Origin of the sequence: Mycobacterium senriense, from assembly GCF_019668465.1 — a bacterium.
In the GTDB taxonomy this organism is placed as follows: Bacteria; Actinomycetota; Actinomycetes; order Mycobacteriales; family Mycobacteriaceae; genus Mycobacterium; species Mycobacterium senriense.
The window spans coordinates 3,190,982-3,421,667 of record NZ_AP024828.1 but is presented as its reverse complement, the minus strand read 5'-3'; the positions used below and the strand labels follow the sequence as shown (position 1 = coordinate 3,421,667).

The following is a 230,686-nucleotide window of genomic DNA, read 5'->3' as shown; positions in this document are numbered from 1 at the left end:
CGCGCGGTGCTGGCGGCAACCATGGGGCCGGCGTGGGGCGTGTATTCGGGCTACGAACTGTTCGAGCACCGCGCGGTGCGGGAGGGCAGCGAGGAGTACCTGGACTCGGAGAAGTACGAGCTGCGGCCCCGCGATTTCGCGGGTGCGCTCGCCGAAGGCCGTTCGCTCGAGCCATTCATCACGCAGCTCAACGCAATTCGCCGGCTGCATCCCGCGCTGGAGCAGCTGCGAACCATACATTTCCACGCCATCGACAACGATGCACTGATGGCCTACAGCAAGTTCGACCCGGCGACCGGCGATTGCGTGCTGGTGGTGGTGACGCTCAACGCGTTCGGCGCTGAGGAGGCGACGCTGTTTTTAGATATGGCCGCTTTGGGTATGGAGCCATACGAGCGCTTTTGGGTGCGTGACGAGATCACCGGCCAGGAATTCCAATGGGGCCAGGCCAATTACGTCCGGCTCGACCCCGGGCGGGCGGTCGCGCACATCATCAATATGCCACTCATACCGCATGAATCACGAATGACACTGCTCCGCAGGCAATGAAACGGACCGGAGGTGAAAGGGACATGAGCCAAGCCGGCCAACTCGCTCGGACACACTTGGCGCCCGATCCGGCCGACCTGTCGCGCCTGATCGCTGGCACCCACCACAACCCGCACAGCATTCTGGGCGCCCACGAATACGGCGATCACACCGTCATTCGGGCGTACCGACCACACGCGGCCGAAGTCGTCGCGCTGGTCGGTGACGACAGCTTCCCGATGCAGCACATCGATTCCGGCCTCTTCGCCGTCGTGTTGCCGTTCGCCAATCTGATCGATTACCGGCTGCAGATCACCTACGAGGGCGCCGAGCCGTACGTCGTCGCCGACGCATACCGCTTCCTGCCGACGCTGGGTGAGGTCGACCTGCACCTGTTCGGGGAGGGCCGCCACGAGCGGCTCTGGGAAGTCCTTGGCGCACACCCCCGCTCGTTCACCACGGCCGACGGTGTGGTCGCCGGCGTGTCGTTCGCGGTGTGGGCGCCAAACGCCAAGGGCATCAACCTGATCGGTGAGTTCAACGGCTGGACCGGTAGCGAAGCCCCGATGCGGGCCCTGGGCTCATCGGGTGTCTGGGAGCTGTTCTGGCCCGGCTTCCCCCTCGACGGGCTGTACAAGTTCCGCGTGCATGGCGCCGACGACGTCGTGACCGAGCGGGCCGACCCGATGGCGTTCGCCACCGAGGTGCCGCCGCACACCGCGTCGCGGGTCACGCTCAGCACGTACACCTGGGAAGACGCCGACTGGATGACCGAACGCGCGCAGCGCAACCCGGTGTTCGAGCCGATGAGCACCTATGAGGTTCACCTGGGTTCCTGGCGTCCCGGGCTCAACTATCGGCAGTTGGCCCGTGAACTGACTGATTATGTGGTGGAACACGGCTTCACCCACGTCGAGCTGCTGCCGGTCGCCGAGCACCCCTTCGCCGGCTCGTGGGGCTACCAGGTGACGTCGTACTACGCGCCGACGTCCCGGTTCGGCACGCCGGACGAGTTCCGCGCCCTGGTCGACGCCTTGCACCAGGCCGGCATCGGCGTGCTGGTGGACTGGGTTCCGGCGCACTTCCCCAAGGACGCCTGGGCGCTGGCCCGCTTCGACGGCACCCCGCTCTACGAGCATTCCGACCCGCAGCGCGGCGAGCAACTCGACTGGGGTACCTATGTTTTCGACTTCGGTCGCCGTGAGGTGCGTAACTTTTTAGTGGCCAACGCCCTGTTCTGGCTCGAAGAATTCCACATCGACGGCCTACGGGTCGACGCGGTTGCCTCGATGCTCTACCTGGATTACTCGCGCCCCGAAGGTGGCTGGACCCCCAACATCTACGGCGGCCGGGAGAACCTGGAGGCTGTGCAGTTCCTGCAGGAGATGAACGCGACGGTGCACAAGACCGCCCCGGGAATCGTCACAATCGCCGAAGAGTCGACCTCGTGGCCCGGGGTGACGCGGCCGACCAACCTTGGCGGCCTGGGCTTTTCGATGAAGTGGAACATGGGCTGGATGCACGACACGCTTGACTACATCAGCCGCGATCCGATCTACCGCAGCTTTCACCACCACGAGATGACGTTCTCGATGCTCTACGCGTTCAGCGAGAACTACGTGCTGCCGATCAGCCATGACGAGGTGGTGCACGGCAAGGGCACGCTGTGGGGCCGGATGCCGGGCAACAATCATGTCAAGGCGGCCGGGCTGCGCAGCCTGCTCGCCTACCAGTGGGCGCACCCGGGCAAGCAATTGCTGTTCATGGGACAGGAATTCGGGCAGCGCGCGGAGTGGTCCGAGGAACGCGGGCTGGATTGGTGGCAGCTCGACGAGCAGGGGTTCTCCAACGGGGTCCTGCGCTTGGTCCGCGACATCAACGACATCTATCGCAGCCATCCGGCGCTATGGAGCCAGGACACCGTCCCCGACGGCTACTCCTGGATCGACGCCAACGACTCGGGCAATAACGTGTTGAGCTTCCTGCGCTACGGCAAGGACGGCTCGGTGATGGCGTGCGTGTTCAACTTCGCCGGCGCCGAGCACGGCGGATACCGACTCGGTCTGCCATCGGCCGGCCGCTGGCGCGAGGTGCTCAACACCGACGCGACCTCCTACAACGGTTCGGGGATCGGCAACATGGGCGGGGTGGATGCCACCGAGGACCCGTGGCACGGCCGGCCGGCATCGGCGATGCTGGTGCTGCCGCCCACGTCGGCGCTGTGGCTCGAGCCCGAGTAACGCCGGGTCAGTACAGCGCGTTGGCGAGGTTGCGCCGTCCGGCGACGACCTCGGGATCGGCCGGATCGAAAAGTTCGAAGAGCTCGACCAGCCGGGTGCGCACCAAAGTGCGGTCGTCCCCGGATGTGCTGCGCACCAAGGCAATCAGGCGATCGAAGGCGGCGCCGACATCCTGATTGAGAATCTGCACGTCGGCCGCCGCCAAGCCGGCTTGGATGTCACCGGGCGCGGCGTCGGCGACGGCGACGGCATCCGGGCGTTGCGCGGTTGCGCGCGTGAGGAATTCGATCTGGCGAATCGCGCCCTTGGCTTCCGCGTTGGCAGGGTTGGCGTCCAGGATCGACTGGTACGACGCCTTGGCCGCCTCGAAGTCGCCGTCTTCCAGCTGTCGGCGGGCCGCGGCCAGCACGGGATCGACCTCCTCGGGCTCGCCGGAACCCGTTGCACCCTTGAGCTTTCCGGCCGTCGCCGAGAGGATCTGATCCAACCAGCCGCGCAACTGCTCGGCCGGCTGCATCCCCTGGAAACTCGATATCGGCTGACCGGCGGCCAGCGCCACCACGGTCGGGACCGCGTCGACACGGAAGATCTGCGCGACCCTGGGTGCGACATCGACGTTGACCGTCGTCAACGACCACTTGCCGTTGTCCTGGGCGGCCAGGCCGGCGAACGTGTCGAGCAACTGGACACACGCGTCGCTACGCGGTGACCACAACAGCACGACGACGGGCACTTCCTCGGACCGCAACAGCACCTCGGCCTCGAAGTTGGCCTCGGTGACCGCGATGATTCCGGCGTCACCCTCGGCCGCCGACGGCGCGGGCCCTCCGGAAGGGCCCGCGGGCTGGGGCCGCTGCTTGAGAGCGGAGAGATCGACCGCACCAGCCAGGGCGGGGCCGATAGAAGGTCGCGGACGTGTCACGCCGTCAAGTTTGTCATGCGGATGGGCTACCCATCCACCCGGTCGCGGCGGCACTCAGACGGCGACTCCACCCGGCGAAAAAGCGCACCGAAAAAGGGCCGTGATCGGCAAATATGACGAAGATCACAATTCGCTATCGGCGCGTCGCGCCAGCAACGTCGGCGACGGCCCCGAAGGGTGGCTAACCCGCGCGCAGGATCAGGGCGTCGCCCTGTCCGCCGGCCCCGCACAGCGCCGCCACGGCGTACCCGGAGCCGCGTCGTGACAACTCCAGCGCGGCATGCAGCGTGATCCGCGCCCCGGACATCCCGATGGGGTGCCCGACGGCGATCGCGCCGCCGTTGACGTTGACCAGGTCGGGGTTCACGCCCAATTCGCGGGTCGACGCCAGGGCCACCGCGGAAAACGCCTCGTTGATCTCGATGACGTCGAGCTGGTCGACGGAGATGCCCTCACGGCCGAGCGCCTTCTTGATCGCGTTCGCCGGCTGCGACTGCAGGGTGGAGTCCGGTCCGGCCACCACGCCGTGCGCGCCGATCTCGGCCAGCCAGCTCAGCCCCATCTCCTGGGCCTTGGCCTTGCTCATCACCACGACGGCGGCCGCGCCATCGGAGATCTGGGAGGCCGAACCGGCGGTGATGGTGCCGTCGCGGCGGAATGCCGGCTTGAGGCCGGCCAGCGACTCGGCGGTGGTGTTGGCCCGGATGCCCTCGTCCTCGGTGAACTGCAGCGGATCACCTTTGCGCTGCGGGATGTTGACCGGCACCACTTCGTCGGTGAAAACGCCGTCCTTCCAGGCCGCGGCCGCCTTCTGGTGGGACCGGGCAGCGAACTCGTCCTGCTCTTGCCTGGTGAATTTGTCGACATCGTTGCGCTGCTCGGTGAGCGCGCCCATCGGCTGGTCGGTGAACACGTCGTGCAGGCCGTCGTAGGCCATGTGGTCCAGCACGGTCACGTCGCCGTACTTGTAGCCCGAGCGGCTGTCCATCAGCAGGTGCGGCGCCTTGGTCATGGACTCCTGGCCGCCGGCCACCACCACGTCGAACTCCCCGGCGCGAATGAGCTGGTCAGCCAGCGCGATGGAGTCAATGCCGGACAGACACATCTTGTTGATGGTCAGCGCCGGAACATCCCAGCCGATGCCGGCCGCGACGGCCGCCTGACGCGCCGGCATCTGGCCGGCCCCGGCGGTCAGCACCTGGCCCATGATCACGTAGTCGACCGCGGCGGCGGGCACATTGGCCTTTTCCAGCGCCGCCGCGATCGCGATGGCCCCCAGGTCGCTGGCCGAAAAGTCCTTCAGCGAACCCATCAACTTGCCGATGGGGGTCCGTGCTCCAGCAACGATCACCGACGTCGTCATGACAATCTCCTAACCCTGCGCCGACGGCCGGTTCGGCCTCCCGGGGAAGCGCAATCTTTGCCGCCAGGTTACCGTTATGTGATGACGACCGATCAAGTTGACGCCCGTCAGATCCTGGCCACCTCACTGGTGACGGCGATCGATCACGTCGGCATCGCAGTCGCCGACCTGGACGCCGCCATCGCCTGGTACCACGACACCCTCGGCATGATCCTGGTGCACGAGGAAGTCAACGAGGAGCAGGGAATCCGCGAAGCCATGCTGGCCGTGCGCGGCGCTCCGGCGGGCACCGCACAGATCCAGTTGATGGCCCCGATCGACGAGTCCTCGACGATCGCGAAGTTCCTCGACAAGCGCGGTCCGGGCATCCAGCAGATGGCCGTTCGGGTGAGTGACCTCGACACCTTGGTCGGGCAGCTTCGCGAGCAGGGCGTGCGCCTGATCTACGACGCGCCCCGTCGCGGCACGGCAAACTCCCGGATCAACTTCATCCACCCCAAGGACGGCGGCGGAGTTCTGATCGAACTCGTCGAACCGGCCGCCTGAGACCGGTAATTCACGACCACTTCCTGGTTGGACCGCGAGTAGCGCGGTGCGCCCAGCACGGCGTGTGCCAGTGCCTGCGGTCCTCGATCTGACCGCGGCCTGACGCGAGCGTCGAATCGATCGGCCACACCACCAGATGTGCCGAGCCGGAACGAATTTCGTGGTCGCAGCCGGGGCACCGATAGGTCTTGGCCGCGCGGGCCGCCGGGACGGGACGGACTTCATACTCGTGACCATCGGGCCCGAGCTCCACCCGGCGCAGTGCCGGCGGCGGCGCCAACGGCCGCCGCCGGCGTGGCGGGATACGGCGCCGAGCCATGCGATCAGTTTAGTGGCGCAGCGTCAGAACAGCCGGTATTCGTCGCTGTCCATCCCGCGCATCTTGTCGTAATCCAATGTCAGACAACGGATCCCGCGATCGATAGCCAGCGTGCGGGCCTGCGGTTTGATCTGTTGCGCGGCGAACACACCTTTCACCGGCGCGAGCACGGTGTCGCGGTTGAGCAGCTCCAGGTACCGGGTGAGCTGTTCGACGCCGTCGATCTCGCCGCGGCGCTTGATCTCCACCGCCACCGAACCACCTCGTTCGTCACGGCAGAGCAGGTCGACGGGCCCGATGGCGGTCATGTACTCGCGGCGAACCAGTGTGTATCCCTCACCCAGCAGCTGCACGTGCTCGGCGAGCAGTGCCTGCAGGTGCGCCTCGACGCCGTCCTTGACCAGCCCGGGATCGACGCCGAGCTCGTGGCTGGAGTCGTGTTCGATCTCCTCGACGGTGATGCGCAGCTGTTCGCCGGCCTTGTTCTCGACCACCCACACCGGGGACTCATCACCGGGCTCCTCGGTCAGCCAGCACGGCGGGCTCATCCAGTTCAGCGGCTTGTAAGCGCGGTCGTCGGCATGCACACTGACCGATCCATCGGCCTTGATCAGCAGCAACCTGCGGGCGGAGGGCAGGTGCGCGGTGAGCCTGCCGACATAGTCAACGGTGCATTGAGCGATCACTAGACGCACCCGATTCACCTTAGAGCGTGGCCGACAAATTAGGCTGACGCCACCATGTCGGCCCACCAGTCCGTGGCACAGCGAATAGGCCGGGTGCTCGAGCGGATCACCCGTCAGAGCGGCCGTCTGCCGGCGACGCCGGCGTACGGCTCCCTGCTGCTCGGCCGGGTATCGGAAAGCCAGGGCCGGCGCCGGATACGCATCCAGATCATCATGACCGTTCTGGTCCTGGGGGCGAACCTGATCGGGATCGCCGCCGGGCTGATCCTGGTAATCGTCGCCATCCCGGTACCAAGCATCTTCGACGACGCGCCGGCGTGGCTCACCTTCGGGGTTTCACCGGCCTACATCGTCCTGGCGCTGACGGTGGGCACCTTTTGGATCACCCGCAGGACCGTCCTGGCGTTGCGCTGGGCGATCGAGGAGCGCACCCCGACTGCCGAGGATGAACGCAACACGTTCATCGCCCCGTGGCGAATCGCGGTGGTCGACCTCGTCTTGTGGGGAACCGGAGCGGTGCTTTATTCCGTCCTCTACGGCCTGGTCAACACGATGTTCATCCCCCGTTTCCTGGTCGGGGTGAGCTTCTGCGGCGTTCTAGTGGCCACCGGCAGTTATCTGCTCGCCGAGTTCGCGCTGCGTCCGGTGGCGGCTCAGGCGCTCGAGGCGGGTCCGCCGCCGCGGCGGCTGGCGTCGGGGATCATGGGCCGAACGATGACGGTGTGGTTTCTCGGTTCGGGCGTTCCCGTCATCGGCATCGCGCTCCTGGCGCTGTTCGAGATATGGCTGAACAATCTCACCGAGACCCAGTTCGCGGTCGGTGTGCTGATCGTGTCGTCGGCGGCGCTGATTTTCGGCTGCACCCTGATGTGGATCCTGGCCTGGCTGACCGCGACGCCGGTGCGAGTCGTGCGGGCGGCGCTGCAGCGAGTCGAGAGGGGCGACCTGCGCGGCGATTTGGTGGTATTCGACGGCACCGAACTCGGCGAGCTGCAGCGCGGTTTCAACGCCATGGTCGACGGCCTGCGGGAGCGCGAACGGGTGCGCGATCTTTTCGGCCGCCATGTCGGCCGCGAGGTGGCTCTGGCGGCCGAACGCGAGATGCCGAAGCTGGGCGGCGAGGAACGCCATGTGGCCGTCGTCTTCATCGACATCGTCGGGTCCACGCAGTTGGTGACCAACAAGCCCCCGGCCGAAGTCGTCAAAGTGCTCAACCAGTTCTTCGCCATCGTCGTCGAGGAAGTGGACCGCCACCGCGGACTGGTCAACAAGTTCGAAGGCGATGCGTCCCTGGCCATCTTCGGTGCGCCGAACCATCTCGATTCTCCGGAGGACGAGGCGCTGGCCGCCGCCCGCTGCATTACCGACCGACTGGCCAATGAAATGTCCGAGCTCTCGGCCGGCATCGGTGTGGCGGCGGGTCAAGCCGTCGCCGGAAACGTCGGCGCCAGGGAACGTTTCGAGTACACGGTGATCGGTGAACCGGTCAACGAGGCGGCACGACTGTGCGAGCTGGCCAAGTCGTACCCGAGCCGAATGCTCGCAACGGCCGACGCGATCGAGCGTGCAAGTGAAAACGAGCGGGCGCGTTGGTCTTTGGGCGACACCGTGACCCTGCGCGGGCACGAGCGTCCCACCCGGCTGGCGTCACCGGTCGACGCGCTGGCCGATGATTGATCTCGAGCCGAAATGGGTACAGCGACAAAGAACTTGACCCCTCAGAGATTGGCTTTGACATGACCGGTAGTGGAACTGCCCGCCGTGTTTCGCTCGCCGCAGGAGTCGCCGCGGCGATTGCCCTGAGTTCGTTGTCCGCGGGATGCTCGAGCAACAACAACAAGAGCCCCAGTACCTCAACCGTCACCACCACCGTCACGACGCCGGCGAGCGTCACGACCACAGCGCCGGCGGCACCGGCACCCGGCGGTCCGGGCGGCGGACCCGCCGTAGGACCGGGCGGCGCCACCACCGCCGGTCCGGGCGGATCCGGCGCCGGCGCCGGACCCGGTGGGGCCAGCGCGGGCGTGCCGGGTGCCGGTGCCTCCGCCGGGCCGGGCGGCGCGGGTGCGTGCGCCGGCGGTGTGTGCGTCGGGACGCCTCCCGGCTGATTCCGGGGCTAGCGCAGCGGGTGGGTCACTGAGCCGCGGCCATCGACCCGGCGACGCTATCGTCGCGGGATCCGTTCTCCCGCACCAATAGTGCGACGAGCAGCAAGCCGGCCACCAGCAGCCCGCCCGCAAACCACACCGTCGCCGGCCAGCCGCCAACGCCATAGACGAGGCCGCCCATAGCACCGCCCACCGACCCGCCTAGGTAGTAACTGAACAGGTACAGCGCGGACGCCTCGGCGCGGTCCCGGTGCGCGACCGCGCCCACCCAGCCGCTGGCAACGGTGTGCGCGGCGAAGAATCCACCGGTGAACACGCCGACACCGATCACGATCAGGACCAGTGCATCCGGGACGGTGAGCAGCAGGCCGGTCACGGTGATCGGCAACGCAGTGCCAAGCACGAGCCAGCGTCCCCGGCGGTCTGCGAGCCGCCCCGCCACGACCGACGTCCAGGTGCCCACGAGGTACAGCACAAACAGCAGGCCGACGACCGAGGATGCCAGTCCGAAGGGGTGGTCGGTCAGTCGGTATTCCAGGTAGTTGTAAACCGTGACGAATCCCCCCATCAGCACCGAACCCAACGCAAACAGCTTCAGCAACAAGGGGTTTCGCACATGCGCGGCAAGGTTGCGCGCCGTGTCACGCAGGCTCGCCGCCTTCGGGGTGAAGAATTGCGACCCGGGCACCAGAAGGGCGAATACGGCCGTGCCGACCAATGTCGTGGCTGAGCACGCCAGCAGCGCGACCCGCCAATTGCTGACGTCGACGACCAGCGACGGCACGATCCGCCCGGCCAGCCCTCCCACCGTGGTCCCGGCGACGTAGCGGCCCATCGCCGAACCGAGCGAGGAGGCGTGCACCTCTTCGGCGAGGAAAGCCATGGCGACCGCGGGTATGCCCGCGAGGGCGACGCCGTGCAGCGCGCGTCCCGCGAGCAGCACGCCGAGGGTGGGGCTCAACGGCAGCAGCATCCCGATGACGCTGGACGCTATCCCCGAGGCGAGCATCACGGTGATGCGCCCGTACCGCTCGGACAGCACACTCGCCGGAATGATCGACAGCGCCAACATCCCCGTCGTCAGCGAGACGGTCAACGACGCGGTGGCGGGGGTGATTCGGTAACTCCCCGACAAAGCCGGCAGCAGGGCCTGCGTGCAGTACATCGCGGCGAAACTGGCCAGACCGGCGCCGTACAGCGCTGCTGTCACTCGCCGGTATCCCTTGGTTCCCGCTTGATGCGCGACGACGGCCTGAGGCATAGCAATGATGCTTCGGGCCCCGCCGTCTGAAAGGAAATGAATTATTTCCCGGTCTATGATGCATCAAACACATAAGCAGAGGTGGCGGGATTGGCCCACGGCGATTACGAGTGGTTCATCACACTCGCGGAGCTGCAGCACGTCACGTCGGCAGCCGAGCAACTTCATGTCGCACAGCCGACGCTGACCCGGATGCTGGCGCGCCTCGAACAGCAAGTGGGGGTGCCGCTGTTCGATCGCCGCGGCAGAAGGCTGGCCCTTAACACCTACGGCCGGATCTTCTACGAGCACGCGCGGCGGGCCCAGTTGGAGCTCGATTCAGCCAGGCGCGCGATCGATGATTTGACGAATCCGGCCGTCAGCGAGATCCGGTTGGCCTTCCTGAGTTCGTTTGGGGCAACCGTGGTGCCGCGTTTAATCGCCAGATTCGGGGAATCGTCGCCGCGAGTGACTTTCACCCTCGAGGAGGGGGCCGCTGAATTGATCGGCGATCGCGTGGAGTCCGGCGTCGTCGACATCGGAGTGGTGTCACCACGGCCGCGTAAACGAAGTCTGGCCTGGCGCAGCCTGTTTCGCCAACGACTTGGTGTCGCCGTCCCGGATGCTCACCGGTTTTCAGGCGTTGCGGCGGTGTCCGTGATCGATCTGGCTGACGAGCCCTTCGTGACCATGCACCTCGAATTCGGCATGCGTCGATTGCTCGACGAGCTTTGTGCTGCAGCGCAATTTCGGCCCCGGACCGGCTTGGAAGCGCCGAATCTCACGACGGTCGCGGGCCTGGTCGCCGCCGGGCTGGGCATCAGCCTGGTGCCGATCGACGGCAGCGAGTATGCGCCGGGAGTTCGTGTGCTGCGGCTGGCCGACGCCGACGCCTACCGCGATGTAGGCATGATTTGGAATTCCAGTCGACCGTTGTCTCGCTCGGCACGTGACTTCATCGCGGCCGCCGCGGCCGTAGAGCACCACGAGATGCGGCCGCGGACAATCCCGTCCGCAGACGGCTAGAACGCGACGTATCGGCCTCAGACCGCGATCTGGTGATGGCGGGTCTGGTTACCCCCACAACGCTTGGCTTCGTACATCGCGGTGTCGGCGTGCGCGACCAACTGGTGAAACGCGTGCTCGGCATATTCCGAGATGACGCTGCCCAGCGCCAGGGTGGCGATTCCGACGCTGGCGGTCACGGCCGCGTTCACCGCGGCCACGGCGTCACAGAGCTGTCGGCCCCAGCACGGCAGCTGTTCGGACGTCACGATATCGGCGACCAGGAATTCCTCTCCGCCGACGCGACCGACGACGGAGGTCTCGCCGCATGCGGTGGACAGCGTGCCCGCCACCGCGATGAGCGCCTCGTCGCCGGCGGCGTGCCCGCGGGTGTCGTTGAGCTCTTTGAAGCGGTCCAGATCAACCATGGCCACCGCCAGGTGCATGTGATGGGCGCCGGCCAGCATCCGGCCGACGATCGCCCGGTCGCAGGCCCTCCGATTCAGCAGCCCGGTCAGCGGGTCGCGGTTGGCGCGCATGAGGTCGAGCCACAGTGCCCGCACCACAACCTGGATGGCAAGCGGGACGACCACGTTGAGCTCCAGCACCAGGAAGTAACCGCTGAAGGCCAGCACCGCCTGTCCGGTAGCGGCCAGGCGCACCGCTTGCCAGGCCGCGATCGCGCAGGCGGTACAGAAGTTCAGCGCCATGAGCCTGGACGTGTGGAAGAACGCGATGTAGCCACCAGTCACCGCCATCGCCGAACATGCCATCAACCCGATGAGCGGCTGGGGCTGCCACAGGCAACCGCCGCCGATGGATACGGCGCCGGTCATGATGTAGAAAACGGACTGGCGCCGGGTGGGCCACCCGCTCGACCACAGCGCCGCCATGCCCAGTCCCAGGATGGCGGCCACGACCGAAACCGTCAGCGCCACCCGCGGATACATCGGGACGGGTCCGTACAACACGTTGACTGGCACCAGCACCAGCGAGGCCGCCACCACGGCCAGAATCCTGCGGGTGGGGGTGCTGAGCCCGTGGGCCTGCAAATAGCCTGTCAGCCAGTCGAAATGGTCGTCTTGGCCCCACCAAGTCGCCAGCCACGTCATTCGTTCGCCTTTCCCGAACTCGCTCACCCCGTCGAGTCACCCACACCAGCAGAGTCAGTGAGCCGGATCACAGTTAATACCATTGAGCCCGGCAAAGATCTCGAATCGACGAGAATTTTGCGCCGGAGAGCGAGCCACCCACCTCCGATTCCTCGCCCTCAGGCCCATCCCACCACGATGTCGCTTTTCCGCCAGTTTTGTCGGTGGGCGGGTGTAAGTCTGGGAACCGTGCACGACGACTTCGAACGCTGCTACCGCGCCGTCCAGTCTAAGGACGCGCGGTTCGACGGCTGGTTCGTCACCGCGGTGATGACCACCCGCATCTACTGCCGGCCCAGTTGCCCGGTGCGGCCACCGTTCGCCCGTAACGTCCGGTTTTACCCGACGGCGGCCGCCGCTCAGCGGGCCGGCTTTCGGGCCTGTAAGCGGTGCCGCCCCGACGCGTCCCCTGGATCCCCGGAATGGAATGTGCGCGGTGACGTCGTGGCGCGAACGATGCGCCTGATCGCCGACGGGACCGTGGAACGTGAAGGCGTCGGTGGCCTGGCCGCCCGCCTCGGTTACACGACGCGGCAGCTGGAGCGGCTGTTGCAGGCCGAAGTCGGGGCCGGCCCACTCGCACTGGCCCGCGCGCAACGCGCACAGACCGCCCGGGTGTTGATCGAGACGACGGATCTGCCATTCGGCGACGTCGCATTCGCGGCCGGCTTTTCCAGCATCCGCCAGTTCAACGACACCGTTCGCTCGGTGTTCGAAAACACACCGAGCGCGCTGCGCCAACGCGCGGCGCTACGTTCCGCATCGGCCCCGAATTCGCCTGGCACCGTGTGTCTTCGACTCCCGGTGCGCACGCCGTTCGCCTATGCCGGCGTCTTCGGTCACCTGGCGGCGGGCACCGTGCCCGGTTGCGAGGAGGTCCGCAACGGCGCGTACCGGCGCAGTCTGCGACTCCCGTTCGGCAACGCGATCGTCAGCCTGACGCCCGCTGTCGATCACGTCCGGTGCGTCCTCGTGCTCGACGACTTCCGTGATCTGACTACGGCTACCGCGCGCTGCCGTCGGCTGCTGGACCTCGATGCCGATCCGGAAGCGGTGGACGAGACGCTGGGCGGGGACGCGGAGTTCAGCGCCGTCGTAGCCAAGGCGCCGGGACAGCGGATTCCCCGCACCGTCGACGAAGCCGAACTCGCGGTGCGCGCGGTCCTCGGCCAGCAGGTGTCCACCAAGGCAGCGAGCACCCACGCCGGCCGCCTGGTCGCCGCCTACGGGCGGCCGATCAACGATCCCGAGGGAACCCTGACGCACACCTTCCCGTCCGTTGAGCAGCTCGCGGACATCGACCCCATGCATTTGGCGGTGCCCAAGTCCCGGCAACGAACGCTGAACGCTCTGGTCGCCGGCCTGGCCGACGGCAGTGTCGTGCTCAGCGCCGGCTGCGACTGGGAAAGCGCCCGAACGCAATTACTCGCCCTGCCCGGCGTGGGCCCCTGGACCGCGGAGGTGATCGCAATGCGCGGCCTCGGCGATCCCGACGCGTTCCCCGCCAGCGATCTGGGCCTGAGGCTGGCCGCCGAACAGCTGGGCTTCCCGTCCGACGAGCGCTCGCTCGTCGCGCGCAGTGCGCGGTGGCGACCCTGGCGTTCCTACGCCACCCAATACCTTTGGACCACGCTCGAGCATCCGGTAAACCATTGGCCGCCACAGGAGGTCGCATGACCGAGTACCGCACCATCGACAGCCCGATCGGGCTGCTGACCCTGGCCGGTCACGGCTCGGTGCTGACGAATCTTCGAATGGTCGACCAGACCTACGAACCGAGCCGCACCGGATGGTCGCCGAACCCGCGGGCGTTCGGCGAGGCCGTCGAACAACTCGGCGCGTATTTCGCCGGCGAGCTCACGGATTTCGATGTCGAACTCGACCTGCGAGGCAGCGAATTTCAGCGCCGAGTATGGCGGGCGCTGCTGACCATTCCGTACGGCGAAACCCGCTCCTACGGCGAAATCGCCGAGCAGATCGCAGCGCCGGGCGCCGCCCGCGCCGTCGGGTTGGCCAACGGCCACAACCCGATCGCGATCGTCGTTCCCTGCCATCGGGTCATCGGGGCCAACGGAAGTCTCACCGGCTTCGGCGGTGGGCTCGGCCGAAAGCGCACATTGCTCGAATTGGAAAAGCAACGGGAGAATTTGACACTATTCGATTAATTGCGCATGCAAAAACACCCCCGTTGCCGGGGGTGTTTTTGTGTATGTTCGGCGGTGTCCTACTTTTCCACCCGAAAGGGCAGTATCATCGGCGCTGACAGGCTTAGCTTCCGGGTTCGGAATGGGACCGGGCGTTTCCCTGTCGCTGTGGCCGCCGTAACTCTATTTAAATTTGTTTGGTGGGGGGTGTGGCGTCGAGCTTTTCTGCGCCAAATTGCCGCCGAAATGGACTGTGGTTGCGATTGTGTGTTGGTAAGTTTTCGGCCGGTTAGTGCCAGTTCCCTGCACCCATTACTGGGCTTCCAGGTCTGGCCTATCGAACCCGTAGTCTGCGGGGGGCCTTATCCCTCTAAAAGGGTGAGAAACCTGATCTTGGAGAAGGTTTCCCGCTTAGATGCTTTCAGCGGTTATCCTGTCCGAACGTGGCTATCCAGCCGTGCCCCTGGTGGGACAACTGGTATACCAGAGGTTCGTCCGTCCCGGTCCTCTCGTACTAGGGACAGGTTTCCTCAAGTTTCTGACGCGCGCGGCGGATAGAGACCGAACTGTCTCACGACGTTCTAAACCCAGCTCGCGTGCCGCTTTAATGGGCGAACAGCCCAACCCTTGGGACCTGCTCCAGCCCCAGGATGCGACGAGCCGACATCGAGGTGCCAAACCATCCCGTCGATATGGACTCTTGGGGAAGATCAGCCTGTTATCCCCGGGGTACCTTTTATCCGTTGAGCGACACCCCTTCCACTCAGAGGTGCCGGATCACTAGTCCCGACTTTCGTCCCTGCTTGACTTGTAAGTCTCGCAGTCAAGCTCCCTTGTGCACTTACACTCAACACCTGATTGCCGTCCAGGTTGAGGGAACCTTTGGGCGCCTCCGTTACATTTTAGGAGGCAACCGCCCCAGTTAAACTACCCGCCAGGCACTGTCCGTGAACCCGATAAGGGTTCGACGTTAGGTGTCCAATACGATCAGAGTGGTATTTCAACAACGACTCCATACAGACTGGCGTCTGTACTTCACAGTCTCCCACCTATCCTACACAAACCGTACCGAACACCAATACCAAGTTGTAGTGAAGGTCCCGGGGTCTTTTCGTCCTGCCGCGCGTAACGAGCATCTTTACTCGTAGTGCAATTTCGCCGAGTCTATGGTTGAGACAGTTGGGAAGTCGTTACGCCATTCGTGCAGGTCGGAACTTACCCGACAAGGAATTTCGCTACCTTAGGATGGTTATAGTTACCACCGCCGTTTACTGGGGCTTAAATTCTCCGCTTCACCTTACGGTTAACGGGTCCTCTTAACCTTCCAGCACCGGGCAGGCGTCAGTCCGTATACATCGTCTTGCGACTTCGCACGGACCTGTGTTTTTAGTAAACAGTCGCTACCCACTGGTTTCTGCGGCCGAATCCCGCTCCCACCGCAAGGGTGTTCACGGTATTCCGGCCCCCCTTCTCCCGAAGTTACGGGGGCATTTTGCCGAGTTCCTTAACCATAGTTATCTCGTACGCCTTGGTATTCTCTACCTGACCACCTGTGTTGGTTTGGGGTACGGGCCGTGTATGTGCTCGCTAGAGGCTTTTCTTGGCAGCAGAGGATCACCGAATTCGCCTCAATCGGCTATGCATCACCTCTCGGGATTAATGAGCGACGGATTTGCCTATCGCTCTCCCTACAGGCTTGCCCCAGTATTACCACTGACTGGTACGGCTACCTTCCTGCGTCACCCCATCGCTTGACTACTACCAGCGAAGGTTCCACGCAGCCCCGAAACTCCATGCCCCCGAAGGGGAATGGTCGATCCGGTTTTGGGTGGTTAGTACCGCTGATTCATCAGGGACGCCTATACACGGGTACGGGAATATCAACCCGTTGTCCATCGACTACGCCTGTCGGCCTCGCCTTAGGTCCCGACTCACCCTGGGCGGACTGGCCTGGCCCAGGAACCCTTGGTCTTACGGCGGGCAAGGTTCTCACTTGCCTTATCGCTACTCATGCCTGCATTCTCACTCCCCCATCCTCCACCACCGGTCACCCGGAGGCTTCGCTGAATGAGGGACGCTCCCCTACCCACATCCACCGTACGGTGAATGTGCCGCGGCTTCGGCGGTGTGCTTGAGCCCCGCTACATTATCGGCGCATAATCACTTGACCAGTGAGCTATTACGCACTCTTTCAAGGGTGGCTGCTTCTAAGCCAACCTCCTGGTTGTCTTTGCGACTACACATCCTTTTCCACTTAGCACACGCTTAGGGGCCTTAGCCGGCGATCTGGGCTGTTTCCCTTTCGACGTACGGAGCTTATCCCCCGCCGTCTCACTGCCACGCTTTACACCACGGCATTCGGAGTTTGGCTGACGTCAGTAACCTAGTAGGGCCCATCGGCCATCCAGTAGCTCTACCTCCGTGGTGAACCACGCAACGCTGCACCTAAATGCATTTCGGGGAGAACCAGCTATCACGGAGTTTGATTGGCCTTTCACCCCTACCCACAGCTCATCCCCTCAGTCTTCAACCTAAGTGGGTTCGGGCCTCCACGCGGTCTTACCCGCGCTTCACCCTGGCCATGGGTAGATCACTCCGCTTCGGGTCCAGAACACGCCACTACACCCCAAAGGGGATGCGCCCTATTCAGACTCGCTTTCGCTGCGGCTACCCCGCACGGGTTAACCTCGCGACGTGTCCCTGACTCGCAGGCTCATTCTTCAAAAGGCACGCCATCACCCCACGAAGAGGCTTTGACGGATTGTAGGCACACGGTTTCAGGTACTATTTCACTCCCCTCCCGGGGTACTTTTCACCATTCCCTCACGGTACTAATCCGCTATCGGTCATCGAGAAGTATTTAGGCTTACCGGGTGGTCCCGGCAGATTCACAGCAGATTCCACGGGCCCGCTGCTACTCGGGAGTTGATACAAGGTAGGTGACGGGTTTTCGCGTACCGGGCTCTCACCGTCTACGGCAGGCCATCCCAGGCCACTTCTGCTAACCACGACACTTTCTGACTACCCCTCAGCCAGGTAGAGCTGAGACATATCAATCCCACAACACCGCGCGCACAACCCCTACCCGGTTATACATGCGTGCGGTTTAGCCTGTTCCGCGTTCGCTCGCCACTACTGACGGAATCACAATTGTTTTCTTCTCCTACGGGTACTGAGATGTTTCACTTCCCCGCGTTACCTCCCGTACCCTATATATTCAGATACGGGTAACACGACATCACTCGTGCTGGGTTTCCCCATTCGGAAATCCTCGGATCAATGCTCGGTTGACAGCTCCCCGAGGCATATCGCAGCCTCCCACGTCCTTCATCGGCTCTCGATGCCAAGGCATCCACCATGCGCCCTTAAACACTTACTTACACACAAGAACTAAAAAAGAAATTACACATTTCGATGAACACGCCGGCCACGAAGGACCACGCGTTCATCTAGATGCTCGCAACCACTATCCAATACTCAAACACCACACCCCACCACCAAGATGGAGGGACTCCACACGGTTCGACCGAGTGTTGTCTCAGGGCCCAATAGTGTGTCTGGCAATCATTTGCTGTTGTGCACCCGGTTTTCGTCCACTACAGACGAGAACCCCTCACGGCTCGCACTTCACCAATTGAAGTGCTTTTCGTGGTGCTCCTTAGAAAGGAGGTGATCCAGCCGCACCTTCCGGTACGGCTACCTTGTTACGACTTCGTCCCAATCGCCGATCCCACCTTCGACAGCTCCCTCCAAAAGGTTAGGCCACTGGCTTCGGGTGTTACCGACTTTCATGACGTGACGGGCGGTGTGTACAAGGCCCGGGAACGTATTCACCGCAGCGTTGCTGATCTGCGATTACTAGCGACTCCGACTTCATGGGGTCGAGTTGCAGACCCCAATCCGAACTGAGACCGGCTTTAAAAGGATTCGCTTAACCTTACGGCATCGCAGCCCTTTGTACCGGCCATTGTAGCATGTGTGAAGCCCTGGACATAAGGGGCATGATGACTTGACGTCATCCCCACCTTCCTCCGAGTTGACCCCGGCAGTCTCTCACGAGTCCCCGGCATTACCCGCTGGCAACATGAGACAAGGGTTGCGCTCGTTGCGGGACTTAACCCAACATCTCACGACACGAGCTGACGACAGCCATGCACCACCTGCACACAGGCCACAAGGGAACGCCTATCTCTAGACGCGTCCTGTGCATGTCAAACCCAGGTAAGGTTCTTCGCGTTGCATCGAATTAATCCACATGCTCCGCCGCTTGTGCGGGCCCCCGTCAATTCCTTTGAGTTTTAGCCTTGCGGCCGTACTCCCCAGGCGGGGTACTTAATGCGTTAGCTACGGCACGGATCCCAAGGAAGGAAACCCACACCTAGTACCCACCGTTTACGGCGTGGACTACCAGGGTATCTAATCCTGTTCGCTCCCCACGCTTTCGCTCCTCAGCGTCAGTTACTGCCCAGAGACCCGCCTTCGCCACCGGTGTTCCTCCTGATATCTGCGCATTCCACCGCTACACCAGGAATTCCAGTCTCCCCTGCAGTACTCTAGTCTGCCCGTATCGCCCGCACGCTCACAGTTAAGCCGTGAGATTTCACGAACAACGCGACAAACCACCTACGAGCTCTTTACGCCCAGTAATTCCGGACAACGCTCGCACCCTACGTATTACCGCGGCTGCTGGCACGTAGTTGGCCGGTGCTTCTTCTCCACCTACCGTCAGTCCGAGAAAACCCGAACCTTCGTCGATGGTGAAAGAGGTTTACAACCCGAAGGCCGTCATCCCCCACGCGGCGTCGCTGCATCAGGCTTGCGCCCATTGTGCAATATTCCCCACTGCTGCCTCCCGTAGGAGTCTGGGCCGTATCTCAGTCCCAGTGTGGCCGGACACCCTCTCAGGCCGGCTACCCGTCGTCGCCTTGGTAGGCCATCACCCCACCAACAAGCTGATAGGCCGCGGGCCCATCCCACACCGCAAAAGCTTTCCACCAAAAGACATGCGTCTTAAGGTCCTATCCGGTATTAGACCCAGTTTCCCAGGCTTATCCCGAAGTGCAGGGCAGATTGCCCACGTGTTACTCACCCGTTCGCCACTCGAGTACCTCCGAAGAGGCCTTTCCGTTCGACTTGCATGTGTTAAGCACGCCGCCAGCGTTCGTCCTGAGCCAGGATCAAACTCTCCAAACAAAAACTCCTCGCAGAACGAGGTGAATTCACAATCAGAGAAAATCTGACCTAACAAAAAGACACCAAAAAACTGGCATCAAAAAACGACCATACCCACACACGGGGGGTGCAAAATATGGTCAAAAAACAACAACAAATTAATAAACCAAACACACTATTGAGTTCTCAAACAACACTTGTTTCGCCCGTTTTGGGGCAACCCTGCCAGCTTAATACAGATCCGGCAGGTAAGTCAACTCCCAGTTTTGATCTTCTAGAGACCGTGTCGGGAGCAGCCGTGCCAGGCTAGTACCAATCCAGCGAGGGAGTCAAGGCCCCGCTCTCGTCCACCTTCGCGTTGGTGACCGCGCTTGTGGGGCACTGACTTTGGTTACTGTACCCGCTCGATCTCCGCTCCCAAAATCGCCAGGTTTTCCACGAACAACGGGTAGCCGCGATCGATGTGGAAGACGTCGTGGACCTCGGTGTCTCCGTCGGCGACAAGCCCGGCCAAGACCAGGCCGGCGCCGGCCCGAATGTCCGAGCACCACACCGGTGCGCTCGACAATTGCGGCAGCCCCCGGACGACGGCGTGATGCCCGTCGGTTCGGGCGTCGGCGCCGAGGCGGATCATTTCTTCAACGAATCGAAAGCGCGCCTCGAATACGTTCTCGGTGATCATCGACGTGCCGTCGGCGATCGAAGCCAGGGCGATCGCCATCGGCTGCAGGTCCGTCGGGAATCCGGGGAACGGCAAGGTCGCCACGTTGACGGCCTTCGGTCGTTCGTACTGCGCCACCCGGAAGCTGTTGTCGGTTTGGGTGACGGTGGCGCCGGCGTCGTGCAGCTTGTGCAGCACCACCTGCAGGTGCGCCGGGTCGATGCCCGTCACCGTGATATCGCCGCGGGTTATCGCAGCGGCGATCCCCCAGGTGGCGGCGACGATGCGATCCCCGATGACGCGGTGCTCGGTCGGGTGCAGTTTGGGGACGCCGGTGATGGTCATCGTCGGCGACCCCGCGCCCTCGATCTGCGCGCCCATCTGGTTCAACATCGTGCACAGATCCACGACGTCGGGCTCGCGTGCCGCGTTGTGGATGGTGGTCACGCCCTCGGCCACGACCGCGGCCATCAGGATGTTCTCGGTGGCACCCACCGAGGGGAACTCCAGCTCAATCTCCGCCCCGCGCAACGTATCGGCTTGTGCCACCACGCATCCGTGCTCGATGTTGCATTGCGCACCGAGTTGGCGCAGCCCGGCCTGATGCATGTCCAGCGGGCGCGATCCGATCGCGTCGCCGCCCGGCAGCGCGACGCGGGCGCGCTTGCATCGGCCGACCAGCGGTCCCAGCACGCACACCGACGCGCGGAACTGTCGCACCGCCGCGAAGTCGGCGTCGTACTTCGGCTCATCCGGAGAGGTGATCCGCGCGACGTCGCCGTCCAGTTCAACGGTCGCGCCCAGGCCGCGCAGCACCTCCGCCATCAGCGGCACATCCAGGATGTCGGGGCAGTTGGTGATCGTGCTGGTGCCTTCGGCCAACAGCGTCGCGGCCATCAGCTTGAGCACGCTGTTCTTTGCGCCCCCTACTGCGACTCCGCCTGACAACCGGTTTCCGCCGGTCACCACGAATCGCTCAGCCACCCGCGTCAGTCTAGTGAAGCGGTATCGGCTTGTCAGTCGGCCAACCCACACCCGAGTACGGTTTGCTCATGGCTGTACACCTGACTCGCATCTACACACGAACCGGCGATGACGGCACCACGGGATTGAGTGATTTCTCGCGTGTCTCCAAGAACGACCCTCGCCTGGTGGCGTACGCCGATTGTGACGAAGCCAACTCGGCGATCGGCGTCGCCGTCGCCGTCGGTCAGCCGGACGAGAAGCTCACGGGTGTGCTGCGGCAGATCCAGAACGATTTGTTCGATGCCGGCGCGGATCTGTCGACTCCTGTGGTCGAAAACCCCGAATATCCGCCGCTGCGGGTCACCCAGCCCTACATCGATCGGCTCGAAAAATGGTGTGACACATATAACGAGCCGCTTCCGAAGCTGAATTCGTTTGTGCTGCCCGGTGGTTCGCCGTTGTCGGCGTTGCTGCACGTGGCCCGTACCGTGGTACGTCGAGCCGAGCGGTCGGCGTGGGCTGCCATCGACGCCGCGCCCGGACAGGTCAACGTCCTGCCGGCGAAATACTTGAACCGCCTGTCGGATCTGCTGTTCATCCTGTCGCGCGTGGCCAACCCCGACGGCGACGTGCTATGGAAACCCGGCGGCGAGAACGCAGGCGCGTAGTCAGCCGTGGGCCCCCACCTACAGGCTGCGGCGGCGGGAACGGGGTGAGGGACGCGACTCCAGCCAGGACAGGAACGCGGTCAACGCGCCCTTGTCGAAGGCGATCTCGTAGCCAGACCTGCGGTCCTGGGTCGTGTCACGCAGCTCGATGACGACGATCTCGTCGGTCATGATGTCGAACTCATCGCCGCGCGGCGCGCGCCGGGACACGATCTCCACGCCCCGCCGGCTCAGCCGCCGGTCCGGCCACAGTCGCAGGCTGGAGAGCCGGTAGAACGCGGCTTCACCACCGCGGTAACGGATTACGCCGTGCCGCCAGCCGTGGCCTCCGACCGCGGGAACGTCTCGCATGATCCCGGCCGTGCCGCCCTGACGCAGCTTCCACAGCCGATAGCTCAGCCCGACGACAGCGCCCGCCAGCACGACGACGAGCACGACCATGCCGACCATGGGCGCGCTCATCGGCGGTCAGTCGATCGCGCCGACGGCGCGCAATCTCGCGCGCCCTCTGGCGGCGATGCGCGGATCATCGGACTCAGCAGCCTCCCTGGCGGCGCTCTCGTCGATCTCCGACTCGAACTCGGCGGATTCGGCAAGTATGGTCACCGATTCCTCGGTGACGGACAAGAATCCACCGTCGACCGCGATCCGCAGATCGTCTTCGCCGTCGCGTTCGACGCGCACCATTGCGTCGTCGACCAACTGCGCTACCAGCGGGATGTGCCGCGGCATGATGCCGATCTCACCGACGGTGGTGCGGGTGAACAGAAACGTTGTCTCACCCGACCAGATCTTTCGGTCGACGGCGACTATCTCAACGTTCAATTCCGCCATGCCACAAGCCTTTCAGAGCCTTTTTCGCTCACGCCTCAGGATTCCAGTTTGGCGCCAAAGCTTTCGGCTTTCTTAGCCAAGTCGTCGAGGCCACCGATCAAGAAGAACGCCTGTTCCGGGATGTGGTCGAAATCTCCCTTGGTCAGGCGGTCGAACGACTCGATGGTCTCCTTCAGCGGCACCGTCGAGCCCGGCTGGCCGGTGAACTGCTCGGCCGCCATCATGTTCTGCGACAGGAAGCGCTCGATGCGCCGGGCACGCTGGACGAGCGGCTTGTCCTCTTCGGACAGTTCGTCGATACCGAGGATCGCGATGATGTCCTGAAGATCCTTGTACCGCTGCAGGATTCGGATGACTTCCTGCGCAACGCGGTAGTGATCGTCGCCGACGATACTCGGGTCCAGGATGGTCGAGCTCGACGCCAGCGGGTCCACGGCGGGGAAGATGCCCTTGGAGAACACCGAACGCGACAGCTCGGTGGTGGCGTCGAGGTGGGCGAACGTCGTCGCCGGCGCCGGGTCGGTGTAGTCGTCGGCGGGCACGTAGACGGCCTGCATGGACGTAATCGACTTGCCTCGCGTCGAGGTGATGCGCTCCTGCAGCTCGCCCATCTCGTCGGCCAGCGTCGGCTGATAACCCACCGCGGACGGCATACGACCGAGCAGGGTCGACACCTCGGACCCGGCCTGGGTGAACCGGAAGATGTTGTCGATGAACAGCAGCACGTCCTGGCCGGCCTCGTCACGGAACCATTCGGCCATGGTCAGCGCGGACAGCGCCACCCGCATACGGGTGCCGGGCGGCTCGTCCATCTGACCGAACACCAGCGCGGTGTCCTTGAGCACGTCGGCTTCCTTGAGCTCGACCCACAGGTCGTTGCCCTCACGGGTGCGCTCACCAACACCGGCGAAAACCGAAGTACCACCGAAGTTCCGGGCAATGCGGTTGATCATCTCCTGGATCAGTACCGTCTTGCCCACACCGGCACCGCCGAACAGCGCGATCTTGCCGCCACGCACGTACGGGGTGAGCAGGTCGACGACCTTCAGGCCCGTCTCCAGCATCTCGGTCCGGGGCTCGAGCTCCTCGAACGGCGGCGGCTTGCGGTGAATCGACCAGTGCTCGAACTCTTCTCCGTAGCCCGGCTTGTCCAGGCAGTCTCCCAGCGCGTTGAAAACGTGGCCCTTGACCTCTTGGCCGACCGGCACCGAGATGGGCTTGCCGCTGTCCGTCACCTCGACCCCGCGCACCAGGCCATCGGTGGGCTGCAACGAAATGGTGCGAACCAGGTTGTCGCCGAGGTGCTGCGCGACCTCGAGCGTCAGGGTCTTCGCGAGTTCCTCGAACGTGATCTCGGCGTTGAGCGCGTTGAACAGCTCCGGCACGGAGCCGCGCGGGAACTCGACGTCAACAACGGGGCCGGTGATTCGCACCACGCGGCCGCTGGTCTCGGACTTTGTGGATTTGTCCGACTTTTCTGTCGTTCCAGTAGTAGCAGCCATATTTTTCTCTTCCTCGTGTGCTACTTAGCGTCGGCCAGCGCGTTTGCGCCGCCGACGATTTCGCTGATCTCTTGGGTGATCTGAGCCTGCCGCTCGCGGTTCGCCATCAGCGTGAGCTCTTTGATCAGGTCATCGGCGTTGTCCGTTGCCGACTTCATCGCTCGTTGACGCGACGCGAGCTCCGATGCCGCGGATTCGAGCAACGCGGCGTAAACCCGGGTCGTCACATACCGCGGCAACAACGCCTCGAAAAGCGTTGTCGCGTCGGGCTCGAACGAGTACAACGTGTGGAGTTCGTCGGTGTCCTCGACGTACTCCATGACCAGTGGAGCGATGCGGTGGGCCGCCGCGGCCTGCGACATCATCGACTTGAACTCCGAGTAGACGATGTGCAGTTCGTCCACGCCCTCGTCGTCCTGTGACTCGTCGTCGCCCGCCCCGGCCATGAAAGTCTCGACCAAGGTCCTCGCGATCTCCGCGGCATTCTCATACGTCGGTTGCTCGGAGAAGCCCGTCCACGATTCCGTGATGTCCCAGTTGCGGAACTTGAAGTAGTTCAGCGCTTTACGACCCACCGTGTAGACAACCGGCGTCTTGCCCTCCTCCCGCAGCAGGGAGAACAGCTCCTCGGAGCGACGGAAGATGCTCGAGTTGTACGCGCCGCACAAGCCACGGTCCGAGGACAGCACCAGGACACCGGCCCGCTTCGGCTCTTCTCGCTCGACCAGCAAAGGATGGTCCAGCGCGGCTTCGGAGGACAACGTGGTGAGCATCGAGGTGATCTGGAATGCGTAGGGTCGGGCGGATTCCAGGCGGGCCTGTGCCTTCCCGATGCGCGATGTCGCGATCATCTCCTGGGCCTTAGTGATCTTTTTAATCGACCCGGCCGAACGAATCCGGCCACGTAATTCGCGAAGTGTTGCTGCCATCGGTAGCTACTTCTTGTCCTTGTCCGAGGACTTCTTGGAATCCTTGGATTCCTTCTTCTTGTCCTTGGGCTTGTCCTTCTTGACCTGTACGGACTCCTTTTCCAGGTCGGCTTCGTCCAGTGCATCGACGTGCTCGTCGGGCACCACCGATCCACCGCCGGTGGCCGCGAAGCCCTTCTTGAAGTTGTTGATGATCTCAGTGAGCTGGTTCTCGCCCTCTTCCGAGAGCTTTCCGCTGTCGCGGACACCGCTCAGGAACTTCTCCTCCGAAGCCCGCATGTGGTCCAGCAGCTCGGTCTCGAAACGCCGGACGTCCTCCACGGGCACCGAGTCCAGGTGTCCGCCGGTGCCCAGGAAGATCGAAACCACTTGCTCCTCGACCGGCATGGGCTGGTACTGCGGCTGCTTGAGCAGCTCGACAAGGCGTTCACCTCGCTCCAGCTGCGCCTTGGACGTCGCGTCCAGGTCCGAGGCGAAGGCGGCGAACGATTCCAGTTCGCGGTACTGCGACAAGTCCAGTCGCAGCGAGCCGGCGACTTCCTTCATCGCCTTGATCTGCGCCGCACCACCCACGCGGGACACGGACACACCGACATTGATTGCGGGGCGCACACCCTGGTTGAACAGGTCGGACTCCAGGAAGCACTGCCCGTCGGTGATGGAGATGACGTTGGTGGGGATGTAGGCGGAGATGTCGTTGGCCTTGGTCTCGATGATCGGCAGCCCGGTCAGGGAGCCGCCACCGAGTTCGTCGGACAGCTTGGCGCAGCGCTCCAACAGGCGCGAGTGCAGGTAGAAGACGTCGCCGGGGTAGGCCTCGCGACCCGGCGGGCGGCGCAGCAGCAGCGAGATCGCCCGGTACGCCTCGGCCTGCTTGCTCAGGTCGTCGAAGACGATCAGCACGTGCTTGCCCTCGTACATCCAGTGCTGGGCGATCGCCGAACCCGTGTACGGCGCAAGCCATTTGAAGCCGGCGGAGTCGGATGCCGGCGCCGCGACGATGGTGGTGTAGTCCATCGCGCCGCCCTCTTCCAGCGCGCGCCGGACCGACGCGATCGTGGTGCCCTTCTGGCCGATGGCCACGTACACGCAGCGCACCTGCTTGCGCTCGTCGCCGGATTCCCAGTTCTCCCGCTGGTTGAGGATGGTGTCCACGCAAACAGCGGTCTTGCCGGTCTTGCGGTCGCCGATGATCAGCTGCCGCTGGCCGCGACCGATCGGGGTCATGGCGTCGATGGCCTTGATACCGGTCTGCAGCGGCTCGCTCACGCTCTGCCGATTCACCACCGACGGCGCTTGGATCTCCAGCGCGCGGCGGATGTCGGTGTCGATGTCTCCGCGGCCGTCGATCGGCTGGCCGAGCGGATTGACGACGCGGCCCAGGAAGCCGTCGCCGACGGGGACCGACAAGACCTCGCCGGTGCGCTTGACTTGCTGTCCCTCTGCGATCTTCTCGAAGTCACCCAGGATCACCGCGCCGACGTTGTGCTCGTCGAGGTTGAGCGCGACGCCCAGGACGCCGCCGGGGAACTCGAGCAGCTCCTGGGTCATGACCGAGGGCAGGCCTTCGACGTGCGCGATGCCGTCCCCGGCGTCGACGACGGTACCGACCTCTTCCCGGGAGGTGTCGGACGTGAAAGAGTCTACGTACTCCTCGATGGCGCTCTGGATGTCATCAGCGGAGATTGTCAACTCGGCCATGGCTTTTCGTCTTCCTACTTGATCTTGATTCGCGTCTGATTGTGATGATGGTTGGTGTCAGTCGGGCAATTGAGCCTCGGCCATGGCAAGGCGAGAAGCGAGCGTCCCGTCGATCACTTCATCGGCCACGGAGATGAGCAGGCCGCCCAGTAGTTCGGCATCGATCTGCAGCTGCACCGCCACCGTGTGACCGTAGATGCGGCCGAGCACGTCGGTGAGACGAGATCGCTGGTCATCGCTGAGTTCGGCCGCCGCACTGACCTGGGCCACGATCTCGCCGCGGCGCGCCACGGCGACTTCCGTCAAGAACTGAACAGCCTCCTCGGCCGGCTGGCCCCTGAGCAGTTGGACCGTCTGGGTCAGCAACGCAGCCACGATGGGGTTGACCCTGCCGCTTGCGCTGTCAAGCACCTTGCGCAACAACGCAACTCGCCCTTCCACCGGAACGGCGAAGTCACCCAACAGGATGGAAAGTCGCGGCTGCGCGTCGAGGATGCGGGAGAACCGGAAGAGCTGTTCTTCGACGTCGTCGACCTTGTCCTGACGTTCTGCGACTTCGAGCAACGCTTGTCGAGACACGTGTTCGATGGCGTCGATAAGGTCGGAGTTGGCCGACCAACGCTCAGATACGGCCGAACGCAGCACGTCGAGTGTGGCGTCACCGACCTTGCCGGAGACCAGTCGCTCGATCAAGCGAACCCTGGGGGCCCCGTCCTCGGCGGGGACGGTGAGATACCGGGTGACAACGATCTCGCGGTCCAGCATCTGGGCCACCTCGACCAGTTCACTGGACAGACTCGAAAGCCCCTTGTCATCAAGGTCTTTGGCTATGGTGCCGAACTTGTCCGACAAATGGCCCAGCGCGACGCGGCTCGACGAGCGCATCTTGGTCATCAAGGGATACTGGACGTCGGCCGACGCGGGCGCCATTTCGTCGAGTTCCTCGAGGAAGCGGTCGACGGTGGCTGACTGCTGTGCCGGGTCGGCGACGAAGTTGCGTACCAACTCGCCCGCCTGGCGAACCGCTTCGTGACCCAGTTCCAAACGGAGCTGGCGGCTCAGCTGGGTACGCAGGAGATCGACCTGCCGGCTGCCCTGTGTGTTGATGCGTTCCGACTCGACATCGGCCTGCGCCCGCAACTGCTCGGCGATACGCCCCGAGTCGGACTTGGCCTCCTCGACGATCCGTTCACCCTCGGACTTGGCCGATTCGATGGCCTCACTATGTGCCGTTGTCGACTCGGTCAACCGATCACTTGCGGTCGCAGCATCTTTCAACTGTTGGCGCACGGTGTCTTGGCGAGCGGTCATCAGTCGACGCACCGGCGGCACGACATACCGCACGACCAGAAACACGATGGCCGCGAATCCGACCAGCTGTCCGATGAAAGTCGACATACGTGATTACCGTCCGGACTTTCCTGTTGCGGATGCGCTCGCAGTGGCGGGTGCGACCTCGACGCCGAGGATCCGGCTGGCGAGCGTCGCCGATATCGAAGCCACGTTGGCACGCAGATCCAGTTCCACGGCGTCCCTCTCCCGCTTCAATTGCTCGGATGCCATTTGCAACGTCGACATCACCTGTTGTTCGGCACGGGCGCGCGCGTCTTCGATCACCTTACGACCTTCAGCGCGGGCGTTGTCGCGCAACGACGACGCCTGAACCCGCGCTTCGCTGAGGGCTTCTTCGTAGTCGGCCTTGGCCGCTTCGAACTGCTCCGCCGCCTTCTTGTTGTCGGCAACCGTCTTGGCGACCATGGCGTCGCGCTCGCGCAACACCTTCATCACCGGCGGCACAACGAATGTACCGATGACGGCCAGCACGATCAGGAAGATGGCCAGCACGAAGAAGAAGGTGCCGTTGGGAACGAGGAAGTTGTTGCCTCCCTCGGCCACCATCTGGCTGGATGCCAGAACGCTCAGACTCGCGTCACCCATTGCAGCGAGTTACTTGACCGGGGTAGCGAAGACGAACAAGGCCATGAACGCGAGGTTGATGAAGTAGGCCGCCTCGACCAGACCGACCGTGATGAAGAACGGCGTGAACAGCCGGCCCTGCGCCTCGGGTTGCCGGGCGATACCCGAAACCAGCGCGTTACCGGCGATACCGTCACCGATGCCGGCGCCGATCGCGCCGCCACCCATGATCAGGCCACCGCCGATGAGAGCGGCGGCAGCGATTTGAGGGTCCAGGGCTGCCATTCTTTTCCTCCTTGATATCCGGTAGGGGTCTACCAGGCCTTTGTAATGGTGCGTGGGACAGAACACTTCGTGGCGGTCTCAGTCATGGTGATCCTCGATCTCCATGGCTTGACTGAAGTACAAAATGGTCAGGATCGAGAAGATGAACGCCTGGATCGCCCCGACGAACAGGTCGAAGGCCTTCCAGATCGCGTTGGGCGCCCACATGATGTACGGCGGGAACATCGCGATCAGCGCGACCAGGATGCCGCCGGCGAAGATATTGCCGAAGAGTCGCAGCGACAACGAGATCGGCTTCGCGAGCTCTTCGACGAGGTTGATCGGCGCCAAGAACGCCACATGGCCCTTCACCACGGCGAGCGGATGCCCGATTATGCCGCGGCGCCAGATGCCCGCCACGTGGTAGCAGACGAAGACGAAAAGGGCCAGCGCCAGAACGTAATTGATGTCCGCCGCCGCCGACTTCAGCAGTTCGGTGGCGTGTCCCGACTTGTCGGTGTACTGCAGCGGCAGCACCGACAACCAGTTGGAGATCAGGATGAACACGAAAATGGTGACGGCCAGTGGCAGCACGAACGGGGCGATCCGCATGCCGATGGCGCTCTCAATCTGTCCGCGCATCTGTTCGGTGATTGCCTCCCAGAACAACTGAACGCCACTGGGCACGCCCTTGGAGGTGATCTTCGCGCGCAGGAAGAAGGCCAGCGCCAACACGATCACCGCAGCGATCCCGGTCGACAAAATCGTGTCGGTGTTGACGGTCATGCCGAGCCACTTGGCTTGGGTGTGATCGCCAACCTCGATCGCCGCGGCCAGGAACGTCGTCTCAGGCATCGGTGGGGTTCCTTCCTTCCGTTCCTTCCGATCCTTCGATCACGCCGCCCTCGGCACCGTCCGAAGGCTCCGCCCAGTCGCCGGCGCGCAACTTCTTCCACACCGGGAGCGCTGTCGCGGCGACCAATAGGACCTGGAAAAGCGCCAGTCCGAACACAACGCCCAGGCCGGCGGGCCGGAAGACGTAGGCGATGATCAGCCCGACGACGGTGATGATGGCCAGTCTTGACGCCGAGTTGACCGCCATCGACCTTTTCAGCGGGTGATCCTTGGCGGTAATCGCTTCAACCGAGCGACGCACCAACACCGCATTGAGCAAACCCAGGAGAAGCCCGATACCGAAGAAGACTCCGACCATCAGGTGACCGGACAGTCCGGCGGCGAGCACCGCCACTGCGGTGATGGCAATGCTGATCGCTAAGAGCCGAACCGGACGGAAAGCAACAGAGGGAAACACCAACGGCGCGTCCTGCGCTGGTGTCGTCACTGCAGCACCTCAATCCCAGGTTGGTGGAACGGGAACCCCCCCGACCGACTGATCGGTGGTCCGCCGAGCGTATCGCACGTCACAGTCGAATCACCCAAGGGGTATCACCCGAGGCCGCTGTTCAACCAGCCCGGTCGAATTAGCCTCCGATGGGCCGGTAGCCTGCGCGGCTTTTTGGGGTTCTACCAGCACCGTACCACACCGCGAACCCCACTACTACTCCTCGTCGTAGTAGTCGTCCCCACGGCGTAATAGAGGGATCGCCGTAGCGATGCCGGCCACCACGATCGCACCCAGCATCACCGCGGCGGTGTCGCGGGGACGGAAAAAGATCGTGCTCGCGGCGCCGAACGCGACGATCCCGACCCACAGATAGATCAGCAACACCACCCGCCGGTGCGAGTGACCGATCTGCAGCAACCGGTGATGCAGATGCATCTTGTCGGGGCTGAAGGCGCTGCGGCCCGCTCGGGTGCGGCGCACGATTGCCAGCAGCAAATCGAGCATCGGCACGAAGATGACCGCGGCCACCAGCAGGAACGGCGACAGGAGGACAAACACGTCGCGGGCGCCGTAGGCGTTCTGCGAGACCGGGCCGGCGGCCGTCGTCGACGCCGCCGACAGCATGAGACCGATCAGCATCGAGCCGGAGTCGCCCATGAAGATCTTGGCGCGGTGGAAGTTGTGCGGCAGAAAGCCCAGGCAGGCCCCGGCGAGCACGACCGAGATCACCGCCGGCGGATAGAACAGAACGTCACCGCCGTGGTCGCGCAGCAGCCCGACCGAGAACATGCAGATGGCCAGCGCGGTGATCAGTCCGAGCCCGGCGGCCAGGCCGTCGAGCCCGTCGACGAAGTTCATCGCGTTGACCACGGACACGGTCAGCGCGAGGGTCAGCAGTATCGACGAGGCCTGGTCGAGCACGATGGTGCCGACGCCGCCGATCGGGATGTAGAGGACGCTCCACGCCACGCCCATGGTGACCAGCACGCTGGCCGCGGTGATCTGTCCGGCGAACTTGGTCAAGGCGTCGAGGCCCCACCGGTCGTCGATGAGGCCGATGCCCATGATGACCGCGCCGGCCACCAGGACCGCGGGCATACCAGTGGAGTAGACGAACCCACGCGTGAGCGCCGGAAGTTGGGACGCCAGAAAGACGGCCGTGATGACGCCGAGAAACATCGCCAGCCCACCCATCCGGGGGGTCGGCGTGACGTGGACGTCGCGCTCGCGCGGATAGGCGACCGCGCCCAGCCGGGTGGCCAGCACCCGGACCGGTCCCGTCGCGAAGTACGTGATGATCGCCGCGGTCAACCCGACCAACGCCAGCTCACGAAGCGGAACGCCTGCGCCGCGGTCGCCCAGCGCGAGCAACCCACCGGCAAGGTTGGTCACGTCGCTGGACATCACCGAGACCGTACTGGACAAACCTGGCACCCCGACAACCGCTCCAGTCAGGCCTTGGCGGTCAGGCTTTCGGGATCGACGGCGAGCACTTCCGCGATCTGCTCGGCGCTCACCGGGCCCGGCCGCAGAATCCGCGGCGTCGCACCGGTCAGGTCGACGATCGTCGAGGCGGCCGCCTGATCGGCCGGGCCCGCCGCCAAATAGACGTCCACCAGATCGCCGAGCTGACTGCGCGCCTCGTCGGCGTCCACGGCCGCCGGGCGGCCGGAGATGTTGGCGCTGGACACCGCCAGGGGCCCGACCTCACGCAACAGTTCGATGGCGACGGGATGCAGCGGCATGCGCAACATCACCGTGCCGCGGGCGTCGCCGAGATCCCACTGCAACGACGGCGCCTGGCTGACCACGAGGCTCAACGCACCCGGCCAGAAGGCGCGGATCAGGTCGCGGGCCCCGTCCGGCATGGTGTAGACGAGTCCCTCGATGGTGTGCCACGAGCCGACCAGCACCCCGACCGGCATGTCGCGCCCCCGGCCCTTTGCCGACAGCAATGCGGAGACCGCGGCGCTGTTGAACGCGTCGGCGCCGATGCCGTACACGGTGTCGGTGGGCATGACGACCAGCCGGCCGCCCTTGAGCGCTCCTGCCGCCGCGGCGATTCCCAGTGAACGCTGACCGGGATCCGCACAGTCGAAGACCTCAGTCATTGGCGACGTTCCCTCCCCCGGCCGTCGCCCTCCTGCGGGCCGTCACGAATCGCGGTCGGCCGGTCAGGTCCGTTCGGGCCTGGACGGTGTCGAATGCTGCTGTGCGATCGAATAATTCCGCAGTCTGGGCCGAGGTGGTGTCGTCGTGCTCGACGCCGATCAGCCCGCCCGGGCGCAGCCAGCGGGCGGCGAGGCGGACGAGGTGCGCGATCACCGCCAATCCGTCCGGACCGCCGAAGACCGCCTGCTGCGGATCATGTTGCGCGACCTCGGGATCCAGCAAGGCATCATCGGGAACATAGGGCGGGTTGGCCACCACCATGTCGACCCGACCGTCCAGTTGGGCGAGCAGTGCGGGCCGGGAAGCCAGCTCGGTGACGTCGGCGCGCAGCAGCTCGATCGCGGTGCCCTGCGCGTTGCGGCGCGCGTAGTCGAGCGCGGCGTCGGAGTTATCGATCGCGATGATCCGCGCGGCAGGCAGGTGGTGGGCCAGCGCCACCGCCAAAGCGCCCGAACCGGTGCACAAGTCGACGATGACGGGCCGCGGCGCAAGTTGTTGTGCAACAGCCCATTCCAGTAGTGCCTCGGTCTCGGGGCGGGGTACGAAAACCCCGGGTCCGACGTGTAGCGTCACGGGACCGAATGCCGCGGTCCCCAGCAGATGTTGCAGCGGCACGCGTTGGGAGCGCGCCGCCACGACGTCGCGGTAGCGGCCGAAAAACTCCTCGCCGGGCGGGTCCAGCAGGGCCAGGCGCCCGCGGTCGGTTCCAGCCAGGTGGGCGGCCAGCTGTTCGGCATCCCAACGCGCGGAATCGATTCCCGCTTCGGCAAGGGTGGCCGCAGCATCGTCGATCGCGCGCCGCAGGACGTTCATGCCTGTTGCAGCCGGGACTGCTTGTCGGCGGCGGCCAGGGCCTCGAACAGGGCGTCGAGGTCGCCGTCGAGAACCTGGTCGAGGTTGTGCGACTTGAAGTTGATGCGGTGGTCCGCGATCCGGTTCTCCGGGAAGTTATAGGTGCGGATGCGTTCGCTGCGGTCCACGGTGCGGATCTGGCTGGCCCGGTCCGCCGAGGCATCCGCCAGGGCCTGCTCCTCGGCCAGGGCCTGCAGGCGGGCGGCCAGGACCTGCAGCGCGCGGGCCTTGTTCTGCAGCTGTGAGCGTTCGTTCTGGCAGGTGACGACGATGCCGGTAGGCAGGTGCGTGATGCGCACCGCGGAGTCGGTGGTGTTGACGCCCTGGCCGCCCTTCCCCGACGAGCGATAGACATCGATGCGCAGGTCCGACTCGTCGATCTGCACCTCGCCGACTTCTTCGGGTTCGGGATACACCAGCACGCCGGCCGCCGAAGTATGGACGCGGCCTTGGGATTCCGTTACCGGGACGCGTTGCACCCGGTGCACTCCGCCCTCGAATTTCATCCGCGACCAGACCCCGTCGGCGGTATCGCCCTTGCTGGCGATGGCCAGCGTCGCGTCCTTGTAGCCGCCCAGGTCCGAGGTGGTTTCGTCCAGGACGGTGACGGTCCAGCCGTGTCGCTCGGCGTAGCGGATGTACATCCGCGCCAGGTCGGCGGCGAACAGCGCCGATTCTTCGCCGCCCTCACCGGATTTCACTTCGAGCACGATGTCGTCGGCGTCATGCGGGTCACGCGGCGCCAGCATGTCGGTGAGTTGGGTGTCCAACTCGGCCACCTGGGTTTCCAGATCCGTCACCTCGGCGGCGAAGGACGCGTCATCGGCGGCCAGCTCTCGCGCCGTTTCCAGATCGTCGCGCGCGGCCACCAGCTTGCGGTAGGTACCCACGATCGGGGCCAGCCGGGCGAACCGCCGACCGGCCTTGCGGGCCTCGTCGGGATTGCTGTGCAATTCCGGATCCGCCAGCCGGCGCTCGAGGTCGGCGTGCTCGGCCAGCAGCACATCAATGGTCTGTACCGGCTTGGTCACCGCCACACCTCCTGCCCCGCTTCGCCTGTCACTACGCCGAACGCAAACCGACGCCCGGCCTGTGCGACGGTGCGCACAGTTCGGGCGTCGGGAACCGAGCTATTTGTCGGCAGCAGCGCCGGCGTTGCGCTTGCCGTACCGCTTCTCGAAGCGGGCCACGCGGCCACCGCTGTCGAGGATCTTCTGCTTGCCTGTGTAGAAGGGGTGGCACTGCGAGCAGACCTCGACGACGATGTGTCCGCCGTCCTTGGTGCTGCGCGTCTGGAAGGTGTTGCCACACCCGCAGAGCACCGTGGTCTCCCCGTAGGCGGGGTGAATGTCAGCTTTCATGATGTCCTCTTCGATCGTTTGCCGCCCGCCCCCGGCCAAACTCGGACGGTCGGGCGTGAACTCCGAACCTCAAGCGGTTGTCGGATAATCGAGCCCCGATTATGCCAGGTCAACCACCATCATCCCAAACAGCGAGCTGCGCCCGGGCATTCCCGGTGACCCGATCCGGTCTCGGGCCACCGCCAGTGGGCTAGTCGTTGTCCATCGCCCCGGGTGTCGTCTTGGACACCTGGACCAGGAACTCGTAGTTGGTCTTGGTCTTGCGCAGCTGCGACATCAGCAGGTCGATGGCCTGGTGCGAGTCCAGACCCGACAGCACCCGGCGCAGCTTGTGCACGATGCCGAACTCGTCGGGCGACAGCAAAAGCTCGTCCTTGCGGGTGCCCGAGGGGTTCACGTCGACGGCGGGGAACACCCGGCGCTCGGAGATCTTGCGGTCCAGCTTGAGCTCCGCGTTACCGGTGCCCTTGAACTCCTCGAAGATGACCGTGTCACCGGTGGAGCCGGTCTCAACCATCGCGGTGGCGATGATGGTCAGCGACCCGCCCTCCTCGATGTTGCGCGCCGCGCCGAGGAACCGCTTGGGCGGGTACAGCGCGGTGGAGTCGACACCACCGGACAGGATTCGGCCCGACGCGGGCGACGCGTTGTTGTACGCGCGGCCCAGCCGGGTGATCGAGTCGAGCAGCACGACAACGTCCTTGCCCTGCTCGACGAGACGCTTGGCCCGCTCAATCGCCAGCTCGGCGACCGCTGTGTGGTCGGTGGGCGGCCGGTCGAAGGTCGAGGCGATGACCTCGCCCTTGACCGAGCGGGTCATGTCGGTGACCTCCTCGGGCCGCTCGTCGACGAGCACGACCATGAGGTGGCACTCCGGGTTATTCCGGGTGATCGCGTTGGCGATGTCCTGCAGGATCGTCGTCTTACCGGCCTTGGGCGGCGACACGATCAGCGCGCGCTGGCCCTTGCCGATCGGCATGATCAGGTCGATGACCCGGGTGGTCAGCCGGTCGCTGGTGGTTTCCAGACGTAGGCGCTGGTTGGGGTACAACGGCGTCAGCTTGGAAAAATCGGGGCGCTTCTTGGCGTCCTCGACTGAGCCGCCGTTGATACTGTCCAGGCGCACCAACGGGTTGAACTTCTGCCGCTGGTTGGGCTGTTCGCCTTCCTTGGGCACGCGGACCGCGCCGGTGACTGCGTCACCACGACGAAGACCGTTCTTGCGCACCATGTTCATCGACACATAGACGTCGTGCGGGCCGGCCAGGTAGCCCGAGGTGCGCACGAACGCGTAATTGTCGAGAACGTCAAGAATTCCGGCAACCGGCTGGACGACGTCGTCCTCGCGCAGCTCGGTGTCGCCGCCCTCACCGGAGCGCTCACCCCGGCGGCGACGGTCACGATCGCGGAAGCGGCGTCCCCGCCGGCCCTGACGGCCCTCGCCGTCGTCGTCCTGCTGGTTCGAGCCGCCGCGGCCCTGCTGGCCGCCGGAGTTCTGATCCTGGTCGCCGCCGCCGTCTTGGCCACGGCCGTCATTCTGGTTGTCTTGCTTGCCCTTCTCGCGGCGGTCGCCCTCACCGGGAGCGGCGCCCTCACGGCTGCCTGAGCTCTCGCGGTCGGCCTCGTCGTTGCCGCGGGCGGAGGATCCCGCATCGCGGGAAGCGCCGCGTCGTTCGCGGCGGGGCGCCTCGGTCGTATTCTTCTGGTCGCCCTTGGCCGCCGGTGCGTCGGCGCTGGTGTTGTCGTTCTTGTCGTCGTCTTTGTGGTCCGGCTTGCCGCTGTCCTCAGCGGGCTTGGCGCCATTGGCGGGAGCGCCGTTGGCCTGCCCCCGGACTTCCTTGATCGCGGCGATCAGTTCGTTCTTACGCATGCCCGACGTCCCTTTGACGCCAACTTGATTGGCCAGCGCGCGCAACTCGGGCAGCACCATCGTGGACAGTGATCCACCCGAGACGTTGGGTTTCGCGTCCGGAGTGTCTGTGGTCACGGCATTCGAGACTTGATTGGCGTCAGTGTTTTCGCCAGCCGTGAACAGGTCCGTATCAGTCACGGATTTCCTTTCTTTCCCCCGCTGATCAGGTCATACGGAGGGTTCGTTGCATTCAGGCAAATTGCCGAGTGCGCCCAATCATCGACATTGCAACGGTGATCGCCTGGATCGGCGGAGTAAACGGCGAACCTCGTCCACAAGAAGAATTGGTGTGTCCTAGCGGCAAGGCAGTATGGATGCAGATGCAGATGCTGCGATTGCTGGACGCGTCCGAGGATAGCCCCCATCCTTGCCGGAAGCAAGCAAACCCTCCGGCCACGCCGTGGATCAACCGACGACAGTGACTCCGGGACTCCAGCGAACTGGTTCGCCAGCGGCCATCTCGGTGATGGCAAACCCGTTGGCCTCGCCGTACTCCGCCACTTCGCGGGGCAACTCCGCCGATCTGGTTAACGCGATCAATGAGGGTCCAGCCCCGGAAAGCGTCGCTGCCACGTTATGACGTCGCAGCAGGCGCAAATATTCCGCCGAGGCCGGCATGGCCGGAGCGCGCTGCGGCTGGTGCAACACATCTTCGGTGGCCGCCATCAGCAGGTCCGGGCGTTCGGTGAGCGCCACTACCAGCAACGCGGTGCGGCTGACGTTGAAGCGCGCGTCCTCGTGACTGACCTGCGCGGGCAGCAGCACGCGGGTCTCGGCGGTGAGCGATCGTTCCTCGGGAATCGCGGAGTACAGGTGGATATCGGGGTGCAGCCGCAGCGGCACGGCCGCATACTGGGGACGGTCGCCGCTGCGGTCGACCCACGAAACGACCGCGCCGCCCAATACGGCGGCCGCGGCGTTGTCGGGGTGACCCTCGAACTCCGAGGACAGCTGGATCAGTTGGGTTGCGCTGAGCGACGTCCAATCCGTTTGTGCGACAAGGCCGTTTGCGGCCGCCAGGCCGCCGACCACCGCGGCTGCCGACGAGCCCAGGCCGCGGGAGTGCGGGATGGCGTTGCGGCAGCGCACTACCAGGCCCGGCGCGCGGACCCCGACTGCCCGCAGACCGCACTCCAGGGCGCGCACCACCAGGTGTTCGGGACCCACCGGCAGCTGGCCCGCGCCTTCGCCCTCGACCAGCACGACCAGCCCGGAATCGGTTGTCTCGACGATGATTTCGTCGTACAGGCTCAGTGCCAGACCGATGCTGTCAAAGCCGGGACCAAGATTGGCGCTGGACGCCGATACCACGGCGCTGGCCACCAGCCCGGCGGGCAGCATCGGGGTCATCAACAGCCTTTCGCGCTTGCGATCGCCACACAGACCACCGCGTGGCGACCCGCTGCGCCCGGCTTCGCCGCGCTTGCGATCGCCACTAGGCCAGCCCCAGCTTTTCGACCACGAGGACCGGGTCCACCGGCAGCGGGGTCACGGTCGGCATATCCCGCAGCGCGGTGTCGGGGTCCTTGAGGCCGTTGCCGGTCACCGTGCACACGACCGTCGACCCGCGGGCCACCCAGCCGTCGTCGATGGCCTTGAACAGCCCCGCGATGCTGGCCGCCGAGGCGGGTTCGACGAAGATGCCCTCGGACTCCGCCACCAGGTGGTAGGCGGCCAGGATCTCTTCGTCGGTCGCGGCCAGGAAGCGGCCGTTCGATTGCTGCTGCGCGTCAACGGCCGCCGTCCACGACGCGGGGGCGCCGATGCGGATCGCGGTCGCGATGGTCTCCGGGTTCTTGACCGGCGCGCCGTGCACCAGCGGGGCCGCACCGGCCGCCTGCGTGCCCAGCATGCGCGGCAACTTCTCGATCAAACCCTCGTGGTGATACTCGGTGTATCCCTTCCAGTACGCGGTGATGTTTCCCGCGTTGCCGACCGGCAGGGCGTGCACGTCGGGCGCGGTCCCCAGCGCGTCGACGATCTCGAACGCCGCCGTCTTCTGGCCCTCGATGCGCACCGGGTTCACCGAGTTGACCAGCGCGATGGTCGGAAAGTCGGCGGCCATCTTGCGGGCCAGTTCCAGGCAGTCGTCGAAGTTGCCGTCGATCTGGATGATCTTGGCGCCGTGCATGACCGCCTGCGCCAGCTTGCCCATCGCGATCTTGCCCTGCGGTATCAGCACCGCACAGGTGATGCCGGCGCGCGCCGCGTAGGCCGCCGCCGACGCCGAGGTGTTTCCGGTCGACGCACACAGCACCGCCTGCTGGCCACGCGCCAGTGCATCGGTGACGGCCATCGTCATGCCCCGGTCTTTGAATGACCCGGTGGGATTGAGGCCCTCGACTTTCAGATGAACACTGCAGCCGGTCTTTTCCGAGATCCGGCCCGCCGCGATCAGCGGGGTGCCCCCCTCGAGCAGGGTGACCGGGGTCCAGTTGTCGCCCACCGGTAACCGGTCCCGATATGCCTCGATGAGACCGGGCCACGGCTTGTGGACGGCGGTGCGCGGGGCGCTCATAGGGTGGTCCCTTCCAGTCGTAGCACGCTGGTGACGCTCTGCACGGCATCCAAATCGGCCAGCGCCTCGACGGTTTCGGACAGCGCGGCATCCGTCGCGGTGTGGGTGACCACGACGATGCGCGCACCCACCCGTCGCCCGCCTTCGTCCGCGACACCTTCCTGACGGACCTCGGCGATGCTGACCTCACGCTTGGCGAATTCGGCCGCCACCGAGGACAGCACGCCGGGCTTGTCGGCGACATTCATGCTGACGTAGTAACGCGTGGAGATGAAACCCATTGGGGCGACCGGAAGTTGGGCGTATTTGGATTCCCGCGGCCCGCGGCTGCCCAGCACCCGGTTGCGCGCTGCCATCACCATGTCACCGGCGACCGCGGACGCGGTCGGCGCGCCACCGGCGCCTTGGCCGTAGAACATCAGCCGGCCGGAGGCCTTGGCCTCGACCACCACCGCGTTGAAGGCGCCGTTGACGGTGGCCAGCGGGTGCGACAACGGCACGAGTGCCGGGTAGACCCGCGCCGAAACCCGCTCCTGGCCATCGGTTGTGATGCGCTCGCAGATGGACAGCAGCTTGATGGTGCACCCCAGGGCCCGGGCCGATTCGAAGTCGGCCGGGGTGACTTTTGTGATGCCCTCGCGGTACACGTCGTCGGCGGTCACCCGGGTGTGAAAAGCAATGGACGCCAGGATCGCCGCCTTGGCTGCGGCGTCGTAGCCCTCGACGTCGGCGGTGGGGTCGGCCTCGGCATAACCCAACGCGCTGGCTTCGGCCAGCGCCGTGTCGTAGTCGGCGCCGGTGCTGTCCATCGCGGACAAGATGTAGTTGGTGGTGCCGTTGACGATCCCGGCGACCCGCAGCACCGTGTCGCCGGCCAAAGACTGGGTCAGCGGGCGGATGACCGGAATGGCACCCGCTACGGCAGCCTCGAAATACAGGTCGACATGCGCACTTTCGGCGGCCTGCGCCAATTCGCCGGTAGAGGTGGCCAGCAGCGCCTTATTCGCCGTGACGACCGATTTACCGTGCTCGAGGGCGCACAGGATGGCCTTGCGCGCGGGTTCCACCGGTCCCATCAGTTCCACGACAATGTCGACGTCGTCGCGCGCGGCGAGCGCTTCGATGTCATCGGTGAGCAGCTCGACGGGAACACCACGGCCCTCGGCGACGCGGCGCACTCCGACGCCACGCAACACCACGGGTGCGCCAACGCGAGCGGCGAGGTCATCAGCGCTGTCCTCGATGATTCGGACAACTTCGCTGCCGACGTTGCCCAATCCGAGTACCGCTACACCGACCGGCTTTTCGTCACGGGGCACAGTTCACCTCACTTCCAGACTCAATAGATCGTCGACCGTCTCACGACGCAGGACCTGACGGGCGCGCCCGTCGCGCACCGCGACGACGGCGGGGCGACAGATCATGTTGTAACGACTCGACAATGAATAACAGTAGGCACCGGTGGCGGCGACCCCGATCAGGTCGCCCGGGCGCAGGTCTCCGGGCATCCAGGTGTCGCGCACCACGATATCGCCGCTCTCGCAATGCTTTCCGACGATACGGGCCGACTCGGCCGGCGCATCGCTGAGCCGCGAGACCAGCCGGGCGTCGTACTGCGCGTCATAGAGTGCGGTGCGGATGTTGTCGCTCATGCCGCCGTCGACGCTGACGTAGCGCCGGTGCGCGGTGGCGCTCACGTCGACATCCTTGACGGTGCCCACCTCGTAGAGCGTGATGGTGCCGGGCCCGGCGATGGCCCGTCCCGGCTCGACCACCAGCCGCGGGGTCGGCAGCCCGACGGCCGCCGACTCGTTGCGCACGATCTCGCTCAGCTTGGCGGCCAGCTCGCCCATCGGCGGCGGATCGTCGGCGGCGAGATAGGAGATGCCCAGTCCGCCACCCAGATCCACGGTGGAGATCTGTGCGGCCTTCTCGACACCGAATTGTTCGACGGCTTGGTGTAGCAGACCGATCACGCGGTGGGCGGCGAGTTCGAAGCCGGCGACGTCGAAGATCTGCGAACCGATGTGACTGTGCAGGCCCACCAGTCGCAGGTGCCGGGTGTCGAATACTTTGCCGACGGCGTCCAGAGCCGCGCCGCTGGCCAGCGACAACCCGAACTTCTGGTCCTCGTGCGCGGTGGAGATGAACTCGTGGGTGTGCGCCTCGACACCGACGGTGAGACGGACGAAGACATCCTGGACGATGCCCGCCTCCCCCGCGATGGCGTCGAGACGCTCGATCTCGACCATCGAGTCCAACACAACATGGCCGACACCGGCTTTGACCGCGGCCGTCAGCTCGGCGACCGATTTGTTGTTGCCGTGGAACGTGATCCGCTCGGGTGGGAAGTTGGCGTGCAGCGCGACCGCCAGCTCCCCGCCGGTGCAGACGTCGAGGGACAGGCCTTCTTCGTCGATCCAGCGCGCAATCTCGCTGCACAGGAACGCCTTCGCGGCATAGTGCACGTTCTTGCCGCCGCCGAAGGCCGACGCGATCTCCCGGCAGCGGTACCGGAAGTCGTCCTCGTCGATGACGAACAGCGGGGTCCCGTACTCGTGGGCGAGGTCGGTCACCGTCACACCCGCGATGCTGGCGACTCCGGCTTCATCGCGAGCGACGTTGCGCGGCCACACATTCGGCGCCAACAGCAGCAGCTCCTCGGGGGATTGCGGCCGCAGCGGGCTTTCGGCGTGACGGGTCTCTTCGGCGTGCCGAGGACCGGCGGGGTGAACGTTCACATTCGCTCCGGAGCGGTGACGCCCAGTATCGCCAGGCCGTTGGCGATCACCTGGCGGGTCGCCTGGCACAGCGCCAGGCGCGCGGTGTGCAGATCGGTCGGTTGCTCGTCGCCCTGCGGCAAGACCCGGCACGCGTCGTAGAACCGGTGGTAGTCGCCGGCGAGGTCTTCCAAGTACCGGCATACGCGGTGGGGTTCGCGGAGCGACGCCGCCGTGTTGAGCACCCGGGGGAATTCGCCGAGGGTGCGCAGCAGCGTCCCCTCCTTGTCGTGCCTGAGCAGCTCGAGGTGCCCGGTGTCGGGGATCAGCCCCAGTTCGGCGGCGTTGCGGGCCAGCGCCGAGAGCCGGGCATGCGCGTATTGCACGTAATAGACCGGGTTTTCGTTCGACGCCGAGGACCACAGCGCGAGGTCGATGTCGATGGGGGTGTCCACCGAGGAACGGATCAGGCTGTAACGCGCGGCGTCGACACCGATGGCCTCGACGAGGTCGTCCAGCGTGATCACCGTTCCGGCCCGCTTGCTCATCCGGACCGGCTGGCCGTCGCGGACGAGGTTGACCATCTGTCCGATGAGCACCTCGACGGTGGCCGGGTCGTCGCCGAACGCGGCCGCCACGGCCTTGAGCCGGGCGATGTAGCCGTGGTGGTCGGCCCCCAGCATGTAGATGGCCAGGTCGAAGCCGCGCTGCCGCTTGTCCAGGTAGTAGGCGATGTCACCGGCGATGTAGGCCGGCTTGCCGTCGCTCTTGATGACGACGCGGTCCTTGTCGTCACCAAAGGCGCTGGTGCGCAACCACGTTGCGCCGTCCTTCTCGTAGATGTTGCCCGTCTCGCGCAGCCTCCCGATGGCTTCCTCGACCAGGCCCTTGGTGTGCATCGAGTCTTCGTGGGTGTAGACGTCGAAGTCGGTGCCGAACTCGTGCAACGACTCCTTGATGTGGGTGAACATCAGGTCGACACCGATTGCGCGGAAGGTCTCGCGCATTTCGGCCTCGGGCAGGCTCAGCGCATCGGGCGCTTTCCGCAACACCTCGGCGCTGATGTCGTGGATGTAGGCGCCGGCGTAGCCGTCTTCCGGGATGGGCTCACCCTTGGCCGCGGCGACCAGCGAACTGGCGAACCGGTCGATCTGGGCGCCGTGGTCGTTGAAATAGTATTCGCGCACCACGTCGGCGCCCTGGGTGGACAGCAGCCGGCCCAGCGCGTCGCCGACCGCGGCCCAGCGGGTGCCGCCGATGTGGATCGGTCCGGTCGGATTGGCCGACACGAACTCCAGGTTGATGTGGCGTCCAGCCAGCGCGTCAGAGTGACCGAAGCGGTCGCCGGCGTCGATGACGTTGACGACGACGACGGCTTGCGCCGACGCCTCGAGGCGCAGGTTGATGAAGCCGGGACCGGCCACCTCCGCCGACGCGATGCCGTCGGCCTGGGCGAGCGCCTCGGCGAGCCATCCGGCCAGCTCGCGGGGGTTGGCGCCGACCTTCTTGCCCAGCTGCAGCGCCAGGTTGCTGGCGTAATCGCCGTGCTCGGGATTGCGAGGGCGCTCCACGGTGACCGTCTGCGGCAGCGCGGCAGCATCCAGCCCGCGCTCGGCCAGCACCGCGGCGGCGGTGGTTTTGAGCAGCTCAGCCAGGTCAGCGGGGGTCACGAACGTCCATCCTATTGGCTGGGGTGTCCGCGCCCCGAATCCATTGCGGTGGCGGGGTGGCCACCGCGATGCGTTAGTCTGTCCGTGCTTGTTCGAAAGCCCCATGGCGCAACAGGTATGTCGGTGCGCCCCCGTAGCTCAGGGGATAGAGCGTCTGCCTCCGGAGCAGAAGGCCGCAGGTTCGAATCCTGCCGGGGGCACCATCTGACCAGCGCGGACGCAATGCCGCGCAAGGTCTGCACAACTAGGTGTCTGGCGTGGCTCTACGGCCTGTGAACGAACATCCCGTGCTCTTTCTTCGGCTTTAAGGGATGTTCACACCAGGGCAGATGTACTCGACCGCGGCATCGACCACCTGGCCAGCAGCAGCCGTGTTGGTCCCTAGATGGGCAGCCACCTCCTGATTCACGTAGCGGCCGCTGATGCCTCCCTGGGTGCAAATAGTTCGGCCAGTGAGCAATAGATCCGCATCACTGCCGGGCGCGTTTGCTGGTATTTGACCGCTGGATGGGTAGCGGCGTCAGTTCCTGACCCAGTGTCCGACCGGAGCTGCGGTTTGATGGGTGCTGACCAGCACCCGGGGGGACCCACGGATGCGCCTCGACGGCTGCCCATCGGCTAGTGGCCACGGGTGCCTATCCGATGGAGCGGGCGTTGCGCTTAGCAAAAAAGTCTGTCCAGGACACAACCTCGGGATGGCGCTTGAGCAGAGCCCTGCGCTGGCGCTCGGTCATGCCGCCCCAGATTCCGAACTCGACCTTGTTGTCGAGCGCCTCCGCTCCGCACTCCTGCATCACAGGGCAGTGACGGCAGATAACTGCCTCTATACGTTGTTGGGCCCCCCGCACGAACATCCGATCGGGATCTGATTCAGTACACAGCGCCCCCGGCACCCATGCGCGATCGTCCGCGGCCACTGCGCGCGGAGTGCTTTTTGCGAGCACAAGTCTCACGGGCCGAGCGGCCCGTCTTTCTACTGACAACGAGCTAGTCCTTCGTCCCGGTCGGCCGCAAAGTGTTGCGACCGCCCCCCTGGTGCTGGGATGTGCGCCACATCGGCCCGTACGTGTGACTTGGATCCCCCGGTTTCTAAGTTAAGCGATTCGGTATCGATTGCGCAACAACTTTGTGGCACGCACGTACCTTTTTTCTAGTGACGTTAATAAACGTCAGCGTTTGCTGGCGACCTTGGGCCGTGCGGCGCGGGAGCGTGGTGGGCCGGTGCCGTTGACAGCCGCGGCGGATGTACTGGATGCGAGCCAAAGCAAGGGCAGTCTGGGCCATGCCTGGGTGCGCCTGCGCGATCGTGCGGATTTCTTCCTCGACGCCGACCTCCACCGGTCCAGGTGTTGCCGGTGATACTGACACAGTGACACTCGGAGTTGCCGGTTCCGTGTCGTTGCGCCTCTGGCGGTAATTTTGCCTGGTAAAAGGTGTTCGCGTTGGTACACCCAGGGCAGTGGCAGCCCTCGATGTAGCGCCGCCGTGTGCCGTGCTTCGCTGCCATGGTGCTCCAAAAATGTTGTGCTTCAATGCAATTAGTTCACGAAATGCGTTGTGTGACAGTGTCACTTTCGCTGCCGTGCGCGAAAAGTTGCCGCAGTCTCTGGCTCGTCCGGACAGTCGTTTGCTGGGATAGAACACCCCCTCGGGTTGCTGACTACTCGTTTTTCGACGACTTTGCCGTCGAAGTGAGTTGCTGGGGCTTACACTCGCTGAAGCTGCTTCTGGTTCTGGCATTTACCGGACGGAGGGCCTTCGATGAGCATGTTTGTTCGTCGCGCGGCGGGCGTGGTCGCAGTGGCTTTAGCGCCCATGACGTACATGACAGCGGTATCGCCTGGGAATAGCTCTGCTCAACCCCCAGATTGCGGTCCAGGCAACTGGTGGAACCCGGGAGCCAATGCCTGCCAGCCGTTAGGCGCACCGCCACCCCAGGATTGCGGACCAGGCAACTGGTGGAACCCGGGAGCCAATGCCTGCCAGCCGTTAGGCGCACCGCCACCCCAGGATTGCGGACCAGGCAACTGGTGGGACCCGGGTGCCAATGTGTGCCGACCCGTCGTACCACCCCCGCCGCCCTAAAGCCGTAGATCCGCGCCCGCAAAGATTCTCCGGCTGGCGCCGGCAAACGAGGCGATGAATTCACGGCCCGCGACCGCCACCGCGAGGGCCGCGGGACGGCCGCCCACCGACCCGGCCGCGTCATCGCTGCGCAACAGGTCACTCCCGGCATGATCAAGCTGCCTGAGTGATCTGAGCGGAACTACCTGGGGGATTATCACTGGTGCCCCATCGAGCACTGGGATCAGCAGTACGCTCAGGCCATGGCGGACACGTCGTACGCCAAGTGCGGCGATCTCAGCCTGGCATATCAGGTGTTCGGCGACGGGCCTGTAGAGCTCGTCGTCGTCGGGCCGTTTGTCAGCCACCTCGAGCTGGCCTGGACCCTCCCCCAGTTCAAGGCGTTCATGGAGCAGCTCGCCACGTTCTGTCGCGTCCTCTTGTTCGATAAGGCCGGTGTCGGGCTGTCGGATCCGGTGCCAAAAGTTCGCACCCTGGATGATCGGGTGTCCGAGATCGAGGCCGTCATGGACGCCGTCGGCTTCGTACGGGCCGTCGTCTCCGGTCTGAGTGACGGTGGACCGGCGTCCATGATGTTCGCGGCCGCACGGCCGGAGCGAGTGCGGGCGCTGATCCTATGCGCCACATACTCGTTCCACCCCTGCGGATGGGACGACATGAATCGTGACCCGGGAGAGCTGCGGGCGCGCTTCCTTTCCGAGCTAGGTGAGGCCTACACGCCGTCCGTTGAGCAGCTCGCTCGCTGGCTGGAAGGCGGCCGCGCGGTGCGATCCGGGTGGGGCACCGGTGCGGCAGCCAGCATCAGCGCGCCATCGGTCCGGTCGATACGCCAGCTCGCAATGTTGGAGCGCATGAGCGCGAGCCCGGGAATGGCGCGGGCGTCATTCGAAGCGGCCTTTCTGACCGACCTGCGCCCGATCCTGCCAACGATTACCACGCCAACCCTGGTCATCCATGCCCGTGAGGACCCCGCGGTTCCAGTGCAGGGCGGCCGGTATCTCGCCGATCACATCCCCGGCGCGCGGTACCTCGAGGTCGAGGGCGTGGACCATGCACCCTTCTTGACCGAGCCAGACAAGATCCTGACCGGCATCGAGGAGTTCCTCACCGGCGGCCATGCCGCGCCTGCACAGTCGCACCGCGCCCTACGCACCGTGTTGTTCACCGACATGGTCTCCTCGACCGAACACGCCGCGGCGGCGGGCGATGAGCGGTGGCGGGCGGTGCTGTACCGCTTTGGTGAGATCACCGCCGAACTCACGCAGCGGTTCGGCGGCACGGTGGTCAAGAGCACCGGCGACGGGCACCTCACCACGTTCGACGGCCCGACGCAGGCCATCCGCTGCGCCGAGGCGTTGCGCGCCGACACCGAGATCCTGGGCATCCAGATTCGCGTCGGAATCCACACCGGCGAATGCGAACTACTGGACAACGACATCGGGGGAATCGCGGTACACATCGCGGCGCGCATCCTCGGGCACGCACGGGCGGGCGACATTCTCGTGTCCCGGACCGTGCGTGACCTGGTCGTCGGGTCGGGCACCGGCTTCGAAGACCGTGGCAGCGTCGAGCTGCGTGGCGTACCCGGCAGTTGGCAACTGCTGGCGGTCGATCGCCACGGCCCGCGCGCGGGATCGCCTGAGGCGGAACTTGTTTCAACTCCCACCCCTGGCCGCCGGACCGCGATGCGACGCTCGGACCGCGCCGTGGAGCTGATTGCCACGCGGGCACCGTGGGTTCTCCGCGGGATGGCGCACCTCGCGCCGGCCACCGCCCGCCGCTGAACAGTCAACCGCCACGCCCACGGTCGTGAGGCGAAGCGGAGCACCCTCCGGTGAAGCAGTCGCATCTCGATCGACCGCCCGGCCATGGTGTCATCGTGGTCGGCTCGTCCGAACAAGCAATTGAAAACGCGCCCCACGAGTCACAAACGACATTAAGCTGCTGGTCGTGGGCGTGAAGGTGTTCGCCAGGGGCCGCGGGCGATGGCTGGCGATCGCGGCGTCGCTCGTCGTCTCCGCCGCCATGATCCACGCGCAAGGCACCAAGACGCGGTGCTGCGTCGAGACGCCCGCGCCGACTCCCGCCACCAGCGCCGCCGCCGCGCGGCCGCCCGCCAGCGCACCGCGCACCGCCACTCCGGCCGAGGTGGAATCGCTGACCGCGCTGGCGCCGCCCGCCCCGTCCGCCGGCCAGCAATTCCAGCTCGCATTGCCTCATAGCGTGGGATCCGAGGAACGGTTGCAGGTCAAGACCATCTGGGCGGCCCGCGTCATCACCGTGCTCTTCCCCCAGATCAAGACCATCTACGGATACCGCGAGGATCCGTTGCCGTGGCATCCCAACGGGCTGGCGATCGACGTGATGATCCCGAACTACCACTCGCCCGAAGGCATCGAGCTCGGCAACCAGATCGCCGGCTACGCCTTGGCGAACGCGAAGCGATGGGGCATCAACCACGTCATCTGGCGGCAGAAGATCTACCCGGGTGTCGGCGGGGGGAACTGGATGGCGGACCTGGGCTCGGAGACCGCCGACCATTACGACCATGTTCATATCGCGACCGGCGGAGGCGGCTACCCAACCGGGCACGAAACCTATTACATCGCCTCGATGACCCCCACCCCGCAGGACTGATCCGCTAAGTCATCACCCAGCAACAGGATCGGCCCTTCCATAGCACGCACCGCGGGCAGGTCCGACGGGTCGACGCATCCGATCAGCCCACAGCACCGCCCTCCGATGTGGTTGCCACGGAAATGGTCTTCGATTGCTGACGCAGGACATAGTTGCTCAATGCTGGTTTGCCAGCTTTTGCTGTTCGTCGGGCAATCCCGCACCGCACGCCGCATACTGAGGCCGTTGTCACTATCACTGAGAGAAGGAGCCAAAGTGAAGACTGTTTGCGGGCTGCGCATGTTATGCATTCCGGCTGTCGTTGCTGCCGCGTTAACGGTAGGTAGCGGGATCGCCTCCGCCGACGATGACGGATACCTGGGCCAATTGAAGAAGATCGGCGTGGTGTGGCAGCCGGGTGGCGAAGGCACGCTGATCTCGCTGGGGCACGCCATCTGCTCGGATCGCGCCGCAGGCAAGACTCCGGACGAACTGGCGACCGATGTTCATTCCGGGTTGAGCAGTTCCTTCAACTACGGGGACGCCACGGCCATCGTGAGCGCGGCGGAATCGAACTACTGCCCCTAACCAATCCTAAGGCGTCGTCGTGACGGCGTCTCCGTCATGCCGGCCCGGCGGCGAACGCCGCCACCGGCATTTCGACGCTCCCCTTGCAGGGACCGCTGTTGATGTCGGTGTGCCAGGTCCCGCGTAGCGACCCATCGGGCTGCGGTGTGTAAAAGGCCCACGACCTCGCGGGGGCCCACACCTTCGAAACGCCTTCGCCCATATAGCAATCCCATTGGAAGTCGAAGCGCTCAACCCACTTGGCGCCGTCCCAGGTGTAGTGCGAAGGCTGGGGCAGCGTCGGGTTCTTCGGCGCGGGGCCGTCGGTGGCGGTGGCGACGCACCTGCCTGACGAGCACGCGGTGGTGAAGACGTAGTCCGCGCTGAAGGTCGGTTCGGATTGTGTGGCGGCAAGGCTGGTACCGGTTTTGCTGGCCGCATACCTCACCAGTGAGTATCTGCCGTTCCATGACGGTGCCAGCGCATGCGCGCCTATGCCGGGTGCGCCGACGATCGACGCGGCGACGGCAGCGACCATCGCAACTACCCGAAACCTCGGCCGCATTGCGTCAATGGTGGGCGTTCGATGACGCGGCGTGATCTCGGCGCGGACACGATCGCGGCGTCGTCGCGGGTTTTCATCCCACTCGCAGTAGGAACAACCCATAGGCGGCGATCGACTGCGCGTCGGCGATCACTCCCCCGCGAATCATCCGCTCGACTTCTGCACGCGCAAACCACGCACTGCGCATGTCCTGTTCCTCGTGCTCGCGGTCGGCTTCTCCCTCGGCAATACCGGTGGCCAAAAACACCCAGCCCCGCTGACTGGTCATTCCCGGTGCGACGTCGAGCTGGCCGAGTGCCTCGAACGACGTTGCGCTCAACCCGGTTTCCTCACGCAATTCGCGCTCGGCCAGCTCGGCCGGTTCGGCGTCGACCAGGTCGGGAGCGGTGCCTTGCGGAAACTCCCAGCGTCGCTCACCGAGCGGATAACGAAACTGTTCGACCAATCGGAAGCGGTGCCCGTCGTAGGGCATCACGAGCGCATAGGTCGGCTTGTCGACGACGCTGTAGATGCCCTTGCTGCCGTCTGGGCGGCGGATGTCGTCCTCTCGCAGCACCATCCACGGGTTCCGGTAGACCTCACGAGTCGCGAGGCGTTCGATGAAAGTCACGACGCCAGTATTGCCCTGAATACCGTGGCGACGGCGAGGAGTAGCGTCCGAAGCTATGCCGTCCCCAGAAGCCATCACCGAGACCGTCAAACGCTACCTCGCGCTGGTCGCAACAGGCACCGCCGACGACATCGTGACCCTCTACGCCGCCGACGCCACGATCGAGGATCCGATCGGATCCGACATCCGCCGCGGCCACGACGCCATCCGCGCTTTCTATGCGGGCTTCCAAGACGCCAAGAAGGACACCGAACTCGCCGAAATACGGATCGGCGACGGCGAAGCCGCCTTCTTCTGGCATCTGACGCTCGACGCCGGTGACAGCCGCACCCGAATCTCGCCGATCTCGACGATGTCGTTCGACGGGGACGCCAAGATCACGTCGATGCGCGCTTTCTGGTCGCCCGCCGACGTTCAGGTCTTGTAAGCCGGCCGGGCGCCTCGCCAATTCTGTTGGCTGACGGCTCAACTCGGGATGCACCCGAGTATGCCCTGCACGAGGGTGGGGGCCCGCCCTCCACCGCGCTCCCCCATCAGTTCGAGCAAGCGACGATGCGGTCGATTATCTCCCTGAAAATTCACGACATGTCGCGCTGGCATCAATCGGCATAGTGCCCGATAGTCGTAACAACAAGTGAGCGCCAATGTCATCAGAGGTGGGGACACATGAGCACGCGCCGCCACATCATCGTCAGTGGCGACGACGCGCTCGCGACCACCATCGCCGAGGAACTGAACCGCGCGGGCGCCACCATCATCAAGCTGCACAGCGAGGAGCTCGCCAGCGCCGATCTTGCCCGCGCACACGCCATCGTCTGCGCCGGGGATGACGACGCAAAGAATCTCGAAATCGCCTTGCTGGCAAGGAAAACGAATCCGCGCGTGCGCGTGGTCGCCCGGTTGGGCAACGACGTGCTGCGCGCCGCGGTGGCGGCCGACAATGGCCCCGGCGCCATCCTCGATGTCCCCGACCTGGCGGCGCCGTCGGTCGTCGAGGCCTGTTTGGCGAGTAACACCCATCCGGTCGAGGCGGCCGGCATCAAGTTTCTGGTGTCGGGGGCTGAGGCGCCACGCGACGCGACCCTTCGCGAGATCTACGGCGACCTGGCACCGGTGGCAGTGATTCACGGCGAGAACTCCGCCACGCCCGACGAGGTGGTGCCCTGTCCCGGACGAGATCATCGGGTGCGCGCGGGTGACTGGACGGCCATGATCGGCAGCGCCGATGAGCTGGCCGCGCGCGGCATCAAGACGCCCCGACCGAGCGCGACACGCTCTCGCCAATCGTGGATGCGGCGACTTTCGGACGCCGCGCGCGCCATGCGGGACGACGTCAATCCCATGCTCTTCCCCGCGCTGCTGCTCGCGCTCAGCCTATTGCTCGCGTCGACGGTCGTCGTGCACTTCTCCTACACGAAGCCGCGGTTGTCCTGGCTGGACGCCATGTATTTCACGGCGGAGACCATCACCACCGTGGGATTCGGCGAATTCACGTTCCTCCATCAATCCCCGTGGCTGCGAATTTTCGCCGTCGCGCTCATGTTCTCCGGGGTGACCACCACCGCGCTCCTCGTGGCATTTCTGGCCGACTTGCTGCTGTCGCGCCGCTTCGTCCAATCGGCCGGGGTCCGGCGGGCACGCCATCTGCGCAACCACATCATCGTCGTCGGACTGGGCTCGTTCGGCAGCCGCGTCGTCGGCGATCTGACCGCCGCCGGATACGACGTCGCGGTGATCGAGCGCGACGAGAACAACCGATTCCTTTCGACCGCAGACGAACTCGACGTACCGGTGATCTTCGGGGACGCGACGCTGCGCCAGACGCTGGAGTCGGCCCGCGTCGACCGCGCCCGCGCCGTCGCGGTGCTGACCCAGGACGACATGGTCAACATCGAAACCGGGATCGTGCTGCGCGAGATGCTCGGTCCCCGGGTGATGCCAGAGGTCAACCGGCCCGACGTGCCGATCGTGCTGCGCATCTATGACCGCACCCTGGGCGACGCGGTGGCCAAGCGGTTCGGTTTCGAGAACGTCCGCTCGACCGTCGACCTGGCCGCGCCCTGGTTCATCGGCGCCGCGATGGGCCTGCAGGTGCTTGGGACGTTCTCGGTCGGGCAGCGTTCGTTCATGGTCGGCGCCATGCACGTGGCGGCCGGCAGCGAGCTCGACGGGCTGCGGATGTTCGAGATGTCCACCCAAACCCGGGTCATCGCAATCACCCGTCGCAATACACCCGTCGAGCTGCACCCTCGCCGGGATGCATGGCTTCGCGGCGGCGACACCGTCTACCTGGTCGGGCCGTACCGCGAGCTGCTGGAGACGCTGCGCAAGGGGCAGCCGCCGCAGGAGCCCGCCGTCAACGAGGAGCGCCCGGCGGATAAGGCGACGACCTGAGGACTCTCAGGGCCACATCCGGATCAGGAAGCTGACCAGCCCAGCGCACCCACGCCCGATCCGTTGGCGCGTCCGACCTGCCGGGCGCACCGTTCGGCCAGCTCGTGGCGGGCGGCGACCGTCACCGGGTGCTCTTCGCCGAGCACCCGCGCCTCTTCGTCGACCAATCCCGCCCACGCGGCGACCTCGTCAGTGACGCCGGCCCGATCGGGGGCCCACAGCGTCAACATGTGCCGGGCCATCAGCAGGTGAACGTGATCGTCGCCCAGCTTGTCGCGCAGATCGTCGACCAACGACTCGAGCTCGTCGACGGCCCCGGGGACGTCGCCCGCGCGGCCCCGCCAGATCGCCAGCATCAGTCTGGTTCCCAGGGTGTCGGCGTGGTCGTCACCGAGCACGCGGCGGCGCGCGGCGAGGACTTCTTCCCCCTCGGCCATTGCGCCTACGACATCGCCGATCTCCCAACGCTTCTCGGCGATCTTCTCGCGGGCAACCAGCACGCTCTCGTGCTCGCCGCCCAAGATGCGCTGTTCGTCGGCGAAGAGCTGCGACCACTCGGCAAGCGATGACAGTGAGGGTTGTTGCCGGCCTGCCAACAGGTGGCGAGCGGTCAGGGTGCTGAGGTGGTCGCGACCGAGCACCTCGACCAGGTCCGGTATCAGCCGCGCGAACTCGTCGTAGGCGACGGCTTCCTCACCCGCCCGCAGCTGCAAGGTGGCCAGCGACACCTTGAGTTCCAGGACCGTCGCATGGCGCTCGCCCAGCGTCGCCCGGCAGAGCGTGACCAGCTCGTTTGCCTGCCGCGCCGCCCCGGCGTAATCGCCGTGATTCGCGCACTCCGTCATCAGCCCGGTCAGTTCGGCCAGCGGGGCGGGCAACTCCTGCTGCGTCATTCGCTAATGAAATCGCCGCCGCGCCGGCGCGGCAATTCACCCCGATCTACCTGTGTCGATGCCGCAAGACGGTTGGTTACAGCCGCGCCGCCACGTCCGCGGCGCGACGTACTTGGTCGACATCCGAGCTCGTCGGGATGAGCTGAACCTCGTCGGTGCCGATGTCCTCGAACCGGCGCAACACGTCCAGCAGCTCGTCTTCACTGCCGGCCCAGCCGGTCATCGGCGCCATCGCGTCGACGTATTCGGCCGGTATCCAGTTCATGTAGCGGCGCAGATGGCGGTGGATCTGGTCGCGAGACTCCTCGGGGGACCCGAACGCGAACCAGAATGACGTGATCAGGTGGGGTTTGGGCCTGCCGGCCTGGGCCCAGGCCTCCCGGGTCACGTCGAACAGCTCGTTCTGCTTGGCGACGTCGAGGTCCAGGGTGGTGCCCGCCAGCCCGTCGGCCCACGCGGCCGCGCTGCGGATGGTTTTCGGACCGATGGTGCCGACGAACAGCGGCGGACCGCCGGACTGGACCGGCGCGGGCCCGACTGGCAGCACCGAGTCGGTGGTCTTCTCCCCCGCCCAGACGCGCTTCATCACGGCAACGCGTTCGGCCATGCCGCGCATCGTCTGCGTCGCCGGGTCGGCGCTCACGGCGTGGTAGTCCTCGTGCCGGCCGCCCACCCCGATGCCCACGGTCAACCGGCCGCCGCTGAGCAGGTCACCGGTCGCCAGCCCCTTGGCGAGCATGACGGGATGGTGCAGTTGCGGCACGATGACGGTCGTCAGCAGCCGCACCCGGTTGGTCCAGGCGGCCAGCGCGCCCAGCAACGTCAGGTTGTCGGGGTTGTCGAAGGCGATCCGCTCGCCCCAGCACAGCGACGAGAACGGGCCTTCGTCGATGGCGCGCGCCCAGGTCTCGAGCACCGTCGCATCCAGATCCGGCTCCATCACCGGCATCGTCATCGCAATCCGCACGACGGCGATTCTGGCATGTTTGATCTGCGGCCCTTCAGTGGAACCATGGGGCGAGTGGCGTTCACGAGTAGTTCCATCGCACATGTCCGGCTGACCGTGACCGATATCGAGCGGTCGCGGCAGTTCTACGAGAGCGTGTTCGGTTGGCCGGTGTTGATCGAAGTTCCCGAGAACGCCGACGAACCCACCCGCGATCAGTTGGGCTTCCTGTTCGGCGGGGTCATCTACGACCTCGGCGGGACGCTTCTCGGACTGCGGCCGGTCGCCGCCGACCGGTTCGACGAGGACCGCGTCGGACTCGACCACATTGCCTTCCGGATCGCCAGCAAAGATGAACTGGATTCGGCCGCAGCGCATCTCGACGAACTCGGCGTGGTCCACGAGCCGGTCAAAGACATCGGACCGTCCTACATCCTGGAGTTCCGCGATCCCGACAACATCGCCCTGGAGCTAACCGCACCCAAGTAGCGCTGCGTTGTCGCGCCCGCATCGGAGTGGTTGACTGGAAAGAACTATGACCATCAGTTTCAACCACACCATCGTCGCGTCCCGCGACAAACGCGAATCCGCCGAGTTCCTCGCCGAGCTGTTCGGCCTGCCCGGCCCAAAGCCCTTCGGCCACTTCATGGTTGTGGAACTCGAGCACGCCGCGAGTCTCGACTACGCGGATGCCCCCGAAGGCGCGGATATCCCACGCCAGCACTACGCGTTTCTCGTTACAGAGGACGACTTCGACGCGATCTACGGCAAGATCCAGTCGCGGGGTCTCGAGCACTGGGCGGACCCGGGGGCCAAACGGCCGGGCGAGATCAACCAGCGGGACGGCGGGCGCGGCGTGTACTTCCTCGATCCATCTGGGCATGCCATGGAGATCCTCACGCGCCCCTATGGCTCTGGCAGCTGAAAAGCGCTGTACCTAGTCGCCGGTGCGCGCTGTGCCGTGCCGCTGGCTTTCCTGCTTGCGATAGTCGTCGGCCAGCGCCGCGACATGCTTGGGCAGGCCGCCGGTGGCGACGTCGGCCAGCGTCGTCTCTTCCAGCACCGACCGCATGCTGGCCCGCAGCGCGCGCCAGACGTCGGTGAGCGCGGCCGTCGGTCCCGAGTACGGCAAGTCGCCGAGCCCGATGTCACGGACGCTGGCCAGCGGGCCGTCGATGCAGCGCAACACGTCGGCGATGCTGATGTCTTTCCCGGACCGGGCCAATTCGTAGCCGCCCTCGCGACCTCGGTGGCTTCGCACCAGCCGGTCGGTGCGCAGGTTGGTCAGGATGTCGACGAGAAATTGCGGCGGAATGCCCTGGGCCTGGGCCAAATCGTCGGTCTTCACCAGCGTTCCGTCGGGCACCGTGGCGAGCTGAATCATCGCCCGCACGGCATACTCCGCCTTCGCCGACATGCGCACTCCCAGGATTGTGCCACCCGACGACACAATTTCGGTGCAGCCTGGCTGATCGGACGGCTACCCGCGTGATTCGAGCAGGTCGATGATCCGCTGCGCCTGCTCCTCGGCGGTACTGTCCGGGGTGAGCCGCAGGTCGGGGTCCACCGGCACCTGATACGGACTGTCGATGCCGGTGAACTGGCTGATCTCACCCGCACGTGCCTTGGCGTACAGACCCTTGGGATCACGCTTTTCGCATTCCTCGATCGGGGTGTCACAGAACACCTCGATGAAATCGAAGCCGGCCTCTGCGTGCACGTTGCGGGCCAGTTCGCGTTGCTCGGCCAGCGGGCTGATCGCCGGCACCAGCACGACGTTGCCGCAGTCGGCGAGCAGCGCCGCCACATGCGCCAGCCTGCGCAGGTTTTCGGCTCGGTCGGCCATGGAAAAGCCCAGGTCGGCATTCAAGCCATGCCTCAGATTGTCACCGTCGAGAACGTATGCCGGAGTTCCCTTTTGCAGCAGCTTCTGCTCGACCAGCATGGCCACCGACGACTTGCCGGAGCCGGACAAGCCGGTGAACCACACCGTCCTGCCTCGAGGCCGTGCCGCAGCGATGGCAGATGACTTGTGCCGCACCGTGTTCGGGCTCGCAGCCTGCGCCGAGGCGTCGCGCAGCACCATGCCGGCCGCAACCGTTCCGTTGGTGTGCGGGTCGATGAGGATGAACGAACCGGTGCTGGCGTTGCGCGTGTACTCGTCGAGCAGCAGCGGCACCTGGGTGCGCAGCGAGATGCGGCCGAGTTCGTTGAGCTTCAACGCCGTTGCTGTTTTGTCGCGATGCAGGGTGTTGACGTCGAGCCGGTAGTCGAGCGCGGTCACCCTGGCATGCGTGGTGCGGGTGGTGTGCTTGATGACGTAGTCGCGGCCGGGTTCGAGGGCCGCATCGTCGGCCATCCAGCACACCGTCGCGTCGAACTCCTGCGCGACCCGGGGCTGGTTGTGGGTGCGGGCGATCAAATCGCCGCGCGAGATGTCGATCTCGTCGGCCAGGGTCAGCGATACGGCCATCGGCGAGAACGCTTCTTGCACCGGACCATTGGGCCCATCGATGGCGGTGATCCGGGTTTGTTTACCCACAGGCAGCACCACCACTTCATCGCCGGGACGCATGACCCCGCTGGCGACGGTACCGGCGTAGCTACGGTGGTCCTGATGCTCGCGGGTGTGCGGGCGGATGACGTACTGAACCGGGAACCGCACGTCCACCATGTTGCGGTCACCCGCGATGTACACCTCCTCGAGATGCGACAGCAACGCCGGTCCCTCGTACCACGGTGTCTGGTCCGACTTGGTCACCACGTTGTCGCCGTGCAGGGCGGATAGCGGGATGGTGGCCACGTCGTGCACGTCCAGGCGCGCGGCGAACGCGTGGAATTCGTCCCGGATCGCCTCGAATTTCTCTCTGTCCCAATCGATCAGATCCATCTTGTTGACCGCGAGCACGATGTGCTGAATGCCCAGCAGGGACGCCAGGAACGCGTGCCGGCGGGACTGTTCGAGCAAGCCGTGGCGCGCGTCGACCAGCACGATCACCAGTTGGGCGGTCGACGCGCCGGTCACCATGTTGCGGGTGTACTGGATGTGTCCGGGCGTGTCGGCGATGATGAATTTCCGCTTGGGAGTGGCGAAGTAGCGGTAGGCGACGTCGATCGTGATGCCCTGTTCGCGCTCGGCCCGCAGGCCGTCGGTCACCAGCGCCAGGTCGGTGTAGTCGTGACCGCGGTCCTTGGAGGTCTGTTCCACCGCCGCCCACTGGTCTTCCATCACGGCCTTGGAGTCATAAAGCAGCCGACCGATCAGGGTCGACTTGCCGTCGTCGACGGAACCCGCAGTGGCCAAGCGCAGTAGCGTTGTCATCAGAAGTATCCCTGCCGTTTGCGGTCTTCCATGCCGGCCTCGGAGATCCGGTCGTCAGCTCGGGTCGCCCCGCGTTCGGTCAGCCGCGACACCGCGGTCTCGGCGATGACCTCGTCGACGGTGGCGGCCCGCGATTCCACGCAGCCGGTGCACGTGACGTCACCGACGGTGCGGAACCGCACCGTCGCCTCGAACACGGGCTCGTCATCGCGCGGGTGCATGTTCTTGTCGACCGCCAGCAGCATGCCATCGCGGCGAAACACCTTGCGCTGGTGGGCGTAATAGATCGACGGCAGTGCGATGTTCTCGGCGCCGATATAGGACCAGATGTCGAACTCGGTCCAGTTGGACAGCGGGAACACCCGGATGTGCTCGCCCTTGTGATGCCGGCCGTTGTAGAGATTCCACAGCTCAGGGCGTTGCGCCTTTGGATCCCACTGGCCGAACTCATCGCGGAAGCTGAACACCCGTTCCTTCGCGCGCGCCTTCTCTTCGTCGCGGCGCGCTCCCCCGAACGCGGCGTCGAACTTATTCTCCCGGATGGCGCGCAGCAGCGTGACGGTCTGGATCGGGTTGCGCCCTTGGCGCGGCTCGACGACCCGGCCGGCGTCGATGTCCTCCTGGACTGAGGCGACCACCAGGCGCACGCCGTGCTCGGCCACCAACTCGTCGCGGGTCGCGATCACCTCGTCGAAGTTGTGCCCGGTGTCGACGTGCATCACCGGGAACGGCAGCCGCCCGGGCCGGAACGCCCGCAGCGCCAGGTGCAGCATGACGATGGAGTCCTTGCCGCCCGAGAACAGCAGTACCGGGCGCTCGAACTCCGCGGCGACCTCACGAATGATGTGGATCGCCTCCGCCTCCAGCGAGCGCAGATGACTCAACTCGTACTGTCCGGCGGCGGGGGCCACCGTCACATCACTGGTCATAGCTTCCTTCGATTAAAACCTGGTAGAACTGACCATATTTGGCATTTTAACGATAAATGAGACCAGCCCGCCCCGGCGCTGTCAACCACAGGACCTGCGGCCGCCGGATCGGCCTGGCCCGCACGCCGGTCACCGGACAGATCGCGTCAAGAGTCCCGACGGCACTTTTGCGGCCGGTTGGGGTGCGAAAACATGGACGGATGACTGCCACCCCGGAAACCGCCGGACCATCCGCGCCGAGCGGTCGCGACGTCATCGCGCAGTTCCTCCCCCAATCCCCGTTCGTCGTCAAGCTGGGCATCGTCGCCGAGCGCCTCGAAGAGGACGAAGTGCGGCTGCGGCTGCCCTGGGACCCGTCCAATGTGACCATCGGCGACATGGTCCACGGCGGCGCCATCGCCACCCTCGCCGATCTCACCGTCATGGCGGCGGCGTGGTGCGGCGCGCACGCACCGCCGGAGCTGCGGGGCGTCACGGTGTCCCTCACGCTGGACTTCATGGCCCCGGCCCGGGCCACCGACGTGATCGGCGTGGGACGGGTCCTGCGGCGTGGCCGGTCACTGGTCAACTGCGAGGCCGAGATCGTCGACCCGCAGGGCACGCTGGTTGCCAAGGCGCTGGCGACCTACAAGGTCGGTTGAGGTCGCCGGCGGCCGACGGCGATCAGGGCTTGATTTCCTCGAGCTTGCCGGTGGCCACGTCGAAGACGAATCCGCGCGCGGAGACGTGCTTGGTGACGAACGGGCTGTCCTCGATCCGGCGCAGCGATTGCCGTACGTCCTCGGCGAGATCGGCGAAAGCCTCCGCCGCCCACGGCGGTTTGATCCCGGTCTCCTCCTGGATGCTGCGCTTGAAGTCGTCGTCGGTGAAGGTGAGCATGCCGCAGTCGGTGTGGTGAATCAGGATGATCTCCCGCGTCCCCAGCAATCGTTGACTGATGGCCAGCGAACGGACGACGTCGTCGGTGATGACTCCGCCGGCGTTGCGGATGACGTGGGCCTCCCCCTCGTTGAGCCCGAGGATGCGGTAGACATCGAGCCGGGCGTCCATGCACGCGACGACGGCGACATGTTTGCCCGGCGGCATCGGCAGCGGCCCGTCGAAAGTGCTCGCATATTTGGCGTTGTTGGCCAGGTATTCGTCGGTAACCGTCACGCAAGCCTCCTCGGGAGTGTCGCGGCCTGAACCGTGCTGCGTTTGCTGCCCGGCTCGGTACCGCGGTGGATCCTAACAACCGATCGCACGCGATTCACGCATGAAAATCAACCGGATCGGAAGGAGATCGAACGCGCCGGGCGACCGCATCGCGCGACGCTGTACCGGCGGCTCGATAGCCTGTCCCAATGCGACGTGGGGTGTGCGGACCGGCATGACTCGGTTTCTGGCACGCCGGTTGCTCAACTACGTGGTGCTGCTGGCGCTGGCATCGTTTCTGACGTTTTGCCTGACGTCGGTGGCCTTCAGGCCACTGGACAGCCTGCTGCAGCGCAGCCCGCGCCCGCCACAGTCCGTGATCGATGCCAAGGCCCACACGCTCGGCCTGGATGAGCCGATACCGATCCGCTACGCGCACTGGGCATCGCACGCCGTGCGCGGTGACTTCGGCAAGACCATCACCGGCCAGCCCGTCGGGACGACGCTGTGGCGTCGCGTCGGAGTGACCCTGCGCCTGCTGATCATCGGTTCGCTGGTGGGCACCGCATTGGGCGTCGCGGCCGGGGCGTGGGGCGCCATTCGGCAGTATCGACTCAGCGACCGGGTGGTCACCATGGTGGCGCTGCTGGTGCTGAGCACCCCGACATTCGTGATCGCCAGCCTGTTGATCCTCGGCGCGCTGCGGGTGAACTGGGCCGTGGGCCTGCACATCTTCGACTACACCGGGGAGACTTCACCGGGCGTGACCGGGGGGACCGGCGCGCACCTGCTCGACCGATTACGGCATCTGGTCTTGCCGTCGCTGACCCTGGCGCTTGCCGCCGCGGCGGGATACAGCCGTTATCAGCGCAACGCGATGCTCGACGTCCTGGGCCAGGACTTCATTCGCACCGCGCGCGCCAAAGGGCTCACCCGCCGGCGGGCGCTGGTCAAGCACGGGCTGCGCACCGCGCTTATCCCGCTGGCCACGCTGTTCGCCTACGGGGTGGCCGGCCTGGTGACCGGGGCGGTATTTGTGGAGAAGATCTTCGGCTGGCACGGCATGGGTGAATGGCTGGTGCAGGGCATCGCGACTCAGGACACCAACATCATCGCGGCGATCACCCTGTTCTCCGGTGCGGTGGTGCTGCTGGCCGGGCTGCTCTCGGACGTGTTCTACGCGGCCCTCGATCCCCGGGTCCGGGTGTCATGACGGCCCAGGCGAACATCGATGGCGCCCATGGTTTTTCGGGGCACGAGGTCGCGGACTTCACCTCGCGGCGCACCCTGGTGCTTCGGCGGTTCGCCCGCAACAGGTTCGCGGTGGCGTCGCTGGCATTGCTGGTGCTGTTGTTCGTCGGCTGCTACGTGCTGCCCGCCGTGCTGCCGTATTCCTACGAGGACCTGGATTTCACCGCGCTGCTGCAGCCGCCGAACGCGCGCCACTGGCTGGGCACCAACGCGCTGGGTCAAGATCTGCTGGCGCAGATTTTGCGCGGGATGCAGAAGTCGATGCTGATCGGCGTCTGCGTCGCGGTCATCTCCACCGGCATCGCGGCCACCGTCGGGTCGATCGCGGGCTATTTCGGTGGCTGGCGCGACCGTGCGCTGATGTGGGTGGTCGACCTGTTGTTGGTGGTACCCAGCTTCATCCTCATCGCCATCGTGACACCGCGCATCAAGAGCTCGGCCAATGTCGTGATGCTGGTCCTACTGCTGGCCGGGTTCGGCTGGATGGTCAGCTCGCGCATGGTCCGCGGCATGACCATGAGTCTGCGGGAACGCGAATTCATCCGTGCCGCACGGTATATGGGGGTTTCCAGCCGCCGCATCATCGTCGGCCACGTGGTGCCCAACGTGGCATCCATCTTGATCATCGACGCCGCGCTCAACGTCGCGTCGGCCATCCTGGCCGAAACCGGCCTGAGCTTCCTGGGTTTCGGCATCCAGCCACCCGACGTGTCACTGGGCACGTTGATCGCCAACGGCACCCAATCCGCGACCACCTTTCCCTGGGTGTTCCTGTTTCCCGCGGGAGTGCTGGTGCTGATCCTGGTGTGCGCCAACCTCACCGGTGACGGCCTGCGCGATGCGCTCGACCCCGGCAGCGCGGGCCTGAGCGGGGGGAGCCGATGAGCCCGCTGCTCGAGGTAACCGACCTGGCGGTCACGTTCCCGACGGGTGGCGACCCGGTGACCGCGGTGCGCGGTATCAGCTACCGCATCGAACCGGGGGAAGTCGTCGCCATGGTCGGCGAATCCGGTTCGGGGAAGTCCGTTTCGGCGATGGCGGCCATCGGCCTGTTACCCGAGTACGCACAGGTGCGCGGCTCGGTGCGGTTGCACGACACCGAACTGCTGGGCCTCGGCGACGACGCGATGTCGCGGTTCCGCGGCAAGACGGTCGGCACGGTGTTCCAGGATCCCATGTCCGCGCTGACACCCGTCTACACCGTCGGCGACCAGATCGCCGAGGCGATCGAAATCCACCAGCCGCGAGTGGGCAGAAAGGCCGCTCGTCGGCGTGCCGTGGAACTGCTCGAGCTGGTAGGCATCGCGCAGCCGGAGCGACGCGCCCGCGGGTTTCCGCATGAGCTGTCCGGCGGCGAACGGCAACGGGTGGTCATCGCGATCGCCATCGCCAACGACCCAGACCTGTTGATCTGCGACGAGCCCACCACCGCGCTGGATGTCACGGTGCAGGCGCAGATCCTCGAGGTGCTCAAGACGGCGCGCGACATCACCGGCGCCGGGGTGCTCATCATCACCCACGACCTCGGAGTGGTGGCCGAATTCGCCGACCGCGCCCTGGTCATGTACGCCGGGCGGGTCGTCGAATCCGCTTCCGTGCCTGACCTTTACCGCGACCGCCGCATGCCGTACACCGTCGGGCTGCTGGGCTCGGTACCCCGACTGGACGCCGCCCAGGGCACCCGGTTGGTGCCGATCCCCGGTGCGCCGCCGTCGCTGGCGGGCCTGGATCCCGGGTGCCCCTTCGCGCCCCGCTGCCCGCTGGCCATCGACGAATGTCGGCTCGCGGAGCCGGAATTGGTTTCCGTCGGCGCCGATCACCGGGCGGCCTGCATCCGCACCGATCAGGTCGACGGCCGAAGCGCCGCGGACATTTACGGGGTGAGCACCGACGCCCGCCAAGCGGAATCCGCCGGCACGTCGGTGGTCGTTCGGGTGCGCGACCTGACCAAGACCTACCGGCTGACCAAGGGCGTGTTGCGCCGTAGCGCCGGTGAGGTGCGCGCCGTCGACGGCGTCAGTTTCGAATTGCGGCAGGGTCGCACCCTGGGCATCGTCGGCGAATCGGGTTCGGGCAAGTCGACCACCCTGCACGAGATCTTGGAACTCACCGGGCCCGAATCGGGTTCGATCGAGGTGCTGGGCACCGACGTCACCGCGTTGAGCGCCGCGAGCAGGCGGGCGCTGCGGCGCGACATCCAGGTCGTGTTCCAAGACCCGGTCGCGTCGCTCGACCCGCGGCTACCGGTGTTCGAGCTGCTCGCAGAACCCCTGCGGGCCAACGGGTTCGACAAGAGCCGCACTAACTCGCGCGTCGCCGAGCTGCTTGAGATCGTGGGGCTGCGCCGCGCCGACGCGGTCCGTTACCCCGCGGAGTTCTCCGGCGGGCAGAAGCAGCGCATCGGCATAGCGCGTGCGCTCGCTCTGCAACCGAAGATCCTGGCGCTCGACGAACCTGTGTCCGCGCTCGACGTGTCCATCCAGGCCGGAATCATCAACCTGCTGCTCGACCTGCAGGAGCGGTTCGGCCTGTCCTACCTGTTTGTCTCCCACGATCTTTCGGTGGTCAAGCACCTCGCGCACCACGTCGTCGTGATGTACGCCGGCGCGATCGTGGAGCAGGGCGACAGCCGTCAGGTCTTCGCCGACCCGCAACACGAATACACGCGGCGGCTGCTGAACGCGGTACCGCAACCGGATCCGGACCGACGTGTCTAGGCCGGCGGTGGTCACGGCGGGTGCGGGCACCCGGTTCGCGCAGGCGTTCTTCGCGATAGCCCTTGTGTTGTCGGGCTGCTCGCCGGCGGTCAGCCTGATTCCGGAGACCGGGCACAACGCACAGATCGGCTCGACGAGCGACGTCAACCCACACGATCCGGCGACCCTGCAAGACGGCGGCGACCTGCGACTGGCGCTGACCGACTTTCCGCCGAACTTCAACATCTTGCACATCGACGGCAACTCGGCCGACGTCTCCGCGATGATGAAGGCCACCCTGCCGCGGGCGTTCGTCATCGGGCCCGACGGCTCGACGACGGTCGACACCGACTACTTCACCAGCATCGAGCTCACCGGCACTGCGCCGCAGGTGGTTACGTACACGATCAACCCCAAGGCGGTGTGGTCCGACGGCACGCCGATCACCTGGGAGGACATCGCCAGCCAGATCCACGCCCTGAGCGGCGCCGACAAGGCCTTTGAGATCGCCGGGCCCAGCGGCGCCGACCGCGTCGCGTCGGTGACCCGCGGCGTCGACGACCGGCAGGCCGTCATGACGTTCGCCAAGCCCTACGCCGAATGGCGCGGCATGTTCGCCGGCAACGGAATGCTGCTGCCCAAGAGCATGACCGCCACCCCGGAGGCGTTCAACAAGGGCCAGCTGGAGGGGCCGGGCCCGTCGGCCGGCCCGTTCGTCGTCTCGTCGCTGGATCGGACCACCCAGCGGATCGTGTTGAGCCGCAACCCGAAATGGTGGGGCGCGCGCCCCCGCCTAAACAGCATCACGTACTTGGTGCTCGACGACGCCGCGCGGTTGCCTGCCTTGCAGAACAACACGATCGACGCCACCGGTGTCGGCACGATCGACCAGCTGACCATCGCGCAGCGCACCCAGGGAATCTCGATCCGGCGTGCGCCCGCTCCGGCCTGGTCTCATTTCACGTTCAACGGCGCCCCGGGTTCGATCCTGGCCGACAAGGCGCTGCGCGTCGCGGTGGCCAAGGGGATCGATCGGCAGACCATCGCCAAGGTCGTCCAGTACGGCCTCACCAGTGATCCTGTGGCACTGGGCAATCATATCTATGTCGCCGGGCAGCAGGGCTATCAAGACAACAGCTCGGTCGTGCCCTACGACCCGGCCGCGGCCGGGCGGGAGCTTGACGCGCTGGGCTGGAAACGGGTCGGGCAGTTCCGGGAGAAGGACGGCCGGCCGCTGGTGATCCGTGACTTGTTCTACGACGCCCAGGGCAGCCGGCAATTCGCCCAGATCGCCCAGCACAGTCTCGCCCAGATCGGCGTCAAGCTCGAGCTGGTATCCCGGTCGGGCAGCGGCTTCTTCACCAACTACATCAACGTCGGCGCTTTCGATATGGCCCAATTCGGTTGGCTCGGAGACGCTTTCCCGCTCTCGGCGCTGACCCAGATCTACAACTCCGACGGGGAGAGCAACTTCGGCAAGATCGGCAGCGAGCAGATCGACGCCGCGATCGAAGGCACGCTGGAAGAACTCGATCCGGCCAAGGCGCAGGCATTGGCCAACAATCTGGACAAGATGATCTGGGCGGAGGGATTCAGTCTTCCGCTGACCCAGTCGCCCGGCGATGTCGCGGTGCGCAGCACGCTGGCCAATTTCGGCGCGGCCGGTCTCGCCGACCTCGACTACACCGCCATCGGGTTCACACGGAGTTGAGCCGCCGCCGCAGCCGATTCGGGATCGGCAGGGCACCTTCGGCGACGGCCGCCGCGCCGAGCGCCTTCCACAGCAATCGCACCTCCGGGCGCGGGGGGAGCGCATCCAGCGCCGACGCCTGTGCGACAAGCCCATTCAGGTCGCCGCGCTGGACCGCATCGGCACTGGCGAGGGCGACCGGCTCACGGAAATCCAGCGCGCTGTGCGCCATGTTCGGCAGGCTCAACAGCACCGCATTGGGCAGCAACGACGCCACGCGTTGCGCGACGGCCGGCGGCGTGATCAGGTCACGACCTCCGGAAACCACCGCGGTGGGCCAGTCGAATTTCGGCATTTCGGCCGCCAGGTCATAGGGCTCGTCTTCGAAAGTCACTCGGTGCGTTCGTGTTCTGCTTTCGGCGACCGCGGGATCGAGCGGTAGACCGTCGGGTTCGGCCGCGTAATCCAGTTCGCGGAACGCGATGCGGCTCACCAGATCTTCTTCGTACCGAAACGGCAGATTGCTCAGGGTGGTGAACCGGGATAGTGCCCACCACAGCAGTTTTCTGCCATCGAGCAACAGGTCGAGTTGCCGCTCGAGCAGTTCGGCTCCGCCATAGCCGTAGATCGTCGCGACAACCTGTGTTGCCGTCGCGTTCATCACACCGGCGTCGACAAGCTTGCGCATTTTTGGTGCCACCGAAGCGGTTTCGGGGCTGTCGCCCTTCAGCAGCAGCCGGCGGATCGCGCGGCGCACGATGACGATGTCGTGCCGCGACAGCAGCGGTGAATCGAGCACCATGCCGCGCACCCGGTGCGGATGGCGCACCCCGACGCCGGCCGCGATGTAGGTGCCGTATGAGGCGCCGTAGATGCCGGCCGACTCCGCTTGGACGTCGTCCAGCACCGCCGCCACATCGTCGACCACCTGGTTCACGGTCAGTGACTGCGGAGGCAGATCAGCACCCGAATCGTCGTGGCGCGACATCCCCACCCCGCGGTGCTCGATCATGATGACGTCGAGACCGGCCGCCGCCGCCCGCCGCCGCAGCCCCTTGTACATCTGCACCGAAGCCACTCCCGGGCCGCCGGGGATGATGACCAGCGGATGAGCGGACTTGTGGCCCGCGCGCACGTAGTAAAGATCGAACTCTTCGGCGCTGTGCGGTGAGATCGGCCGGCGCACGGGCCGCACGCCGGGCAATTCCGCCAACTTCTCCTGTATCCGGCTGCGCTTCGCGGTCATGGTCATTCGGCTAGGCCCCCCATGATCCCATTCTGCAGGCAAGGCGCCAGTGCGGCGATGAATCGCTGTGATCAGCGATAACGGCGGAGGTCAGCCACCAGGGCTAGGCGCTGATATCGATGCGGTGGGCGCCCTTGACACCGTCGTAGCGGTCGGGGCTGCAGGTGAGGACGATCACCTGCCCGTGGGTTCCCACGGTGTCGAACAACTCCCCCATCTTGGTCAACCGGTCCGGGTCGGTGAAACCGAGCGCGTCGTCGACCACCACCGGGACGGCGTCCTCCTTGGCGACCAGGGCCGCCCCGGCCAGCCGCGCCAGGATGCCGAGTTGCTCCTTGGCGCCGCCGGATAGGGATTCGTATGGCACCGTGATGCCATTCAGCGTGCGACTACGGATGCACAGGTCGCTGTCGATGTCGACCTCGAAAGTCGGGCCGAAGACCGGGCGGCCGAGCCGCTGCAGCTCCGAGCGATAGGGCTCGACGTAGCGCCGCCGGGTGGTGTCGCGGTGGCGCGTCATGACCGACCGCAGCAGTTGCGCGGCGCGGGCACGGCCGCCCACTTGACTGTGTTCGTGGGCGGCGTGCTCGCGTTCGGTTTCCGCGGCGTCGAGCTTGCCTTGGCGTCCCTCACTGCCGAACACCGAGAGTTCGATCGTGATCTCACGCAATGCGCGGGCGGCTTCCTCGTAGCGTTCGCGCAGCGAGTCGGCTTCCTTTTTGGCATCGGCCAATTCGGTCTCGACCGCATCGGGTGCGGCCGCGGCCAGCGCTTCGGTGAGTTCGGTTTCACGCTGTTGCGCGGCCTGCGCCGCACCCAGGGCCGTGGCCGCGGCGGCCGCGAGTTCGTCGTCGCCGGCCGACGCGCGTTCGGCGGCCAGCCGGCCGGCGGCGGCGTCCAGCTCGGCGCGTTGAGCCTGCAGGGTGTTCTGCAGAACCGTTGCCCGCGTGGACAACTCCGCGAGCCCGGTGGCGGCGGTGGTGGCGGCGTGTCGGCGTGCCTCGCATTCGCTCGCTGCGGCCGCTCCAGCCTGAAGGGCCGCGGTGAGCTCGGCGCGGGCGACGCCGATGTCGGTGAGAACGGGTTCGGCCCCTGCGGGGTGTTCGGCGCGCAATTGCGCCAGCCGCGACCGCAGCTCGTCGGTCTGTTCGTCACCGCACAGGCCGGCCAGAGTTGCGGTGAGCTGGTCGCGGGTGCTGTGCAACTCGCGGCGGCGCTGGTCGGCAGAGCGTGCCGCGGCGAGATCGCTCACCTCACCGGCCGCCAGTGCGGCTGCCATCTCCTCTTGTGCCGCAGCGTGTTTGGCGTGAATGTCCAGTGTGGTCGCGCCCGGGGTGACCCGCGCGGTCAGGACACCGGCAACCTCCACCGCGGTGGGTCCGGCCGCGGTGGTCGACCAGCTCTGTCCGGCCGGCAGGGAGATCTGCCGGCCGCCCACGATCAGCTGAATGTCTGCGGCGGCGGTGAATTCGATCGCCGCCGACGTCAGCGCCAACTGGTCGCCGGTGCGATCGACGGCAGCCGCGGCGTCCTCGATGCGTCGCAGCATCTCCTCGGTGACGGCGATGGTGCCGAGCTCGACGGCGATCCGTTCACGATCCCGTTCGATGGCATCGATCTTGGCCAGCCGGGCGGTCAACCGGTCGGCCTCTTCGCGGTTGGCGAGTTGGTCGACCGTGCACCGCGCGGATTCGGTCCGGCGTTGCAGCTCGGCGAGCGCCTCGGTGGCCTGCTGCAGCGCGGCGCCGGCCGCCTCGGCCTCGGCATGCGCCGCCGCTTGGGCTGCCACGGCTTGTTGCGCCTGCGTTTGCGTTTCGGCGACGGCGACCGCGCGGGTGTCGATTTCGGCGAGCAGTTGCCGGCGCGCGGTGTGGGCTCCGCCGGCCGCGGCGGCGGTGGCGGCGGCGGCCTCGGCGACCAGCTGGGCTTCACGTCGCTGCGCGGTCAGCGCGGCGATCTTGTCGGCGGCTTGCTGCGCGGCGGTGACCCGCGGCCCGGCGGCGATGCGGCGCTGGGAGAAGTCGGCCACCTGTTGGGTCAGCACGGCATGGCGGGCCACCCGGTCGTCGACCTCGGCGACCGCCGCGGCGCACTCGGCGACGGCGGCCTCGGCGTCGGCCAGCCGGGCGATCGCGGCGGCCCACTCGCCCGTCGGACGTCCGGTCGGGGTGAAGTAACGCCCGTATTCGGCGTCGATGCGCTCGATGAGCAAGGGCTCGGTGCCGCATAGGCCCCCGCTGTCACCGGCGGCCACATCGAGCGCGCGCGAGAGCGCGTCGCACCCGGACAGATCCACCGCGGCGGTCGACGCGGACTGCAGCACCCGCTGGGCGTGCCACAGGTCGCTGTCCACCGTCTCGGCCAGCATCGCCCGGACCCGCTCGTGGGCCTCGTCGCCGGTCAGCTGTTCGCGGTACGGCCGGACCACGGTCAGCTCCGTCTCACACTTCTTGTGAAACCGCTTGCGATAGATGAAACGGTAAGGGCCGCAACTTATTTCGGCGGACACCTCGGAGCCCACGTCACTGTGCGTGGGTTTGACCTGCTTGACTTCCTTCTTCGTCGAGCGGTCCCGCGCCTCCAGGAGAAGATCCAGGGCTTCGATCATCGACGACTTGCCGATCTCGTTGGCGCCGCACACCACGACGACGCCGTGGTCGGGGAAGTCGATTTCGCGGTGCGATATGCCGCGGTAGTTCGTCAGGACCAACCGGCGCAGCTTCACGCCGCGCCCCGGTCGGTGAGGCGCAGCAGTAGCGCCAGCGCCGCCTGCGCGTCGACCGCGGTCGCGCAGTCTTCGCGCGCCGTCGCCACCAATTCTTCGACGGCCGCGGCCGCGAAACCTCCGATGCCCAGATCGTTGAATTCGCCGTCGGCGGGGATCACCGCCAGATCGGTGTGACGTTCCCACAGGCCCAGCCACGCGAACAACCGTGCGTATTTGTCGAGGCAGGCGTCCAGCGCGGCGCGGTCGGTGACCGTCAGCGACCCGGTAAGGGCGAGGCGCACCACGGTTCGGTCCTTCTCGGTCATCAGGTCCAGGTTCATGTCCAGATCGGCGATGTCGCGGCTGGTGTCGACCTGCCGATGCATCGTGACGAACCGCCAGCTGCCGAGGTGCCGCGGCGTCACGGAGACCGCGCGCTGCGGGTCGGCCTCGTCGATGTCGACGATCAGGACGTGGCCGGGATCGGCTTCGACGTCGTCGAAGTTGGTGACTTCCGGGGAGCCGGAGTACCACACCCGGCCACTGCCGCCGACCTGAGTGAGTGAGTGCTTATCCCCCAGCGCCACATAGTGCACCGCGCCGCGGGTCAGCGCGTCGTCAACCGTGGCGAGCCGAATCAGCGAGGGCTTGTCCCGGTCGGGGTCCAGCACGTCGACGCCGCCGTGCGCGACGAGGATCCGGGTGCCCTCCGCCGCGGGCAGGTCGTCGAGGACGTCGGCGACCAGGTCGGTGGTCGGTACCTTCGACCGCCACGGTGCGGCGAGTATTTCCAGCCCGGGACGCACCTGATGGACCCCGGCCTGATCGAGCACCACCACGTTGTCGGGACGCTCGGCGGTGAACAGCGCGCTGGTGTACACCGACGAGGCGTCCAGGGGGTCGTGGTTGCCCGGCAGCAGGTACACCGGGATTCCGATGGCGCGCATGGCTTCCAGGGACTGCCCGATCACCTTGGGCGGGAGCTGATTGTGTTCGAAGACATCACCAGACACGACGACGAACTCGGCGCCCACCTCTGCTGCCAGTGCGCCCAGACCGGAAACCGCGTCGCGGCGGGCCGCCGAATAGCGCGGCTGCGCGTCGCCGGCGAGGAAGTGCCGGGTCATGCCCAACTGCCAGTCGGCGGTGTGCAGGAATCGCATGCCGGCGACCCCCTTTCGAAGTGCGTGTTTACCTGGGCATCGAGAGTTTAGGTCTGCGCACCGACAAGACGCGGGACCTCGATCGGCAGGTCTTGGTCTGAGAAATCCGGCGGTGTCGGAGGGCTCCTCGGCATCGCGTTGAATCCGGGGCAACCGGATCAAGGCCCCATTCAGGAACTGCTCGCGACCATGCTTCAAATAAGTTGCGCGAGTGTGAATCTGCCTGAAGGCCTGCACGAGTCGCTGCGGTCAGCAAATCTCGGCATCCGCTGGCCCGACTCGAACCACACTGGAAAACCACACTTTCGATACGATCTCACGAAACTCAACGAGCTTGAGGCTGCTGTGCATGCGGCACAAGCTAACTTGGCGGGTTTTGAGGCCTGCCTGGATTCGGAAACGCCGGGTTAGTGTAGGCCGGTGTCTGAGGCTCATCGCCGGGATTCGGATTCATTACCGGTGGTGGTCCGGACTCTGGCTCAGCTGATGGAGGCGGGGGTGCCCGATGTTCGGGCGGTGGCGGCTTTGGCACCAAGTAGTTCTTCCACGCGCCCGGTGGGTTCGGTGCAGGGCCGATAGTGTTATCCGGCCAGCGCCATGAACAGCTACCGGAAGCACCCCCGAAATCGCCTGCAGGAATGGTCAACCCAAAACCCATAAAACTTCCACCGATGGGGGCATTGCCACCTGGACCACCCAGGTTCCATCCACCATATTCGCAGTGCCAGTGCGTGCTGTTCTCTTCGACAGGAAAATCGCAGTAGTACGTCGTGGCCCCGGCCTCGAAAGTACTTCCGCCAACACCGGGATAGTCGCACACGCCGGGGCCTGGAAGATTGCCACCCGGCCCAGCCCAGGCCACCGGCGAATTAAGGATTACCCACCAGGCAACCTCCTGCGCCACAAGTAATCTAATTCCCGTGCGCAACGACTCTTTCACTGTAACGCCTTCTGGCTTCGGCAATGGGCAGCGCGTGCCTCGAGCGGGGACTGCTATTCCAAGTTCTACAACTCCCGGGACAACTTCGCAGAGGTTTTAAGATTCGTCCCCATTAGGGTGATTCTGGCCATCGCCGCCGAGACTGTGCTGGCTCTCGGCCGGCCATCTCCACTCACTGCGCCTACCGGATACAGCCGAGCTCGGCCATTCCGTCTGCCAACTGATCTTCTACCATCCGGGAAAATTGCTCGGCGGCGATAGTGATGACGACGACTCGCCGCCGCACTGACTATTCTGATTTCTCGTGACTGACCAGCGCACGTTGCTGTTGATGCGGCACGCGAAGTCCGACTACCCGCCCGGGGTCGCCGACCATGATCGGCCGTTGGCGCCCCGCGGCATCAAGCAGGCCGGGCTCGCAGGCGACTGGTTGCGTGCCAACGCGCCCACCATCGATGGGGTGCTGTGCTCCACGGCGACGCGCACCCGCGAGACGCTGCTGAACACCCGCATCGATGCTCCGGCGCGATACAGCGAGCGCCTCTATGCCAGCACCCCCGGCACGATGATCGACGAGATCAACACGGTGGACGACGGCGTCAGCACGCTGCTCGTCATCGGGCACGAGCCGACGATGTCGACCCTCGCGCTGGCGCTCGGCGGTGCCGGGGATACGAATACATCTGCCGCCGAACGGATTTCGGTCAAGTTTCCGACGTCGGCGATCGCGGTGCTCACCGTGCCGTGCGCCTGGAAGCAGCTGGAGCTCGGGGTGGCGACGTTGATCGACTTCGAGGTGCCGCGCTAGCCGATGGCGGCGACCCGCTGCGCCCGGCTTCGCCGCGCTTGCGATCGCCGCGCTAGCCGATCAAGAGTTGGTGGCCAGCGTCAGCTCCATCAGCTTGATGGCCTGCCCGCACGCATCGATGCCCGGTGCCTGCGGGTTGATCCACCACCCGACCACCCCGGCGGCGTCGCTCGCCACGCCGCACGCACCGTTCGCGTCGTCGGGCCGCATCACGATGGAGTCGATGCCGGCGATCGAACGCGTCTCGATCTTGTACTTCAAGAACTCGGCGACCTTGCGCTCGTTGCTCAGGCTGCCCTGCTCGAACCAGAACCGGGTGATGTCGATCAGGCCGGCCGGGTTGGCCGCCTGCCAGCGGCAGATCGCGCCGACGAAGGTGCTCTGAATGTCGAGCGGGTCGGCGCCGACGGTCTTGGCCAGGATGTCGCTGGTCAAGACCTCACATTCCTTGAGCAGGTTCGGATACTGCTGCTGGGAGTTGTTGTTGCGGGGCACATTGCCACCCGCCTTGACCGCGTTGCCCCCGATCGAGCGGGAACAGCCCGTCAACACCAGCAGCGCGGCGATCACGACGGTCGCGACGACGCGTGCAGTCCTGCTGCTGCGCGACGCGGCGCGCATCGGGGCCATCATTTCGAGTTCGCAATCGATTGGCGAGCCAATTCCTTCGCTATGTCACACGGCGGTGGGAACGGCTTCTGACTGAAACTGATTGACCATTCAATAAAGTCGTCCTGGAATTGAATGCCCACCTCGCACAGCGAGTCACCCAGGTTGGGCTCGTTGCCCACGGCGATGAAGCCGCCGTGGCCGTTGATGTTGATGTCATCGACGCTGGCACGCGAGAGTTCCTCGGTCTTGCGTTCCCGTCCGATGGGGCTACCGCGATACCAGGAGAAGGAGAAGTGCGGCCCGAGGATGCCGCCGCCGGCCAGCCACTGGCACCCGACGGAGTTGCGCGCGGTGTTGATCAGCCCGGTGACCTTGGTGAGCTCCGCTACCGTCTGGTCGCTGATGCCGCCGCATTGCGGGAACATCGCACCATGGCTGCCCTGGCCGTTCTGCGGCGTCGACGACGTCGCCCCCGATTTGTTGCCCCCGGAATCTGAGCAGCCCGCGGCCGCGGGGATCAGGATCGTCAATGCTGACGCCACGAGAGCCAGCGCTTTCGTGTCACGCCGCACCGCTACCCTGCTTCCGTTCCGCCCGCTGCTGGTCCACACGATGCACTGTAGCGGCAGCCCAGCGGGTCAACCACCGACGCGCCTGAGCAGGTAATTCGAGGCCGCCAACAGGTGCGGTGCGGACCTTGACCGTCCGGCGGTTGCCGGGGACGGCCCAGCGGACGGTATGCGACAGTTACCCAATGCTCCTGGCACTGCTGCGCCAGTACATCCAGCCGTACCGACGGCTGGTGGCGGTGCTGATGGCGCTGCAACTGGTCAGCAACCTCGCGTCGCTGTATCTGCCGACGGTCAACGCCGCCATCATCGACGAGGGCGTCGCCAAGGGCGACACCACCACGATCGTCCGGCTCGGCATGGTGATGCTCGGGGTCACCGCATTGCAGGTGTTGTGCTCGATCGGGGCGGTCTATTTCGGCTCGCGCACCGGGATGGGCTTCGGTCGCGACCTGCGCGCGGCGATCTTCGAACGCGTGACGACCTTTTCCGAGCGCGAGACGGCCCGATTCGGAGCGCCCACGCTGTTGACGCGCAGCACCAACGACGTGCGGCAGATCCAGTACCTGGTCCAGATAACCGGCACTGTGCTGGTGACCGCCCCGATCATGTGCCTGGGCGGGATCTTCATGGCCATCCGGCAGGAGGCCGCGCTGACGTGGCTGCTGTTGGTCAGCGTGCCGATCATGGCGGCGGCCAACTACTGGGTGATGTCGCACATGCTGCCCCTGTTCCGCCGGATGCAGGGCCTGATCGACGGCATCAACCGGGTGATGCGTGACCAGCTGTCCGGCGTGCGGGTCGTCCGTGCGTTCGCCCGGGAAGATTTCGAGCGTGACCGATTCGCTCGCGCCAGCACCGCGCTGTCGAATACCGCACTGACCGCCGGCAACTGGCAGGCGTTGATGCTGCCGGTGACCACGCTGACCATCAACGTGTCCAGCGTCGCCCTGATCTGGTTCGGCGGGTTGCGCATCGACCGCGGCCAGATGCAGGTGGGTTCGCTCACCGCCTTCCTGGCCTACTTCACCCAGATTCTGATGGCGGTGTTGATGGCGACGATGACGTTGGTGGTGTTGCCGCGGGCCTCCGTCTGCGCCGAACGGATCACCGAGGTGCTCGCCACCCACCCCGCCGTCACCGACCCCGCGAATCCGCGGTCCCCGCGCAGCGCTATCACCGGGACGGTGCGTCTGCAAAACGCGACGTTCACCTACCCCGGCGCCGATCGCCCAGTGCTGCAGAGCATTTCGCTCACCGCGCTGCCCGGAACCACCACCGCCATCGTCGGCAGCACCGGTTCGGGCAAGTCGACGCTGGTCTCGCTGATCTGCCGGCTCTACGACGTGACCGGCGGCACGGTCTCGGTCGACGGCATCGACGTCCGCGATTATCAGACCGAGCGGTTGTGGTCGGCGATGGGGCTGGTTCCCCAGCGCGGCTACCTGTTCTCCGGGACCATCGCGGACAACCTGCGCTACGGCGCCGCCCCCCACCAAGAGGTCACCGACGAACAGATGTGGGAAGCGTTGCGGGTGGCGGCCGCCGACGATTTCGTGCGGGCCCACGACGACGGGCTGTGCATGCGGGTGGCCCAGGGCGGTATCAACTTCTCCGGCGGCCAGCGGCAGCGACTAGCCATCGCCAGGGCGGTCATCCGCCGCCCGGCCATCTATTTGTTCGACGACTCGTTCGGCGCGCTCGACGCCCGTACGGACGCGCGGGTGCGCGCGTCGCTGCAGGAAATGTCCAGTGACGCCACCGTCATCGTTGTCACACAACGTATCTCGATCGCAGCGAAGGCCGACCAGGTGATCGTGATCGACAACGGGAATCTGGTGGGCGCGGGCACGCACGAATCGCTGCTGGCCGATTGCGCCACCTACGCCGAATTCGCCGACTCGCAGTCGGTCGACGCCGTGCGCACTGGTCGAGTCGGGGGCACGCCGTGACCCGCGCGACCACCAAGGCGGGCGGCCGGCCCGCTCCCGCCACCCGTCCCCGCGACTTCTGGGGCTCGGCCGCCCGGTTGGTGAAACAGCTCGCGCCGCAACGACGACTCTGCGCCGCGGTGATCACCTTGGGGATCACCGGCACCGCAATCGGGGTGGTCGTCCCGCGGATCCTGGGGCATGCCACCGATTTACTGTTCAACGGTGTGGTCGGGCGCCAGCTCCCCGCCGGAATCACCAAGGCGCAGGCCGTCGCCGCGGCACGCGGCAGAGGAGCCAATACCTTCGCCGACCTGCTGTCCGGGATGAATGTGGTGCCGGGCCACGGCGTGGACTTTGCGGCTGTCGCACGGACGCTCACGCTGGCACTGGCGCTGTATCTCGTTTCTGCGCTGCTGATTTGGGGGCAGGCCCGGCTGCTCAACGTCACCGTGCAGCGCACCATGGTGGCGCTGCGTTCCGACGTCGAGGACAAGATCCACCGGCTGCCGTTGTCCTACTTCGACGGCCGCCAGCGTGGTGAACTGCTGAGCCGCGTCACCAACGATATCGACAACATCCAATCGTCGCTGTCGATGACGATCAGCCAGCTGCTGACATCGGTTCTGACAGTGGTGGCGGTGCTGGCGATGATGCTGTCGATCTCGCCGCTGCTGGTTCTGATCACCGTGCTGACGGTGCCGTTGTCCCTGCTGGCGACCCGGGCGATAGCGCGTCGTTCCCAGCGGCTGTTCGTCGCCCAGTGGACCAGCATCGGCCGCCTCAACGCCCATATCGAGGAGACCTACAGCGGTTTCACGGTGGTCACGACGTTCGGCCACCAGGCCGCGGCGCGCGAGCATTTCCGCACCCTCAACGACGACGTCTACCACGCCAGCTTCGGCGCGCAATTCTTCTCCGGGCTGGTGGCGCCGGCGACCACCTTCATCGGCAACCTCGGCTACGTCGCCGTCGCCGTGGTCGGCGGCCTGCAGGTGGCCACCGGCCACATCACCCTGGGCAACATCCAGGCGTTCATTCAGTATGTGCGGCAGTTCAACTCACCGCTGAGCCAACTGGCCGGGATGTACAACACCCTGCAGTCCGGGGCGGCCAGCGCCGAGCGTGTCTTCACGCTGCTCGACGAGCCCGAGGAATCGCCGGATCCCCCGTCCCCCGCCCAAATCGGCGCGGCCGGCGCGGGCCCGGGTGGACGCGTCGAATTCGCGCACGTGAGCTTCGCCTACCGCCCTGGCACCCCGGTGATCGACGACCTGTCCTTTGTGGCCGAACCGGGCAGCACTGTGGCGATCGTCGGGCCGACCGGCGCGGGCAAGACCACGCTGGTGAACCTGCTGATGCGGTTCTATGACGTCGACGCGGGCCAGATCCTGCTCGACGGGGTCGACATCACCACGATGGACCGCCGGTCGCTGCGGTCGCGAATCGGCATGGTGCTGCAGGACACCTGGCTCTTCGACGGGACCATCGCGGAGAACATCGCCTATGGGCGTCCTGACGCCGGTGCGGACGAGGTGCTCGAGGCCGCCAGGGCCGCCTACGTCGATCGTTTCGCGCGGACGTTGCCGGCCGGCTACCAGACCCGAGTCAGCGGTGACGGAGGCAACATCAGCGCCGGCGAAAAGCAGCTGATCACCATCGCACGCGCATTCCTTGCCCGCCCGCAGTTGTTGATCCTCGACGAGGCGACCAGTTCGGTCGATACCCGCACCGAAGTCCTGATCCAGCACGCGATGTGCGAACTGCGCCGCGACCGCACGAGTTTTATTATCGCGCATCGCCTTTCGACGATCCGCGATGCCGACCGGATTTTGGTGGTCGAGGCCGGCCGGATCGTCGAGCAAGGCAATCACACTGAACTACTCGCCCAGCGCGGCACGTATTACGAGATGACACAGGCGTAACGCGGCGTCTGGCGGGCACATTGATAAGCGGCCGCGATCGCTACCAAGAAGTTATTGAGAAGACACCAAGGAACAAACGCGACGCTGGGATCGTCCTACCCAGTAACGCACCTGAAAGGCGTGGCAGCAATGTTCTCCCACCGCATCATCACAATGGCCACCACCGCCATCGGCACCGCCGCCATCGGGCTTGCCGCCGTTGGCTTTGCCGGCACCGCCGCAGCGAGCTCCGTGCAGACCGCCGATCAGGCGTTCCTGGGCCAGATGCAAAGCCTCGGCGTCACTTTCCCGTCGACGCAAGATGCCGTGCGAGCGGGCCACCAGGTATGCACTGACCTCGCCGCCGGCCAGACCCCGATGGCCGTCACCGTCCAGATCTTCCGCCACACCAATCTGACTCCCCCGCAGGCGGCCAGCGTGGTGCTCGCGGCGACCAACGCCTACTGCCCGCAATTCTCCGGGCAGCCCGCCTAGCCTCCAACGACCAACGATGGGGGATTCCGGGTAACCGGGATCCCCAATCGGCGGCTGGAGCCAACCGCACGCCAGGCGGCTCCAAGAATTCGTAGAGAAGTCCAAAAGGCGGACATCCGAAGCTCTTCTCAACAGACAGCGAGCACACGAGAAGAGGCCCACCGTGAAGACCGCCAACATCGCCAAGACCCTCACCTTCGCGCTGGCCGCCGCCGCGGTCGCGCTCGGCCTGGCGGCCCCGGCCGGCGCCGCGGCTTCCCAGCTCACCTACGGCGACCCGGCCACCGCTGCCCAGTTCTGGCGCCAGCAGCAGTACGACGACTGCGTGCTCATGTCGAGCGCCGACGTCATCGGCGAGATCACCGGCGTGCAGCCATCGGAGCACGACATCATCGAAAAGGCCCAGTCGACGCCCAGCGTCGCCCACCCCGGCCCGATCTACACCAAGCCCGCCGCCAGCAGCAACCCGGAGTCGGGTCCGGGAGCAAACACCACGGACATCCCCCAATTGCTGGCCCAGTACAAGATCGGCGCCGTCGCCGGCGATAAGGACGACGCCGCGCAGACCGGCACCCCGTCGGGAATGGTTGGGCTCGAGCGAGCACTGGCCGCCGGGCACAAGGTGATCGTCAGCCTCAACGCCGAACTCATCTGGCACCAGCCCGTCGAACAGAAGGACAAGAACGGCCGACCGGAGTCCAATCACGCCGTGGTGGTGACCGGCGTGGACACCGTCGCCGGCATGGTTCACCTCAACGACAGCGGCACCCCGGAAGGCCGCAACGAGCAGATTCCCGTCCAGCTCTTCGTCGAGTCGTGGGACACCAGCAACGAGTTGATGGTCCTCACCACCTGAACCGACGACGATTCGCCTCACGCGACGCGCAACGCCCGCGGGCTTGCGCGCCGCGGGTATGTCGCGACGATGCAATCCAATTCGTGCGGGGCATCCACTATCGCGCTGGGTACGAACACATTTCAGTCATCCGACAGCGCTGGACCGTGCTTAAGCGTGCCGATGAATTCGACGACATGCCGTCGGAGCTCGACGGTTTGTCGGGATTGTCAACGAATCCGCCCGGTTGGCGTCACAATCACAACTGTGACCTCATGGCATCCGACGCCGCGGACGCGGAAAGGCTGGTAGGCCCGATGGCGGACAAACGTCTCGAATTCGGTCTGCTCGGGCCGTTGGAGATGAGCGTTGACGGTGCCCTGGTGCCGCTCGGCACGCCCAAACAGCGAGCGGTGCTGGCCCTGCTGCTGATGAACCGCAACAGCCCGGTCGGCGTCGACCGGCTTATCACCGCACTGTGGGACGAGTCGCCGCCGTCGGGAGCGCGGGCCAGCATTCACTCCTACGTGTCCAACCTGCGCAAGCTGCTGACCGGCGCCGGCGTGGACCCGCGCACGGTACTGGTCGCGGCGCCGCCCGGGTATCGGCTCAACATCCCAGATGACACTTGCGATCTCGGCCGCTTCATCGCCGAAAAGACCGCCGGCGTGCACGCCGCGGCCGCGGGACGCTTCGAACAGGCCAGCCAGCACCTGTCTGCGGCTTTGGCCGAATGGCGCGGACCGGTGCTCGAGGACCTGGAAGACTTCCGATTCGTCGAGGCCTTCACCACTTCCCTCGTCGAGGAGAAGATCCTGGCCCACACGGCGCAGGCCGAGGCCGAAATCGCCTGCGGACGTGCATTTACCGTGATCACCGAGCTCGAAGCGCTGACGGCCGAACATCCTTACCGCGAACAGCTGTGGGCTCAGTTGATGACCGCCTACTACCTCACCGACCGTCAATCCGACGCGCTGGCGGCCTACCGCCGCGTGCAGACGTCGTTGGCCGATGACCTCGGGATCGACCCGGGCCAGAACCTGCGCGCCCTCAATGACCGGATCCTGCGCCAGGAACCGCTGGACGCCAAGAAGAACGCCATGACGACCGCGGCGGTCGCAATCACCGTGCTGGAGCAGTACACGTCCGACAAGAAAGTGGTCGCCTATCTGCACGAGGTGACCGGGCGCAGTTATCCGCTGCAAGGGTCGACAACGATTGGGCGGCTTAGCGACAACGACATCGTCCTCGACTCGCCCAAAGTCAGCCGCCACCATGCCGTCATCGTCGACACCGGAACCGGCTACATCATCGACGACCTACGGTCCTCGAACGGCGTGCACGTGCAGGACCAACGAATCCGCGCGGCGGCCACCTTGCAGGACGGCGACCGCATCCGGATCTGCGACCACGAATTCACCTTCCAGATCGCCGCTGACGGCAACGACGAGGTCTAGCCACGACCTTCGGCAACCCGGCCGCGCGTTGACCCGCACCGCAATTGTTCCCGTTATCGTGCGGTGGGACCGCCCGCGCGCTTACCGTCATGATTGCCCTGTCACGGGTGGCAATCGTGTGTCTGTCCGCAAAGTCTCGAACGAGGCCGACAGGCTAGGGGTTGGGTTGGAAGGACGAGGAATGAGTGACCCGTACCAGCCCCCGTTCAACACCCCGCCGCCGTATTACCAAGGCGGCAACGCCAACTGGGGCGGCCCGCCACAGTTCATGCCCTGGGGTCCGCCCCCGCCCACGCCGCACCGCAATGCCTGGCCCATCACTGCCGCGGCCGCCGTGGTGCTCGTCCTCGTCGCGAGCGCGGTGGCCATCTGGCTGGTCGTGCGGCCCAAGCCGGAACCGCCGCGGGCCGCTCCGCTGGGGCCCGAGCGCCTCAGCGGCCTACTGCTCAGTCCGGCCGACATCAACGCTGCGATGGGCTCGTCGTCGATGCAGCCGGGCAAACCGATCACGTCGACGGACAGCTCCTCGGTGACCGTGTCCGCGCCGGACTGCCAGGGCGCGCTCTACACCACGCAGGATCCGGTCTACGCGGGCAGCGGCTACTCGGCGGTCAGCGGACTGGTGTCCTCGGAGGCGGGCGACAATTACGACCACTGGGTCAACCAGGCCGTCGCGCTCTTCCCGTCCGCCGACAGGGCCAAGAACTTCGTGCGGATCTCGGCGGAGAAGTGGAGGGGCTGCGCAGGCAAGACGGTGACCGTGACCAACAAGGGCAAAACCTATCGCTGGACGTTCGCCCAGCTTCAGGGCAGCCCGCCGAGGGTGACGCTGAGGGACACCCAGGAAGGCGCCGACGGCTGGGAATGCCAGCGCGCGCTCAACGTGGCCAACAACGTGGTCGTCGACATCAACGCGTGCGGGTACCACATCAGCGATCAGGGTGGCCAGATCGCCGGCAAGATCACCGGCAAAATCGACAGCGAGAAGCCGGAAGGCTGACCGGCGGGACCGTTAAGGCCTTGTCACGACTGAAGATCGGGCCCCTGCGCGCGTAGGTCGTCGACCGCGGACATCGCGCCCCGCAACTTGGCCAGCCACTCCTCGGCGTGTTCGCCGACCAGCTTCACCGACCACGCCAGCGCGTCGGCGCGGGATCGGGCGACCCCGGCATCGACCAACGTGTCGAGCACCTGACGTTCGGGTTGCTTCAGCCGCGTCATGACCGGTACGGCGATGTGGGTGAACAGAATTCGCTCGGTGCCGGCCGTGGAGCCGACTTCGACGCCCCAGGACACCTTGCGTCCGTAGCGATCCTGCGCTTCGTCGGCGATGTGCATCCGCTCCGACCGGGTGTCTTCGCGGAACCGCGACGCTCGCCCGGCCGCGCGGGCCTCGCTGGCTTCGCCTTCCGGGCTCGCCGCCTCCGGAAGCTTGCCGACGACGGTGATCTCTTCGCGGTCGACGATCACCGTCGGATCACCCTCGAACCAGTTCTCCGGAAGACGACCCGCGAACCATTCCGCGGCGTCGCTGGCGTCGGGTTGCTGGGCTTGGTGCCAGCCCCCCGGGCGGCCGTAGCGCCTTTGTGTGTGATGAGCTTTCATGATTACATGATTACACCGTTACAGATCTAAGGGAACGGCCTTTCACCGGCAGCGAAACGACGGGCCGACGCGGGGCAACCTCCCGACGGCTGCGGCCGCCGGCGCACAGCATCGAGGACTCCGGCCAACAAGGAAAACCGTTGATCTGGGCGGTTCGTCGGCGTACTTTGGTTAGCGAAGCAGGCCCGGAAGCGATCAATTCGAAGTGCCGGAACATGGGGTAGGAATCCGGCCGCGTAGGACACGCATAAGACGGAGTCAGACGCCCCCTAGAGTCGCGCCGGGCCTGCCCATGTGCCGGGGCCCTGCTTCTTCCCGGGGCCGCTGGCCGTCAATCGCCGTCGCCCCGCCGGACGCGAAAGAGCTTCACCTCGCTCTTGATGCCTTTGAGGCGACGTGCACCGGCGAACGATCCGGAGAATTCACCCTGGTCGCCGATGACGTCCCAGACCGACTCCGCGACCAGGACCGTTCCGGGGCGCGCCACGTTGGTGACGCGGCTTGCGACGTTGACCGGGCTGCCGAACCAATCACCGGCCCGGCTCACCGCCATGCCGGACGCCACCCCCGCTCGCAACCGGGGAAAGTCGTTGTCGGTGTCGACGGCTTCGACGAGTTTGACGATGACGTCGAGCAACGGCAGCGGATCAGGGCAGACGAACATCACCGCATCCCCGATGGTCTTGATGAATCGCACCGGGGGCACGGTCATGTCCCGGGCGAGGATGGCCAGCCGGTTGGCCAGGTGCCCCAGCTCCTCGGGCGACACCGCCTCGCCGATCTTCGTGAAGCCGACCAGGTCCGCGAAGGCAACGGTGATCTGGCGCGCCCCCGGGAGTGGCCTGCCGGCCGCCCGCTCCGCGGCATTGATCGCCTCGGTCTCCATCATGTGGCGCAGCTGCATAAACAACATATGCTCGATCATCGGCCCGAGCATGGGCGCGATCTCGCCAACCAAAGCCTTTGAAGCCTTGGCGATTTCGAGCTCGCTGTTACCCGGTCGCATGATCGCCGAAAGCGCCGTGTAGCGCATGACTTCGGCGGCCCGCGACAGACCTTCGGCGAGCACCCGCACCACGAGAACAACCTGTTCGGGATCCAGCCCGAGTTCCACGAATCGCTGGGAAAAGGCGGCGGCTTCACCGTCGGCGCGCATGTGCACGACCGCTTCGGGGTCGTCCACCCGAACCAGACCGATCGCGCGCTGCACGCGCTGCAACAGGTCCAGGTCGATGCCGTGGGCCTCGCTGATCTCGCGGGTGGACACGTAGCTGCCGTCATCGCCGATGAGGTGGCGGGTGGCCAGCAACAGGGGCGGATTGGTGGTCCGGATCTCCTCGGTGGTGATGCCCTGCTCGAGCAGCCACTCCACCAGCTCGGCGCGCTCGGTGCGCGCGCTGCCCTCGAGCCCCTCGAGCAGATCGTCGATGTCGTGGTCGGCCCCGTCCTGCACGTCGCCAACGTACAACGCGGGCGAGCCATGATGTGGGGTGATGAGCACGCCGCTGCTGCGGGGATTCCCGCCCGTCGTCGATGAACGCGCCAGGACGCTGATTCTCGGCTCGTTTCCCAGTGCACGGTCGCTGGTGGCGGGTCAGTACTACGCTAATCCCCGCAATGCCTTCTGGTCGATCACCGGTGAGCTGTTCGGCTTCGATGCGGCCGCACCCTACGACGAGCGGCTCGCGGCACTGCGGTCCCATGGCGTCGCCCTCTGGGACGTGCTGAAGGCGTGCCGCCGGGTCGGCAGCTCCGACTCGGCGATTGAGCCAAAGAATCTGTCGGTCAACGATTTTGGGTATTTATTCGAGCACTACCCCACCATCACGGCGGTGTACTTCAACGGCGCCAAGGCCGCCGACCTGTTCCGCCGACTGGCGTCGGCACCCGATCGGATCCGGTATCAGCGGTTGCCGTCGACCAGTCCTGCCCACGCGGTGCGGCCGGGCGCCAAGCTCGCGGCCTGGAGTGTGCTGCGCAACCCCGCTTAGGAGACCGGCGGTCGCCGCAGCGCCCACGGCCGGGCGGCTTCGATCTGCGCCGAGAGCGACAGCAGCGTCGCTTCGTCATAGGGCCTGCCGACGAGTTGGACCGACATCGGCAAGCGATCCCCGTCGAAGTCCCACGGAACCACCGCCGCGGGCTGTCCGGTCAGGTTCCAGATCTGTTGGTAGGGAACGTATTGACCGACCCTCAGCAACGTGGACACGGCGCCGCGGCGTTGATACGCGCCGATGCGCGACGGGCCCGTTGCGGTGCCGGGGGTGACGACGACGTCGACGTCGTCGAAGATCGCCTGGATCCGCGAAATCACGGCGCCCTCGTTGGCTCGGATGGCCTCCATCCGGCGGTCGGAGAAGAAAGACCCCAAACGGGCCATGTTGCGGGTGCGCGTTTCCAAACGTTCCGGATGGGCCAGGGCGTCCGCGTCGTCACAGATGCCGCGCAAATAGCGGGGCAGGTAGTTGGCGAACATCGCCGAGGCCGGATATTCGGGGTCGGCCGCGATGACGTCATGGCCGAGGTCGCGAAGCAACGCGCCCGCCTGGTCGACCGCCGCCAACTCCGCCTTACCGACCCTGACCGGAAGTGGGGTTGGGACCTTGGTGCTCAACGCGATTCGCAACCGGCCGGGGCTTCGCCCCGCCGCGATCGCGAACTCCCCTTCGGGGCCGGGCACCGTCGACGTCGCATCCAGGAACACGGCGGCGTCCATCACCGTCCGCGCGATCGGGCCGTTGACGCTCAGCCCGTACCAGGCGTCGTCGTGCGGCTCCAGCGACACGCGATCACGTTGCGGCTTCAGGCCGAACAGGCCACACCACGTCGCCGGGATGCGGATCGAGCCGCCCCCGTCGGATCCCAGTGCCAGCGAAGCCAACCCGGCGGCGACCGCAGCGGCACTCCCGCCGCTACTGCCCCCCGGCGTGCGGGTCGGATTCCACGGGTTACGGGTGGCCCCGAAAGTCATCGACTCGGTGTAGGGCAGCATCATCAGCTCAGGCACGTTGGTTTTGCCGATGATCACGGCGCCCGCGGCCCGCAACCGGCGCACCACCTCCGCGTCAGAGGTGACGGCAGGCCGGTGTCCGCCGCTGCCGAAACTCGTCACCTGCCCGGCGACGTCGACATCGTCTTTGATCGCGATAGGCACGCCGAGCAGCGGTAGCCGTTCGCCCGCGTCCAGTCGCTCCTGCGCCACGGCGGCCTCGTAACGGGCTTGGTCGGCGAGCACCACTCGGTAGCAACGCAGCTGGCTGTCCAGCCGCGCGATCCGCTCCAGGTAGAGCTCGAGCAACTCCGGCGCGGTCAATTCACCGTTGGCCAGCATGCGCGCGTGTGCCGCCGCGCCGGCGAAGGCGAGATCGTTCACCGCGGCAGCGTATCGGAGACAATCGCGGGAGGCCTTGAATGGTCTCGGCATGGCCCCAGCGCAGCAGCCAGTACCGTGGGCGACATGTCCTGCGTGTTCTGTGCGATCGTCGCCGGCGAGGCTCCGGCCATCCGGATCTACGAAGACGACGACTACCTGGCCATCCTCGACATCCGCCCGTTCACCCGAGGCCACACGTTGGTGCTGCCCAAGCGGCACAGCGTCGATCTCACCGACACCCCACCGGAAACGCTGGCCGGGATGGTCACCCTGGGGCAACGCATCGCCCGGGCCGCGCGCAGCACCGAACTGGCCGACGCGACGAACATCGCGGTCAACGACGGCAGCGCCGCTTTCCAGACCGTCCTCCATATCCACCTGCACGTTTTGCCCCGCCGCAACGGCGACAAGCTGTCGGTGGCCAAGGGGCTGCTGCTGCGCCGCGACCCCGACCGGGACGCCACCGGCCAGATTCTGCGCACCGCGCTGGCCCGCATCGATGCAAGTCAGCCGGAATGAACCGCCGGCCCGATCACGGCCCGCGCCCGCACCAACCTGGCAAAAGCCCCACTTCGCGAGCGTCAGCGGCGGTTTAATGCCCTGTAACTCGTGGTGAGCTTGTTCATGTCTTCACCACACAGCAGGGGAGCGGCTGGTGCGGCGACTGACACGCTGGGCGGTGGATTCGTGGCGGCGGTTTGGGGTGCTCGCGCGCACGGGCTGGCTGCTCGCCGGCGCGTACGGCGTCGCCGAGTTGTTGATCGTGGCGTCGAAGTTCTGGGGATCGCGTGGCCCCTACGGGACGCGGCCGATCAACGAGGTCGTCATCGCGGTGTGTCTCGCCATCACGGCGGTGTGCGCCGGCGCCGCGGCCCGCCGTAAGACCGGACGACAGCGGTACGGCTGGCTGGCACTGGTCACGGGCATGGCCGGCTGGGCGGCGGGTGAGCTCATCTGGGCGGTCTACGACGTGCGGCCGGAATTCGACCACGCCGCCAACCCGGCGGCGGCCGAGATCGTGCTGCTGTTGTATCCGCTCGGCGCCATGACCTCGTTGGTGTTGCTGTCCCGGCTCTCTCGCTTCGACAACTTCCGGCGTCTGCTGCTGGACGGCCTCATCGTGGCGACTTCGCTGTTCGTCATCTCCTGGGTGTTCGTGGTCGAAGCGCAGCTGCGGGAGCACACCGGCGCCCGGCTGACGACGCTGGCGGAAGTCTTCAACGACATCGTCCTGCTGACCACGGCAATCCTGATGCTGTCGCGGGCGCGTCCCGGCGATCAGCCGAGCCGAACCCTGCTGGCCGGCGGGATCGGGACGATCAACCTTGCCGACCTGGTGCTGGTTTTCGACACCGGCATCGGCAGCTATCACACCGGCTACGTGGCCGATCTGGCCCGGGTCGCCGGGCTGTCGATGCTGGCGCTGGCCGCGGCGGCCGGCCGGCACGAGCGCCCCCTGCCGCCATCGCAACCATCACCGGACGAGGTGCAACTGCGCACCCGCCTGTGGCTGCCGTACCTGCCGCTGATCATGGCCGCCGCGGTGGGCTGGGCGCAGGCGGCCGGCAACACGCTGCACAAGCCCTTGCTGGGCGCGCTGGGAATACTCGTGGCCGCCGTATTGGCCCGACAATTCGTGGCCCTGGTGGAGAACCAGAAATTGCTGTCCGAAGTCGCGCAGGAGGCCTTCCGCGACCACCTGACCGGTCTGGCCAATCGGGCGCTCTTCCTGCATCGGTTGGAGCTGGCCATCGCGCGTCTACACCCCGACGGCACACCGATCGCGGTGTTGTGCCTGGACCTCGACAACTTCAAAGCGGTCAATGACGCCCTGGGCCATCCGGCCGGCGACGAACTCCTGGTCCGGGTGGCCGGCCGGCTCACCGCCGCGCTGGGCGACACGGGCACCATCGCCCGGCTGGGTGGCGACGAATTCGCGGTGGTCATCGAAACCTCCGTCGAAGAATCGCAGGCGGCCGCGCACCGCATCCTCGACGCCTTCACCGGAGCCATTCTGATCGACGGCATTCCGATCACGGTGCGGCCCAGCATCGGATTCACGGTGGCCACCGGCTCGGCGAACTGCACCGTCGATCAGCTGCTGCGACACGCCGACCTGGCCATGTACGCCGCCAAACGCGAAGGCGGCCAATGCATCCGCAGCTTCATGCCCGACTTGCCGCTGCCATATGCGTTTCCGGCGGCGCCGGGTTCGCACAGATCGCCCGTGGCCTCCCGCGTTATCCGTGATGGCGACGGCGATAGGCCGCGCGATTCCCGCCCACTCCCCGAAGTCGCGACGGCGGCACCCAGCCCGCCCGAGGACGCTCCCGACGCCGTCCGCTCGCCGCCACGGGACGTCCGGGCCGCGATCGTGCTGCTGGCAATCGGATTGGCCGCCTTCACGGTGTCCACCGTCGTACGTCCGAATGCCGGGCACGGCATCGTGTCGGCCGCCGCGCTGTATACGGCGCTGACCGTGGTCTCGGCCGCACTGATCGCCCTTCGCGCGTACCGCGTTTCGGCCGACCGGTTCGCCTGGGCGCTGATCGCCGCGGGCATGGCGTCCTCGGCGGTGGGTGACGTCGTCTATGCCTTATGGGTGCCCGACGGCCGATCCCCGTCGGTGGCCGATCCGGAGTACCTGGCGTACTACCCGTTCGTCTACGCCGGGCTGTTGCTGCTCATGCGGGCACGGCTCAAGCGGCTGCCAGTCCCGATTCAGCTCGACTCGTTCATCTGCGCGTTGACGCTGGCGGCGGTGGCCGCGGCGTTGACGGCCGGCCCGATCCGGGCGGCCGCGGTACACAGCCCGGCGACCGTATGGGTTGGGCTAGCCTATCCGTGGAGCGATCTGGTGCTCCTGGCCCTGGCCGCCGGCATGTTACCAATCCTTGGCTGGCGCAACGAAATTCGCTGGGCGCTGCTGGTCGTCGGATTGGTCTTGTTCGCGGTCGCGGACGCCGCCTATCTCTTTCAGACGTCCGCCGGCTTGTACCGGGCCGGCTCGCTGCTGGACGCGTGCTGGGCCGCGTCGTCGTTGCTCATCGCGATGGCGAGCTGGGCCAGCTCGTCGTCGATCACGCCACCACCCCGAGGCCGATACGGGCAATACATCACTCCGGTGCTGTCCGCCATCGTGGCGCTGGGCGTGATCGTCCTGGGACATCATTCGCGACTCGCCGCGACGCTGGCGGCGCTGAGCCTGGTCGTGGCGACGGGTCGGTTCGCGCTGACCTTCCGCAACGCGAGCCTGCTGGAGTCGAACGACAGACTCGCCATGATCGACGAGTTGACGGCACTGCCGAACCGGCGCTCACTGGCGACGGCCCTGACCGGGTTGCCCGTTTCGCCACCATCGGCAACGAGGTCGATTCCGACCAAAGCACACGCGCGCCGCGCGCTGTTGTTGTTGAGCCTGAGCGATTTTCACGAGATCGCCGACTCGATCGGCAGGCAGTTCGGTGATGAGCTGCTATGCCATATCGCGAATCGACTGGCCGGCTGCGTCCGTCGTGACGATCTGCTGGCACGGGTGGGCGAAGACCAATTCGCCGTGCTGCTGTCGGATGGGGCCAACCTCACCGCGGCCAGCGCCTCCGCGGGTCGCCTGCTCGAAGCCTTAAATGAGCCAATCGCTTTGGATCCCATCACCGTGCAGGTGGACGCCCGCATCGCCATCGCGCTCTGCCCCGACCACTGCGACTCCCCGCAAGACTTGTTGGGCCGGGCCGAAACCACCATGGCGCACGCCAAATCCGCCCGCAGCAAGATCGCGGTCTACGACTCCTCGTTCGAGGTTCATCGCGACAACGACCCGAGCCTCATCGAGGAATTGCGGACGGCGTTGTTCGATACCGATGAGCTCAGGCTGCACTACCAGCCCAAGATCGACGGCCGCGACGGCAGCGTCCACAGTGTCGAGGCGGTGCTGCGCTGGCAGCACCCCACCCGCGGAACGCTGCTGCCGGAGGAATTTCTGTCCGTCGCCGAACGCGCCGGGCTGATGCGCAAAATCTCCAACCGCACGCTGTCCATGGCCCTGGCGCAGGTCCGGTCGTGGCGCGAAGAAGGCATCCCGCTGGCCGTCGCGGTGAACCTGTCGACGACCAACCTGCTGGACATCGAACTCGTCGGCACCGTCGAGCGGCTCCTCGCCAACCACGATCTGCCCGCCGAGGCGCTCATCCTCGAGATCACCGAGAGCGCGCTGGTGGATTCCGTGCGATCCCGCAACACCGTCGCGGCGCTGCAAGGCCTGGGAATCCGCATCTCGCTCGACGATTACGGCACCGGGTGGTCGTCATTGGCTCGCCTGCAAGAGGTTTCGGTCGACGAGCTGAAACTCGACCGGATCTTCGTGTCGCGGCTGGCCCACGACGCGCGATCTGTCGCCATCGTGCGGTCGACGGTGGCGCTGGCGTCCAACCTGGGTGCGGATCTGGTCGCCGAGGGGGTCGAAAACGAGGCCACCCTGCACGCCCTGCGACGGTATGGCTGCAACATCACCCAGGGCTTCGTGCACAGCCCGCCGCTGCCGCCGGACGACCTGCGCGACTGGATGGCCGGCCACGCGGCCAATCCCCACGCCAGCCGGTCCGACGAGCGCGCACCTTCGAACGAGGGCTAGAACAGCTCCTTGGCCAGTAGCTCCAGCGTCGCGACCCGCGCGGGTGCGGTGTCGGGATCGGTACCGCGGCGCGCCGAGGCCACCGGGTTCACCATGACTTCGTCGACGCCGAACCGGTCGGCCAGGGCCCGGATCTGGTCGGCGGCCTCGGCCGGTGCCCCCAAAACCGCGCGGTGCAAGCCACTCTCGACGATCCGCTGTTGCTGTCCGGTCAGCTCGGCGACGGCGGCCTCCTCGACCAGCGGAACCGGCCCGAGCGGCTGCCCGGTCCGTAGCCGGGCCATCATCTGCAGGTTGGGCAACATCAAAGGCGTTGCCTCGTCGCGTGTTTCGGCTACCGCGGCGTTCACCGTCAGAAATGTCAACGGCTCCGCCGTCAGCTCACTGGGCTTGAATCGCGAGCGGTACACCTCGAGCGCCTCTTCGGTTCCATTACCGGAGAAGTGATGTGCGAACACATACGGCAACCCCTTGGCGGCGGCCAGGTGCGCCGAGTACATCGACGAGCCCAGCAGCCACAGACGCGGTTCACCCGCCGCGGCCGGGGTGGCCCTGAGGGTGTAATCACCCGAGCGCAGCGGAACCCGCACGCCGCGAGTGCTCATCAGCGCCGCCACGTCGTCGAGGTATTCGGGGAAGTTCTCGATGTCGCGATCGTCGCGGCCGCCGCGCAGCGCATACGACGTCACCGGATCCGATCCGGGCGCCCGGCCGATGCCGAGGTCGATCCGGCCCGGGGCGGCGGCTTCCAGCAGCGCGAACTGCTCGGCCACCGCCAGCGGGGCATGATTGGGCAGCATCACGCCGCCCGACCCGAGCCGCAGCTGCGAGGTTTGCGCGGCCAGATAGGCGAGCGCCACCGGCGGGCTGGTGGCACCCACCGACGGCATGTTGTGGTGCTCGGCGACCCAGTAGCGGGTGAAGCCCAGCCGGTCCGCGGCCTGCGCGAGCTGCACGGTGGCCGCCAGGGCGCCACCGGTCGTCTGGTCGGTGCGCACCGGGATCAGGTCAAGGACAGAAAGACGCACGATCGCGTTAACGCGCGCGAGCCCGCAAACGTTCCCGCCGCCCGGGCTCAGTAGTCCTTGAGCGTGATGGAGGCGACGATACGGTCGAACACCTCTTGCGGTATCGGCGCACCGCCCGGAATGTTGTCCACCACCAGCCACTGGTTGCGCTTGACGTAGTCGCTGAACTCGCGGTGATAGTTGGCGAAGCCCGCTTCATAGTCGACCGTCCCGTCCTGGGCGGCCGCCTTGAGCTCACCGGCCAGGATGTAAGCGCCCAGCAGCGCAACGCTGGTCCCCTGACCCGACAGGGGCGAACAGCAGTATCCGGCGTCACCGACCAGCGCGACCCTCCCCCGCGACCAGCGATCCATCTTGATCTGCGCCATCTCGTCGAAGTAGAAATCCGGTGCGCTCCGCATGTACTCCAACAGCTGCGGGCGAACCCAGCCGTCGCCGGCCATCCGCCGTTCCAGCTCGGCCAATTGAGCCTCGGTGTCGCGGTAGTCGATCCGCAGATCGGGATCCATGAAGCCGACCATCGCCCGCGCCTCGGCGTTGTTGCGCGCGCTGTAGACCCCCGCCATGCTGGCGTCCCCGTAGTGCCACATCTGCCAGTAGTCCAGGTCCAAGAAATTGGGCACCGTGAAGATCGCCGCGTGCGTGCCCAGCCTCTCGATGAAGTCCTCTTCCGGCCCGAAGACCAATCGCCGCACATTGGAGTGCAATCCGTCGGCGCCGATCACGAGATCGAAACTGCGCGGCGCGGCGCGCTCGAAGCTGACGCGGACCGCCGCGCCGTCGTCCTGCACGGCGGTGATGGTGTCATCGAATACATATTCGGCCGTCCATTGGCTTGCGCCATAAAGCACTTCGACCAAGTCGTCGCGCAACAGCTCGACGTTGGGACTGTCGATAGGGGCCCCAGAGGGGCCAGAGGGCACAGCCTCGGTGTCCCGGGATATTTCGTTGCCGTCACGATCGACGACCGAGGACCCCTGGATTTGCGTCTTGCGCTTCTGGGCGGCGCCCAGCAAGCCCATCCGCTCGAGCACGGTCAACGCCGGTCCGCGTACGTCGATCGCCTGACCACCCGGCCTCGGCCCCCGGTGGCGCTCCACCACGGTCACCGAAAAGCCGTGCCGCCCTAGCCAAAACGCGGTCGCCGCACCCGCCACGCTGGCGCCCGATACCAGAACCTTGGTCACTTGATCCCTGCCAGTTCTTTTGCGTCGTGAAAGACGTCGTCGAGCATTGCTGGTGTCAACCTACCGGTGAACATGTTTTGCTGGCTCGGGTGGTAGCAGCCGAGCAATCGCACACCGGGCGCCAAATCGGCAACGACGCCGTGGCCGAACCGCGGCTTGCGCCCCGCGAGGGTGCCCGGCAGCCGCAGCGCGATCTGCCAGCCGAATCCGCCCAGGGCCACGACCACGCGGACATCCTCGGACACCAATCGCCATTCGGCCTGCAGCCACGGCCAGCAGGCGTCGCGCTCCTCGGTCGTCGGGGCGTTGGCGGGCGGTGCACACCGCACCGGCGCGACGATGCGAATCTTCTTGGTCTGCAACCCATCCGCGGCGTCGACACTGGTCGGCTGGTTCACCAGTCCGGCCCGGTACAGCGCCGCGTACAACTGGTCGCCCGAGCGGTCGCCGGTGAACATCCGCCCGGTCCGGTTGGCGCCGTGCGCGGCGGGCGCCAACCCGACGATCAACAGCCGGGGCCGCACCGACCCCCAGCTGGGCACCGGTCGCCCCCAATACGGTTGGTCGGCAAAGGCTCGGCGCTTGACGACCGCGACGTCCTCGCGCCAGGTGACCAATCGCGGGCAGGCCCGGCAGACACTGACCAGCGCATCGATTTCGGGAATGGAACCGGCGTGTCCGGCGAGCTCGGCGACGGCGGCGGCATCCGTTGCCACCGGGGTCTGCGGCGTGGCCGGATCACCCGGCCATCCGGCGCCGGCCCCCACCGGAGAGCCGAACATCTGGCCGGTGCGTGGGTGGGCGAGCACATGAACATCCTGCATTCACCCGGGGCGACCACGAAATCCAGTGGCTCCCGTCGTCGGATTGCGGTTAGATTTTGCCGCGATATCCATGAGTAAGACGAGCCGTGGCCCGGCGTGCCTGATCCTGTTCGCGACGCTGCTTGCGACGACGGGCACCGGCATTTCGATAGTCGCGTTCCCGTGGCTGGCGTTGCAGCACCACGCCAGCGCCAAGGACGCCTCGATCGTGGCCGCGGCCATGACGCTGCCGTTGGTGCTCGCCACGCTGATCGCCGGTACCGCGGTCGATTTCTTCGGCCGCCGCCGGGTGTCGCTGGTCTCCGATTCGCTCTCCGGCACGGCGGTCATCGGCGTGCCCCTGACCGCCTGGTACTTCGGGGCCGACGCGATCAATGTGGCCGAGCTGGCCGTATTGGCTTTCTTTTCAGCCGCTTTCGACCCGGCCGGCACCACGGCGCGCCAATCGATGTTGCCGGAGGCCGCCGCCCGCGCGGGCTGGTCGCTGGACCGCACCAACAGCGTGTACGAAGCGATTCTGAACATGGCCTACATCCTGGGCCCGGGTGTCGGCGGTCTGATGATCGCCACGGTCGGCGGCATCAACACTATGTGGGTCACGGCGGGCTGTTTCGGGTTGTCCTTCCTTGCCATTGGCGCGTTGCGGCTCGAAGGCGCCGGCAAGCCGCACCCGGGGGCCCGGCCCGTCGGGTTGGCGTCCGGCGTCGCCGAAGGGATGCGCTTCGTCTGGAACCTGCGGGTACTGCGCACGCTCGGGTTGATCGACTTGTTCGTCACGGCGCTGTACCTGCCGATGGAAAGCGTGCTGTTTCCGAAGTACTTCACCGACCACCACCAACCCGCCCAGTTGGGTTGGGCGTTGATGGCACTCGGGGTTGGCGGCGTGGTCGGCGCGCTCGGCTATGCCGTGCTGTCGAAATACACCCGGCGGCGCTCGGCCGTGCTGGCCGCAACCCTCACCTTCGGTGCCGCGACGGCCGGCATCGCTTTCCTACCGCCGCTGCCGGTGATCCTGGTGTTGTGCGGGGTTACCGGCCTGGTCTACGGCCCCATCCAGCCGATCTACAACTACGTCATGCAGACCCGGGCTCCGCAGCGTTTGCGCGGCCGGGTGGTCGGGGTGATGACGGGGCTGACCTTCGCCGCGGGGCCGTTGGGCTTGCTGGTCGCCGGCCCGCTGGCCGACGCCGCCGGGCTGAAGACCACGTTCCTGACGTTGGCGGTGCCCATCCTGCTGATCGGCGTCATCGCCTGCGGGCTGCCGTCGCTGCGCGAACTGGACCGCGCGCCGGAGTTCGCCGACGACCCGGGCCCGTGAGCGGGCCTAGTATCGGGCCGTGAGCTCTGACGCCCTGGCCAGCCTGATCGCCGACCTGCCCGACGGGATGGTCATCACCGACCCGACTGTCACCGAGGGCTACCGCCAGGACCGAGCGTTCGACCCGTCGGCCGGCAAACCGCTGGCCGTGGTGCGCCCGCGGCACACCGAAGAGGTGCAGACCGTGCTGCGCTGGGCCGCCGCGCACCGGGTGCCGGTCGTGACCCGCGGCGCCGGCAGCGGCCTGTCCGGCGGGGCGACCGCACTGGACAACGGCATCGTGCTGTCCACCGAGAAGATGCGCGACATCGCCATCGACCCGGTGACCCGCACCGCGGTGTGCCAACCCGGGCTGTTCAACGCCGAGGTGAAGAAGGCGGCCGCCGAGCACGGCCTGTGGTATCCGCCGGACCCGTCGTCGTTCGAGATCTGCAGCATCGGCGGCAATATCGCGACCAATGCGGGCGGGCTGTGTTGCGTGAAATACGGCGTCACCACCGATTACGTGTTGGGCATGCAGGTGGTGCTGGCCGACGGCACCGCGGTCTCACTCGGCGGCCCGCGCCTCAAGGACGTCGCGGGGCTCAGCCTGACCAAGCTCTTCGTCGGCAGCGAGGGCACGCTGGGCGTCGTCACGGAGGTGACGCTGCGGCTGGTGCCCAAGCAGAACGCGTCCAGCATCGTGGTGGCCAGCTTCGCCACCGTCGAGGACGCGGTCGAAGCGGTGCTCGGGGTCACCGGGAAGCTTCGCCCCTCGATGCTGGAGTTCATGGATTCGGTGGCGATCAACGCCGTCGAGGACACCCTGCGCATGGATCTGGACCGCGGGGCGGCCGCCATGCTGGTCGCCGGGTCCGACGAGCGCGGCCGCGCCGGCAGCGAGGACGCCGAGATCATGGCCGAGGTTTTCGCGGAACACGCTGCGACGGAGGTGTTTTCGACCGACGATCCCGACGAGGGCGAGGCGTTCGTCGTCGCCCGTCGGTTTTGCATCCCAGCCGTCGAGGCCAAGGGATCGTTACTGCTCGAGGACGTCGGGGTGCCGCTTCCGGCGCTGGGCGAGCTAGTCACCGGGATCGCGCGCATCGCCGCCGAACGCGACCTGATGATCTCGGTGATCGCCCACGCCGGCGACGGCAACACCCACCCGCTGATCGTCTACGACCCCGCCGATGCCGACATGACCGAGCGCGCCCACCTGGCGTTCGGCGAGATCATGGACCTGGCCGTCGGGCTGGGCGGCACGATCACCGGTGAGCACGGCGTCGGCCGACTGAAGCGGCCCTGGCTGGCCGGCTATCTGGGTCCCGACGTGATGGAGCTCAACCGGCGCATCAAGCAGGCGCTGGATCCCGACGGCATCCTCAACCCCGGGTCGGGCATCTGAGCTGCGGCTGACTAGTCGGGCACCAGGCCATGTCGGTCAACCGCTTCGGCCCTCCTCAGCATTTGTCGAGGGTGTCGATCCATGACATGAGATCTTCGAGGTAGTCACGTTCGCGCTTCAACTTACTTTCCGTTTCCTCCGAAGGTGTCTCCTGCTCCGGCTGACAGGAACATGACTGCGGACCCGGTTCGCCAGGAGATGTCTGCGATTCCAGCTTCTTTTTAGCCTCGTCGAGATGCTTCGAGTCCACATCCAGAACCTTAAAGATTCTCTTGAGAACCTCAGTGGTGCTGTCTTTTTCGTCCTTCCTGAGGATCTTCGTGAGCGTGTACGTGGCGGAACGCAGCGATCCTTCGATGAAGCCGGTGTAATCGGCGAAGGCTTCTCCGCACACGTGAACATGCAGAGGTGGCTGGCCACCATTGGTTCCCAATTCGATCTCGGCGAGATCTGCCATCGCCTCCCAGAACTTGCGCTCTGGTCGCCACGCATGGTTTGCGGCACCGTACGGCAACCTGCCCCAGTCCATGATGCCGCACCAGATGATGTCATCGGCGGTTATATCCGGCACATTGTTTTCGTTAATATATTGCACCAGGCGCTGTTTGAGGCGGGTACGGATCTTCTTCCGAGCATCGTCGTTTACGCCGTCAGGACACAGTTCTTCGACATCATTCTGCCGCCCTGCCGGCACGTAGTTCGCCCAAAACGATGACGCGGGCCGATCGGTGTACAGCATCACCATGCCGCGGCGGCTTCGGGGGTCGCAGCTTTTCCAATAGTGAACCTCGCGAGTGGGGAATCGCGTGGCGAACCAGTTCGCGCGCTTCGCTTCCTCCCACCAGCGGTCACGGACCACGAAAAATGCTTTCACCATGGGGAACCCGAATGACGAGTCGAGCATGTCCGGAAGTCTCGTCTTCCCGTTGTCGCGTTTGTTGCTGACATCTTTGAGGTCCGGGCTGGCCACCACCAGTTGGTGCGCCGGCGCTTTCGGCAGCGCCAGAATCACCCGGCTGTACCGCTCGTCCGGATCGGCATGCGGCCCTCCTCGTTCAAGCGTTAATTGCAGGCCAGCTCCGCTCTTTTTAATTGACGAAACCTGCGCCTTCAGAAACAATTTGATTTTCGTCTCATCGACTGTGCAGGTTCCACCCTTCGATGGCTCGCTGTCCGGGACATAGCCCATTTTTCTGAAAAGCAGGTTATTGGTGATAGCCTGCATTCCGCCGTTGATGCCCTCCAGCTGATTGCTGATCGATAGTTGCCGCAGTTGCCACGTGAACCAATGGGCTGCGTTCGGATTCTCCGGCAGCAGGTGATAGAACGTGCCGAGGTCCCGAACTTTGGTTAAAGCGTTGTGGCTCAAATAGATTGACATAAGATTCCAAAAACCCATGGTGTACAGGGGGATATAGACGGGACTGTCACCACTACCAATGTCGATGCACCCGTACCGCGCAATTACCCAGTAGTCATCTTCGCGCAGGGTCTTGGCCCACTTATCAAAGACGGGCCCGATCGGTTCCTGCACCGCCGCGGCGTTTCTCAAGCCGACGATCAATTTATTCAGCTTGGCCTGGTACCCCTGGCGTTTTTCCTCCTCTTTAATTGCTCCTTTGGCAACCGCGCTGTCTACCTCATCCCGGTCGATAATCGTGTGCACGACAGCTCGACAGAGCGCCAGACTCATCAACTCCAGGGGGTTCTTTCCTTCCTCGTCTGGTCGTAATTTATAGAGCGGATCTGCCTCCGATGTCGGCGAGGAGAACGAGGAGAACGATTCACGGTGAGCAGCCTCGAGCGCAGTCTCGGCCTTTTGCTTCTGATTAGCGCCGCGCGGCGTCTTGACATTCCGCTTCGGGTCCTCGTCTATGCCCAAGTGTGTGAGCAGGTATTTCAACAACACCTGAACATCAAGTTCGATCCGCATCGGGCCGAACTCGGCGCAGAACTCAAGATTTTCGTACTCGCCTTCCTTCACAGTCAATTTATCGATGACGGCTTTGTCCTCGACTGCGTTAGGTTTGTCCTCGCGCTCGTTCTGCACGCATTCGTCCATCAGCTCTCGATTGAGAAGAAACGAGCGGATGCGTCCACCGAACTGTTCGGACGACTCGAACAAGTCGACGTGGTACTTGTTGCTGGCGAGGACATACGCGCAGAACAGACCGGTAATTCCGCCGCCCACAATCGCGACGGGCCTGCTGCCGTCAGAGTTGACTCGTTCGGGTTCCTTGTGATTTGAGGTGCTCATGTGACAGCTCCGATTCCTAGGGAAACGCGCGGTGGAATCGGGAGGCGCTTTCCACAACGTACTTGCATCCCCGATTTCGCCGGTGCCCTACTTACCTGGAAGTTCTTCAAGGTCTTGCGACCGGGGCCGAACCAGCTGCTGGCGGGGAGATCTCGGTTGGCCGGCACGCCGATCCCTTACGAAAATTTGCGTTGAGGTGATGAGGGCTTCAGCATGAGACAGCCATAGGCGCTCCGTTCCGTGACGAACCCTGCGGCCGTAGCGTACGCGCGCACGCGAGCGATTGCGCCCAATTGGCAAACGTTCTTCAGTCGTGCTCCATCGCACAGAAATCTACGAAGCCGCCAGCCATAAAATGCGGCCGAATGTCGCAGCCTGGTAGCGCAATTGAAGGAACAATGGTGATGCTACTGACTAGGTAATCAGATTCGGGCGTGTAGCCTGGCGCACTAGCGTCGAGCGTGCACTGGCGGCGTCGAGTGTGCGCTGAGGGCGCCATGGGCACATTGCAGGTACTCAGGGTGCCGCGTCAAGTGGCGCCGCTTATTACGAGACGAGTTGCTCAACTAAAGCCATGGAGAATCTCCCAAATTGTCGTGGCGTTTCCCACCAACGTGGACCCGGTTAGTCGTTTCTGAGCGGTTGGTCACGTAGATACCAGTCTGGATTGAGACCGCGATCGACGGCGAAGGTTCTCAACTGTTGCGTGACCGCATCGTCACGCTGTTCGGTGATTCCGCTAAGCCGTCCCACGACTCCACTGACACGGGCATCGCCCAGGATCGTTACCGACGGCCAACTTGGCTGCACGTTATGGGACGCGAGTTGTCTAATGAGAAACTGGGAGGCGTCGGTCCCGCATTGCAACGCGTCAATCGTCAGCTCCAGCCGCTCGTCCTCGATGGCACGGCTCATCGCGTCGAAGTACTCGTCCGGAAGCAATTCGAACCCGCCGACCTCACTGAGCCATTCGGGGGCCAGTCCCTCTCCTTGACTGCTTTCATCGTCAGGGCCTTTTTGTCCCTGTTCATAACTTTCATCTGCGCCAGCCTGGCTCCAATATGACTCCGCGGGCCGGAATGTCGCCAGGACCCGCTGACCTCCAGCCTGATCAGCCAGCCAGCGCAATCCAACGGTGTCGTTGGACTCGTCTTGTGGCGGGGTGTCGTATTGAGGTGCAAGCTCGTTGGTGCGCCTGTCGCGCAGCACCAGTGCCCGGACCTCAAAGCGTGCGAATCGTGTTGTGACAGAGACCGTCAGATGATTGAGCAAGAGTCGATCGAGACCACCGTCGAGGGACTGCCGCCACGTCGCGTACCACTGCCACTCGGAAGGTGTCAGGAGGGCAAGCTCATCTTCGCTGATGGGGCCGTCCACCAGCCCGGCCTTGGAAGCCTCGTCGCTGACAACTGCCTCGAACAAATCTTGCGCGTAACCGTCGTCGACCGCGGCGAGGCGAATCAGCGGTGCGGACAGCGCGATGAGGCTCATGACTGCACCCGCACGATCCGACCCTGCCAGTACGCTAGGCCGATCTCGTTCACCGTCGGCACGCGCGGCGGACGTCCACTGACCGCCAGCTGCCGAACGCGTGAGGCCGGCCAAGCGGGCGGGCGCGGGATCGGAAGTTTCGGATCTTTCTCGTTCGGATTGACGAATTCTTCCTCGATCACCACCGTGAAACGCACATCGGGGAAGACTTTGGAGAACTTGTCTCTGAGCCGGACGTACCCCGGCTTGTTCTTGTCTCGCACAAAATCGCTGACGCATAGCCACGTATCGGCCAGGTCGGTGTACCACATCCCCACGTCCTGCTCGTCGGGGCTGCACATCACCACATCGATTTCGAACTGCGTACGGAAATCATTTCGCAACCCATGCAGCCAGTGGTTGGTGTGCACCGTGAGCAGTGCACGCGAGTAGAGCGGCTGCCACTGCAACCACTCCAGATAAACCTCGTAATTGTCTTGGTCGCGTGCATCGAACACCCGGTGGATTTTGGCGGGGTTGAAATAGGACACCAGACCGACGCGGCCGTAGGTCGCTGTGGACAGCGGCTGGTGAATTCCGGTCACGTAGACAGCCTTGCCCCAGGTGTAGTCCCTATTGCCGATGAAGATGCCCTTGGTCGGAGATTGCCGCGTGCCTCGGCCGGGCGGATCGGGCGGCGGCCATGGGAACGGATAGCTGACGGGTTGACCACTGGGCTTTGGCAGGTAATCCTTTGCCCGTTCCGACGGAATATATTTCACTGCAAGAGGTGGGCCGGGCTCCCCGCCCTCAGCTGTTGGCGCACGGGTGGCGTCAACGAACTCTTCCCAAGCGGGCCGCGACCGATCGATCGCCGCGGTGACTCTTTTGACCAACTCGCGTGGCAACAGGGCGACTTGAGGATTTTCGGAGTCCATGGCCCTCCCGTCCGGTAACCCCCGTCCCGGATACTACTGGGCCTCCGGGCTGTTTGGGCGATTTATATCGACGCTCATAAGACGTCATCGCACGCTCTCGACAAGGTTGACATATCGCCACCACTGTCGTACGAATGAGACATGGCTGCCGTTATGTCTCACGAAGCCCCGGTGAAATTCCAGCTCGCCACCGCCGACACGTGGTCGAACCCCTGGCCGATGTACCGCGCTTTGCGAGATCACGACCCCGTCCACCACGTCGTGCCGACGAATCATCCCGAGGACGACTACTACGTGCTCTCCCGGCACGCCGACGTATGGGCCGCGGCCCGCGACCACGAAACCTTCTCCTCCGCCCAGGGTCTGACCGTCAACTATGGCGACTTGCAAATGATTGGACTGCAGGACAATCCGCCTTTTGTGATGACGGATCCACCCGTGCACACTGAGTTCCGCAAACTGGTGTCGCGCGGATTCACGCCGCGACAGGTCGAGGCCGTGGAGCCCAAGGTGCGGGAGTTCGTCGTCGAGCGCATTGAGGGGTTGCGCTCGGCCGGCGGCGGCGACATCGTCGCCGAGCTGTTCAAGCCGCTGCCGTCGATGGTCGTCGCCCACTATCTCGGTGTGCCCGAGGCAGACCGGGTCCAATTCGACGACTGGACCCAGGCGATCGTCGCGGCCAACACCGCCGAAGGCGGCGTTGCCGCTGCCTTGGAAACCGTCGGTGATGCGGTCGGGTCGATGATGGCCTACTTCACCGGGCTGATCGAGCGGCGCCGAACCGAACCCGAGGACGACACCATCTCCCACCTGGTGGCGGCCGGGGTCGGCGCCGACGGCGACATCGCCGGCACGCTGTCGATTTTGGCGTTCACGTTCACCATGGTCACCGGCGGCAACGACACCGTCACCGGGATGCTCGGCGGCTCGATGCCGCTGCTGCACCAACGGCCCGACCAACGTCAGCTGCTGGCCGACGAGCCGGACCGCATGCCCGACGCGGTCGAGGAGTTGCTGCGGATGACCTCACCAGTGCAGGGACTGGCCCGCACCGTCACCCGTGACGTGACCGTCGGCGAGACGACCATCCCGGCCGGACGCAGGGTGTTCTTGCTGTACGGTTCGGCCAACCGCGACGAACGCCAATACGGCTCGGACGCAGGCGAACTCGACCTGGCCCGGTGTCCCCGCAACATCCTGACGTTCAGCCACGGCGCACACCACTGCCTGGGCGCGGCCGCGGCCCGGATGCAGTCGCGCGTCGCGCTGACCGAACTGCTGGCCCGCTGCCCGGACTTCGAGGTGGACGAATCCGGCATCGTCTGGGCCGACGGCAGTTACGTCCGGCGTCCGCTGTCGGTACCGATTCGAATGAAGTCCTGATGCCCGGCAACGACTGGCTGGGTACGCACCGGACCGAAGCCGCCGCCGACCGGATACTCGACGCGGCCGAGCAGCTTTACACGCAGCGCGACTCGGAGTCGATCGGCATGAACGACATCGCTAGGGCGGCAGGCTGTTCCCGAGCGACGCTGTACCGGTACTTCGAGAACCGCGAGGCGCTGCGAACCGCCTACATCCACCGTGAAACCCACCGGCTGGGCCGCGAGATCATCGCGCGCACCGGCGACATCGAGGACCCGCGCGAACGGCTGGTCGTGAGCATCCTCGTCACACTGGGGATGGTTCGCGAGAGCCCCGCGCTGGCATCCTGGTTTGCCACCACCCGCCCGCCGGTGGGTGGCGAATTGGCCGGGCAGTCCGACGTGATCGCGGCCCTGGTAGCGGCGTTCCTGCACTCGCTGGGACCCGACGATCCCGCCGTCGTCGAACGCCGGGCCCGCTGGACCGTGCGGGTGATCGTCTCGCTGCTGACGTACCCGGGCCGCGACGAGGACGAAGAGCGGTCGATGATCGAGGAATTCGTCGTGCCGATTGTGACGCCGGTTTCCACTCGGGGCTAGCGGCTCAGTCCCGGACGCGGGTAAACCGGTGCAGCAGCCACGCCAGCGGGATCGTCACCACCAGCGTCGCCACGTACAGGTACAGCATCGAGCCGGTGTAGACGCGCGCGCCGACAATGTAGTCCATCGCGAATTCCATGGTGATCAGGTGGATCAGGAAGATCTCGTAGGAGATCTCCCCCAGCCACACCATCGGGCGGCTGGCCAGGATTCGCGAATACCAGCCGTGGTCCCCCAGAGCCAGTGGGGCTACCGCGAGCGCCGCGATGACGGCGTAGAAGCACGTCTTGAACAACGCCTCGCTCAGCGTCGCCGGGGAGGTCGTGGGCGCACCGGCAATGGGAGTCGACACGATGAAATAGCAGATGACGGCCAGCGGTATGGCCACGAACCCGTAGCCGCGCACCCCCATTTCCTGGAGCACGGTCAGTATCATCCCGGCGAGGAACCACGCCAGGTAGGTGGGCAGCCACAGCCGCGCGCCGTCGGGAAACCAGTGGTCGGTGTGCACCAGCACCAGCCAGGCCGGGCTGATCAACGTCATCCCCGCCAAGGCACCCAGCATCAGTCTCGGCTGCCACTGTCGCCGGCAGATCACCACCAGCAACAGGTAGGCCAGCAGCGGCAGGATGACGTAGAACGCGCCCTCGACCGCCAGGCTCCACATCTGCGTCAGCCCCTGGTGCAGATACTTGCCCAGGTAGCCGTTGCAGTAGATCTGCGTCAGCGTCAGGTTGCGCGCCAGTCCCAGCCAGCTGTGTCCGGGGTTCGGCCCGGCGTCGCGGTAGTGGTACAGCACGTAGGCGAACAGCACGGTGATCACGTAGGCGGGCATGATGCGCCGAACCCGGTGCCACGCATAGCGACTCAACGACGGCGCCGCGCCGCCTCTCGCCGCCGACTTCACCCACGGGCGGAACAACAGGTAGCCCGAGAGTACGAAGAAGATCGGCACCCCGATCTCCATCCGGGAACCGACCAGGCCCCAATACCCGTGCGTGTATTTGCCGGTGGTGTAGGCCGCGTGGGTGCCGACGACGAGCAGCGCGGCGACCGCACGGATCCCGGTCAGCGAGGCGACCCGGTCGACGCGAGAGGTCTGCTCGAGCCCGCCCTGGGCGTCCTGCTCTTCTGAGAGCGTCATCCGCCGTGTTTCCTGCGCGGCTTCCCACCGTCTCGGCCGAGGGGCTTGCTGCCGGACGACCGCTCCGGCTGAAGGTTGATCAGCACCCCCGAAATACGGGTGTTCTCAAGCCTTTTGAAGGTCGACTTGGGCAACTTGGCCGGCAACTCCACCAGGGAGAAATCCGGTCCGATCGCGATGTGGCCGAAATCGCTGCGATGCAGCCCGCCTTCGTTGGCGATGGCGCCGACGATCGCGCCCGGGCCAATCTTGTGCCGCTTGCCTACCGCGATGCGATAGGTCGCGAAAGGCGCTGTATTAGTTGGCCTTTCGGGGCGTTCGCGGCGTTCGGTGCGCCGCTCGCGCCGCTCGGGCGGCGGTTCGGGCGCCATCAGGAATTCCTCACCGTCGCGGGATTGCAATGCCAGCGCGGCGGCGATGTCGGCCATCGGGGTGTCGTGCTCGCGTTCGTAGTCCTGGACCAACTTGCGGAACAGGTCGATTCCGGGGGAACCGAGCGCGGTGGTGATGGAGTCGGCGAACTTGGCCACCCGCTGGGCGTTGACGTCCTCGACGGTGGGTAATTGGGTTTCGGTGAGCGTTTGGCGCGTGGCCTTTTCGATCGCCTTGAGCAGGTGGCGTTCACGCGGGGAGACGAACAGCAACGCGGTTCCCGAACGCCCGGCCCGGCCGGTGCGCCCGATCCGGTGCACGTACGACTCGGTGTCATGCGGGATGTCGTAGTTCAGGACGTGCGATATCCGCTCCACGTCCAGCCCGCGCGCGGCCACGTCGGTGGCGACCAGGATGTCGATGCTGCCGTCCTTCAGGGCGGCGACGGTGCGCTCGCGCTGGCCCTGCGGGATGTCCCCGTTGATGGCGGCCGCGGAGAAGCCTCGCGCCCTTAGCTTTTCGGCGACTTCCTCGGTGGCCTGCTTGGTTCTGACGAAGACGATCATCGCCTCGAACGACTCGACTTCCAGCACCCGGGTCAGCGCGTCCATCTTGCGCGGACCGGCGACCTGGATGTAATGCTGCGAGATGTTCTCGGCGGTGGCGGTTTTCGCTTTGGTACTGACCTCGAGCGGGTCGTGCAGATACTTGGTGGTGATCTTGCGGATCGCGGGCGGCATGGTCGCGGAGAACAGCGCCACCTGTTTGTATTCCGGGGTTTCGGACAGGATGCGATCGACTTCTTCGGCGAAGCCCATGGTGAGCATCTCGTCGGCCTCGTCGAGAACCAGGTAGTCGACGTGGGACAGATCCAGCGTCCCGCGCTCGAGATGGTCGATGACCCGGCCCGGCGTGCCGACCACCACGTGGGCACCGCGGCGCAGCCCGGCCAGCTGGACGCCGTAGGACGAGCCGCCGTAGATCGGCAGCACGTTGATCTTGGGCAGGTGGGCCCCGTACCGGCTGAACGCCTCGGCCACCTGCAGGGCCAGTTCCCGGGTCGGGGCCAGCACCAGCGCCTGGGTGGCGGTGCTGGTGACGTCGATCTTGGACAGGATCGGGATCGCGAAGGCGGCGGTCTTGCCGGTGCCGGTCTGGGCCAGCCCGACGACGTCGGAGCCCGCCATCAGCGCCGGGATGGTGGCGGCCTGAATGCCGGTGGGCGACTCGTAGCCGACGTCGGCGATCGCCCGCAGGACCGAGGGATTGATCTGCAGGTCGGCAAACGTCGTAGAGGCAGCCTCAGTCGAGCTGTCCGAGAGGGTCATCGTCCAAGGAGTCTAGTGGTGATCGCGAGCTCAGCGGACCTGAGCGCTGCCGGCCACAGTCGGCCGGCCGATCCGGTGATCATCAGCACACCCGGCCATGCCTGCCCCGGCCCCGGACCCGATGACGGTACGGTGCACAGATGTGTGGTCGTTGCCGTGTCGTACCGAGCCACTGACCGGCTCGGCCGCTGTCGCTCTCATCGCCTTCACATTGACCGGCTGCGGTTCGGGGGACTCCACCGTCGCGAAGACGCCGCAGGCCAGGACCTCGGAGACGGCGTCGATCACCGCCCCGGCCACGCCGACGGCCGCCGCCCCACCCGGCAACGCCCCGCCCACCGATCCCTGCGCGGTCAACCTCGCGTCGCCCACCATCGCGAAGGTGGTGTCCGAGCTGCCCCGCGACCCGCGCAGCCAGCAGCCCTGGAACCCCGAACCGCTGGCCGGCAACTACAACCAGTGCGCCCAGCTGTCGGCGATCATCATCAAGGCCAACACCAATGCGGTCGCCCCGACCACCCGTGCGGTGCTGTTCCACCTCGGCCAGTTCATCCCGCAGGGCGTGCCCGACACCTACGGATTCAACGGCGTTGACCCGGCGCAGACCACGGGCGACACGGTGGCGCTGACCTATCCCGGCGGGATCAGCGGCCTGAACACCGACGTGAAATTCCACTGGAACGGCAACACGGTCGAACTCATCGGCAACACCCCGGCCCACTGATCGGGGGCACGCCCGCCCGGCACGGCGCCGGTGTCGGAGCGCTGACCTACAGTGGCTCCAGTGTTGGTCTCCGGCGACAGCATCGTGTACAGCGCATCGGACCTTGCCGCCGCCGCCCGCTGCGAATTCGCGCTGCTGCGGGACTTCGACGCGAAGCTGGGCCGCGGGCCCGCCGTCACCGTCGAGGACGAACTGCTCGCGCGGACGGCCGAGCTCGGTAGCGAACACGAGCGACGCGAACTCGCGTCGCTGCGCGACCGGTTAGGGCAGGACGTCGCGATCATCGGCCGCCCGGCCTACACACCCGCCGGCCTCGCGGCGGCCGCCGACGCCACCCGCCGCGCCGTCGCCGACCGCGCGCCCGTGGTGTATCAGGCCGCTATGTTCGACGGCCGCTTCGTCGGCTTCGCCGATTTCCTGGTGCGCGACGGCGAGCGGTACCGCGTCGTCGACACCAAACTGGCCCGCTCGGCCAAGGTGACCGCGCTGCTGCAGCTGGCCGCCTACGCCGACGCGTTGGCGGCGTCCGGCATCCCGGTCGCACCGGAGGCCGAGCTGCGGCTGGGCGATGGAACCGCGGTGCGGCACCGCGTTTGCGACCTGATCCCGGTGTACCGCTCCCAGCGGACTCGGCTGCAGCGCCTCCTCGATGAGCACTACGCGGGCGGCGCCGCGGTCCGCTGGGACGACGAGGGCGTGACAGCCTGCTTTCACTGCCCGTTGTGCCTCGAACAGCTGCGGGCGGCCGACGACGTTCTATTGGTCGCCGGCATGCGAGTGAACCAGCGGGACAAGCTCTTTGACGCCGGCATCAGCACGGTCGCGCAGCTGGCCGATCGTCGCGGACCCGTGCCCGGCCTGGCGGCCGGCGTCCTGGACAAACTGGCCATCCAGGCGAAACTGCAAGTCCAGCAACGCGAAACCGGGGTTCCTCAGGTCCAGGTCATCGACGCGCAGCCGCTGGCCCTGCTACCCGAGCCCGACCCGGGCGACCTGTTCTTCGACTTCGAGGGCGATCCGCTGTGGACCACCGATGGGCGCGAGTGGGGCCTGGAGTACCTGTTCGGTGTCTTGGAGGCCGGGCCGACGGGCAGGTTCCGCCCGCTGTGGGCGCACAACCGGGCCGACGAACGCAAGGCGCTGATCGACTTTCTGGCGCTGGTGGCCAGGCGCCGCAAGCGCCGCCCCAATATGCACATCTACCATTACGCGCCCTACGAGAAGACCGCGCTGTTGCGACTGGCCGGGCGCTACGGGGTTGGCGAGGACGAGGTCGACGAACTGCTCCGCAGCGGTACGCTGGTCGACCTTTATCCGTTGGTGCGCAGGAGCATTCGCGTGGGCGCGGAGTCGTTCAGCCTCAAGGCGCTGGAGCCGCTCTACATGGGGGCCCAACTGCGTGTGGGCGACGTGACCACGGCCACCGGTTCGATCACCTCCTACGCGCGGTACTGCGAACTCGAGGCGGAGGGCCGCGGCGACGAGGCCACATCGGTGCTCAAGGAGATCGAGGACTACAACCATTACGACTGCCGGTCGACTCAGGAACTGCGGAACTGGTTGTTGTTGCGCGCCTATGAATCCGGCGTGGTACCGGTCGGCGCCCAGCCGGTGCCCGACGGCAACACCGTCGACGACCGCGACCAGTTGGCGGTGACGTTGGCGGCTTTCACCGGAACCGCCGGCGTCGACGACCGCACCCCGCAGCAGACGGCGGTGGCGCTGCTCGCCGCCGCCCGCGGTTATCACCGGCGCGAGGACAAACCTTTCTGGTGGGCGCATTTCGACCGGCTGAACTTCCCCATCGAGGAGTGGGCTGACAACACCGATGTGTTCGTCGCCGAGCACGCGTCGGTCAGCGTCGACTGGCACACGCCTGTCCGGGCGCGCAAGCCGCAGCGGCGGGTGCAGCTGCGCGGCGAGCTGGCGCGCGGAGATTTGAAGAGCGACGCCTTTGCGCTCTACCACCCGCCGGCGCCGCCCGGCATGACCGATAGCCCGGACCGGCGCGCGGCCGGGCGGGCCTCGGTTGTCGAGGCCGACGACCCGACGGTGCCCAGCGAAGTGATCATTCTCGAACGAGTTGGCAGCGACGGCAACACCTTTCACCAGGTGCCGTTCGCGCTGACGCCCGGGCCACCGATCCCGACGACGGCCCTGCGCGAATCGATCGAGGCGGCCGCCGCCGCGGTGGCCGCCGGATTGCCGCGACTACCGGACAGCGCCATCGTCGACGTGCTGCTGCGCCGTGCGCCCCGCGCGCGCAGCGGCACCCCCCTGCCACGTAGCGACGACGCCGTCGCCGACATCACCGCGGCGGTATTGGATCTGGACTCGTCATACCTGGCGGTGCACGGGCCGCCCGGCACCGGCAAGACGCACACCGCCGCCCGGGTGATCCACGACCTGGTCACCAAACACGCCTGGCGCATCGGCGTGGTCGCGCAGTCGCACGCCACCGTGGAGAACGTTTTGGATTGTGTGATCGACGCCGGCCTGGATCCGCAACGGATCGCGAAGAAGCGCAACGACCACCGGGCCCCGCGCTGGCGGGAGATCGACGGTGGCGCATACGCCGCGTTCCTCGCCGACACGCCGGGATGTGTGATCGGCGGAACGGCATGGGATTTCGCCAATGCCAACCGGATACCGCCGGGAAGCCTCGATCTGCTGGTGATCGACGAAGCCGGCCAATTCTGTTTGGCCAACACCATCGCCGTGGCCCCGGCCGCCGCCAACCTGCTGCTGCTCGGGGATCCCCAGCAGTTGCCGCAAGTCAGCCAGGGCACCCATCCGGAACCGGTGGACACCTCCGCGCTGGAGTGGCTGGTCGACGGTCACCGCACCCTGCCCGACGAGCGCGGCTACTTCCTGGACCTCTCGTACCGCATGCACCCGGCCGTGTGCGCGGCGGTTTCGGCGCTGTCCTACGAGGACAGACTGCATTCTCACGACTGCACCGCGGCCCGCCAGCTCGATGGGTACCAGCCCGGCGTTCAGCTGCTTTCGGTTGAGCACCAGGGCAATTCGACCGAGAGCCCCGAGGAGGCCGACGCGATCGTCACCGAGATCGGCCGGCTGCTCGGTGCGTCGTGGACCGACGAACACGGCACCCGGGCGCTGACCGCCGCCGACGTGCTGGTGCTGGCGCCCTACAACGCCCAGGTGGCGCTGCTGCGCCACCGGTTTGCCGCCGCGAAGCTCGATGGAGTGCGAGTCGGGACGGTCGACAAGTTCCAGGGCGGACAGGCGCCGGTGGTCTTCGTCTCGATGACGGTGTCGTCCACGGACGTGGTTCCCCGCGGAATCTCCTTCCTGCTCAACAGGAATCGGCTCAATGTCGCGGTGAGCCGGGCCCAGTACGCGGCCGTGCTGGTGCGCTCCCCGTCATTGACTGAGTATCTGCCCGCGACACCGGCGGGCCTGATCGACCTGGGCGCATTCTTGGCGCTCACCCAGCCCGATCTGCGGTGACGGGCTTACCGGTTAGGCAATAGGGATCAATGTTCCGCGCGGTCTCGGGTTCAAACTCGGTTGCGCATCGGTGAAAACCGCTCAACCTGTACGGGCGGGCCGTCTGCCGACGGCGGCGGTACGACGGCAGCGACACCGTTGATCACGGTGACGACTGTCCGGCTCCCACGCTCGATGTTCAGGGTGCCATGTTGAAAATTCTGGACGACCCACTCCGGCTCCTGGATTTCGGTGCTGGTCGGCAGCCCCAGCGCGCTGTGTTCGTAACCCAAGGTGCCCCACACGGCGTAGATGGTGCCCGTGACGGGCTGCGCCCCGGTGGTCGGCGACCAGTACATCGCCCCCTTGTCGAAGATGACGTAGCGCGTGGCTCCCGCCCCGGTCGATTCCGACGACTTTGGTGCGCCCAGGGCGCTCTTCATGCCGCCCATCGCCTGCCACCGGTCATAGATGGCACTACCTTGCATCGACTGCGCGAGATCATCGGCGCTGGGGCGTTTGTTGAACCTCGCAGCGATGTCACGAATCTGGTTCATCAACGGGAATCCAAGGTTGCCGGGGCAATCGGTATCGCCGACGTCGCGGTGAGCGAAAATGCACGGCAAGGCGATGGTGGCGCCCTGAGGGAACCGGGTGTAGGGGCCCCCGTCCGATGTCAACGCGACGCTCCCCTGCGGGTCGACGCCATCGAGGGCCAGACGCCACCCGAGCAGGCGCCCCACGGTGTGCAGCTGAACCGGCGTTGGGGCCACCGCGTCGAAGTCTCCGATCATGCACACCGCCCATGTGTTGCGGTTGAACCCGCCGGTGTGCGTGCCCAGCACCGGCCTTGTCATCCCTCCGAATCGACCCTCGAATACCTGACCGTACTTGTCGACCAGGGCGTTGTAGGCGATGTCCGACCAGCCCAGAGTGCGGGTGTGGTAGTCGTAGATCGACCGCACAGTTGCCGCCGAATCCTGCTGCGCGTAGTCATTTACACCAGCGGTGTGGTGCACGACGCCTGCCTTGATTCCGTTGTCGTACATCGGTGCTCGGCGGCGGATTGACTCGTCGGCGCCCCACCCGGCCCGACTGACGATATTGAGGTCCTGCCCCGGCGCTTCGACCGCCGACACCAAGGACGTATCAGCTGCCGCTCTCAGGGGTTGGACCAGACCAGATGCGGCGGTGCCCAAACTCAGCGTAATCGGCGCCGCCGCAGCGTATTTGAGTACATCACGGCGCGAAAGAGACGGTGTCGCACTGCACCCGCACCGATCACGCACGGCGCCACGATAGCCCGCGATCACGCTATTCCTCACGCGACCCGCCGGAGCCGAAGGCGATCAGCGAAAGGACCGGGCGGCGCACGGGTTTCGGCCACAGTTGCGCTGTGACCCAAATTGGCTGCTAACCGGTTGACGAGTGCCGGCCCGAACCGGTCGGGTCGTCGTCCGGATCGGAGCGGTGATGGTAACCCCGCAGCGATTCACCGTCGCTGAAGTGAAGGCCCGCCGACCCGTTGTGGGGCCGGCGCGGCGGCCGGGTCGGCCGATCACTGGGCGGCAGGGACCTGGGTGAACGCCGCACCGCCACCTGGCGGAGGCGGTTGCCGCTGTCCACGCGAGACCCGTTGTGGGCGTAGCCGATTGGTTGAGCCTGCGTGGTGGGGCCGCGTCGCGGCACTCCGCTGGACGACGGGCGCGGGCGTTCGACCGGCCGCCTGGCCGGCGCGGGGTGGCTGCCCCGCTGGGCGTCAGGCTCGCGCACCAGCACGAATTCCACGTACTCGTCGTCGTCATAGTCGTCGTCGACGACGTCATCGTCGGGGCCCAGCGGATCGTCGCCGCCCCTGCCATCGCTCTTGCCCGCGCGCGGCGCGGAGCCCACCAGGAACAGCGCGGCGATGATCCCGAACAACGCGATGAACGCCGGCAACAGCACCGACTGTGACATCGCGGCCGCGAACGGTTCGCGCAGGAACCTGGGCAACTGCAGGGCGAGCGCGTCCTCGCCGGCGGCGTCCCCGGAAGGCTGCCGCGGCATCTCGGCGCTGATGCGCCACGTCATGAACGCGGCCATGCCGGCGCTGCCGAGCACCGCACCGAGCTGGCGCACGGAATTGTAGACCGCGGAGCCCGCGCCGGCCAGGTGTGGCGGCAGGTTACGCGTCGCGGTCGCGGTCAGCGGCGACCACACGAATGCCATCCCGACACCCATCACGAAGAACGGCAACGCCAGCCGCCAGATCGGTGTCGTCGGCGACATCTCGAAGGTGAGCCAGGTCAGCGCGATCGCCAGCACCGAGAAGCCGAATCCGAGCACCGGTCGCGGATGGTATTTGTCGACGATCTTGCCGACGAACGGCGCGAAGACACCGTTCGCGATCGCCATCGGCGCGATCAGCAGGGCCGAGCGCGTCGGCGACAGCCCGCACACGGCCTGCGTATAAAACGTCAGCGGCAGCATCATGGCCGTCGCGGTGAACGAGATGATGGCGACCCCGACGTTGCACAGACTGAAGTCGCGATCGCCGAAGATGATCAACGGAATCAGCGGCTCGTGGGCGTTCAGCGCCTGCCAGAACGCGAAAGCCGTCATGAACCCGACGCCCGCGACGATCAAGGCCCAGATCCAGGGTTGCCAGTGCGCGGCCTGCCCCTGCTGCAGCCCGAACACGATCAGAAAGATGCCGATGCCGGACAGCGCGACCCCGATCAGGTCGAAGCGGTGCGACTGGGTGGGCAGCACCGGAATCAGCCAATACGCCAGCGCCAGCCCGATGACGCCGATCGGGACGTTGACGAAGAAGATCCACTGCCAGCCCAGCCCGTCGACCAGGACACCGCCGGCCAGTGGGCCCACGAGGCTGGCCACCCCGGCGGTGGCGCCCCACAGGCTCACCGCGACCCCGCGCCGCTCCGACGGGAAGATCCGCGTGATGGTCGACAGGGTCTGCGGGGTGAGCAGCCCCGCGCCCACGCCCTGGACGACGCGCGCCGCGATCAGCATCGCGGCGCTGCCGGCCAGCCCGCACCACACCGAGGAGGCGGTGAACACGACCAGGCCGAACAGGTACAGGTTCTTGGGACCGAACCGGTCGCCCAGGCGCCCGGCGACCAGCAACACGACCGCATAGCCCAGCAGGTAGGCGCTGGTCACCCAGACCACGGTGTCGTAGCCGATGCGCAGGCTGGCCATGATGGTCGGGTTGGCGATCGCGACGATGGTCGAGTCGACCATGATCATGAAGAAGCCGATCATCATCGCCCACAGCGGGTTCCAGGGGTTCTGCGACTGCGGCGAGCTCCGGGTGAGAAAGTCCCAGCGGTTGGCGGCCCGGGCCGGCCCCGATCCCGCGCGCCCCGTGCCTCCGGGCGTGCGGGGCGTAGCCGTGGTCATCCACCCCACCTCGTTTCGCTGCTGTTCAGCCGTGTCGGCCCGGCTGATCGACCGGCCCAACCCACGCAGGTAGATACACCACGCGCGGGGCGCGGTAAACAGCATGAGCACCGACGAACGGCACGGACCGTCGCAGACATTTAGCCTGCATTATTCCCGGTGCGGCAATAGGCCGGCAGCCAAGGACCCGGTCAGGACGCATAACGCGCCAGTATTCGTCGCGGGCGCGTTAGCCTGGGGGAACGCCATCTGCAGGAGAGAAATATGCGGGCTCGACGGAAAAGGTCGCCGAACCGGTTCTTCACCATGTCCAACGAGGGACAGCAGCCGACCGCGCGAAGTGGTCGACCCAAGATGTCCGCGCGGGCGTTGGCCCAGGTCATCGAGCGGAGCTCGTGGATACAGGGCCCGGCTGCCGAGGCCTATGTGACCCGGCTGCGCAACGCGCACCCCCATGCCGGCCCGGCGGAGATCATGGCCAAGCTGCGGAAGCGATACCTGGCCATCGTGACGGCTGGCGGCGTTGCCGTGGGGGCCGCCGCGACCGTGCCCGGCATCGGCACGATCAGCGCCCTATCCGCGGCGGCCGCGGAAACGGTGACGTTCCTGGAGGCCACCGCGTTCTTCGTGCTGGCGACGGCCGTGGTCTACGACATTCCGGCCGACCACCGGGAACGGCGCCGCGCGCTGGTGCTGGCGGTCCTCGCCGGCGACAACAGCGAGCACGCCGTCGCCGAGCTGATCGGCCCGCGTCGTACCAACGGTGGCTGGATCTCCGAGAGCCTGGCCGCCCTGCCGCTGTCGTCGATGTCGAAGCTCAACTCGCGGCTGCTCAAGTCGTGGGTCCGCAAGTACACCCTGCGGCGCGGCGCCCTGCTGTTCGGCAAACTGCTGCCGGTCGGAATCGGGGTCGTGGTGGGTGCCGTCGGCAACTACCTCGCCGGCAAGAAGATGATCCGCAACGCCAACAGGGCGTTCGGCGCCCCGCCGGCGCGCTGGCCCCGCGCGCTGCATCTGGTGCCCCCGGTCCACGAAGCCGGCTAGTTGTGATCGCAAGCGCGGCGTAGCCGGGCGCAGCGGGTCGCCGCCATCGGGACCTGGCGATCGCAAGCGCGGCGTAGCCGGGCGCAGCGGGTCGCCGCCATAGGAACCGTGCCGGCCGTCCTCATGCCCCCCGGTCAATCTGGCAGATCGGCGGCGAAAGGTTAGCCTTTATAGGGCGGAAACAATGGGTACCGCCCTCCGTGGGAGGTGTTCGGTCCTCAGGGGCCGACAAGGGTGCAGGCGCCACGGGAATGCGCTTGCGGAATAGAAGGATTGAGGCGAACTGCGGTCGTGAGCAACATAAGTTCACCATTCGGGCAGAACGAATGGCTGGTCGAGGAGATGTACCGCAAGTTCCGCGACGACCCCTCGTCAGTCGATCCGAGCTGGCACGAGTTCCTGGTCGACTACAACCCTGAGCCCGCCGGTGAACCCGCGCCGGCCGCCCCGAGCAGCAGCGACGGGCCGCCGGCCGCCGCCCCCGCCCCGGCGAAGCCGGCTCCGGCGGCCCCGCAGGCCACCGCGCCCGCCAAGCCCGCGCCCCCCGCCAGCACCGCCGCCGGCAATGGGGTCGCGGCGCGGCCGGCCAAAGCCCCCACTCCCCCGCCGGCCGAAGGCGACGAGCTGCAGACGCTGCGCGGTGCCGCCGCGGCCGTCGTCAAGAACATGTCGGCGTCGCTGGACGTACCGACGGCGACCAGCGTCCGCGCCGTCCCGGCCAAGCTGATGATCGACAACCGGATCGTCATCAACAACCAACTCAAGCGCACCCGCGGCGGCAAGATCTCGTTCACCCACCTGCTGGGCTACGCGCTGGTGCAGGCGATCAAGAAGTTCCCGAACATGAATCGGCACTACGCCGAGGTCGACGGCAAGCCGACCGCGGTGACGCCGGCGCACACCAACCTCGGCCTGGCGATCGACCTGCAGGGCAAGGACGGCAAGCGTTCCCTGGTGGTCGCCGGGATCAAGGGCTGCGAAACCATGCGCTTCGCGCAGTTCGTCACCGCCTACGAAGACATCGTGCGACGCGCCCGCGACGGCAAGCTGACCGCCGAAGACTTTGCCGGCGTGACCATTTCGCTGACCAACCCGGGCACCATCGGCACCGTGCACTCGGTGCCGCGGCTGATGAGCGGTCAGGGCGCCATCATCGGCGTCGGCGCCATGGAATACCCCGCGGAGTTCCAGGGTGCCAGCGAGGAACGCATCGCCGAGCTGGGCATCGGCAAGCTGATCACGCTGACCTCCACCTACGACCATCGCATCATCCAGGGTGCGGAGTCCGGCGACTTCCTGCGCACCATCCACGAGATGCTGCTGTCGGACGCCTTCTGGGACGAGATCTTCCGCGAGCTGGGAAACCCGTACCTGCCGGTGCGCTGGAGCACCGACAACCCGGACTCGATCGTCGACAAGAACGCCCGGGTGATGGAGTTGATTGCGGCCTACCGCAATCGCGGTCACCTGATGGCCGACATCGACCCACTGCGGCTGGACGGCAGCCGGTTCCGCAGCCACCCGGACCTCGAGATCCTCAACCACGGCCTGACGCTGTGGGACCTCGACCGGGTGTTCAAAGTCAACGGCTTCGCCGGAAGCGAGTACAAGAAGCTGCGCGACGTGCTGGGTCTGCTGCGCGACGCCTACTGCCGCCACATCGGCGTGGAGTACACCCACATTCTCGAACCGTCGCAACAGGAATGGCTGCAGCAGCGCGTCGAGACCAAGCACGTCAAACCGACGGTGGCCGAGCAGAAGTTCATCCTGAGCAAGCTGAACGCGGCCGAGGCCTTCGAAACCTTCCTGCAGACCAAATACGTTGGCCAGAAACGATTTTCACTGGAAGGCGCGGAAAGCATCATCCCGATGATGGACGCGGCGATCGATCAGTGCGCCGAGCACGGGCTCGACGAGGTGGTCATCGGGATGCCGCACCGCGGCCGGCTCAACGTGCTGGCCAACATCGTCGGCAAGCCGTACTCGCAGATCTTCAGCGAGTTCGAGGGCAACCTCAATCCGGCGCAGGCGCACGGCTCCGGTGACGTCAAATATCACCTGGGCGCCACCGGCGTGTATCTACAGATGTTCGGCGACAACGACATTCAGGTGTCGCTGACCGCCAACCCGTCGCATCTGGAGGCCGTCGACCCGGTGCTGGAGGGCCTGGTGCGGGCCAAGCAGGACCTGTTGGACCACGGCGCCCATGACCACGGGGATGAGAAGGCCTTCTCGGTGGTGCCGATGATGCTGCACGGCGACGCCGCGTTCGCCGGTCAGGGCGTGGTCGCCGAAACCCTGAACATGACTAACCTGCCCGGCTACCGGGTCGGCGGCACCATTCACATCATCGCCAACAACCAGATCGGCTTCACCACCGCGCCGGAGTACTCGCGGTCCAGTGAGTACTGCACCGACGTCGCGAAGATGATCGGGGCGCCGATCTTCCACGTCAACGGCGACGACCCGGAGGCGTGCGCGTGGGTGGCCAAGCTGGCCGTCGACTTCCGGCAGGAGTTCAAGAAGGACGTCGTCATCGACATGCTGTGCTACCGCAAGCGCGGGCACAACGAGGGCGACGACCCGTCGATGACCAACCCCGCGATGTACGACGTCGTCGACCTCAAGCGCGGCGTCCGCAAGAGTTACACCGAAGCCCTGATCGGCCGCGGCGACATCTCGATGAAGGAGGCCGAGGACGCGCTGCGCGACTACCAGGGCCAGCTGGAGCGGGTGTTCAACGAGGTCCGCGAGCTGGAGAAACACGGCGCGCTGCCGAGCGAATCGGTCGAGGCCGACCAGATGCTGCCGGCGGGCCTGGCCACCGCGGTGGACAAGTCGCTGCTGGCCCGCATCGGCGACGCGTTCCTGGCGACCCCGGACGGCTTCACCGCGCACCCGCGGGTGCAGCCGGTGCTGGAGAAGCGCCGCGAGATGGCCTACGAGGGCAAGATCGACTGGGCCTTCGGCGAACTGCTGGCGCTGGGCTCGCTGGTGGCCGAGGGCAAGCTGGTGCGGCTGTCGGGCCAGGACACCAAGCGCGGCACCTTCTCCCAGCGGCACTCGGTGATCATCGACCGCAACACCGGTGAAGAGTTCGCCCCGCTGCAACTGCTGACGATGAACGCCGACGGCACCCGCACCGGCGGCAAGTTCCTGGTCTACGACTCGCCGCTGTCGGAATACGCCGCCGTCGGCTTCGAGTATGGCTACACGGTGGGCAACCCGGACGCCCTGGTGTTGTGGGAGGCGCAGTTCGGGGACTTCGTCAACGGCGCGCAGTTGATCATCGACGAATTCATCAGCTCCGGTGAGGCCAAGTGGGGCCAGCTGTCCAACGTCGTGCTGCTACTGCCGCACGGCCACGAAGGCCAGGGCCCCGACCACACCTCGGCCCGCATCGAGCGTTTCCTTCAGCTGTGGGCCGAGGGCTCGATGACCATCGCGATGCCCTCGACGCCGTCCAACTACTTCCACCTGTTGCGGCGCCACGCCCTCGACGGCGTGCAGCGGCCGCTGATCGTGTTCACGCCGAAATCGATGCTGCGCAACAAGGCCGCGGTCAGCGACGTCCGGGACTTCACCGAGATCAAGTTCCGCTCGGTGCTTGAGGAGCCGACCTACGAGGACGGCATCGGTGATCGCAGCAAGGTCACCCGGGTCCTGCTGACCAGCGGCAAGCTCTACTACGAGCTGGTGGCCCGCAAGGCCAAGGACAACCGCGAAGACGTGGCGATCGTGCGGATCGAGCAGCTCGCCCCGCTGCCGAAGCGGCGGCTGGGCGAGACGCTGGACCGCTACCCGAACGCCAACCAGTACTTCTGGGTGCAGGAGGAACCGGCCAACCAGGGTGCGTGGCCGCGCTTCGGGCTCGAGCTGCCCGAGCTGCTGCCCGACAAGCTGACCGGGATCAAGCGGATCTCGCGGCGGGCGATGTCGGCCCCGTCGTCGGGCTCGTCGAAGGTGCACGCCGTGGAGCAGCAGGAGATCATCGACACCGCGTTCGCCTGACCGGCGACGAGGGCTGAGCCGGGCGGGGTTCGGTGACCCACGGGTATCAGGGACCGTCGGTACCGGCTAGCCTCGACGCAAACGTGCCGATAAGGAAGGGTGCTCATGCAAGGGTTCGCCGGCAAGGTCGCGGTGGTGACGGGCGCGGGTTCGGGTATCGGGCAGGCGCTGGCCCTGGAGTTGGCCCGCTCGGGCGCCAAGGTGGCCATCAGCGACGTCGACCTCGAGGGCCTGGCCCACACCGAGGAACAACTGAAGGCAATCGGCGCGTCGTTCAAGTCCGACCGGCTCGACGTCACCGAGCGCGAGGCGTTCCTGGCCTACGCCGATGCCGTCAAGGAGCACTTCGGCAAGGTCAACCAGATCTACAACAACGCCGGCATCGCCTTCACCGGCGACGTCGAAGTCAGCCAGTTCAAGGACATCGAACGGGTGATGGACGTCGACTTCTGGGGCGTCGTCAACGGCACCAAGGCTTTCCTGCCGCACCTGATCGCTTCCGGCGACGGGCACGTCATCAACGTGTCCAGCGTGTTCGGGCTGTTCGCGGTGCCCGGACAGGCGGCCTACAACTCGGCAAAGTTCGCCGTGCGCGGCTTCACCGAGGCGCTGCGGCAGGAGATGGCGGCGGCCGGCCACCCGGTGGCGGTGACCACGGTGCACCCCGGCGGCATCAAGACCGCCATCGCGCGCAACGCCACCGCCGCCGAGGGCCTCGACCAGGCCGAGCTGGCCAAACTGTTCGACAAGCGGCTGGCCAAGACCACCCCGCACCGCGCGGCTGTGATCATCCTGGACGCGGTGCGCAAGAAGAAGGCGCGGGTCCTGGTCGGTTCCGACGCCAAGGCACTGGACATCCTGGTGCGGCTGACGGGTTCGGGTTATCAGCAGCTGTTCGGGCCGGTAATGGGCCGGTTGCTGCCCAAGCAGTGAATCTCAGCGTCGCCGATTCAGGATTTCGTACTGCTGTAGCCGGCGTCGCTGGTAACGGTTAGCGTCAAGCGGTCGAGCCGCACGAGGGAGTGTTGCATGGATACGTTCGCCGGCAAGGTCGCCGTCGTCACCGGCGCCGGTTCGGGCATCGGCCAGGCGCTGGCGGTCGAGCTGGGCCGGGCGGGTGCCAAGGTGGCCATCAGCGACGTCGACACCGCGGGGCTGGCGCAGACCGCCGAACAGCTGACGGCGATCGGCGCGGCGTTCAAGTCCGATCGGCTTGACGTCACCGAGCGCGAGGCCTTCCTGACCTACGCCGACGCGGTGAACGAGCACTTCGGTAAGGTAAACCAGATCTACAACAACGCCGGCATCACGTTCATCGGATCCATCGCGGACAGCCGGTTCAAGGACATCGAGCGGGTCATCGACGTCGACTATTGGGGCGTCGTCAACGGCACCAAGGCTTTCCTGCCGCACCTGATCGCCTCCGGCGACGGCCACGTCATCAACATCTCGAGCGCGCTCGGCCTGTTCTCGGCGCCCGGCCAGGCGGCATACGTCGCCGCCAAGTTCGCCGTCCGGGGATTCACCGAGGCGCTGCATCAGGAGATGGCCCGCGCCGGTCACCCGGTGCGGGTGACGACGGTCCACCCGGGCGGCATCAAGACCGCCTTCGCCCGCAATGCGACCGGCGTCGAGGGACTCGACCATGCCGAGCTGGCCAGCCTGTTCGAGGAGCAGCAGGCCAAGACCACCCCGCTGCGAGCCGCGCAGTTGATCCTCGACGGCGTGCGCAAGAACAAGCCCCGGGTCCTGGTCGGTCCCGACGTCAAGGCGATGGACCTGTTGGTGCGGGTCGCAGGGCCGAACCACGACCGACTGCTGGGCGGGCCGGTGATGAGCCGCGTCAAGGACTTTGTGACCCGGTTGCTGCCGAAGCGCTGACCCGGTCGATGAGCGCGTGGATACGCGCGACAGAGGGCCGGGGCACGTCAGCCGCAGCCCGGTCTACCGGCCGAGCGGATGCTCGGCCAGCCAGCCTCCCGCCACCGCCTGAGGGTCGGCGCCGGTGGCCACCTGCCGCCGCATCTCGACCAGGGCCGCGGTGTCCAGGACACCGGCCACCTCGTTGATCGCCAGCAACTGCCGCTCGCTGAGCGCGTTGCGCCGATACAGTGGCACCACGTTCTCGGCGCGGATCAGTGCGGGCTTGCCGTCGGTCAGCGCGACCAGGTCGCCAGGGGTGCCGGGATCGGTGGTGGTGGTCCATCCCGCGGTAAGCTGCCCGGCCCGAATCGCGGCGAACATCGTTGCGCCGTCCGGGAATTCGCGTGGCGCGGGAAGCCGGCAGGACCCGACCGTCGACGGCTGCTGATGCCCGGCGACGGTCCCGACGATGAGGCCATCGCAGTGCCGGGGCAGCGTGCTCAAGTCGGCGCTGACATCGCTGCCGCCCCAAGCCTTGGCGGTGGGCTGACTCACCAGCAACACGGGCTTGTCCTCGGCGGCCGTCGTGTAGTCGCCCGCGACGACGCCCTCGGGCAGCGCGGCGATCATCGCGCGGTAGACGTCTTTGTCCGACATCGCCGTCGCTCCCGGCTGCAGGGCTTGCAACGTGCGGCCGGTGAAGGCGGGCACGACGGTGAATGCGCCGGAATCCAATTGCGGCTTCGGGTCGGCGGCGGTCGCGGCCCGCGCGCCGAACCCGTAGGACCGCAGGGCGGCGACGTACACGCCGGCCAGCAGCGCCGAATCGGTGTCAGGCCGGGATCCGACCACCACTTCGGCGCGGGCACGATGGTCGCCGGTGTCGGTCGCGCAACCGGCGACGGCCAGTGCGGCGGCGAGCAGTGGCGCCGCCAGCCTGCCGATTCTCACCCCCCGGCGACGGAAGGGTCCGACGCTTCCGTGGCCAGCGCGACCGCCGTGGCGACCGCTTCCCCGACGCGGGTGTCCAGGGGGCTGGGGACGATCCGGTCGAGGGCGAGGTCGTCGCTGACGACGGAGAAGATCGCCTCGGCCGCCGCGACCATCATTCTTTCGGTGATCCGGCGCGCGCCGGCTTCCAGCGCACCGCGGAACACCCCGGGGAAGGCCAGCACGTTGTTGATCTGATTCGGGAAATCGCTACGGCCGGTGGCCACCACCGCGGCGTACTTGGCCGCGATCTGCGGGTGGATCTCCGGATCGGGGTTGGACAGCGCGAACACGATCCCGTCGGGCGCCATGGTCGCGATCATCTCTTCGGGGACCACGCCGCCCGACAGGCCGAGGAACACGTCGGCGCCGCGGATGCCTTCGGCCAGGCTGCCGGTCAGACCGGTGGGGTTGGTGCGCCGCGCCAGGGCCACCTTGACGTCGTTCATGTCGTCGCGACCGGTGTGCAGAATCCCGCGTGAGTCGAGCACGGTGATGTCCGAAACACCCATCGCCATAAGGAGATTGGTGCATGCGATACCGGCCGCACCGGCTCCGGACACCACCACCTTCAGCGACGCCATGTCGCGACCGAGAACCTTGCTGGCACCCATGAGCGCGGCCAGCACCACGATCGCCGTGCCGTGCTGGTCGTCGTGCATCACCGGGCAGTCCAGCGCCTCGATGAGACGACGCTCGATCTCGAAGCAGCGCGGCGCCGAGATGTCCTCGAGGTTGACGGCGCCGAACGTCGGCCGCAGCCGCACCAGGGTTTCCACGATCTCGTCGGGATCCTTGGTGTCCAGCACGATCGGGATGGCGTTCAGCCCGCCGTAGGCCTGAAACAGCGCGCACTTGCCTTCCATGACCGGCAGCGACGCCGCGGGTCCGATGTCGCCGAGGCCCAGTACCGCGCTGCCGTCGCTGACCACGGCCACCAGCCGGTTCGCCCACGTGTAGCGGGCCGCCTGTGCGTGGTCGGCCGCGATCGCCCGGCTGACCTGTGCGACGCCGGGGGTGTAGGCGATCGACAAAGCGCGCTGGGTGTCCAGTGGTGACGTCAGGCCTACGGAAAGCTTGCCGCCTACGTGTGCCTCGAAGATCTCCGCGTCGGTGATCACGCCCTGCTCGGCATTCGTCTGTATCGATTCAAGCAATTCGGACACGCGCTTCAGGGTACTGATTACCCATTAGTAGGCCTAATTGGCAATGCGGAATGTCAGATCAGCTTCAGCTCCGTGACGGCGGCGCGCTCGTCGACCAGCTCGGCGGTGGTCTTGTCGATGCGGCCGCGGGAGAACTCGTCGATCTCCAGCCCCTGCACGATCGACCAGTTGCCATCCTTGGTGGTCACCGGGAACGACGACACGATGCCCTCGGGCACGCCGTAGGAGCCGTCCGAGTAGACCGCCATCGACACCCAGTCACCGTCCGGGCTGCCCAGCAACCAGGAACGGGCGGCGTCGACGGTGGCCGACGCGGCCGAGGCGGCCGAGGAGGCGCCGCGCGCGTCGATGATCGCGGCGCCGCGCTTGGCCACGGTCGGGATGAAGTCGTTCTCGATCCAGTTCTGGTCGTTGACGACCTCGGCGGCGTTCTTGCCGCCCACCTCGGCGTGGAAGATGTCGGGGTACTGGGTGGCCGAGTGGTTGCCCCAGATCGTCATCTTCTTGATGTCGGTGACCTTGGCGCCGGTCTTGGTGGCCAGCTGCGAGATCGCCCGGTTGTGGTCCAGGCGGGTCAGCGCGGAGAACCGCTCCTTGGGGATGTCGGGGGCGTTGCTCAGCGCGATCAACGCGTTGGTGTTGGCCGGGTTGCCGGTCACGCCGATACGAACGTCGTCGGCGGCCACGGAATTCAGCGCCTTGCCCTGGGCGGTGAAGATCGCGCCGTTGGCCTCCAGCAGGTCGCTGCGCTCCATGCCCGGGCCACGCGGCCGCGCGCCGACCAGCAACGCCAGGTTCACGCCGTCGAAGATCTTATTGGCGTCCGCCCCGATCTCCACGCCGGACAGCAACGGGAATGCGCAGTCGTCCAGCTCCATCACGACGCCCTCGAGCGCCTTGAGCGCGGGCTCGATCTCCAGGAGACGCAGCTCGATCGGGCGGTCCGGGCCCAGCAGCGAGCCACTCGCCAGGCGGAACAACAGGCTGTAGCCGATCTGGCCGGCGGCGCCGGTGACGGCGACCTTGAGAGGACTTGCGCTCACGTCGATTTACTCCTCGTGGAGATGTTCGTGCAGATTCGGGTTCGGCTCGAAACTAGCGCACTATCCTCGGCCGCCGATCCCCGGTCCGCTACCAGGGCTTTCCCGACACCTGATCGTCGCGCTTCGAACAGCCGGGACGCGTACGATGGAGCACCGCCTGGTCGGGCCTGCGCACGGTGGGAGGTGGACGTGTTCCAAGGATTTGACGCATTGCCCGAAGCGCTTCGGCCCCTCGCGCACGAACCGCGTCCCCAGCCGAGCCCGGCCCCCGAGCCGCCTAAGGAGACGCTGGTCGACTGCGCCGTCTACGCCGACGGGCACCGGCTGCCCGGCAAACCCGGCTACGCGGCCGCCCTGGATAAAGTGCGCGAGATCGAAACACTGGGGCACAACGGCTTCGTCTGGGTCGGCTTGCGCGAACCCAGTCAGTCCGAGATGCAGGAAGTGGCCGACGTGTTCGGGATGCACCCGCTGGCCGTGGAAGACGCGGTCTGCGCCCACCAGCGGCCCAAGGTGGAGCGCTACGACGACACCCTGTTCTTGGTCCTCAAGACGGTCAACTACGTGCCCCACGAATCGGTGGTGCTGGCCCGCGAGATCGTGGAGACCGGCGAAATCATGGTCTTCGTCGGCAAGAATTTCGTGGTCACGGTCCGCCACGGCGAACACGGGGAGCTGTCCGGCGTGCGCAAGCGGATGGACGGCGACCCCGAGCAGATGCAGTTGGGCCCCTACGCGGTGCTGCACGCGATTGCCGACCATGTGGTGGACCACTACCTCGAGGTGAGCAGTTTGATGCTGGCCGACATCGACGGCATCGAGGGCCTGGCGTTCGCCCCCGGCAGCAAGATCGACGTCGAACCGATCTACCTGCTCAAGCGCGAGGTGGTCGAACTGCGCCGATGCGTCACCCCGCTGTCGTCCGCGTTCCATCGCATCCAGATGGACAACAAGGACGTGATCTCCAAAGAGGTGCGGCGCTATCTGCGCGACGTCGCCGACCACCACTCCGAGGCCGCCGACCAGATCGCCAGCTACGACGACATGCTCAATTCGCTGATCCAGGCGGCACTGGCCCGCGTCGGCATGCAGCAGAACAACGACATGCGCAAAATGGCGGCCTGGGCCGGTATTTTGGCGGTGCCCACCATGGTTGCCGCCATCTACGGGATGAACTTCCATTTCATGCCCGAGCTGGACTGGACGTGGGGATATCCGGGGATCATGGCCCTGATGACCGTCGCCTGCGTGGGTCTGTACTTCCAGTTCCGGCGCAACAACTGGCTCTAGCGGGCGTCAATTAGGCTGTGCGGCGGGGCGATTCGGATCCAGCACGTCGACCCCGTCGTTGTCCCACGCTTGACGCATCGCCTCGGCGCCCTTGAGCCGCACCCACGCAGCTTCGGTGGCGGTGATGGGCGTGGCCGACAGGAACTGCACCGGGTCCCGGGGTGGGTCCAGCGGCAGATCGCCGATCCCACTGCGGCCCAACAGGACAGCGGTGAACGGCACCCGCGAAGACGGGGACGCCCACAGCGGCGAGCCGAGGTCCACCAGCGCATCGGCGCACAGCACCACACCGTCGACGGCCGGCGCCGCCGCCAGGATCGCCAGGCTGCGCGCGATGCCGGAGATCGGACCGGGATCACGCAGCCGCAGCACGACTTCGGCGCGCGGACCGCGCACCGGGTCGGCCACATCCAGCGTCGGTTCGGTCATCGGGTGGCGCGAGCAGCCCAGCGTGACGTAGTGCACCGTGCCGTCCGGCTCGCGGAAACGCAGCACCTCGATGGTCTCGGTGCCGAGAAAGGTCACGCTCGCCGTATCGGGGTCGGCGTCGGTGAAGTGAGCCCGCAGATGCGCGCGTACCCGGTCCTGTGTCACGGTGTCCCCGACGGCGCGATGGTGAGGTTGGCTCCCGAGTCGGCATCGAAGACCACCAGCTTGCTGGTGTCGAAGGCCAGCTCGATCGACTGCCCGATGGCCGCCTTCGATTCGGCAGAAACCCTTGCCACGAACTGGTTTTCGTGGGCGTTTGACTCCGCGGCCAGCTCGTCCAGCTGGGCCGAGTGGGCGGCCCACGCCGCCGTGGAGAAGTAGACGTACTTGTCCGCGCCCAGCGACTCGACCAAGTCAACCTTCACCTCGAACGTCAGCGCCCTGATGCGCTGGTAACCGTCGATCAATGCGGCGTCGGACAGATGCTCGGGCCGCACCCCGACGATGACGTTCGCCGGCGCCGGATGCTGCCCGATCACCGCTTGGACCTCCGGTGTCAACATCACCTCACCGAACGGCAGTTTGAGCCCGCCGGGCATCGGCGTGGCCGGGAAGAAATTCATGGCCGGCGATCCGATGAAGCCGGCGACGAACAGGTTGGCCGGATGCTCGTAGAGCTCGTCGGGGGCGCCGACCTGTTGCGCGACACCGGAATGCATCACCACCACGCGGTCGCCCAGCGTCATGGCCTCGGTCTGGTCGTGGGTGACGTAGACCGTCGTGGTGCCCAGCCGCTTCTGCAGCCGGGCGATCTCACCGCGCATCTGGACCCGCAATTTCGCGTCCAGGTTCGACAGCGGCTCGTCCATCAGAAACGCCTTGGGATGGCGCACGATGGCGCGACCCATCGCCACCCGCTGCCGCTGCCCGCCCGACAACTGCGACGGTTTGCGGTCCAGGAGTTCGGTCAGGTCAAGGGTTTTCGCCGTCTCCTCGACCTTCTGGGCGATCTCGGCCTTCTTCATCTTGGCCAGCGTCAGCGGAAAGGCGATGTTCTGCCGCACCGTCATGTGCGGGTACAGCGCGTAGGACTGGAACACCATCGCGATGTCGCGGTCTTTGGGCGCCTTCTCGTTCACCCGTTCGCCGCCGATGCGCAGTTCGCCGGACGAGATGTCCTCGAGCCCGGCGATCATGTTCAGCGTCGTGGTCTTGCCGCAGCCCGAAGGGCCCACCAGGATCAGGAATTCGCCGTCGGCGATGGTGAGGTTCAGGTCGTGCACCGCCGTCGCGCCGTCGGGGTAACTCTTGCTGACATGGTCCAGCACAATCTCGGCCATCGAGTTATCCCTTCACCGCGCCAGAGGTCAACCCGGCGACGATTCGTCGTTGGAAGATTAAAACAAAAACGATGATGGGGACGGTGATCACGACGGCGCCGGCCGCGATCGAGCCGGTCGGCTCCTCGAACTGGGAACTGCCGCTGAAGTTCACGATCGCCACCGGCGCGGTGATGGCCGCTTTGGTGGCGGTCAGCGTCAGCGCCAGCAGCAGGTCGTTCCAGGCGAAAATGAACACCAGGATCGCCGCCGTCACCACGCCGGGCGCCGCCAGCGGCACGATCACCTTGCGGAACGCCTGGGCCGGTGTCGCGCCGTCCATTTTCGCCGCCCTCTCCAGATCCCAAGGGATCTCGCGGAAGAACGCCGACAGCGTGTAGATCGCCAGCGGCAGCGCGAAGGTGATGTATGGCAGGATCAGGCCGGGCCAGGTGTCGAACAAGCCGATGAATCGTTCGATGTTGAACAGCGGCGTCACCAGCGAGATCGCAGGAAACATGGTGATCAGCAGGGTGGTTCCAACCAGCAACCGCTTGCCCGGAAAGTCCAGGCGGGCAATCGCGTACGCGGCCATCGCACCGAGCAGGACCGCGATCACGGTGGTGATCAACCCGACCCCGACGGAGTTGATCAGCGCCGAACTGAAGAAGTCACCGCGAAAGATGCCGCGATAGTTGTCCAGAGATATCGACGACGGAATCAGCTTGCCGTCCTTGATCGTTGAGCTCGGCTTCAGCGACAGACTGAAGATCCACAGCACCGGAAGGAGGGCATACACCACCACCAGGGTGTCGATGACGGCCCAGAGCGCGGTGCGTCGCGCGCCCGCCGACAGGCCCGCCCCGCTAGCGGCCATCGACGTCACCCCCGGGCGCCGCCGCGCCGAACGCCTTGATGAACAGCACCGCGATCAGACCGACGCAGACGAAGATCAGCACGCTGATCGCCGAGCCGAGCCCGACGTTGAAGCCCTTGAACAGGTTGTCGTAGCCCAGCATCGACACCGAACCGGTATTGTTGGCGCCGTTGGTGATCACGTAGATGTTGTCGAAGATGCGAAACGCGTCCAGGGTCCGGAACAACAAGGCGACCACCACCGCCGGCTTGATGATCGGCAGGGTCACTCCGGTCAGCCGCCGCCACGCGCCCGCGCCGTCGACCTGGGCGGCCTTGAGCAGATCCTCGGGCACCAGCGCCAAACCGGCCAGCAACAGCAGCGACATGAACGGAGTGGTTTTCCACACCTCGGCGAGGACGACGATCGCCAGCGACGGGATCTGTTCGGTCAGCGGTGCGCTGCCCTGCGGCAACAGGTTGGCCAGGTAGCCGGTGCCCGGCGTCCACGCGTAATACCAGCTGTACGACGCGACGACGGTGACGATGCCGTACGGGATCAGCACCGCGGTGCGCACCAGGCCCTTGCCGACCAGGGTGCGGTGCATCACCAGCGCCAGCGCCAGGCCCAGCACGAATTCCAGGGACACCGAGACCACCGTGATGCCCAGCGTCACCGCCAGCGCGGTCCACCAATAGCGGTCGGTCAGGATGGTCACGTAGTTGTTCAGGCCGATGAACGCGGTGTCATTGGGCACGGCAAGGTTGTTGCGCTGCAGGCTCAACCACACGGCGTAGCCGATGGGATACGCCGTCACCGCCAGCATCAGGATCGCCGCCGGCGCGACGAGAAAAAACGCCAACCGCTGCTCGGCGGCCCGCCCGCGCAACCGTGGCGTCACGGAAGATGCTCGCGCGGTGCGGGTTTCGTCGCCGGCCCGCGTCACGGCAGCAGCCCTTTCCCGTCGATCGCCTTCTGCACCTGGGCGCTGAGCTCGTCGGCGGTCCGCTCGGGGTCGATCTGACCGATCGGGCTCAGCGTCGCGGCGAGCCGGATGGCCACACCCTGATAGACCGGCGTGGCCGGGCGCACCGCGGCATCGGTGAGCTGCCTGCGGATGATCGTGTACATCGGATACTTGCTCTGGAACTGCGGATCGGAATACAGCGAGGTACGCACCGGGGGCAGGCCGCCTTCGATCGCGACGTACTTCTGGTGCGCCAGATTACGCAGGCAGCGAATCGCTTCGAAGGCTTCGGCACGGTGCCGGGTGGTGCTGGCCACCGCCAGGTTGGCCCCGCCGATCGTCACCTTGGCCGGACGGCCCGGTGCCACACCGGGATACGGCGCGAAGCCGAAAACCTTCTCGCTGGCCTGATACGCGACACGGAATTGCTCGTCGCTGGGCACGAACGTCCCGGCATCGTTGATGCTGCCTGCCAGCTCCGGATTCCGGTTGAGCGGCAGGAAGGGCACCCCGCCCTTCACCGCGTTCTCCAGCATGGACGCCAGCGCGTACGGCCAGTTGACCGCGAGCGCCGCCCGGCCCTGTTCGACAGCCAACCGAGCGGTGCTCTCGTCCGTTCGGCTGATCGACGGATCGGCTCCCGGTGCGAGAGCCACCGACTTGAGGATGCGCAGCGCGGTCACGGTGGCCGCCCGGTGCGCCGGCGTGTCGGTGAGCGTGACACGGCGGCCGTCGTCGGAGAGCACCTGGCCACCCCCGCTCACCAGCAGGGTGTTGAACCAGACCACCAGGCCTTCGCCCTCGTTGGCCTGCACGCCGATCCAGCTGGGCTGCCCCGCGTCGTGCAATCGGGTGGCCTCGGACACCATGCCGTCCCAGGTCCGTGGTGGCTGGGCCACCAAATCGGGCCGGTACCAAAGCAATTCGGTGTTCGTGGTGACGGGTGCGCCGTACAGCTTGCCTTGCCAGCGCGCCGTCGACAGCGGGCCCGGCAACGTGTCCACCGTGGCGTCGGTCTCGGCTCGCCCCTCCGGGTCGTCGGACAACGGCACCGCCCAGCCCGCCTCGCCGAACTCGGCCGTCCACACCACGTCCAGCGACATCACGTCCAGGGTGCGGTCGTGGCCGGTCAGCCGGCGGGCCAGCTGCAGACGCTGCTCACCGGGGGCCCGGGGCAAGCTGATCTGCTGAATGGCGAAGCGGCCGTTGAATTGCTTCGTGCAGTCCCGGGCCACCGCGCTGAACGTCGCACCGTCGGCGGCCGTCGTGTAGAAGCTGATGACCAGCCCGTGGCTCCCGGACGCGCACGCCGATACCGCCTCGGCGATGATTGCCGTCGCCAGCGCGATTGCGCCTATCCGGCGCACGCGCCCGCGACGACTCACCACGAATTCAGACCTCTCGCGCGCCTCAGATCGCCAAGCGCGCCAACAGGTCCCGCGCCTTTTCTGCGTTTTGCGGATCACAGAGCACGTCGTAGCGCCCGGCCACCAATTGCATGGTCGAGCTGAAATCCCTTGTGCCACGGGCCATTGAGTAGGGAACAGCCGACGTAATCAGTCCGAAGAAGACGCCGGCGACCAACCCCGTGACCAGGGCCCCCCACGGGCTCGGGCTGAAGAAGCCGAGCACCAGCCCGATGAACAACCCCAGCCACGCCCCGCTCAGCACGCCGCCGCCCAGCACCTTGGGCCACGTCAGCCTGCCGGTGACACGCTCCACCTGCATCAGGTCGACACCGACGATGGTCACCTGCTGCACCGGGAACTGCTGATCGGACAGATAGTCGACGGCGCGCTGCGCCTCGGCGTAGGTGGGATAGGACCCGACCGGCCAGCCTCGCGGCGGCGTCGGCAGCCCCGGCCCGCGGCGACCCGCCGCACCCGGAGGCGTGGCGCCGGGAACCTGCCCAGGCTGGAAAGGATTAGTCATCGCCGTTCATTGTCCTCCGCCTCGGCCGTCGTTTCATCTCAGGGCCTCCCCACCCTATCCATCGACCTTGCGTCACCTGCGCAAACACGGTTCTTCCGGCGACATGGACCCGGTGCCGGCGCCACCACGAGCCCGGGTTTTGCTCGGGATGTGCCCGGATCCGCCGCGGCGCCCCTCACCTGCGCATGGGCTAGGTTGAACACCATGACAGCTCCCGGAGACGGCTTCGGCGAGGGCGGCCACCACGAGAAGGGCGACCCGTCCGCCGCCGGCGGCGGGGCCGCCGACCAGCCGGACGCGACCGCGCCCTGGGAGCCGCCCGGCGCACCGCCACCCGCCGAATCGGCGCCGCCGCCGTATCCCCCGCCGAGCCCCGACCACGCGTCGGGGTACCCACCGCATTACCCACCGCCCGCCGGTCCCCCGCCCGGATATGAGCAGCCGCCGGGCTATGGCGGCCCGGCCTATCCGCCGCCGCCCTACGGCGGTCCGCCCAGCTACGGGCCCCCCGGCTATCCGGGCGGTTACTACCCGGCGCCCGATTACCGGAGCGGCTACGGACCCGCGGGAACCCACCGGACCGGGACGAACGGGCTGGCGATCGCCTCACTGATCGCGGCCTTCACCGGCCTGCTGTGCGGCATCGGCTCGATCGTGGCCATAGTGCTGGGCGCGATCGCCCTGGATCAGATCAGGCGGACTCGCCAGGACGGCTTCGGCCTGGCGGTGGCCGGCATCGTCATCGGAATCGCCACCCTGGTGGTGATTTTGGTGATCGTGCTCTTCCGGCTGCACTCGCTTTAGCGCATTCCATCCGGGGTGATCGCAAGCGCGGCGCAGCCGGGCGCAGCGGGTCGCCACGCATCAGACCCGCGGTGATCGCAAGCGCGGCGCAGCCGGGCGCAGCGGGTCGCCACGCATCAGACCCGCGGTGATCGCACGCGCGGCGGAGCCGGGCGCAGCGGGTCGCCACGCATCAGACCCGGCGGCGCCGGGCCCGGGTTGTCGGCCATCGGGCCGACGGCTGCCTAGGCTCTACATCCATGGGATCGGTCAACAGGGTGTACATCGCGCGGCTGTCGCGGATGCTGGTGTTGGGTCCGCTCGGCGAATCCGTGGGCCGGGTGCGCGATGTCGTGATCAGCATCAGCATCGTGCGGCAGCAACCGCGCGTGCTCGGGCTGGTCGTCGACCTGGCGACGCGGCGCAGCATCTTCATCCCGATCCTGCGGGTCGCCTCCATCGAACCCAACGCCGTGACGCTGAGCACCGGCAGCGTATCCCTGCGCCATTTCGTGCAGCGGCCCGGCGAGGTGCTGGCGATAGGCCAGGTGCTCGACACGCAAGTCAAGGTGAACGACCCCGACCTGCCGGAGCTGGCCGGCCTCGACGTGGTCATCACGGACCTGGGGATCGAACAGACCCGGACTCGGGACTGGATGGTCACCAGGGTGGCCGTCCGCGTGCCGAGGCGACTGGGACGACGCGGCCCCGTCCACGTCGTCGACTGGCAGAACGTGCAGGGCCTGACCCCGTCGGCGCTGTCATTGCCGGGCCAGGGAGTGACCCAACTGCTGGACCAGTTCGAGGGCCGCAGGGCGGTCGACGTGGCGGATGCCATCCGCGGGTTGCCGGTCAAGCGGCGCTACGAGGTGCTCAAGGCCCTCGACGACGACCGACTGGCCGACGTGTTGCAGGAGCTGCCCGAATTGGACCAGGCCGACGTGTTGTCGCAGCTGGGCACCGAACGCTCCGCCGACGTGCTCGAGGAAATGGATCCCGACGACGCGGCCGACCTGCTCGGGGTGCTGAACCCGACCGACGCCGAGATGCTGCTGACCCGGATGGATCCCGACGAGTCCGAACCGGTGCGCCGGCTGCTCGCGCACTCCCCCGACACCGCCGGCGGCTTGATGACGTCGGACCCGGTGGTGCTGACGCCCGACACCTCGGTTGCCGAGGCGTTGGCCCGGGTTCGCGACCCCGAACTCACCACCGCGCTGTCGTCCATGGTGTTCGTCGCGCGCCCGCCGACGGCCACCCCCACCGGCCACTACCTGGGCTGCGTTCCCCTGCAACGACTGCTGCGTGAGCCGCCGGCGGCTCTGGTCGGCGGGATTGTCGACAGCGACCTGTTGACTTTGACGCCGGAGACCCCGCTCGGTGCGGTCACCCGCTACCTGGCCGCATACAACCTGGTTTGCGGACCTGTGGTCGACGACCAGAATCATCTGCTCGGCGCGGTAACGGTGGACGACCTGCTCGATCACTTGCTGCCGCACGACTGGCGGGTGGACATGCAGGAGTTCGACACCGCCGGCCGGGTCAACGGACGGGGAGGATCCGAGTGAGCAAATCCTCAACCCCGCGGGGCCTGTACACCCCGCGGACGTCGCGCAGGTATTCACCGCGGCTGGACCCCGAGGCCGTCGGGCAGATCACCGAGTCGATCGCGCGCTTCTTCGGCACCGGCCGCTATCTGCTGATCCAGACCGTCGTGGTGATCGTATGGATCGCGTTCAACCTCATCGCCGTCGCGGAGCGCTTCGACCCCTATCCGTTCATCCTGCTGAACCTCGCCTTCTCCACGCAGGCCGCCTACGCCGCCCCGTTGATCCTGTTGGCGCAGAACCGCCAGGAGAACCGGGACCGAGTCGCGCTGGAGCAAGACCGTCGTAGAGCCGCCGAAACCAAAGCCGACACCGAGTACCTGGCGCGCGAACTGGCCGCGTTGCGGCTGGCCGTCGGCGAGGGCGTGACGCGCGAATACCTGCGTCACGAGCTCGATGACCTGCGCGAACTGCTGACCAATCTGCTGCCCGAAACCGCGGACGTCGACCCGGTTGAGCGCGGTGACGGCCTGGAACGAACGGCTAAGAAATCCAGGTGAGAACCGTTTGGACCATTGCGCCACTCGTGTCACAAGAGTTATGTATGGTGATCTGGTTCACCGAGCTAACAGAAAGTGGACCCAGCTCACATATCTAGGACGGTCGAGTGCGCATTGGGGGAAGCCGGGGTGAGAGCCCCGCCGCGAGTGAGCGGCAGCGATCACTTCGGAACACGCGCAAGCCTATTTTCGGCGTGGCAATGATTGCTCCACTGGTCTTCGCGGGGGCGGTCAGCGCAGCGGCCCCGTCGCTTCCGGTGCGAATGCCGCCTCGGCATGCCGCCGTCACCCCCGTGGCCGCGGTGTCGCCGACCTTCCCCGACCTCACCGGACCCGCCGTCGTCGCGATCGACCGCAGCCCGACCGTCTTTCACGTCGCCGAGCCCGCGTTGTCGGCTCCGCCGCCGGCGATGATCGTCAATGCGCGGGGCGCACTGGGCATTCCGAGCATCGCGCTGGCCGCATACCGCAGCGCGGAACAAAAGATGGCCGTCGCCGCCCCGGGCTGTGGGGTGAGCTGGAATTTGCTGGCCGGCATCGGGCGCATCGAATCGGGCCACGCGGGCGGCGGCGCCGTCGACGCGCGCGGCACCGCGATCAGCCCGATCTACGGCCCGTCGCTGGACGGGACGCTGCCCGGCAACGAAACGATCATCCAGAGCAGCGCCGGCAACCGCGTCACCTACGCCCGCGCGATGGGGCCGATGCAGTTCCTGCCGGGGACCTGGGCGCGCTACGCCTCGGACGGCAAGGGCGACGGCGTCGCGGATCCGCAGAACATCTTCGACGCCACCCTGGCGGCCGCCCGCTACCTGTGCAGCGGCGGGCTCAACCTGCGTGACCAGTCGCAGGTCTTGACCGCGATCCTGCGCTACAACAACTCGATGCCCTACGCGCAGAACGTGCTGGGCTGGGCGGCGGCTTACGCCACCGGCGTGGTGCCGGTCGACCTGCCGCCGATGACCGGACCGCCGCCGCCGCTGGGCGACGCGCACCTCGAGCACCCCGAAGGGCTCGGCCCCAACCTGCCGATGAACATCAACGGCCTGCCGCTGGACGACCCGCTGGCGCGCGTTCCGCTGATCGACTTGAGCAGCCCGGCGCTCGTCAGCCCCCCGCCGATGTTCCCGTGGATGACGCCCACGCCCCAGCAGGCGCCGGCCCAGATTCCCGGTTGCACGGTGATCTGCATCAGCTCGCAGGGCACCCCGCCCGCGGGTCCGCCGCCGCCGTTCGCGCCCCCAGCACCGTTTGCGCCCGCGGCGCCACCGGCACCGTTTGCGCCCCCGCCGCCGTTCGGTGCGCCGCCGCCGGACGCCGGACCCGCGCCGGCGCCCCCCGGCCGCGGTGCAGGCGCCCCCGGCCGCGGTGCAGGCGCCCCCCGGCCGCCGGACCCTCGCAGGCCGCACCGGCGCCCAAGCCCGCCGGCCCGTCGGGCGCGGCGCCCGGCACGGCCAAGCCGAAGCCGGCGGGACCCGGTCCGGCCTGACCGGCCCAGCGGCGATCGCAAGCGCGGCCAGGCCGCGCCCAGCGGGTCGCCGCCCAACAGCCCAGCGGGTCGCCGCAAAACGGCTTCGTCGCGCACGCCTACACTCGGCGGTGATGTCCCGCCATGACTCTTCTGATTCAGCAGCCGACCTGAACGCGGCTATTCGCACCGCCCTGGGCAAGGTGATCGACCCCGAACTGCGGCGTCCGATCACCGAACTCGGGATGGTCAAGAGCATCGACACCGAGCCCGACGGCGCGGTGCACGTCGCGATCTACCTGACCACCGCCAGCTGCCCGAAGAAAACCGAGATCAGCGACCGCGTCAGCCAGGCGGTCGCCGACGTCCCGGGCACCGGCGCGGTCAAGGTCACCCTGGACGTGATGAACGACGAGCAGCGCACCGAGCTGCGCAAGCAGTTGCGTGGCGACGCCCGCGAGCCCGTTATCCCGTTCGCGCAACCGAATTCGCTGACCCGGGTCTACGCCGTCGCGTCCGGCAAGGGTGGTGTCGGCAAGTCCACCGTCACGGTCAACCTGGCGGCGGCGATGGCGGCCCGCGGCCTGTCGGTCGGTGTGCTGGACGCCGATATCCACGGCCATTCCATCCCCCGGATGATGGGCACCACCGAGCGGCCCACCCAGGTCGAGTCGATGATTCTGCCGCCCATTGCGCACGAGGTGCGGGTCATCTCGATCGCCCAGTTCACCGAGGGCAACACCCCGGTGGTGTGGCGCGGGCCGATGCTGCACCGGGCGCTGCAGCAGTTCCTGGCCGACGTCTACTGGGGCGATCTGGACGTGCTGTTGCTCGACCTGCCGCCGGGGACCGGCGACATCGCCATCTCGGTGGCGCAGCTGATTCCGAACGCGGAGATCCTGGTGGTGACGACGCCACAGCTGGCCGCGGCGGAGGTCGCCGAGCGGGCGGGCAGCATCGCGTTGCAGACCCGCCAGCGCGTCGTCGGCGTCGTGGAGAACATGTCCGGGCTCACCCTGCCCGACGGCTCCACGCTGCAGGTATTCGGTGAGGGCGGTGGCCAGCAGGTGGCCGAGCGGCTCTCTCGGGCGTTCGGCGCCGACGTGCCGCTGCTGGGTCAGATCCCGCTGGATCCCGAGCTGGTGGCCGCGGGTGATTCCGGCACGCCGCTGGTGCTGAGCGCACCCGATTCGCCGGTGGGCAAGGCGCTGCGCGGGGTGGCCGACAGCTTGTCGTCGCGCAAGCGAGGGCTCGCCGGCGTATCGCTGGGGCTCGATCCGACCCGCCGCTGACGCACGCGCGGCCGCGCTGGCCGTCAGGTCGCGTCGGAGTCGAACGGCGTGTGACCGCCGGCCTGCTGCTGTTCGGCCGCCAACGCCTGGCCGTTCGCCGCGGGCGGGGCCGGGTGCGGGGTCTGCGGCGGGGCGCCATTCGCCGGTTTGTCGAAGGCTCCGGTCAGGAAGGAGTCGTCGCCGTCTAGGAGATGCTTGGTCAGCGCCGCCCGCGGTGTCATGCCCCGCAGCTTCTGCAGTTCGCTGAGCGGGACGCGCAGATCGTCGAACTCGGGACCGAGGTCCTCACGCAGCTGGCTGGTGACACCGCTGAGGTAGTCACGCGCCTGACGCAAGGCGTTGGACGTCCACCGGATGGCACCCGGCAGCCGCTCGGGCCCGAGGACCACAAGCCCGACCACGACGAGGACGAGCATGTGCTCCCAGCTCAGGCTGCCGAACATCAGCTGTCGGGGTCTGGTTTGACGGTCAGCGTGACGTGGCGGCCGTCGCGGACGACCTCGATCGGCGAATCCTGGCCGATGGTCAACTGCCGCACCGCGACGACGAACTCGTCGGCATCGGCCACCTTGCGGTTACCGACCTTGACGACGACGTCGTTCTCCAGGACTCCGCCCTTCTGCGCGGGGCTGCCCGCCTTCACGTTGGCCACCTGGGCGCCGGACGCGATCGCGTTGCTCACCGACCGGGTGCTGACGCCCAGCGTCGGGTGCACAATCTTGCCGTCCTTGATCAACGTCTCGGCGACCTGCTTGGCCTCGTTGATCGGGATCGCGAAGCCCAGCCCACTTGCGCTGTCGGACAACGACTTACCGGCCGTGTCGATGCCGATCACCTGGGAATCCATGTCGATCAGCGGACCACCGGAGTTTCCGTGGTTGATCGAGGCGTCGGTCTGCAGCGCGTCGATCACCGTATCGGTGTCCGAGCCCTCCCCCGACAGCGGCACCGGGCGGTGCAGCGCGCTGATGATGCCGTGCGTCACGGTGCTGCGCAGCCCCAGCGGCGCACCCGCGGCCAGCACCTCGTCGCCCACCCGCACCTTGTCGGAGTCGCCCAGGCGTGCCACCGACAGGTTGTCGACGTTGTCGACCTTCAGCACGGCCAGGTCGGTCTTGGGGTCGCGGCCCACCAGGTTCGCCGGCACCTCTTTGCCGTCGTTGAACACCACCGTCGTCTTGAACTGGCTGGGGTTGTTCGCCGCCTCGGAGATGACGTGGTTGTTGGTGACGATGTAGCCGCGGCCGTCGATGACGACTCCGGAGCCCTGCATGCCTTCCTGGTCGCTCTTGGACTCGATGGTCACCACCGCACCCGCCGTCGCAGCCGCCACCTTGGCGAAGCGCCCGGCCGGGCCTTCGCCGTTGCCGCTGGTCGACAGCGTCACCTTGGAGGTGGTGAACGCCTCGGCGACCTCGGCTGTCTTGCGACCGATCACACCGCCGAGCAGACCGATGACCAGGGCGATCAGCAGCAGGATCAGCAACGCGAGGTAGGACACCTTGCCGCCGAACAACACGTCGCGCACGCCGAGTTTGCCGCCGTAGCCCAGGGCGGTCCCGGATCGCGACGGCGCCACCGCCGGCGTGCCCAACGCCGCCGCGGCGCCCGGGTCTCGCCAGGGATCGTCGTGCCCGTCGGGCTCCATCCCGTTTTTCTCGCCGGCCAGCGCGTTGGCGTCGACCGGGTGGCGCTGCAACGAGTCGGGGCTGCCATCGGGCCGGTGGAAGGCCTCCTGCAGCACGGGGTCGGCCGGCCGGTTGCCCGGCCGGAACTCGGCCTGGTCAAGGTACTTCTGCGGACGGACCCGCTCGGCCACGAACGACCCGCGCAGCCCGTCGGGACGACCGAACTCCCGAGTCGAAGCGGGGTCGACCGGCGGACGCGAGATGGGGCGCGGCGCTAAGCGGTTGCCGCTGTCTTTTGCTTGGTCGTAGCCTTGGTCGGAGGTCACGTTATCCCTTTTGGATCCTCTACTTGAGCGCTCGAGACAGGCCTTTACCGGGCGAAATACGCGGCACCGGCGTTGTCCGTGTCCACCCTAGTATCCATGGCGCGCCGTCGGTCGGCATGAACGCGCGTGTGGGGTGGGCTGGACGCTACCGGCGCTTGCGCCGCTCACGTCCGTCACGGTCGGCGAAGCGGTCGGATGCCGGCGCGGAGGAATCGTCGGGCGACTCGAAGGGAATGTCGGCGAGCATGCCGAGCAGCGTGCTGGGGATGCGGATGGGGCGCGAATCGCGCAGCGCCGCGCGCGCCCTGCTCTGGTCCTCGACCTCGCCCGCACACTGGGCGCACAACGACAGGTGATGCGCGGCCCGCAGGTGCGCGTTCATCCGGAGCTCGCCGTCGACGAACGCCGCGATCGCTTCGACGGACAGGTGCTCGGTGGACCCGAACTGGCGCGGTGCGCCGACGGGCGCGTCGCTCTGCGAGGCGAACTGAGCGGGGAGCCAGGAGAACGCGCGGCGGAACACATGTCCACGATCGGGCATCACCAACTCCTCGCCATTCATTTCTTATTGCCGCCTTATTCGAATGTAGCGCGAGAGGGAGCGCGATACCGAGGCAAAGGCCGCAAAGCCGCTGAATAGCTGCCCGACCGTTAGGTGGGCGGTCGGTGATTACGCCGACTTGGCGCGCGCCGCGTCGTGATCGGGGTGCGTGGCCAGGTAGTCCCGCAACGCCTGGCGTCCGCGGTGGATGCGGCTGCGCACGGTGCCCAGTTTGACGCCCAACGTGGCGCCGATCTCCTCGTAGGACAAGCCTTCGATGTCACACAGCACGACGGCGGCACGAAATTCCGGCGGCAGCGAATCGAGCGCGGCCTGCAGGTCGGGGCCCAGCCGCGAATCGTGATAGATCTGCTCGGGGTTCGGCTCGTCGGCGGGCACCCGCTCGTAATCCTCGGGCAGCGCCTCCATCCGGATGCGCGAACGGCGGCGCACCATGTCGAGGAAGAGGTTGGTGGTGATGCGGTGCAACCACCCCTCGAACGTTCCCGGCTGGTAGTTCTGCACCGACCGGAAGACCCGGATGAAGGTCTCCTGGGTGAGGTCCTCGGCATCGTGCTGATTGCCGGAAAGCCGGTAGGCCAGCCGATACACCCGGTCGGCGTGCTGGCGCACCAACTCGTCCCAGGACGGCATGGCCGCCTTGTCGCCAGTCGCGTCGAACACCGCGGTCCCTTGCAGCGCGTCGGACGGCTCCACCCACTCGTCGGCGGGGAGCTCCTGCGCATGAGACATGCTGGACGGGCTGAGAAGCGTGGTGATGATCAAGTCCTCCGAATCCGGGGTGCCGAACAACGGCACTTCGTCACTGGCGGCAACAGGTAGTTCCCAGTCGGTATTCCCGGTCCAACGCCCTCCGCGATCCATAGGGCTACCGTCGCGTACCGGAGTATGTGCGGTATATGAACAGTCTGAGCTGACCCTGAGAAACCGTATCGTTACCTGCGCTGTGCAGGAGATATCCATCGCGCAGTGACCTTAAACGCACCGGGAGCGTTGGGCGTGTCACGCCGATCCGATTCAGGCGCGCCTGTCGGACTGCGCGCCGAAGTGGAATACGCTGCGGGCATGGACGGCACCGACGCAGAAGCCCCCGGCCAGGCAGCGCCCAGCCGGGCCGATTCGCTCTTCGCGCACGCCGAAAGCTCGATATCGGAAGACGCGTTGCTGGCGGCCGCGCGCGAGCGGGCCGTGGACATCGGCGCCGGGGCGGTGACACCGGCGGTGGGCGCGTTGCTGAGCCTGCTGACCAAGCTGAGTGGCGGCAAGGCCATCGCCGAAGTGGGTACCGGCGCGGGCGTCAGCGGGCTGTGGCTGTTGTCCGGCATGAGCGACGACGGCGTCTTGACGACGATCGACATCGAGCCCGAATATCTGCGGCTGGCCAAGCAGGCCTTCACCGAGGCCGGCATCGGCCCGTCGCGCACCCGGCTGATCGGGGGCCGCGCCCAGGAGGTGCTCACCCGGCTCGCCGACGAGTCCTACGACCTGGTGTTCATCGACGCCGACCCGGTCGATCAGCCGGACTACGTCGTCGAAGGGGTGCGGCTGCTGCGCCCCGGCGGCGTGATCGTGGTGCATCGCGCCGCGCTGGGCGGACGGGCCGGTGACCCCGCTGCCCGCGACGCCGAGGTGGTCGCGGTCCGGGAGGCCGCACGCCTGATCGCCGAGGACGAACGCCTCACCCCGGCGCTCGTGCCGCTCGGCGACGGCATCCTGGCCGCCGTGCGCGACTGATCCGCCCGGCTTTCTCCCATCCCGCCGCTTCGGCGTCGACCACGCCGTCCTCGGGGGCGGCTACATCTTTATGGATTCTTGACGCGCGCCGTCCTTGACCGCGGGCTGAACACACGTTTAGTGTACTGAACATGCGTTCAGCCGACTTGACCGCAGCCGCCCGGATCCGAGACGCGGCCATCGAACAATTCGGCGAGCACGGGTTCGGCGTCGGGCTGCGCGCCATCGCCGAAGCGGCCGGCGTCAGCGCCGCACTGGTCATCCACCACTTCGGCTCCAAGGACGGCCTGCGCAAGGCGTGCGAGGACTACATCGCCGAGACGATCCGCGGCACCAAATCGGAGGCGCTGCAATCCAACGACCCGGCCACCTGGTTCGCCCAACTGGCCGAGATCGAGGAGTACGCGCCGCTGATGGCCTACCTGGTGCGTAGCATGCAGACCGGCGGCGATCTGGCAAACATGTTGTGGCGCAGGATGATCGACAATGCCGAGGAATACATGGACGAGGGCGTGCGGGCAGGGACGATCAAGCCGAGCCGCGATCCCAAGGCCAGGGCCAGGTATCTGGCCATCACCGGCGGCGGCGGATTTCTGCTGTACATCCAAATGCATGATACGCCAACGGATCTGCGGGCGGTACTGCGGGATTACTCGCGCGAGATGATATTGCCCGCGCTCGAGGTCTACAGCGAGGGACTGCTGACCGACCGGACCATGTACGACGCATTCCTGGCCGCTGAAGATCAAGGAGAATCTGATGCCCACTGAAACCGCCACCGGTGTCGCACCCATCGAGATCCGCGGGCTCACAAAAAATTTCGGTGTGGTGCGGGCGCTGGACGGCCTGGACCTCACGGTGCGGGAAGGCGAAGTCCACGGGTTCCTCGGGCCCAACGGCGCGGGGAAGTCGACGACCATCCGTATCCTGCTCGGCCTGGTCAAGGCCGACGGCGGCAGCGTGCGGCTGCTCGGCGGCGACCCCTGGACCCAGGCGGTCGCCCTGCATCGCCAAATCGCTTATGTCCCAGGCGACGTCACCCTGTGGCCGTCGCTGACCGGCGGTGAGATCATCGACCTGCTGGCCCGCATGCGGGGCGGCATCGACAAGAAGCGCCGCGCCGAGTTGATCGAGCGCTTCGACCTGGACCCGCACAAGAAGGCGCGCACGTACTCCAAGGGCAACCGCCAGAAGGTTTCGCTGATCTCGGCGTTCTCGTCACACGCCAGGCTGCTGCTTCTGGACGAGCCGAGCAGCGGCCTGGACCCGTTGATGGAGAATGTGTTTCAACAGTGCGTGGCGCAGGCGCGCGATCGGGGCACGACGGTGTTGTTGTCCAGCCACATCCTGGCCGAAACGGAAGCGTTGTGCGAACGGGTGACGATCATCCGCGCCGGCAAGACCATCGAAAGCGGGTCGCTGAACTCCATGCGGCACCTGAGCCGCACCTCGATCAAGGCCGAAATGATCGGCGATCCAGGCGATCTCAGACGCATCAAGGGGGTCGAGGACATCACCGTCGAGGGCAACACGCTGCGCGCCCAGGTCGACAGCGAGAGCCTGGGCGAGCTCATCCGCGTGCTCGGCGATGCCGGGGTGCGCAGCCTGGTCAGCCAGCCGCCGACCCTCGAAGAGCTTTTCCTGCGGCACTATGACACGTCGGGCGGCGACGGCCGGCACGGACGCGACGAAGCAAAGGCCTCGCTGTCATGAGCACGACCACGCTGGACCGACCTTTCGCGTCGGCATCGCCTGCGCCGCTTAAGAGTTCGAACTTCTCCGGAACGCTGGCGATGCTGCGGCTCTACCTGCGCCGCGACCGGGTCTCGATGCCGCTGTGGGTGCTGCTGCTGTCGGTCCCGTTGGCCACGGTGTACGTCGGCAGCATCGAAAAGGTCTATCCCACCGCGCCCGCCCGCGCCGGATTCGTGGCCTCCATCATGGCCAGCCCGGCCCAGCGCGCCCTCTACGGCCAGGTGTACAACGACAGCCTTGGCGCCGTGGGTATTTGGAAAGCCGGCATGTTCCACCTGTTGATCGCGGTGGCCGTCATCCTCACGGTGATCCGGCATACCCGCGCCGACGAGGAGAACGGACGGACCGAGCTGGTGGACTCGACCGCGATCGGCCGCTACGCCAGCCTGAGCGCGGCGCTGCTGCTGTCGTTCGGAGCATCGATCGCCACCGGCGCGATCGGTGCGGCCGGCTTGTTGAGCACCGACGTCCCGGCCGGCGGGTCGCTGGCCTTCGGGGCGGCGCTGGCCTGCTCCGGCCTGGTGTTCACCGCCGTCGCCGCGGTGACCGCGCAGTTGTCGCCGAGCGCCCGGTTCGCCCGCGGTGCCGCGTTCGCCGTACTGGGCGCCGCGTTCACCTTGCGTGCCGTCGGCGACGCCGGTGACGGCACGCTCTCGTGGCTTTCCCCGCTGGGGTGGTCACTGCAGGTCAAACCGTATGCGGGCGACCGCTGGTGGGTGCTGGTGTTGCACCTGGCGACGACGGTCGTGCTGACGGTGCTGGCGTATCGGTTGCTCGCCGGCCGCGACGTCGGCGCCGGGCTGATCGCGGAGCGGCCTGGCCCCGCCAACGCCGCGCCGGCGCTGGGCAACGTGTTCGGGCTGACGTGGCGGCTGGACCGCGCCTCGCTGCTGCTGTGGACCGTGGGGCTGTGCCTGTACGGCCTGCTGATCGGCAGCGTGGTGCACGGCATCGGCGACGAGCTGGGCGGCAGTGGCGTGGCGCGCGACATCGTCGCGCGGATGGGCGGCACCAGCGCTCTCGAGGACGCGTTCATCGCCGTCGCGTTTTCCATGATGGGCATGGTCGCCGCGGCGTTCGCCGTCTCGCTCACGTTACGGCTCCACCAGGAAGAGTCGAGCCAGCGAGCCGAAACGGTGCTGGCGGGCGCGGTGTCGCGAACCCGCTGGTTGACAAGTCATTTGGTGACCGCACTCGCCGGATCCGCGGCGGCGATGCTGGCCAGCGGCCTGACCGCAGGTGTGGTCTATGGCGTCGCGGCCGGCGATGTCGGCGCCAAGCTGCCGATGGTCGTTGCCAGCGCGGCCGTCCAACTCCCCGCCGTGTGGCTGTTGTCGGCCGTGACGGTCTGCGTGTTCGGCTTTGTCCCGCGCCTGACGCCGGTGGCCTGGGGTGTGCTGATCGGCTTCGTCGCCCTGTACCTGATCGGGTCGTTGGCCGGTTTCCCGCAGTGGTTGCTCGACCTGGAACCCTTCGCACACATTCCGCGGATCGGCACAGAATTCACCGTCGTACCACTGTTATGGCTACTGGCCGTGGACGTAGGGTTGGTGGTTCTGGGTGCCATAGCTTTTCGGCGCCGCGATCTCCGCTGCTAGGAGGGTGATGAAAACCGGGATCAGAATAACGGCGACATCCCTCTCGGGCATTCTCTCCTGGGTTTTGATCCTTCTCCTCCCGGCCGGCACCCTGCACTACTGGCAGGCGTGGGTCTTCATCGCCGTGTTCACGGTGGCGACCATCGTCCCCACCGTCTACCTGGCCCACGCCAATCCCGCGGCCCTGCAGCGCCGCATGCGCGCCGGCCCGCGGGCGGAGCCCCGGCAGGCTCAGAAGTTCATCATCGCCGGGTCGTTTCTGGGCCTGTTCGCGACGATGGTGTTCAGCGCGTTCGATCATCGGTTCGGCTGGTCGTCGGTGCCGCCGTGGCTGTCGGTGCTCGGCGATGTGCTGGTGGCGACGGGCCTCGGCATCGCCATGCTGGTGATCGTCCAGAACAGCTATGCCGGCGCCACGGTCACGGTGGAAAGCGGCCAGACGGTCGTGTCCAGCGGCCTCTACAAATTCGTGCGCCATCCGATGTACGTCGGCAATGTGATCATGATGATCGGCATTCCCCTGGCGCTCGGCTCGTACTGGGGATTACTCTTCATCCTCCCGGGCATCGTCGGACTGACACTGCGCATCCTGGATGAGGAAAAACTGCTTCGCCGGGAATTGCCCGGGTACCGCGAATACGGCGACCGCGTGCGCTACCGGCTCGTGCCTCACGTCTGGTAGCCACCCGGCCCACCGCTTAAAGTATTGGCGTGCTGCACAATCGGCCACCGGCCCTGGACCGCCCGTGGCGGCGCCCCGGCGCGCTGCGGTATGCGTTGACCAGGATTCGCGGCGTCGCCAAGCCGCCCGTCACGGTCACCAGCCCGCCCGCCGACCTGCAGGTCGAGCGTGACGTGGCCGTCACCACGCGGGACGGAACGATCTTGCGGATCAACATGTTTCGCGAGGGCAGCGGGGCCGAAGCGCGCCGGCCGGTCATCCTGAGCATCCACCCGTACGGCAAGGACAACCTGCCGACCCGGCGCGGCAACAAGACGACGTTCTCGGTGCAGTACCGGATGATACGTCAGCCGCAACCGGTGGCCTTTTCCACGCTGACCGGTTGGGAGGCACCGGATCCGGCATGGTGGACCGCGCAGGGCTTCGTCGTGGTGAACGCCGACTCGCGTGGCTGCGGCCATTCGGACGGCACCGGGAACCTGCTGTCCCGCCGGGAAGCCGAGGACACCTACGACCTGGTGCAGTGGATCGCCGTACAACCGTGGAGCGACGGGAACGTGGTCATGCTCGGGGTGTCCTATTTGGCGATCAGCCAGTACGCGGTGGCCGCCCTGGCGCCCCCGGCGTTGCGGGCGATCTGCCCGTGGGAAGGGTTCACCGATGCCTACCGCGACCTGATGTTTCCCGGCGGCGTTCACGAGATCGGCTTCAGCCGGCTGTGGTCGCGCAACCTCAGTCGCGACACTCGGCAGAGCTACGACCTCGCGCGGATGCAGGAAGACCACCCGACGCGCGACGAGTTCTGGCGCTCGCTGGCGCCCGACCTGTCGGCGATCAGGGTCCCCATGCTGGTCTGCGGCAGCTTCTCGGACAACAACCTGCACAGCCGCGGTTCGATGCGGGCATTCGTGCACGGCGGCTCCGAGCACGCCCGGCTCTACACGCACCGCGGGGGCAAGTGGACGACCTTCTACTCCGACGCGGCGCGCGCCGAGCAGCTGAAGTTCTTTCGCGATGTGCTGGGCGGCGCCCCGGCCTCGCGCAGTGTGCGCCTGGAGGTGCGCGAGGACCGCGACACCGTCACCGCGGTGCGCGAAGAGACCGAGTGGCCGCTGGCCCGCACGCGTTGGCGCCCACTGTATCTGGGCGACGCCGGTTCGCTGACGCCCGAGCAGCCCGCGACGCCCGGCCGCATCGCGTTCGGAACGCGTTCCGGTGCAGCATCTTTCGCATGGACCGTCGCCGAGGATGTCGAGCTGACCGGCCCGATGGTGGCCCGGCTGTGGGTCGAGCTGAGCGGCTGCGACGACGCGAACCTGTTCGTCGGCGTGGAGAAGTGGCGCGGCGGGCGGTTCGTCGGCTTCGAGGGGTCCTACGGCTATGGCCGCGATCGGGTGACCAGCGGATGGCAGCGAGTTGCGCTGCGCGCCCTGGACCCCGAGCTGTCCGGGCCGGCCGAACCGGTCATCACGGGCACCGACCCACGCCCGCTGTCGGCCGGCGAGTTGGCCGCGGTCGAGGTGGAGCTGGGCCCGTCGGCGACGCTGTTCCGCGCCGGCGAGCAGTTGCGGCTGGTGGTCGCCGCGCGCTGGCTGTCCCCGAGAAACCCACTCACCGGCCAATTTCCGGCGTGGTACCAGGGCTCGCCGCGCGGCCGCGTCACGCTGCACTGGGGTCCACAGCACGAGGCCCACCTGCTGATTCCGGAGATCCCGGGCTAGATCCAGACGCCCTTGCCCACGGCGACCACACCGCCGGCGCTGATCGCGAAGCGCTCGCGGTCCTTTTCCAGATCCACGCCAACCATCTCGCCCGGCCCGACGACGACGTTCTTGTCCAGGATCGCGTGGCGCACCACCGCGCCGCGCCCGACGCGGGCGCCGGGCATGATCACGCTGCCCTCGACGATCGCGCCGTCGTCGACCACCACGTTGGACGAGAGCACCGAGTTGCGCACCGAGGCCGCCGAGATGATGCTGCCCGCACCCACCACCGACTCCTGCGCGGAACCGCCGTTGACGAACTTGGCCGGCGCCAGGTTCTCCGACTCGCCGCGGATCGGCCAGCGCTTGTTGTACAGGTTGAACACCGGATGTACCGACACCAAGTCCATGTGCGCGTCGTAGAACGCGTCCAGCGTTCCCACGTCCCGCCAGTAGGCGCGGTCACGATCGGTGGCGCCGGGCACCTCGTTGTCGCTGAAGTCGTACACCGCTGCCATCCCGTCGTCGACCAGTCGTGGGATGATGTCGCCGCCCATGTCGTGATCGGAATGGTCGTCGTCGGCGTCCGCGCGGATCGCGTCGATGAGCACCTTGGTGGTGAAGATGTAGTTGCCCATCGACACGAACGTCTGCTCGGGGTCGTCCGGGGTGCCCGGCGGATCCAGTGGCTTCTCCACGAACTGGCGGATGCGGCCCGACTCGTCGGAATCGATGCAGCCGAACGCGGTGGCTTCGCTGCGGGGCACCCGGATGCCGGCCACCGTCGCGCCCGCACCGCTGTCGATGTGGAACCGGACCATCTGCTCGGGGTCCATCCGGTACACGTGGTCAGCACCGAAAACCACGATGTAGTCGGGGTCTTCGTCATAGATCAGGTTGAGTGACTGGTATATCGCGTCGGCCGAGCCCGTGTACCAGCGCGGGCCGAGCCGCTGCTGGGCGGGCACCGGGGTGATGTACTCGCCGGCCAGGCCGGACAGCCGCCAGTTCTGCGAAATGTGACGGTCCAGTGAATGCGACTTGTACTGGGTGAGAACGCAGATGCGCAGATACCGGGCGTTGACGAGGTTGGACAGGACGAAGTCGATCAGTCGGTAGGCGCCCCCGAAGGGAACCGCGGGCTTGGCGCGATCCGCGGTCAGCGGATACAGCCGCTTGCCCTCACCGCCGGCCAGGACGATGCCCAGCACGTGTGGCGCTTCCCTCATGTTGTCAAACCTATCGGCCGTTGCGAAGGGCTGCCAGGGGGAAGGGGTGATTGGCGGAGTTCTGTGGGGCTGTCTGTCAAGGTATTTGGCGGCGCAGGCCGCGAAGATCGCGCCGGCGGTGTGGCGAACCCGACTCGCGGCGGGCCCCCTCGCCGAACTACCGTTCGGGGTATGCGGGTGGCGATGATGACGCGGGAGTACCCACCAGAGGTCTACGGCGGCGCGGGAGTACACGTCACCGAACTCGTCGCCCAGCTGCGCCGGCTGTGCGCGGTCGACGTCCATTGCATGGGCGCACCGCGCCCGGGCGCCCACGTGCACGAGCCGGACCCGCGGCTGCAGGGCGCCAACGCGGCGATGTCGACCCTGTCGGCCGACCTGATCATGGCCAACGCGGCGTCGGAGGCCGACGTGGTGCATTCGCACACCTGGTACACCGGCATGGCCGGGCATCTGGCCGCGCTGCTCTACGGCATCCCGCACGTCTTGACCGCGCATTCGCTCGAGCCGCTGCGCCCGTGGAAGGCCGAGCAACTCGGTGGGGGCTACCGGATCTCGAGCTGGGTCGAGCAGACCGCCGTGCTGGCCGCCGACGCCGTCATCGCGGTCAGCTCCGCGATGCGCGAGGACGTCCTGCGTGTCTATCCCACACTGGATCCCAGCGCCGTACACGTCATCCGAAACGGCGTCGACACCGACGTCTGGTACCCGGCGGGGCCGGTGCGAAGCGGATCGATGCTGACCGAACTCGGCGTCGATCCGTCCCGGCCCATCGTGGTGTTCGTGGGCCGGATCACGCGGCAGAAGGGGCTGGCGCACCTGGTGGCCGCCGCCCACCGGTTCAGCCCGGAGGCGCAGGTGGTGTTGTGCGCCGGCGCCCCCGACACCCCGGAGATCGCCGAGGAGATCCGCGACGCCGTCGGCGCGCTGTCCCGCACCCGCACCGGAGTGTTCTGGATCCGGGAGATGCTGCCCATCGGGGAGCTACGCGAAATCCTTTCGGCGGCATCGGTTTTCGTTTGCCCGTCGGTGTACGAGCCGTTGGGCATCGTGAATTTGGAGGCGATGGCCTGCTCGACGGCGGTGGTGGCCTCCGATGTCGGCGGCATCCCGGAGGTGGTCGTCGACGGGATCACCGGGACGCTGGTGCATTACGACCCGGACGACGCGCAGGGCTATCAGACCGGATTGGCCGAAGCGGTCAACGAGCTCGTCGCCGACCGCGACAAAGCGCAGCGCTACGGCAAGGCGGGACGCCAGCGCTGCGTCGAAGAGTTCTCCTGGGCCCACGTCGCCGAGCAGACCCTGGAGATCTATCGGAAAGTGTGTGCGTAGCGCCGCCGACATCCATTCGGCGGCAAGCCCTAGCTGGAGCTCGTGACGCCCTTGAGTTCGTCACCGAGGGCAGCCGCTTCGTCGGGCGTCAGCTCGACGACGAGTCGACCGCCTCCCTCAAGTGGTACCCGCATCACGATGCCGCGCCCCTCCTTTGTTGCTTCCAGAGGACCGTCTCCGGTCCGGGGCTTCATCGCCGCCATCGAGTGCTCCCTCCAGATTCGAGCTGGCCCGCCCGTGCGGACCTGGTCGGCACCGAGCATGCCCCGCCAGCGGAATTCAAGCCATGCCCGGCATCGAACTGCCTTATCACGCCTCCATTGTTCCCTATCCAGGTCACCGCTTGTACAAAGACCCGCAACTGTGTGCTCAGCGGGCGGTGGCGGGCACCCAGCAACCGCGGATATGGTCGTCGACCATCCCGGTCGCCTGCATCAGCGCATAGGCGGTGGTCGGGCCGACGAAGCGGAAGCCGCGCCGCTTGAGTTCACGAGCCATGGCCTTCGATTCGTCAGTGGCTGAGGGGATTTGGGACGCGTCGGCCGGACGGGGCCGCGGCGACGGCGCAAACGACCACAGCAGGTCCGCCAGGTCCGCCGGAGTTCCCAGTTCAGCGGCGGCCCGGGCGTTGGCGATCGTCGACTCGATCTTGGCGCGGTTGCGCACGATTCCCTGATCCGTCATCAGCCGCTGTACGTCGGCGTCGGTGTACTCGGCGACCTCGGCTATGTCGAACCGGGCGAACGCACGCCGGAAATTCTCCCGTTTCCGCAGGATGATCAGCCAGGACAGGCCACTTTGAAAGGCCTCCAGGCTCATCCGCTCGAACAACGCGACCCCGTCGCGCACCGGTTGGCCCCATTCGCGGTCGTGGTAGTCGCGATAGAGCTCGAAATCGGGTCCGGGTCGCACGGTCGCCCAGCTGCAGCGAACCAACTCGTCTTCACTCACACCGAGTCCTGACGATCCTCACCGTCGTCTGGTTCCCCGGGCTCGCCCTCGGCCTCCCGAGCGGCGGCAGGCGAGGCGTGCACCGCGGCCAGCTGGCCGCGCAGCGCCTCGAGCTCGCGGGCGAGCCGATCCAGCACCCAGTCCACCTCGCTGGTCTTGTAACCGCGCAGGACCTGGGTGAACTTGACGGCGTCGACGTCGGAGCCGGTCACCCCGAACGCCGGCAGCACCGTGGCCGTCGTCCCACGGGGCAGGGGCGGCAGCTGCTCGCCGCGCCCGAACAACAGGCTGGCCGCGCCGAACAGGACGATCGCCACCAGCACCAGGACCACCAGGTACAGCAACACCAACGCCACGTGTTCGATATTGCCCTATGCCACCGACACGGCGACGTTCAGCGTGACCGCGCCGGGATCTATCTGGCGATCGCGAGCGCGGCGTGCCGGGCGACGCGGGTCGCCACCATCGACTACCGAGGCCTGAGCACCCGCATCGGCGGCCGGTCCGCCAGCGACACCGGCGAGGTGCGCTGGGTGTAACCCTGAAAATCGGAGCCATCGGGGCCGTCGGCGACGAACTGCGTCAGCCCGACGCCGGAGTCCGGGATGCCGCAGCGCGACAGCAGGGTCGCGATGATCTGGCGGCTCATCACGCCCAGCTCGGCCAGCGGCCGGTTGCGGTGCGCACGCACGCCCAGGTTGACCTGGGCGATCGCGTCCAGGCCCAGCCGGTCGAAGGTGTCCACCAGCAGGCCGATCTCCACGCCGTAGCCCGGCGCGAACGGCAACGAGGTCAGCAGCTCGCGGCTGGCCGCATACTCGCCGCCCAGCGGCTGCACCACGCAGCCCAGCTCCGGACGCAGCGCCGCAAGCAACGGCCGGGCCACCAGCTCGGTGACGCGCCCGCCGCCGGTGGCGCTGACGTCGCCGCCGACGTCGCCGACGTCGCTGAGCTCGCTGCCCCGCAGCGGCCGTCGGTAGAAGCTTTTGACCAGGTGAATGCCGTCGCCGGTGAGCATCGGGCCGACCAGCCACGGCACGAACATGGGGTGCGGGTCGATCAGGTCGGAGTCGACGAACACCACGATGTCCCCGCTGGTGGCCGCCAGCGAGCGCCACAACGCCTCGCCCTTTCCGGGACGTATCGGCACCTCGGGCAGGGCCTGCTCGCGGCTGACGACGCGGGCGCCCGCGGCGACGGCGCGGATCTCGGTGTCGTCGGTGGAGCCCGAATCGAGCACGATCAGCTCGTCGACCAGCCCATCCACCAGCGGTGAGATGCTTTCGATCACCGACTCGACGGTTTCTTCCTCGTTGAGGGCCGGCAGCACCACCGAGATGGTCCGCCCGGCCTTCGCGGCTTCGAGTTCGGCGATGGTCCAGCTCGGACGGTTCCGCCTGTCGTTGGCCAGCCACACATCTCCGGGCCGGGCGGCAAGCGCCCTGTCCTTGGCGAGATCACCGGCGAACAGATCCGATGCGGTCATGCCAGCCCCCTCACCGTGCGCGCCGGCGGGCGGGTGCCCTGGATCGAGGCCACCATTTCCAGCACCCGGCGGGTGGCCGCGACCTGGTGCACACGGAACATGCGCGCACCCGCCGCGGCCGCCAGCGCGGTGGCGGCCAACGTTCCCTCGAGCCGCTCGGTCAGTTCCACACCCAGAGTCTCCCCGACGAAGTCCTTGTTGCTCAAAGCCATGAGCACGGGCCACCCGGTATCGACAAGGTCGCTCACGTGGCGCAAGAGCAGCAGCCCGTGGAAGGTGTTCTTGCCGAAGTCGTGGGTGGGATCGATCAGCACCCGGTCGCGGGCCACCCCGCAGGCCACCGCCCGCTCGGCGGCCGCGGTGACCTGGGCGATGACGTCGTCGACCACGCCGCGCGTGGTGGTGCCGTAGTTCACCCGGAACGGGCGCGTGCGCGGCAGCGCGTTGCCGGTGTGCGAACACACCAGGCCCGCCCCGAACTCGGCGGCCACCTCCGGCAGCGCCGGGTCGATGCCGCCCCAGGTGTCGTTGATCAGGTCCGCACCGGCTGCGCAGGCCTCCTTGGCGACCTCCGAGCGCCAGGTATCGGCGCTGATCAAGTGGTCGGGATAGGCATCGCGCAGCCATTCGATGAACGGCACCAGCCGGGCGATCTCGGTGTCGGCGTCGACCTCTTGACCGGGGCCGGCTTTGACGCCGCCGACATCGATGACATCGGCGCCGTCGGCGACGGCCAGGTGCACGGCCGCCCTGGCGGCCTCGTCGCTGAAGGTCGCGCCCTTGTCATAGAACGAGTCCGGGGTGCGGTTGATGATCGCCATGATCAGCGCGCGATCGCCGGCGACCGGGCGGCCGCACAGCGTCGACCGGCCGGCGCTCGCCGGTGGTGTCGGTCGGCCGGCGGACGCCGACGGTGTCGAATGCACAAGTACATGGTGCCCGGTCGCCGCCGCGCGCGCGGCCCGGGGACCGCAGTCGGCGGGAGCCGGCCGCGGGTGGGCCCGGCTCAGGGGCGTTTGCCGTCCGCCACTTCGCCGGGGTATTCGTCGTAGTAGGGCACGTAGCCCTCGTCGCGCCCGGCCAGCACGTACAGCGGGTCCTTCACGTCCGAGCCGTAGGCCTGCTCGCGCAGCTCCACCTTGCGGCTCTTGAAGGTCGTGGTCTGCTCGATGGACTCCACCACCCGCACGAACAGCGGCAGCGCGTAGGCGGGCAGCTGGTCGTACACGGAGCGGGCCAGCGACTGGCCGTCGAACTCGGCGCCGTTGCGCAGTTTGACCGCGGCCATCCCGGCGCGGCCGCCGGTGCGCGGCACCTCGACCCCGAAGACCGTGCAGTCCTCGACGGAGTCGTCGGACGCCAGCGCCGCCTCGACCTGCGTGGTGGCGACGTTCTCGCCCTTCCACCGGAACGTGTCGCCGAGCCGGTCGACGAAGGCGGCGTGCCCCATGCCTTGCGGGCTCATCACGTCACCGGTGTTGAACCAGCAGTCGCCCTCACGAAAAGCGTTGCGCACCAACTTCTTTTCGCTCGACTCCTGGTCGGTGTAGCCGTCGAACGGCTGCAGCCGATTCACCGGGCTGAGCAACAAACCGGGCTCGCCGGCCGGCACCCGGCGGACCCGCCCGTTGTCGTCACGCAGCGGGGCGCCGGTGTCGGGGTCGTACTCGACGTAGGCCAGCGGCATCGGGAAGACGCCGGTGGAACGGGGCACGTTGAAGACGTTGATGAAGGCCGCGTTGCCTTCGCTGGAGGCGTAGAACTCGCATACCCGGGCGATGCCGAATCGCTTGGTGAACTCGTCCCAGATCTCCGGACGCAGCCCGTTTCCGGCGATCAGCCGCACCCGGTGCGCGCGGTCGGTCGGCTTGGCCGGCTGGTTGAGCAGGTACCGGCACACCTCGCCGATGTAGATGAACGCGGTGGCATCGTTGGCGATCACCTCGTCCCAGAACTTCGACGCCGAGAACGACTTGCCCAGCGCCAGCGTCGCCCCCGAGTTGATCACCGACGACAGCGCCACCGTCAGCGCATTGTTGTGGTACAGCGGCAGGCAGCAGTAGAGCGTATCGGAGCTCTTGAGCCGCAACCCGATCCCGCCGAAAGCCGCAAGCGCCTTGAGCCACCGCAGGTGCGTCATGACGCTGGCCTTCGGGAATCCCGTTGTGCCCGAGGTGAAGATGTAGAACGCTGTGTCCCTGGCGTGCACGGCCGACGCCGATGCGGGGTTGGTGGCCGGCGCGCTCACCGCGAACCGCTCCAGGTCCTCGACGGTCAGCGTCTCGGTGCTCCCCGAGCCGCCGCACTCGGCCACGGCGCTGACCAGATCGGCCTCGGCGATGAGCACCTTGGCGTCCAGCAGGCCGAGGCTGTGCGCGAGCACCTCGCCGCGCTGGTGGTAGTTGAGCATGCCGGCGACCGCGCCGCACTTGACCGCGGCCAGCATGGCCAGCACGGTGTTGGGCGAGTTGCGCAACATGATGGCGACCACGTCGCCCTGGCCGACGCCGCGCGCGGCCAGCACGGCGGCGTACCGGTTGGCGGCCGCGTTGGCGTCGCGGTAGGTCAGTTGCTGATCGCCCATGCGCAGGAAGATCCGGTCGCCGTAGCGGGCGGCCCGCTCCTGGAACACCGTGCCGATCGATTTCTTGGAACCCGGCTGGGCCAGCAGCCCGGTCATCGCGCCGCGCACGATCACCGGCAGGTCGGCCAGCACCGCCGGCACCCGAGATGCGATGTCGGTCAGTTTGACCGCCGTGCGCGCTCCCCCGTCACGATCGGACACGTGATCCCCTCAATTCGTTTCCAAAGTCAAGCTCGGCGGACAGCCTAGTAGGGGTGGCAAACCCGGCGACGGCCTCAGCCGGGTGCGCACACTTCCAGCGCCGCGCTCACCTTGTCGACCAGCACCAACCGGTCCATCGCCACCTGGGAGATGTAACCGTTGTCCAGCAGTCCGCACAACCAGGTCCACAGCCCTTCGTAGTGACCGAACGGATCCAGCAACACGATGGGTTTGTCGTGCAGGCCGAGGAAGGCCGTCGTCCATGCGTCGAGCAACTCGTCGAGGGTGCCGAGGCCACCGGGCAGCACGACGAACGCGTCGGCACGGCCCTCCATGAGCTGCTTGCGCTCGTGCATGGTGTCGCTGACGATCAGCTCGTCGGCGTCCGCGTCGGCGATCTCGCGGCGCATCAGGATCTTGGGGATGACGCCGACGGTCCGGCCGCCGCGACCGCGCGCCGCGCTCGCCACCGCGCCCATCGCCGACACCCGTCCCCCACCCCACACCAGCGTCCAGCCGCGCTCGGCGATCGCCTCGCCGAGTTCCGCAGCGACGCCGAGCAATTCGGGATGCTGCGGGCCGGATGCGCAGTACACGCAGACCGACCACTCGCTGGACGAAGCGCGTTGGCCGGGCATATCCGCCAAAGGTAGACCAACCGCGTACGGCCCGTCATATCTGGGCTTTCGCCCTGCCGCCCCGCTCTCGCGCCATAAAATTCGGCAGTGCCGATTCGATGGAACGTCCCCCAACACGCGACGGCCTCAGAGCGGCTGGACGCGGCGTTGGCCGACGGGGCGCGCGGGGCGGTGGTGCTGGGACCCGACGGCGTCGGCAAATCCACCCTGGCCCGGGTGGCCGCGGAGCGGTTTGCCGGCCTGCACCCGAACACGCTCGTCCGCTGGGTCACCGGCACCCCGACCGAACGCGCCGTCCCGTTCGGGGCGTTCAGCCATCTGGTGGAGATCGCCGAGCTCGGCAAGCCGGCCGCGCTGTTGCGGGCCGCCCGGGCATCGCTGGGCGGCGACGACCTCCTGCTGATCGTCGACGACGCCCAACACCTGGACGTGCTGTCGGCCACGCTGGTCTACCAGCTGGCGCGCGACGGCGCCGGACGGCTCATCGTCACCGCGCAAGCCGACTCCGCCCCCGAGGCGGTCGCGGCGCTGTGGAGCGACGGCCTGCTCACCCGGATCGACATCGAGCCGCCCGGCGGGGCGACCGCGCCGGTGGAGATCAACACCTTCCTCGCCGAGCTCCCCGCGGCGGCGCGGTCGGTGCTGGAGTATCTCGCCGTCGCGGAGCCGCTATCGGTCGCCGACCTGACCGCGCTCGCCGGTGACGGCGCGGTGGCCGACGCGGTGACGTGGGGCGCCGCGGAGACCCGGGTGCGCGGCGGGTCGTCGGACGACCCGGTCGTCTATACCGCCCACCCGCTGTTCGCCGACCGGACGCGGGCCACGCTGGACCCCGAAGACGCCCGGCGACGGCCCGCCGACCTGGTCAGGATGCTGTCGCAGCGGCCTTCCGAGCACCTCAGTGACCGGTTGCGGCTGGTGTCGCTGGCGCTGGACAGCGACACTCCCCCGCGGGTCGCCGACGTCGTCGCCGCCGCCCAGCAGGCGCTGCGGCTGGGCGACCTGGCGCTGGGCGAACGGCTGGCCCGGTGGGCGCTGCAGCGGTCCGGCGGGTTGGCGGCGCGGCTCGCGCTGGCGCACGCCCTGGCCTGGCAGGGCCGCGGCCGGGAGGCCGATTCGGTGCTGGCCGATGTCGACTCCACCGCGTTGACGGAAGCGGCGCTGATGGACTGGGCGCTGCTGCGGGCGGCGAACCAGTTCTGGATGCTCAGCGAACCCGAGCGCGCCACCGCGTTCCTGCGAACCGTGCGCAATCGGGTCACCGATACCGGCCCGCGGACCACCCTGGACGCGCTCAGCGCGACCTTCGCGATGAACGCGGGCAATGTCGGGCACGCCGTGAGGGTCGCCGGCGACGTCCTCGCATCCCCGGCGGCCGACGACCAGGCGGTGGCCTGGGCGGCCAGTGCCGGCGCACTCTGCGCGGCGCGCGAAGGCCGCTTCGATGACGTCGAGCCGCTGGCGCGGCGCGCCCTGGGTGCCGAACACCCCGGGCTGCTGCGCTTCACGATCGGGCTGGGTCAGACGACCGCGCTGTTGATGGCCGGCCGCCACGACCAGGCCCGCCGGCTCGCCCAGCAGTTCACCGACTTCGCCGAGCTGCAACAGCCGGGCCGCGCCATCGGCGAGGTGCTGCTGGCGCATGTTCTGATTGCGAGCGGCGAATTCGGCTCTGCGGCAGCACTATTGGCTCCGGCGGCGGGCACCCTGGAGCGCACCGGTTACTCGTGGGGGCCCCTGTCGCTGACGCTGCTGGCCACCGCGCTGGCCCAGCAGGGCGACACCGCCGCCGCGGCAAAGGCGTTGAGCAGGGCCGAATCCCGGCACGGCACCAAGTCGGCGCTGTTCGCGCCCGAGCTCGGGGTGGCGCGGGCGTGGCGGCTGGCCTTGGTGCGCGACACGCACGGCGCGGTGGCCGCCGCGCGCGACGCCGCCCGGATGGCCGAACGCGGCGGCCAGCGGGGCGTAGCGGTGCGCGTCTGGCACGAGGCCGTGCGGCTCGGCGACACCCGGGCCGCCGACCCTTTGGCCCGACTCTGCGCCGAGATCGACTGCGTTGCGGGCAGAATCGCGCTGACCCATGCGCGCGCGCTGGCCGCCGGCGATGACGTGGGTCTGCGGGCGGTGTCGGACGAGCTGACGTCGATCGGCATGCACGCGGCCGCCGCCGACGCCGCCGCGCAGGCGCAGCGGTGCGGCGCCGGGACGGCCTAGCCGTTCAGGTAGCCGCGCAGCACGTCCACCGCGGCGGTGATGTCGGCGACCGCGACGCGCTCGTCGCGCTTGTGCGCCAGGTTGGGATCACCCGGCCCGAAGTTGACCGCCGGTATGCCCAGCGCGGCGAACCGTGCCACGTCGGTCCAGCCGTACTTGGCCCGGACGTTGCCGCCGGCCGCCTCGACCAGGGCCTTGGCTGCGGGTTGGGACAGCCCAGGCAGCGCGCCGGCCGCCGCGTCGGTCTGTTCGATGTGCACGTCGAGCCCGGCGAGCACGTCGTGCACGTGTTGCAGCGCCTCGGGCAACGACCGGTCGGGGGCGAAACGGAAGTTGACCGTCACCGCCGCCGCATCGGGAATGACGTTGCCCGCCACGCCGCCGTCGATGCGCACGGCCGACAGGCCCTCGCGGTAGACGCAGCCGTCGATGTCGACGGTGCGCGCCTGGTACGCGGCCAGCCGCTCCAGCACGGCGCCGAGCTTGTGAATCGCGTTGTCGCCCAACCAGGATCGGGCCGAATGCGCACGGGTGCCGCTGGCGCTGACCACCACGCGCAGGGTGCCTTGGCAGCCGGCCTCGATGTAGCCGCCGGTGGGCTCGCCCAGAATCGCCACGTCGGCGGCCAGCCAGTCCGGCAGCTCGCGTTCGATGCGGCCCAATCCGTTTGCCGCGGCGTCGATTTCCTCGCAGTCGTACATCACCAGCGTGAGATCGTGCACCGGGTCGGCGACGGTGGCGGCGAGATGCAGAAAGACCGCGTCCCCGGATTTCATGTCCGCCGTGCCGCAGCCGTACAGGTCGCCGCCGTCGCGGCGGCTGGGCAGGTTGCCGGCCACTGGCACCGTGTCCAGGTGCCCGGCCAGCAGGACCCGCGACGGCCGCCCGTGGTTGGTGCGTGCCAGCACGGCGTTGCCGTTGCGAACGATCTCGAACCCGGCGGTCTGGGCGCGCAGCGCGGCCTCGACCTCGTCGGCCAGCCGCGCTTCGTCCCTCGACTCGCTGGGGATGTCGACCAGCGCGGCGGTCAGCGCGATCGGATCTCCGCGTAAGTCCAGCACGGTCCAACGATAGCGAGTCACCGACCGCGGTGAGCCGCGCGAGCTAGACGAGTAACCGCGTGGGCATCACCTTCGGTTTGACGCCGTAGCGCGGCCCCATGCCATAGCCGCCGCCCCGCCCCGCCGAGGCGACCGCGGGCATGCCGGACGCCCACGTGGTGTGCGCGTCCTCGGTTGGCGCGGTCCACCCCGTGCCCGCGACGGTCGGGGCAGGGACCCGGGGGGTCGCCGCCGACCACGCGGCGGGCGTCGACAATCCGCCGACCGGGGACGCCGAGCCCACGCTCGCCAGCACCGGTCCGGCACCCACGCCCGCGGTGCTGACCGGGGCAGCCGCGCTCACCAGGGCGCCACCGCCGACGGCGCCTTGCACATCGCCGGCGACGCCAGCGGACGCGGCCGTGTCGAGGGTGTGGTTGTAGAGGATGTTGGACACGATGGTGTTGAACAGGTTCCACGACCCCACGTCGAAAACGGCGTTGCCGGTCTGGTTCACCACCGGGTCGCCCAGCACGCTGTCCAGCGTGCTCAGGCCCGGCGGGTCCGGCAGTGCGGCCGGCGCGGCGAACGACTGCACGGCGTTGGGCACGTTGGAGACGACCCCGCGCAACCCACTCGTCTGCGCGGCCGTGGCCGCAGTCTGCACGCCCAACCCGCCCGGGCTGTTGGTGGGCGCCGGTGACGTCAACGGGCTCAGCCGCGCCGCGGCGGCGGATGACGCGGCGTAGCCATACATCGCGGCGGCGTCCTGGGCCCACATCTCGCCGTACTGCGCCTCGGTGGCGGCGATGGCCGCGGTGTTCTGGCCCAGCACGTTGGTCGCGACCAGCGCCGCGAGCTGGGCCCGGTTGGCCGCGACCAGTGGCGGCGGCACGGTCATAGCGAAGGCCGCCTCGTAGGCGGCGGCCGACGCCATGGCCTGGGAGGCCGCCTGTTGCAACTGGGCCGCGGTGGTGTGCATCCACATCACGTACGGCTCGGCGGCGGTGGCCATCGCGACCGAGGACGGACCTATCCACTCCTCGCCGGTCAGATTCGAAATCGCCGACTGGCTGGCGGCGGCGGTCGTACTCAGTTCGTCGGCCAGGGCGCTGAAGGCCGCCGCGGCCGCCATCATCGGTGCGGCGCCGGCGCCGGTGTACATGCGTAGGGAGTTGACCTCTGGGGGCAGTGCTCCGAAGTCGAAAGTCATTGTGTTGCTCCTGTTCTCAGTGGGTGTTTAGACGGTGGGTGTGGGCATCACGACGGGCTTGACGCCGTAGCGGGGCGCGCCCAGGCCGTAGCCCCCGCGCCCGGTGGTGGCCATCGACGGCACGCCACCCGGGATGGTGGTTATCGCCGCGTTGTGGGGTACGGCGCTGGTGAAGCCCGCCCCCGTCAGCGTCGCTGCGGTGGGATTCACCGCGGGCACACCGCTTGCCGCCCAACTGGGTGGCACCGACAATGCGCCGATCGAGGGCCCTCGGCCCATGCTCGCCAGCATGGGCGCCGCACCGACGACCGCGGGGGCCGGCGCCGCGGAAACACTCGCAGTCGCTGAGCTGAGACCCGGGGGCACGAAATTCGGGATCCCGGACGCGCCGGGGACGGGCGCGAATTGTCCCTCGCCCAAGGTGATGAAGTCCGACGCGGCGGCGCCGACGTTCTGAGTCCACTCGATGGTGGTGCCGAGGGAGGTGTCCCCGGGTGGTGGGTCGGCGGCTGCGGCGGCCGGTGCAAACTGCTGCAGCGCCGTGGCGCTGGTGCTTACCTGGTTCGCGGCTTCCGTCGTTCCGTACGAACCGGCGTTGCTGTTCAGGTTGTTCACCAGGCTCTGGTGAATCGCGCGCGCCTGGCCGCTGACCTGCTGATACCAGGCACCGTAGGCCGAGAATTGCGCGGCCTGCAACGCGGACACCTCGTCGGCGGCCGCGGGAGCGATGCTCGTCGTGGGCGCCGCGGCTGCGGCGTCCTGGGCGGCCATCGAAGAGCCGAGGCCTTCGAGGGTGCTCGCCGCGAACAGCAGCGCCTCGGGCCGTGTGGTGACAAAGGACATGTTCTTCTCCTCGGGCAATCGGGCGGCCACAACGGACCGGCGACCAAGGGATCTGCGACGAGGCCGGAAAACAACCCCCGGACCCCCGGAAGCTGCGTACCCGAAACGGTGAAATTCACGCCTTGACCTGCTAGGACTGGCCAAGCCGAACGTCCGCCAACCCGTACCGCTGGCCTGGTGGACCGAATTATGTTGCCCGCGTTGGTCTTTGGATGCTGCGAGGCATGCTTGGCCGATGGCACCCCCGCTTGCCCTTCGCGTTCGCCCGCAGGGCGCGCGGATTCGGACCGGACCCGGCAAGTAACCTGACCGCCGTGACTAGAGCTGCAGGTATCGGGCTGGCGACGCTGGCCGCCGACGGATCGATCCTCGACACGTGGTTTCCCGCACCGGAACTGACCGAATCGGGCACCAGCGCGACGTCGCGGCTGGCGCTGTCCGACGTGCCCCCGGAGCTGACCGCGCTGATCGGTCGCGACGACGACCGCGGCACCGAGACCGTCGCCGTACGCACGGTCATCGGCTCACTGGACGACGTGGCCGCCGACGCCTACGACGCCTACCTGCGATTGCATCTACTCTCGCACCGGCTGGTGGCGCCGCATGGGCTGAACGCCGGCGGCTTATTCGGGGTATTGACCAATGTCGTTTGGACTAACCGCGGACCGTGCGCCATCGAGGGCTTCGAGGTCGTCCGGGCCCGGCTGCGGCGCCACGGACCGGTGACGGTTTACGGCGTCGACAAGTTCCCCCGCATGGTCGATTACGTCCTGCCGACCGGGGTGCGCATCGCCGACGCCGACCGGGTGCGCCTGGGCGCCCACCTGGCCCCGGGCACGACGGTGATGCACGAGGGCTTCGTCAACTACAACGCCGGCACGCTGGGGGCGTCGATGGTGGAGGGGCGCATCTCCGCCGGCGTGGTGGTCGACGACGGCTCCGACATCGGCGGTGGCGCGTCGATCATGGGCACACTGTCCGGCGGTGGCACCGAGGTGATTTCGATCGGCAAGCGCTGCCTGCTCGGCGCCAACGCGGGCCTGGGCATCTCACTGGGCGACGACTGCGTCGTCGAGGCGGGCCTGTATGTCACCGCGGGCACCAAAGTCATTACGCCCGAAGGCAAGACGCTGAAGGCCCTGGAGCTGTCCGGCGGCAACAACCTGTTGTTCCGCCGCAATTCGGTGAGCGGGGCGGTGGAAGTGGTGGCCCGCGGCGGGCAGGGCATCGCCCTCAACGAGGACCTGCACGCCAACTGAGGGTGCGCTATAGGTCGGCGGGGACCCGCTCGTCGACGGCGACGGTCCGCAGCGCGGTCCCCCTGGTTTCGGGCAGCAGCCAGACGGATACGAAACTGGCCACCACGAGGGTCGCCATCATGAGCCCGATCGCCCAGCTGCCGTAGGTCGCCAGCAACGTGCCCGCCAGCAGCGGTGGCGCCGCGGCGCCCAGGATGCCGGCCAGGTTCATCGCCACCGCCGCGCCGCTGTAGCGGTAGCGCGTGGCGAACAGTTCGGGAACGAAGGCCCCGGTGGGGCCGTTGGCCACCGCCGCGCAGGCGAACATGCCCAGGATGGCGACCGCGTACAGGACCGGGCTGCCGGTGTCCATCAGCGGGATGACCACGAACGCCCACGGCAGGCACGCCGCCAGCCCCCACAGCATCACCCGGCGACGCCCGACGCGGTCGGAAAGCCATGCCCCGAACGAGACGAACGCGATGCTGGTCAGCCCGCCCAGGGCGCCGACGCCCCAGATGAAGCTGCGCGAGTAGCCCAGGTGGGAGTGCGCGTACATGACCAGGAAGGTGTTGCCCAGGTAGACGAAGCCCATGCCGCCCAGGAAGCAGCCCGCGACCAGCACGATCTCCCGCCGCTGGAATCGCACCAGCTCCGCCAGCGGCGCTTTGGGCACCTGGTTGCGGGCCTTCTCCTCCACGAACAGCGGGGTCTCGTCGATGTTGAGCCGCACATAGAGGGCAATGGCGATCAGCCCGCTGCTGATCAGGAAGGGCACCCGCCATCCCCATTCCAGGAACGCGGGGCTTCTCTCGCCGACGGTGAGGCTGACGGCGAGGAAGGTCAGGCTGGCGAGTATGCCCGCGGTGCCGCCGCCCAGCGAGGTGAACATGCCGTACCAGCCGCGTTTGCCGGGCGGCGCGTACTCGGCGCTGAGCAGGACGGATCCGGCCCACTCGCCGCCGACGGCGAAGCCTTGCAGCAGCCGCAGAACGATGAGGATCAACGGCGCCGCGATCCCGATCGACGCCGTGTCGGGGACCAGGCCCACGCTGACCGTCGATGCGCCCATGATCAGCAGCGTGGCGACGAGCGTCTTCTTGCGGCCCAGCCGGTCGCCGAAGTAGCCGAAGACGGCCGCCCCCAGCGGGCGGGACAGGAACGCCGTCGCAAACGTCGCCATCGAGGCGACGGTGGCCACCGTCGGGCCCAGGTGCGGAAAGAAGACCGCGGGAAACACCAGCGCCGCCGCGGTCCCGTAGATCAGGAAGTCGTAGAACTCGATCGCCGAGCCCACCAGGCAGGCCATCGCGATCCGCCGCATGGGGGTAGGGGCGGCGGCGCCCACGGGTCGAGCGGGGTCACCCATGGCGGCCGTTCGCCGTCCGGTTACATCGATGCACGGTTACGACGGTAGGTGAAGCTTCGCGGCCACGCCCGGCGCCGCAGCTGGCAAATTGCTGCGTGTCTTGGCGCCCGGCTGACCAGGTGCTACCCGGTTGAGCGGCGGGCTCAGCCGTCGGTCAGCAGCTGCTTTTTGAGCACCTTGCCCATGGCGTTGCGCGGCAGCGCGTCCACGATGCGCACCTCGCGCGGCCGCTTGTGCACCGAAAGCTGCTGGGCGACATAGTCGATCAGTGCGTCGCCGTCGGCGGATCCGACGACGAACGCGACGATGCGCTGACCCAGGTCCGGATCGGGCATCCCGACGACGGCCGCCTCCTGGACGCCCGGATGCCCGCGCAGCACCGTTTCGATCTCGCCCGCGCCGATGCGGTAACCGCCGGACTTGATCAGGTCGACCGACTCGCGACCGACGATGCGGTGCACCCCGTCGGCGTCGATCACCGCGACGTCGCCTGTGCGGTACCAGCCGTCGGTGTCGAACGCGTCGGCGGTGGCGTCCGGCCGGTTGAGGTAGCCGTCGAACATCATCGGCCCGCGCACGTGCAGTTTCCCGACGGTCTCGCCGTCGTGCGGCACCAGCGCGCCGTCGTCGTCGAGCACCCGGGTCTGCACGCCGCTCAGCGGCAGGCCCACCCACCCCGGGCGCCGCTCGCCGTCGGCCCGGGTGGACAGCGTGATCAGCGATTCCGACGCGCCATAGCGTTCCAGGGGCTGGTGCCCGGTGAGCCCGGCCAGCCGGTCGAACACCGGAACCGGCAGCGGTGCGCTGCCGGACACCAGCAGCCGCGCCGGGCGCAGCGCCCGGGCGGCCGCTTCATCGTCCACCACCCGCGACCACACCGTGGGCACCCCGAAAAACAGCGTGCCGCCGTGGTCGGTCCCGGCCTGCGCGTAGCCCGCCGGCGTCGGCTTGCCGGTGTGGATGAAGCGATTCCCGATCCGCAGCGAGCCGAGCAGGCCCAGCACCAGGCCGTGCACGTGAAAGAGCGGCAAGCCGTGCACCAAGACGTCGTCGGCCGTCCACTGCCAGGCTTCCGCGAGGGCGTCGAGGTCGGCCGCGATCGCCCGTCGGCTCAGCACCACGCCTTTGGGCAGCCCGGTGGTCCCCGAGGTGTAGATGATCATCGCGGTGGCGTCGGGCGACGGCTCGACGTACCGGTGCCAGGAGCGGGCGTGCAACCGGACCGGGATGTGCGGCAGCCCCTCCGGTTCGTCGGGCATCGGCCCGAGCCAGGCTTGTACTCCGGAATCGGTCAGCATGTGCCGGCGTTCGGCGGCGCCGACGTCGGCGGGTACCGGGACGAAGGGCACCCCGGCGATCAGGCATCCGGTGACGGCCAGCACCGTCGCGGCGGTCGGGGCGGCCAGGATGGCGACGCGGCCCGCCCCGCCCACCCGTTCGGCCACCGACGTCGCGGCGCCGGCCAGGTCGCTGCGACTGAGCACGGTGCCATCGATGCGCACCGCGTCGGCGACATCGGTGGCGGTCAGGGCCGAGGGGTTAAGCGACGCCAGCAGCACGTGAGCAGGCTACCCGGAGAAGGTCAGCCCTTCTCGTCCCAGATCTTCATCAGGGTGGACAGGATCTCCTCGCCGCGGCCCAGCCCGGCGAGGTGGCTTTCGCCGGGCAGCACGAACAGCTCGCAGTCGGGCAGCAACGAAACCACGTGCTGGCCGTGGGCGAACGGGACGATGTGGTCGCTGTCGCCGTGCCACCAGCGCACCGGGACCTTGACCTCGTCGAGCCGGAATCCCCAGTCCCGGGTGAACAGGATGATGTCGTTGAAGGGGGCCGCCAGCTGCTTGCGGCTGCCGTTGAGCAGGTCGTCGAGAAACATGGCCCCGAACTCGGGCCGGGTGAGCAGGCGCCGGTCGGCTTCGGGCGACACCGCGGCATAGAGGTACAGCGCGGTGCTCGCGACGGGTCGGATGGCCCGGACCATGAGGCTCGCGCCGATCCGCAGCGGGTCACCGCCCAGCTGCAAGAGGGGCGCCACCCGTTTGCCCAGGTTCATCAGGCCGCTGGTGATGCCTTCGTCGCCGATGAATGGCGCGACGCCGCCGAGGACGCCGGCCGCGACCACCCGATCGGAAAGCACCGCGGCCGACGCGAGTGCATACGGACCGCCACCGGACAGGCCGATGACGGCCATCTTGTCGATGCCGAGCGTGTCCGCGATGGTCCGCAGGTCCTCGGCGAAGGCCCGGATGTTCTCGTAGCGGTGGGGGGTCGACGAGCCGATCCCGGGGCGGTCCAGCCCGATCAGCCTGATCTTGTGGTTCTCGGCGTACAGGCGGGCTTCGGTGGGAATCTGGCGGCGGGCGCCGGGGGTGCCGTGCAGCCAGAAGACGGCCCGGCCCTGCGGATCGCCGAACTCGGCGAAGCCGATCTGGCGGTCCTCGCCGACGGCGACGTTTCCTTCGAGTTTGGGGCGGGCGATCTCGATGACCATGTCGAGCAGCTTGGCACGTCAGGCACGGTTCACCAAAGGGTGGCCGCGCGTTGCTGGCGGCTAGGCGTTGAGCACCCGCTCGCCGATCACCCTTCGGTCGCGCAGGTCCGCCACCTCCGCCGCGGACAGCCCAAGCTCACGCAGCACCTCGTCGTTGTGCTGGCCGAGCGTCGGCGGGGCGGTGCGGTGGTGATGCCGCGGTCCGGGCGTGATGCGAAAGGGCCAGCCGGGGTAGCGGTGCGGCCCGGTGATCCGGTGTTCCAGCTCCTGGTAGTAGCCGCGCGCGTCGAGCTGGGCCCCGATGAATTCCGGGTCATACATCTGGTCTCCGGTGATCACCCGCTCGGCCGCGATCCCCTGTGCCTGAAGGGTTTCGACGATCGCCGCGGCGGTCTGCGTGCGGGTCCAGGCGGCGACGAGCTCGTCGAAGACGTCGTGGTCGATCGGCTGATCGGGCACCGACAGCGCCACCCACACGTCGTCCTCGTTGGTCGGGTAGACGCCCTGTAGGCAGCCGCGCCGGCGGTTGCCCTCGCGCGGGCGCACGACACCGTTCATCGAGTACTCGATCACCGGTTCGGCGGTGACCGCGGCGGCGACCTCGATCTGGGCTACCTCGATGAGCTGCCCGGCTCCGGTGCGGTTGCGGTGTTCGAGCGCGGCCAGCAGCGCGACCCCGGCGTGCACGCCGACGATCGGATCGGCGGGGCCCTGCGGGTTGCACGGCGGTCCGTCGGGGTAGCCGGTGACCGCCGACATTCCGGAGGTCTGCTCGAAGTTCAGCGCCCAGCCAACGTAGTCGCGCCACGGGCCGTGCAGGCCGTACCCGGGCATCCGCACCACGATCACGTCGGGGTTCAGCGCGCTCAGCGAGTCGTAGTCCAGACCGAAGTTTTCGACGACGCGCGGCGAGAAGTTCTCCACCACGACGTCGGCCTCGGCGGCCAGCCGCCGTGCCAGGTCGAGGCCTCGCGGCGACGTCAGGTCCAGCGTGAGGTCGCGCTTGTTGAGGTTCGTGCCCTGCCAGATGGGGCTGCGCTCGTACCAGTCGTCGCCCTCGTAGGCGAATGCCCCCGAATAACGGTGCCCGTCGGGCCGCTGGATCGATTCGACCTTGACGATGTCGGCGCCGAACGCCCCGAGGTAACACGTCAGGTACGCGCCGGCCCAGAACGTGGTCAGGTCCAGCACCCGCAGCCCGGTGAAGGGCATCGGACCCGTCGACCGCTGCAGCGCTCGGCTGTCACCCGCCCACTTCGCGGTTCGCGACGTTCGTGCGAGCGGAGCGGAAACTGGCTGTGCCACAGAGATTTTCGAGAACCGGAACGGCGGTCCGGGACACCGAAACGACCCGGCGTCGACGAAAAACCCCCGCTCGGCGTATTGCGGGCAATCGAGCACGGTGGCGCCGTCGTTGACCGGGGCCGCCGGAATCCGCAGCGCCTGAGCGAGTTCCATGATCTCGGCGACGGTCTGGCCGGCCAGCACCGGCTCGGCCTTGGCGAAGAAGTCGTCGCGCTCTTGGCCACCCATCATGATCGCGAGCTGATGCTCGCCGAACTCGGGCAGGCCGAGCATCGCGCAGACGTCGAGCCAGTGCTGGCCCGTCAGGCAGTTGATGCCCACCCAGCCGTCGGCGGCTCGGACGACGCCCAGCATGGGCGCCGACCGCAGGTTGGCGGGCAGGCCGAGCCGTCGCATCCGCTGCGCCATCAACATCGGATACGGCAACGTCGACAGCAACGATTCCAGCTGCGAGACATCCACTTCGGCGACGCGGCCGTCGGGTCGCGACCGCAGGGCGGTCAGCGCGCCCAGCGCGCCGTAGGCGCCGGCGACGTACTCGGGGATGCGGGCTCCGACCTGTACCGGTGGGCGCTCGGGATCCCGGGAGCTGATCCAGCCCGATGCCGCCTGCAGGGTCAGGGGTGTGGCCCGCCGGCGGCGGAACGGTCCGGACTGGCCGAACCCAGAAATGCGTAGTAACACCAGGTTTGGGTTGATCCGCTGCAGGTCATCGACCCCGAGCCCGCACCCCTCTAGCGTCCCGGGTCCGGAATCGTCGATCAGCAGGTGCGCCTGGGCGATGAGTGCGCGCGCGGCCTCGAGGTTGTCTGTCACCGAGAGATCAAGCCTGACAGCGTGTTTGCCAGCGTTCAGGTACTCGAACAGGCCCGAGCGATCCGGGTCGACGACGCCCGAGGCGAACGGACCCCAGTGCCGCAGCGGGTCTCCGGTGGGCGGCTCGATCTTGATGACCTCGGCGCCCAGGTCGACGAGAAGCTTTGCCGCGTAGGGACCCGAGATCTCACTGGCGATTTCGACGACGTGCAGCCCCGCAAGGGGTCCGGTCACGCGGGAACCCCGATGGCCATCGGTTCCATGTACTGGTGCAGTCCGCCGATTCCGCCGCCCTCGCGGCCCAGCCCGCTGAGCTTGAAGCCGCCGAACGGCGCGCCGCCCGGGCTGACGCCGTTGACCGCGATCTGGCCGGTGCGGATGCGGCGCGCCACACCGACGGCGCGGTCCACGTCGTCACCCCACACCGCACCGGAGAGCCCGTATTGCGAGTTGTTCGCGATGGCGACGGCCTCGTGGTCGTCGCGGTAGCGCAGTACGGTCAACACCGGACCGAACACTTCCTCTTGCGCGATAGTCGAATTCGGCTCCACCCCGGACAGGATCGTCGGTTCGACGTAGTAGCCGACGTCCAGGCCGGCCGGGCGCCCGCCGCCGGTCACGAGCTTGGCCCCGTCGTTGCGCGCGCCGGCGATGTGCGCCTCGACCCGGTCGCGTTGCGCCGCGCTGATCAGCGGACCCATCTGCACGTCGGGATCGGTGGGGTCGCCCACCTTGACCTCGCGGGCCAACGCGGCAAGGCGATCGACGATGTCGTCGTGCAGCGAATCGGGCAACAGCAGCCGGCTGTGCAGGATGCAGGCCTGTCCGGCGTGCAGCGAACAGGATTCGAACAGCATCTGCTGCAGCATTTCGTCGGTGACTTGCGCGTCGTCGAGGACGATGCTGGCCGACTTGCCGCCCAATTCCAGCAGGATTCGCTTCATCGTATCCCCGGCGGCGGACATCACCTGGCGGCCGACGACCGAGCTGCCGGTGAAGCTCACCATGTCGATGCGCGGATCGGTGGTCAGCAGCTTGGCCGCCTCGACGCTTGCGGGGGTGACCACATTGACCACCCCCGGCGGGATGTCGGTGTGCTCGTCGATGAGCCGCGCCAGCGCCAGCCCGGCCAGCGGTGTCAGCGGAGAGGGCTTGAGCACGACCGTATTTCCCGCGGCCAGCGCATGATTCAGTTTCATCACGTTCAGGCAGTGCGGAAAGTTCCACGGCGTCAACACCGAGACGACACCCAGCGGCGCATGCCGGAGCAACGTGGTGCCGGCGCTGATGCCGGCGACCTCCTGGTCGGCCAGCTGGGTCGCGAGCTGGGCGGCGTGCATGGACATGAACCCGGCTCCGTCGATCTGCATCATGCGCTCGTTGGCGATGCAGCCCCACTCCGCCTGGGACAGCGCGAAGAAGTCGTCGGCGTGCTTGGTCAGCGCCTCGCCCAGCTGGTTCAGGCACCCGGCGCGCTGCTCGGCGGACATCGTGCCCCACGGTCCGCTGTCGAAGGCGCGGCGCGCGGCCGCGATCGCGTCGCCGACCTGCGCGACGCTCGCGTCGGGTGCGGCGGCGATGACGGCCTCGGTGGACGGGGACAGGTCGTCGTAGCGACCGTCCTGGGGCTCGACCCACTGGCCGTCGATGTAGAGCTGGTAGGTCTGGACAAGAGCGGGCAAATCGGCCATGCTGCTTCCTCCGGTCATCTGATCACTTGGTGTACACCCCCGCGTGTCCCCCGTCAATCATCAATCGCGTGAAATCCGAGCTATTCCAATATTTTGGTGTCGTATTGACAGCACGCGGCGGCGCGGAGTAGACACATTCGGCAGACAGATTGCATCAATCTGTCGGATCGGGTGTCCTGCGAGAGGGGTTTGCCGTGCAGACTCATCCGCCGTTGCGCTCGCCTAGCTTCCCGCTGCACTCCCCCGACTTCTACGCGGGTAACCCGTATCCCGCCTACCGGGAGCTGCGCGCGACGGCGCCGGTGTGCTGGAACGACGTCACCAACTTCTGGGCGCTGTTGAAGTACGAGGACATCCGGTTCGTGTCGAGCAATCCGGCCCTGTTCACCTCGACTCAGGGCATCATGATCCCCGATCCGCAGCTGCCCAACCCGGTGCAGCCGGGCAGCCTGATCTTCACCGATCCGCCGCGGCATCGGCAGATGCGCAAGCTGATCAATTCCGGATTCACCCGGCGGCGTGTTTCGGTGCTCGAGCCGACGATTCGCGAGATCGTGCGCGGCATTCTCGAGGGCATCGAACCCGGCTCCGTGCACGAGTTCGCCGAACAGATCGCCGCTCCTCTGCCCACCCGAATGATCGCCCAACTGATCGGCGCCCCACCCGACGACTGGGAGCAGTTCCGGGCCTGGTCGGATGCGGCCACCGGAACGGCCGATCCGGAGATCGAGCTGGACCCGCTGGTGGCGGCCGGTCAGCTCTACGAGTACTTCCAGAAGCTGATCGCGGCCCGCCGCGTGCAACCGCGGGACGACTTGCTCTCGGTCCTGGCCGAGGCCGAGATCGATGAACACCGGTTGACCGACGAAGACCTGCTCAACTTCGCCTTCCTGCTGCTGGTGGCCGGCAACGAAACCACCCGCAACCTCATCGCGCTGGGAACGCTGGCGCTGATCGCGCATCCCGACCAATACCGCCTGCTCGTCGAGGATCCCGCCCGCATCCCCCTCGCGGTCGAGGAGATGTTGCGGTGGAACAGTCCCGTGGTACACATGGCCCGCACCGCGACGGCCGACGTCGAGATCCGCGGTCAGCGGATCCGCGCAGGCGAGGTGGTGGTGATGCTCTACGGATCGGCCAACCGGGACGAGGACGTGTTCGGCCCCGACTCCGAGGAGTTCGACGTGACCCGTCACCCGAACCCGCACATCGCCTTCGGCTGTGGTGAACATTCTTGTGTGGGAGCACAATTGGCGCGACTGGAGGCGACGGTGCTTTTCGAAGAGCTGCTGCGCCGGTTTCCCCGCATCGAGCTGGTGGGCGAGGTGGCCCGGATGCGGGCGACCATGGTGCCCGGGGTGAAACGCATGCCGGTGCGGATGGGGGTCTGAGCCGATGGACCTGGAATACACGCCGGAGCAAGAGAAGCTTCGCTCCGAGATCCGCGCGACCCTGGAGACTGTGATGACGCCGGAGCGCGTCGCCGCGGTCAGCGAGCACATGGAGGGCGGTCCCGCGGTGCGCGAATGCGTCCGCGCGCTGGCGGCGGCCAACCTGCTGGGCGTCGGATGGCCTAAAGAATATGGCGGACAAGGATTCTCGGCCATCGAGCAGTTCATCTTCGCCGAGGAGGCGCGCCGGGTCAGCGCGCCCATCCCGCTGGTGACGCTCAACACCGTCGGCCCGACGTTGATGCACTACGGCACCGACGAGCAGAAGCAGCGGTTTTTGCCGGCGATCCTGGACGGCACCGTCGAGTTCGCCATCGGCTACTCCGAACCGGGCGCGGGCAGCGACCTGGCCTCGGTGCGCACGACGGCCGTCCGCGTCGGTGACGAGTATGTGATCAACGGCCAGAAGATGTTCACCAGCGGCGCGGCCTACGCCGACTACATCTGGCTGGCCGTGCGCACCGATCCGGATGCCAAGAAGCACAAGGGTATTTCCATCCTCATCGTGCCGACCTCCTCGCCCGGATTCTCCTGGCAGCCGCTGCACACCATGCCGGGCATCTCGACCTTCTACACGTTCTACGACGACGTGCGGGTGCCGGTCAGCGCTTTGGTGGGCGCGGAGAACCAGGGCTGGCAGCTGATCACCACGCAGCTGAACTTCGAACGCGCCGCCCTGGGCAATCTCGGCGCGCTCGAGCCGCTGTTCGAGAAGACGCTGGACTGGGCCGTCAGCACCGAGCTCGACGGTGGCCGCGTCATCGACCAGCCCTGGGTGCAATCGGCGCTGGCCCGGGTCGAAACCCAAGTGGCCGCATACAAGCTCGTCAATTCGCGGGTGAACGCGGCGATGACGAAGGGCATGCTCAGCATGGGCGAGGCGTCGGCGGCCAAGGTGTTCGGCACCGAGCTCACGCAGCAGGTCGCCCGGGAGCTGCTCGAGGTGCTCGACGGCAACGGGGTGCGGCGCGGCGCCGAGGCTCCGCTGCGCGGCGCGCTGGAATCCGCTTACCGCCAGGCCGTCATCAATACCTTCGGTGGCGGCGCCAACGAGATTCAACGTGACATCATCGCCATGGCCGGGTTGGGCATGCCCCGGGCACCGCGCGACCTTCGGGCCGCGAAATAGCAAGGAGGACAGGACTGTCGTGACCGACTCAGAAACCGTCAGCGCCAAGGTGCGGGCCCTCGTCGGCCAGCCGACCGGCGGCACCGGAAAGCCCTCGCTGGCGCCCGACCCGGTGAACCAGCCGATGATCCGGCACTGGGCGTACGCGATGGCCGACATGAACCCCGTCTACCTCGATCCGGAGTTCGCCGCGTCGTCGCGGTTCGGCGGCATCGTGTCTCCGCCGGTGATGCTGCAGACCTGGACCATGCCGTCGCCGAAGCTGGAGGGAATCGGCGAGCGCGGCGGGGCGCCGGTCGAGATCCACAGCAATCCAACGTCTTTCCTCGATGAGGCCGGCTACACCAGCACGGTGGCCACGAATTCGGAGTTCGAGATCGAGCGGTACCCCAGGCTGGGCGACGTGATCAGCGCGACGACGGTCTACGAGTCCGTCTCCGACGAGAAGCAGACGGCGCTGGGCGCCGGATTCTTCCTGACCTGGCTCACCACCTACACCGACCAGAACGACGAGGTGTTGGGACGCCAGCGATTCCGGGTGCTGCGCTTCAGGCCGGCCGGCTGATGGCGACGCGTCTGGCTCCGGCGATCACCGGCGACACCGAATTCTTCTGGAATGGGTTGCGGGACAACAAACTCCTGATCCAGCGCTGCGGTGGCTGCGGCAAGCTGCGTCATCCGCCCCGCCCGATGTGTCCGCACTGCCGGTCGCTTCAGTGGGAGGCCATCGAGTCGTCGGGCCGCGGCACCGTGTACAGCTACGTGATGCCGCACGAGCCGAAGTTTCCGTTCTTCGAGTACCCCTACGTCGTCGTGCTGGTGGAACTCGAGGAGGGGGTGCGGCTGGTGTCCAACCTGACCGGCATCGACCCGGCCGACGTGCGGCCCGGAATGCCGGTCGAGGTCTACTACCAAACGTTCGACGGTGCTGGCTCCGAAGACCTGGTGCTGCACCAGTTCCGGCCAAGCGGGTAGGCCCGTCATGGACTTCTCGTTCACCGAAGAGCAGGAGACGATCGCCAAGCTCGCCCGCGATCTGTTCGAGCGCCGCGCCACCCCGGAACGGTTGACCGAGCTGGAGGCCGGCGACACCCGCCACGACGCCGCGCTCTGGGAAGAGCTGGCCGCCGCCGACCTGCTGGGCACCGCGCTGCCGGAGTCGGTGGGGGGCAACGGCGGCGGCTTCGTGGAGCTCGGGGTGCTGCTGGCCGAGGTCGGCTATTGCGTCGCGCCGGTACCGGCCTACGCCACGCTGGTGCTGGGCGCCGACCCGATCGCCCAGCACGGCAGCCAGGAACAGCAGCAGCGGTTCCTGCCGGGCGTGGTCACCGGATCCCGCATCCTGACAGCGGGCTTGGCCGAACCCGGCCGTTCGGACCCCGCTCGCCCGGTCACCACCGCCCGCCGCGACGGCCCGAACTGGCGCCTTGACGGCGCCAAGGAGTTGGTGCCGGCCGCGCAACTCGCCGACACGGTGCTGATCCCCGCCGCCCTCGACGACGGCGACGTGGGCCTGTTCCTGCTGGCCGCCGACGCCGCCGGCGTCGAAATACGCCCGGTGCCCACCACGAACCGCGAGCCGCACGCGGACGTATTCCTGGACGGCGCAGCCGTTTCCGCGGCGGACGTGATCACCGGCGCCGGGCTGGTCGAGGCAATCTACGCCCGCGCCCTGGTGGCGCTGTGCGCGATCCAACTCGGTGTCGCCGAACGGGCGCTGCGAATTGCGGCCGAATACACCACGGGCCGTGAGCAATTCGGCCGCCCGATCGGCAGCTTCCAGGCGGTGCAGCAACGCATGGCCGACGCCTTCATCGACGTCGAGGCGATCCGGTGCACCACCTGGCAGGCGGCCTGGCTGATCGCACACGGGCGCCCCGCCGACCGCGCCGCGCGCATCGCAAAATTCTGGGCCGCCGAGGCCGGCGCCCGCGTGGCCGCCACCGCCCAGCACGTCCACGGCGGCATCGGCATCGACGTCACCTACCCCCTGCACCGCTATTTCCTGTGGGCCAAGCACAACGAGCTGACCCTCGGTCCGGCTTCGGCGCAGCTGGCCCACCTCGGCGCAGCCTATTCGGAAGGACCTGCATGACGACCACCACCGGCCGGACCAGCACCCTGCGATGGCAGAACATCGCGGAGGGCGACGAGGTCACGCCGCTGGAAATCCCGATCACCACAACGATGATCGTCGCCGGCGCGATCGCCACCCGCGACTTCATGCCGGTGCACCACGACCGCGAGTACGCCAAGCAGCAGGGCTCGCCCAACCTGTTCATGAACATCCTGACCACCAACGGCTACTGCGTGCGCTTCCTCACCGACTGGGCCGGGCCCGAGGCGATGGTGAAGAAGCTCTCCATTCGCCTTGGCGTGCCGTGCTTTCCGGACGACCCACTGCGGTTCACCGGCAGCGTCACCGGCAAGACCGAAGGATCGGACGGTGAGAACTTCGTCGAGGTGACCTTCGCCGGCGCCAACAGCCTGGGTGACCACGTGTCCGGCACCGCGGTGCTCAGCCTGCTCGACGGGTCCCGGGCATGAGCCGGACACTGCCGGGCGCCGCGGCCATCGTCGGGATCGGCCAGACCGAGTTCTCGAAGGAATCCGGGCGCACCGAGCTGCAATTGGCGTGTGAGGCGGTCAGCACCGCACTCGACGACGCCGGCCTGGCACCCGGTGACGTCGACGGCATGGTCACGTTCACCATGGATTCCAGCGACGAGATCGACATCGCGCGCAACGTGGGCATCGGCGACCTGAGCTTCTTCTCCCGCGTGCACCACGGCGGCGGCGCGGCCGCAGGCACCGTCGTGCATGCGGCGATGGCCGTCGCCACCGGTGTCGCCGACGTGGTGGTGTGCTGGCGTGCGTTCAACGAACGGTCCGGCTTCCGGTTCGGCGGCAGTGGCCGCAGCATGGCCGAAACGCCGTTGTTCATGGCGCATTACGCGCCGTTCGGACTGCTCACTCCCGCGGCCTGGGTCGCGGTGCATGCCCAGCGCTACATGTCGACGTACGGCGTCACCAACTCCGACTTCGGCAGGATCGCGGTGGTCGATCGCAAGCATGCCGCGACCAACCCCGACGCCTGGTTCTACGAGCGCCCGATCACGTTGGAAGATCACCAGAATTCGCGCTGGATCGTCGAACCCGTGCTGCGCCTGCTGGATTGCTGCCAGGAGAGCGACGGCGGCGTCGCGCTGGTCATCACCAGCGCCGAGCGCGCCCGCGACCTGCGGCAGCCGCCGGCCATCATCACCGCGGCCGCTCAGGGCGCGGCCCACAACGGCGAGATGATGACGAGCTATTACCGCGACGAGATCACCGGGCTGCCCGAGATGGGCGTGGTGGGCCGGCAGCTGTGGCGCGACTCGGGCCTCAAGCCGCAGGACATCCAAACCGCCTTCATCTACGACCATTTCACGCCGTTCGTGTTCGCCCAGCTCGAGGAGCTCGGGTTCTGCGGGCGCGGGGAGGCCAAGGACTTCGCCACCGTCGAGCGGCTGTCGCTGGGCGGGGACTTCCCGATCAACACCAACGGTGGCCTGCTCGGCGAGGCCTACATCCACGGCATGAACGGGATCACCGAGGGGGTGCGCCAGGTGCGGGGCACGTCGTACAACCAGGTCGACAACGTCGAACACGTGCTGGTCACGTCCGGAACCGGGGTGCCGACCAGCGGCCTGATTCTCGCACCGGCCGGCTGAGGGCGACCGTCATGCCCAGGCTCGCGCTCCTGACCGCCCATGGCGGGCCCATCGAGCTGGCCGAATTCCCGTTGACCACACCGGCGCCGGGCACCGCGGCGCTGCGGCTGCGGATGGCCGGCATCTGCGGATCCGACCTGCATATCTTTCGCGGCGAGCTACCGCTGCCGTGCCCGTTCGCCATGGGCCACGAAATGGTCGGCGAGATAGCCGAACTCGGCGAGGGCTTGACCACCGACGCGACCGGTAGGCCGCTGGCGGTCGGCGATCGTGTGGTGGCACCGTACTTTTGGTTCTGCGGCGGTTGTCACGCGTGCGCGCGGGGACGCTCCTACGCCTGCCAGAACCTGATGGCCGGCGAATACCGCACGCACCAGCAGGCGCCCCACTTCGTCGCCGCCTACGGCGAGTACTACTACACCAGCCGCAGGCAGCCCTTGTACAAAGTTCCCGCGGAACTGCCCGATGAGGCCGTCGCACCGCTGAATTGCGCTCTCGCCCAGGTGCTTTTCGCGCTGCGCGATGTGCGGCTCGGGGACACCGTCGTCATTCAGGGCGCCGGCGGGCTGGGCATCAACGCCGCTGCCGTGGCGCGGACCGCGGGGGCCGCCGCGGTCATCGTCATCGACAAGATCGCCGAACGACTCGACGTCGCCGCCGACTTCGGCGCCACCCACTGCATCGACGCCAGCGGGATCTTGGCCGCCGAGGTCACCGAGCGGGTGCGCGAACACACCGACGGCATCGGCGCGGACTGGGTGCTCGAGGTCGTGGGCGTACCGGGCGTCATCCCGGAGGGGATCGGCTTTCTCAACAACGGCGGCACGTTGCTCGAGGTCGGCAACGTCGGAATGGGACGCACCTTCGAGCTCGACCCCAGCGCTTTGGTCTACGGCAACAAGTCCGTGCGCGGCGTGATGCTCTACGACCCGGTCACCCTGGCCACCGGCCTATCGTTTTTGCAGCACACCAGTTTTCCGTTCGAGCGGCTGATGCCCAGGCCGTTCCATCTGGCTGACGTCAACGCCGCGTTCGCCTCGGCCGATGCCGGGTTGGTCCCCCGGGGGGCGTTGATTCCGTGACGACTCAGGCGACTCAACTGACCGACACCCGCGAGCTCATCGTGGAGTCCGCGTTCGCGTGCTTCGGCAAACAGGGGCTGCAGAAGGCGACGATCGTCGACATCGCCAAGCGGGCCGGGGTGTCCCGCAGCACCGTTTACGAATACTTTTCCGATAAGGCCTCGATCGTCGAGGCGTGCGCCGAACACGCGTCCGAGCGGTTCTACCGCGAGATGACCAAGGCGATGGATCGCGGCGGCACCCTGGAGGACAAGCTGTGTTCGGCCGCGGTCTTCGTCACCCAGGCACGACGGGTCATCGCCTCGGAGAAGTACTTTGACGAGGATGCCATCAGCCTGCTGCTGACCAAGGACGCCGCCGTGCTGCTGCGCGAATGTGTGGAGTTCTTCGCCCCCTACCTGTCGGCCGCCCGGCTCACGGGCGAGGTGCGCAAGGACCTCGACATCGAGGCCGCCGGCGAATGGTTCGCGCGCATCCTGTTCTCGCTGTTCAGCACGCCGTCCTCGACGCTGGACATGGATGATCCGGACGTGGCGGCGGAATTCGTTCGGGCCCACGTGGTGCGCGGCTTCGCCAGCGATCGTTCGCGCCGGCGTTGAGCGTGCGTTTACACGGTTGAGTGTGCGCCCAGGGCGGGCATCATCGGCGGGTCGCCGCCCAGGTTGCACACTGGAAGCCAACGATGCACACTCACCGCCGGTGCGCCAGGGCGCGCAGGAAAAACGTTAAGTTGGCCGGCCGTTCGGCCAGCCGGCGCATGAAGTAGCCGTACCACTGGGTGCCGAACGGGACGTACACCCGCACCCGGTTGCCGGCCGCGGCAAGACGCCGCTGCTCGTCGTCGCGGATGCCATAGAGCATCTGGTATTCGAAATCGTCGCCACGACGGCCCGATTCGCGCACCAGCTCGGGCACCGCGCCGATGATCTCCGGGTCGTGGGAGGCCACCATCGGGTAGCCGGACCCGGCCATCAGCACCCGAAGGCACGTCAGATACGAGTCGGTGACCTCGGTGGGCCCGCGGTAGGCCATCCAGGCCGGTTCGTCGTAGGCGCCCTTGCACAGCCGAACCCGGGCGCCGGAGGCGGCGAATTCCTCGCAGTCGTCAAGGGTGCGCCGCAGATAAGCCTGCAAAACCAGGCCCAGCCAAGGGAATTCGGCGCGCAGGTCGCGCACGATGCGCAGCGTCGGATCGGTACTGGTGTGGTTCTCGGCGTCCACCGTCACCCACACACCCGCGCGCTGGGCGGCGTCGCAGATCGACCACGCGTTCTCCCGCGCGATCTTGTGTCCGTCGCGCTCCAGCGACTGTCCCAGCGCCGACAGCTTGACCGAGACTTCCACCGGCCGCACGGCGTCGTCCGCGGCGCCGGCCCCGCCCAGAGCGTCGATCAGATCCAGGTAGGTCCGCACCACCGCATCGGCGTCGTCGGCGTTGGCGACGTCCTCGCCCAGATAGTCGATGCTGACGAGCCGGCCCGAATCACGAAGCGCCGCCGCGCTGTTCAGCGCGGAGTCGAGGGTCTCCCCCGGAACGAACCGGTGTACCACCTTTCGGGTGACCGTCAGTCGTTCGGCGGTGCGGCGCAACCCGTCGCGGCGGCTCGCGGCCAGGATCACCGGGCGCAGGGTGCTGGCGAACACTCCGGCCATCAGTCGGCGCCCATGTGCGGATAGATGTGATCGGTTGCCGGGATGAAGGTCTCCTTGATGGTGCGAGCCGACGTCCAGCGCAACATGTTCAGCATCGATCCGGCCTTGTCGTTGGTGCCCGAGCCACGCGATCCCCCGAACGGCTGGCGCCCGACGACCGCGCCGGTCGGCTTGTCGTTGACATAGAAGTTCCCGGCCGCGAACCGCAACCGGTCCTGCGCGGTCAGCACGGCGTCGCGGTCGTCGGCGATGACCGCGCCGGTCAGCGCGTAGCGAGACCCGGTATCGACGACGTCGAGGACGCGCTCGTAGTCGTCGTCGGGGTACACGTGCACCGACAGCAGCGGGCCGAAGTATTCCGTCGCGAACGACTCGTCGGTCGGGTCGTCGGACAGCAACACCGTGGGCCGCACGAAATAGCCTTCGCTGTCGTCGTATTCGCCGCCCACGGCGATGGTGACGTGCGGCGCGCCCTTGGCCCGCTCGATGGCGTCGACGTTCTTGATGAAGGCGCGCCGGTCGATCAGCGCTCCGCCGTAATTGGTCAGATCGGTCACGTCGCCGTAGCGCAGCGCGGTGGTCTTGCCCAAAAAGTCGTCACCCATGCGGCGCCACACCGACTGCGCGACGAAGGCCCGCGACGCGGCCGAGCATTTCTGCCCCTGGTAGTCGAACGCGCCGCGAATCAGCGCCGTGCACAACACCTCCGGGCGTGCCGAGGCGTGGGCGACGACGAAGTCTTTGCCGCCGGTCTCGCCGACCAGCCGCGGATAGCTGTGGTAGCGGCCGATATTCGCGCCCACCTGCTGCCACAAATGCCGGAAGGTAGCCGTCGACCCGGTGAAGTGGATGCCCGCCAGCCTCGGATCGGCCAGTGCCACATCGGAAACGGCAAGGCCGTCGCCGGTCACCAGGTTGATCACCCCGGGCGGCAGCCCCGCGGCCTCGAGCAGCTGCATGGTCAGATACGCCGACAGCGTCTGGGTGATCGACGGCTTCCACACCACGGTGTTGCCCATCAGCGCGGGCGCGGTCGGCAGGTTGCCCGCGATCGAGGTGAAGTTGAAGGGCGTGATCGCGTAGACGAAGCCGTCCAGCGGGCGGTACTCGCTGCGGTTCCACTCCCCCGGCCCGCTGATCGGCTGCTGCGCCAGGATCTGCCGCGCGAACGCCACGTTGAAGCGCCAGAAGTCTATCTGTTCGCAGGGCGAGTCGATCTCGGCCTGATAGACCGACTTGGACTGGCCGAGCATCGTCGCCGCGGCGATCTTCTCCCGCCACGGCCCGGCCAGCAGGTCGGCGGCCCGCAGGAACACCGCCGCCCGCTCGTCGAAGGGCAATGCAGCCCATGCACGTTTCGCGGTCATCGCGGCTTCGATCGCCGCCGTCGCGTCCGCGTGTCCGGCGTTGGTCAGGGTGCCCAGCTTCGCGGCGTGCCGGTGTGGCTGGACGACGTCGATGCGCTCACCGTCACCCATCCGGTGGGTGCCGCCGATGACATGCGGCAGGTCGATCGGGCCATCGGTCAGCGTCGCCAGTTCGGTGTGGAGCCGGGCGCGTTCCGGCGAGTGCGGCGCATAGTCGTGGACCGGCTCGTTGGCCGGCATCGGGACCTGGGTTATCGCGTCCATGCTGCAAGGATCCTCGCGGCGGCTCGGCAGAGAATTAGCCGATCGGACAATACAGACTGGCATTAGCAGTAAAATCGGACAACATGACCGGTGTGGGGCTGGGGCAGCTGCTACTCGCGCTGGACGCGACCCTGGTGAGCCTGGTCGACGCGCCCCGCGGCCTGGACCTGCCGGTGGGGTCGGCGGCGCTGATCGACTCCGACGACGTGCGGCTCGGGCTGGCGGCCGCCGCGGGCTCGGCCGATGTCTTCTTCCTGCTGGGGGTCGCCGACGACAAGGCGCTGCGCTGGGTGGACAAGCAGGCGCGCGAGCGCGTCCCGGTGGCCATTTTCGTCAAAGAGCCGTCGAATGCATTGGTGGCGAAGGCCGTTGCGGCCGGTTCGGCCGTGGTGGCCGCCGACCCGCGGGCCCGCTGGGAGCGGCTCTATCAGTTGGTCAACCACGTCCTGGAGCATCACGGGGACCGCGCCGATGCGACGGACGACTCGGGCACCGATCTGTTCGGGCTGGCGCAGTCGCTCGCCGACCGCATTCACGGCATGGTCAGCATCGAGAACGCCCATTCGCACGTGCTGGCCTATTCCGCCTCCAACGACGAAGCCGACGAGCTGCGCCGGCTTTCCATCCTGGGCAGGGCGGGCCCGCCCGAGCATCTCGAGTGGATCGGCCAATGGGGCATCTTCGACGCGTTGCGGGCGGGCGGCGACGTCGTCCGCGTCGCCGAGCGGCCCGAGCTGGGGCTGCGCCCGCGACTGGCCGTCGGCATCCACCGGCCGGCACCGGACGCGCGGCGGCCGCCGGTGTTCGCCGGGACCATCTGGGTACAGCAAGGCTCACAACCATTGGCCGACGACGCCGAGGAGATGTTGCGGGGCGCCTCCGTGCTGGCCGCCCGCATCATGTCGCGGCTGGCGGCCCGGCCGTCGACGCATGCCCGGCGGGTGCAGCAGCTCCTCGGCCTCGCCGATGCCGAGACCCTTGCACAGGTCGACGTTGTTGCGGTTGCCGCTGAACTGGGCCTGGCCGCCGACGGCGACGCGGCGCTGATCGGTTGGGACGCGGCGGACGGTTCACCCGGTCCCGGCCGGCTCACCGATGTTATCGCGCTGAGCGCCAGCGCTTTTCGCGCCGACGCCCAGGTCGCCTCGAACGGCGCGCGCACGTACGTGCTGCTCCCCCAGACGCGCAACCGGTCGGTCACCTCATGGGTGCGCGGCACCATCGGCGCCATGCGCGCCGAACTCGGGGTGCAGCTACGGGCGGCCATCGCCGCACCGGTCGCCGGCCTGGCCGGGATTGCCGCGGCGCGCACCGAGGTGGACCGCGTACTGGACAGCGCTGAGCGGCACCCGATTTCGTTCGGGCAGGTGACGTCGCTGGCCGAAGCGCGTACCGCCGTGCTGCTTGACGAGATCGTGACCCTGGTCGGCAGCGACGAGCGATTGATCGATCCGCGGATCGTGGCGCTGCGCGACGACGAGCCGGTGCTCGCCGAGACGTTGCGGGTCTATCTGGACGCGTTCGGCGACATCGCGGCGGCCGCACAAGCGTTGCGCGTGCATCCGAATACGGTTCGCTACCGGGTGCGACGCATCGAAAAAGTGTTGTCGGCGTCGCTGGCCGATCCCGAGGTGCGGCTGCTGTTTGCGCTGGGGTTGCGGGTGCTGGAAAGTCGTTGACCCGCTCGCCCCCCGGCCGGGCCTACTGGCTGTTCGCCGTCTGGGCTTCGTCCAGGAAGTGACCCACCACGTCGGGACCGGTGGAGTGCATCTTGATGGACAGTTCGAGCAGCCTGTCCTTGACCTGCTTGGGCAGCAGCTCGATCGAGCGAGTGGTGGCCGAGTCATACTTCGACCCTGGAAAGCGCTGCAGCAAAATGTCTTTCTGGTCGTCGGTGGTGTAGATCTCGAGTAGCTTCATGCCGGCGAACGCCTCGATCGCCCGGTCCGCCATTCCGGCATTCGCCAGCGCCTCCAGCCGTTCCTCGTTGATCCAGACGTTGACCTTGATCCTCTTCTCGCCGTTGCTCATGAGTTCTCCAACTGGTTCAGCGTAAAGACCGGCAATCTGTCCTTCAGATATTCCTCGGTGACGAACGGCGAGCCCTGGCCGTACTTGGCGGCGCTGTCCATCACGACTTCGAAAACCTCGTGCCGCATCACCTTTTGGGTCGGCTTGACCTCGTCGGTCAGGATGCTTCGAATCAGGCTGCCGCTGAAGCTTTGTGACTGGTCGTCGTGACCGCACAGGGCCGAGTTGGTGACCTCCTGGCACACCGGGCAGTACCAGTTCTCGCGCAGGAAGACCGGTTTGATGCCCAACTCGCTGCGGTGTTGCTTGAGGATGTTCTGGGAATCGTAGGGGTGGTAGAAATCGCCGACGCCGGCGTGGTCTCGCCCGAACATGTGATGCGTACAGCCGAGGTTCGTCCGCAGGATCGCGTGGAAGATGGCCTCGCGGGGCCCGGCGTAGCGCATGTCCCACAGCGTGAACGACACCAGATGGACGTCCTCGCGGAAATACCCACTGGTCCGCAACTCGTTCTGCGCCAACAGGATTGCCTCGTCGATGTAGTCGCCGACGCGTTTCTGGCCGATGATGGCATTGACCAGCACGCCGGTGTTCAGATTGTCGACGGGCTGGTCCTCGTTCGCGGCCAGCCACGCCTGCTTCATCAGGGCTTCGTGGCCGGTGTGCGGAACGTTGCGCGTTTGATGGGCGACGGCGCGCACCCAGTTCTTTTTCGCCAGCGCATCCTTGTGCTGGCGCGGCGTGAGCCAGAAGCTCTTGAAGGGTTCATTGAACACCGGCTCGTTGATGAGCGTGATGTCGCCGCCGATGAACCGATCCGCATAAGCCAGCGTCTTCTTGACGCCCGGGTGCCGGGGATCGGTCGTGCCGTAGGTCTTTTCGGCCATCCGCTCCAGATCGTATTGGTAGATCTCGGAGACCTCGAAGATCGCCATCGGGGCATCGAGATACTCCAGGACGACGCGTTCGCCCACCCTCACCCCGTACTTTTCGACATCGTCCGCGGAGAGATCGAAGACGATCGGGATGCTCCACAGCGAGCCGTCTGGCAGCTGAAAGTTGTCCAGCGTGCCATCCACTTCGCGCCAGCCCATGAATCCGGTTAGCGGGGTGAAGAACCCGTAGGACAGGCTGATCACCTCATGCGCGGTGGCTTTCGGGATCGGGATGCGCGGCAGCCCTTCGATCTGGGCCGCCGCATTCTCGGTGGACACTCGTTCCACGATCGGCTTCCCGTTATGGCCTTGGTAGCTCATGAACGTGACCTCGTTTCGGTAATCAGCGCTGGCCCGTGGACGGCTCCCGACGCCGTCATTGGGGGCCGTCCGCTAAGCGTCTCGCCGGACCCGGGCCGAGATGACGCCCGCCCGCTCGAGATGGGCGATCACTTCCTCGGCCAACGTGTCCGCGTCCTTGTTGCCGCCGTCGAGCCGCAGCTCGGGCTGCGCCGGAGCCTCGTAGGGATCGTCGATTCCGGTGAACCCTTTGATCTCGCCGGCGCGGGCTTTCTTGTAGAGCCCCTTGGGATCACGCTGCTCGCAGATCTCGATCGGGGTGTCGATGAAGATCTCCTGGAAATCGCCGTCGTTCAGGGTGGCCCGGATGGCGTCGCGATCACGCACGTACGGGCTGATGAACGCCGTCAGCGCGATGGTGCCGGACTCGCAGAACAGCTTCGCGACCGCGCCGATACGGCGGATGTTCTCCTCCCGATCCTGGGCGGAAAATCCCAGGCCGAACCGCTTCGCGAACTCGGCCCCGTGGCGCTCCTCGAGAAGGTCCGGGCCGGCATTGAGTCCATAGCGGACGTTGTCCCCGTCCAGCAGGTAGCTGCGAATGCCCCGCTCGTAGAGTTTCTGCTCGACGACGTTGGCCACCGTGCTCTTGCCGCTTCCGCTCAGGCCGGTGAACCAGATGACGCAGCCCTTGTGACCGTTGAGTCTTTCGCGTTCGGCGCGGCTTATCTGGTGTTCGTGCCAGGTGATGTTGTTCGACATTGCCAGCTCCCTGTTCACCACGTCTCGCCCGACACCGGCGAAACCCTAACGGCCACTTGCCATCCTCCGCATCACCGGTCGCCGCACTGGTGGCCGACGGGACGCCGCGCCCGCTCCGCAGGATTTGTTTGCCTGCCCACACCGACGCACGGCTTCGGCGCGGCAGCCTCGCCGCATCGATACCGGCCACACACCTTCACCATATTGTTTATCAATCAATCCGGATCAGAACCAGTCCACAAGTAAAGATGGCCAACTTAGGTCAGTTTATTTCGTTCACGGACGTCCCGCCGCGCCGTCAAGCGCCGAGCCCGCCTATAGGTCCGCCGGCAAATGAAATCACGCCCACTTGGGGCGGGTCGATCGGCACGTTGACGGCGGAGAAGCCCCCCGCGCGGGCGGTGCCGCGATGCACGTGGCAACGCGTCGACACCTCCGGTGGACCTGCCGTGTCGGCGCCGCACCGCAGCTTTCGCCCGAGGAGTCATCCCGGCCCGCGTCCAGGCCGCCCGGCGCCACAGGTTCGGGTCGTTGCCCGCAGCACGGGGGGACCGTCGTCGGGTATCACAACGCTCGGCCTCGAACCCCGTTCAACAGGGCATGCCGCTTCGGCAAGCCAGCGGCGTTAGCTGTTGGTCTTCTGTACATCCACTGTTCGGCGTTGTCCGTCGGTGTCGGTGGGTTTGACTCAGGCGGAAGTAATTTCGCCGTCGCGGGCGGTTGCGCCGGCAGGGGTCCGAACCCGGCCGGCAAACGCGCGGCCGGCGATGCAGCGCAGGGGTCGGCCGCCCGAATAGCCGGTTTCGTCGCGATGTGCCGCCATCGACGGATGCGCCAACCGGAGGCGGCGCCGAAATCGTCTGGGATTTAGGGTATTTCTTTCGGCGCACCGGACTCGAGGGGCTACGTATCGCTGGTTTGTTCGGAGTCTTCGGACTCGGCGTCCTTGGCGGGATCCTCGATGACTTGATAATCCGGATCGAGCATCGATATGTCCCGGGTGCCGGTCTGGCGAGCCTTCCCGGTGACTCGCAGTACCTGACCGGGCTGGATGTCGTCGCCCCCGTGGCCCGGGCGGAAGATCACGGTCATTTCGCCGGTGCTGTCGCCGATGACGATTCGCCGGTAGGTCCGGCCGCGGGTCGTGACGTCTTCGACCTCACTGACGCGCCCTTCGACGCTGGCGCGCTGCCCGGAGATCAGGCCGGCCACCATGACCACCGATTGCGGCCCCTTCGGGTGCTCGTAGGCGTCGACCTTCTGGTCCTCGTCCTGGGACACCCACGCCTCGAGCTTGTCGATTGCCTGCGCGATCCGCTGCTCGAAGGTGTCGGGGTACGCCTCCCTGATCCGCGACTCGACGTCGTAGGGCACGATCGTCGCCGCAGCGTCGGGGATGAGGCTGACCGCTCGCGAGATCTTGTCGGCGGTGCGGTCGTGCAGCAGCCGGCCCAACAGCCGGGCGAAGGTCCTTCGGGGCAGCAGCACCGTCACATTGGTCCGCGCCTTCTCCTCAAGCGCCTTGGCAACCAGCAGCTGTGCTGCCCGGCTGATCCGACGGTCCGGGCAATCCACAATTCGCAACGGAGTGTCGAGTTCGAAATGGTCCCAACGCTTTCGCAGTTGCGCCGCGTGGGCCGGGTCGACCATGAAATGCACCGCGGTCAGCTCGTCGGCCCGCAAACCCCTGCCGTAGCGCAAGGCCTCGATCACCGCCAGATCGACGGAGTCGACCAACACGAATACCCGGTGCCGCGCGTACTTCACCAACTCCGGGCGGTCGGTTCGGAACATCTCGAGAATGGCTGCCTCGGCGCGATATTCGCGGTTGAGCCGGGTCAGCATGAACACCAACAGGGGGAACACGACGACCACCAGCCAGGCGCCCTCGGTGAATTTCGCCACCGCGAAGATACCCACCACGATCGTCGACAAAATCGCGGCGGACAGGTTGATCGCCAGCCGGCGTCGCCAGCCCGGTTCTCGATGAGTCAGATGGTGTTTGGTCATCCCGTAACCGGCCATCGAGAATCCGGTGAACACCCCGATCGCGTAGAACGGCACCAGCGCATTCACCGACCCGCCGGTGGCCACCAGCAATGCGACCGACAGCGCCGTCAGGGTGATGATCCCGTTCGAAAACACCAGGCGATGGCCACGTTTCGTGAGCTGCCTGGGCAGGAAGCGGTCTTCGGCGACGAAACTGGCCAGGGCCGGGAAGCCGTTGAAGCTGGTGTTCGCGCCGGTGAACAAGATGGCGGCCGTTGCAGCCTGGACCAGGACGTAGAAGACGTCGCCGACGGTGCCGCTCCCGAAGACGGCACGCCCGATCTGCGACAAGACCGAGGGATATTCGGTCAGATACGGCGTGGCGTGGGTGACGTGGGCCAGGTAGGCGACGCCGGCCAGCAGCAAGCCGAGGATGGTCGCCATCGCGGTCAGCACTCGACGCGCGTTGCGGCCCTGGGGCTTGCGGAAGTAGTCGACCGTGTTGGAGATGGCCTCGACCCCGGTCAGCGACGAACCCCCGTTGGCGAACGCACGCAGCAGCACCAAGATCGTGGCGCCCAGCACCAGACCGTTGCCCTGGTGCACCGGCACCGTGCCGGCCAGGTGGGCGGGATCGTAGGTCGGCAGGTTCCCGATGGCCGCGCGGACGATGCCGATCACGATGGTCAGTCCGACCATGACGATGAAGGAATAGGTCGCCACCGCGAACGGCAACCCCGCTTCCTTCAGGCCCCGCAGGTTGGCGTAGCAGATCATCAGCACCACGGCGACGGTGAGCTCGAGGCTGTATGGGCCCAGCGCGGGAATCGCCGAGACCACCGCGACGGTCCCGGCCGCCGACTGCACGGCGACCGTGACCACATAGTCGATCAACAGGGCCGCGGCGGCGATCTGCGCAACTCTGGGACCGAAGTTGTCGCGCGCCACGATGTACGAACCGCCGGCCCGGGTGTAGGCCATGACCACCTGCCGATACGAGGCGGCCACCAGCACCAGGATCAGCAGGATGACACCGGTGATGGGCAGCAGAAGCAGGAAGGCGGCCAGCCCGGCGTGGGGCAACAGTTCGATCAGGATCTGCTCGGGACCGTACGCGACGGAGGAGACGGCGTCGGGCGAAAGCGCGCCTAGCGCAACGGAATTCGATAGCTTCTCCGACGCGATGTCCTCGGTGATCAACGGCTTTCCAAGGAACACCCGCTTGGCGATGTCCCCTAGCGAGAGCGGGATGCGCAGCTTGCCGGTCGAACTGGTCACGAGCACCGTCCTTACCCAGAGAACGTGGAACGCCTCGATGCATTGTGCACGCCCGCCCGTCTCGGGTGCCCGCGCGGTGCGCCTCGGCTAGGCGAGCCGCTGCACGGCGGCGGCGATCCGCTCGTCGCTGGCGGTCAGCGCAACCCGCACGTGCTGCGCACCGCGGGGCCCGTAGAAATCGCCCGGCGCCACCAGGATGCCGCGCTGCGCCAGCCAGGCGACGCTGTCGTGGCACGGCTCGCCGCGGGTGGCCCACAGATAAAGGCCCGCTTCGGAGTGGTCGATGGTGAAGCCGGCAGAACGCAGCGCGGGCAGCAGCGCCGCGCGGCGCCGTTCGTAACGCTCGCGCTGCGCCAGCTCGTGGGCGTCGTCGTTCAGGGCCGCCACCATGGCCGCCTGCACCGGCGTCGGCACCATCATCCCGGCGTGCTTGCGCACGGCGAGCAGCTCGGCGACCAGCTCGGGGTCTCCAGCGACGAACCCGGCCCGGTATCCGGCCAGCGAGGAGCTCTTCGACAAGGAGTGGATGGCGAGCAGGCCGGCATGGTCGCCGTCACACACCGAGGGATGCAGGATCGACAGCGGATGGTCATCCCAGCCCAGCCCCAGATAGCACTCGTCGGAGGCCACCAGGCAGCCCCTGTCGCGCGCCCATCCGACCACTTTGCGCAGGTGCTCGATGCCCAGGACGCGTCCGGTCGGATTGCTCGGCGAGTTCAGGTAGTAAAGCGACGGCGATTGCGGGCCCAGCTGCGTCAGCGAATCCGCGCGCAGCACTCGCGCCCCGGCCAGCCGGGCCCCGATGTCATAGGTCGGATACGCCAGCTCGGGCACCACGATCGGGTCGGCGGGGCCCAGGCCCAGCAGCGTGGGCAGCCAGGCGATGAGCTCCTTGCTGCCGATGACCGGAAGCACGGCCGCCTCGGTGAGCCCGGTGATGCCGAACCGGCGCTCCAGCGCCGCGACCGCCGATTCGCGCAGCCGCGCGGTGCCCACGGTGGCGGGATAGCCCGACGCCGAAGCGGCCGCCGCCAGCGCCTCCTGGATCACCGGTGCGACCGGGTCGACCGGGGTGCCGACGGAGAGGTCGACGATCCCGTCCCGATGGGCGCCGGCCCGCGCCTTCGCATCGGCCAGGGTGTCCCAGGGGAACTCCGGCAGGGACGCCGAGACCGCCGGCCGGCGCTTTTTGAGCTGGTGTGGCACCGGGCCGCTCAGTCGCCTTCGCCCTGCGGTGGCAGATCCTTGACCACTTGCGGGTCGTTCTCGGTCATGCCGACCTTGGCCGCGCCACCGGGCGATCCCAGCTCGGCGAAGAAGTCGGCGTTGATCTGCGTGTACTGGCTCCACTGGTCCGGCACATCGTCTTCGTAGTAGATCGCCTCGACGGGGCAGACCGGCTCGCACGCCCCGCAGTCGACGCATTCGTCGGGGTGGATGTAGAGCATCCGAGCGCCTTCATAGATGCAGTCGACCGGGCACTCCTCGATACAGGCTTTGTCCTTGATGTCGACACAGGGTTCGGCGATCGTGTACGTCACAGACGTCTCCTCCATGTACTAGGCCATCTCGTGGGCTGAAATGTGGCTGCTGTTCAAGCTCGCACCGGCGCGTCCAACCGCTTCCGATGAAGCTTTCAGTTACTGATACTAGACGTCGCAGATACAGGTCAACTATTTGGCGCGCCAGTCGATACACAGATTTAAGACGGGCAGTCTCGGAGGCCGCCACCGGGTCCCGTTTCGCCGAGGGCGAACACCGCTGACGGGCCGCTGACCTGCGCGGAGTAACGCTCCGGCGGCGGCGGTCGATAGCTCTTGCGTTGCGAGGACGTTCGCGGGGCCTGGTAATCTCAACCGAAAGACGGCAACCGCTGGGCAGACGTTCTCGCCGTAATAGCGGTGCATTAACTGGGGAAGGTGTCCACAACATGAGGCTGTCGTTGAGCAAATTGGGCGTTGCGGTTGGCAGCGCGGCGGTGGCGTTGACGGCCGCGGCCGGGGTCGCATCGGCTGACCCGTCGGACGCGATCATCAACACCACCTGCAACTACGGGCAGGTCATCGCGGCGCTGAACGCGACCGACCCGGCTGCTGCCCAGCAGCTGAACTCGTCGCCGGTCGCGCAGTCCTACATCCGCAACTTCCTGGCGGCGCCGCCGCCGAAGCGTCAGCAGATGGCCCAGCAGATCCAGGCGATGCCGTCGGCGCAGAAGTACTACGACGACATCAACCAGGTCGCGGTCACCTGTAACAACTACTGAGCCGATCGCTTCGCACGAAGCGGTTCAGTAACCGCCGAGCAGGCGGCGTACCCGGCCCAGGGTTTCCGGCCCGACGCGGCTGCGAATGCGTGACGGATCGGCGGGCCTCCGGCCCCACAGCAGCAGCACGCGCGCGGCCGCGTCGGTTTCCAGAGTGGCCGGGCCGTTCGGTTCGGCAAAGCCGATGGTGATCTGATCGGGATCAGCGGCCAGGACGACGTCCTCGGTGCCGTCGGCTCGCAGGCGGGCCTCGATGCGCTCGCCCGGGTCCAGCTGCTTGGCCCCCTTCACCAGCAGCGGTCGGCCGACCGCGAGGACGCTGTGCGTGGTCATCCAGGGCTCGGCCAGCCGGGCCTGGGCGGCCGGGTCGTCCCCGGTGATGTCCCAGCCGTGCAGGACGAGCTCCTCACGCATGTGCTCGGCGAACCACGGCACCTTCATGGTGCGGCCCGTCCAGGCGACATCGGTGTCGGCGGGCACTCCTTCGGCCGCCACCGCGACCTCGTTGAGGGTGGCCATCCGGTCCTGCAGCGCGTCCCACAGATCCGCGTCGTTCAGGGCGCGCAACGGGCCCTCGCGTTCCTCGAAACCGCGGGTGGCGACGGGCTCACCCGCCAGATGGCCGCCGAGTACCCGTGCGAGTTCTTCGGCGTTTCCCGCCTGATGGACGACGATGTCGCGCACGGTCCAGGCTTCACACCAGGTGCCGGCGTCGGGTCCGTGCCTGCGCACCGCATCCAGGAAGGGCGCCCACTCTGGAAATCGGTCGTCGTCGATTGGTCGCTTCACGGCTTCGGGTATACCCGCCGCCTGTGACAAGAAAGCGAACTACGCGGCCAGGGTCGTGTAGTCGGTGGTGCGTTGCCGCCCCGGTCGGCCGATGCCCTCGGCGATCGCGATCAGCTCGGCCACCGTCTTGGCCGAGCCGAATTCCGAACCGGCCATTCGGGAGATGGTCTCCTCCATCAAGGTGCCGCCCAGGTCGTTGGCGCCGCCGTTCAGCATCACCTGCGTGCGCTCGACACCGAGCTTGACCCAGCTGGTCTGAATCTGAGATATGCGGCCGTGCAACATGATTCGAGCCAGCGCGTGCACCGCCCGGTTGTCGCGATGGGTGGGCCCGGGACGCGACGCCCCGGCCAGATACAGCGGCGAGCTCTGATGGACGAACGGCAACGGCACGAATTCGGTGAAACCGCCGGTGCGGTCCTGGATGTCGCGCAGCACGTTGAGGTGGCCGACCCAGTGCCGCGGGCTGTCGACGTGGCCGTACATCATGGTCGACGACGAGCGCAGCCCCACCTCGTGTGCGGTGCTGACGATTTCGATCCACAGCGACGTCGGCAACTTGCCCTTGGTCAGCACCCAGCGCACCTCGTCGTCCAGGATCTCGGCGGCGGTGCCCGGGATGGTGTCCAGGCCCGCCTCGCGCAGGCTGATCAGCCACTCACGAATGCTCAACCCGCTCTTGGTCACACCGTTGGCGATCTCCATCGGTGAAAACGCGTGCACGTGCATCGACGGCACCCGCGCTTTGACCGCCCGGACCAGGTCGGCGTAGCCGGTGATGGGCAGCTCGGGGTCGATGCCGCCCTGCATGCACACCTCGGTGGCGCCTGCGACGTGCGCCTCCCAGGCGCGGTCGGCGACCTCGTCGGTGGACAGCGAGTACGCGTCGGCGTCGCCCTTGCGCTGCGCGAACGCACAGAACCGGCACCCGGTGTAGCAGATGTTGGTGAAGTTGATGTTGCGGTTCACCACGAAGGTCACGTCATCGCCGACGGTCTCGCGACGCAGCGTGTCCGCAAGGGCGGCAACGGCTTCCAGCGCCGGGCCGTCGGCGGTCGCCAGCGAGAAGTATTCGCTGTCGGAGCAGCCGGCGGGATCGCGCTCGGCGGAGCGAAGCGCCGCGAGCACGTCGGTGTCTAGGCGTTCTGGCGCTTTGGCGCCCTGCGCGGCCAGTTCGTGCACGTGGGCACGGATCGATTCCCAGTCGCCGAAGGCGCTGTCGATATCGCTGCGGGTTTCGGTGTTGCGGCCCTCGCTGTCGATCGCCGCGTTGAGGTCGACCCGGCCCGAGGAGCCGACGTCGTCGGGCTCCTGCCAGGGCATCCCCACCGGGTTGACGTCGCGAGCCAGACCGGTCGCCGGATCGGCCAGCGCCGTCACGTGTCCCTGCACGCGCGGGTCGATCCAGGCCGAGCCCGCCTGCACGTATTTGGGCTGCGCGGTCAGCCGCTGAACCAGCTCATAGCCGGCCTCGGCGGTGACGGCGGCCAGTTCGTCCAGGGCCGGCCAGGGCCGCTCCGGGTTGACGTGGTCGGGCGTCAACGGCGAAACACCGCCCCAGTCGTCGACTCCGGCGCCGACCAGCGCCAGGCACTCGTCGCGGGATACCAGGTTGGGCGGCGCCTGAATGCGCATCCCGGGGCCGAGCACCAACCGCGCCACCGCCACGGTCGCCAGGTAGTCCTCGATGCCGGCGTCGGGGACGGCGGCCATCGCGGTGTGCTCCTTGGCCCGAAAGTTCTGCACGATCACTTCCTGTACGTGACCGAACTCCTTGTGCGACTTGCGAATCGCGTGCAAGGTATCGGCCCGCTCGGCGAGGGTCTCGCCGATGCCGACCAGCAGGCCGGTGGTGAACGGAATCGACAACCGGCCCGCGTCGGTCAGAGTGCGCAGGCGGACGGCCGGGTCCTTGTCCGGGCTGCCATAGTGCGCAAGGCCTTTCGTTTCAAACAGCCGCCGCGACGTCGTCTCGAGCATCATGCCCATCGACGGCGCCACCGGCTTGAGCCGCGCCATCTCCGACCAGCTCATCACGCCGGGGTTCAGGTGCGGCAGCAGGCCGGTTTCCTCGAGCACCCGGATCGCCATCGCGCGCACGTAGGACAACGTGGAGTCGTAGCCACGCGCCTCCAGCCACTCGCGCGCCTCCGGCCAGCGATCCTCGGGCCGATCACCGAGCGTGAATAATGCTTCCTTGCAACCCAGTTCGGCGCCGCGACGGGCGATGTCGAGAATCTCGTCGGGCTCCAGGTACATTCCGGCGCCCTGGGCGCGCAGCTTGCCCGGGACGGTGACGAAGGTGCAGTAATGGCAGCTGTCCCGGCACAGGTGGGTGACCGGTATGAAAACCTTGCGCGAGTAGGTGATCGGCAGTCCACCGGCCGGGCCGCGGCGTCCGGCCGACTCCAGGCCCGCGTCGCGCACCCGCGCCGCGCTCGCGCACAAATCTGCGAGATCCGCGCCACGCGCGGTCATCGCGACCGCGGCCTCGTCGATGTTCAGCGCCACACCATCTCGAGCCCGTCGCAATACCCGTCGCAGCGCGGAGGCACTGACCTCGGTGGAGGCCTTGGTCGGAACCACAGGGTTAGGCAAAGCGGTAGGCTCCTCGCCCGGAGTCAAGAGCACTTTGGTGTAACTTCCCGACGATCGAATTTCATCCGTGCGTCCCAACATGTGAAATCGTGGCACCCGTAGGTGGGTCCCGCCTGGGCAACAGTCAACAGTAGCGGCACGCCCGCACGGGCAAGCGGGCGACGTCCCGGCCGGACGTCAGCCGCCCCGGCCGCGCCGCCACAGCACCCACACGGGCGGTGCGACCCCCAGGACCAGCAGCAATAAGGCCGCGTAGGCCATCAGGCCGCGGCCGCCCAGGATGACGTCGTCGGCCGGGCCGCCCATGCTGATCACCGCCACCGTCAGCAGCCAGGTCCACAGCGGCAGGGCCGCGAGCCGCGGCGAGCGGGTCCAGCGACCGGCGGCCCACACCAGCGCCGCGTTGACCAGTCCGGAAATCAGTCCACTGATGGGGAACGGGACCGTCCCGATGTAGAGAGGCAGCAGCAGAGCTCCGGCAAGTGCGGAGAGCACCCCGTCGACCGCCAAGAGGGCCAACACGACGAACCGGATCGCGGGGTCGGTTGCGCCGCCGTCGTCAACGGACGCGACGCGTGGCTTGGTTTCGGTCAGGTCGGGACGCTGTCGATGTTGGACATGATGGAGCCGATAACCCACTGCAGGCTGTCCAGCCGGTCCTGCCAGTGCTGCTGATTAGGGTCCAGGTCGGGGTCCATGCGAATTCCTTCCGTGGCTGCCTGATTGGCAGCCTACCGCGTCGGGGCCGCGGCGAAACCGAGCCCTGCGAGCAGGTCCATTTCCCAGCCGCGCCCGTCGCGCTCCCCCGCGGCTCCGGCGGCCAGCACGTAGTGCTCGTCCCCCAGTATCGGTATCGCCGCGTTGTTGGACAGCGCGCAGGCCCGACCGGTCGGTCCGACCATCACCTGGGTGGCGTGCGCGGCGAGCGCCGCCCGCTTGGCGTCCCGGGCTGCCGGGGCGGTCTCGACGACGGCGTCGATGTCGGCGTCGGCGTAGCCGAAGGTGAACTCTTCCTTGGGCGGGATCGACCACTCGGGCCGCAGATCCTCGGGCGTGAGGTCGTCCATGGCCGCCTCGAATGTGCGCGTCGCGAAGACCGACCAGTACAGCTTCGGTACGGCCCAGGGCTCGCCGGGGAAGTCGGCGCCGGCTTCCGGTCCGGCCGCCGCGACGGCGGCCACCGTCACCCGGTGCGCGTGTACGTGATCGGGATGGCCGTAGCCCCCGCGTGGGTCGTAGGTCACGACCACGTGCGGGCGCAGTTCGCGGATGACGGCCACCAGCGCGCCGACGGTCTCGCGCTCGTCGGCGTCGATGAACCGTTGCCGGTGGCGCCGGGGGGTGCCGCGCATGCCCGAATCGCGCCACCGGCCGGCTCCCCCGAGATAGTGAGGCTCGCCGATGCCCAGCGCCCGCAGCGCGGCGGTCAGTTCGCCGATCCGGTAGCCGCCGAGCTGGTCCGCGCGATCGACGGCGAGTTCGGCCCAGCGATCGCCGATCACCTCGCCCTCTTCGCCCAGCGTGCAGGTGACCACGCGGACGTCCGCCCCGCGGGCGGCGTAGTGGGCGATGGTGGCGCCGGTGCCGAGGCTTTCGTCGTCGGGATGCGCGTGCACGAACAGCAGCCGCGGCGTCTCAGGCATGGACGGCACCCTACCGTCAGCGGCGCCGATTCCGGCAGTCCGCCGGCTACCCACCGGTAAGCGGCAAATAGGAACGCGCACGGCTACTATCAAGGAGTGCCTCAGCTAACGGACGCAGACCACACCGGGAGCCGAAGCCGTCGGCGAGGTGAAGTCCTCGAACGCGCCCTCTACGAGGCGACCCTGGTCGAGCTGACCGAAGTCGGTTACGGCGGCCTGACCATGGAGGGAATCGCGGCGCGGGCCCACACCGGTAAAGCCGCGCTCTACCGGCGTTGGGACACCAAGTGCGAGCTGGTGCACGCCGCTCTGGTTTTCGCGCTGCCGCCGCTGCCCGAGCTGCGTTCCGGCCGTTCGGCCAGAGAGAACCTGCTGGCCATGCTCACCGCCCAGCGTGACCTGCTGGCCGGAAAGACCGGCTTCCCCAGTCTGGACGTCATCCATCAGCTGTTGCACGAACCCGAGATGCGGGCCATCTTCGCCGATGCCGTGGTGCGGCCGCGGTTGCAGATCGTGGAATCGATCCTGCAGGCCGCCATCGAGGACGGCGACCTCGACCCGCAGGTCGTCACGCCACTCACCGCCCGCATCGGGTCCGCCCTGATCAACCAGCACTTCCTGCTGAACGGGTCGCCGCCGAACCGGCGCGAGCTGGCGCTGATCGTCGACACCGTGATCCCGCCGCGAGCGGCGCTGGCCGCCGACTGACGACGCGGGTTACGGCCCGGTCTTCATCCACTGGCCGGCGTCGCCGACGATGCCGACCGGAACCGCACCGGACAAGCTGACGTTCTGCACGCTCGGGCCGGCCGCGACGATCGTGGTGTCCTGCAGGATCGGCAGCACGGTGGACATGTTCCACAGCCGCGGTTCCACCGCGGTGATCACGTCGTTGATGTTCTTGGTGCCGTTGAGGGCCGCGTCGATGTTCGACTGGATGCTGCGATCGCAGATCCCGGTCAGGTTCGACGGCGCCTGCACCAGGGCGTTGGGATCGGCGGGGCGGCTGGGCGGCGGCGTCGTCGTCGGAGTCGTCGACGTGGCCGCCGGGGCGGTGGACCGCGTCGGACCGGCGGAGGTCGCGGGCGCGGGGGCCGGCCCGTTGGAAATCGGTACCTGGGTCGATTCCAGTGCGCGACAGCCGTATCGGGAGGCGAGCCGGGTCGCCAAATTGCCGCCCGCCTGATGCCAGCCGACGATCGCGTCCACCCGGTTGTCGTTCAGCGCGTCGTGGTACAGGGTGACCGGGTCCAACGCCAGCACGGTCGCGGCGATGCCGACGTTGCGCAACCGGTCGGCGGCGGTATTGGCCACCGCGACCGCGGTCGGGTCGTTCGCCGCCACCCCGATGACCAGGGAAAGCTGTTGGCCGTCCTTGCTGATCCGACCGCGGATGACCTCGGGCGGCCCGGTGTTCGGCGGGGTCGGCGCGGGTGATGCCGAGGAGTTGGGGTCGACCTTGTATCCGGCGCCCTCGAGCAACGCCAACGCGGCCGGCGTCGTCATCGCCGGTGGCGCGGTCGGCTCGTATCCCGGGTCGCTCGGCGCGCGGATCTGGGCCTGGTCCAGGGTGACGGTGTTGTCGCTGCCCGCGCCCACCGCGGCGAGCAGGTCGACGTCGAGCAGCCCCAGAATCGCCTTACGCACTTGCGTGTCAGCCAGTTTGGCCTCGATGGCCCGCAGCGTGAGCTGCATGACCCGCGGCGTCACGATCCGGGCGGTCCGGACATCGGGGATGGCGGACAGCTGCGCGAAGGCCGCGGAGCCGCCATGCACCTGCGCCACCTGGGTGTCGCCGTTGCGCACGGAATCGGCCAGCGCGGCAGGCGCACCGGCGCGCCGGAAGAGAACGAGCGCGGGTTTGGCCGGCGGCCCCCAGTAGCGGTCGTTGCGCGCCACCAGGATCTCGTCGCGCTGTGGGTCGATGCTCTCCACGCGGAACTGCCCGCCGGTGACCGGAAGCGCCCGGGCCAGGCCGGCCGCGAAGCCGCCGGGCACGTCCTTGACGATGTGCGCCGGAAGGATGTTGCTGAACAACTCTTTCCACGACGGATACGGTTCGGCGAAGGTGACCACCGCCTGCTTGCCGCCCTCCAGGGACTGCACGCCGGTGATGAGGTCATAGCCGGCCGGGTCGACGACCCCGGGCTGGCTGACCATCTGGTGCCACAGGTACCAGAAGTCGTCGGCGGCGATCGGCGCGTTGTCGGTCCACTGCGCCTCGGGCCGGATCTTGTAGGTCACCGTGAACGGGTTCTGGCTGGTCACCTCGGCCGACACCAGCAGGGTGGGGTCCATCTCCCAGCGCGAGCCGGTCGGCGTGTTGGGGTCGGGGACCGGCCGGAATGCGCTGGGCAACACCAGCGCGCTGATCGCGGCGTTCACCGGGGACAGGTCGGACAACAGGTGCGGATTGAAGCCGGCCCCGATCGAGTCGATACCCATGATGATCTCGCTGACCCGGGGCGGCGGTGGCACCGAATTATGCGGCGTATCGGTGCTCTGCGGCGCCGGCGGCGGGTTGACCGTGCAGGCCGACAGGACGAGTCCGACCAACGAGACCAGGCCGCCGAGCACCATGAACAAGCGGCGGACGCGTCTCGGCACGCTGATCAGGGTATCGAGCAGCTGCCCAGAAGCCCGTCCGACCACCCGGTGTCAACCCCGCGCCTTGGCGCGCGACCGGCTGCGGGCCCGGGAGGTGGCGTCCAGCTCGACCTTGCGCACCCGCACGATCTCCGGGGTCACCTCGACGCATTCGTCTTGCGCGCAGAACTCCATGGCCTGCTCGAGATCGAGCTCGAGCGGCCTGGCCAACGTCTCGATGACATCGGCGGTCGACGACCGCATGTTGGTCAGCTTCTTCTCGCGGGTGACGTTGATGTCGAGATCCTCCGCGCGCGGGTTGATTCCGACGACCATGCCCTCGTAGGTGTCCTGGCCGGGCTCGACGAAGAACTGGCCTCGGTCGGCGAGCTGGATCATGGCGAACGGCGTGATGGTGCCGGCGCGGTCGGACACCAGCGAGCCGGTGTGGCGGGCCCGGATCTCACCGGCCCACGGCCGGTAGCCGTCGAACACGGCGTTGGCGATGCCGGTGCCGCGGGTCAGGGTGAGGAAGTCGGTGCGGAAGCCGATCAGGCCGCGGCTGGGCACGATGAAGTCCATCCGGACCCAGCCCGCCGCGTGGTTGGTCATCTCTTCCATGCGGCCCTTGCGGGCGGCCATCAGCTGGGTGATCGCGCCGACGAACTCGTCGGGGCAGTCGATGGTCATCGCCTCGAAAGGCTCGTGCAGCTTGCCGTCGATCGTTTGGGTGACGACCTGTGGCTTGCCGACCGTGAGCTCGAAACCCTCGCGGCGCATCTGCTCGACGAGCACCGCCAGCGCGAGCTCGCCGCGGCCCTGCACCTCCCAGGCGTCGGGGCGGTCGATGTCGACGACCTTGATGGAGACGTTGCCGACGAGTTCGGCGTCCAGCCGCGACTTCACCATGCGAGCGGTCAACTTGTGACCCTTCACCTTGCCCGCCAGCGGCGAGGTGTTCGTTCCGATGGTCACGGAGATGGCGGGCTCGTCGACGGTGATGCGCGGCAGCGCGTGCGCGTGGTCCGGATCGGCCAGCGTGTCGCCGATCATGATCTCCGGGATGCCCGCGACGGCGACGATGTCCCCGGCGATGGCTTCGTCGGTGGGTGTGCGTTCCACGCCCTCGGTCACCAGCAGTTCGGTGATCTTCGCGTTGGTGATGACGGGATGCCCGTCCACCTCGCGCATCCAGGCGACCTGCTGGCCCTTGCGGATCCGGCCCTTGTAGATGCGGATCAGTGCGAGCCGTCCGAGGAAGGCCGAGGCGTCGAGGTTGGTGACCAGCGCCTGCAACGGCGCCTCGGGATCGCCCTGCGGCGGCGGGATGTGCTCGAGCAGCACGTCGAACAGCGGATCGAGGTTGTCGCCCTCGGGATTCTCGCCATTGGCCGGTTCCGTCGTGCTGGCGATGCCTGCCCGTCCCGACGCGTACAGCGTCGGCAGGTCGAGGGCGTGCTCGGCGGCCTTCTGTGCTTCCTCGTCGAGGTCCGATGCAACGTCGAGCAGCAGGTCGTGGCTCTCCGAGACGACCTCGGAGATCCGGGCGTCCGGCCGGTCGGTCTTGTTGACGACCAGGATCACCGGGAGATGCGCGGCCAGGGCCTTGCGCAGCACGAAACGGGTCTGCGGCAGCGGCCCCTCGGAGGCGTCGACCAGCAGCAGCACCCCGTCGACCATGGAGAGTCCGCGCTCCACCTCACCACCGAAGTCGGCGTGGCCCGGGGTGTCGATGACATTGATGACGGTCGTCGTTCCGTCCGCATTCTTGCGATGCACGGCCGTGTTCTTGGCCAGGATCGTGATGCCCTTTTCTTTCTCCAGGTCCCCGGAGTCCATGAGGCGCTCGACCGCGTCGTCACCGCGGTGGTGCAGCGCGCCCGACTGCCGCAGCATCGCGTCAACCAGGGTGGTCTTTCCGTGGTCGACGTGGGCGACGATGGCGACGTTGCGAAATAGCACGTCGGTGATTGTGGCAGCGGGGGCCCCGGATAGCGAACCGGCTGGTAGCCGGGCGCCATCCGCTGCTTCGCTACCAGCCCCGCCGGCGGGGTGCCGTACCGACCAGTTCGCCCTCGCCGGCCGCCTCGCGGCTGCGGTAGACGATGTAGGGCCGGAACAGGTAGGCGACCGGCGCGCTCAGGACGTGCACCAGCCGGGTGAACGGCAACAGCGTGAACAGCACCATGCCGATCAGGGCGTGCAGCTGATAGTCCAGCGGCGCGTTGACCATCACCTCCCCATGCGGCTGGAAGATCCAGATCCGGCGGAACCACAGGCCCACCGTGTAGCGGTAGTGGAACTCGCCGCCGTGCGGGCCGGTGCCGATCAGGTCGCAGTACAGGCCGACCACGATCGCCAGCAACAGCACCACGTACATCACCTTGTCGCTGCGGCTGGTGGCCATGGTCACCGCCGGGCGGGTGAACCGCCGGTAGATCAGCAAGCCGATCCCGGCCAGGGCCGCAAAACCGGCCACCGACCCGGCGATGACGGCCTGCAAATGGTACAAGTGGTCGCTGATTTTCAGCATGTGCGTCACCCGCGGCGGGATGAACAACCCCATCACGTGTCCGGCGAAGACCGCCAGGATGCCGAAGTGAAACATCGGGCTGGCGATACTCAGCAGCCGCGACTCGTAGATCTGCGAGGAACGGGAAGTCCAGCCGAACTTGTCGTAGCGGTAGCGCCACCAGCTTCCGACGAATAGGACCGTCAGCGTGACGTACGGCGAGATGTCCCAGAACAGGACGTTGCTAAACACTCGGTGTTCCTTTACGAGGGGGCACTGTCAAGGTAAAAGGTTGCAGCCCAACGGCTTCCGCGGGCGGTCCGGCCTTCGCCAGGCGCTCGGCCCGGCGCACCTCCTGATCGGTGGCGGCGGGCAGCGTCTCGCAGATCGCCGCGACCGTCGGCTCGTAAGGCGACTTGGCGTCGGCCAGAGCACCGCGTAGCACGTCGATGGGCACGCGGTGCTGGTCCAGCAGTCGCCGGCCGACCTCGGGATCGACGGTGGCGGCGAATTCGAGCACCACCGTCAGATGGTCGGGCGCCTCGCCACCGGGCGGCGTCACACCCGCCTCCCGGTACGCGGTGGCGAACGCCAGCATCTCCCGGCCGCGGTTTCGGGTGTCCCCCGCGGTCCAGTAGGTCAGGTACATCGTGCAGCGCCGGCGCATGTCGAAGGTGGCGACGTAGTCCATCGCGGCGGCCATCGGCTCGCGGGCACGCAGCGCCGCGACCGTCTGCCCGAGCAGCGCCGCCGGCGGGCCGCTGATGTGGGCGAGCAGCTCGTCGACGGCGTCCAGGCGCCCGGCCAACTCGTCGTCCGGGTAGGCCAGCAGCAGCGACGCCGCCTGCCACACCAGGCGATCCTGCATCGTCCGGTTGGTGGAGCGCTCCCGCAGCGCCGAAAGCAGTTTCATCGCTGCTGCTCTTCGGGAAACATTCCGGCGGGCACCTGGCCGCCGTCCCAGTTGAGCAGGTTCACCCGGGTGGACGGCCGCATGTTGCCGGGATCGTCGCCGCGCTGCTTGAGGGTGTGGAAGGTCTCGACCGACACCACCGGGTCCGACTCGTACATGCCGGGTCCGCCGTCACTCGTCAACGAGCAGCCCATCTCCTCGAGGTCGCGGGCCTGCGGCGCGAACGCCGTCGGAATGACGTAACGCTCTTCGTATTTCGCGATGGCGAGCAAGCGGTACATCTCGTAGATCTCTTCTTCGGTCAGGCCGACCGAATGCGGGATGTGCGGCTGGGTCTCGCGACCGAGGTTGATGTCGCGCATGTAGGAGCGCATCGCCGCCAGCCGCCGCAGCACGCCCTCGACCACGGCGGTGTCGCCGGCGGTGAACAGTTCGGCCAGATACTGCATCGGGATGCGCAGCGCATCCAGCGCTCCGAACAGGTTGCCGATGTCTTCCCCGTCGTGCCCGTCCCGGCTGACCGCGTCGACCACCGGCGAGAGCGGTGGGATGTACCAAACCATCGGCATGGTGCGATATTCCGGGTGCAACGGCAGCGCCACCTTGTAGGTGTGGATCAGCGCATACACCGGGGAGCGCTGCGCGGCCTCGATCCACTCGTCCGGAATGCCCTCCGCCCGCGCACCGGCGATGACCTCCGGATCGTTGGGGTCCAGCAGGATCTCGCACTGGGCCGGATAGAGATCGGTCTCCTTCTCCACCGACGCCGCCTCCAGCACCCGGTCGACGTCGTAGAGCACCACGCCCAGGTAGCGCAGCCGGCCCACGCAGGTTTCCGAGCAGATGGTCGGCAGGCCGACCTCCATCCGCGGATAGCACAGCGTGCACTTCTCGGCCTTGCCGGTCTTGTGGTTGAAATAGACCTTCTTGTAAGGACATCCGGACACACACATCCGCCAGCCGCGGCAGCGGTCCTGGTCGACCAGCACGATGCCGTCCTCGCTGCGCTTGTACATCGCGCCCGACGGGCACGACGCCACGCAGGACGGGTTGAGGCAGTGCTCGCAGATGCGGGGCAGGTAGAACATGAAGGTTTCTTCGAGCGAGAGTTTGACCTCTTCGCTGACCTTCTTCAGGATCGGGTCCCCGGACAGGATCTCCGACGACCCGGCCAGGTTGTCATCCCAGTTCGGCCCCCACGAAATCTTCATGGGCTCACCGGTTATCAGGCTCTTGGGTGCGGCTGTCGGGAAGGTGTCACCCGCGGGCGCCGTGGTCAGGTTCTCGTAGTCGTAGGTCCACGGCTCGTAGTAGTCGCCGATGAGGGGCAACTTCGGATTGGCGAAGATCCGCAGCAGTTTGTGCAGGCGGCCGCCGTCGCGCAGCCGCAGCCGACCCTTCTTGTCGCGGATCCAGCCGCCGCGCCACCGCTCCTGGTCCTCGTAGGTGCGCGGATAACCTTGCCCGGGACGGGTTTCGACGTTGTTGAACCAGACGTATTCGGTGCCGGGTCGGTTGGTCCACGTCTGCTTACAGGTGACCGAACACGTGTGACAACCGATGCATTTGTCGAGGTTCATCACCATCGCCAACTGCGCCATGACCTTCATCAGTACGTCACCTCCTGGCTGCGACGACGCACGACGGTCACCTCGTCACGCTGGTTACCGGTCGGCCCCAAATAGTTGAACGCGAACGCGTGTTGGCCGTAGCCCCCGGCCAGGTGGCTCGGCTTGATGCGCACCCGGGTCAGCGCGTTGTGGTTACCGCCGCGCTTGTTGTTGGTCTCGGAGCGAGGCGTGTCCACGGTGCGCTCCTGGACATGGTAGACGAAGACCACGCCGTCGGGCATCCGGTGCGAGACGATCGCCCGGCACACGTAGATCCCGTTGACGTTCACCGCCTCGACCCAATCATTGTCGCGCACTTGGATTTTCGCCGCATCACCCGGGCTCATCCACATCGTCGGGCCGCCGCGGGACAACGAGAGCATGTACAGGTTGTCCTGGTAGGTGGAGTGGAACGACCACTTCGAGTGCGGCGTCAGGTAGCGCACCGTGAGCCCGATGCCGTCCTCGGTGGGCCCAAGCGTGGGCTGACCGAACAGGCGCGCCATGTCCAGCGGCGGCCGGAACACCGGAAGGTGCTCGCCGAGCTCCTCGACCCAGTCGTGCGCGAGGTAGAAATGCATGCGCCCGGTCAGGGTGTGGAAGGGCTTGAGGTTCTCGATGTTGATGGTGAACGGCGCGTAGCGACGGCCACCCGTCTCGCTGCCCGACCATTCCGGGCTGGTGACCACGGGGGCGGGCCGCGCCTGGGTGTCGGCGTAGCTGATGCGCTTGTCCTCGCTGCCCTCGGCCAGATGCACCAGCCGCTGACCGGTGCGTTTCTCCAGTTCGTGGAAGCCCTCGACCGCCAGCCGCCCGTTGGTGGTGCCGGACAGCAGCAGCAACACGTCGGCCATCCGCGACGCGGTGGTGATGGCCGGACGGCCCGCCGCCACACCGGATTTAAGCACCCCGAACTTGGCGGCGAGCTCCTCGACCTCCCGGAAGGGGTGCACGGTGACACCCTTGGTGGTCAGGCCGAATTTGTCGACCAGCGGACCCAGGGTCAGCCACTTGTCATAGATGGCCGTGTAGTCGCGCTCCACCACGGTGAGCTTGCCCATGGTCCGTCCCGGCACCGGCGTCGTGCCGGAGTGCAGCCAATCCTGTTCGGTGCCATCGGGATAGGCCATCGCGTCCGGGGTGTCGTGCTGCAGCGCGCTGAGCACCACATCGGTGCGGGTGCCCAGGTGGTCCTTGGCCATGGCGCTGAAGGCGCGGGCGATGACACCGAAAGCGTCGAAGTCCGAACGGGTTTCCCACGGCGGATCGGTCGCGGCGCTGAAGGCGTGCACGTAGGGGTGCATATCGGTGCTGGAGATGTCGGCCTTCTCGTACCAGGTGGCCGCGGGCAGTACGATGTCGGACACCAGCGTCGTCGAGGTCATCCGGAAGTCGATCGACATCATCAGGTCGAGCTTGCCCTCGGGGATGTCCCCCTCGCAGGTCACGTCGGTGGGCCGAACGCCGTCCACCGGCGGCACCGCCGAAGCGTTGGAGTCGGTCCCCAACAGATGGCGCAGGAAGTACTCGCCGCCCTTGCCCGACGAGCCGATCAGGTTGGCGCGCCAAACGGTAAGCACCCGCGGCCAATTCACGGGATTGTCGGGGTCGGTCACAGCGAGCTTCAGCTTGCGCTGGCCGAGCTGTTCGGCGACGTAGTCGGCGACGTCGCGGTCGGCGGCGCGCGCCTCGTCTGCGACGTCCAGACTGGACCGGTCGAATTGGGGATAGTACGGGCTCCATCCCATGGCCACCGCGGACGCCAGCAGGTCCATGGTGTGCTTGCCCGCGAACCTGCCCCGGCCCACCGGGCTGGCCAGTTTGTCGGCGCCATACCCGTCATAGCGCCATTGGTCGGTGTGTGCGTACCAGTACGAGGCACCGGGCACCTGTCGCGGTGGACGCACCCAGTCGGTTGCCATCGCCATCGTCTGGAAACCGGTGAGCGGGCGCACCTTTTCCTGTCCGACGTAGTGGGCCCAGCCGCCGCCGTTGCGGCCCATCGATCCGGTCAGCATCAGCAGCGCGAGCACCGCACGGTAGATCGCGTCGCTGTGGAACCAGTGGCAGATGCCGCCGCCCATGATGATCATGGAGCGGCCGCCGGATTCCTCGGCGCTGTGCGCGAATTCTTTGGCCACCCGGATGGCCTGGGCGGCCGATACGCCGGTGATCCCTTCCTGCCATGCCGGGGTGTTCTGCTGGGTGGCGTCGTCGTAACCGGTGGGCCATTCGCCGGGCAGGCCGGGCCGCGCCACACCGTATTGGGCGAGCATCAGGTCGAAGACGGTGCACACCAGGTGCTTACCGACGCGGCGGACCGGGACGCCGCGCGCCACGGTCGTGCCCTCGCCGTCGACCGTGTCGAAGCTGGGCAGGTGGACCAGCGCGCTGTTCTCATCCCCGTTGCGGCGGTGGGTGTCGCGCACGCTGAGCGCCGGCGTCAGGTCGCCGAGATCGAGATTCCATTTGCCGACGCCCGATTCGCCGTACCGGAATCCCAGCGAACCGTACGGCACCACAACCGAATCGGACACCTCGTCCAGCACCGCGGGCTTGAGCGCCGCGTTCTCGACGGCCTCCCCCAGATCCGCTGCCGTGAGGTTCTTTCCCGGCACGAGCATGTCGCCGCGTTCTTCCAGCTTGATCAGGAACGGCAGGTCGGTGTAGCGGCGGGAAAAGTCGGTGAAGAACGGAACCTGCTTCTGCACATAGCATTCCGAGAGGATGACGTGGCCCATCGCCATGGCCAGCGCCCCGTCGGTGCCCGCCGCGCACGGCATCCACTCGTCGGCGAACTTGGTGTTATCGGCGTAGTCCGGGCTGACGGTCACCACCTTGGTGCCGCGGTAGCGCGCCTCGGCCATCCAGTGCGCGTCGGGTGTGCGGGTGATCGGGACGTTGGAGCCCCACATCATCAAATACGCTGCGTCCCACCAGTCCCCGGATTCGGGCACATCGGTCTGATCGCCGAAGACCTGCGGCGAGGCGACCGGCAGGTCGGCGTACCAGTCGTAGAACGACGTCATGGGGGCGCCGATCAGCTCGAAGAACCGCGAGCCCGCGGTATAGGACACCATCGACATCGCTGGGATCGGCGAGAACCCGGCGACGCGATCCGGTCCGTAGGTCTTGATGGTGTGCACGTGGGCGGCGGCGATCAGCTCGGTGGCCTCGGCCCAGGTGACCCGGACCAGTCCGCCCTTCCCGCGCGCCTGCTGATAGCGGCGGCGACGCTCCGGATCGGACTGGATGTCGGCCCAGGCCAGCACCGGGTCGCCGAGCCGCGCCTTGGCCTCCCGGTACATCTCGACCAGCACGCCGCGGGCATACGGGTAGCGCACGCGGGTCGGTGAGTAGCTGTACCACGAGAACGAGGCACCTCGAGGGCAGCCCCGCGGCTCGTACTCGGGCCGGTCCGAGCCCACCGACGGGTAGTCGGTCTGCTGCGTCTCCCAGGTGATGATCCCGTCTTTGACGTAGATCTTCCACGAGCACGAGCCGGTGCAGTTCACCCCGTGCGTGGAGCGAACCACCTTGTCGTGGCTCCAGCGGTCGCGGTAGAACACGTCGGCTTCGCGGCCGCCCTCCCGCGTCACCGTGCGCAGGTCGGCCGAGATCTCGCCCGGCGTGAAAAACCGCCCGCTGCGCTCTAGGAGTTCCTCGAGCACTCCGCCAATGTGAGGTGTGACAGTCAAGAAGTACTCCTCCAATTCGGTAGCGTCGCGCCTCGTCGGGCCGTTGGTTCGACCCCGTATGCGTTGTGTTGGGCGATCAGCCCGGTGATCGCCCCGCCCACGCCAGCTCGGATCGGCTCAACATTCGGCATTCCAGGCACGCGGGCTGGGGAGCGATACCACACCAGCATAGGTCCGCGCCGCGGGCGAAATCAGGTCCGCCGCGCATGGGCACATTACGGAAAAAGTCGTCATGAGCATCGTTTTTGCGCACCCTTGAGTCCCGGTCCGGCGCCATCCCCGGGACGGGAGGTCTGGACAATCATTCGGCTCGTATCGGCACGCACATCCAGGGCAGGGTCGTGTGGCGTCGTTATTACAAGTCATATTGTTCTATTCAGTTGACTGCGAAGACCTGCAACGCGGCTGTACATCAGCTGCCGGAAGTCTGTGGACTTCTTATGAGGACCCGTCAAAGGACCCGGGTCAGGTCCCCCAACCAGCCACGATCGGCCGGCACCCAGTCGAGATCGTGCAGCTCAGCCGCCGTGATCCAGCGCAACGCGCGGTGATCGCGGGCGTCGGGCTCGCCGCGGAGCAGGCGCACGCGGTAGGCACGCAGCGTGAACCGGTCGCCCACCCCGACGTCGGCGCCCAGCCGATCGCCCACCACGACGTCACCGACCGCCAGGCCCAGCTCCTCGGCCAGCTCGCGGGCCAGCGCGTCGCGCTCGGTTTCACCGGGCGCGACCTTGCCACCGGGCAGCTCCCACAGGCCGGCCAGCTCCGGCGGACGGACGCGTTGTGCAACCAAGACCTTGGCGTCGCAGATCACCGCACCCGCGACGACGATCTGGGTCGACATGGCCAGTGACGGTATACCTCCGGGCCCTCGGCCGGGCACAACGCGCTGCGCGGGTGAAGACCAAATTCATCGGAATGGCATCGAAAAGCGCGCGATGCATATCGAAATCCCTTGCGACACAATGGTTCTCTTCCGGTTTGCGTGCCCGCGTGGGATACTCGGTTTTAGCCGGTCACTATCTCTCCAATAGGCACTTCCTCAGAATGGGGGTTGGCAATGACCACCGAACCCGCAAAGACGTTCTCCCGCACGTTCAGGGGCTATGACACGGCTGCGGTCGACGCCTACATCGAGGTGTTGCTCGCCAAGCAGAAGTTCCTGATCGAAGAAGTCCAGAACCTCAGGGCCCAGCGAAACGAATCCGGCGATGAGGCCGTCGCGCTGCGGATCGAAGTCGCCTGCCTCAAGGATGAGGTCGCCCTCCTCTCGGACACCTCGCCGTCGCCGTACGCGATGCAACATCGGATGGCGAAGTTGCTGCGGCGTGCCCTCGATGAGATTTCCCAGATGCAGGGCGAATCGCGCGCCGAAGTAGAAGCGCTGATCGCGGAGGCCGAGGCCGAGACCGAGGCCGCCCACCGAGAGCACCGGGAGTTGCTGGCGGAGATCGCAGAGCAGCGAAAAGCGCTGGAGACGGAGTGTGCGGAAACCAGGAAAGAGTTCGACGCCGAACTCGCCAGGATGCGTGCTGAAGCCCAATCGTTGATCGATGAGGCGTGGCAGGAAGCCCAGCATGAGCGCGACCAACTCCTCGCCGACGCGAAACAGAGAGCTCGCCACTCCGATGAGCAGGCCCGGCGGACACTGGCTGAGGCGAACCAGCGACGAATCATGATCCTCGAAGAACTGATGGGCGTGGCCCGCGACCTTCAACGGGTTCCGGCGATCCTCGAGACGGCATACCAAGAACGACACAACCCGCCGGAGGAAAACGTCGTGGTGCAGCTGGACCAGAAAAGTCAGGCACCGGGTCCCGCTGTTGCCTCGTAAATAGCCACCCGGCCGAAAACGGTCGCACCTTCCTCTACCGCGGCATGGCCGGTGACGGTATACCGTCGGGGGATGGCTGTGTTAACGGATGAGCAAGTAGACGCCGCACTGCCCGATCTCACCGGATGGGAGCGCGCCGACGGCGCCCTGCGCCGCTCGATCAAATTTCCGAGTTTTCTCGCCGGCATCGATGCCGTACGCCGGGTGGGCGAGCACGCGGAGAGCAAGGACCATCACCCGGACATCGATATTCGTTGGCGGACAGTGACTTTCGCCCTCGTCACGCACTCCGAGGGCGGCATCACCAAAAACGACATCGACATGGCCCGCGATATCAACGGCATCGTCGACAAATAGACGGCGGCCGGGCCCGTCTACTGGGTCTCCCGGCTGCCGCTGGCGGCGATCCAGATCAACGTCGCCACCGCCGCCACGATGTAGATCAGCCCGGCCCACGCCAGGTACCAAGGCCGGCTTATCTGCCAGATGGTCGGTTGAGCGAAGCTCAGCAACCACGGCACGCCGATCACGGTGAGCGCCAGCCAACCCCAGCCCACGATGCGCGCTGCGCGCAGCGCGCGCACCGGGCCGTGGATCGCCCAGATCATCAGCGGCACCAGCCACACCCAGTGGTGGGTCCACGAAATCGGTGAGAGCAGCAGCCCGAACAGCTCCACCACCAGGAGCCTGCCCAGCCGATCGGCGGAGTCCAGGGCGCGCCAGGCCAGCACGGCCAGTACCGCGGTGACGGCGATGGCGACCACCAGCAGCGGGCCGAAGCCCACGTCGTGGCCCAGGATCCGCGAAATGCCGCCGCGCCAGGACTGATTGAACGAGGTGGCGATGGGGCCCACCCGATGGGCATCGCCCAGCAGGTCGGTGAAGTAGTAGCGGGTTTGATCGCCGACGACCAAGACCGAAACCCCAATGGTGGCAACGAAAATGACCGCCGAGAACACCGCGGCACCCCACCGGCGGGCGCCGACCAGATAGACACCGGAGATCGCGGGCGTCAACTTGATGCCGGCGGCCACGCCCACCAGGAGTCCCGACAGCCACCACCGGGTGGTGTAGACCGCCCACAGCACCGCGGTCATCAGCAACACGTTGACCTGTCCGTAGTCGAATGTGCTGCGCAGCGGCTCGATCCAGATGGCGACCGCCGTCCACAACATCGCGACACGCCGGTCCGCGGCGCCGGCGGCCACGCCCATCAGGCGCTGGCTGAGCCGGACCGCGCCGTACAGCGCGGCCATGGTGGCGATCTGCCAGAGGAAGGCGACGACGCCGAACGGCAACAGGTGTAATGGGTAAAACACCACCGCCGCGAACGGCGGGTAGGTGAACGGCAGCGGGAAGTCCGGCGTCTGGTCGGCGTAGACGTAGCTGTACAAGGTGCCGGGGTGGTCGATCGCGGCCGACCCGCCGAGGTACACGTGCAGGTCGACGAAGTTCGCGCCGTTGGGAGCCAGATACGTCCACGCCAGCCGCGCGGCGATGCTCGCGATGAGCAGCGTCGGCGCGGCCGCCTGAAGCAGACTCGCCAACCGCTGGGGCTTGGGTGCCGCCGGAGCGGCCGAGGTGGTGTCTATCCGCCCGACTTTAGCGAGCGGGGTACGCGCCGCGGCTTCGTCGGTCCCCACTCAGCTTCCTGCAGGGCCGTTTTCGCCCGTTCGGTCACCCTTCTCACTCGTATCAGTAACGAGTTCATAAATGCCACACGTGTCACTTGAGTCCCATCTGCATCAAAGTAACTTCAGCGCCGGACCTGTAATCAATCAATCAGGGAGAGTCATGCCAACCATCTGGACTTACATGCGTGCAGCCGCCGTCGTGGTCGGTTCGTCCGCAGCGCTATTGACGGGCGGTATCGCCCACGCCGACCCCGTGCCGGCCCCGGCCTTGCCGAACATTCCGCAGCAGCTGATCAGTTCGGCGGCCAACGCACCGCAAATCCTGCAGAACCTCGCGACCGCACTCGGCGCCACGCCGCCGGCGGCTCCGGCCACTCCGGGCATCAGCTTCCCGGGTGTTCCGGCGGCCACCGCTCCGGCAACCGCGGCGGCTCCGGCGGCGGGTCTTCCGTCGATCCCCGGACTGACCGCGCCGACAAGCCCCGCCGCCCAGGTGCCTTCTCCGGCGGCCAACCCCTTCCTTCCGGGGCTGGCGCAGTCGGCGACCCCGGCCGCGCCGTCATCGGCGACCGGCGGTATTCCGGGGATGATCCAGGGACTGACGGGGGCGCAGCCGGCGGCTGCGGGTCCCGCCGCACCGTCCGCTCCGTCGATCCCGGGCCTGCCCGCGATCCCGGGGCTGTCTGCTCCGGCGGCACCGGCCACTCCGCCGGCTCCGCAGCTTCCGCAGGCGCAGGTCAACATGCCGGCGATGCCGGCAGGCCTGCCGGTCAGTGTGCCTCCGAAAGTGACGCTCCCGCAGGATCTGCCGGCGCTCGCTTCGGGTCAGGCTCCGGCCGCACCCGCGGCACCGGCGGCACCCGCGCCGGCGGCCAGCCCCGCCGGACCGGCAGCGCCGCTGCTGGCCGCCCTGCCCTGATCAGTTTTCGTAAACGGCTAAACCACTACTGATAACCGGAGGACACACACCGTGGCAACCACTTGGAATCTGTCCAAAGGTTTGGCCGCTGTCGTCACGGCATCGGCTGTCGCGTTCGGGCTCTGCCCGAGCGCGGCAGCCGACCCGGCGGCGCCGCAGCCGACACCGCAACCGAATGCGGCCGCAGGACTGCCGGGTCTGCCTGCCCTGTCGCAGCTGAGCCCGCTCATCCAGCAAGCGGCCTCCGACCCGCAGCAAGCGACACAGCTGCTGATGGCCGCAGCGCAAGCCTTCGCGCACAACCCGAGCACGCCCAACGAGTCGAAAAACGTTGCGGCCGCAGTCAATCAGTTCGTCGCCGAACCCGGCGCGCCGACGCAACACGTGCCCGCGGCGGGGGTGGAACCCGGTTTACAAGCCCACCTGCCGGCCGGCATCAACCCCGCCCACGCGGCCGGCCCGGCCCCTGCGGCGGCACCCGCCGCTCCGGCCCCCGAGGCGGCTCCCGCACCCGCAGCCGCTCCGGCACCCGCTGCCGCACCCGCACCCGCTCCGGCACCTGCTGCCGCACCCGCACCCCCTCCGGCACCTGCTCCGGCACCCGCGCCCGAGGCGCACCTGCCGGCCGGCATCGACCCGGCGCACGCGGCCGGTCCGGCGCCCGACGCGGCACCCGCCGCACCGGGTCCCGCCCAACCGGTCAACGTGCCGGTCGCGGCTGCGGTCCCGGCGCCACCCGCCCCGGCCGCAGCACCACCGGCGGCCCCACCCGCACCGGAGGCCGCCCCGGCACCCGCGCCGGCACCGGCTCCCGCGCCCGACGCCGCTCCCGCGGCGGCGGCCCCGGGTTTCGGCCCTGACACGCCGCCCACGCAGGACTTCATGTACCCGTCGATCGGCACCAACTGCCTGGCGGACGGCACCAGCGCCATCGCCACCGCGTTGTCGGTGGCGGGGCCGGCCAAGATTCCCGCTCCCGGCCCGGGACCCGGCCAGACCGCCTACGTATTCACCGCGGTCGGCACGCCCGGACCCGCCGAGGTGCAGAAGCTGCCGCTGAACGTCACCTGGGTGAACCTGACCACCGGCAAGTCGGGCACCGTCGCCCTGCAGCCGCGTCCGGACATCAACCCGGAGGGTCCGACCACCTTGAGCGCGATCGTCGACACCGGCTCGGGCAGCATCATGTCGACGATCTTCGGGCAGGTCACCACCAAGGAAAAGCAGTGCCAGTTCCTGCCCACCATCGGCTCGACGGTGGTGCCGTAACGGACCGGCGCCGCAACCGTCTCGTCGCCCTGAATGCGCGTGTCCCCGACCGGGGGCACGCGCATTCGCGTTAGGCGGACGCTAGTACGCCATGAACAAGATGGCGTCGCGGTCGTACTCGAGGCCAGGATGAACGCTGGCGAGGTGAGCCTGGGTCAGCTCGACCAGTTCGTCCTCGTCCTTGCCGACGATGGCTTCGCCGCACGGACACGTTAGGTGCGTCTTCACGTTGTCGCCCTTCCCTTTCTGTGGACCTGCTACTTCACCGCTTTGGCTGCTGCTTTCATCTGCTTTTTGTACGCGCGCACCTTCCCCATCGACTGGGCGTCGACGATGTCGGCGACGGATATGTGCGCACCGGCCTTGCCGAAATCCCCCGCCGCCGCGCGCCAGCCTTTCGGCGTCACGCCGTACTGCTTGCCCAGCAGTGCCAAAAAGATCTGCGCCTTGACGTCGCCGAATCCGGGCAGTCCCTTGATCCGCCGCAGCAGCTCGCTTCCGTCGGGGTCACCGGCGGTCCACAATCCGGCGGCGTCGCCGTCGTAGCGGTCCACGATGATCTGCGCCAAGGTTTGGATGCGCTTGGCCATCGACCCCGGAAAGCGGTGTATCGCAGGCCTTTGCGAGCACAACGCGGCGAACTTGTCGGGGTCGTAGTCCGCGATTTCGGCGGCATCGAGGCCGCCCATCCGGTCCGCGATCCTTTTCGGCCCGGCGAACGCCGTCTCGAAGGGAACCTGCTGATCGAGAACCATCCCGATGAGCAGCGCCAAGGGATTCTCGTCCAGCAGCCTGTCGGCCTCAGGATCTTGGGCGAGACAAATTTTCACCGTCAACGATCTTCCTTCCGCTCAACATCCTGGGACCGGGGACCCATAGGTCGCAAGACTACTCACCAGCAATGACCGCGTTATCGTGGCGTGGTGGCGGATGAGGGCAAGCTGGCGCTGATGCTGGCGCGCGACGAGCTGCATCAGCTCGTCAACGCTTACTGCCGCGCCGTCGACCGCGCCGACTACGACACGCTGCGCAGCCTGTACCACCCGGAGGCGACCGATTCGCACGGCTCGTTTTCGATCGGCGGGGTCGAACAGTTCATCGCGCAACTACAAGCGGCCGAACCGTATGTGCGTGTCTCCCAACACAACATCACCACCACCAACTTCGTGGTCGACGGCGACACGGCGCGCGGTGAGATTTACTGCCTGGTGTTTCACACATTCGCCGGCCCCGAGCACGACATCGACGTCATCATCGGGGGGCGATACCTGGACACGTACACCAAACACGACGGCCGCTGGAAATTCAGTCAACGCACCATCGTGGCGGACTGGGCACACCAAAACGACCCGTCCCGAGTGAACTTCGAACACCCCAGCACCCGCGGCAGCCTGCGCGGCCAACCCGGCCAGGCCGACCCCTCGATCGGCTGGTTCACCGTGCCGGAAGGCTGAGGCACGCGAAACATCCTGGCGCACGGCATGTTTCGCCAGCGATCCGTCAGCCGCTCTTGCGGCGGAACTCCCGGCGGTTTCCCACCGCGCCGTGCGCCCGCGATTGCTTGCCGGCGCCGTCCTTGTGGTCGGACCCGCTCGCGGATTTCGCCATCTTGCGGTCCAGGGCTTCGCGGAATTTGCGCTTGGTGTCGTCGTCCGACTCGTGCGATCCGGCGGCCCCCGAAGGCTCCGAGGACTTGGAACCCTGCCGGGCATTCGATTCAGCCATAGGGGCAGCCTAGCCCGGGTTTGCCGAAACGGTTCGGTAGGCGGCGCGGCTACCGCATGCCCGGCGGCATCCCGTACAGGTGCGAGATCGGCAGCGTCAGCAGCACCCGCCGGTCGGTGACCATGGCCTGCCGGTATTCGTCCCAGTCCGGGTGTTCACCGGCGATGTTGCGATACAACGCAATCAGCGCCTCGACGGTGTCGTCGTCCGGCGCGGCCGCGGGGGGCGTCAGCTCGGCGGTGCCCTCGGCGACGGCGTACGACCAGCCGTCGTCGGCGTCGACCAGGATCGAGGCTCGCGGGTCCCGGCGCAGGTTGCGGGTCTTGGCGCGCGGCTCGGTGATCGACACCTGGATCGCCACGCTGCGCGGGTCGAAGTGATAGCTCACGTTCGAGAGCTGCGGCCGCCCGTCGCGCTTGATGGTGGCCAGCACCCCGAGGGAGTGTCCGCTGATCAAGGCCAGCAATTTGTCGTCGAAGACTTGGCGTCCCATGACGAAAGCCTACGTCGCGGACGGCCGGGGCGGCCCGGCATATTTGCCGCGCGGCCGACCTGGTGGAATCAGGGCATGACCAAGTACGCGGCGTTTCTGCGTGGCGTCAACGTCGGGGGCGTCAACCTCAAGATGGCCGAGGTGGCGGCCGCGCTGACCGAGGCGGGCTTCACCGGGGTCCGGACCATCCTGGCGAGCGGCAACGTGCTGCTGGACTCGACCGCCGGCGTGGCCTCGGTGCGCAAGAAGGCCGAAGCGGCGTTGCGCGACCGGTTCGGCTACGACGCGTGGGTGCTGGCCTACGACATCGACACGGTGCGCGCCGTGGTCGATGCCTACCCGTTCGAGCGTGAGCTCGACGGCTATCAGTCCTACGTCACGTTCGTTGCCGACCCGGCCGTGCTGGACGAGCTCGCCGCGGAGGCCTTGGACGCCGGCCCCGACGAGAAGGTTCGTCGCGGCGACGGCGTCATCTACTGGCAGGTTCCCAAGGGCGGCACGCTGGACAGCCGCATCGGCAAGACGATGGGTAAGCCGCGGTACAAGTCGTCGACCACGACGCGCAACCTGCGCACGCTGGACAAGGTGTTGCGCTGAGGTCCCGCTAGCAAAATGACGGTGTAGCAACGGGTTTCGACGCTCGCCGAGTATCCGTCACTCGTCGGGTACCGCCTCGATGTAGCGCACCGCATCGGCCTTGTCCAAACCCAGTCCGCGCGCAACCCGCACGTACTCGCGGGCCGCGGCCGCCATCGCGGCGTCGGTCGGGTCGTAGCGGGCGATGAAAGTGCCGAAGCGCCCGCGGGTTTCGATGATGGCGGAGCTTTCCAGCTCGCGGTACGCGCGCGCCACCGTGTTGACGGCGACGCCGAGCTGGCCGGCCAGATCCCGCACGGTCGGCAGGCGGGTGCCGGGCGGCAGCGCACCCTCCCGGACTCCGTCGATGACCTGCGTCCTGAGCTGGTCGAACAACGGCTTGCCCGCCTTCATGTCGACCTTCAACCAGTCACCCAGCTCCACCCGTCCAGTATCCCCCACCCCCGGCTATCTTGGTGGGATGCGAGTAGCGGTGCTCAGCGGCGCGGGGATCTCCGCCGAGAGCGGTGTGCCGACCTTCCGCGACGACAAGAACGGATTGTGGGCCCGCTTCGACCCTTACGAGCTGTCCAGCACCCGGGGGTGGCGCGACAACCCGCAGCGCGTCTGGGGCTGGTACCTGTGGCGTCACTATCTGGTCGCCGACGTCCAACCGAATGCGGGTCACCGGGCCATCGCCGCCTGGCAAGACGACGCCCAGGTCAGCGTCATCACCCAGAACGTCGACGACCTGCACGAGCGCGCAGGCAGCCGGTCGGTTCACCATCTGCACGGCAGCCTGTTCGAATTCCGTTGTGCGCGTTGCGGTACGGGCTATTCCGGTGCGCTGCCCGCGATGCCCGAACCGACGCTGGAGGTGGAGCCCCCGGTGTGTCACTGCGGCGGGCTGATCCGGCCCGACATCGTGTGGTTCGGTGAGCAACTGCCCGACGGGCCGTGGCAGCGTGCCGTCGAGGCGACCGAGGCCGCCGACGTCATGGTGGTCGTGGGGACCTCGGCGATCGTCTATCCGGCGGCCGGGCTGGCCGAGCTGGCGCTGTCCCGGGGCACCGCGGTCATCGAGGTCAATCCGGAGGTCACGCCGTTGTCGGACAGCGTGACGATCAGCATGCGTGCAACGGCCAGCGAGGCTCTGCCCGGTCTGCTGCAGCGGCTGCCGGCGCTGCTGAACTGACGGGCCGGCCGTCAGGGCCGGCGCGCGCGGCCGAGCAGCAGCTCGGAGACGGGCATCGGCGCCCACGCCGGCAGCGTGAATTCCCGCCGCGACGTGTCGATTTCGAACCCCGCCTCGATGATCGAGCGCTCGGTGTCACGGTGCGTGTGGCAGTTGCCGAACAGCCGCGGCCACAGCGTCGCATCGGCGAAACGCTGCAAGCGCCCCCGCGCACCGGCGCTGGCGATGTGCTCGAGATAGCGCAGCTCCCCGCCCGGCCGCAGCAGCGAATACAGGCGCCGCAACACGCCGCCGGGATCGAGCACCGAGCACAACACCAGCGAGCACACCACCGCGTCGAATGGCTCGCCGCCGCTGAACGTTTCGGCACTCTCGCCGGTCACTACGACGCGCGTGGGTACCGCCTCCGCCGCGGCCCGGGCCTGGGCCGCCAGTCGCGGTTCGGGTTCCAGGGCAACCACCTCGTCGACCGAGTCCGGGTAGTGCGGAAAGTTCGTGCCGATTCCCGCGCCGACTTCCAGCACCCGGCCGGACAGGCCGGCCAGATTCTCCCGGCGCAGAGTCCGGATCGCCTCGGCTTCATGGGTGGCGACGACCGGCCAGACGCGCGCGAAGAAGGGGTTGTCGACCACCGTTGTCATATGTATGTGAACCTTCCGACTCGGATGAGCCCCACAATAGGGTCCGCAACGATGAACCGCGTCGGCCTCAAACGGAATTAGGTACCGGTTCGCCGACCGGCCCGGGCAGCTCGACGGGTTCCGCAGCCGGCTCGAACAATTCGACCGTTTTGTCGGCGCCACCCTCACTGATGCCGAACCGGTCATGCAGCCACGCCAGGGGTTTGGGGGCCCACCAATTCCATCGACCCATCACGTGCATGAAGGCCGGCACGACCACCATCCGCACCAGCGTGGCGTCGGCCAACACGGCGAGCGTCAGGCCGAGGCCGAACATTCGCATGAACGAGACGTGGGCGGCGATCAGCGCGGCGAACGACATCGACATCACCAACGCGGCCGCGGTGATCACCCGTCCGGTGCGGGCGACACCGAGCGCCACGCTCTCGTCGTTGGCGGCGTGGGCCTGCTTCGCGGTCGGCCTTGCCGGCCGGGCGGCACCGGACGCCAGCCAATACTCGCGGATCCGGGACAACAGGAACACCTCATAGTCCATGGACAGCCCGAAGGCGATGCAGAACAGCAGCACCGGCATGTTGGCCACCAGCGTCCCGCTGGGCGTCGTCCCGAGCGCACCCAGGTGTCCGTCCTGGAAGATCCACACCAGCGCGCCGAACGCCGCCGTCAAGGACAGGAAGTTGCAGGCCAGCGCCTTGGCCGGCAACAGCACGCTGCCCGTGAGCAAAAACAGCAGCACGAACGTGATCGCCGCCATCAACCCGAGGACCAGCGGAAGTCGGTCGGTCACGGCGTCGACGCTGTCGCGGTTGACCTGGGCGACCCCGCCCATCTCGACGGATCGGCCCGCGGGTCCGGGCACCTCGTGCAGCCGTTTGAGCTGGGTGTCGTTCGCCTGGGAAAACAGGGGCGCCGTGCTGCTGACGGTCAGGAAGGCGCTGCCGTCGTGCAACCCGGCGGCCCCGGCCGGCGGCCCCGCGCGGTTGCCGGCCGTGAAGGTGCCACCGGGGGCTGCCACCGCTGACACGTCGGCAACCCGCGACAGAGCGGCGGCGTAGCTGTCGAGGTCCGCGGGGCCCAGGCCGGTGGCGTAGGGGATGACCACGGGCACCGACGTCGCCGAGTCGTGCGCGAAATCGTTGCGCAGCTGGTCGCCCACCTGGTGCGCCGACGCCGACGGCGGCAGCACCCGGTCGTCGGGGAAGCCCCACGTGACGCGGAGAAACGGATACCCGAGCAGCAACAGCAACGCGACGACGGACAGGCCGATCGGCGCCCAGCGGCGCATCACGAACTTGGTGGACCGGTACCAGAACAGTCCCTCGCAAGCGGGTGGGGGTACCGCCCGCTTGCGGGGGCGCGCCCCCAGCTCGGCGGGTTTGTGCACCGGCTCGGGACGGCCCAGTAGGCGACGCCCCAGCCGGCGCACGTTCAGGGCGTCCAACCGGGGGCCCAGCAATACGATCGCGGCCGGGGTGATCACGATCGAGGCGGTCGCGACGAAGGCGACGGTCGCGACGCCGGCGTACGCGAACGACTTGAGGAAGTACATCGGGAACGCCACCGTCGCCGACATCGACAACGCCACGGTGACCGCGGAGAACAGCACGGTTCGCCCGGAGGTGGCCATGGTCCGGATGAGCGCTTCCTCGCGGTCGCGGCCGTCGGCCAACTCGTCGCGGTAGCGGCTGACGATCAGCAGGGTGTAGTCGATGGCCAGGGCCAGGCCAAGGGCGGTGCTCAGGTTGAGGGCGAAGATCGAGACTTCGGTGGTGAAGGTGATGAGGCGCAACACCGTCATCGACCCGACGACGGCCAGCGCGCCCAGCGCCATCGGCAGGGCCGCGGCCAGCAGGCCGTCGAACACCCAGATCAGTACCAGGAAGCTCAGCGGCAGCGCGATCATCTCCATGACCAGCAGGTCGGCCTGGTTCTGCGCGTTGATCTGCGCGTACTGCATCGCCGCGCCGCCGGCGCGGACGGTGGCGCCGTCGCGGTCGTGGATGAACTGGTCCGCCAAGGTCTGCGCGTTGCTCTGGGCGTAGTTCTCGCCGCCCTTGAGGTTGACCACGACGAGCCCGGATTTGCCGTCGCGGCTCACCAGTTCGTCGGGCTGCCCCGGAGGGGCGGGAACAGGTCGCGTCCACGGCGAGGCGACGTTGTAGACCAGCGGGGACTTCTGCAGCTGGTCGGCGAGGTCGGTGCCCACCTTGCGGGCCTGTTCGCTGTTGGCGCCGCCGGGGGCCGTCACCAGGATGAGCATCTGCTGGCCGCTCTGCCCGAACTTGTCGCTCAACACGTTGATGGCGCGCGCCGACTCGGAGTCCGGGTCTTGGAAGCCGCCCGGCGACAGGCTCTTGGCGACCGGGACCCCGAAGATCGCGGCGGCGATGAAAACCAGCACAGCGGTCGCGATGATGCGGCGGGGCGCCCTGATGGCGAGTCGGGCGATTCTTTGCAGCATGTCGTGCCCTTCCGCTGCCGTGCCCCGTTGCGCTGGCCGCTGGCTTATCCGCGGCAACCTAACAAACGTTAATTTGCACGCGTCGAACAGTGTTCTCCTTAAGCACGCAGCCGGGTGCCTGGAGCGTTCAACGCCGCGTTTAAACCCCGCCGACGGTAAGAGTCCAGTCAGAAAAATGTGCCGTAATTAAGCAGCTCACGGCCTAAATCGCCGCGCGGGCGCCGGTCAACCTACTTGCCGGTAAATTGCCAAGGTTTTCCGAATCGTGACTCAAAGATTCCTTAATGGTGGCCCATACGCTCAGTGTCATGTGGATCGACGACACAAGTGCCGACGTCATCAAAGTTGACTTCGAAGCCCTCTACCACGGCGACGTGCTGGTGGAAGGCGAGACCTCCGAGCAGTTCGAAGAACTGCAAGCGGCGAGCTGAGGCAGACCATGAGCATGCTCGCACGGCTGTTAATGGCCGAACCCAACGTCAGTCGGTGGTTCCGCAAGTAACCATGGTCCTGGTTTTCACGAAAGCCCCCCGCGGACGCGGGGGGCTTTCGTTTTGTCCGACGGCGGTGCGGCTCAGCGAGGCGCCATGCGGATGGCGCCATCCAGGCGGATGACCTCGCCGTTGAGCATCGGGTTCTCGACGATGTGGACAGCCAGGGCGCCGTATTCGTCGGGGTCACCCAGCCGGGCCGGGTGCGGCACCTGCTTGCCCAGCGAGGCCTGCGCCTCCTCAGGCAGCGAACCCAGCAGCGGCGTCTTGAACAGGCCCGGAGCAATCGTCACGACGCGGATGAGTTCGCGCGACAGGTCGCGCGCGATCGGCAGGGTCATGCCGACGACGCCGCCCTTGGACGCCGAGTAGGCGGCCTGGCCGATCTGGCCCTCGAACGCGGCGACCGAGGCGGTGTTGATGATGACGCCGCGTTCCTCGCCGACCGGCTCGGTCTTGGCGATGCGCTCGGCGGCCAGCCGCAGCACGTTGAACGTGCCGATCAGGTTGACCCCGATCACCTTCTTGAAGGCGTCCAGCGGGAAGGGGCCGTCCTTGGACAGCGTCTTGATGGCGTTGCCGATGCCGGCGCAGTTGACGTTGATGCGCAGCGTGCCCATCGACTCCGCGGCGTCCAGCGCCTTGCCGACGGCGGCCTCATCGGTGACGTCGGCCTCGACGAAGCGGGCGCGGTCGCCCAGCTCACGGACCGCTTCTTCGCCGCGCAGGTCGATGACCACCACCTGAGCTCCGCGGTCCAGCAGTCGCTTGGTGGTGGCCAGGCCCAGGCCTGACGCTCCCCCGGTGACGACGGCAACGGCGTCTTTGATTTCCATCCGAGTCCTTCCTGATTCGCTCGAGTCCAGCCAACTGGTTGGTTGGGACTATACCCAGTCCCTGAGTACCGCTTCGGCGTCGGCCACCTGCGCCGCGGGACGCGGTGTCTCCGGCGCGGTGCGGGAGAACCGCGGCGCCGGCCGCGGCTGCAGACCGCCGTCGACCTCGTAGAAGGTGTTCCGCTCGGTGATGTGCGGCTCGGTCTGCACCTCGCCGAACGCCAGGATCGGCGTCACGCACGCGTCGGAGTCGGCGAACACCTTGGCCCAGTGGTCGCGGTCCTGACTGCCGAACTTCTCGGTCAGCGCCGCCCGCAGTTCGGGCCAGCGGCTGACGTCGTTCTGGCCGGGCAGGTCGGCGCCGTCCAGGCCGAGCCCGGTCAGCATGGCCGCGTAGAACTGCGGTTCGATGGCGCCGACCGCGACGTAGCGGCCGTCGGCGCATTCGTAGGTGTCGTAGTAGGGGGCGCCGCCGTCGAGCAGGTTGGTGCCGCGGGCGTCGGTCCACATCCCCGACGAACGCATCTGCCACATCATCTGGATCAGCACGCTGGAACCATCCACCATCGCGGCGTCGACGACCTGACCCTTGCCGGAGGTCTGCCGCTCCCACAGCGCGGACAGGATGCCGAGCAGCAAAAACATCGAGCCGCCACCGAAATCACCGACCAGGTTCAGCGGCGGGACCGGCCGCTCGTTCGCCCTGCCGATGGAGTGCAGGATGCCGTTGAGCGAGATGTAGTTGATGTCGTGGCCCGCCTGCTGGCTGCGCGGTCCGGTCTGGCCCCAGCCGGTCATCCGGGCGTAGACCAGCCGGTCGTTGACCTTGGCGCAGTCCTCTGGGCCCAGGCCGAGCCGCTCGGTGACGCCGGGACGGTAGCCCTCGATCAGCACGTCGGCTTTGGCAATCAGTTGGAGGACGAGTTCGCGCCCTTCGTCGGACTTCAGGTCGGCGGTCACTACCCGCCGGTTGCGCATCATGGCGTCCTTGGCGACACCGCCCGGCCCCGAGGACGGGCGATCGATGCGCACCACGTCGGCTCCCAGATCCCCCAGGATCATCGCCGCGTGCGGGCCGGGGCCGATGCCGGCCAGCTCGACAACACGCAGTCCCTTCAACGGTCCAGCCACGATCCACCGACCTTTCGTCTGCTCTGACGCCGTTGACCGTTCGCAACCAAACAACCGGTCGTTCGACATCTTCGCAGCCGTGCCGGAAGCCCGCGCATCCCGGTCACTTATGGTGAGCCCATGCCTTCATCCGCGCTCGCCACCCTTACCTCAGTCGCCGGCCTGGACGTCACGCTGTCCGACGGCGTGTTGTCGGTGACCATCAACCGGCCCGACAGCCTGAATTCGCTGACCATTCCGGTGATCACCGGCATTGCGGATGCGATGGAGTATGCGGCCACCGACCCCGAGGTCAAGGTGGTGCGGCTAGGCGGCGCCGGCCGCGGCTTCAGCTCCGGTGCGGGCATCAGCGCCGATGACGTCTCCGACGGCGGCGTTCCGCCCGACGAGATCATCCTCGAGATCAACCGGCTGGTGCGTGCGATCGCCGCACTGCCGCACCCGGTGGTCGCCGTCGTTCAGGGCCCAGCGGCCGGCGTCGGCGTCTCCATCGCCCTGGCCTGTGACGTCGTATTGGCTTCGGAGGGCGCGTTTTTCATGCTCGCCTTCACCAAGATCGGGTTGATGCCCGACGGCGGCGCGTCGGCGTTGGTGGCGGCCGCGATCGGCCGGATCCGGGCCATGCAGATGGCGCTGCTTCCGGAACGGCTGACCGCCGCCGAGGCGTTGTCGTGGGGCCTGGTCACCGCGGTCTATCCGGCCGGCGATTTCGACGCCGAGGTGGACAAGGTGATCGCGCGGTTGCTGAGCGGCCCGGCGGTGGCCTTCGCCAAGACCAAGCTGGCGATCAACGCCGCCACGCTCACCGAGTTGGACCCGGCCCTGCAGCGTGAGTTCGACGGTCAGTCGGTCCTGCTGAAATCCCCGGACTTCGTCGAGGGCGCAACGGCCTTCCAGCAGCGGCGCGCCGCCAACTTCACCGACCGCTGAAAGTTGTTGCGGTGATCGGCCGCAACGCTTAATCGCGCTGCGATGCGGTAATCCTCCTCGTCAGACCCCGCTGGCTGACGAATGACGGAGGATCAATGCCCGAACAGGTTCGGTGCCTGGTAACCGGAGCGACCGGCTATATCGGCGGGCGCCTGGTGCCCCGGCTGCTGGACGAGGGCCATCGCGTTCGGGCGTTGGCGCGCAACCCCGACAAGCTCGCGCAGGTGCCGTGGCGGCACCAGGCCGAGGTGGCGCGCGGTGACCTCGGTGACGTCGATTCACTGGTCGCCGTGTTCGACGGCATCGACGTGGTCTATTACCTCGTCCACTCGATGGGCACCTCGAAGGACTTCGCCGCCGAGGAAACCCGCGCCGCCCGCAACGTCGTGGCGGCAGCCCGGCGCGCCGGGGTGCGGCGGATCGTGTATCTGAGTGGCCTGCATCCCGAAAACAGCGATCTCTCACCGCATCTCGCGTCGCGCAAGGCCGTCGGGGACGCGCTGATCGATTCCGGCATCGAGACGGTGGTGTTGCAGGCCGGGGTGGTCATCGGCTCGGGGTCGGCGTCGTTCGAAATGATCCGCCACCTCACCGACCGGCTGCCGGTCATGACCACGCCGAAATGGGTGCACAACAAGATCCAGCCGATCGCGGTGCGCGACGTGCTGTATTACCTGGCCGCTGCGGCGACGGCCCCGGTCCCCAAGTCCCGTACCTGGGATATCGGCGGGCCCGACGTGTTGGAATACGGCGACATGATGCGGGTCTACGCCGATGTGGCGGGACTGGGCAGGCGCTACCTCATTGTGCTGCCATTTCTGACCCCGACGATCGCCAGCCTCTGGGTGGGAACCGTGACGCCGATTCCGCCCGGCCTGGCGCGTCCGCTGATCGAATCGCTGGAGTGCGACGCGGTGATGCGCGACCATGACGTCGACGACATCATCGCGCCACCGCCTGGCGGCTTGGTCGGCTACCGGCGGGCCGTCGAACTCGCACTCGCACGCGCCGCGCGTGGCGTTGCCGAACCCGAGTGGTCGTCGTTGCGGTCCGAACCGGCCGAGGCGCTGCCCACAGACCCGGACTGGGCGGGCGAGATCGTCTACACCGATGTGCGCACCGCCGCGACCGCCGCCGAACCGGCGGACGTGTGGACGGCGGCGGAGGCCGTCGTGAACGCGCGGGCGGCCGACTGGAAGGTCGAGGAGCGGACGGCGGGAACACTGTTGCGGCTACGTTCCACCAAGCGGGCGCCGGGGCGGGAATGGCTCGAAATTGCTGTCACCCGGCAAGACGGTCACGGCGCTCGCTATACCCAGCGGTCCGTCTTCCTGCCGAGGGGCCTTCCGGGGCGGGTGTATTGGTTCTTCGTTCGGCCCGCCCATCTCGCCGCAATGCGCGCGCTGGCAAAAGAGGTCGTCGATTCGGCCCGATAGCCGGCGTCAGACGCCGAACATCGGAGGCAGCACGAGAACCATGATCAGCCCCCACACCAAATGGGTGAGCATCGGCGCCAGGACACCGCCGGTGGCCCGGCGCTCGAACGCGCACACCGTTCCCAGAATGATCGCGGCGAACCCGAGCATCGGGTTGCCGCTGGCCAGCGTCGCGCACGTATAGAGGACGGTCGAGATGACGACGGGGTGATAGCGGCCCAGGGCGGTGTAGAGCGCGCCGCGAAAGAACACTTCCTCGGCGACGCCGTTGATCAGCGTGATCGCCACGATCACCGGATACCACCCGTGGTGCGCGTAGAGCAGCACCCGGGTGATCAACTCCGCCACGGGCGTGATCTGCCGGACGATCAGGCCGCCCACGACGAACGCGCCACCGACCAGCAGGCCGACGCCGGTGCCGGTGAGGACCGGTCGCTGGTTACGGCCCCGCCAGCAGATGCCGCCGAGGTGCAGCGGACCGGAGATCAGCGCTCCCACGGTCCACACGGCCGCCAGCACCAGCGTTAGCCAGTAGAAGCTTGCATCCCCCGGATGGCGGCGCAACGAGAACCCGAGCACCCCGGCCCCGACGACCACCGTGATGGCCACGATGACCCGTCGACGCCGCACTACGCCGGGCGATTCATTATGGGGCACAGCCACATTGGTGATGGCACGGCGAAACTCCGTGAGGACGCCGGTGTTATACGGACTCGTCGACTGGGTCATGCTGGACGCACCTTCGGGGTCAGGGCGATCAGGATGTCGAGGCCGGTGCGCACCGCCCCGGCCACCGGACCGGGGACCTTGTTCACCAGCCCCAGGGTCGGCCGCACGATGGAGGGGGTGACCCGCCGGGCGAGTCGGCGGATGCGCAGCGCGTCGCCGCCGGCCCAGGTGGGATCGGTGTTGGCGAGATCGTGCGGATCGGCCAGGGCGTTGACGGGACGCGGCCGCTGCGTGGACCGGCCCGCCAAGGCCAGGGCCAGGGACTCGTCGATGCCGAGCAGGCCGCCGGGCGGGTCGGGAACCCGATCGCGCAGGCCGCTGGCCGATGCCACCATCGGGTGGTCCAGCGATTCGACCAGATCGCCCGCCAGCCCCGGCGGCACCGGCAGCGCGACGCCGGTGATCAGGGAGGCCAGCGAGGTGTCGACCCTGCCCACCGGCAGGCCGGTGTGCCAGCGGCCGGAGACCCGCGCATACGCCTTGAGCAGGGCCCGGTAGGTCGTGGTGTCCGGGCCGGCAATGTCGTACGCCCCGGCGGGCACCAGGTCGCGGTCGGCCGCGGCGACGAGATAGTGCAGGACATCGCGGATGGAGATCGGGTCGATGGGATTGTCCATCCAGCACGGGATTGGGATCAGCGGGAAACGGTCGCCGACGTAGCGCATCATCTCGAACGACGTCGAGCCGGCGCCGATGATGATCGCCGCGCCCAGCCACACCAGCTCGGGGCCGTCCGGGATGGTCAGCGCGTGGGCCACTTCGGCCCGGCTGGTCAGGTGCTCGGACAGGTCTTGTTCGGCGGGCACGAACCCACCCAGGTAGACGATGCGTTGCACCCCGGCGTCGCGGGCCGCGGCCGCGAAGTTTTCCGCCGCGGTCTTGTCTGCGTCGCGAAAACCGGGCTGGCCGATCGCGTGCACCAGGTAATACGCCACGTCAACGGGCCCGCAACTGGCGAAGGCGGAGGCGAGCGACGCCGGCTCGGAGGCATCCAATTTGACCGGCGTGACGTCGTCGAACCAGCCGAAACGCTTGAGGCGCGCCGGGTTTCGAGTCGCAGCCACCACCTGGTGCTGATCGGCCACCAGCGCGGTGACCAGGCGCGATCCTACGTAACCGGTGGCACCGGTGACCAGAGCCCGCATACCCCGACCCTAGCGACCCGCCCGCGCGGCGGGCATTTGAACCGACGGCGCGGCGGCATCGTCACCCCTACATGGACCATGGGGGAAGCCGTGAATTCGCCGGCTCGACGGGCATTGCGCTGAAAGATCCGACCATCGCCGGCGTCGCGGTGAAGTTTCCACCTAACCGCTATACCCAAAGCGAAGCCATTCAGGCACTGACCGACATCGCCGGCCCGGACTTTCAGCGCTTCGCACGCAGCAGCGGGGTTGAGTTCCGCAACACCGCGCTGCGGCTACCCCGCTACCGCGAGCTGAGCGGATTCACGGAGGCCAATGACGCCTATCTCGAGGTCGCGCTGGACCTGGGCGAGCAGGCGCTGGTGGCCGCGCTGGACGAGGCGAAGGTGAAGCCATCGGAGCTCGACATCGTGTTTTCCACGACGGTCACCGGCGTGACCGTTCCGACGCTGGAGGCGCGACTCGCGACGCGGGTCGGGCTGCGGCCGGACGTCAAACGCGTCCCGCTGTTCGGGCTCGGCTGTGTAGCCGGCGCGGCCGGCGTGGCCCGCATGCACGACTACCTGCGCGCCTTCCCCGACCAGACGGCCGCCCTGCTCGCGGTGGAACTGTGCTCGCTGACCGTTCAGCGCCAAGACAAGTCGGTCGCCAATCTCGTCGCCACCAGCCTTTTCGGCGACGGCGCGGCCGCGGTGATCACCGAGGGCGCCCACCGGGCGGGCCGGGAACACCCCGGCCCCCGGGTGCTGGCGACGCGCAGCCACATCTATCCCGACACCGAAGAGGTCATGGGCTGGAAGATCGGCGGCGACGGCTTCCGGATCGTGCTGTCCGCCGACGTCGCCACGATCGCCGACAAATACCTGGGCGATGACGTCCGCGACTTTCTCGCCGACCACGGGCTGACGCCGCGCGATGTGGCGACCTGGGTGTGCCACCCCGGCGGGCCCCGCGTGATCGAGACCGTCGAGAACGTCCTGGACCTTCCGGCGGACGCGCTCGATCACACGCGAAAATCGTTGCGAGAGAACGGAAATCTGTCGTCGGTCTCGGTGCTCGACGTGCTCGCGGCGAACATGGCCGATCCGCCGCCGACGGGATCGATCGGCCTGATGATCGCGATGGGCCCGGCGTTCTGTTCCGAGCTGGTACTGCTGGCCTGGTAGGGCTGGTAGGGCTGGTAGGGCTGGTAGGGCTGGTAGGGCTGGTAGGGCTGGTAGGGCTGGTAAAGACTGTAGCCATGTATTACCTGCTGGTGCTGGCGGTCGGACTCGAGCGCGTCGCGGAGCTGGTGGTGTCCACCCGCAACGCACGTTGGTCGTTTACCAAGGGCGCCAAGGAGTTTGGCCGATCGCACTATCCGGTGATGGTGATCATTCACACCGGATTACTGGTCGGTTGCCTCGTCGAACCATGGGCACTGCACCGGCCGTTCATCGCATGGCTGGGCTGGCCGATGCTGGCGGTGGTGGTGGCCAGCCAGGCATTGCGGTGGTGGTGCATCACGACGCTGGGACGGCGATGGAACACCCGGGTGATCGTCCTGCCGCAGGCGGCCTTGGTGCGTCAGGGTCCCTACCGCTGGCTGCACCATCCGAACTATGTTGCAGTGGTGGCCGAGGGGGTGGCGTTGCCGCTGGTGCATACGGCGTGGCTGACCGCCGTCGTTTTCACGCTGGCCAACGCCGCGCTGCTCAGGGTGCGCCTGCGCGTGGAGAACTCGGCGTTGGGTTACACGTGAGCGACTACGACGCGGACCTGTTGATCGTCGGTGGCGGACCGGGCGGGCTGGCCACGGCGTTACACGCTCGACGCCTTGGACTTTCGGTGATCGTGGCCGAGCCGCGCGACGGCCCCATCGACAAGGCCTGTGGCGAGGGGTTGATGCCGGGCGGGCTGGCCGAACTGATCTCACTGGGCGTGGATCCGGTCGGCATGCCTTTTCACGGGATCGCCTACGTGAGTGAACGACGGCGGGCCCAGGCACGCTTTCGCAGCGGGCCGGGACGCGGCGTGCGGCGCACCACGTTGCATGCGGCGCTGGCCGCGCGGGCCAAAGAGCAAGACACCGACTGGATCCGCACGCGGGTGACCAGCGTCGAGCAAGACGCGTACGGCGTCTCGGCCGCCGGGGTGCGCGCGCGATGGTTGGTGGCCGCGGACGGACTGCATTCCCAGGTCCGGCGTGCCGTCGGAATCACGGCGACGGCGGGGACACCGCGGCGCTACGGCGTGCGGTGGCACTATCGGGTGCCGGCATGGTCGGATTTCGTCGAGGTGTATTGGTCCCGCTGGGGCGAGGCGTACGTGACGCCGGTCGAGCCGGATCTGGTCGGCGTGGCGATCCTGTCGCGCGGTCGGCCCGACCCGGCCTGGTTCCCGCGGCTGGCCGGCCGGCTGCACGGCGCAGCCCCGGGGCAGCACCGCGGCTGCGGCCCGCTGCGGCAGGTGGTTTCGCGCCGGGTCGCGGGGCGCGTGCTGCTGGTCGGCGACGCAGCCGGCTACGAGGACGCGCTCACCGGCGAGGGCATCAGCCTGGCGCTCAAACAGTCCGCCGCGGCCGTCGACGCCATCGTCAACGAGACGCCGGCGTCATACGAGCAGGCCTGGCACCGGATCACCCGCGATTACCGGCTGCTCACCCGCGGGCTGGTGCTGGCCAGCACGCCCCGGGTGGTGCGGCGCGCCGTCGTCCCGACGTGCACGCTGCTCCCCCCGCTGTTCGACCGCGGCGTCAACATCCTGGCCGGCTAGTCCCCGGCGAACCGCTTCGCCCGGCGGCGCCGCGCTCGCGCACTAGCGCGCCTTCCAGACCGGCTCCCGCTTCTCGGCGAACGCCAGTGGACCCTCCTTGGCGTCCTCGGACCTGAGCAGAACCCGCATCTCGCGCACCGTCCGTTCCCAACCCGGTTCGTCACCGACGACGACCCCGTCGTCGACACCGTAGGCGATCCGCTTGCTGGCCTGCACCGACAGCGGCGCGTTGACGGTGATCCGCGCGGCCAGCGCCAGGGCGGCGTCCAGCACCGAGCCGTGGGGGACGACCTCGTTGATCAGGCCCCACTCGCAGGCGGCCGCCGCGCTCAGCGGCTCGCCGGTCAGCAGCAGCTGCATACCCACCTTGCGGGGCAGCTGCTCGGCGATGCGGAACACGCCACCGGCAGCGGCGATCAGCCCGCGCTTGACCTCGGGCAGGCCGAACTGCGCGCGCTCGTCGGCCACCACCAGGTCGCTGGCCAGCGCCAGCTCGGTGCCACCGCCAAACGCCGTGCCGTTGACCGCGGCGATCGTGGGCTTGTCGATGAAGTGATGGACGTAGCCGGCGAAGCCCCACTCGGGGTGATCGGGGTGATAGAGGTTCTCCCGCCGGGCGATCGCCTTGAGGTCGGCCCCGGCGCAGAACGACTTGTCGCCCGCGCCGGTGACCACCACCGCCCGCACCTCGGGATCGTGCTGCGCCTCTTCGAGCGCATCCCCGAGGCCGATGCTGACGGCGGCGTTCACCGCGTTGCGGGCTTCCGGCCGATTGATGGTAATCACCATCACGTTGCCCCGGCGTTCGGCCAGGGCCCCCGGCTCCTGGGTCACAACAGTTCCACGATGGTGGCGTTGGCCTGGCCGCCACCCTCGCACATGGTCTGCAGACCGTACTGAATTCCCTTGTCCCGCATGTGATACAGCAGGGTGGTCATGATCCGGGCACCGGATCCACCCAGCGGGTGGCCCAGCGCGATGGCACCGCCGTTGGGGTTGAGCTTCTTCCCGTCGGCGCCGATGTCCTTGAGCCAGGCCAGCGGAACCGGCGCGAACGCCTCGTTCACCTCGTAGGCGCCGATGTCGCCGATGGACAGCCCGGAGCGCTTCAGCGCCTTCTGGGTCGCCGGGATGGGCGCGGTCAGCATGATCACCGGGTCCGCGCCGGCCAGGGTCGCGGTGTGCACCTTGGCGATCGGCTTGAGCCCGAGTTCCTTGGCCTTCTCGGCGGACATGAACAGGATCGCCGCCGAGCCGTCGGAGATCTGCGACGAGTTGCCGGCGTGAATCACGCCGTCCTCCTTGAAGGCAGGCTTCAGCGAGGCCATCTTCTCCATCGGCGTCCCGCGGCGGATGCCTTCGTCCTTGAGCACCACGTTGCCGTCGGAGTCTTTGATGCCCACGATCTGGTCATCGAAGGCGCCGGCATCCTGTGCGGCAGCGGCCTTTTCGTGCGAGTCGAGGGAGAACTGGTCGAGCGCGGTGCGGTCGAACCCCCACTGCTCGGCGATCATCTCCGCGCCGATGCCCTGGTTGGGGATTTGGCCTTCGTAGCGGTCCAGGAAGGCCTGCGGGTACGGACGCCCGCCGTTGGCCAGCGATGCGCCCATCGGGGTACGCGACATCGACTCGACACCACCGGCGACGACGACGTCGTAGTGCCCGGCGATGACGCCGGCGGCGGCGAAGTGGATGGACTGCTGGCTGGATCCGCACTGGCGGTCCACGGTCACGCCCGGGACGGTCTCGGGCCAGCCGGCGGTCAGCAGTGCGGTGCGGCCGATGTCGAGGGCCTGCTCCCCGGCCTGCATGACGCAGCCCCAGATGACGTCGTCGACCAGGCCCGGGTCGACGCCGGCCTTGTCGACCAGGCCGTTGAGCACCTGTGCGGACAGATCCGCGGGGTGCACCCCGGACAATCCGCCGTTGCGCTTGCCGATCGGTGAACGCACTGCCTCGACGATGACGGCTTCAGCCATGGTCTTGTCTCCTTTGACACGTGGACTTCGAAAAGAGTTGAGCCTTGCGTCGATTGTCAACCAAGGGGTTGGGCGGGCGAAGCCCGGGGTGGCTCTGGGCACGGGCGCCGGTGCTCAGCGCTGACCCGTGAACCAGAATGTTGTTCTCTCGCTCGCGGTACAGGGCAATAATGGTCCGGGTGAAGCGGCTCAACGGTATGGACGCGATGCTGTTGTACAGCGAGACTCCGAACCTGCACACCCATACCTTGAAGGTGGCAATCGTCGACGCCGCCGACTACGACGGCGAGTTCAGCTTCGATGTTTTTCGCCGCACGCTGGTTCGGCGATTGCATCGACTGGATCCGTTGCGCTACAAGCTCGTCGACATCCCGTGGCGATTGCATCATCCGATGTGGCTGGAGAATTGCGAGGTTGACCTCGATTATCATTTGCGGCGTGTTCGGGTGCCCGCCCCCGGTGGCCGCCGGGAGCTCGACGAGGTAATCGGGCAGATCGCCGGCATTCCGCTGGATCGCGACCGTCCGTTGTGGGAGTTCCACTTCGCCGAAGGCATGGCCGATCACAAATTCGCCATGATCGGCAAGATGCACCACGCCTTGGCCGATGGCATTGCGTCAGCCAATCTGCTGGCCAGAGTCATGGACCTGACCGGCCCGGTACAGGACGAACGCGACCACGACACGACGTGCGCTACGCCCTCGACGGCACAGCTGCTACGCGCCGCCGCCGAGGATTACGCGCGGCAGGCCGCCACGTTACCCGGGGTGGTGGCCGACACGCTTTTCGGGGCCCGACGACTTCGACGGCGCTCTCGTCAGCGCGGCAAGCAGCCAGATCTTGCCCGAGTGCTGCATGCACCGCCGACATTTATCAACCACAAAGTCTCTCCGGCAAGAACTTTCGCCACCGCGACACTGTCGCTGGCTCAGGTCAGACAGACCGGTAAAAAGCTGGGGATCACGATCAACGACATGGTGATGGCGATCGCCGCGGGCGCATTGCGGGAATTGCTATTGCGCTACGACGGCCGCGCGGACCAGCCCCTGGTCGCGTCGGTCCCGGCCACTACCGGCAGGTTGCCGCACCGAATCAGCGGCAACGAGCTCGGTGGCATGGCGGTGTCGTTGCCGACGCACATCGACGATCCGCTGCAGCGGGTGCGGCTGACGTTGACGAGTACCGCCATCGCGAAAGAAAACAACGAGCTGTTCGGTCCCGAGCTGTACGGCAGATTGATCAGCTACCTGCCGGGGGCTGCGGCCCCGCTGGCGTTCAGATGGCTGGCCCGGCGGTACACCAGCAACAGGCTGTTCAACATCCCCATCTCCAACGTGATGGGACCGCGTGAGCGTGGCCGTTTCGCCGGCGTCCCGGTCAGCGAAATCTATTCAGCCGGGCCGCTGATCACCGCCTGCGGCATTAACATCACCGTGTGGAGCTACGTCGATCAGCTCAACATTTCGGTGATCGCCGACGACCGCACCCTGCGCGACACCCATGAACTCACCGACGCCATGGTCGGCGCCTTCCGCGAAATCCGCACTGCGGCAGGCTTTTCTGATGCTCTTACCACGCTGGACAGCGCAATGCCGCCGGCCACGCTGAAGCCCTGAGCGGCAAGGCTTATCCCAGGACGGGAAAGCGCCGCTTGCGCGCCAACCCGTCAAGGGCCGTCTGCATCGCCGAACGGACGTGCGCGTCGACATCGTCGACCTGTGGCGTGTTGCCGAACTGGGCGACGACGTCGATCGGTTCCAAAACCTCGGTGACGATCTTGGTCGGCAGCGGCAGATTGGGCGGCATGATCATGCTGAGCCCGAATGGAAAACCCACGGTTATGGGCAGAATGTCCGACCGCCACCGCGATAGGCCCAGACGCTTGGCAAGGCAGGTTCCACGCGTGAGGAACAGCTGACCTTCCTGCCCACCGATCGACACCGCCGGCACGATCGGCACACCGGCGTCGATCGCTGACCGGATATACCCGGTGCGGCCGTTGAAATCAATGACGTTCTCCGCCAACGTCGGCCGGTAGGCGTCGTAGATCCCGCCGGGGAACACCAGAACGATCCCGCCCGACCGAAGTGCATCGGCGGCATTGGCGGTGCTGGCGCGAATCACCCCGAGTCGGGTCATCAGGCCTGCCATCGGCCCGGCGAACATCCCGTCGTGGCTCAGTGTGTACACCGGGCGGTCATAGCCGAATTTGGCATAGAAGGCCGCGCCGAAGATCAGCACGTCTGGGGTGAGCATGCCGCCGGAGTGGTTCGCGACGATCAGCGCCCCACCCTCTGGTGGCAACGATTCCAGCCCGCGCACCTCGAAGCGGAACCAGGCCTTTGCGATGGGTCTGGCCGCATCCACCAGTTGCCTGGTGAAGTCGGCGTCCCACTTGCCGATCTCGTGACCGCTCACCGGATCGGCGTGAACCCGACGTGCAACTCGGTGAGGCCGCGCATCTGCCAGGTGGGTTCGTAGCTGTAGCGGCGGGCATCGGGCGGTCCGTGTTCGGCCTCCAAAATCCTGAAGTCCGACATCCGGTCCAGAATGCGGTTCAGC

200 protein-coding genes, 1 tRNA gene, 3 rRNA genes and 4 pseudogenes (2 of these 208 cut by a window edge) are annotated in these 230,686 nt (G+C 67.2%); 85 read left to right on the top strand and 123 right to left on the bottom strand.

Features of this window, described 5'->3' with window-relative positions; genetic code table 11:
• Both MTY59_RS16450 and glgB read left to right on the top strand, forming a co-directional pair.
• A protein-coding gene (locus tag MTY59_RS16450) for an alpha-1,4-glucan--maltose-1-phosphate maltosyltransferase (RefSeq protein WP_221042091.1) crosses the window boundary here: on the top strand, positions 1-549 show its end. Its footprint begins 1,545 nt before the window's first position; only the last 549 of its 2,094 coding nucleotides appear in the window; its start codon lies off the left edge, out of view; the stop codon is at positions 547-549.
• A gap of 23 nt (positions 550-572) precedes the next feature.
• Complete coding sequence (gene glgB / locus MTY59_RS16445) at positions 573-2,768, top strand: 1,4-alpha-glucan branching protein GlgB (protein ID WP_221042090.1); 2,196 nt, start codon at positions 573-575, stop codon at positions 2,766-2,768.
• 7 nt (positions 2,769-2,775) lie between these two features.
• On the opposite strand, the gene MTY59_RS16440 is transcribed toward glgB, so the two are convergent.
• Entirely contained in the window at positions 2,776-3,690 is a 915-nt protein-coding gene (locus tag MTY59_RS16440) for a thioredoxin family protein (RefSeq protein WP_221042089.1), read from the bottom strand.
• Positions 3,691-3,871: 181 nt separating this feature from the next.
• Positions 3,872-5,053, bottom strand: a complete 1,182-nt coding sequence (locus MTY59_RS16435) for an acetyl-CoA C-acetyltransferase (RefSeq protein WP_221042088.1) — start codon at positions 5,051-5,053, stop codon at positions 3,872-3,874.
• Between the two features lie 78 nt (positions 5,054-5,131).
• Here MTY59_RS16435 and mce point away from each other — a divergent pair, with 78 nt between their 5' ends.
• Positions 5,132-5,599, top strand: coding sequence for a methylmalonyl-CoA epimerase (gene mce / locus MTY59_RS16430; protein ID WP_221042087.1), 468 nt, complete (start codon positions 5,132-5,134; stop codon positions 5,597-5,599).
• 10 nt (positions 5,600-5,609) lie between these two features.
• On the opposite strand, the gene MTY59_RS16425 is transcribed toward mce, so the two are convergent.
• Together MTY59_RS16425 and nucS are read right to left on the bottom strand one after the other, a co-directional pair.
• On the bottom strand, positions 5,610-5,918 hold the full coding sequence (locus tag MTY59_RS16425; RefSeq protein ID WP_221042086.1) for a hypothetical protein: 309 nt from the start codon (positions 5,916-5,918) through the stop codon (positions 5,610-5,612).
• 23 nt (positions 5,919-5,941) lie between these two features.
• A complete protein-coding gene (gene nucS, locus MTY59_RS16420; protein ID WP_221042085.1) occupies positions 5,942-6,613 on the bottom strand; it encodes an endonuclease NucS in 672 nt (223 codons plus the stop codon).
• A 45-nt stretch (positions 6,614-6,658) separates the two neighbouring features.
• Here nucS and MTY59_RS16415 point away from each other — a divergent pair, with 45 nt between their 5' ends.
• Together MTY59_RS16415 and MTY59_RS16410 are read left to right on the top strand one after the other, a co-directional pair.
• On the top strand, positions 6,659-8,281 hold the full coding sequence (locus MTY59_RS16415; protein ID WP_221042084.1) for an adenylate/guanylate cyclase domain-containing protein: 1,623 nt from the start codon (positions 6,659-6,661) through the stop codon (positions 8,279-8,281).
• Between the two features lie 59 nt (positions 8,282-8,340).
• Positions 8,341-8,712: a hypothetical protein gene (locus MTY59_RS16410; protein ID WP_221042083.1), complete on the top strand. Its 372-nt coding sequence runs from the start codon at positions 8,341-8,343 to the stop codon at positions 8,710-8,712.
• A gap of 25 nt (positions 8,713-8,737) precedes the next feature.
• Here the strand turns inward: MTY59_RS16410 and MTY59_RS16405 are convergent, their stop codons facing one another.
• Complete coding sequence (locus MTY59_RS16405; protein ID WP_250160578.1) at positions 8,738-9,973, bottom strand: MFS transporter; 1,236 nt, start codon at positions 9,971-9,973, stop codon at positions 8,738-8,740.
• 90 nt (positions 9,974-10,063) lie between these two features.
• Between MTY59_RS16405 and MTY59_RS16400 the strand changes: the two genes are divergently transcribed.
• Positions 10,064-10,978, top strand: a complete 915-nt coding sequence (locus MTY59_RS16400; RefSeq protein ID WP_221042082.1) for a LysR family transcriptional regulator — start codon at positions 10,064-10,066, stop codon at positions 10,976-10,978.
• Between the two features lie 17 nt (positions 10,979-10,995).
• Here the strand turns inward: MTY59_RS16400 and MTY59_RS16395 are convergent, their stop codons facing one another.
• The gene (locus MTY59_RS16395) at positions 10,996-12,069 is read right to left on the bottom strand and encodes a GGDEF domain-containing protein (protein ID WP_221042081.1); all 1,074 of its coding nucleotides are present in this window, start codon (positions 12,067-12,069) and stop codon (positions 10,996-10,998) included.
• A gap of 228 nt (positions 12,070-12,297) precedes the next feature.
• Between MTY59_RS16395 and MTY59_RS16390 the strand changes: the two genes are divergently transcribed.
• Both MTY59_RS16390 and MTY59_RS16385 read left to right on the top strand, forming a co-directional pair.
• The gene (locus MTY59_RS16390) at positions 12,298-13,785 is read left to right on the top strand and encodes a DNA-3-methyladenine glycosylase 2 family protein (RefSeq protein ID WP_221042080.1); all 1,488 of its coding nucleotides are present in this window, start codon (positions 12,298-12,300) and stop codon (positions 13,783-13,785) included.
• Complete coding sequence (locus MTY59_RS16385; RefSeq protein ID WP_221042079.1) at positions 13,782-14,273, top strand: methylated-DNA--[protein]-cysteine S-methyltransferase; 492 nt, start codon at positions 13,782-13,784, stop codon at positions 14,271-14,273. The genes MTY59_RS16390 and MTY59_RS16385 overlap by 4 nt, the downstream gene beginning before the upstream one ends.
• 46 nt (positions 14,274-14,319) lie before the next feature.
• Here the strand turns inward: MTY59_RS16385 and rrf are convergent.
• The 4 genes from rrf to murA form a co-directional block, all read right to left on the bottom strand.
• Positions 14,320-14,432 (bottom strand): 5S ribosomal RNA (rrf, locus tag MTY59_RS16380).
• A gap of 89 nt (positions 14,433-14,521) precedes the next feature.
• A 23S ribosomal RNA gene (locus MTY59_RS16375) occupies positions 14,522-17,631 on the bottom strand.
• 283 nt (positions 17,632-17,914) lie between these two features.
• Positions 17,915-19,445: ribosomal RNA gene (locus MTY59_RS16370) — 16S ribosomal RNA — on the bottom strand.
• The 16S, 23S and 5S rRNA genes sit together here, the layout of an rRNA operon.
• 370 nt (positions 19,446-19,815) lie before the next feature.
• Positions 19,816-21,069, bottom strand: coding sequence for a UDP-N-acetylglucosamine 1-carboxyvinyltransferase (gene murA, locus MTY59_RS16365; protein ID WP_221042078.1), 1,254 nt, complete (start codon positions 21,067-21,069; stop codon positions 19,816-19,818).
• A 68-nt stretch (positions 21,070-21,137) separates the two neighbouring features.
• Here murA and MTY59_RS16360 point away from each other — a divergent pair, with 68 nt between their 5' ends.
• Positions 21,138-21,719 (top strand): cob(I)yrinic acid a,c-diamide adenosyltransferase, encoded by a 582-nt coding sequence (locus MTY59_RS16360; RefSeq protein ID WP_221042077.1) that lies wholly within the window; start codon positions 21,138-21,140, stop codon positions 21,717-21,719.
• Between the two features lie 18 nt (positions 21,720-21,737).
• On the opposite strand, the gene MTY59_RS16355 is transcribed toward MTY59_RS16360, so the two are convergent.
• The 21 genes and pseudogenes from MTY59_RS16355 to argS form a co-directional block, all read right to left on the bottom strand.
• Positions 21,738-22,181 carry a DUF2550 domain-containing protein gene (locus tag MTY59_RS16355; RefSeq protein WP_221042076.1) on the bottom strand — a complete coding sequence of 148 codons (444 nt, stop codon included), beginning with the start codon at positions 22,179-22,181 and terminating at the stop codon, positions 21,738-21,740.
• Positions 22,182-22,187: 6 nt separating this feature from the next.
• Entirely contained in the window at positions 22,188-22,553 is a 366-nt protein-coding gene (locus MTY59_RS16350) for a F0F1 ATP synthase subunit epsilon (RefSeq protein ID WP_221042075.1), read from the bottom strand.
• Positions 22,554-22,588: 35 nt separating this feature from the next.
• Positions 22,589-24,055, bottom strand: a complete 1,467-nt coding sequence (gene atpD, locus MTY59_RS16345; protein WP_221042074.1) for a F0F1 ATP synthase subunit beta — start codon at positions 24,053-24,055, stop codon at positions 22,589-22,591.
• Positions 24,056-24,075: 20 nt separating this feature from the next.
• Positions 24,076-24,984 carry a F0F1 ATP synthase subunit gamma gene (locus tag MTY59_RS16340; protein ID WP_221042073.1) on the bottom strand — a complete coding sequence of 303 codons (909 nt, stop codon included), beginning with the start codon at positions 24,982-24,984 and terminating at the stop codon, positions 24,076-24,078.
• A 6-nt stretch (positions 24,985-24,990) separates the two neighbouring features.
• Complete coding sequence (gene atpA, locus MTY59_RS16335; RefSeq protein WP_221042072.1) at positions 24,991-26,685, bottom strand: F0F1 ATP synthase subunit alpha; 1,695 nt, start codon at positions 26,683-26,685, stop codon at positions 24,991-24,993.
• Positions 26,686-26,742: 57 nt separating this feature from the next.
• Positions 26,743-28,083 carry a F0F1 ATP synthase subunit B/delta gene (locus MTY59_RS16330; protein ID WP_221042071.1) on the bottom strand — a complete coding sequence of 447 codons (1,341 nt, stop codon included), beginning with the start codon at positions 28,081-28,083 and terminating at the stop codon, positions 26,743-26,745.
• Positions 28,084-28,089: 6 nt separating this feature from the next.
• Complete coding sequence (locus tag MTY59_RS16325) at positions 28,090-28,623, bottom strand: F0F1 ATP synthase subunit B (protein ID WP_221042070.1); 534 nt, start codon at positions 28,621-28,623, stop codon at positions 28,090-28,092.
• Between the two features lie 9 nt (positions 28,624-28,632).
• Positions 28,633-28,878 (bottom strand): F0F1 ATP synthase subunit C, encoded by a 246-nt coding sequence (locus tag MTY59_RS16320; RefSeq protein WP_065052998.1) that lies wholly within the window; start codon positions 28,876-28,878, stop codon positions 28,633-28,635.
• Between the two features lie 87 nt (positions 28,879-28,965).
• A complete protein-coding gene (gene atpB, locus MTY59_RS16315; RefSeq protein ID WP_064950621.1) occupies positions 28,966-29,721 on the bottom strand; it encodes a F0F1 ATP synthase subunit A in 756 nt (251 codons plus the stop codon).
• Positions 29,714-30,208: an ATP synthase subunit I gene (locus MTY59_RS16310; protein WP_221042069.1), complete on the bottom strand. Its 495-nt coding sequence runs from the start codon at positions 30,206-30,208 to the stop codon at positions 29,714-29,716. Before MTY59_RS16310 ends, atpB begins: the two co-directional genes overlap by 8 nt.
• A gap of 216 nt (positions 30,209-30,424) precedes the next feature.
• Positions 30,425-31,634: pseudogene (locus MTY59_RS16305) on the bottom strand (glycosyltransferase family 4 protein); the annotation flags it as partial.
• 28 nt (positions 31,635-31,662) lie between these two features.
• A complete protein-coding gene (locus MTY59_RS16300) occupies positions 31,663-32,322 on the bottom strand; it encodes an L-threonylcarbamoyladenylate synthase (RefSeq protein ID WP_221042067.1) in 660 nt (219 codons plus the stop codon).
• Positions 32,315-33,196: a peptide chain release factor N(5)-glutamine methyltransferase gene (prmC, locus tag MTY59_RS16295; protein WP_221042066.1), complete on the bottom strand. Its 882-nt coding sequence runs from the start codon at positions 33,194-33,196 to the stop codon at positions 32,315-32,317. Before prmC ends, MTY59_RS16300 begins: the two co-directional genes overlap by 8 nt.
• Positions 33,193-34,266 carry a peptide chain release factor 1 gene (gene prfA / locus MTY59_RS16290; protein ID WP_221042065.1) on the bottom strand — a complete coding sequence of 358 codons (1,074 nt, stop codon included), beginning with the start codon at positions 34,264-34,266 and terminating at the stop codon, positions 33,193-33,195. Before prfA ends, prmC begins: the two co-directional genes overlap by 4 nt.
• 99 nt (positions 34,267-34,365) lie before the next feature.
• A complete protein-coding gene (rpmE, locus tag MTY59_RS16285; protein WP_007773875.1) occupies positions 34,366-34,596 on the bottom strand; it encodes a 50S ribosomal protein L31 in 231 nt (76 codons plus the stop codon).
• Positions 34,597-34,786: 190 nt separating this feature from the next.
• Positions 34,787-36,646 (bottom strand): transcription termination factor Rho, encoded by a 1,860-nt coding sequence (rho, locus tag MTY59_RS16280; protein WP_221042064.1) that lies wholly within the window; start codon positions 36,644-36,646, stop codon positions 34,787-34,789.
• A gap of 267 nt (positions 36,647-36,913) precedes the next feature.
• Positions 36,914-37,849, bottom strand: coding sequence for a homoserine kinase (thrB, locus tag MTY59_RS16275; RefSeq protein WP_415822371.1), 936 nt, complete (start codon positions 37,847-37,849; stop codon positions 36,914-36,916).
• A gap of 94 nt (positions 37,850-37,943) precedes the next feature.
• Positions 37,944-39,026 (bottom strand): threonine synthase, encoded by a 1,083-nt coding sequence (thrC, locus tag MTY59_RS16270; protein WP_221042063.1) that lies wholly within the window; start codon positions 39,024-39,026, stop codon positions 37,944-37,946.
• Positions 39,023-40,345 carry a homoserine dehydrogenase gene (locus MTY59_RS16265; RefSeq protein WP_221042062.1) on the bottom strand — a complete coding sequence of 441 codons (1,323 nt, stop codon included), beginning with the start codon at positions 40,343-40,345 and terminating at the stop codon, positions 39,023-39,025. Before MTY59_RS16265 ends, thrC begins: the two co-directional genes overlap by 4 nt.
• A gap of 3 nt (positions 40,346-40,348) precedes the next feature.
• Positions 40,349-41,767, bottom strand: a complete 1,419-nt coding sequence (gene lysA / locus MTY59_RS16260; protein ID WP_250160577.1) for a diaminopimelate decarboxylase — start codon at positions 41,765-41,767, stop codon at positions 40,349-40,351.
• Positions 41,764-43,416, bottom strand: coding sequence for an arginine--tRNA ligase (gene argS, locus MTY59_RS16255; protein ID WP_221042061.1), 1,653 nt, complete (start codon positions 43,414-43,416; stop codon positions 41,764-41,766). The genes lysA and argS overlap by 4 nt, the downstream gene beginning before the upstream one ends.
• Positions 43,417-43,543: 127 nt before the next feature.
• Between argS and MTY59_RS16250 the strand changes: the two genes are divergently transcribed.
• Positions 43,544-43,619 (top strand) — tRNA-Arg (locus tag MTY59_RS16250).
• Between the two features lie 101 nt (positions 43,620-43,720).
• Here MTY59_RS16250 and MTY59_RS27975 read toward each other — a convergent pair.
• Positions 43,721-43,912: a DUF732 domain-containing protein gene (locus MTY59_RS27975; RefSeq protein WP_415822369.1), complete on the bottom strand. Its 192-nt coding sequence runs from the start codon at positions 43,910-43,912 to the stop codon at positions 43,721-43,723.
• A 139-nt stretch (positions 43,913-44,051) separates the two neighbouring features.
• Positions 44,052-44,369 (bottom strand): WhiB family transcriptional regulator, encoded by a 318-nt coding sequence (locus tag MTY59_RS16240; protein ID WP_284145221.1) that lies wholly within the window; start codon positions 44,367-44,369, stop codon positions 44,052-44,054.
• Positions 44,370-45,743: 1,374 nt separating this feature from the next.
• On the opposite strand from MTY59_RS16240, the gene MTY59_RS16235 reads away from it, so the two are divergent.
• The 3 genes from MTY59_RS16235 to MTY59_RS16225 all read left to right on the top strand — a co-directional run bounded on the left by MTY59_RS16235 (position 45,744) and on the right by MTY59_RS16225 (position 48,705).
• Positions 45,744-47,285: an adenylate/guanylate cyclase domain-containing protein gene (locus MTY59_RS16235; RefSeq protein WP_221042059.1), complete on the top strand. Its 1,542-nt coding sequence runs from the start codon at positions 45,744-45,746 to the stop codon at positions 47,283-47,285.
• A gap of 166 nt (positions 47,286-47,451) precedes the next feature.
• Positions 47,452-48,138 (top strand): VldE C-terminal domain-containing protein, encoded by a 687-nt coding sequence (locus MTY59_RS16230; protein ID WP_221042058.1) that lies wholly within the window; start codon positions 47,452-47,454, stop codon positions 48,136-48,138.
• Between the two features lie 279 nt (positions 48,139-48,417).
• Positions 48,418-48,705, top strand: coding sequence for a DUF732 domain-containing protein (locus MTY59_RS16225; protein WP_221046475.1), 288 nt, complete (start codon positions 48,418-48,420; stop codon positions 48,703-48,705).
• Positions 48,706-48,739: 34 nt separating this feature from the next.
• On the opposite strand, the gene MTY59_RS16220 is transcribed toward MTY59_RS16225, so the two are convergent.
• Complete coding sequence (locus MTY59_RS16220; RefSeq protein WP_250160576.1) at positions 48,740-49,249, bottom strand: Rv2253 family sensor-like surface protein; 510 nt, start codon at positions 49,247-49,249, stop codon at positions 48,740-48,742.
• Between the two features lie 73 nt (positions 49,250-49,322).
• A complete protein-coding gene (locus MTY59_RS16215; protein WP_250160871.1) occupies positions 49,323-49,808 on the bottom strand; it encodes an NUDIX domain-containing protein in 486 nt (161 codons plus the stop codon).
• A gap of 106 nt (positions 49,809-49,914) precedes the next feature.
• Between MTY59_RS16215 and MTY59_RS16210 the strand changes: the two genes are divergently transcribed.
• Together MTY59_RS16210 and MTY59_RS16205 are read left to right on the top strand one after the other, a co-directional pair.
• Entirely contained in the window at positions 49,915-50,286 is a 372-nt protein-coding gene (locus MTY59_RS16210; RefSeq protein WP_221042056.1) for a nuclear transport factor 2 family protein, read from the top strand.
• Between the two features lie 239 nt (positions 50,287-50,525).
• Entirely contained in the window at positions 50,526-52,253 is a 1,728-nt protein-coding gene (locus MTY59_RS16205; protein WP_221042055.1) for an NAD-binding protein, read from the top strand.
• A 23-nt stretch (positions 52,254-52,276) separates the two neighbouring features.
• On the opposite strand, the gene MTY59_RS16200 is transcribed toward MTY59_RS16205, so the two are convergent.
• Both MTY59_RS16200 and MTY59_RS16195 read right to left on the bottom strand, forming a co-directional pair.
• A complete protein-coding gene (locus MTY59_RS16200; protein WP_221042054.1) occupies positions 52,277-53,146 on the bottom strand; it encodes a tetratricopeptide repeat protein in 870 nt (289 codons plus the stop codon).
• A gap of 76 nt (positions 53,147-53,222) precedes the next feature.
• Positions 53,223-54,101, bottom strand: coding sequence for an LLM class flavin-dependent oxidoreductase (locus MTY59_RS16195; protein WP_221046473.1), 879 nt, complete (start codon positions 54,099-54,101; stop codon positions 53,223-53,225).
• A gap of 57 nt (positions 54,102-54,158) precedes the next feature.
• Here MTY59_RS16195 and MTY59_RS16190 point away from each other — a divergent pair, with 57 nt between their 5' ends.
• Positions 54,159-54,581, top strand: coding sequence for a VOC family protein (locus MTY59_RS16190; RefSeq protein ID WP_415822366.1), 423 nt, complete (start codon positions 54,159-54,161; stop codon positions 54,579-54,581).
• A gap of 46 nt (positions 54,582-54,627) precedes the next feature.
• Positions 54,628-55,017 carry a VOC family protein gene (locus MTY59_RS16185; RefSeq protein WP_221042052.1) on the top strand — a complete coding sequence of 130 codons (390 nt, stop codon included), beginning with the start codon at positions 54,628-54,630 and terminating at the stop codon, positions 55,015-55,017.
• 12 nt (positions 55,018-55,029) lie between these two features.
• On the opposite strand, the gene MTY59_RS16180 is transcribed toward MTY59_RS16185, so the two are convergent.
• Genes MTY59_RS16180 through cysD form a run of 3 tightly spaced genes read right to left on the bottom strand, consistent with a single transcriptional unit; the run spans position 55,030 to position 58,343 of the window.
• A complete protein-coding gene (locus tag MTY59_RS16180) occupies positions 55,030-55,515 on the bottom strand; it encodes an Rrf2 family transcriptional regulator (RefSeq protein ID WP_221042051.1) in 486 nt (161 codons plus the stop codon).
• 57 nt (positions 55,516-55,572) lie between these two features.
• Positions 55,573-57,414: an adenylyl-sulfate kinase gene (gene cysC / locus MTY59_RS16175; RefSeq protein WP_221042050.1), complete on the bottom strand. Its 1,842-nt coding sequence runs from the start codon at positions 57,412-57,414 to the stop codon at positions 55,573-55,575.
• Complete coding sequence (cysD, locus tag MTY59_RS16170; RefSeq protein WP_221042049.1) at positions 57,414-58,343, bottom strand: sulfate adenylyltransferase subunit CysD; 930 nt, start codon at positions 58,341-58,343, stop codon at positions 57,414-57,416. Before cysD ends, cysC (MTY59_RS16175) begins: the two co-directional genes overlap by 1 nt.
• A gap of 200 nt (positions 58,344-58,543) precedes the next feature.
• On the opposite strand from cysD, the gene MTY59_RS16165 reads away from it, so the two are divergent.
• Positions 58,544-58,984, top strand: a complete 441-nt coding sequence (locus MTY59_RS16165) for a PaaI family thioesterase (protein ID WP_221042048.1) — start codon at positions 58,544-58,546, stop codon at positions 58,982-58,984.
• A gap of 22 nt (positions 58,985-59,006) precedes the next feature.
• Here MTY59_RS16165 and MTY59_RS16160 read toward each other — a convergent pair whose 3' ends face one another.
• Complete coding sequence (locus MTY59_RS16160; RefSeq protein WP_221042047.1) at positions 59,007-59,498, bottom strand: beta-class carbonic anhydrase; 492 nt, start codon at positions 59,496-59,498, stop codon at positions 59,007-59,009.
• Between the two features lie 214 nt (positions 59,499-59,712).
• On the opposite strand from MTY59_RS16160, the gene MTY59_RS16155 reads away from it, so the two are divergent.
• Genes MTY59_RS16155 through MTY59_RS16140 form a run of 4 tightly spaced genes read left to right on the top strand, consistent with a single transcriptional unit; the run spans position 59,713 to position 65,135 of the window.
• Positions 59,713-60,690, top strand: coding sequence for an ABC transporter permease (locus MTY59_RS16155; protein WP_221042046.1), 978 nt, complete (start codon positions 59,713-59,715; stop codon positions 60,688-60,690).
• Positions 60,687-61,613: an ABC transporter permease gene (locus MTY59_RS16150; RefSeq protein WP_221042045.1), complete on the top strand. Its 927-nt coding sequence runs from the start codon at positions 60,687-60,689 to the stop codon at positions 61,611-61,613. Before MTY59_RS16155 ends, MTY59_RS16150 begins: the two co-directional genes overlap by 4 nt.
• The gene (locus MTY59_RS16145) at positions 61,610-63,445 is read left to right on the top strand and encodes a dipeptide ABC transporter ATP-binding protein (protein WP_221042044.1); all 1,836 of its coding nucleotides are present in this window, start codon (positions 61,610-61,612) and stop codon (positions 63,443-63,445) included. The genes MTY59_RS16150 and MTY59_RS16145 overlap by 4 nt, the downstream gene beginning before the upstream one ends.
• A 7-nt stretch (positions 63,446-63,452) precedes the next feature.
• Complete coding sequence (locus tag MTY59_RS16140) at positions 63,453-65,135, top strand: ABC transporter family substrate-binding protein (protein ID WP_221046472.1); 1,683 nt, start codon at positions 63,453-63,455, stop codon at positions 65,133-65,135.
• On the opposite strand, the gene MTY59_RS16135 is transcribed toward MTY59_RS16140, so the two are convergent.
• The 3 genes from MTY59_RS16135 to MTY59_RS16125 all read right to left on the bottom strand — a co-directional run bounded on the left by MTY59_RS16135 (position 65,122) and on the right by MTY59_RS16125 (position 70,230).
• The gene (locus MTY59_RS16135) at positions 65,122-66,366 is read right to left on the bottom strand and encodes an alpha/beta hydrolase (RefSeq protein ID WP_221042043.1); all 1,245 of its coding nucleotides are present in this window, start codon (positions 66,364-66,366) and stop codon (positions 65,122-65,124) included. The genes MTY59_RS16140 and MTY59_RS16135 overlap by 14 nt on opposite strands.
• A gap of 97 nt (positions 66,367-66,463) precedes the next feature.
• Positions 66,464-69,085: an AAA family ATPase gene (locus tag MTY59_RS16130; protein ID WP_221042042.1), complete on the bottom strand. Its 2,622-nt coding sequence runs from the start codon at positions 69,083-69,085 to the stop codon at positions 66,464-66,466.
• Positions 69,082-70,230 carry a metallophosphoesterase family protein gene (locus tag MTY59_RS16125; RefSeq protein ID WP_221042041.1) on the bottom strand — a complete coding sequence of 383 codons (1,149 nt, stop codon included), beginning with the start codon at positions 70,228-70,230 and terminating at the stop codon, positions 69,082-69,084. Before MTY59_RS16125 ends, MTY59_RS16130 begins: the two co-directional genes overlap by 4 nt.
• 213 nt (positions 70,231-70,443) lie before the next feature.
• Here MTY59_RS16125 and MTY59_RS16120 point away from each other — a divergent pair, with 213 nt between their 5' ends.
• Complete coding sequence (locus MTY59_RS16120) at positions 70,444-70,641, top strand: hypothetical protein (RefSeq protein ID WP_221042040.1); 198 nt, start codon at positions 70,444-70,446, stop codon at positions 70,639-70,641.
• A gap of 833 nt (positions 70,642-71,474) precedes the next feature.
• Positions 71,475-71,978: a SixA phosphatase family protein gene (locus tag MTY59_RS16115; protein ID WP_221042039.1), complete on the top strand. Its 504-nt coding sequence runs from the start codon at positions 71,475-71,477 to the stop codon at positions 71,976-71,978.
• A gap of 60 nt (positions 71,979-72,038) precedes the next feature.
• Here MTY59_RS16115 and MTY59_RS16110 read toward each other — a convergent pair whose 3' ends face one another.
• Positions 72,039-72,599: a DUF3558 domain-containing protein gene (locus MTY59_RS16110; RefSeq protein ID WP_221042038.1), complete on the bottom strand. Its 561-nt coding sequence runs from the start codon at positions 72,597-72,599 to the stop codon at positions 72,039-72,041.
• 8 nt (positions 72,600-72,607) lie between these two features.
• The gene (locus MTY59_RS16105) at positions 72,608-73,162 is read right to left on the bottom strand and encodes a DUF3558 domain-containing protein (RefSeq protein ID WP_221042037.1); all 555 of its coding nucleotides are present in this window, start codon (positions 73,160-73,162) and stop codon (positions 72,608-72,610) included.
• 182 nt (positions 73,163-73,344) lie between these two features.
• Between MTY59_RS16105 and MTY59_RS16100 the strand changes: the two genes are divergently transcribed.
• From MTY59_RS16100 to MTY59_RS16075, 6 genes and pseudogenes are all read left to right on the top strand, one after another.
• A complete protein-coding gene (locus tag MTY59_RS16100) occupies positions 73,345-75,111 on the top strand; it encodes an ABC transporter ATP-binding protein (RefSeq protein ID WP_221042036.1) in 1,767 nt (588 codons plus the stop codon).
• Entirely contained in the window at positions 75,108-77,015 is a 1,908-nt protein-coding gene (locus tag MTY59_RS16095) for an ABC transporter ATP-binding protein (protein WP_221042035.1), read from the top strand. The genes MTY59_RS16100 and MTY59_RS16095 overlap by 4 nt, the downstream gene beginning before the upstream one ends.
• A gap of 129 nt (positions 77,016-77,144) precedes the next feature.
• Entirely contained in the window at positions 77,145-77,489 is a 345-nt protein-coding gene (locus MTY59_RS16090; protein WP_221042034.1) for a DUF732 domain-containing protein, read from the top strand.
• A gap of 163 nt (positions 77,490-77,652) precedes the next feature.
• Positions 77,653-78,345, top strand: coding sequence for a C39 family peptidase (locus tag MTY59_RS16085; RefSeq protein WP_221042033.1), 693 nt, complete (start codon positions 77,653-77,655; stop codon positions 78,343-78,345).
• Positions 78,346-78,641: 296 nt separating this feature from the next.
• Positions 78,642-79,781, top strand: coding sequence for a BTAD domain-containing putative transcriptional regulator (locus MTY59_RS16080; protein WP_221046471.1), 1,140 nt, complete (start codon positions 78,642-78,644; stop codon positions 79,779-79,781).
• Positions 79,782-79,971: 190 nt separating this feature from the next.
• Positions 79,972-80,781: pseudogene (locus tag MTY59_RS16075) on the top strand (sensor domain-containing protein); the annotation flags it as partial.
• 23 nt (positions 80,782-80,804) lie between these two features.
• Here MTY59_RS16075 and MTY59_RS16070 read toward each other — a convergent pair.
• Together MTY59_RS16070 and MTY59_RS16065 are read right to left on the bottom strand one after the other, a co-directional pair.
• Positions 80,805-81,386 carry a hypothetical protein gene (locus MTY59_RS16070; RefSeq protein WP_221042032.1) on the bottom strand — a complete coding sequence of 194 codons (582 nt, stop codon included), beginning with the start codon at positions 81,384-81,386 and terminating at the stop codon, positions 80,805-80,807.
• A 331-nt stretch (positions 81,387-81,717) separates the two neighbouring features.
• Positions 81,718-82,839 carry an adenylate/guanylate cyclase domain-containing protein gene (locus MTY59_RS16065; RefSeq protein ID WP_221042031.1) on the bottom strand — a complete coding sequence of 374 codons (1,122 nt, stop codon included), beginning with the start codon at positions 82,837-82,839 and terminating at the stop codon, positions 81,718-81,720.
• Between the two features lie 40 nt (positions 82,840-82,879).
• Between MTY59_RS16065 and MTY59_RS16060 the strand changes: the two genes are divergently transcribed.
• Positions 82,880-83,377 carry a DNA-deoxyinosine glycosylase gene (locus MTY59_RS16060; protein ID WP_221042030.1) on the top strand — a complete coding sequence of 166 codons (498 nt, stop codon included), beginning with the start codon at positions 82,880-82,882 and terminating at the stop codon, positions 83,375-83,377.
• On the opposite strand, the gene MTY59_RS16055 is transcribed toward MTY59_RS16060, so the two are convergent.
• Positions 83,374-84,810 (bottom strand): amidase, encoded by a 1,437-nt coding sequence (locus tag MTY59_RS16055; RefSeq protein ID WP_221042029.1) that lies wholly within the window; start codon positions 84,808-84,810, stop codon positions 83,374-83,376. The genes MTY59_RS16060 and MTY59_RS16055 overlap by 4 nt on opposite strands.
• A gap of 33 nt (positions 84,811-84,843) precedes the next feature.
• Between MTY59_RS16055 and MTY59_RS16050 the strand changes: the two genes are divergently transcribed.
• Both MTY59_RS16050 and MTY59_RS16045 read left to right on the top strand, forming a co-directional pair.
• A complete protein-coding gene (locus MTY59_RS16050; protein ID WP_221042028.1) occupies positions 84,844-85,278 on the top strand; it encodes an HIT family protein in 435 nt (144 codons plus the stop codon).
• Between the two features lie 160 nt (positions 85,279-85,438).
• The gene (locus MTY59_RS16045) at positions 85,439-89,389 is read left to right on the top strand and encodes a diguanylate cyclase domain-containing protein (RefSeq protein ID WP_221046470.1); all 3,951 of its coding nucleotides are present in this window, start codon (positions 85,439-85,441) and stop codon (positions 89,387-89,389) included.
• On the opposite strand, the gene MTY59_RS16040 is transcribed toward MTY59_RS16045, so the two are convergent.
• The 3 genes from MTY59_RS16040 to MTY59_RS16030 are packed head-to-tail and all read right to left on the bottom strand — an operon-like array spanning position 89,386 to position 92,428.
• Entirely contained in the window at positions 89,386-90,417 is a 1,032-nt protein-coding gene (locus MTY59_RS16040) for an LLM class flavin-dependent oxidoreductase (RefSeq protein WP_221042027.1), read from the bottom strand. The two genes, MTY59_RS16045 and MTY59_RS16040, sit on opposite strands and share 4 nt — an antisense overlap.
• 47 nt (positions 90,418-90,464) lie before the next feature.
• Positions 90,465-91,604 (bottom strand): FAD-binding protein, encoded by a 1,140-nt coding sequence (locus MTY59_RS16035; RefSeq protein WP_221042026.1) that lies wholly within the window; start codon positions 91,602-91,604, stop codon positions 90,465-90,467.
• Positions 91,601-92,428 (bottom strand): uracil-DNA glycosylase, encoded by an 828-nt coding sequence (locus MTY59_RS16030; RefSeq protein ID WP_221042025.1) that lies wholly within the window; start codon positions 92,426-92,428, stop codon positions 91,601-91,603. The genes MTY59_RS16035 and MTY59_RS16030 overlap by 4 nt, the downstream gene beginning before the upstream one ends.
• Positions 92,429-92,498: 70 nt before the next feature.
• On the opposite strand from MTY59_RS16030, the gene tap reads away from it, so the two are divergent.
• Positions 92,499-93,746: a multidrug efflux MFS transporter Tap gene (tap, locus tag MTY59_RS16025; protein WP_221042024.1), complete on the top strand. Its 1,248-nt coding sequence runs from the start codon at positions 92,499-92,501 to the stop codon at positions 93,744-93,746.
• 19 nt (positions 93,747-93,765) lie between these two features.
• Positions 93,766-95,133, top strand: coding sequence for an FAD-binding oxidoreductase (locus tag MTY59_RS16020; RefSeq protein ID WP_221042023.1), 1,368 nt, complete (start codon positions 93,766-93,768; stop codon positions 95,131-95,133).
• A gap of 55 nt (positions 95,134-95,188) precedes the next feature.
• Here MTY59_RS16020 and MTY59_RS16015 read toward each other — a convergent pair whose 3' ends face one another.
• The 3 genes from MTY59_RS16015 to MTY59_RS16005 all read right to left on the bottom strand — a co-directional run bounded on the left by MTY59_RS16015 (position 95,189) and on the right by MTY59_RS16005 (position 99,798).
• Positions 95,189-97,390, bottom strand: coding sequence for an FAD-dependent oxidoreductase (locus tag MTY59_RS16015; RefSeq protein ID WP_221042022.1), 2,202 nt, complete (start codon positions 97,388-97,390; stop codon positions 95,189-95,191).
• Positions 97,391-98,014: 624 nt separating this feature from the next.
• Positions 98,015-98,881 (bottom strand): hypothetical protein, encoded by an 867-nt coding sequence (locus tag MTY59_RS16010; protein WP_221042021.1) that lies wholly within the window; start codon positions 98,879-98,881, stop codon positions 98,015-98,017.
• Positions 98,878-99,798, bottom strand: coding sequence for a hypothetical protein (locus MTY59_RS16005; protein WP_221042020.1), 921 nt, complete (start codon positions 99,796-99,798; stop codon positions 98,878-98,880). Before MTY59_RS16005 ends, MTY59_RS16010 begins: the two co-directional genes overlap by 4 nt.
• A 141-nt stretch (positions 99,799-99,939) precedes the next feature.
• Between MTY59_RS16005 and MTY59_RS16000 the strand changes: the two genes are divergently transcribed.
• A complete protein-coding gene (locus MTY59_RS16000; RefSeq protein WP_221042019.1) occupies positions 99,940-101,181 on the top strand; it encodes a cytochrome P450 in 1,242 nt (413 codons plus the stop codon).
• Positions 101,181-101,762 (top strand): TetR/AcrR family transcriptional regulator, encoded by a 582-nt coding sequence (locus tag MTY59_RS15995; RefSeq protein WP_221042018.1) that lies wholly within the window; start codon positions 101,181-101,183, stop codon positions 101,760-101,762. The genes MTY59_RS16000 and MTY59_RS15995 overlap by 1 nt, the downstream gene beginning before the upstream one ends.
• 4 nt (positions 101,763-101,766) lie before the next feature.
• On the opposite strand, the gene MTY59_RS15990 is transcribed toward MTY59_RS15995, so the two are convergent.
• Both MTY59_RS15990 and MTY59_RS15985 read right to left on the bottom strand, forming a co-directional pair.
• Positions 101,767-102,906: an acyltransferase family protein gene (locus MTY59_RS15990; protein WP_221042017.1), complete on the bottom strand. Its 1,140-nt coding sequence runs from the start codon at positions 102,904-102,906 to the stop codon at positions 101,767-101,769.
• Complete coding sequence (locus MTY59_RS15985; RefSeq protein WP_221042016.1) at positions 102,903-104,606, bottom strand: DEAD/DEAH box helicase; 1,704 nt, start codon at positions 104,604-104,606, stop codon at positions 102,903-102,905. Before MTY59_RS15985 ends, MTY59_RS15990 begins: the two co-directional genes overlap by 4 nt.
• Before the next feature lie 121 nt (positions 104,607-104,727).
• Between MTY59_RS15985 and MTY59_RS15980 the strand changes: the two genes are divergently transcribed.
• Complete coding sequence (locus tag MTY59_RS15980; protein ID WP_221046469.1) at positions 104,728-105,330, top strand: LppP/LprE family lipoprotein; 603 nt, start codon at positions 104,728-104,730, stop codon at positions 105,328-105,330.
• Between the two features lie 60 nt (positions 105,331-105,390).
• Positions 105,391-108,804, top strand: a complete 3,414-nt coding sequence (locus MTY59_RS15975) for a TM0106 family RecB-like putative nuclease (protein ID WP_221042015.1) — start codon at positions 105,391-105,393, stop codon at positions 108,802-108,804.
• A 50-nt stretch (positions 108,805-108,854) separates the two neighbouring features.
• Here the strand turns inward: MTY59_RS15975 and MTY59_RS15970 are convergent, their stop codons facing one another.
• Positions 108,855-109,922 carry an N-acetylmuramoyl-L-alanine amidase gene (locus MTY59_RS15970; RefSeq protein WP_347881590.1) on the bottom strand — a complete coding sequence of 356 codons (1,068 nt, stop codon included), beginning with the start codon at positions 109,920-109,922 and terminating at the stop codon, positions 108,855-108,857.
• Between the two features lie 274 nt (positions 109,923-110,196).
• Positions 110,197-112,188 (bottom strand): MFS transporter, encoded by a 1,992-nt coding sequence (locus MTY59_RS15965; RefSeq protein ID WP_221042013.1) that lies wholly within the window; start codon positions 112,186-112,188, stop codon positions 110,197-110,199.
• 264 nt (positions 112,189-112,452) lie between these two features.
• Between MTY59_RS15965 and MTY59_RS15960 the strand changes: the two genes are divergently transcribed.
• The 4 genes from MTY59_RS15960 to MTY59_RS15945 all read left to right on the top strand — a co-directional run bounded on the left by MTY59_RS15960 (position 112,453) and on the right by MTY59_RS15945 (position 119,124).
• Positions 112,453-113,232: a hypothetical protein gene (locus MTY59_RS15960; protein WP_221042012.1), complete on the top strand. Its 780-nt coding sequence runs from the start codon at positions 112,453-112,455 to the stop codon at positions 113,230-113,232.
• Positions 113,233-113,523: 291 nt separating this feature from the next.
• Entirely contained in the window at positions 113,524-117,243 is a 3,720-nt protein-coding gene (locus MTY59_RS15955; protein WP_221042011.1) for a multifunctional oxoglutarate decarboxylase/oxoglutarate dehydrogenase thiamine pyrophosphate-binding subunit/dihydrolipoyllysine-residue succinyltransferase subunit, read from the top strand.
• Positions 117,244-117,348: 105 nt separating this feature from the next.
• On the top strand, positions 117,349-118,176 hold the full coding sequence (locus MTY59_RS15950; protein WP_221042010.1) for an SDR family NAD(P)-dependent oxidoreductase: 828 nt from the start codon (positions 117,349-117,351) through the stop codon (positions 118,174-118,176).
• Positions 118,177-118,272: 96 nt separating this feature from the next.
• Complete coding sequence (locus MTY59_RS15945) at positions 118,273-119,124, top strand: SDR family NAD(P)-dependent oxidoreductase (protein ID WP_221042009.1); 852 nt, start codon at positions 118,273-118,275, stop codon at positions 119,122-119,124.
• A gap of 63 nt (positions 119,125-119,187) precedes the next feature.
• On the opposite strand, the gene MTY59_RS15940 is transcribed toward MTY59_RS15945, so the two are convergent.
• From MTY59_RS15940 to MTY59_RS15930, 3 genes are read right to left on the bottom strand one after another with little or no spacing between them, the layout of a single operon-like run.
• Entirely contained in the window at positions 119,188-120,057 is an 870-nt protein-coding gene (locus MTY59_RS15940) for a glycine betaine ABC transporter substrate-binding protein (RefSeq protein WP_221042008.1), read from the bottom strand.
• Positions 120,054-121,262, bottom strand: coding sequence for an NAD(P)-dependent malic enzyme (locus MTY59_RS15935; RefSeq protein ID WP_221042007.1), 1,209 nt, complete (start codon positions 121,260-121,262; stop codon positions 120,054-120,056). The genes MTY59_RS15940 and MTY59_RS15935 overlap by 4 nt, the downstream gene beginning before the upstream one ends.
• A gap of 53 nt (positions 121,263-121,315) precedes the next feature.
• Entirely contained in the window at positions 121,316-122,305 is a 990-nt protein-coding gene (locus MTY59_RS15930; RefSeq protein WP_221042006.1) for a malate dehydrogenase, read from the bottom strand.
• Between the two features lie 189 nt (positions 122,306-122,494).
• Here MTY59_RS15930 and corA point away from each other — a divergent pair, with 189 nt between their 5' ends.
• Positions 122,495-123,595: a magnesium/cobalt transporter CorA gene (gene corA / locus MTY59_RS15925; RefSeq protein ID WP_250160575.1), complete on the top strand. Its 1,101-nt coding sequence runs from the start codon at positions 122,495-122,497 to the stop codon at positions 123,593-123,595.
• A 6-nt stretch (positions 123,596-123,601) separates the two neighbouring features.
• Here the strand turns inward: corA and MTY59_RS15920 are convergent, their stop codons facing one another.
• The 6 genes from MTY59_RS15920 to MTY59_RS15895 are packed head-to-tail and all read right to left on the bottom strand — an operon-like array spanning position 123,602 to position 129,098.
• On the bottom strand, positions 123,602-124,189 hold the full coding sequence (locus tag MTY59_RS15920; RefSeq protein WP_221042004.1) for a suppressor of fused domain protein: 588 nt from the start codon (positions 124,187-124,189) through the stop codon (positions 123,602-123,604).
• A complete protein-coding gene (locus MTY59_RS15915; RefSeq protein WP_221042003.1) occupies positions 124,186-125,364 on the bottom strand; it encodes an ABC transporter ATP-binding protein in 1,179 nt (392 codons plus the stop codon). Before MTY59_RS15915 ends, MTY59_RS15920 begins: the two co-directional genes overlap by 4 nt.
• A gap of 4 nt (positions 125,365-125,368) precedes the next feature.
• The gene (locus MTY59_RS15910; protein WP_221042002.1) at positions 125,369-126,220 is read right to left on the bottom strand and encodes a carbohydrate ABC transporter permease; all 852 of its coding nucleotides are present in this window, start codon (positions 126,218-126,220) and stop codon (positions 125,369-125,371) included.
• Positions 126,210-127,145 carry a carbohydrate ABC transporter permease gene (locus tag MTY59_RS15905; RefSeq protein WP_415823340.1) on the bottom strand — a complete coding sequence of 312 codons (936 nt, stop codon included), beginning with the start codon at positions 127,143-127,145 and terminating at the stop codon, positions 126,210-126,212. Before MTY59_RS15905 ends, MTY59_RS15910 begins: the two co-directional genes overlap by 11 nt.
• Positions 127,142-128,554: an extracellular solute-binding protein gene (locus MTY59_RS15900; RefSeq protein ID WP_221042001.1), complete on the bottom strand. Its 1,413-nt coding sequence runs from the start codon at positions 128,552-128,554 to the stop codon at positions 127,142-127,144. The genes MTY59_RS15905 and MTY59_RS15900 overlap by 4 nt, the downstream gene beginning before the upstream one ends.
• Positions 128,555-128,576: 22 nt before the next feature.
• A complete protein-coding gene (locus tag MTY59_RS15895; RefSeq protein ID WP_221042000.1) occupies positions 128,577-129,098 on the bottom strand; it encodes a YflT domain-containing protein in 522 nt (173 codons plus the stop codon).
• Between the two features lie 204 nt (positions 129,099-129,302).
• On the opposite strand from MTY59_RS15895, the gene MTY59_RS15890 reads away from it, so the two are divergent.
• From MTY59_RS15890 to MTY59_RS15870, 6 genes and pseudogenes are all read left to right on the top strand, one after another.
• Complete coding sequence (locus MTY59_RS15890) at positions 129,303-129,902, top strand: DUF4190 domain-containing protein (protein WP_221041999.1); 600 nt, start codon at positions 129,303-129,305, stop codon at positions 129,900-129,902.
• A 9-nt stretch (positions 129,903-129,911) separates the two neighbouring features.
• Positions 129,912-130,027, top strand: a pseudogene (locus MTY59_RS27970) (hypothetical protein); the annotation flags it as partial.
• A gap of 114 nt (positions 130,028-130,141) precedes the next feature.
• Entirely contained in the window at positions 130,142-131,449 is a 1,308-nt protein-coding gene (locus MTY59_RS15885; RefSeq protein ID WP_221041998.1) for a magnesium transporter MgtE N-terminal domain-containing protein, read from the top strand.
• Complete coding sequence (locus tag MTY59_RS15880; RefSeq protein ID WP_221041997.1) at positions 131,446-131,988, top strand: DUF1003 domain-containing protein; 543 nt, start codon at positions 131,446-131,448, stop codon at positions 131,986-131,988. The genes MTY59_RS15885 and MTY59_RS15880 overlap by 4 nt, the downstream gene beginning before the upstream one ends.
• 107 nt (positions 131,989-132,095) lie before the next feature.
• Positions 132,096-133,331, top strand: a pseudogene (locus MTY59_RS15875) (lytic transglycosylase domain-containing protein); the annotation flags it as partial.
• Positions 133,332-133,590: 259 nt separating this feature from the next.
• A complete protein-coding gene (locus MTY59_RS15870; RefSeq protein WP_221041996.1) occupies positions 133,591-134,748 on the top strand; it encodes an Mrp/NBP35 family ATP-binding protein in 1,158 nt (385 codons plus the stop codon).
• A gap of 23 nt (positions 134,749-134,771) precedes the next feature.
• Here MTY59_RS15870 and tatB read toward each other — a convergent pair whose 3' ends face one another.
• The 4 genes from tatB to sigE all read right to left on the bottom strand — a co-directional run bounded on the left by tatB (position 134,772) and on the right by sigE (position 138,128).
• The gene (tatB, locus tag MTY59_RS15865; RefSeq protein ID WP_221041995.1) at positions 134,772-135,191 is read right to left on the bottom strand and encodes a Sec-independent protein translocase protein TatB; all 420 of its coding nucleotides are present in this window, start codon (positions 135,189-135,191) and stop codon (positions 134,772-134,774) included.
• A complete protein-coding gene (gene htrA, locus MTY59_RS15860; protein WP_221041994.1) occupies positions 135,191-136,702 on the bottom strand; it encodes a serine protease HtrA in 1,512 nt (503 codons plus the stop codon). The genes tatB and htrA overlap by 1 nt, the downstream gene beginning before the upstream one ends.
• A 145-nt stretch (positions 136,703-136,847) precedes the next feature.
• On the bottom strand, positions 136,848-137,243 hold the full coding sequence (gene rseA / locus MTY59_RS15855; protein ID WP_221041993.1) for an anti-sigma E factor RseA: 396 nt from the start codon (positions 137,241-137,243) through the stop codon (positions 136,848-136,850).
• A 129-nt stretch (positions 137,244-137,372) separates the two neighbouring features.
• Positions 137,373-138,128 (bottom strand): RNA polymerase sigma factor SigE, encoded by a 756-nt coding sequence (sigE, locus tag MTY59_RS15850; protein WP_221041992.1) that lies wholly within the window; start codon positions 138,126-138,128, stop codon positions 137,373-137,375.
• A gap of 201 nt (positions 138,129-138,329) precedes the next feature.
• Here sigE and MTY59_RS15845 point away from each other — a divergent pair, with 201 nt between their 5' ends.
• The 6 genes from MTY59_RS15845 (at position 138,330) to MTY59_RS15820 (ending at position 144,754) form a co-directional block, all read left to right on the top strand.
• Positions 138,330-138,998 carry an O-methyltransferase gene (locus MTY59_RS15845; RefSeq protein ID WP_007773718.1) on the top strand — a complete coding sequence of 223 codons (669 nt, stop codon included), beginning with the start codon at positions 138,330-138,332 and terminating at the stop codon, positions 138,996-138,998.
• Between the two features lie 131 nt (positions 138,999-139,129).
• Positions 139,130-139,768 carry a TetR/AcrR family transcriptional regulator gene (locus tag MTY59_RS15840; RefSeq protein ID WP_221041991.1) on the top strand — a complete coding sequence of 213 codons (639 nt, stop codon included), beginning with the start codon at positions 139,130-139,132 and terminating at the stop codon, positions 139,766-139,768.
• A complete protein-coding gene (locus tag MTY59_RS15835; RefSeq protein ID WP_221041990.1) occupies positions 139,758-140,711 on the top strand; it encodes an ABC transporter ATP-binding protein in 954 nt (317 codons plus the stop codon). Before MTY59_RS15840 ends, MTY59_RS15835 begins: the two co-directional genes overlap by 11 nt.
• A complete protein-coding gene (locus MTY59_RS15830) occupies positions 140,708-142,351 on the top strand; it encodes an ABC transporter permease (RefSeq protein WP_221041989.1) in 1,644 nt (547 codons plus the stop codon). The genes MTY59_RS15835 and MTY59_RS15830 overlap by 4 nt, the downstream gene beginning before the upstream one ends.
• A gap of 7 nt (positions 142,352-142,358) precedes the next feature.
• Positions 142,359-143,033, top strand: coding sequence for a methyltransferase family protein (locus MTY59_RS15825; protein WP_221041988.1), 675 nt, complete (start codon positions 142,359-142,361; stop codon positions 143,031-143,033).
• A gap of 29 nt (positions 143,034-143,062) precedes the next feature.
• Positions 143,063-144,754, top strand: coding sequence for a CocE/NonD family hydrolase (locus tag MTY59_RS15820; protein ID WP_221041987.1), 1,692 nt, complete (start codon positions 143,063-143,065; stop codon positions 144,752-144,754).
• On the opposite strand, the gene glgC is transcribed toward MTY59_RS15820, so the two are convergent.
• Positions 144,751-145,965: a glucose-1-phosphate adenylyltransferase gene (gene glgC / locus MTY59_RS15815; RefSeq protein WP_076103526.1), complete on the bottom strand. Its 1,215-nt coding sequence runs from the start codon at positions 145,963-145,965 to the stop codon at positions 144,751-144,753. The two genes, MTY59_RS15820 and glgC, sit on opposite strands and share 4 nt — an antisense overlap.
• Before the next feature lie 171 nt (positions 145,966-146,136).
• Here glgC and glgA point away from each other — a divergent pair, with 171 nt between their 5' ends.
• Positions 146,137-147,300 carry a glycogen synthase gene (gene glgA / locus MTY59_RS15810; RefSeq protein ID WP_221041986.1) on the top strand — a complete coding sequence of 388 codons (1,164 nt, stop codon included), beginning with the start codon at positions 146,137-146,139 and terminating at the stop codon, positions 147,298-147,300.
• Positions 147,301-147,329: 29 nt separating this feature from the next.
• On the opposite strand, the gene MTY59_RS15805 is transcribed toward glgA, so the two are convergent.
• From MTY59_RS15805 to log, 7 genes are all read right to left on the bottom strand, one after another.
• A complete protein-coding gene (locus MTY59_RS15805; protein WP_003878471.1) occupies positions 147,330-147,503 on the bottom strand; it encodes a DUF3117 domain-containing protein in 174 nt (57 codons plus the stop codon).
• A 166-nt stretch (positions 147,504-147,669) separates the two neighbouring features.
• The gene (locus tag MTY59_RS15800; RefSeq protein ID WP_221041985.1) at positions 147,670-148,251 is read right to left on the bottom strand and encodes a DNA-3-methyladenine glycosylase I; all 582 of its coding nucleotides are present in this window, start codon (positions 148,249-148,251) and stop codon (positions 147,670-147,672) included.
• Positions 148,248-148,607 (bottom strand): DivIVA domain-containing protein, encoded by a 360-nt coding sequence (locus tag MTY59_RS15795; RefSeq protein ID WP_221041984.1) that lies wholly within the window; start codon positions 148,605-148,607, stop codon positions 148,248-148,250. The genes MTY59_RS15800 and MTY59_RS15795 overlap by 4 nt, the downstream gene beginning before the upstream one ends.
• A gap of 113 nt (positions 148,608-148,720) precedes the next feature.
• Positions 148,721-149,737: a glucosyl-3-phosphoglycerate synthase gene (locus tag MTY59_RS15790; protein ID WP_221041983.1), complete on the bottom strand. Its 1,017-nt coding sequence runs from the start codon at positions 149,735-149,737 to the stop codon at positions 148,721-148,723.
• The gene (gene folP, locus MTY59_RS15785; RefSeq protein ID WP_250160870.1) at positions 149,734-150,558 is read right to left on the bottom strand and encodes a dihydropteroate synthase; all 825 of its coding nucleotides are present in this window, start codon (positions 150,556-150,558) and stop codon (positions 149,734-149,736) included. Before folP ends, MTY59_RS15790 begins: the two co-directional genes overlap by 4 nt.
• Before the next feature lie 185 nt (positions 150,559-150,743).
• The gene (fadD6, locus tag MTY59_RS15780) at positions 150,744-152,522 is read right to left on the bottom strand and encodes a long-chain-acyl-CoA synthetase FadD6 (protein ID WP_221041981.1); all 1,779 of its coding nucleotides are present in this window, start codon (positions 152,520-152,522) and stop codon (positions 150,744-150,746) included.
• 74 nt (positions 152,523-152,596) lie between these two features.
• Complete coding sequence (log, locus tag MTY59_RS15775) at positions 152,597-153,160, bottom strand: cytokinin riboside 5'-monophosphate phosphoribohydrolase (RefSeq protein WP_221041980.1); 564 nt, start codon at positions 153,158-153,160, stop codon at positions 152,597-152,599.
• An 87-nt stretch (positions 153,161-153,247) separates the two neighbouring features.
• Between log and MTY59_RS15770 the strand changes: the two genes are divergently transcribed.
• Positions 153,248-155,374, top strand: coding sequence for an AAA family ATPase (locus MTY59_RS15770; RefSeq protein WP_221041979.1), 2,127 nt, complete (start codon positions 153,248-153,250; stop codon positions 155,372-155,374).
• On the opposite strand, the gene dapE is transcribed toward MTY59_RS15770, so the two are convergent.
• From dapE to MTY59_RS27705, 3 genes are read right to left on the bottom strand one after another with little or no spacing between them, the layout of a single operon-like run.
• Complete coding sequence (gene dapE / locus MTY59_RS15765) at positions 155,371-156,435, bottom strand: succinyl-diaminopimelate desuccinylase (RefSeq protein ID WP_221041978.1); 1,065 nt, start codon at positions 156,433-156,435, stop codon at positions 155,371-155,373. The two genes, MTY59_RS15770 and dapE, sit on opposite strands and share 4 nt — an antisense overlap.
• 43 nt (positions 156,436-156,478) lie before the next feature.
• Positions 156,479-157,627 carry a PPE family protein gene (locus MTY59_RS15760; protein WP_221041977.1) on the bottom strand — a complete coding sequence of 383 codons (1,149 nt, stop codon included), beginning with the start codon at positions 157,625-157,627 and terminating at the stop codon, positions 156,479-156,481.
• A 27-nt stretch (positions 157,628-157,654) separates the two neighbouring features.
• The gene (locus MTY59_RS27705; RefSeq protein WP_221041976.1) at positions 157,655-158,470 is read right to left on the bottom strand and encodes a PPE family protein, SVP subgroup; all 816 of its coding nucleotides are present in this window, start codon (positions 158,468-158,470) and stop codon (positions 157,655-157,657) included.
• Between the two features lie 305 nt (positions 158,471-158,775).
• Here MTY59_RS27705 and dapD point away from each other — a divergent pair, with 305 nt between their 5' ends.
• On the top strand, positions 158,776-159,729 hold the full coding sequence (dapD, locus tag MTY59_RS15750) for a 2,3,4,5-tetrahydropyridine-2,6-dicarboxylate N-succinyltransferase (RefSeq protein ID WP_221046467.1): 954 nt from the start codon (positions 158,776-158,778) through the stop codon (positions 159,727-159,729).
• A 7-nt stretch (positions 159,730-159,736) separates the two neighbouring features.
• Here dapD and MTY59_RS15745 read toward each other — a convergent pair whose 3' ends face one another.
• The 5 genes from MTY59_RS15745 to MTY59_RS15725 all read right to left on the bottom strand — a co-directional run bounded on the left by MTY59_RS15745 (position 159,737) and on the right by MTY59_RS15725 (position 167,380).
• Entirely contained in the window at positions 159,737-161,032 is a 1,296-nt protein-coding gene (locus tag MTY59_RS15745; protein ID WP_221046466.1) for an MFS transporter, read from the bottom strand.
• A 188-nt stretch (positions 161,033-161,220) separates the two neighbouring features.
• Positions 161,221-162,636, bottom strand: a complete 1,416-nt coding sequence (locus MTY59_RS15740) for an acyl-CoA synthetase (RefSeq protein WP_221041975.1) — start codon at positions 162,634-162,636, stop codon at positions 161,221-161,223.
• Between the two features lie 23 nt (positions 162,637-162,659).
• Positions 162,660-163,568 (bottom strand): alpha/beta fold hydrolase, encoded by a 909-nt coding sequence (locus tag MTY59_RS15735; RefSeq protein ID WP_221041974.1) that lies wholly within the window; start codon positions 163,566-163,568, stop codon positions 162,660-162,662.
• Between the two features lie 60 nt (positions 163,569-163,628).
• Positions 163,629-165,923: a CaiB/BaiF CoA transferase family protein gene (locus MTY59_RS15730; RefSeq protein WP_221041973.1), complete on the bottom strand. Its 2,295-nt coding sequence runs from the start codon at positions 165,921-165,923 to the stop codon at positions 163,629-163,631.
• Positions 165,920-167,380 carry an aldehyde dehydrogenase family protein gene (locus MTY59_RS15725; protein WP_221041972.1) on the bottom strand — a complete coding sequence of 487 codons (1,461 nt, stop codon included), beginning with the start codon at positions 167,378-167,380 and terminating at the stop codon, positions 165,920-165,922. The genes MTY59_RS15730 and MTY59_RS15725 overlap by 4 nt, the downstream gene beginning before the upstream one ends.
• A gap of 194 nt (positions 167,381-167,574) precedes the next feature.
• Here MTY59_RS15725 and MTY59_RS15720 point away from each other — a divergent pair, with 194 nt between their 5' ends.
• From MTY59_RS15720 to MTY59_RS15680, 9 genes are read left to right on the top strand one after another with little or no spacing between them, the layout of a single operon-like run.
• Positions 167,575-168,771: a cytochrome P450 gene (locus MTY59_RS15720; RefSeq protein ID WP_221041971.1), complete on the top strand. Its 1,197-nt coding sequence runs from the start codon at positions 167,575-167,577 to the stop codon at positions 168,769-168,771.
• Between the two features lie 4 nt (positions 168,772-168,775).
• Complete coding sequence (locus MTY59_RS15715) at positions 168,776-169,960, top strand: acyl-CoA dehydrogenase family protein (RefSeq protein WP_221041970.1); 1,185 nt, start codon at positions 168,776-168,778, stop codon at positions 169,958-169,960.
• Between the two features lie 19 nt (positions 169,961-169,979).
• A complete protein-coding gene (locus tag MTY59_RS15710; protein ID WP_221041969.1) occupies positions 169,980-170,525 on the top strand; it encodes an FAS1-like dehydratase domain-containing protein in 546 nt (181 codons plus the stop codon).
• The gene (locus tag MTY59_RS15705) at positions 170,525-170,935 is read left to right on the top strand and encodes a Zn-ribbon domain-containing OB-fold protein (RefSeq protein WP_221041968.1); all 411 of its coding nucleotides are present in this window, start codon (positions 170,525-170,527) and stop codon (positions 170,933-170,935) included. Before MTY59_RS15710 ends, MTY59_RS15705 begins: the two co-directional genes overlap by 1 nt.
• A gap of 7 nt (positions 170,936-170,942) precedes the next feature.
• Positions 170,943-172,055 carry an acyl-CoA dehydrogenase family protein gene (locus tag MTY59_RS15700; RefSeq protein ID WP_221041967.1) on the top strand — a complete coding sequence of 371 codons (1,113 nt, stop codon included), beginning with the start codon at positions 170,943-170,945 and terminating at the stop codon, positions 172,053-172,055.
• On the top strand, positions 172,052-172,507 hold the full coding sequence (locus tag MTY59_RS15695; RefSeq protein WP_221041966.1) for a MaoC family dehydratase: 456 nt from the start codon (positions 172,052-172,054) through the stop codon (positions 172,505-172,507). The genes MTY59_RS15700 and MTY59_RS15695 overlap by 4 nt, the downstream gene beginning before the upstream one ends.
• A complete protein-coding gene (locus MTY59_RS15690) occupies positions 172,504-173,673 on the top strand; it encodes a lipid-transfer protein (protein WP_221041965.1) in 1,170 nt (389 codons plus the stop codon). Before MTY59_RS15695 ends, MTY59_RS15690 begins: the two co-directional genes overlap by 4 nt.
• Before the next feature lie 11 nt (positions 173,674-173,684).
• Entirely contained in the window at positions 173,685-174,755 is a 1,071-nt protein-coding gene (locus tag MTY59_RS15685; RefSeq protein ID WP_221041964.1) for a zinc-binding dehydrogenase, read from the top strand.
• Complete coding sequence (locus tag MTY59_RS15680) at positions 174,752-175,354, top strand: TetR/AcrR family transcriptional regulator (protein WP_221041963.1); 603 nt, start codon at positions 174,752-174,754, stop codon at positions 175,352-175,354. The genes MTY59_RS15685 and MTY59_RS15680 overlap by 4 nt, the downstream gene beginning before the upstream one ends.
• A gap of 91 nt (positions 175,355-175,445) precedes the next feature.
• Here MTY59_RS15680 and MTY59_RS15675 read toward each other — a convergent pair whose 3' ends face one another.
• On the bottom strand, positions 175,446-176,408 hold the full coding sequence (locus MTY59_RS15675) for a proline dehydrogenase family protein (RefSeq protein ID WP_221041962.1): 963 nt from the start codon (positions 176,406-176,408) through the stop codon (positions 175,446-175,448).
• On the bottom strand, positions 176,408-178,039 hold the full coding sequence (gene pruA, locus MTY59_RS15670) for an L-glutamate gamma-semialdehyde dehydrogenase (protein WP_221041961.1): 1,632 nt from the start codon (positions 178,037-178,039) through the stop codon (positions 176,408-176,410). Before pruA ends, MTY59_RS15675 begins: the two co-directional genes overlap by 1 nt.
• 83 nt (positions 178,040-178,122) lie before the next feature.
• Between pruA and MTY59_RS15665 the strand changes: the two genes are divergently transcribed.
• Complete coding sequence (locus tag MTY59_RS15665) at positions 178,123-179,718, top strand: PucR family transcriptional regulator (RefSeq protein ID WP_221041960.1); 1,596 nt, start codon at positions 178,123-178,125, stop codon at positions 179,716-179,718.
• A gap of 22 nt (positions 179,719-179,740) precedes the next feature.
• Here the strand turns inward: MTY59_RS15665 and MTY59_RS15660 are convergent, their stop codons facing one another.
• From MTY59_RS15660 to fdxA, 6 genes are all read right to left on the bottom strand, one after another.
• Positions 179,741-180,070 (bottom strand): DUF6955 family protein, encoded by a 330-nt coding sequence (locus MTY59_RS15660; RefSeq protein WP_221041959.1) that lies wholly within the window; start codon positions 180,068-180,070, stop codon positions 179,741-179,743.
• Complete coding sequence (gene sat / locus MTY59_RS15655) at positions 180,067-181,326, bottom strand: sulfate adenylyltransferase (RefSeq protein WP_221041958.1); 1,260 nt, start codon at positions 181,324-181,326, stop codon at positions 180,067-180,069. The genes MTY59_RS15660 and sat overlap by 4 nt, the downstream gene beginning before the upstream one ends.
• Before the next feature lie 72 nt (positions 181,327-181,398).
• Positions 181,399-182,067 (bottom strand): adenylyl-sulfate kinase, encoded by a 669-nt coding sequence (gene cysC / locus MTY59_RS15650; protein WP_221041957.1) that lies wholly within the window; start codon positions 182,065-182,067, stop codon positions 181,399-181,401.
• Between the two features lie 903 nt (positions 182,068-182,970).
• Positions 182,971-185,334 (bottom strand): amino acid permease, encoded by a 2,364-nt coding sequence (locus tag MTY59_RS15645; protein WP_221041956.1) that lies wholly within the window; start codon positions 185,332-185,334, stop codon positions 182,971-182,973.
• Positions 185,335-185,421: 87 nt separating this feature from the next.
• Positions 185,422-186,540, bottom strand: a complete 1,119-nt coding sequence (gene dapC / locus MTY59_RS15640; RefSeq protein ID WP_221041955.1) for a succinyldiaminopimelate transaminase — start codon at positions 186,538-186,540, stop codon at positions 185,422-185,424.
• Positions 186,541-186,548: 8 nt separating this feature from the next.
• Positions 186,549-186,875 (bottom strand): ferredoxin, encoded by a 327-nt coding sequence (fdxA, locus tag MTY59_RS15635; protein ID WP_007773662.1) that lies wholly within the window; start codon positions 186,873-186,875, stop codon positions 186,549-186,551.
• Between the two features lie 389 nt (positions 186,876-187,264).
• Between fdxA and MTY59_RS15630 the strand changes: the two genes are divergently transcribed.
• A complete protein-coding gene (locus MTY59_RS15630) occupies positions 187,265-187,597 on the top strand; it encodes a hemophore-related protein (protein ID WP_007773659.1) in 333 nt (110 codons plus the stop codon).
• Positions 187,598-187,621: 24 nt separating this feature from the next.
• Here MTY59_RS15630 and MTY59_RS15625 read toward each other — a convergent pair whose 3' ends face one another.
• The 4 genes from MTY59_RS15625 to mshB form a co-directional block, all read right to left on the bottom strand.
• Entirely contained in the window at positions 187,622-188,386 is a 765-nt protein-coding gene (locus MTY59_RS15625; protein ID WP_221041954.1) for a maleylpyruvate isomerase N-terminal domain-containing protein, read from the bottom strand.
• A gap of 39 nt (positions 188,387-188,425) precedes the next feature.
• Positions 188,426-191,065 carry a bifunctional FO biosynthesis protein CofGH gene (locus MTY59_RS15620; RefSeq protein WP_221041953.1) on the bottom strand — a complete coding sequence of 880 codons (2,640 nt, stop codon included), beginning with the start codon at positions 191,063-191,065 and terminating at the stop codon, positions 188,426-188,428.
• Positions 191,066-191,161: 96 nt separating this feature from the next.
• Positions 191,162-191,623, bottom strand: coding sequence for a hypothetical protein (locus tag MTY59_RS15615; protein ID WP_221041952.1), 462 nt, complete (start codon positions 191,621-191,623; stop codon positions 191,162-191,164).
• A gap of 92 nt (positions 191,624-191,715) precedes the next feature.
• Positions 191,716-192,627, bottom strand: a complete 912-nt coding sequence (gene mshB / locus MTY59_RS15610; RefSeq protein ID WP_221041951.1) for an N-acetyl-1-D-myo-inositol-2-amino-2-deoxy-alpha-D-glucopyranoside deacetylase — start codon at positions 192,625-192,627, stop codon at positions 191,716-191,718.
• Positions 192,628-192,723: 96 nt separating this feature from the next.
• Between mshB and MTY59_RS15605 the strand changes: the two genes are divergently transcribed.
• Entirely contained in the window at positions 192,724-193,335 is a 612-nt protein-coding gene (locus MTY59_RS15605) for a TetR/AcrR family transcriptional regulator (protein WP_221041950.1), read from the top strand.
• A gap of 9 nt (positions 193,336-193,344) precedes the next feature.
• Here MTY59_RS15605 and MTY59_RS15600 read toward each other — a convergent pair whose 3' ends face one another.
• The 7 genes from MTY59_RS15600 to MTY59_RS15570 form a co-directional block, all read right to left on the bottom strand.
• Positions 193,345-195,240 carry an ABC transporter family substrate-binding protein gene (locus MTY59_RS15600; protein ID WP_221046465.1) on the bottom strand — a complete coding sequence of 632 codons (1,896 nt, stop codon included), beginning with the start codon at positions 195,238-195,240 and terminating at the stop codon, positions 193,345-193,347.
• Between the two features lie 45 nt (positions 195,241-195,285).
• Positions 195,286-197,175: a translational GTPase TypA gene (gene typA, locus MTY59_RS15595; protein ID WP_064952436.1), complete on the bottom strand. Its 1,890-nt coding sequence runs from the start codon at positions 197,173-197,175 to the stop codon at positions 195,286-195,288.
• 70 nt (positions 197,176-197,245) lie between these two features.
• Positions 197,246-197,977, bottom strand: coding sequence for a respiratory nitrate reductase subunit gamma (gene narI / locus MTY59_RS15590; protein ID WP_221041949.1), 732 nt, complete (start codon positions 197,975-197,977; stop codon positions 197,246-197,248).
• Positions 197,970-198,638, bottom strand: coding sequence for a nitrate reductase molybdenum cofactor assembly chaperone (narJ, locus tag MTY59_RS15585; protein WP_221041948.1), 669 nt, complete (start codon positions 198,636-198,638; stop codon positions 197,970-197,972). Before narJ ends, narI begins: the two co-directional genes overlap by 8 nt.
• Complete coding sequence (gene narH, locus MTY59_RS15580; protein ID WP_221041947.1) at positions 198,635-200,248, bottom strand: nitrate reductase subunit beta; 1,614 nt, start codon at positions 200,246-200,248, stop codon at positions 198,635-198,637. The genes narJ and narH overlap by 4 nt, the downstream gene beginning before the upstream one ends.
• Complete coding sequence (locus MTY59_RS15575; protein ID WP_221041946.1) at positions 200,248-203,946, bottom strand: nitrate reductase subunit alpha; 3,699 nt, start codon at positions 203,944-203,946, stop codon at positions 200,248-200,250. The genes narH and MTY59_RS15575 overlap by 1 nt, the downstream gene beginning before the upstream one ends.
• 451 nt (positions 203,947-204,397) lie before the next feature.
• On the bottom strand, positions 204,398-204,790 hold the full coding sequence (locus tag MTY59_RS15570) for a (deoxy)nucleoside triphosphate pyrophosphohydrolase (protein ID WP_221041945.1): 393 nt from the start codon (positions 204,788-204,790) through the stop codon (positions 204,398-204,400).
• A 216-nt stretch (positions 204,791-205,006) separates the two neighbouring features.
• On the opposite strand from MTY59_RS15570, the gene MTY59_RS15565 reads away from it, so the two are divergent.
• Positions 205,007-205,780: a DivIVA domain-containing protein gene (locus MTY59_RS15565; RefSeq protein ID WP_221041944.1), complete on the top strand. Its 774-nt coding sequence runs from the start codon at positions 205,007-205,009 to the stop codon at positions 205,778-205,780.
• Positions 205,781-205,852: 72 nt separating this feature from the next.
• Positions 205,853-206,137: a 4a-hydroxytetrahydrobiopterin dehydratase gene (locus tag MTY59_RS15560; protein WP_221041943.1), complete on the top strand. Its 285-nt coding sequence runs from the start codon at positions 205,853-205,855 to the stop codon at positions 206,135-206,137.
• 17 nt (positions 206,138-206,154) lie between these two features.
• Here MTY59_RS15560 and MTY59_RS15555 read toward each other — a convergent pair whose 3' ends face one another.
• Positions 206,155-207,423, bottom strand: a complete 1,269-nt coding sequence (locus MTY59_RS15555; RefSeq protein WP_221041942.1) for a mannosyltransferase — start codon at positions 207,421-207,423, stop codon at positions 206,155-206,157.
• 151 nt (positions 207,424-207,574) lie between these two features.
• On the opposite strand from MTY59_RS15555, the gene MTY59_RS15550 reads away from it, so the two are divergent.
• Both MTY59_RS15550 and MTY59_RS15545 read left to right on the top strand, forming a co-directional pair.
• On the top strand, positions 207,575-208,333 hold the full coding sequence (locus tag MTY59_RS15550; protein WP_221041941.1) for a hypothetical protein: 759 nt from the start codon (positions 207,575-207,577) through the stop codon (positions 208,331-208,333).
• A gap of 51 nt (positions 208,334-208,384) precedes the next feature.
• Positions 208,385-209,602: an Rv1157c family protein gene (locus MTY59_RS15545; RefSeq protein WP_221041940.1), complete on the top strand. Its 1,218-nt coding sequence runs from the start codon at positions 208,385-208,387 to the stop codon at positions 209,600-209,602.
• A gap of 81 nt (positions 209,603-209,683) precedes the next feature.
• Here the strand turns inward: MTY59_RS15545 and MTY59_RS15540 are convergent, their stop codons facing one another.
• Both MTY59_RS15540 and MTY59_RS15535 read right to left on the bottom strand, forming a co-directional pair.
• The gene (locus tag MTY59_RS15540) at positions 209,684-209,830 is read right to left on the bottom strand and encodes a hypothetical protein (RefSeq protein WP_007169078.1); all 147 of its coding nucleotides are present in this window, start codon (positions 209,828-209,830) and stop codon (positions 209,684-209,686) included.
• A gap of 29 nt (positions 209,831-209,859) precedes the next feature.
• Positions 209,860-210,432, bottom strand: coding sequence for an HhH-GPD-type base excision DNA repair protein (locus MTY59_RS15535; RefSeq protein WP_221046464.1), 573 nt, complete (start codon positions 210,430-210,432; stop codon positions 209,860-209,862).
• A 90-nt stretch (positions 210,433-210,522) separates the two neighbouring features.
• Here MTY59_RS15535 and MTY59_RS15530 point away from each other — a divergent pair, with 90 nt between their 5' ends.
• Complete coding sequence (locus tag MTY59_RS15530; protein ID WP_221041939.1) at positions 210,523-211,056, top strand: nuclear transport factor 2 family protein; 534 nt, start codon at positions 210,523-210,525, stop codon at positions 211,054-211,056.
• A gap of 46 nt (positions 211,057-211,102) precedes the next feature.
• Here MTY59_RS15530 and MTY59_RS15525 read toward each other — a convergent pair whose 3' ends face one another.
• Positions 211,103-211,327, bottom strand: a complete 225-nt coding sequence (locus MTY59_RS15525) for a DUF5302 domain-containing protein (protein ID WP_221041938.1) — start codon at positions 211,325-211,327, stop codon at positions 211,103-211,105.
• Positions 211,328-211,376: 49 nt separating this feature from the next.
• Complete coding sequence (locus MTY59_RS15520; RefSeq protein ID WP_065056034.1) at positions 211,377-211,820, bottom strand: PPOX class F420-dependent oxidoreductase; 444 nt, start codon at positions 211,818-211,820, stop codon at positions 211,377-211,379.
• Between the two features lie 75 nt (positions 211,821-211,895).
• Here MTY59_RS15520 and MTY59_RS15515 point away from each other — a divergent pair, with 75 nt between their 5' ends.
• Positions 211,896-212,417, top strand: a complete 522-nt coding sequence (locus tag MTY59_RS15515) for a DUF1697 domain-containing protein (RefSeq protein ID WP_221041937.1) — start codon at positions 211,896-211,898, stop codon at positions 212,415-212,417.
• A gap of 57 nt (positions 212,418-212,474) precedes the next feature.
• Here the strand turns inward: MTY59_RS15515 and MTY59_RS15510 are convergent, their stop codons facing one another.
• Positions 212,475-212,840 carry an Rv1152 family transcriptional regulator gene (locus MTY59_RS15510; protein WP_007776412.1) on the bottom strand — a complete coding sequence of 122 codons (366 nt, stop codon included), beginning with the start codon at positions 212,838-212,840 and terminating at the stop codon, positions 212,475-212,477.
• A 37-nt stretch (positions 212,841-212,877) separates the two neighbouring features.
• Between MTY59_RS15510 and MTY59_RS15505 the strand changes: the two genes are divergently transcribed.
• Positions 212,878-213,591, top strand: a complete 714-nt coding sequence (locus MTY59_RS15505) for an NAD-dependent deacylase (RefSeq protein WP_221041936.1) — start codon at positions 212,878-212,880, stop codon at positions 213,589-213,591.
• Between the two features lie 11 nt (positions 213,592-213,602).
• Here the strand turns inward: MTY59_RS15505 and MTY59_RS15500 are convergent, their stop codons facing one another.
• On the bottom strand, positions 213,603-214,232 hold the full coding sequence (locus MTY59_RS15500; protein ID WP_221041935.1) for a class I SAM-dependent methyltransferase: 630 nt from the start codon (positions 214,230-214,232) through the stop codon (positions 213,603-213,605).
• Between the two features lie 67 nt (positions 214,233-214,299).
• The gene (locus tag MTY59_RS15495) at positions 214,300-216,693 is read right to left on the bottom strand and encodes an MMPL family transporter (RefSeq protein ID WP_221041934.1); all 2,394 of its coding nucleotides are present in this window, start codon (positions 216,691-216,693) and stop codon (positions 214,300-214,302) included.
• A 308-nt stretch (positions 216,694-217,001) separates the two neighbouring features.
• Here MTY59_RS15495 and MTY59_RS27700 point away from each other — a divergent pair, with 308 nt between their 5' ends.
• Positions 217,002-217,124 carry a hypothetical protein gene (locus MTY59_RS27700; RefSeq protein ID WP_085981634.1) on the top strand — a complete coding sequence of 41 codons (123 nt, stop codon included), beginning with the start codon at positions 217,002-217,004 and terminating at the stop codon, positions 217,122-217,124.
• A gap of 143 nt (positions 217,125-217,267) precedes the next feature.
• Here MTY59_RS27700 and MTY59_RS15490 read toward each other — a convergent pair whose 3' ends face one another.
• Together MTY59_RS15490 and MTY59_RS15485 are read right to left on the bottom strand one after the other, a co-directional pair.
• Positions 217,268-218,020: a 3-hydroxyacyl-CoA dehydrogenase gene (locus MTY59_RS15490; RefSeq protein WP_221041933.1), complete on the bottom strand. Its 753-nt coding sequence runs from the start codon at positions 218,018-218,020 to the stop codon at positions 217,268-217,270.
• A 48-nt stretch (positions 218,021-218,068) separates the two neighbouring features.
• Positions 218,069-219,151 (bottom strand): CaiB/BaiF CoA transferase family protein, encoded by a 1,083-nt coding sequence (locus MTY59_RS15485; protein ID WP_221041932.1) that lies wholly within the window; start codon positions 219,149-219,151, stop codon positions 218,069-218,071.
• Positions 219,152-219,271: 120 nt separating this feature from the next.
• On the opposite strand from MTY59_RS15485, the gene MTY59_RS15480 reads away from it, so the two are divergent.
• Both MTY59_RS15480 and MTY59_RS15475 read left to right on the top strand, forming a co-directional pair.
• Entirely contained in the window at positions 219,272-220,081 is an 810-nt protein-coding gene (locus MTY59_RS15480) for an enoyl-CoA hydratase (RefSeq protein WP_221041931.1), read from the top strand.
• A gap of 95 nt (positions 220,082-220,176) precedes the next feature.
• Positions 220,177-221,517: a DUF2867 domain-containing protein gene (locus MTY59_RS15475; RefSeq protein WP_221041930.1), complete on the top strand. Its 1,341-nt coding sequence runs from the start codon at positions 220,177-220,179 to the stop codon at positions 221,515-221,517.
• Between the two features lie 6 nt (positions 221,518-221,523).
• Here MTY59_RS15475 and MTY59_RS15470 read toward each other — a convergent pair whose 3' ends face one another.
• Entirely contained in the window at positions 221,524-222,246 is a 723-nt protein-coding gene (locus MTY59_RS15470; RefSeq protein ID WP_221041929.1) for a CPBP family intramembrane glutamic endopeptidase, read from the bottom strand.
• The gene (locus MTY59_RS15465; protein WP_221041928.1) at positions 222,243-223,391 is read right to left on the bottom strand and encodes an NAD(P)H-binding protein; all 1,149 of its coding nucleotides are present in this window, start codon (positions 223,389-223,391) and stop codon (positions 222,243-222,245) included. The genes MTY59_RS15470 and MTY59_RS15465 overlap by 4 nt, the downstream gene beginning before the upstream one ends.
• Before the next feature lie 71 nt (positions 223,392-223,462).
• Between MTY59_RS15465 and MTY59_RS15460 the strand changes: the two genes are divergently transcribed.
• From MTY59_RS15460 to MTY59_RS15450, 3 genes are all read left to right on the top strand, one after another.
• Positions 223,463-224,557: a type III polyketide synthase gene (locus MTY59_RS15460; RefSeq protein WP_221041927.1), complete on the top strand. Its 1,095-nt coding sequence runs from the start codon at positions 223,463-223,465 to the stop codon at positions 224,555-224,557.
• Between the two features lie 74 nt (positions 224,558-224,631).
• Positions 224,632-225,132, top strand: coding sequence for an isoprenylcysteine carboxyl methyltransferase family protein (locus MTY59_RS15455; protein WP_221041926.1), 501 nt, complete (start codon positions 224,632-224,634; stop codon positions 225,130-225,132).
• Entirely contained in the window at positions 225,129-226,145 is a 1,017-nt protein-coding gene (locus MTY59_RS15450; RefSeq protein ID WP_221041925.1) for an NAD(P)/FAD-dependent oxidoreductase, read from the top strand. The genes MTY59_RS15455 and MTY59_RS15450 overlap by 4 nt, the downstream gene beginning before the upstream one ends.
• 42 nt (positions 226,146-226,187) lie before the next feature.
• Here the strand turns inward: MTY59_RS15450 and MTY59_RS15445 are convergent, their stop codons facing one another.
• Together MTY59_RS15445 and MTY59_RS15440 are read right to left on the bottom strand one after the other, a co-directional pair.
• Positions 226,188-226,979, bottom strand: a complete 792-nt coding sequence (locus MTY59_RS15445; RefSeq protein WP_221041924.1) for a crotonase/enoyl-CoA hydratase family protein — start codon at positions 226,977-226,979, stop codon at positions 226,188-226,190.
• Positions 226,976-228,124 (bottom strand): thiolase family protein, encoded by a 1,149-nt coding sequence (locus tag MTY59_RS15440; protein ID WP_221041923.1) that lies wholly within the window; start codon positions 228,122-228,124, stop codon positions 226,976-226,978. Before MTY59_RS15440 ends, MTY59_RS15445 begins: the two co-directional genes overlap by 4 nt.
• A gap of 179 nt (positions 228,125-228,303) precedes the next feature.
• Here MTY59_RS15440 and MTY59_RS15435 point away from each other — a divergent pair, with 179 nt between their 5' ends.
• A complete protein-coding gene (locus tag MTY59_RS15435) occupies positions 228,304-229,740 on the top strand; it encodes a WS/DGAT/MGAT family O-acyltransferase (RefSeq protein WP_221041922.1) in 1,437 nt (478 codons plus the stop codon).
• Positions 229,741-229,750: 10 nt separating this feature from the next.
• Here the strand turns inward: MTY59_RS15435 and MTY59_RS15430 are convergent, their stop codons facing one another.
• Together MTY59_RS15430 and MTY59_RS15425 are read right to left on the bottom strand one after the other, a co-directional pair.
• Positions 229,751-230,542, bottom strand: a complete 792-nt coding sequence (locus tag MTY59_RS15430) for a lysophospholipid acyltransferase family protein (RefSeq protein WP_221041921.1) — start codon at positions 230,540-230,542, stop codon at positions 229,751-229,753.
• Positions 230,539-230,686: the final stretch of a cytochrome P450 gene (locus MTY59_RS15425; RefSeq protein ID WP_221041920.1), read on the bottom strand. It continues 1,121 nt past the right edge of the window; the window shows 148 of its 1,269 coding nt (coding positions 1,122-1,269); the start codon falls outside the window, past its right edge — the gene reads right to left on this strand; the stop codon is at positions 230,539-230,541. The genes MTY59_RS15430 and MTY59_RS15425 overlap by 4 nt, the downstream gene beginning before the upstream one ends.

What these genes read in the sequence shown, in the direction of transcription:
- glgB (WP_221042090.1), top strand. Translation starts at nt 573, where the DNA reads ATGAGCCAAGCCGGCCAACTCGCTCGGACACACTTGGCGCCCGATCCG.
- MTY59_RS16435 (WP_221042088.1), bottom strand. Translation starts at nt 5,053, where the DNA reads ATGACGACGTCGGTGATCGTTGCTGGAGCACGGACCCCCATCGGCAAG.
- MTY59_RS16425 (WP_221042086.1), bottom strand. Translation starts at nt 5,918, where the DNA reads ATGGCTCGGCGCCGTATCCCGCCACGCCGGCGGCGGCCGTTGGCGCCG.
- MTY59_RS16415 (WP_221042084.1), top strand. Translation starts at nt 6,659, where the DNA reads ATGTCGGCCCACCAGTCCGTGGCACAGCGAATAGGCCGGGTGCTCGAG.
- MTY59_RS16410 (WP_221042083.1), top strand. Translation starts at nt 8,341, where the DNA reads ATGACCGGTAGTGGAACTGCCCGCCGTGTTTCGCTCGCCGCAGGAGTC.
- MTY59_RS16405 (WP_250160578.1), bottom strand. Translation starts at nt 9,973, where the DNA reads ATGCCTCAGGCCGTCGTCGCGCATCAAGCGGGAACCAAGGGATACCGG.
- MTY59_RS16395 (WP_221042081.1), bottom strand. Translation starts at nt 12,069, where the DNA reads ATGACGTGGCTGGCGACTTGGTGGGGCCAAGACGACCATTTCGACTGG.
- MTY59_RS16385 (WP_221042079.1), top strand. Translation starts at nt 13,782, where the DNA reads ATGACCGAGTACCGCACCATCGACAGCCCGATCGGGCTGCTGACCCTG.
- MTY59_RS16360 (WP_221042077.1), top strand. Translation starts at nt 21,138, where the DNA reads ATGGCTGTACACCTGACTCGCATCTACACACGAACCGGCGATGACGGC.
- MTY59_RS16355 (WP_221042076.1), bottom strand. Translation starts at nt 22,181, where the DNA reads ATGAGCGCGCCCATGGTCGGCATGGTCGTGCTCGTCGTCGTGCTGGCG.
- MTY59_RS16350 (WP_221042075.1), bottom strand. Translation starts at nt 22,553, where the DNA reads ATGGCGGAATTGAACGTTGAGATAGTCGCCGTCGACCGAAAGATCTGG.
- atpD (WP_221042074.1), bottom strand. Translation starts at nt 24,055, where the DNA reads ATGGCTGCTACTACTGGAACGACAGAAAAGTCGGACAAATCCACAAAG.
- MTY59_RS16340 (WP_221042073.1), bottom strand. Translation starts at nt 24,984, where the DNA reads ATGGCAGCAACACTTCGCGAATTACGTGGCCGGATTCGTTCGGCCGGG.
- atpA (WP_221042072.1), bottom strand. Translation starts at nt 26,685, where the DNA reads ATGGCCGAGTTGACAATCTCCGCTGATGACATCCAGAGCGCCATCGAG.
- MTY59_RS16330 (WP_221042071.1), bottom strand. Translation starts at nt 28,083, where the DNA reads ATGTCGACTTTCATCGGACAGCTGGTCGGATTCGCGGCCATCGTGTTT.
- MTY59_RS16325 (WP_221042070.1), bottom strand. Translation starts at nt 28,623, where the DNA reads ATGGGTGACGCGAGTCTGAGCGTTCTGGCATCCAGCCAGATGGTGGCC.
- atpB (WP_064950621.1), bottom strand. Translation starts at nt 29,721, where the DNA reads ATGCCTGAGACGACGTTCCTGGCCGCGGCGATCGAGGTTGGCGATCAC.
- MTY59_RS16300 (WP_221042067.1), bottom strand. Translation starts at nt 32,322, where the DNA reads ATGACTGAGGTCTTCGACTGTGCGGATCCCGGTCAGCGTTCACTGGGA.
- prmC (WP_221042066.1), bottom strand. Translation starts at nt 33,196, where the DNA reads ATGAACGTCCTGCGGCGCGCGATCGACGATGCTGCGGCCACCCTTGCC.
- rpmE (WP_007773875.1), bottom strand. Translation starts at nt 34,596, where the DNA reads ATGAAAGCTGACATTCACCCCGCCTACGGGGAGACCACGGTGCTCTGC.
- thrB (WP_415822371.1), bottom strand. Translation starts at nt 37,849, where the DNA reads ATGCTGCCCGCCGGGCTGGTGGCCAGCGCCGTGGTATCGGCGTCCAGC.
- thrC (WP_221042063.1), bottom strand. Translation starts at nt 39,026, where the DNA reads ATGAGCGCCCCGCGCACCGCCGTCCACAAGCCGTGGCCCGGTCTCATC.
- MTY59_RS16235 (WP_221042059.1), top strand. Translation starts at nt 45,744, where the DNA reads ATGGCGGACACGTCGTACGCCAAGTGCGGCGATCTCAGCCTGGCATAT.
- MTY59_RS16225 (WP_221046475.1), top strand. Translation starts at nt 48,418, where the DNA reads ATGTTATGCATTCCGGCTGTCGTTGCTGCCGCGTTAACGGTAGGTAGC.
- MTY59_RS16220 (WP_250160576.1), bottom strand. Translation starts at nt 49,249, where the DNA reads ATGCGGCCGAGGTTTCGGGTAGTTGCGATGGTCGCTGCCGTCGCCGCG.
- MTY59_RS16215 (WP_250160871.1), bottom strand. Translation starts at nt 49,808, where the DNA reads ATGGTGCTGCGAGAGGACGACATCCGCCGCCCAGACGGCAGCAAGGGC.
- MTY59_RS16210 (WP_221042056.1), top strand. Translation starts at nt 49,915, where the DNA reads ATGCCGTCCCCAGAAGCCATCACCGAGACCGTCAAACGCTACCTCGCG.
- MTY59_RS16205 (WP_221042055.1), top strand. Translation starts at nt 50,526, where the DNA reads ATGAGCACGCGCCGCCACATCATCGTCAGTGGCGACGACGCGCTCGCG.
- MTY59_RS16200 (WP_221042054.1), bottom strand. Translation starts at nt 53,146, where the DNA reads ATGACGCAGCAGGAGTTGCCCGCCCCGCTGGCCGAACTGACCGGGCTG.
- MTY59_RS16195 (WP_221046473.1), bottom strand. Translation starts at nt 54,101, where the DNA reads ATGACGATGCCGGTGATGGAGCCGGATCTGGATGCGACGGTGCTCGAG.
- MTY59_RS16190 (WP_415822366.1), top strand. Translation starts at nt 54,159, where the DNA reads ATGGGGCGAGTGGCGTTCACGAGTAGTTCCATCGCACATGTCCGGCTG.
- MTY59_RS16185 (WP_221042052.1), top strand. Translation starts at nt 54,628, where the DNA reads ATGACCATCAGTTTCAACCACACCATCGTCGCGTCCCGCGACAAACGC.
- cysC (WP_221042050.1), bottom strand. Translation starts at nt 57,414, where the DNA reads ATGACAACGCTACTGCGCTTGGCCACTGCGGGTTCCGTCGACGACGGC.
- cysD (WP_221042049.1), bottom strand. Translation starts at nt 58,343, where the DNA reads ATGACCAGTGATGTGACGGTGGCCCCCGCCGCCGGACAGTACGAGTTG.
- MTY59_RS16165 (WP_221042048.1), top strand. Translation starts at nt 58,544, where the DNA reads ATGACTGCCACCCCGGAAACCGCCGGACCATCCGCGCCGAGCGGTCGC.
- MTY59_RS16155 (WP_221042046.1), top strand. Translation starts at nt 59,713, where the DNA reads ATGACTCGGTTTCTGGCACGCCGGTTGCTCAACTACGTGGTGCTGCTG.
- MTY59_RS16150 (WP_221042045.1), top strand. Translation starts at nt 60,687, where the DNA reads ATGACGGCCCAGGCGAACATCGATGGCGCCCATGGTTTTTCGGGGCAC.
- MTY59_RS16145 (WP_221042044.1), top strand. Translation starts at nt 61,610, where the DNA reads ATGAGCCCGCTGCTCGAGGTAACCGACCTGGCGGTCACGTTCCCGACG.
- MTY59_RS16135 (WP_221042043.1), bottom strand. Translation starts at nt 66,366, where the DNA reads ATGACCATGACCGCGAAGCGCAGCCGGATACAGGAGAAGTTGGCGGAA.
- MTY59_RS16125 (WP_221042041.1), bottom strand. Translation starts at nt 70,230, where the DNA reads ATGCGATTCCTGCACACCGCCGACTGGCAGTTGGGCATGACCCGGCAC.
- MTY59_RS16110 (WP_221042038.1), bottom strand. Translation starts at nt 72,599, where the DNA reads ATGCGCGCCGCGTCGCGCAGCAGCAGGACTGCACGCGTCGTCGCGACC.
- MTY59_RS16100 (WP_221042036.1), top strand. Translation starts at nt 73,345, where the DNA reads ATGCTCCTGGCACTGCTGCGCCAGTACATCCAGCCGTACCGACGGCTG.
- MTY59_RS16090 (WP_221042034.1), top strand. Translation starts at nt 77,145, where the DNA reads ATGTTCTCCCACCGCATCATCACAATGGCCACCACCGCCATCGGCACC.
- MTY59_RS16080 (WP_221046471.1), top strand. Translation starts at nt 78,642, where the DNA reads ATGGCGGACAAACGTCTCGAATTCGGTCTGCTCGGGCCGTTGGAGATG.
- MTY59_RS16070 (WP_221042032.1), bottom strand. Translation starts at nt 81,386, where the DNA reads ATGAAAGCTCATCACACACAAAGGCGCTACGGCCGCCCGGGGGGCTGG.
- MTY59_RS16060 (WP_221042030.1), top strand. Translation starts at nt 82,880, where the DNA reads ATGAGCACGCCGCTGCTGCGGGGATTCCCGCCCGTCGTCGATGAACGC.
- MTY59_RS16055 (WP_221042029.1), bottom strand. Translation starts at nt 84,810, where the DNA reads ATGCCGAGACCATTCAAGGCCTCCCGCGATTGTCTCCGATACGCTGCC.
- MTY59_RS16050 (WP_221042028.1), top strand. Translation starts at nt 84,844, where the DNA reads ATGTCCTGCGTGTTCTGTGCGATCGTCGCCGGCGAGGCTCCGGCCATC.
- MTY59_RS16030 (WP_221042025.1), bottom strand. Translation starts at nt 92,428, where the DNA reads ATGCAGGATGTTCATGTGCTCGCCCACCCACGCACCGGCCAGATGTTC.
- tap (WP_221042024.1), top strand. Translation starts at nt 92,499, where the DNA reads ATGAGTAAGACGAGCCGTGGCCCGGCGTGCCTGATCCTGTTCGCGACG.
- MTY59_RS16015 (WP_221042022.1), bottom strand. Translation starts at nt 97,390, where the DNA reads ATGAGCACCTCAAATCACAAGGAACCCGAACGAGTCAACTCTGACGGC.
- MTY59_RS16010 (WP_221042021.1), bottom strand. Translation starts at nt 98,881, where the DNA reads ATGAGCCTCATCGCGCTGTCCGCACCGCTGATTCGCCTCGCCGCGGTC.
- MTY59_RS16005 (WP_221042020.1), bottom strand. Translation starts at nt 99,798, where the DNA reads ATGGACTCCGAAAATCCTCAAGTCGCCCTGTTGCCACGCGAGTTGGTC.
- MTY59_RS16000 (WP_221042019.1), top strand. Translation starts at nt 99,940, where the DNA reads ATGGCTGCCGTTATGTCTCACGAAGCCCCGGTGAAATTCCAGCTCGCC.
- MTY59_RS15995 (WP_221042018.1), top strand. Translation starts at nt 101,181, where the DNA reads ATGCCCGGCAACGACTGGCTGGGTACGCACCGGACCGAAGCCGCCGCC.
- MTY59_RS15990 (WP_221042017.1), bottom strand. Translation starts at nt 102,906, where the DNA reads ATGACGCTCTCAGAAGAGCAGGACGCCCAGGGCGGGCTCGAGCAGACC.
- MTY59_RS15985 (WP_221042016.1), bottom strand. Translation starts at nt 104,606, where the DNA reads ATGACCCTCTCGGACAGCTCGACTGAGGCTGCCTCTACGACGTTTGCC.
- MTY59_RS15980 (WP_221046469.1), top strand. Translation starts at nt 104,728, where the DNA reads ATGACGGTACGGTGCACAGATGTGTGGTCGTTGCCGTGTCGTACCGAG.
- MTY59_RS15965 (WP_221042013.1), bottom strand. Translation starts at nt 112,188, where the DNA reads ATGACCACGGCTACGCCCCGCACGCCCGGAGGCACGGGGCGCGCGGGA.
- MTY59_RS15960 (WP_221042012.1), top strand. Translation starts at nt 112,453, where the DNA reads ATGCGGGCTCGACGGAAAAGGTCGCCGAACCGGTTCTTCACCATGTCC.
- MTY59_RS15950 (WP_221042010.1), top strand. Translation starts at nt 117,349, where the DNA reads ATGCAAGGGTTCGCCGGCAAGGTCGCGGTGGTGACGGGCGCGGGTTCG.
- MTY59_RS15945 (WP_221042009.1), top strand. Translation starts at nt 118,273, where the DNA reads ATGGATACGTTCGCCGGCAAGGTCGCCGTCGTCACCGGCGCCGGTTCG.
- MTY59_RS15915 (WP_221042003.1), bottom strand. Translation starts at nt 125,364, where the DNA reads ATGGCCGAGATTGTGCTGGACCATGTCAGCAAGAGTTACCCCGACGGC.
- MTY59_RS15910 (WP_221042002.1), bottom strand. Translation starts at nt 126,220, where the DNA reads ATGGCCGCTAGCGGGGCGGGCCTGTCGGCGGGCGCGCGACGCACCGCG.
- MTY59_RS15895 (WP_221042000.1), bottom strand. Translation starts at nt 129,098, where the DNA reads ATGACTAATCCTTTCCAGCCTGGGCAGGTTCCCGGCGCCACGCCTCCG.
- MTY59_RS15890 (WP_221041999.1), top strand. Translation starts at nt 129,303, where the DNA reads ATGACAGCTCCCGGAGACGGCTTCGGCGAGGGCGGCCACCACGAGAAG.
- MTY59_RS15885 (WP_221041998.1), top strand. Translation starts at nt 130,142, where the DNA reads ATGGGATCGGTCAACAGGGTGTACATCGCGCGGCTGTCGCGGATGCTG.
- MTY59_RS15870 (WP_221041996.1), top strand. Translation starts at nt 133,591, where the DNA reads ATGTCCCGCCATGACTCTTCTGATTCAGCAGCCGACCTGAACGCGGCT.
- tatB (WP_221041995.1), bottom strand. Translation starts at nt 135,191, where the DNA reads ATGTTCGGCAGCCTGAGCTGGGAGCACATGCTCGTCCTCGTCGTGGTC.
- rseA (WP_221041993.1), bottom strand. Translation starts at nt 137,243, where the DNA reads ATGCCCGATCGTGGACATGTGTTCCGCCGCGCGTTCTCCTGGCTCCCC.
- sigE (WP_221041992.1), bottom strand. Translation starts at nt 138,128, where the DNA reads ATGGATCGCGGAGGGCGTTGGACCGGGAATACCGACTGGGAACTACCT.
- MTY59_RS15845 (WP_007773718.1), top strand. Translation starts at nt 138,330, where the DNA reads ATGGACGGCACCGACGCAGAAGCCCCCGGCCAGGCAGCGCCCAGCCGG.
- MTY59_RS15840 (WP_221041991.1), top strand. Translation starts at nt 139,130, where the DNA reads ATGCGTTCAGCCGACTTGACCGCAGCCGCCCGGATCCGAGACGCGGCC.
- MTY59_RS15835 (WP_221041990.1), top strand. Translation starts at nt 139,758, where the DNA reads ATGCCCACTGAAACCGCCACCGGTGTCGCACCCATCGAGATCCGCGGG.
- MTY59_RS15830 (WP_221041989.1), top strand. Translation starts at nt 140,708, where the DNA reads ATGAGCACGACCACGCTGGACCGACCTTTCGCGTCGGCATCGCCTGCG.
- MTY59_RS15825 (WP_221041988.1), top strand. Translation starts at nt 142,359, where the DNA reads ATGAAAACCGGGATCAGAATAACGGCGACATCCCTCTCGGGCATTCTC.
- glgC (WP_076103526.1), bottom strand. Translation starts at nt 145,965, where the DNA reads ATGAGGGAAGCGCCACACGTGCTGGGCATCGTCCTGGCCGGCGGTGAG.
- glgA (WP_221041986.1), top strand. Translation starts at nt 146,137, where the DNA reads ATGCGGGTGGCGATGATGACGCGGGAGTACCCACCAGAGGTCTACGGC.
- MTY59_RS15805 (WP_003878471.1), bottom strand. Translation starts at nt 147,503, where the DNA reads ATGGCGGCGATGAAGCCCCGGACCGGAGACGGTCCTCTGGAAGCAACA.
- MTY59_RS15790 (WP_221041983.1), bottom strand. Translation starts at nt 149,737, where the DNA reads ATGACCGCATCGGATCTGTTCGCCGGTGATCTCGCCAAGGACAGGGCG.
- folP (WP_250160870.1), bottom strand. Translation starts at nt 150,558, where the DNA reads ATGGCGATCATCAACCGCACCCCGGACTCGTTCTATGACAAGGGCGCG.
- log (WP_221041980.1), bottom strand. Translation starts at nt 153,160, where the DNA reads ATGCCCGGCCAACGCGCTTCGTCCAGCGAGTGGTCGGTCTGCGTGTAC.
- MTY59_RS15760 (WP_221041977.1), bottom strand. Translation starts at nt 157,627, where the DNA reads ATGACTTTCGACTTCGGAGCACTGCCCCCAGAGGTCAACTCCCTACGC.
- MTY59_RS27705 (WP_221041976.1), bottom strand. Translation starts at nt 158,470, where the DNA reads ATGTCCTTTGTCACCACACGGCCCGAGGCGCTGCTGTTCGCGGCGAGC.
- MTY59_RS15745 (WP_221046466.1), bottom strand. Translation starts at nt 161,032, where the DNA reads ATGCGGCGGATCGCGATGGCCTGCCTGGTGGGCTCGGCGATCGAGTTC.
- MTY59_RS15735 (WP_221041974.1), bottom strand. Translation starts at nt 163,568, where the DNA reads ATGGTCATCGAGATCGCCCGCCCCAAACTCGAAGGAAACGTCGCCGTC.
- MTY59_RS15725 (WP_221041972.1), bottom strand. Translation starts at nt 167,380, where the DNA reads ATGGCCGATTTGCCCGCTCTTGTCCAGACCTACCAGCTCTACATCGAC.
- MTY59_RS15715 (WP_221041970.1), top strand. Translation starts at nt 168,776, where the DNA reads ATGGACCTGGAATACACGCCGGAGCAAGAGAAGCTTCGCTCCGAGATC.
- MTY59_RS15705 (WP_221041968.1), top strand. Translation starts at nt 170,525, where the DNA reads ATGGCGACGCGTCTGGCTCCGGCGATCACCGGCGACACCGAATTCTTC.
- MTY59_RS15700 (WP_221041967.1), top strand. Translation starts at nt 170,943, where the DNA reads ATGGACTTCTCGTTCACCGAAGAGCAGGAGACGATCGCCAAGCTCGCC.
- MTY59_RS15695 (WP_221041966.1), top strand. Translation starts at nt 172,052, where the DNA reads ATGACGACCACCACCGGCCGGACCAGCACCCTGCGATGGCAGAACATC.
- MTY59_RS15690 (WP_221041965.1), top strand. Translation starts at nt 172,504, where the DNA reads ATGAGCCGGACACTGCCGGGCGCCGCGGCCATCGTCGGGATCGGCCAG.
- MTY59_RS15685 (WP_221041964.1), top strand. Translation starts at nt 173,685, where the DNA reads ATGCCCAGGCTCGCGCTCCTGACCGCCCATGGCGGGCCCATCGAGCTG.
- MTY59_RS15675 (WP_221041962.1), bottom strand. Translation starts at nt 176,408, where the DNA reads ATGGCCGGAGTGTTCGCCAGCACCCTGCGCCCGGTGATCCTGGCCGCG.
- pruA (WP_221041961.1), bottom strand. Translation starts at nt 178,039, where the DNA reads ATGGACGCGATAACCCAGGTCCCGATGCCGGCCAACGAGCCGGTCCAC.
- MTY59_RS15665 (WP_221041960.1), top strand. Translation starts at nt 178,123, where the DNA reads ATGACCGGTGTGGGGCTGGGGCAGCTGCTACTCGCGCTGGACGCGACC.
- MTY59_RS15660 (WP_221041959.1), bottom strand. Translation starts at nt 180,070, where the DNA reads ATGAGCAACGGCGAGAAGAGGATCAAGGTCAACGTCTGGATCAACGAG.
- sat (WP_221041958.1), bottom strand. Translation starts at nt 181,326, where the DNA reads ATGAGCTACCAAGGCCATAACGGGAAGCCGATCGTGGAACGAGTGTCC.
- cysC (WP_221041957.1), bottom strand. Translation starts at nt 182,067, where the DNA reads ATGTCGAACAACATCACCTGGCACGAACACCAGATAAGCCGCGCCGAA.
- MTY59_RS15630 (WP_007773659.1), top strand. Translation starts at nt 187,265, where the DNA reads ATGAGGCTGTCGTTGAGCAAATTGGGCGTTGCGGTTGGCAGCGCGGCG.
- MTY59_RS15620 (WP_221041953.1), bottom strand. Translation starts at nt 191,065, where the DNA reads ATGTTGGGACGCACGGATGAAATTCGATCGTCGGGAAGTTACACCAAA.
- mshB (WP_221041951.1), bottom strand. Translation starts at nt 192,627, where the DNA reads ATGCCTGAGACGCCGCGGCTGCTGTTCGTGCACGCGCATCCCGACGAC.
- narJ (WP_221041948.1), bottom strand. Translation starts at nt 198,638, where the DNA reads ATGAAACTGCTTTCGGCGCTGCGGGAGCGCTCCACCAACCGGACGATG.
- narH (WP_221041947.1), bottom strand. Translation starts at nt 200,248, where the DNA reads ATGAAGGTCATGGCGCAGTTGGCGATGGTGATGAACCTCGACAAATGC.
- MTY59_RS15570 (WP_221041945.1), bottom strand. Translation starts at nt 204,790, where the DNA reads ATGTCGACCCAGATCGTCGTCGCGGGTGCGGTGATCTGCGACGCCAAG.
- MTY59_RS15565 (WP_221041944.1), top strand. Translation starts at nt 205,007, where the DNA reads ATGACCACCGAACCCGCAAAGACGTTCTCCCGCACGTTCAGGGGCTAT.
- MTY59_RS15560 (WP_221041943.1), top strand. Translation starts at nt 205,853, where the DNA reads ATGGCTGTGTTAACGGATGAGCAAGTAGACGCCGCACTGCCCGATCTC.
- MTY59_RS15550 (WP_221041941.1), top strand. Translation starts at nt 207,575, where the DNA reads ATGCCAACCATCTGGACTTACATGCGTGCAGCCGCCGTCGTGGTCGGT.
- MTY59_RS15525 (WP_221041938.1), bottom strand. Translation starts at nt 211,327, where the DNA reads ATGGCTGAATCGAATGCCCGGCAGGGTTCCAAGTCCTCGGAGCCTTCG.
- MTY59_RS15520 (WP_065056034.1), bottom strand. Translation starts at nt 211,820, where the DNA reads ATGGGACGCCAAGTCTTCGACGACAAATTGCTGGCCTTGATCAGCGGA.
- MTY59_RS15515 (WP_221041937.1), top strand. Translation starts at nt 211,896, where the DNA reads ATGACCAAGTACGCGGCGTTTCTGCGTGGCGTCAACGTCGGGGGCGTC.
- MTY59_RS15505 (WP_221041936.1), top strand. Translation starts at nt 212,878, where the DNA reads ATGCGAGTAGCGGTGCTCAGCGGCGCGGGGATCTCCGCCGAGAGCGGT.
- MTY59_RS15500 (WP_221041935.1), bottom strand. Translation starts at nt 214,232, where the DNA reads ATGACAACGGTGGTCGACAACCCCTTCTTCGCGCGCGTCTGGCCGGTC.
- MTY59_RS15495 (WP_221041934.1), bottom strand. Translation starts at nt 216,693, where the DNA reads ATGCTGCAAAGAATCGCCCGACTCGCCATCAGGGCGCCCCGCCGCATC.
- MTY59_RS27700 (WP_085981634.1), top strand. Translation starts at nt 217,002, where the DNA reads ATGTGGATCGACGACACAAGTGCCGACGTCATCAAAGTTGACTTCGAA.
- MTY59_RS15490 (WP_221041933.1), bottom strand. Translation starts at nt 218,020, where the DNA reads ATGGAAATCAAAGACGCCGTTGCCGTCGTCACCGGGGGAGCGTCAGGC.
- MTY59_RS15480 (WP_221041931.1), top strand. Translation starts at nt 219,272, where the DNA reads ATGCCTTCATCCGCGCTCGCCACCCTTACCTCAGTCGCCGGCCTGGAC.
- MTY59_RS15475 (WP_221041930.1), top strand. Translation starts at nt 220,177, where the DNA reads ATGCCCGAACAGGTTCGGTGCCTGGTAACCGGAGCGACCGGCTATATC.
- MTY59_RS15470 (WP_221041929.1), bottom strand. Translation starts at nt 222,246, where the DNA reads ATGACCCAGTCGACGAGTCCGTATAACACCGGCGTCCTCACGGAGTTT.
- MTY59_RS15465 (WP_221041928.1), bottom strand. Translation starts at nt 223,391, where the DNA reads ATGCGGGCTCTGGTCACCGGTGCCACCGGTTACGTAGGATCGCGCCTG.
- MTY59_RS15460 (WP_221041927.1), top strand. Translation starts at nt 223,463, where the DNA reads ATGGACCATGGGGGAAGCCGTGAATTCGCCGGCTCGACGGGCATTGCG.
- MTY59_RS15455 (WP_221041926.1), top strand. Translation starts at nt 224,632, where the DNA reads ATGTATTACCTGCTGGTGCTGGCGGTCGGACTCGAGCGCGTCGCGGAG.
- MTY59_RS15440 (WP_221041923.1), bottom strand. Translation starts at nt 228,124, where the DNA reads ATGGCTGAAGCCGTCATCGTCGAGGCAGTGCGTTCACCGATCGGCAAG.